The organism is Mycobacterium ostraviense (assembly GCF_002705925.1).
In the GTDB taxonomy this organism is placed as follows: domain Bacteria; phylum Actinomycetota; class Actinomycetes; order Mycobacteriales; family Mycobacteriaceae; genus Mycobacterium; species Mycobacterium ostraviense.
The window spans coordinates 4,542,931-4,721,992 of the sequence record NZ_NKRE01000001.1; the positions used below are offsets into that span (position 1 = coordinate 4,542,931).

The window sequence follows — 179,062 nt, forward strand, 5'->3', positions numbered from 1 at the left end:
CCAATTTCGTTCGGAGCACGAAAACCTAGTTGCACGAATCTTGCACGGACTTGTATCTGCGCTGGTCAGATGGTGCCCCCGGCAGGATTCGAACCTGCGGCCTTCTGCTCCGGAGGCAGACGCTCTATCCCCTGAGCTACGGGGGCGCACCAACACCATGTTGCGCCATTGGGCATGAACAAGCTCCGCCAGATTAGCGCATTGCGGCGACTGCGCCGCCACCGCTATGGGTTCGAGCCCCGAGCAGCCCAGACCATAGGATGGACGTTCGTGACCCCCGCCGACCTGGCTGAGCTGCTCAAAGCTACCGCTGCCGCGGTGCTGGCCGAGCATGGCCTCGACACGTCTGCCTTGCCCCAGACGGTCCTCGTGGAGCGGCCACGCAATCCCGAACATGGCGACTACGCCAGCAACCTGGCGTTACAGCTGGCCAAGAAGGTTGGTGCCAACCCGCGCGAACTGGCCGGATGGCTCGCCGCGGCGCTGACAAAAGCTGACGGCATCGCCTCAGCAGAAGTCGCCGGGCCGGGATTCATCAACATGCGGCTCGAGACCTCGGCGCAGGCTCGGATCGTCACCAGCGTCATCGACGCCGGCGACCATTTCGGGCACTCCGATCTATTGGCCGGACAGAAAGTCAACCTGGAATTTGTCTCGGCCAACCCGACCGGGCCGATTCACATCGGCGGCACCCGCTGGGCAGCCGTCGGCGATGCGTTGGGCCGGCTGCTGTCGACGCAGGGTGCCGACGTGGTGCGCGAATACTACTTCAACGATCACGGCGCCCAGATCGACCGGTTCGCCAGCTCCTTGATCGCCGCCGCCAAGGGCGAGCCCACTCCGGCCGACGGCTACGCGGGCAGCTACATCACCGACATCGCCGCGCAGGTCATGCAGAAGGCGCCCGACGCGCTGAGCCTGCCCGAACCCGAGATGCGGGAAACCTTCCGCGAGATCGGCGTCGACCTGATGTTCGCCCATATCAAAGAGTCGTTACACGAGTTCGGCACCGACTTCGACGTCTACACCCACGAAGACTCGATGCACACCAGCGGCCGGGTTGACCAGGCCATTACGAGGCTTCGCGAAAGCGGCAACGTCTACCAGAAGGACGGCGCAACATGGCTGCGCACCAGTGCTTTTGGTGACGACAAGGACCGTGTGGTGATCAAGAGCGACGGGAAGCCGGCCTATATCGCCGGTGACCTCGCCTACTACCTGGACAAGCGGCAACGCGGTTTCGACCTGTGCATCTACATGCTCGGCGCCGACCATCACGGTTACATCGCCCGGCTCAAGGCAGCAGCGGCCGCATTCGGTGAGGATCCGGCGACCGTCGAAGTCCTTATCGGCCAACTGGTCAACCTGGTGCGCGACGGCCAGCCGGTCCGGATGAGCAAGCGGGCGGGCACCGTCATCACTCTCGACGACCTGGTCGATGCGCTCGGCGTGGATGCTGCGCGCTACAGCCTGATCCGCTCGTCGGTGGACACCGCCATCGACATCGACCTGGCGCTGTGGTCCTCGGCGTCGAACGAAAACCCGGTCTACTACGTCCAATACGCGCATGCCCGGCTGTCGGCTTTGGCGCGCAACGCCGCTGAGTTGGGCCTGATTCCCGACACCGCGCACCTGGAGCTGCTCAGCCACGACAAAGAGGGCAAGCTGCTGAGGACCATCGGCGAGTTCCCGCGGGTGCTCGAAACCGCGGCGACCCTGCGTGAACCCCATCGAGTGTGCCGCTACCTGGAGGACCTGGCCGGCGACTATCACCGCTTCTACGATTCCTGCCGGGTGTTGCCGCAAGGTGACGAGCAGTCCACCGACCTGCACACCGCGCGTCTGGCGCTGTGCCAGGCCACTCGCCAGGTCATTGCCAACGGGCTGGCAATACTCGGAGTCAGCGCCCCGGAGCGAATGTGACCGCTCATTCCGCCGGCGCCCGCCACGCCGAAGACAACCGACCAGCGCGCCCGCAGACGGCACAGGAGCTGCTGCGACTCGCCCCGAATGTGTGGCCGCGCAACATGGTTCGCGACCAATCGGGCGTAGCCTGCATTGCCGGGGTACCGCTGACCGACCTCGCTCAGGAATACGGGACTCCGCTGTTCGTCATCGACGAGGACGACTTCCGCTCCCGCTGCCAAGAGATTGCCGCGGCATTCGGCGGCGGGCACAACGTGAACTACGCCGCCAAGGCGTTCCTGTGCAGCGAAATCGCGCGCTGGGTCGACGAGGAAGGGCTCTCGCTCGATGTGGCCACCGGCGGGGAGCTGGCCGTCGCACTGCACGCGAATTTTCCACCAGAACGAATCACCCTGCACGGCAACAACAAATCTGTCGCCGAGTTGACCGCTGCGGTCAAAGCCGGTGTGGGCCACATCGTTTTGGATTCGATGATCGAAATCGAACGCCTTGATGCCATCGCGGCGCAGGCAGGCATCATTCAGGATGTCCTGGTGCGGGTCACCGTCGGCGTCGAGGCGCACACCCACGAATTCATCTCCACCGCACACGAAGACCAGAAGTTCGGCCTGTCGGTGGCCAGCGGAGCCGCGATGGCAGCGGTTCGACGGGTTTTCGCCGCCGACCACCTGCGACTGGTCGGTCTGCACAGCCACATCGGTTCGCAGATCTTCGATGTCGCCGGCTTCGAAATCGCCGCGCACCGCGTCATCGGTCTGCTGCGCGAGGTGGTCGGCGAATTCGGGGCCGTGAAGACGGCGCAGCTGTCGACCGTCGACCTTGGCGGTGGTTTGGGCATCTCCTATGTGCCCTCTGACGATCCGCCGCCGATCAGTGATCTGGCGGCCAAGCTGAGCGCGATCTTGAGCAACGAATCCGCGGCGGTGGGACTGCCCATGCCGAGGCTGGTGGTCGAGCCGGGACGTGCCATCGCCGGACCGGGCACCATCACGCTATACGAGGTCGGCACCGTCAAGGATGTCGACGTGAGCGCCACGGGGAACCGGCGCTACGTCAGCGTCGACGGCGGCATGAGCGACAACATTCGCACAGCGCTTTACGACGCGGAGTACGACGTCCGCCTGGTGTCGAGAACCAGCGACGCGCCGGCCGTGTCTGCTCGTCTCGTCGGAAAGCATTGTGAGAGCGGCGATATCATCGTCCGCGATACCTGGATGCCCGACGATGTAGGTCCCGGCGACCTGGTCGCGGTCGCCGCGACCGGCGCCTACTGCTATTCGTTGTCGAGCCGCTACAACCTGATCGGCCGTCCCGCCGTGGTAGCCGTACGACAAGGTAAGGCGCGCCTGGTACTGCGCCGGGAGACGGTCGACGATTTGCTGAGTCTGGAGGTGAGGTGACCTGTGCCGGGTGACGAAAAGCCGGTCGGCGTAGCAGTTCTCGGGCTGGGCAATGTTGGCAGCGAAGTGGTCCGCATCATTGAGGAGAGCGCTGACGATCTCGCTGCTCGAGTGGGCGCCCCCCTGGTACTGCGCGGTGTCGGTGTCCGCCGGGTGGCACCCGACCGTGGGGTACCGGTCGAGTTGCTGACCGACAACATCGAAGAACTCGTCTCGCGCGAGGACGTCGACATCGTCGTCGAAGTAATGGGACCGGTGGAACCGTCTCGCAAGGCAATCCTCGCCGCACTCGAGCACGGGAAATCCATCGTCACCGCGAACAAGGCCCTGTTATCCACGTCCACCGGTGAACTGGCCCAAGCCGCCGAAAGCGCGCATGTCGACCTCTATTTCGAGGCGGCCGTCGCCGGAGCCATCCCGGTGATTCGCCCGCTGACGCAGTCGCTTGCCGGTGACACGGTGCTGCGGGTGGCCGGCATCGTCAACGGCACCACCAACTACATCCTCTCGGCAATGGACAGTACCGGCGCCGACTACGAGAGCGCCCTGGCCGACGCGAGCGCGCTGGGCTATGCCGAAGCCGACCCCACTGCCGACGTCGAAGGCTACGACGCAGCGGCCAAAGCCGCGATCCTGGCATCCATCGCGTTCCACACCCGGGTGCACGCCGACGACGTCTATCGCGAAGGCATCACCAAGGTCACCCCGGCCGACTTCGAGACCGCCCACGCCCTCGGCTGCACCATCAAGCTGCTGTCCATCTGCGAACGGATCACCGATGATGATGGGCACCAAAGAGTCTCGGCCCGCGTTTATCCGGCTCTGGTACCGCTGACGCATCCGCTCGCCACCGTCAACGGCGCATTCAATGCCGTGGTAGTCGAAGCCGAGGCCGCGGGCCGGCTGATGTTCTACGGTCAGGGCGCCGGCGGCGCGCCCACCGCGTCGGCGGTGACCGGCGACCTGGTGATGGCGGCGCGCAACCGGGTGCTCGGCAGCCGTGGGCCGCGCGAATCCAAGTATGCCCAACTGCTCATTGCGCCAATGGGTTTGATCTCAACCCGTTATTACGTCAGCATGAACGTCGCCGACAAGCCAGGTGTATTGTCCTCGGTAGCAGCGGAATTCGCCAAACACGACGTGAGCATTGCCGAGGTGCGCCAGGAAGGCGTGTCAGACGAGGGCGGCAAACGAGTGGGGGCCCGCATTGTGGTCGTCACCCACCTGGCTACCGACGCCGCGCTTTCGGAAACGGTTGCGGCACTGGCGAATTTGGATGTCGTACAGGACGTGACGAGCGTGCTGCGCATGGAAGGAACCGGCCTGTGACCACTCCACGGATTGCCACCCACCAGCCCTGGCCGGGCGTGATCGCGGCCTATCGCGACCGGTTGCCGGTCGGCGACGACTGGACCCCAGTCACTCTTCTCGAGGGCGGTACCCCGCTGATCGCGGCGACCAGGCTCTCCGAACAGACCGGTTGCACGATTCATCTCAAGGTAGAGGGACTCAACCCCACCGGGTCGTTCAAGGACCGGGGCATGACGATGGCGGTCACCGATGCGCTGGCCCGCGGTCAGCAGGCCGTATTGTGCGCATCGACCGGAAACACCTCGGCATCGGCGGCGGCCTACGCTGCCCGCGCCGGCATCACCTGCGCGGTGCTGATACCGCAGGGCAAGATCGCGATGGGCAAGCTGGCTCAAGCGGTTATGCACGGCGCCAAGATCATTCAGATCGACGGCAACTTCGACGACTGCCTGGAGCTGGCCCGAAAGATGGCCGCCGATTTCCCGACGATCTCGTTGGTCAACTCGGTCAACCCGGTCCGCATCGAGGGCCAGAAAACGGCGGCTTTCGAGGTCGTCGACGCGCTGGGCGCCGCGCCCGACGTGCACGCGCTTCCGGTCGGCAATGCCGGCAACATCACCGCGTACTGGAAGGGGTACACCGAGTATCACCGCGAGGGAGTGATCGACAAGCTGCCCCGCATGCTCGGCACTCAGGCGGCCGGCGCAGCGCCGCTGGTGCTCGGCAAGCCGGTGAGCCACCCGGAGACCATCGCCACCGCCATTCGCATTGGTGCTCCGGCGTCGTGGACGCAAGCCGTCGAGGCACAGCAGCAATCGAACGGGCGCTTCCTGGCCGCGACCGACGAAGAGATCTTGGCCGCATATCACCTGGTTGCTCGCGCCGAAGGCGTCTTCGTCGAGCCCGCGTCCGCAGCCAGCGTCGCCGGTTTGCTCAAAGCCATTGACGACGGTTGGGTGGCCCGCGGGTCGACGGTGGTGTGCACGGTGACCGGCAATGGTTTGAAGGATCCTGACACGGCGCTCAAGGACATGCCGGTGGTGTCTCCGCTGCCGGTTGACCCGGTCGCCGTGGTCGAGCAGCTGGGTCTGGCCTAATGGCGATCGCAAGCGCGGCGCAGCCGGGCGCGGCGGGTCGCCATCGATCAGGCACCGTGGCGATCGCAAGCGCGGCGCAGCCGGGCGCGGCGGGTCGCCATCGATCAGGCACCGTGGCGATCGCAAGCGCGGCGCAGCCGGGCGCGGCGGGCCCGACGGAGGCCTGTTGGTGACCCAGTCACTGCCTGCCGGGCTGGCGGCGAGTGCCGTCGTGGCGGCATCCAGCGCCAACCTCGGCCCGGGATTCGACAGTATCGGTCTGGCACTGAGCCTCTATGACGAGATCGAGGTCCAAACAACGGATTCCGGCTTGGCGGTGATGGTCGAGGGGGAAGGTGCCGATCAGGTACCACTGGGTCCCGAGCACCTGGTGGCGCGCGCTATCCGGCACGGGTTGCGGGCCGTTGGCGCCCAAGCCGGGGGCCTGGTGGTTCGCTGCCGCAACGCCATCCCGCACTCCCGCGGTCTCGGCTCTTCCGCAGCAGCTGTCGTCGGCGGCCTCGCAATTGTCAATGGCCTTGTGGCACAGGTTGGTTCGAAGCCCTTAAGCGAGGCTCAACTGATCCAGCTTTCCTCGGAGTTCGAGGGTCATCCCGACAACGCTGCGGCCGCGGTGCTCGGAGGTGCGGTGGTCTCCTGGATCGACCGCACGGGTGATCGCCCCAACTACTCGGCCGTGCCGCTGCGTCTTCATCCCGATATCCATCTTTTTTCGGCGATTCCCGAGGAGCGGTCGTCCACCGCGGAGACTCGCGTGCTGCTTCCGGCTCAGGTCAGCCACGACGAGGCGCGTTTCAATATCAGCCGCGTCGCGTTGCTGGTGGTCGCCCTGACCCAACGTCCCGATTTACTGATGCCGGCCACGGAAGATGTGCTCCACCAACCCCAACGTGCGCAGGCGATGCCGGCATCGGCGGAATATTTGCGGCTGCTGCGGCGTCATAATGTTGCAGCGACGATCTCTGGGGCTGGTCCAGCACTCATCACGATGACGACGGAGCCGGAACTGCCCGCAGAAGCGGTGGAGTACGGCGCCGCACATGGATTCACCGTAACTGCGATGACTGCAGGGAACAGAGTTCGCTGGAGCGAGGGAGTCTCCACTATTGATTGATCCATAGCGCCACGCGAGCGTTTGCTTGCTTCCGGCCAGGAAGCGGGCTATCCTCGGAGCCGTCCAGCAATCGCAGCATCTGTATCTGCATACATACTGCCTTGCCGCTAGGACAACCACCAATTCTTCTCGTGGACGAGGTTCGCCTTATTCGCCGCCGATCCTGGCGATCACCGTTGCAGAGTCGATGATTGGGCGCACTCGGCGATTTGGCTGAATGCTCGGCCTAATGCAAGAACCCCCGTATGACGTGATCAGCGGGGGAAGAAAGGAAATCCGTGACTGATACGGACCTCATCACGGCTGGCGAAAGCCCCGGCGCCGATAAGCAGCCGGAATCCGTGACCAAAGACACTTCAGACGTCAATACCATGGCGCCGGGCGGCTCATTGTCCACCATGGTGTTGCCCGAGCTGCGTGCCCTGGCTAACCGAGCCGGTGTCAAGGGGACGTCGGGCATGCGTAAGAACGAACTGATCGCCGCAATTCAGGAGATCACTGGGCAGGCCAACGGTGCCTCGGCTGGCTCGACGTCATCCCAAGACTCCGACCGATCGGAGTCGACCGTGACCGCGAATGTCGTGGCTGCTGAAGAGGCCCCGGAAGAGGGCCGGAGCGACTCGGGTGAGACCCAGCGACGGGAACGGCGCAAGTCTTCACGTGAGGCGGGCACATCCGTCGCCGAATCGGGTGACGAAGCTGCTGCCGGCGAGGATGCGGCCACCACTGACGAGGACGCCAAGGGCCGGCAGGGCCAAGCAAGCGCCAAGGTCGACGAACGAGGAGACAAAACCGACGAGCGGGAAGAGTCGGGCGGCGAGCAGCAAGGCTTAGGTGGCCAGCAGGCCCGCGGCGAGGAGGACGGCGAAGGACGGCAGGGTCGCCGGGGCCGCCGGTTCCGCGACCGCAGGCGTCGTGGTGAACGGTCGGGTGAAGGCGCTGAAGCCGAGGTGCGTGAGGACGACGTCCTTCAGCCGGTAGCCGGCATCCTCGACGTGCTTGACAACTACGCATTCGTGCGCACGTCCGGCTACCTGGCCGGCCCGCATGACGTCTACGTATCGATGAACATGGTGCGCAAGAACGGGTTACGCCGTGGTGACGCGGTGACCGGTGCCGTCCGGGTCCCCCGAGAAGGAGAAGCGGGCGACAAAAATCCGCGGCAGAAGTTCAACCCCCTGGTGCGCCTGGACAGCGTCAACGGCGGGTCGGTCGAGGACGCCAAGAAGCGGCCCGATTTCAGCAAGCTGACGCCGTTGTACCCCAACCAGCGGCTACGCCTGGAAACCACGACCGAGCGGCTGACCACCCGGGTGATCGATCTGATCATGCCGATCGGCAAGGGCCAGCGCGCGTTGATCGTCTCGCCGCCCAAGGCCGGTAAGACCACCATCCTGCAGGACATCGCCAACGCCATCACCAGGAACAACCCGGAATGCCACCTCATGGTCGTGCTCGTCGACGAGCGGCCCGAGGAGGTCACCGACATGCAGCGATCGGTCAAGGGCGAAGTCATCGCCTCGACGTTCGACCGGCCGCCGTCGGATCACACCTCGGTCGCCGAGCTGGCGATCGAGCGTGCCAAGCGGCTCGTGGAACAGGGCAAAGACGTCGTGGTGCTGCTCGACTCGATCACCCGCCTGGGCCGTGCCTACAACAACGCCTCGCCCGCGTCGGGCCGGATCCTGTCTGGGGGCGTCGACTCCACCGCGCTGTACCCGCCCAAGCGCTTCCTGGGCGCGGCCCGCAACATCGAGGAGGGCGGCTCGCTCACCATCATCGCCACCGCGATGGTCGAGACCGGCTCCACCGGTGACACGGTCATCTTCGAGGAGTTCAAGGGCACCGGCAACGCCGAGCTCAAGCTGGACCGCAAGATCTCGGAGCGCCGAGTTTTCCCAGCTGTCGATGTGAACCCCTCGGGCACTCGCAAGGACGAGCTCTTGCTCTCGCCAGACGAGTTCGCCATCGTGCACAAGCTGCGCCGCGTGCTGTCGGGCCTGGACGCCCACCAAGCCATCGACCTGTTGATGTCGCAGCTGCGCAAGACGAAGAACAATTACGAATTCCTCGTCCAGGTTTCGAAGACCACACCGGGCAACATGGACAACGACTAGCCGGCTGATTTCGGCCGTCGCGGGGAATGCGCGGGCGCATCGCGGTGTTTGGGCTGATGGTAATTGAGCTGGCATAATCGTCGCTTGACCACCAGAACCACTTCAGGTTCTCGAGTTCGGCCTGACCAGCCACAACCGAACGCCGGGGGCACGAGCGGCAACGATCGAAGAGGACAGCATGAAATCTGACATTCATCCCGCCTACGAGGAGACCACCGTGGTGTGTGGATGCGGGAACACGTTTCAGACTCGCAGCACCAAGTTGGGCGGCCGCATCGTGGTTGAGGTTTGCTCGCAGTGCCACCCGTTCTACACTGGCAAGCAGAAGATCCTCGACAGCGGCGGCCGGGTTGCCCGCTTCGAAAGACGTTATGGCAAACGCAAGGTCGGGGCTGACAAGGACGAAGCCGCAGCCAAGAAGTAGCCGGATTACCGACGCCCGAACTGTGCAAGCCGGTGCACAGGCCGGGCGTCGGTTCGTGTTGCTGACTGGCCGGTTCTTCCCGCAAGCTCATGCGGGTACACGCCAGGTCCGGCAAAGCGGGAAGACTCCCCGCGAACTACCCGGCCCGCAATCGTCGCCGGGTGCACGGTGACAGCTGGCAGGAGGTGTGACATGACGCAACCGGTGCACACGATCGACGTCCTGCTGGCCGAGCACGCCGACCTCGAGCGTGCGCTCTCTGATCCGGAATTGCACAGCAACCCCGGTGCGGCGCGCAAGGCGGGACGCCGATTTGCGTTGCTTGCGCCGATCGTCGCCACTCACCGCAAACTGATAGCCGCCCGCGAAGACCTGGAAACCGCGCGCGAGTTGGCCGCCTCCGACGACTCGTTCGTAGCAGAGGCCGCCGAATTGGAGGCTCGGGTCGCCGAACTGGATGCCCAACTCACCGACATGCTGGCGCCGCGCGACCCGCATGATTCCGACGACATCGTGCTCGAAGTCAAATCCGGTGAGGGAGGCGAGGAGTCGGCGCTGTTCGCCGCCGACCTGGCCAGGATGTACATCCGCTACGCGGAGCGGCACGGCTGGACCGTGACCGTACTGGATGAGACCACCTCGGATCTGGGCGGTTACAAGGACGCCACGCTGGCAATCGCGAGCAAGGGTGATTCAGTCGACGGCGTGTGGTCGAGAATGAAGTTCGAGGGTGGAGTACACCGGGTACAACGGGTCCCGGTGACCGAATCCCAAGGGCGCGTACACACTTCGGCGGCCGGGGTGCTGGTCTACCCGGAACCCGAAGAAGTGGGCGAAGTCCAGATCGACGAGTCGGATTTGCGCATCGACGTCTACCGCTCCTCGGGCAAGGGCGGCCAAGGGGTCAACACCACCGACTCCGCGGTGCGGATCACCCACCTACCCACCGGAATCGTCGTCACCTGCCAAAACGAACGATCTCAGCTGCAGAACAAGACTCGTGCGTTGCAGGTGCTGGCCGCCCGGCTGCAGGCGATGGCCGAGGAGCAAGCGCTGGCCGACGCGTCTGCGGATCGGGCCAGCCAGATCCGCACGGTGGACCGCAGCGAACGCATTCGCACCTACAACTTCCCGGAGAACCGGATCACCGATCACCGAATAGGTTACAAGGCATACAATCTCGATCAGGTTCTGGACGGCGATCTGGATGCGCTGTTCGACGCACTGGCTGCCGCAGACAAGCAGGCTCGGTTACAGCAGTCATGACCTCGCTGCGCCACGCGATCGACTCGGCTGCGGCCCTACTGGCCGAAGCCGGGATCGACTCCGCGCGTTGGGATGCCGAGCAGTTGGCCGCTCATCTGACGGGCACCGAGCGCGGTTTGCTTGCCCTGCTCGACCATGCCCCCGGTGCTGAGTTCTTCGCGCAATACCACGACATCGTCGCCGCGCGGTCGCGGCGGGTGCCGCTGCAGCATCTCCTCGGGACGGTGTCGTTCGGCCCGGTGGAGCTGCGTGTCGGCCCGGGCGTGTTCATACCGCGTCCCGAGACCGAGGCGATGTTGGAGTGGGCCACCGCGCAACCGCTTCCGCGGCGAGCAGTCATCGTCGACCTGTGCACCGGTTCCGGCGCACTGGCGGTCGCACTGGGCCGGCACCGGCCGGCCGCGCGAATCATCGGTGTCGACGACTCCGCGGCGGCCTTGGAATACGCCCGCCGTAACACCGAGGGCAGCAACGTCGAACTGATCCGAGCCGACGTCACCACACCCGGCTTGCGGCCCGACCTCGACCGCCGGGTCGACCTGGTCATCGCCAACCCGCCCTATGTTCCGGACAATGCCACTGTGGAACCCGAAGTAGCCCAACATGATCCGCAGCACGCCGTGTTCGGCGGCCCGGACGGGATGGCGGTGATTACCCACGTCGTACGGCTGGCCGGACGCTGGCTGCGTCCCGGCGGCCTGTTGGCTGTCGAGCATGACGACACCACTTCCGGATTGACCGTCGAATTCATCAGCACTACAGGCCTTTTCGAGAGCATCGTGGCACGCAAAGACCTGGCCGGACGGCCCCGGTTCGTGACGGCCGGCAGGCGGGAAGCGTCATGACGCCCGCCGAGCTATTCAACTGTGCCGACCCCGGCCAGCGCTCCAACGGAATCAGCGCTGCGGTTGCGGCGCTCAAGGCGGGCCGGCTGGTTGTCATGCCGACGGACACGGTCTACGGAGTCGCCGCCGACGCCTTCGACCGCACCGCAGTCGACGCGCTGCTCGCGGCGAAAGGGCGTGGGCGCGATATGCCGGTGGGGGTACTGGTCGGCTCCTGGCACACGATCGAGGGACTGGTCTATTCGGTGCCGCCCGGGGCGCGCGAGCTGATTCGCGCATTCTGGCCCGGAGCGCTGAGCCTGGTCGTGGTGCAAGCACCATCGCTGCAGTGGGATCTCGGCGATGCGCGCGGCACCGTGATGCTGCGGATGCCGCTACACCCGGTCGCCATCGAATTGTTGCGTGAGGCGGGGCCGCTCGCGGTGTCCAGCGCCAACGTCTCGGGCCAACCGGCGGCGGTGGACGCCGACGACGCGCGCCGCCAGCTCGGCGACCGCGTCGACGTCTATCTCGACGGGGGGCCGTCCGCAAGACAGGCCGCCTCGACGATCGTCGACCTGACCGGAGCCTCCCCGCGCATTCTGCGGCCGGGCCCGGTGACCGCGGAACGGATCGCCGAAGTTCTCGGGGTGGACGTTGCGACGTTGAGCGCCTAGGACCGCCTGGGCCCGCTGGTTGTTCAGGTCTCGGGTCAAGTACGGTCTCGATGGTGTCCAGCGATGTGGCCAGCCTTGCCGGTGGTTTGCTCGCACTTTCTGTACGCAGCGCCGGTGTCCCGCTGCGTGAGCTCGCCCTGGTGGGACTGACCGCAGCGATCGTCACCTATTTCGCGACGGGGCCGGTTCGGGTGCTGGCGACCCGACTGGGCGCCGTCGCCTACCCGCGCGAGAGAGACGTGCACGTGACGCCGACCCCCAGGATGGGGGGACTGGCGATGTTCCTCGGCGTCGTCGCCGCCGTTTTCCTCGCTTCCCAGCTTCCCGCCCTTACCCGGGGGTTCGTCTATTCCACCGGCATGCCCGCAGTGCTCGTCGCAGGTGCTGTCATCATGGGGATCGGCCTGATCGACGACCGCTGGGGACTTGACGCGTTGACCAAGTTCGCCGGTCAGATCACCGCCGCCAGTGTGCTGGTCACCATGGGAGTGGCATGGAGTGTCCTCTACATCCCGCTGGGTGGCGTCGGAACCATCGTGCTGGACCAAGCGTCCTCGATCCTGCTCACGCTGGCGTTGACCGTGTCGATCGTCAACGCGATGAACTTTGTCGACGGCCTGGACGGGCTGGCGGCCGGGCTCGGCCTCATCACGGCGCTGGCCATCTGCATGTTCTCGGTGGGCCTGCTCCGCGACCACGGTGGTGACGTGCTGTTCTATCCGCCTGCGGTGATCTCGGTGGTGCTTGCCGGGGCATGCCTCGGCTTTCTGCCGCACAACTTTCACCGGGCCAAGATCTTCATGGGTGATTCCGGTTCCATGCTGATCGGGCTGATGCTGGCTGCCGCCTCCACCACCGCGGCCGGCCCGATCTCGCAGAACGCCTACGGCGCTCGCGACGTGTTTGCTCTGCTGTCACCGTTTCTGCTCGTGGTGGCCGTCATGTTCGTGCCGATGCTGGACCTGCTGCTGGCGATCGTTCGGCGTACCCGTGCGGGCCGCAGCGCGTTCAGTCCGGACAAGATGCACCTGCACCACCGCCTGCTGCAGATCGGTCATTCTCATCGCCGGGTGGTGCTGCTGATTTACCTATGGGTGGGCATCGTTGCGTTCGGCGCGGCGAGCACGATCTTCTTCGACCCACGCCACACCGCGGCGGTGATGCTGGGCGCGATCGTCATCGCCGGCATCGCGACGGCGATCCCGCTGTTGCGCCGCCGCGACGACTTCTACGACGATGAGTAGTAGTGCCGTTGACCTTGTGGTACGGTGCAGCTAGAACCCCGCAAAGAATCTCGCGGGCTGCCGGCCAACCGGCCTGTCGGATGCGTATCCGACCACGCCGATCGACGACCGACACAGGGAGCTACCCCTTGGGTGATTCCACCGCAACCCTTGCGATACGCTCGGCGGGCCACCGCTCAGTCGATCGGTCGGTTTCCGCTCCGTCTACCCGGGATTGAGGTGCTGCAGTGACGACACCAGCGCAGGACGCGCCGTTGGTGTTTCCCTCTGTTGCTTTCCGCCCGGTTCGCTTGTTGGCCATCAGCGTTGTACTGACCGCGGCGGCGATGCTCGTCACCGGTTTGGGCGGGCACCTGATGGTCGGGGTGTTCTTGGGTGTCGGCCTGCTGTTGGGTTTGCTCAACGCCCTCTTGGTCCGGCGCTCGGTCGAGTCGATCACGGCACGAGAGCATCCGCTGAAGAGCTCGATGGCCCTCAACTCCGCGTCGAGGCTGGCGATCATCACCGTTCTCGGGCTGATTGTGGCCTACATTTTCCGGCCCGCTGGGTTGGGGGTGGTGTTCGGGCTCGCGCTCTTCCAGGTGTTGCTGGTGGCAGCGACCGCACTGCCGGTCTGGAAGAAGCTCCGCGCCGGAGCGGGCTCAGAAGGCGGTGTATTGACGGCATCTGAAGGGACGGAAGTGAGGAGCCCCAGCGATGACTGAGTCGATCCTGGCCGCTCAGATCGAGGTCGGCGAGCACCACACCGCCACCTGGCTCGGTATGACAGTGAACACCGACACCGTTCTTTCGACGGCCATCGCCGCGGTGATCGTCATCGCGCTGGCGTTCTACCTGCGCTCGAAAGTCACGTCGACGGATGTGCCGGGCGGTGTGCAGTTGTTCTTCGAGGCCATCACCATCCAGATGCGCAATCAGGTCGAAGGCGCCATCGGTATGCGGATCGCACCGTTCGTGTTGCCGCTGGCGGTCACCATTTTCGTGTTCATCCTGATCTCCAACTGGCTCTCCGTTCTCCCGTTGCAGTACACCGACAAGAACGGGCAGACCACCGAGTTGCTCAAACCGGCCGCTGCCGACATCAACTACGTGCTGGCGCTGGCACTGTTCGTGTTCTTCTGCTACCACGCGGCCGGCATCTGGCGCCGGGGTATCGTCGGGCACCCGATCAAGCTGCTCAAGGGGCATGTGGCGATCCTCGCGCCGATCAACGTCGTCGAAGAGCTCGCCAAGCCGATCTCGTTGTCGCTCCGTCTTTTCGGCAACATCTTCGCCGGCGGCATCCTGGTCGCGCTGATCGCACTGTTTCCGCCGTATGTCATGTGGCTGCCTAATGCGATCTGGAAATCGTTCGACTTGTTCGTCGGCGCCATCCAGGCGTTCATTTTCGCCCTGCTGACAATCCTGTACTTCAGCCAAGCAATGGAGCTTGAGGAACACCACTAAGACATACCGCTACCGAAACCTGGTCAACCGCAACCAGAGTCACCAAGGAGGATAAAGGAATGGACCCCACTATCGCTGCCGGCGCCCTCATCGGCGGTGGACTGATCATGGCGGGTGGCGCGATCGGCGCCGGCATCGGTGACGGCGTCGCCGGTAACGCCCTGATCTCCGGTGTCGCCCGTCAGCCCGAGGCGCAAGGACGGCTGTTCACGCCGTTCTTCATCACCGTCGGTCTGGTCGAGGCGGCCTACTTCATCAACCTGGCGTTCATGGCGCTGTTCGTCTTCGCCACGCCCGTCAAGTAATTCGGCTGTGATGGGTGACCTGAACTCGATTGTTCTGGCCGCTGGCCAGGCAGCGGCGGGGGCGGAAGAAGGCGGCAAGAACCAAAACTTCCTCGTTCCCAACGGCACCTTTTTCTTCGTGCTGGCCATCTTCCTGGTGGTGCTCGGCGTCATCGGCACTTTCGTCGTGCCGCCGATCCTCAAGGTATTGCGGGAACGTGACGCCATGGTGGCCAAGACACTGGCCGACAGCAAGAAGGCGGCCGAGCAGTTCGCCGCTGCCCAGGCCGACTACGAAGAAGCCATGAGGAAAGCCCGAGTCCAGGCGTCGTCCTACCGCGACGATGCGCGAGCCGAAGGTCGTAAGGCCGTCGAAGACGCGCGCGCCCGTGCCGAACAAGAAGTGGCATCGACGTTGCAAACGGCCAACGAGCAACTGAAGCGCGAGAGGGACGCGGTGGAACTGGATCTACGCGCCAATGTGGGCACGATGTCGGCGACGCTGGCCAGTCGGATCCTGGGCGTCGACGTAACCTCCTCGGCCGCAACGAGGTAGTCAATCATGTCGACATTCATCGGACAGCTGGTCGGGTTCGCGGCCATCGTGTTTCTGGTGTGGCGTTATGTTGTGCCGCCCGTGCGGCGCCTGATGGGTGCCCGGCAGCAGACCGTGCGCCAGCAGTTGGCTGATTCGGCCGCTGCGGCCGACCGGCTGACCGAGTCGACGACGGCGCACAGCAAGGCAGTGGAAGCCGCCGCCGCGGAGGCCGAACGGGTGGTCGAAGAGGCCAAGACGGACGCCACGCGCATCACCGAACAAATGCGGGCCCAGGCCGAGGTCGAGGCCGAACGCATCAAGGTCCAGGGCGGTCGTCAGGTCGAGCTGCTCCGCACCCAGTTGACCCGTCAGCTGCGCCTGGAGCTCGGCCACGAATCCGTACGCCAGGCAGGGGAGCTGGTTCGCAACTACGTTGCCGAGCCGGCCCAGCGGTCTGCCACGGTCGACCGCTTCCTGGACGAGCTCGACGCTATGGCGCCGGCGGCGGCGGAAGTCGAATATCCGGTCGCCGCAAAGATGCGATCGGCCAGCCGACGGGCGCTGCAAAGCCTGGTCGACAAATTCGGCACGCTCGCCCAGGGGCTCGACAATGATGGGTTGTCAACCCTCGCCGACGAGCTGGTGTCAGTTGCCAAGTTGCTCGATCGGGAAATCGTCGTCACGCGCTATCTCACCGTGCCGGCCGAAGACGCCACACCCAGGGTCCGGCTGCTGGAGCGGCTGGTCTCCGGCAAGGTCGGTAATGCCGCTCTCGAGGTATTGCGGGCAGCCGTTTCGGAGCGGTGGTCGGCGAACTCCGATTTGATCGACGCCATCGAGCACGTGTCGCGGCAAGCCCTTTTGGAAATCGCCGAACGTGAGGGTCAGGTCGACGAAGTCGAAGACCAATTGTTCCGGTTCTCGCGCATCCTCGATGCACAGCCGCGACTTTCCATCTTGCTCGGCGATTACGCCGCTGCTCCCGAAGGCCGTATCCGGTTGTTGCGCAATGTACTCGACCGCGCAAGCAGCAGCGTGAACCCGATCGCGCTCTCGTTGTTGTCCCAGACGGTCGAACTCTTGAGGGGTCGGCCGGCCGAAGACGCGGTACTGCTGCTCGCCGAAGTTGCGGTGGCTCGTCGCGGTGAAGTCGTCGCGCAAGTCAGTGCGGCGGACGACCTCAGCGACGCGCAGCGCAACCGGGTGACGGACGTGCTGAGCCGCATCTACGGTCACCCCGTCACCGTGCAGCTGCAGATCGACCCCGAACTGCTCGGCGGCCTGTCCATCGCGGTCGGTGATGAGGTGATTGACGGTACGCTCTCGTCTCGTTTGGCCGCCGCCGAGGCTCAGCTACCCGACTAAAGACCTAAAGACGAAGCCCGACCGAACCCGAACTAGTCAGCACCATCCGAAGTAGGAAGACGAAAAGCCATGGCCGAGTTGACAATCTCCGCTGATGACATTCAGAGCGCGATCGAAGAGTACGTAGGCTCCTTCACCTCGGACACCGCCCGCGAGGAGGTCGGCACCGTGGTGGATGCCGGCGACGGGATCGCACACGTCGAAGGTTTGCCCTCGGTGATGACCCAGGAGCTGCTCGAGTTCCCGGGCGGGGTCCTCGGCGTGGCCCTCAACCTCGACGAACACAACGTCGGCGCGGTGATCCTCGGTGACTTCGAGAACATCGAGGAAGGCCAACAGGTCAAGCGCACCGGCGAAGTCCTGTCGGTCCCCGTCGGCGACGCGTTCTTGGGTCGGGTAGTCAACCCGCTCGGCCAGCCGATCGACGGGCGCGGAGACATCGACGCCGAGACTCGGCGGGCGCTGGAGCTTCAGGCCCCGTCGGTGGTGCAGCGGCAAGGCGTCAAGGAGCCGCTGCAGACCGGTATCAAGGCCATCGACGCGATGACCCCGATCGGCCGCGGGCAGCGCCAGCTGATCATCGGCGACCGCAAGACGGGCAAGACCGCGGTGTGCGTCGACACCATCCTCAATCAGCGGCAGAACTGGGAGTCCGGCGACGAGAAGAAGCAGGTGCGCTGCGTCTACGTGGCCATCGGGCAGAAAGGCACCACCATCGCCGCCGTCCGGCGCGCCTTGGAAGAGGGCGGCGCCATGGATTACACCACCATCGTCGCGGCGCCGGCGTCGGATTCGGCCGGCTTCAAATGGCTTGCGCCCTATACGGGTTCGGCCATCGCCCAGCACTGGATGTACGATGGCAAGCACGTGCTGATCGTCTTCGACGACCTGACCAAGCAGGCCGAGGCATATCGGGCGATCTCGCTGCTGCTGCGGCGCCCGCCCGGCCGCGAAGCCTATCCGGGTGACGTGTTCTACCTGCATTCGCGGCTCCTGGAGCGCTGCGCGAAACTGTCCGACGACCTCGGTGGCGGCTCGCTGACCGGTCTGCCGATCATCGAGACCAAGGCCAACGACATTTCGGCCTACATCCCGACGAACGTCATCTCGATCACCGACGGGCAGTGTTTCCTGGAGACCGACCTGTTCAACCAGGGTGTCCGGCCGGCCATCAACGTCGGTGTGTCGGTGTCCCGCGTCGGCGGCGCCGCACAGATCAAGGCGATGAAAGAAGTGGCCGGTTCGTTGCGGCTGGACCTTTCGCAGTACCGCGAGTTGGAAGCCTTTGCTGCTTTTGCCTCGGACCTGGATGCCACCTCGAAGGCCCAGCTGGACCGTGGCGCCCGACTGGTCGAGCTGCTCAAGCAGCCCCAGTACCAGCCGATGCCGGTGGAGGAGCAGGTCGTCTCCATCTTCTTGGGCACGGGAGGTCATCTGGACTCGGTTCCGGTCGAAGATGTCCGGCGCTTCGAAACCGAACTGCTGGACCACATTCGGGCCTCCGAAGAGACGTTGTTGAGCACAATCCGCGACACCCAGAAGCTGACCGAGGAGACCGAAAAGGCGCTGACCGACGTCATCAACCACTTCAAGAAGGGTTTCGCGGCCTCGACCGGTGAATCGGTGGTACCCGACGAGCATGTCGAGGCCATGGATGAGGAAGAGCTGGAAAAGGAATCGGTGAAGGTCAAGAAGCCCAAGGCCGAGAAGAGGCAAAAGAAAGAGAAGAAGTAGCGCGCAATGGCTGCCACACTTCGCGAACTGCGCGGACGGATCCGCTCGGCCGGCTCGATCAAAAAGATCACCAAGGCCCAAGAGCTGATCGCAACGTCGCGTATTGCCAGGGCACAGGCTCGGCTGGGGTCAGCTCGGCCGTACGCCGAGCAGATCACCCAGATGCTCACTACCTTGGCGACAGACGCCGCCCTCGACCATCCGCTGCTCGTCGAGCGCCCGGAGCCGAAACGGGCCGGGGTTTTGGTGGTGTCCTCCGACCGAGGGCTGTGCGGCGCGTACAACGCTAACGCCTTTCGCCGCGCGGAGGAGCTGTTCTCCCTGCTGAGGGAGGAAGGCAAGCAGCCGGTCCTCTATGTTGTCGGGCGTAAAGCGCTGGCCTACTACACCTTTCGGCACTGGAATATCACCGAGTCGTGGACAGGCTTCTCTGAGCAACCCAAGTACGAAAATGCCGCGGAGATCGCCTCGACCCTGGTCGAAGCGTTCATGATGGGCACCGGGTACGGCGAAGACCAGCAAACTGATAGCGATCAAGGTGTGGACGAACTGCACATCGTCTTCACCGAGTTCAAGTCGATGTTGTCGCAGTCGACCGAGGCCCGCCGGATGGCCCCGATGGTGGTCGAATACGTCGAGGAAGAGCCCACCCCGCGCACGCTGTACTCCTTCGAACCGGACGCGACGACGCTGTTCGAGTCGCTGCTGCCGCGATACCTGACCACTCGGGTGTATGCCGCCCTGCTGGAATCCGCGGCATCGGAGTTGGCATCGCGGCAACGAGCGATGAAGTCGGCCACCGACAACGCCGACGACCTGATCAAGGCCCTGACGCTGATGGCGAACCGCGAGCGGCAGGCCCAAATCACCCAGGAGATCAGCGAGATCGTCGGTGGCGCAAATGCGCTCGCAGACGCCCGCTAGGTAGCCCCACGAGGAAGCGAAGAAAGATATGACTGCTACAGCCGAAAAGACTGACAAGCCGGAGCGCTCGGAGACCAGCGGCCGCGTGGTGCGGGTCACCGGCCCCGTCGTCGACGTCGAGTTTCCGCGCGGCTCCATCCCGGAGCTGTTCAACGCTCTCCATGCCGAGATCGACTTCGAATCACTCGCCAAGACGCTGACGTTGGAGGTGGCCCAGCACCTCGGCGACAGCTTGGTGCGTACCATCTCGCTGCAGCCCACCGACGGACTGGTCCGCGGTGTCGAGGTGACCGACACCGGCAAGCCGATCTCGGTGCCGGTCGGTGAGGCCGTAAAGGGCCACGTCTTCAACGCGCTGGGAAACTGTCTGGATGAGCCCGGCTACGGAGAAGAGTTCGAACACTGGTCGATTCACCGCAAGCCGCCGGCTTTCGAGGACCTCGAACCCCGGACCGAAATGCTCGAGACCGGTCTGAAGGTTGTCGACCTGCTGACCCCGTACGTGCGTGGTGGCAAGATCGCGCTGTTCGGTGGCGCCGGCGTCGGCAAGACGGTGCTGATCCAGGAGATGATCAACCGCATCGCCCGCAACTTCGGTGGTACATCGGTGTTCGCCGGTGTCGGGGAGCGCACCCGCGAGGGCAACGACCTGTGGGTCGAGCTTCAGGAAGCCAACGTGCTGAAGGACACCGCACTGGTTTTCGGCCAGATGGATGAGCCACCCGGCACCCGCATGCGGGTCGCACTGTCCGCGTTAACCATGGCGGAGTGGTTCCGCGACGAGGCTGGCCAGGACGTGCTGTTGTTCATCGACAACATCTTCCGGTTCACCCAGGCCGGTTCGGAGGTCTCCACGCTGCTCGGCCGGATGCCGTCTGCGGTGGGATACCAGCCGACCCTGGCCGACGAGATGGGAGAGCTGCAGGAGCGCATCACCTCCACGCGGGGGCGTTCCATTACCTCGATGCAGGCGGTGTATGTGCCTGCCGACGACTACACCGACCCGGCGCCGGCGACGACGTTCGCCCACCTGGACGCCACCACCGAGCTGTCGCGTGCGGTGTTTTCCAAAGGTATCTTCCCCGCGGTGGACCCGCTGGCGTCGAGCTCGACCATCCTGGACCCCGGTGTCGTCGGTGACGAGCATTACCGGGTTGCTCAGGAGGTCATTCGAATCCTGCAGCGCTACAAGGACCTTCAGGACATCATCGCTATTCTTGGTATCGACGAGCTCTCCGAAGAGGACAAGCAGCTGGTAGGAAGGGCGCGGCGGATCGAGCGCTTCCTCTCGCAAAACATGATGGCGGCCGAGCAATTCACCGGTCAGCCCGGCTCGACGGTCCCGGTGAAGGAAACCATCGAGGCGTTCGATCGGTTGACCAAGGGCGAATTCGACCACGTGCCCGAGCAGGCCTTCTTCCTGATCGGTGGCCTCGACGACTTGGCGAAGAAGGCGGAAAGCCTCGGTGCAAAGCTGTAACGAGCATCCGACCGAGCCGAAAGGTGGTGTGCCATGGCGGAATTGAACGTTGAATTCGTTGCGGTCGACCGCAAGATCTGGTCCGGCAAGGCAACATTCCTTTTCACCCGCACCACCGTCGGTGAGATCGGCATCTTGCCGAATCACATTCCGCTGGTGGCCCAGCTGGTCGACGACGCAATGGTTCGTCTGGAGCGAGAGGACGACAAGGATCTCCGCGTCGCCGTTGACGGCGGGTTCATGTCGGTAACCGAAGACGGAGTCACCATTCTCGCCGAATCCGCGGCATTCGAGTCGGAGATCGACGAGAGCGCCGCCAAGCACGACGCCGAGTCCGAGGATCCCCGGATCTCCGCCAAGGGACGTGCGAGATTGCGCGCTATCGGCGCGATCGACTGACACGTCGATGAGCGTGCCCATGGTCGGCATGGTCGTGCTCGTTGTCCTGTTGGGCATTGCCGTGCTCGCCTTGAGTTATCGGCTGTGGAAGCTACGCCGTGGCGGTACCGCGGGAATCATGCGAGATATCCCCGCGGTCGGAGGTCATGGTTGGCATCACGGCGTGATCCGCTACCGTGGTGCCGAAGCAGCCTTCTACCGGCTGTCCAGCCTGCGCTTATGGCCGGATCGCCGGCTCAGTAGGAGAGGCGTCGAGATCGTGGCCCGGCGGGCGCCACGCGGCGACGAGTTCGACATCATGACCGACGAGATCGTCGTTCTGGAACTGCGTGACACGACCCAGGATCGCAGGTCGGGGTACGAGATCGCGTTGGACAAAGGGGCGTTGACCGCGTTCCTGTCGTGGTTGGAGTCGCGTCCGTCACCGCGCGCACGACGTCGCAGTGTCTAGCCTCGTCGACCGCGAAGTCCAAGCACCCGAAGGGATCTGCCAGTGGTCAGGGCGGCCTGGGGGCGCTGGAATAGCTGTGCTGCCTACTTTTCGGGCTTGCCTTCTCCGGAGGCACCGCCCGGCCGCCACATCAGATCACCTCCCGGGTTGGCCACCCTGGACAGAATGAAGAGCAGATCAGAAAGCCGGTTCAGATACTTCGCCGGCAAGACGCTGACCCCTTCCTGATGGGCGCTCACGGCGGCCCATGCCGACCGCTCGGCTCGGCGCACCACCGTCCGGGCAACGTGCAGCAGGGCCGATAGCGGTGAACCGCCTGGAAGCACAAAGGAATTCAGTGCCGGCAGAGCCTCGTTGTAGGTGTCGCACCATCCTTCGAGCCGATCGATATAGGCCTGGGTGATCCGCAACGGGCGGTGCCCGGATTCTGCCACTTTCAACGGGGTGGACAAATCCGCGCCGACGTCGAACAGATCGTTCTGGATCTGCCGCAGCACGTCCGTCAGCTGTCGGTCAGGGTTTCCCAGTGCCACGGCCACACCGATGGCGGAGTTGGCCTCGTCGCAATCCGCGTAAGCCACCAGGCGTGCGTCCGTTTTGGGGACCCGTGAGAAATCGCTCAACCCGGTGGTTCCGTCGTCGCCGGTGCGGGTATAGATGCGGGTCAGGTGCACAGCCATAGCAAAAACGGTACCGGGCCGACTCGGTTGGCCGACTGACAACCCGATAGCGCTTCACTAGACTGACCCGGGTGGCGGAGCGATTCATGGTGACCGGTGGCAACCGGTTGTCAGGCGAAGTCGCCGTCGGAGGCGCGAAAAACAGCGTTCTCAAGCTTATGGCCGCGACACTGCTGGCCGAGGGCACCAGCACCATCACCAACTGCCCGGACATCCTCGATGTGCCGCTGATGGCGGAAGTACTGCGTGGACTGGGTGCCACCGTCGAACTCGACGGCGACGTCGCGCGGATCACCTCACCAGACGAACCGAAGTACGACGCCGACTTCGCCGCCGTACGCCAGTTTCGGGCCTCGGTCTGCGTGCTGGGACCCTTGGTCGGGCGATGCAAACGGGCCAAGGTCGCGCTCCCTGGTGGCGATGCGATCGGCTCGAGGCCGCTGGATATGCATCAGGCAGGTCTTCGGCAACTGGGTGCGCGGTGCAATATCGAGCACGGGTGCGTGGTGGCCCAGGCAGAAATGTTGCGCGGTGCGGAGATTCAGCTGGAGTTTCCCTCGGTGGGAGCTACCGAGAATATCTTGATGGCTGCCGTATTGGCCGAGGGTGTGACCACCATTCACAACGCTGCGCGTGAACCCGATGTTGTCGACCTGTGCACGATGCTGAATCAGATGGGCGCACAGGTGGAAGGTGCCGGTTCGCCGACGATGACCATCACCGGCGTCCCGCGGCTGTACCCCACTGAGCATCGCGTGATCGGGGACCGCATCGTCGCTGCCACCTGGGGCATCGCCGCGGCCATGACACGTGGCGACATCACGGTGACGGGCATCGACCCGTCGCACCTGCAACTGGTACTCCACAAGTTGCACGATGCGGGCGCTACCGTCACCCAAACCGATGACAGCTTCCGCATCGTGCAGTACGAGCGCCCTAAGGCCGTCAACGTTGCGACTTTGCCGTTCCCCGGTTTTCCCACCGACCTGCAGCCGATGGCGATCGCGTTGGCATCGATCGCCGACGGCACCTCCATGATCACCGAGAATGTGTTCGAGGCGAGGTTCCGGTTCGTCGAAGAGATGATCCGGCTGGGGGCTGACGCGCGCACCGACGGCCACCACGCGGTTGTGCGGGGCCTGCCACAACTATCCAGTGCGCCCGTCTGGTGCTCGGACATCCGGGCGGGGGCCGGCTTGGTCCTGGCCGGGCTTGTCGCAGATGGTGACACCGAGGTTCACGACGTGTTCCACATCGACCGCGGCTATCCGTTGTTCGTCGAGAACCTGGTCAGTCTCGGCGCCGAGGTCGAGAGGGTATGCTCTTAGACGCACCCGGAAGCCCCGGTCATCTCTCGAAGTTGGCCGGAACCGGGGCTTGACTAAGCCGCTAGAATTGTATTAAGCTGGCAGGGTTGCCCCGAAGAGGGCGAAGACAAGCGAACGTGTTGTTTGAGAACTCAATAGTGTGTTTGGTGTAATTGTTTGTTGTTGTTTTTTTAGACTACGCCGTTCACTCCCCGTGTGGGGCGTAGTCGTATATTTAGATGCCAGTTATTGGCGTCTTGTCAGGTATCTCTGATTGTAAATTCGCCTCGGTAATCGAGGGGTTTTTGTTTGGAGAGTTTGATCCTGGCTCAGGACGAACGCTGGCGGCGTGCTTAACACATGCAAGTCGAACGGAAAGGTCTCTTCGGAGACACTCGAGTGGCGAACGGGTGAGTAACACGTGGGCAATCTGCCCTGCACACCGGGATAAGCCTGGGAAACTGGGTCTAATACCGGATAGGACCACTTGGCGCATGCCTTGTGGTGGAAAGCTTTTGCGGTGTGGGATGGGCCCGCGGCCTATCAGCTTGTTGGTGGGGTGACGGCCTACCAAGGCGACGACGGGTAGCCGGCCTGAGAGGGTGTCCGGCCACACTGGGACTGAGATACGGCCCAGACTCCTACGGGAGGCAGCAGTGGGGAATATTGCACAATGGGCGCAAGCCTGATGCAGCGACGCCGCGTGGGGGATGACGGCCTTCGGGTTGTAAACCTCTTTCACCATCGACGAAGGTCCGGGTTCTCTCGGATTGACGGTAGGTGGAGAAGAAGCACCGGCCAACTACGTGCCAGCAGCCGCGGTAATACGTAGGGTGCGAGCGTTGTCCGGAATTACTGGGCGTAAAGAGCTCGTAGGTGGTTTGTCGCGTTGTTCGTGAAATCTCACGGCTTAACTGTGAGCGTGCGGGCGATACGGGCAGACTAGAGTACTGCAGGGGAGACTGGAATTCCTGGTGTAGCGGTGGAATGCGCAGATATCAGGAGGAACACCGGTGGCGAAGGCGGGTCTCTGGGCAGTAACTGACGCTGAGGAGCGAAAGCGTGGGGAGCGAACAGGATTAGATACCCTGGTAGTCCACGCCGTAAACGGTGGGTACTAGGTGTGGGTTTCCTTCCTTGGGATCCGTGCCGTAGCTAACGCATTAAGTACCCCGCCTGGGGAGTACGGCCGCAAGGCTAAAACTCAAAGGAATTGACGGGGGCCCGCACAAGCGGCGGAGCATGTGGATTAATTCGATGCAACGCGAAGAACCTTACCTGGGTTTGACATGCACAGGACGCGTCTAGAGATAGGCGTTCCCTTGTGGCCTGTGTGCAGGTGGTGCATGGCTGTCGTCAGCTCGTGTCGTGAGATGTTGGGTTAAGTCCCGCAACGAGCGCAACCCTTGTCTCATGTTGCCAGCGGGTAATGCCGGGGACTCGTGAGAGACTGCCGGGGTCAACTCGGAGGAAGGTGGGGATGACGTCAAGTCATCATGCCCCTTATGTCCAGGGCTTCACACATGCTACAATGGCCGGTACAAAGGGCTGCGATGCCGCGAGGTTAAGCGAATCCTTTTAAAGCCGGTCTCAGTTCGGATCGGGGTCTGCAACTCGACCCCGTGAAGTCGGAGTCGCTAGTAATCGCAGATCAGCAACGCTGCGGTGAATACGTTCCCGGGCCTTGTACACACCGCCCGTCACGTCATGAAAGTCGGTAACACCCGAAGCCAGTGGCCTAACCCTCGGGAGGGAGCTGTCGAAGGTGGGATCGGCGATTGGGACGAAGTCGTAACAAGGTAGCCGTACCGGAAGGTGCGGCTGGATCACCTCCTTTCTAAGGAGCACCACGAAAAACACCCCAACTGGTGGGGTGTAAGCCGTGAGGGGCTCCCGTCTGTAGTAGACGGGCGCCGGGTGCGCAACAGCAAGCGAGCCAGACACACTATTGGGTCCTGAGGCAACACTCGGGCTTGTCTTGGACTCGTCCAAGAGTGTTGTCCCACCATCTTGGTGGTGGGGTGTGGTGTTTGAGAATTGGATAGTGGTTGCGAGCATCAACTGGATGCGTTGCCCGCAGGGGTAGCGTGTTCTTTTGTGCAATTTTATTCTTTGGTTTTTGTGTTAGTAAGTGTCTAAGGGCGCATGGTGGATGCCTTGGCATCGAGAGCCGATGAAGGACGTGGGAGGCTGCGATAAGCCTCGGGGAGCTGTCAACCGAGCGTGGATCCGAGGATTTCCGAATGGGGAAACCCAGCACGAGTGATGTCGTGTTACCCGCATCTGAATATATAGGGTGCGGGAGGGAACGCGGGGAAGTGAAACATCTCAGTACCCGTAGGAGAAGAAAACAAAAGTGATTCCGTCAGTAGTGGCGAGCGAACGCGGAACATGGCTAAACCGCACGCATGGGTAACCGGGTAGGGGTTGTGTGTGCGGGGTTGTGGGATCGATACGTCTTAGCTCTACCCGGCTGAGGGGCAGTCAGAAAGTGTCGTGGTTAACGGAAGTGGCCTGGGATGGTCTGCCGTAGACGGTGAGAGCCCGGTACGTGAAAACCCGGCACCTGCCTTGTATCAATTCCCGAGTAGCAGCGGGCCCGTGGAATCTGCTGTGAATCTGCCGGGACCACCCGGTAAGCCTAAATACTCCTCGATGACCGATAGCGGATTAGTACCGTGAGGGAATGGTGAAAAGTACCCCGGGAGGGGAGTGAAAGAGTACCTGAAACCGTGTGCCTACAATCCGTCAGAGCCCCTTTGTGGGGTGATGGCGTGCCTTTTGAAGAATGAGCCTGCGAGTCAGGGACATGTCGCGAGGTTAACCCGAGCGGGGTAGCCGCAGCGAAAGCGAGTCTGAATAGGGCGTATCACGTGCAAGCGTGTGTAGTGGCGTGTTCTGGACCCGAAGCGGAGTGATCTACCCATGGCCAGGGTGAAGCGCGGGTAAGACCGCGTGGAGGCCCGAACCCACTTAGGTTGAAGACTGAGGGGATGAGCTGTGGGTAGGGGTGAAAGGCCAATCAAACTCCGTGATAGCTGGTTCTCCCCGAAATGCATTTAGGTGCAGCGTTGCGTGTTTCACCACGGAGGTAGAGCTACTGGATGGCCGATGGGCCCCACTAGGTTACTGACGTCAGCCAAACTCCGAATGCCGTGGTGTATAGCGTGGCAGTGAGACGGCGGGGGATAAGCTCCGTACGTCGAAAGGGAAACAGCCCAGATCGCCGGCTAAGGCCCCAAAGCGTGTGCTAAGTGGGAAAGGATGTGCAGTCGCAGAGACAACCAGGAGGTTGGCTTAGAAGCAGCCACCCTTGAAAGAGTGCGTAATAGCTCACTGGTCAAGTGATTGTGCGCCGATAATGTAGCGGGGCTCAAGCACACCGCCGAAGCCGCGACAACCGCAAGGTTGGGTAGGGGAGCGTCCCTCATTCAGCGAAGCCGCCGGGTGACCGGTGGTGGAGGATGGGGGAGTGAGAATGCAGGCATGAGTAGCGATAAGGCAAGTGAGAACCTTGCCCGCCGAAAGACCAAGGGTTCCTGGGCCAGGCCAGTCCGCCCAGGGTGAGTCGGGACCTAAGGCGAGGCCGACAGGCGTAGTCGATGGACAACGGGTTGATATTCCCGTACCCGTGTGTGGGCGCCCGTGATGAATCAGCGGTACTAACCACCCAAAACCGGATCGATCACTCCCCTTCGGGGGCGTGGAGGTCTGGGGCTGCGTGGAGCCTTCGCTGGTAGTAGTCAAGCGATGGGGTGACGCAGGAAGGCAGCCGTACCAGTCAGTGGTAATACTGGGGCAAGCCAGTAGGGAGAGCGATAGGCAAATCCGTCGCTCATAAATCCTGAGAGGTGACGCATAGCCGATTGAGGCGAATTCGGTGATCCTCTGCTGCCAAGAAAAGCCTCTAGCGAGCACACGCACGGCCCGTACCCCAAACCGACACAGGTGGTCAGGTAGAGAATACCAAGGCGTACGAGATAACTATGGTTAAGGAACTCGGCAAAATGCCCCCGTAACTTCGGGAGAAGGGGGACCGAAATACCGTGAACACCCTTGCGGTGGGAGCGGGATTCGGTCGCAGAAACCAGTGAGAAGCGACTGTTTACTAAAAACACAGGTCCGTGCGAAGTCGCAAGACGATGTATACGGACTGACGCCTGCCCGGTGCTGGAAGGTTAAGAGGACCCGTTAACCGCAAGGTGAAGCGGAGAATTTAAGCCCCAGTAAACGGCGGTGGTAACTATAACCATCCTAAGGTAGCGAAATTCCTTGTCGGGTAAGTTCCGACCTGCACGAATGGCGTAACGACTTCTCAACTGTCTCAACCATAGACTCGGCGAAATTGCACTACGAGTAAAGATGCTCGTTACGCGCGGCAGGACGAAAAGACCCCGGGACCTTCACTACAACTTGGTATTGGTGTTCGGTACGGTTTGTGTAGGATAGGTGGGAGACTGTGAAACCTCAACGCCAGTTGGGGCGGAGTCGTTGTTGAAATACCACTCTGATCGTATTGGACACCTAACGTCGAACCCTGAATCGGGTTCACGGACAGTGCCTGGCGGGTAGTTTAACTGGGGCGGTTGCCTCCTAAAATGTAACGGAGGCGCCCAAAGGTTCCCTCAACCTGGACGGCAATCAGGTGGCGAGTGTAAGTGCACAAGGGAGCTTGACTGCGAGACCTACAAGTCAAGCAGGGACGAAAGTCGGGACTAGTGATCCGGCACCTCTGAGTGGAAGGGGTGTCGCTCAACGGATAAAAGGTACCCCGGGGATAACAGGCTGATCTTCCCCAAGAGTCCATATCGACGGGATGGTTTGGCACCTCGATGTCGGCTCGTCGCATCCTGGGGCTGGAGCAGGTCCCAAGGGTTGGGCTGTTCGCCCATTAAAGCGGCACGCGAGCTGGGTTTAGAACGTCGTGAGACAGTTCGGTCTCTATCCGCCGCGCGCGTCAGAAGCTTGAGGAAACCTGTCCCTAGTACGAGAGGACCGGGACGGACGAACCTCTAGTGCACCAGTTGTCCCACCAGGGGCACCGCTGGATAGCTACGTTCGGACAGGATAACCGCTGAAAGCATCTAAGCGGGAAACCTTCTCCAAGATCAGGCTTCTCACCCATTTGGTGGGATAAGGCCCCCCGCAGAACACGGGTTCGATAGGTCAGACCTGGAAGCCTCAGTAATGAGTGAAGGGAACTGGCACTAACCGGCCGAAAACTTACCAACACAAATAATCGCAACCACTTTCCACTCTCACGGCGTCAGCCGTGGGTCCACACCCCCCACCAATACAAATTTACATAGAGTTACGGCGGCCACAGCGACAGGGAAACGCCCGGTCCCATCCCGAACCCGGAAGCTAAGCCTGTCAGCGCCGATGATACTGCCCTTCTCGGGTGGAAAAGTAGGACACCGCCGAACATACAAAAACACCCCCGGTATCGGGGGTGTTTTTGTATTTACCGGATTCGTGTCAGTCGAACAATCTCAAATTGACTGGCACACGCTTTTTCTCCAATTCGAGCAATGTTTGCTTGCGGTCAAGCCCGCCGCCGTACCCGGTGAGCTTTCCGCTGGCCCCAATGACCCGATGGCAGGGGACGATGATGGCGATGGGATTCCGCCCGTTGGCCAAGCCGACGGCACGCGCCGCGCCCGGGGCATCGATCTGTTCCGCGATTTCTCCATAGGATCGAGTTTCTCCATAGGGAATCGTCAGCAAGGCTTTCCATACCCGCTGCTGGAATTCTGTGCCGTGCAGGTCCAGGTCGACGTCGAAATCGCGGAGGCCGCCGGCGAAATAGGCGTCAAGCTGTTCGACCGCGGCTGGAAAGGCGCATTGATTCGGTGACCAACCGGATCGGTTCGGCTCATGGGTTTGATCGACCATCCGCAGATTGGTCAATACGGCCCCGCGCCCAGCTAGAGTCAATGGTCCGATCGGGGTGTCGATGGTGCGGTAATGAATCATGCGACTTCCTTGGGCGGCTTAAGTGGCCAATGGTTTACCGGGTGCTCGAGCGTGGTCCACAAATGCTGTGTGGCATATGACCGCCAGGGCCGCCACCGGGCACTTCGCTCGGTAAGTGCGCGTCGTTGTTCGGGCAGGCCCAGTTGTCTGGCGGCCAACCGAACACCGAGGTCACCGGCAGGAAATGCGTCCGGGTCGCCCAGGCCGCGCATCGCGACGACCTCGGCCGTCCAAGGGCCCACTCCCGGCAGGGCCAGCAACTGGTTGCGCGCCTCCGTCCAGTCGCAACCGGCGTCCAGGCTGATCCTCCCGTCGGCAAGGCTGCTGACGAGTGCGCTGAGCGTGCGCCGACGCGCCCTGGGGACGGCCAGATGGACGGGGTCGATCTGCGACAGCTGCTCCACCGACGGGAAGGTGTGGGTCAGGCAGCCCGCGGGATCGTGCACCGGCTGCCCGTAGACGGCGACCAGTCGGCCCGCATGGGCCCGCGCGGCCCTTGTCGAAACCTGTTGAGCCAGCACCGCCCGCACGGCGAGTTCAGTCTCATCGACGGTACGCGGAATCCGCTGTCCGGGTGCCTTGGCGACCACTGCGGCCAACGCCGGATCCCCGCTGAGTGCCTCGACCACCGCCTCGGGATCAGCATCAAGGTCCAGCAATCGACGGCACCGGGCGGTGGCGGCCGCGAGATCTCGGAAGTCGTCGAGCACGAGTAGACAGCGAACATGATCGAGCGCCGGTGTCAGGGTGACCAGTCCGCTGCCCGAGGAAAGCCGCAGTGTGCGTCGGTACGCGCCATTGCGGACCTCCTCGCAACCGGGGACCGCGCCGGCGGCCAGATGGCCGAAGACACCCTCATAGGCGAATGGTGTACGGGCCGGCAGCCGCAGGGATATCGCTCCCGGGCCAGAATGGTGCACAGTGGTCCCGGATTCGGCGGATCCCGACCGGCGGGCAGCACGCTTGCGCAGCGCCGTCGGCGTGCTGTCGCAGACCAGGCGCACGGTGTCGTTGAATTGCCGGATGCTGGAAAACCCGGCCGCAAAAGCCACCTCACTGAACGGCAGATCGGTGGTCTCGATCAGCACCCGGGCCGTCTGCATTCGTTGTGCGCGGGCCAGTGCCATCGGGCCGGCGCCCACCTCCGCCCGCAGCAGCCGTTGCAGCTGACGAGTGGTGTAACCGAGACGGGCGGACAGACCGGTGACGCCTTCGCGGTCCACCGTGCCGTCGGCGATCAGCCGCATGGCCCGGGCCACCACATCACCGCGGATGTTCCATTCCGGCGAACCGGGAGACGCGTCAGGACGGCACCGTTTGCAGGCCCGGAAGCCCTCCTGTTGGGCCGCCGCCGCCGTCGGCAGGAACCGCACGTTGCGCGCGAACGGCGGCCGTACCGGGCAACTGGGCCGACAGTAGATTCGGGTCGTCAAGACCGCGATCACGAACCAGCCGTCGAACCGGGCGTCTTTGGCCTGGACCGCTCGGTAGCAGCGTTCGAAATCTTCGTGCACAGTTCGACAATTACACCTGATCACCGACATGGCTGGCGGGAAAGCGACATCGTAGTGGGGCCGGGCGGGTGGCCAGAGCTCACTTCCCCGGCTTGGGCGGCTCCACGGGCGATGCCAGTCGAGTCGGCTGCTTGTGCCCACGAAGCTTTACGTGTCTTCCCAAAGTCCAATGGGCACGCTCACTTTCGCTGGCTGCCTCGACGGTGTGCGCCGAAGCCAGTAACTTGCCGGGGCGTGATTTCGCGCGTTCGCACAGTCGGGCCGCTTCGTTCACCGGCTCGCCGATCACGGTGTATTCGAACCGCTCCTTGGAGCCCACATTGCCGGCCACCACCTGTCCGGACGCCACCCCGATGCCTGCCTGACACTCCCGCATTTCCTCGGCCAGCCGCTCAGCCAGCGTCCGCGCACAGGCCAACGCCTGGTCTTCGGGTCGGTCGAGATGGTTGGGGGCACCGAAAATGGCCAACGAGGCGTCGCCCTCGAACTTGTTGACCAGTCCGCAATGGCGATCGACCTCTTCGACCACGATCGCGAAGAAGCGGTTGAGCAACTGCACGACCTCGGCCGGGGGTTGGCTGGTCACCAACTTGGTCGAGCCGATGATGTCAAGGAACACCACGGCGACGTGGCGTTCCTCCCCGCCTAGTTTCGGCCGCTCCCGCTCGGCGGCAAGGGCGACCTCACGTCCGACATGGCGCCCGAACAGGTCACGCACCCGCTCGCGTTCCCGCAGGCCGTCGACCATCGCGTTGAAACCACGCTGCAGCTCACCGAGCTCAGTTCCGTCGAACACCACCAAGTCGCCGCGGAGATCCCCTCGTTCCACGCGCTGGAGTGCCGCTCGGACCACGCGTACCGGTGTCGCCGTGAGCCAGGCCAAGATCCACATCAGGACAAACCCGAAGACCAATGTTGCCATCGACACGATGAGCACACCGACCGCGAACTGGGTCGCCGTGAGATTCCGCATCTCGATCTGGAAGATCGCAATCAGGGCAATGCCGACGATGGGAACACCCGAGCCCAGCAGCCACACCATCATGGTTCGCCCCATGATCCCCGATGCCAGTCGCCGGGGCGGCGGTCCCGCCTCGAGCGCCTGGGCCGCTACCGGACGCAATGCGAACTCGGTGAGCAGGTAGCTCCCGGTGGCGACCAGGAGTCCGCAAAAGGTCACCGCGAAGAGGAAGCGGGGGATGAACATGGTGTTGGCCATGCCGTAGAGCGTGGTCAGCAGCGCCGCGCCGACACCCCAGAGGATCAGGTCGACAATGGCGACCCGCCAGGGAGCCAGGAAGGTGTTGCGCTCGTCGTCGTGGGTTGGTAGACGTTCCTCGATTGCCCAGCGCAGCGCGATCACCGTTCGTCGCGTGATCCAATACGCTCCGAGCGCCAACGCGACCACGATGTAGGCCGGTACAACGGCGAACGACACCCACAACGGCGCATCGGAAAAGACGCTCGGCTCGGGAATCGCGACCGTGACCAACAGGATGGAGACCGCTATCCCGATTAGGTTTGCCGCCACCACCATCACGGTCAAGATGACCTGGATGCGTATCCGCCGGCGCGGTTGGTCCTCCGATACCCGCCCGAGCAGCCAGGAGCCGTAGGCGGGGGTCTCTGATAGCCGGCCGCTCTGCCGGGTCACCGTCTCAAGTACCCGGCCCAAACGTTGCGCCATACTTTCCTCGGCCGCCATTGTGGCGTCAGTCTAATCTCGCATCTTTCGCGTGGCTGACCTGCGGCCCCGAGTGGGTTTGGGCCGGTCCGGACGCCGGCAAGGTGTCGACCTGCGGCCGTTGGCATTTCGGTTCTCGGCGATTCATGTGGTGATCGGGTGGGGCGTCGATCTCGAAGCTCCAAATCCGGCCTCCAAATCCGGCAGCTGCCCCGCAGTGTCGGTTGGCGGCTGGGGTCGCTCCGGTCCGGTCTTGTTACCCGGCTTGTACCGGCGACGCGAGCTGGGTGTGCTGGTCGTGCCCGCGAAGTGTCACGACCTCGCCCAGCGACCACAGGGAACTCTCGTGTTCGGTTGCGCCCCGCACGGTGTCGGCGGTAGCCAACAATTGACCCGGATGTGATTTGGCCAGTTCGCAAAGCCGGGCCGCTTGGTTGACCGGCTCGCCGATCACGGTGTATTCGAACCGTTCGTTGGCGCCGACATTGCCGGCGACCACTTGTCCTGATGCCACGCCGATGCCCGCCGGGCATTCGGGAACTTCGTTGGCCAGTCGTTCGGCAATGGCGCGTGCGGCCGCCAGAGCCTGGTCTTCGGGTCGGTCAAGGTGATTGGGGGCGCCGAAGATGGCAAGCGACGCGTCGCCCTGAAACTTATTGACCAAACCGCGATGACGGTTGATCTCGTCGATGACGACTGCGAAAAACCGGTTCAGCAACTGCACGACGTCGGCCGGAGGCTGGCTGGTCACCAACTTGGTCGAGCCGACGATATCGATGAACACCACGGCGACGTGACGCTCTTCACCGCCCAGTTTCGGCGGCTGGCGTTCGGCGGCGAGGGCGACCTCGCGACCGACGTGTCGGCCGAAGAGGTCACGCACCCGCTCGCGCTCGCGCAGGCCGTGGACCATCGCGTTGAATCCACGCTGCAGCTCACCGAGTTCGGTGCCGTCGAACACCACCAGATCGGCGGCCAAGTCGCCCTGCTCCACGCGCTTGAGCGCCGCGCGTACCACGCCCACGGGCGTTGCCGTCATCCAGGCAAGCATCCACATCAGGACGAACCCGAAGACCATAACGGGCATCCAGAGGATCAGCACTGAAATTATGTATTGGTCGTTCTCGAGCTCCCAAAACGTATTCTCGAATAGCGCGGTGAGGGCGATACCGGTATTGGGTAGGCCCGAACAGAGCAGCCATACCACCATGGTGCGGCCCATGATGCCGGGCACCAGGGATCGCGTCGTTGGTCCTACTTCGAGCGCCCGCGCGGCCACCGGGCGTAGCGCAAATTCCGATAACAAATAGCAGCTGGTAGCCACGAGAACGCCGACCACGCTCATCGAAAACAGGAACCGCGGGATAAATAATGTGTTGGCCATGCCGTAGAGGGCGGTCCACAATGCCATCCCGAATCCCCATACGAAAAGAACCGCCAACGACACCCGCGCTGGGATCCGGAACGTATCGCGCGCTTCGTCTGGGGTGGGTATGCGTTCCTCGATTGCCCATCGCAATGCGCGAGTTGTTTGCCGAGTAAGCCACAGTGCGCCCAACACCACAGCGAGCACGTTGTAGGCGGGTACCAGCCCGAAGGACAGCCAATGCGGCGCGTCGAAGATCACGCTCGGTTTCGGGAAGGCAACCGTCAGTAGCAGAGCCGCGATGGTGATCCCGACCAATTGCGCAGCCAGAATGGTGACACTCATCATCACCTGGATACGTATCCGCTGACGTTGCTGGCTTTCCGATGCACGTCCGAGCAGCCAGGAGCCGTAGGCAGGGGTTTCTGACGGCCCGCGGTACCAGCGGGTCACTTTATCAAGCACCCGATCCAAGCGCTGTGCCACGGCCTTCTGGGATGACATTGTGGCAACAGCCTAAGTCGTCGGACCGGCGCTAACCGAATTTTTTCGCGGAAGTGTGTCGGTAACGGGTGTCGATAGGCGAAAGATCCTGTCCCGCAGTGCAGGATCGAATTGTCTAAGGTTCGCTGCGCACCTGTGCGAGCGGCATTTTGCCGGCGGAGCAACCCGAAAACGCCCGGCTGCGAAATCGCGACGTTGCGCTGGACCATCGCCATCCAGGACGGACCCGTCCAACCCGCCAACACCGGCCAGACAAGTCGCATCTTCGAAAACAGCATCCACACAGGCCAATCCGTGACCCGATGCAAGGCCGAGGCTAAGGTGAGTCGGGTGCGTCTCGTCATTGCCCAATGTACGGTGGACTACGTCGGCCGCCTCACCGCGCATCTGCCGTCCGCGCGCCGGTTGCTGTTGTTCAAGGCCGACGGGTCGGTCAGCGTGCACGCCGACGACCGCGCCTACAAGCCATTGAACTGGATGAGTCCGCCGTGCTGGCTGACCGAGGAGACCGGCACGGAATCGCCGGTGTGGGTGCTCACCAACAAGTCCGGCGAACAGTTGCGCATCACCGTCGAAGAGATCGAGCACGACTCGAGCCACGAGCTGGGCGTTGACCCCGGACTGGTGAAGGACGGCGTTGAGGCCCACTTGCAGGCGTTGCTCGCCGAACACGTTCAAGTCTTGGGTGAGGGGTACACACTGATCCGTCGGGAGTACATGACCGCGATCGGGCCGGTCGACCTGCTGTGCCGCGACGAACACGGGGGCTGTGTCGCGGTGGAGATCAAGCGGCGCGGCGAGATCGACGGAGTCGAGCAGCTCACGCGTTATCTCGAGTTGCTCAATCGCGACAGCGTGCTCGCGCCGGTCAAGGGTGTGTTCGCCGCTCAACAGATCAAGCCGCAGGCCCGCACTTTGGCCACCGACCGCGGCATCCGTTGTCTCACATTGGATTACGACAAGATGCGGGGCATGGACAGTGACGAATACCGGCTGTTCTGAAGGTCGCGGCTAAACTTCTCAGGTGGCCCGGCGCCGTAAACCGCCAAGCCGGCAGCGGCCGGTCGCGCCATCGCCGATGCTGCGCCGGGTCGAGGCCGGGCCGGATGGCTACTTGTACGAAGTCCGGGCGATTGCGGCGGCACGAGCGGTCAAGACCTATCGATGTCCCGGGTGTGATCACGAAATCCGTACCGGGACTTCACATGTGGTGGTGTGGCCCGCTGATCGACCGGAAGCTGTCGAGGAGCGGCGGCACTGGCATACCCCGTGTTGGGCCAGCCGGGGCACTCGTGGCCCGACCCGAAAGTGGTCGTAGCTGTGGCTCTTAGCGAGCCGGCTCGACCAACTCGATCAGAACGCCGCCGGCGTCCTTGGGGTGGATGAAGTTGATTCGGGAATTTGCCGTCCCACGCCGGGCAGCCTCGTAGACCAGACGGACTCCCTGCGAGCGCAGCCGCCGGCTCAGGGCGTCGAGGTCGGCTACCCGACAGGCGAACTGCTGGATGCCCGGCCCGCGCTTGTCCAGAAACTTTGCGATCACCGATGAGTCGTCGATCGGGGCCATCAATTGGATCTGCGCCGCCCGTGGGGCGCCCGGGACCGCGAGCATCGCCTCGCGGATTCCCTGGTCGTCGTTGACCTCCTCGTGAACAAGGATCATGCCGAGGTGGTCGTGGTACCACTCGATCGCCGCGTCCAGGTCGGCGACGGCGATGCCGACGTGATCGAGCCCGGTCACCAGCGAGGTGGCCACAACCTGACGGGCGTCAACTTGATCGGTGGTCATAACACAACGGTAACCTCATGGAGAAGAATCTGCTTCTCCGGGTTGGCTTGATCGGCCGTTCCCATGCTCATAGGAGGTAGTCATGACGACGTCAGTGATCGTTGCTGGAGCCCGGACACCCATCGGCAAGCTGATGGGTTCTCTGAAAGACTTCAGTGCCAGTGACCTGGGCGCCATCGCCATCAGAGGCGCCCTGGAAAAGGCGTTCCCGGGTGTGGAAAACCCGGCATCTCTGGTCGAGTACGTGATCATGGGCCAGGTGCTCACCGCGGGCGCAGGACAGATGCCCGCACGGCAGGCGGCGGTCGCGGCGGGTATCGGCTGGGATGTGCCCGCGTTGACCATCAACAAGATGTGCTTGTCGGGCATCGACGCCATCGCGCTGGCTGACCAGCTGATTCGGGCCGGCGAGTTCGACGTGGTGGTGGCCGGCGGCCAGGAGTCCATGACGAAGGCCCCCCATCTGCTGATGGACAGCCGGGCCGGCTACAAGTACGGCGACGTCACGGTTTTAGACCACATGGCCTACGACGGGTTGCACGACGTGTTCACCGGCCAGCCGATGGGCGCGCTCACCGAGCAACGCAACGACGTTGACAAGTTCACGCGGCAGGAGCAGGACGAGTACGCGGCTCGGTCGCACCAGAAAGCGGCCGCTGCATGGAAGGACGGCGTATTCGCCGACGAAGTGGTGCCGGTGAGCATTCCGCAGCGTAAAGGCGATCCACTGCAGTTCAGCGAAGACGAAGGCATCCGGGCCAATACGACCGCCGATTCGTTGGCCGGCCTCAAGCCGGCGTTTCGCAAGGACGGCACCATTACCGCCGGCTCGGCGTCGCAGATCTCCGACGGCGCCTGCGCGGTCGTGGTGATGAGCAAAGAAAAGGCCCGGGAGCTAGGGCTTTCGTGGCTGGTCGAGATCGGTGCGCATGGCGTCGTGGCCGGCCCGGATTCGACACTGCAGTCGCAGCCGGCCAACGCGATCAAGAAGGCGCTCAAGCGTGAGGGCATCTCGGTGGACCAGCTCGATGTCATCGAGATCAACGAGGCATTCGCCGCGGTCGCGCTGGCCTCGACGAGGGAACTGGGGGTGAATTCCGAGATCGTCAACGTCAACGGTGGAGCGATCGCCGTCGGCCATCCCATCGGGATGTCGGGAGCGCGCATCACGTTGCATGTGGCGCTCGAGTTGGCCCGCCGCGGCTCGGGTTACGGGGTTGCGGCCCTGTGCGGCGCGGGCGGCCAGGGCGACGCGTTGATCTTGCGGGCCGGCTAGCGCCAGCAGCCGTGGTGTGACGTTGCTGGGATCCGTCCGTCGGGCGCTGATGTGATTTTCGTCATATCCGCCCCTCACGGCTGTTGCCGCGGGTTTCCAGAGGCGATTTGCGCCAGCATGTGACGGTCGGCGCTACCGGGTGGATGGCGGGCGGGCCCGGCGTGACAGACTTGATGACGTGACACGTCCCCGACCTTCGATCGGGCCTGCCATGGCCGGTGCGGTCGACCTTTCCGGTCTCAAGCAACGAGCTCAACAAAGCGCCGCAACAGGCGGGGCCGCCGGGCGGGCACCGTCTGCTCAGCCGGGTGTGGTCGAGATCAGTGAGACGAACTTCGAAGACGAGGTGATCGCCCGCTCCGACGAGGTGCCCGTGGTGGTGTTGCTGTGGTCGCCGCGCAGCGACGTGTGCGTCGACCTGCTCGATACGTTGTCCGGCCTGGCCGCGACCGATCAGGGCACCTGGCAGCTGGCGACGGTCAACGTCGACGTTGCACCCAGAGTGGCTCAGATATTCGGCGTCCAGGCGGTCCCGACCGTGGTGGCTTTGGCTGCGGCGCAGCCGATCTCGAGCTTCCAGGGCCCCCAGCCTGCCGGTGAGCTACGACGCTGGCTGGACTCGCTGCTGTCGGCGACTGCGGGAAAGCTCAGGGGCCCAACGGATTCGGGAGAGTTCGCGGAAGTCGATCCGGCGGTGGCGCAGGCACGTGCGGAACTCGAGGCCGGCGACTTCGACGCCGCAAAGAAGTCGTACCAATCGATTCTGGATACCGAGCCGGGCAATGTCGAAGCGAAGGCGGCGATCCGGCAGATCGACTTCCTCACTCGCGCAACCGTACAGCGGCCGGATGCCGTCCTGGTCGCCGACGCCGCACCGGACGACATCGAGGCCGCGTTCGCGGCCGCCGACGTGCAAATCCTCAATCAGGATGTCAGCGGGGCGTTCGAACGTCTGGTCGCATTGGTGCGCCGTACATCGGGGGATGAGCGCACCCGGGTGCGCACTAGGCTGATCGAGCTCTTCGAACTCTTCGACCCCGCCGATCCCGAGGTCATCGCGGGCCGGCGCAATCTCGCCAACGCCCTGTACTGAGACTGCTCCCGCTAAGCCGGCTCCAGCCACAACGCCGACGTGGGCGGCAGCACCAGCACCGCTGATGCGGGGCGGCCATGCCACGGGTCGTCGGTGGCGTCGACGCCCCCGAGGTTGCCGATCCCGGACCCGTTGTAGGAGGTCGCGTCGGTGTTGAGGACTTCGCGCCACCGGCCGGCCGAAGGCAGACCCAGTCGGTAGCCGCTGTGCTCGGTGCCGGCGAAATTGAACACGCACGCCATCACCGAGCCGTCGTTGCCGTAGCGCAGGAAGCTCAACACGTTGTTGGCCGAATCGTTGGCGTCGATCCAGGAATAGCCGGCCGGAACGGTGTCTTGGCTCCACAGTGCCGGGTGGTTGCGGTAGATCTCGTTGATGTCGCGCACCAGGCGCAAAATACCGTTCGAAAAGCCTTGTTCGTCGAGCTGGAACCAGTCAAGACCGTGTTGCTCGGACCACTCGGAACGCTGGCCGAATTCCTGGCCCATGAACAGCAGTTGTTTGCCCGGGTGTGCCCACTGGTAGGCGAGCAGGCTGCGAAGCCCGGCGGCCTTCATGTGATTGCTACCCGGCATCCGCCCCCACAGCGTCCCTTTGCCGTGCACCACCTCGTCGTGGCTGAGGGGCAGCACGTAATTCTCACTGAACGCATACAGCATCGAGAAGGTCATCTCATGGTGATGAAAGCTGCGATAGACCGGGTCTCGACTGATGTAGTCGAGCGTGTCGTGCATCCAGCCCATGTTCCATTTCATCGAAAAGCCAAGGCCGCCAAGGCTCGTCGGCCTCGTTACCCCGGGCCACGACGTCGACTCCTCGGCGATGGTGACGATGCCGGGTGCCACCCGGTGCGCGGTGGCGTTCATCTCCTGCAAGAACTGCACCGCCTCCAGGTTCTCCCGCCCGCCGTAGATATTGGGGGTCCAGCCGCCCTCGGGTCGCGAGTAGTCCAGGTAGAGCATCGATGCCACCGCGTCCACCCGCAGGCCGTCGACGTGGAATTCCTGGAGCCAAAACAACGCGTTGGCCACCAGGAAGTTTCGTACCTCGGGCCGGCCGAAGTCGAAAACGTAAGTGCCCCAGTCCAGTTGCTCACCACGTTTGGGATCCGAATGCTCGTAGAGCGGAGTGCCGTCGAACCGTCCGAGCGCCCATGCGTCCTTGGGGAAATGGGCCGGCACCCAGTCCACGATGACGCCGATGCCCGCTTGGTGAAGGGCGTCGACCAACGCCCGGAAATCGTCGGGCGTGCCGAAGCGCGATGTCGGCGCGTAATACGACGTGACCTGGTATCCCCATGATCCGGCGAAGGGATGTTCGGCCACGGGCAGTAGCTCCACATGGGTAAACCCGTGTGCCACCACGTAATCGGTCAGCTCCCGGGCAAGCTGGCGGTAGCTCAGTCCGGGACGCCAGGAGCCGAGGTGGACTTCGTAGGTGCTCATCGGCTCGAACACCGGATTGCGCTGGACACGCCGGGCCATCCAGTCGGCGTCGCCCCAGGTGTAGTCGCTCACCGTCACCCGCGATGCCGTCTGGGGCGGCACCTCGGCGCCGAACGCGAACGGGTCGGCTCGATCGGTCACCACGCCGTCGGCGCCGTGCACCCGGAATTTGTAGAGGCCGTCGTTCGGGAAACCGGGCCAGAACAATTCCCACACTCCCGAGGAGCCCAGCACCCGCATGGGTGCGTCGTTTCCGGTCCAGCCGTTGAAATCACCGATCAGGCTGACGCCCTTGGCGTTGGGCGCCCACACCGCGAACGACACGCCCTCGACGACACCGTCGGCCGTGGTGAACGAGCGGGGATGAGCGCCAAGGACTTCCCAGAGTCGCTCATGGCGGCCTTCGGCGAACAGGTGCAGGTCGACTTCACCCAGGGTGGGCAGAAAGCGGTAAGCGTCGGCGACCGTATAGGGGTCAGCACCCTCGTAGCTGACCTGCAACCGGTAATCGATCAAGTTGACGAAGGGCAGGGCCACCGCGAACAGCCCGGCGTCGATATGCTGCATCGGCAACTGGTCGTCACCGACGAGCGCGACGACGCTGACCGCGTGTGGACGAAATGCCCGGATCACCGTGTGGTCGCCGTATTCGTGGGCGCCCAGGATGCTGTGCGGGTTGTGGTGGGCGCCGGCCACCAGGCGCGCCAGCTCGGCGGGGTCAGGCGCCAAGTGCGTCCCGGGCAGTTGATCGGTTCGGCTCTTGGATCTGCTCAAGTCGCTCACCTCCTGCACAGCAGTGTGACTCGGGATTCCTCCGGAATGAGTGGCATGTTGATGACGTGGGCGACTGCTTGCGCCGGGTCGATGCGAACATAATTTGCTTGCCCCCAATTGAATTCCTGGCCGGTTATCTCGTCGCGGACCCAAAACCGCTCGTAGGGCTCCATACCCAGCGCCGCCATGTCCAGCCACAGCGTTGCTTCCTCGGGCCCGAGGGCGTTGAGCGTGACCACGACCAGGACGCAGTCGCCGGTCGCCGGGTCGAACTTGCTGTAGGCCAGCAACGCCTCGTTGTCGACGTGATGGAAATGAATGGTGCGTAGCTGCTGCAGTGCGGGATGCAGTCGCCGAATTGCGTTGAGCTGCGTGATGAACGGCTCCAATGACCTGCCTTCGGCGAGGGCGCCCGCGAAGTCACGGGGACGCAGCTCGTATTTTTCCGAGTGCAGGTATTCCTCACTGCCTTCCCGCACCGCCCGGTGCTCGAAAAGCTCGAAACCGGAGTACACCCCCCAGGCTGGACCCATGGTGGCCGCCAGCACCGCGCGGATGGCGAACATGCCCGGGCCATTGTGTTGCAGGACGGCGTGCAGGATATCCGGGGTGTTGACAAAGAGGTTGGGCCGGCGGAAGTCGGCGAATTCGGCTATCTCGTTACCGAATTCGGTGAGCTCCCACTTGGACGTGCGCCAAGTGAAGTAACTGTAGGACTGCGTGAAGCCCAGTTTGGCAAGCCCGTACTGGCGGGCCGGCGGAGTGAATGCCTCGGACAAGAACAACACGTCGGGGTGGATGGTCTTGACCTGACCGATCAGCCAAAACCAGAAGTCGGGCGGCTTGGTGTGCGGGTTGTCGACCCGAAAGAACTTGACGCCGTGGTCGATCCAATGTCGCACCACGCGCAGTACTTCGTCGTAGAGTCCCGCGGGGTCATTGTCGAAGTTGAGTGGATAGATGTCCTGATACTTCTTCGGCGGGTTCTCCGCATAAGCAATGCTGCCGTCCGGCAACTCGGTGAACCAGTTGCGGTGTTCACGGGCCCACGGATGGTCGGGCGCGCATTGCAGGGCGAGGTCCAGGGCCACCTCCATGCCCAGGTCGCGCGCCGCGGCAACGAAGTCGTCGAAATCGTCGATGGTACCCAGGCTCGGGTGGATGGCGTCGTGGCCGCCCTCGTCGCCGCCGATCGCCCACGGAGATCCCACGTCGCCGGGCGCGGCGGTGGGGTTGTTGTTGCGGCCCTTGCGGTGCACCTTGCCGATCGGATGGATCGGCGGCAGGTACACCACGTCGAACCCCATCCGCGCGATGCGCGGCAATTCGGCCGCCGCGGTGGCAAAGGTGCCGTGTACCGGTTTGCCGTCGTCGTCCCAACCTCCGGTCGAACGCGGGAACATCTCGTACCACGCCCCGAAGCGGGCCACCGGGCGGTCGACCCAGATCCCGAACTGTTCGCCGCGGGTAACCAGATCCCGCAGCGGATAAGCCTTGAGCAGGTCCTCGATTTCCGGGGACAGGGCCAGCGCGGAGCGGGTCACCGGGTCACCGGGATTCCGCAACGCCGCGGCGGCCTCCATCAGGGGCCAGCGTTGCGCGCGCGGCACCCCCGTGGCGGCGCGCTCGAGTAGCGCGGCGCCGATCAGCAAATCGTTGGACAATTCTTTTTCGCCTTGGCCGGCGTCGAGTTTGGCGACCAGGCCATGACGCCAGGTGTGTACCGGGTCACCCCAACCGTCGACCCGGAAGGTCCATAGTCCGGCGCGGTCGGGGGTGAACTGGCCGTGGAAGACATAGGGCTCCTCGCCCATCGTCATCGGGAACAACAGCGGTTTGACGCGCTGTTGCTCGGCCGGCCTGGCCGTCACCTCGGATTCCAGCGCCCGCACCGCCGAGACCCTGCGTATGTCACTGACCAGCGGATAACGCGGGCCGAGGTAGCGCACGACCAGGGTCGCGGCCACTGCTTCGTGGCCCTCGCGCCATACCGAGGCGCTGACCGGCACCACCTCGCCGACCACGGCCTTGGCGGGGTATTTGCCACATGAGACGACGGGCTGGACGTTATCGATCTCGACACGACCGGGCACCAATCACTCCGTTCTGTTCGCGGCTCGCCCATGCAGGCGGGGAACCCGACCTCGCCCCCCTGGGCCCCTGCGGGCCGTTCCTTGGGCTCGTCACCCCGGGGACGAGCAACAGCGGTGTCGCCGGGGTGTCCTTCGTGTGTCGTTGTCTGCTCGCCTTAGCGCCCCATACCCACCCTAGTGTCCGACCACACCGGCGGGGCCCGACCTGTCGCCGAGTAGCCCGCTCGGAACGGAATCCTCAGTAAGGTAAAGACGCGTGAAAGCCCTCCGCCGGTTTACCGTCCGTGCTCATCTGCCCGACCGTCTTGCCGCGCTGGACCAGCTGTCGACCAACCTGCGGTGGTCCTGGGAAAAGGCCACCCAGGACCTGTTCGCGAGCATCGACCCGGCACTGTGGGCAAGCTGCGGCAACGACCCGGTGGCGGTGCTGGGTGCGGTCAAACCGGCACGCCTGGACGAGTTGGCGCTCGACGAAGAATTCCTGCGCCGGCTCGACGAGCAGGCGGCCGATCTGGCCGACTACCTGAGCCGCCCACTGTGGTATCAGCAGCACGAGCAGGCGGGTGTCCCCGGCGCATCCGGGCCGAGCCTGCCCACCAGCATCGCGTACTTCTCGATGGAGTTCGGCATCGCCGAGGTGCTGCCCAATTATTCCGGCGGCCTTGGGATTCTGGCCGGCGACCATCTCAAGGCGGCGTCCGATCTGGGGTTGCCGCTGATCGCGGTCGGTCTGTACTACCGCTCCGGATATTTTCGGCAGTCGCTGACCGCCGACGGCTGGCAGCAGGAGACCTATCCCTCGCTGGACCCGCACGGGCTGCCGTTGCGCCTGCTCGCCGGCGCCAACGGTGATCCGGTGCTGGTCGAGCTGGCGCTGCCGGATTCCGAGCAGCTGCGGGCGCGCATCTGGGTGGCACAGGTGGGCCGGGTGCCGCTGCTGCTGCTGGATTCCGATATTCCGGAAAACGAGCACGAGCTGCGCAGCGTGACCGACCGCCTCTACGGGGGTGATCAAGAACACCGGATCAAGCAGGAGATCTTGGCCGGTATCGGCGGGATAAGGGCGATTCGCGCGTTCACCGCCATCCAGGGATTGCCGGCCCCCGAAGTCTTCCATATGAACGAGGGACACGCCGGATTCCTCGGGGCAGAACGCATCCGGGAACTCGTCACCGACGCGGGACTGGACTTCGACACCGCGCTGACGGTGGTGCGGTCCAGCACGGTGTTCACCACGCACACGCCGGTGCCCGCTGGTATCGACCGGTTCCCGGTGGATATGGTGCAGCGTTACTTCGGCGAGGACGAGCCCACGCTGCTGCCGGGCGTGCCGACCGATCGCATCCTCGCGCTGGGCTCCGAGGACGATCCCACCAAGTTCAACATGGCCCACATGGGTCTGCGGCTGGCGCAACGGGCCAACGGTGTCTCGCTGCTGCACGGCAGAGTCAGCCGAGCCATGTTCAATGAGCTGTGGCCCGGATTCGACCACGACGAAGTGCCGATCGGCTCGATCACCAACGGGGTGCACGCCCGCAGCTGGGCCGCGCCGCAATGGCTGCAACTGGGCCGCGAACTGGCCGGTTCGGACTCGTTCGCCGAGCCAGCCGTCTGGCTGCGGTTGCAGCAGGTGGATGCCGGCCACCTGTGGTGGATCCGGTCTCAGCTGCGCTCATTGCTGGTGGAGGACGTGCGGGCGCGGTTGCGTCAGTCGTGGCTGGAGCGTGGTGCATCAGATGCCGAATTGGGCTGGATTGCAACGGCCTTCGATCCTGATGTGCTAACCGTCGGCTTCGCCCGCCGGGTTCCAACCTACAAGCGGCTTACCCTGATGCTGCGTGATCCGGAGCGACTCGAAAAGCTGCTGCTCGACCCGGACCGGCCGATACAGCTGATCGTTGCCGGAAAGTCGCACCCGGCCGACGACGGGGGAAAGGCGCTGATCCAGCAGGTGGTGCGGTTCGCCGACCGGCCGCAGGTGCGTCACCGAATCGCCTTCCTGCCCAATTACGACATGTCGATGGCTCGGTTGTTGTACTGGGGCTGCGACGTGTGGCTGAACAACCCGTTGCGGCCGTTGGAGGCGTGCGGCACGTCAGGGATGAAGAGTGCGCTCAACGGTGGGCTGAACGTGTCCATCCGCGACGGCTGGTGGGACGAATGGTGTGACGGCGAAAACGGTTGGGAGATACCGTCTGCCGACGGGGTGGCAGATCCGGATCGACGCGACGACCTGGAGTCCAGTGGGCTCTACAACCTGTTGGAGCAGGCGGTGGCGCCGAAGTTTTACGAGCGTGATGAACGGGGCGTGCCGCCGCGCTGGATCGAGATGGTCCGGCACACCTTGCAGACGCTGGGGCCGAAAGTGCTGGCTTCCCGGATGGTTCGAGACTACGTCGAGCACTACTACGTGCCGGCGGCGCAATCTCGGCGCAGGACGCTAGGTGCTGCGGGCGGCGGTATCGAGTTCAGTGCGGCCCGTGAGCTGGCCGCCTACCGACGGCGCGTCGAAGAAGCCTGGCCAAAGATCAAGATCACTGACGTCGACAGCACCGGGCTGCCCGATACTCCGTTATTGGGGTCGAAGTTGACCTTGACCGCGATCGTGCAACTGGCCGGACTGCAGCCCGATGAGGTGACGGTGCAAGCGGTGCTGGGCAGAGTCGACGCCGGCGATGTACTACTGGATCCGATCAGCGTCGAGATGTCACACATCGGTAGCGCCGACGCAGGTCACGAGATCTTCTCGACGACAACGCCGCTGCCGCTGGCGGGGGCAGTCGGGTACACGGTGCGGGTGCTACCCCACCATCCGATGCTCGCTGCCAGCAACGAGCTTGGGCTGGTTACCCATGCGTAGGCGGTAATGTCGGGAGCGGCTAATGCCAGTACACCTCATGGATTCGCTGCGGGTCCTGCAGCCCCTTGAGTTGCTCTTCACGCGCTTCGCCGAACTGAAACTCCTGAATTCCGGCGACCAGCGCGGGCATGACCGCTGACACCAGGATCTCGTTGCCGTTCGCTTTCGCCGCGATCCGCGCCGCGAGGATCACATTGTGCCCGAAGAAATCCTCTTGTTCGCGGATCACCTCACCTGCGTGCAGTCCGATCCGTACGCATGGCACCTGGCTGCCGGGACGTTCGCGAAGGGCCGCGAAGTCGCGCTGGATCGCGATCGCACAGCGGATGCCGCTGCTGGCGCTGGCGAATGCGACCATGAATCCGTCGCCTTGCGATTTGACCTCGAAGCCACGGTGCGCTGTCAGGTGACGACGGATGACCGCGTTGTGGCGGTGCAACAGCTTTAGCCATTGCTCGTCGCCGAGCTGCTCGGTGAGCACTGTGGAGTTCTCGATGTCGGAGAACATGATCGTGACGGTTCCGTCCGGCGCTGCTACTGCGCGAAGGTCGGGCCGGTTCTGCTCGACGGACTGGGCAACGTCGTCGAGCGCTGTCCACCCGAATTTTGGCGTCTGCTTCGGCTGCCCTGGGTGCTCCTGGCGTAGCTGCGTGAGCCGCTCGACGTCGACGCGCTGGCCGATCCGCTGCGCGAGCGTAAGTCCCTGGTCGATCAGGCCCATCGCTTTCTCGTGAGCTGCGCGTTCAGGTTGGCTGAGCAGCGTGCGAGCGTACTCGTAACAGACCCGAGGGGTCACATAGGTGGAGCCGATCTCGGCGTTACGCGAGAGTGCGAGGTCGAAGTGGCGTATGGCGTTTCGATCGTGGCCGGCTGCGGCGGCCGCGAAACCGAGAAACGCCTGGTTGGAGCCGAGGCAGCCGGCTCCGGCGAGGAATAGCGAGCAGAGGTCCCCGTACGGCGCCAGCAGCCCGTACAGCCCGGTTGCGGCTTCGCGGTCGCCGATCGCGACCGAGGCAACCGAGAGCATGCAGATCGATGTCAACCAGTCGCTGGTGCGCAGCAGCGCCCGGAATCCGTCAGCCGCAAGCTCCGCGAACCTGGCCCGGGCCTCATCGAGCTGGCCTGTCTCGGTGAGCAGCCACACGTACGCCGCCGGCCACGCTTGGCCGTAGCGAGCGGCGGCCTCACGGCCGACGTCGGTCAGCTGCTCCAGGCTGCCGTCCGCCAACCGGGTCAGAAACGACTGCGCGCCAAACACGACTGCCGCCGCCTCGGGCTGGGCATGCTGGCCGATCGACAGGGTCTCCAGCGCGAGACCTCCAGCCTCCTGGTAGCGACCCTGCATCAGCGCTCGCATCGTGCGGAACACCGCCGCCTGCCACAAGTACTGCGGCTGCTGCAGTTCGTCCGCCAGCCGGTCGCAGACCGCGATTTCCTCATCGACCGAGTGAAAGTCGCCGAGCTGCGCATGCGCGATCAGCCGCAGGTGGTGACCCTCGAATTCCATATCGCGGTCACCGACGATGCGGGCGAGCCGCACCAATTCCTTGCCCGACGCGACCGCCTCGGCGATGCCGTGGGGGCCCAATGTCGACCACTGGCGGCTGTGCATGGCCAGCAGCAGGACCTTCGGGTCGCCGACTCGCTCGGCCATATCGAGGGCCTGCGCGCTCGCCCGGCCGGCTTCGTCCATAGCCTGCTTGCAGCGAAGCTCGAGGGCCAGCCGAGCGAGGACTCTCACTCGCAGCGCGGTGTCCCGCGCCGGCAGCATGTCGAGTGCCTCAGTCAACATCGCCACCAACCGTTCATCAGCCTGATCGGTGATCGAGATGCGGGCTGCACTACCTCCGTATCCCAGTGCGGCACGAGCGTAGTGTTCATTCATCGCCAGATCACGTGCCGTCTCCGCCGCCTCGCCGAACGTCGCGCGGGCATGCTCGGCCTCGCCGGCCCGCCAGTTGGCATCCCCGAGCGCTAACAGCAGATCGCACCGGCGCCGCGGCTCCACCTCCGAGAGCGAGTCGAACAGCCGCAACGACGTCTCGTAGAGGCTAACCGCGTCTTCGTAGGCATACGTCGCTACCGCCCGTTCGGCCGCCCACCACGCGTAGTCGGCCGCCTTCGCGATGTCGCCCCGCGGAGCTGCCTTGGCGAAGTGGTATGCGATCTGCGACAGATGCGACTCGATCCGCTCTTCATAGACCTGTTCGAGGGCTTCGCCGACGGCGATGTGCAGTTGGCAGCGGTGCAGCGCGGGGAGGTCGTCATACAGTGCGTCGCGAGTCGCGCCGTGGGCGAAGACATACCCGCCGGGCTCGCCGATGCACGGCCGCACGATCGTTTCGTCGAGCGCCGGCTGCAGCTGTGCCAGCACGGCGTTTGCCTCGAGCCCGCTGATCCGCGTCAGGATCTGCAGATCGAACTCACGGCCGATCACGGCGGCGGTCGACAGCAGCTTGAGCGTCTCGGCCGGCAGCGCCTCGAAACGATGGGATACGACCTCTCGGACACCTCGGGGGATGCCGAGTTCCTGGCCTTCACGGAAGTCGACAACCCACCGATCTTTGCGCCAGACGAGCACTTGGGAGTCGATCAGGTGGCGAGCGATCTCCTCGGCGAAGTAAGGGTTGCCCTCCGATTCTCGGCAGACGGTTTCTGCGAGCTTGAGCTCGCCTCGCCGCTTCAGCGGTTGCTGCAGCACCGCTTCCAGCATCGCTTTGATGTTGTGGTCGGACAATCCCCGCAGCCTGATGTGCGCGTAGCCCCGCTCCTTGCTTAGCGCGGTGAGCACAACGTTCAAGTAGTGGTCGTCGGCGAGCTCGTCGTCGCGGTAGGTGCCCAGCAGAAACACACGTGAGCGGGCCAGCTCGCGCGCGATGAACTGCAGCAGCATGAGCGAGGGGCGGTCGGCTTGATGCAGGTCTTCGAGGAATATCGCCAGCGGCTGGCGGTCAGACGCGCCGATCAGGAATCTCGAGATCGAATCGAACAGCCGAAACCGCGCCTGCTCGGCGTCGAGCGGGGGTGATTCGGGTATCTCGGGCAGCTGCTCGCGCACCTCAGAAACGATCTGGGCGATCTCGAACGCGCCTGAGCCCAATTCAGAAGCCATTGTCTTCGCGTCGCGCTCGTGTGCGTAGTCGCGGATCACCTGCACCCACGGCCAATAGGCGGGAGCGCCGGCGCCTGCATAGCAGCGGCCCCACAAAACCTGTGCGCCGCGTAGCGCGGCGTAGGCTGCGACCTCCGACACAAGGCGCGTCTTACCGATTCCGGACTCGCCACCTACCAGGACCGAGCGCCCGCGGCGGCTGATCGCGTCATCGATCGCGGCGCGCAGTTGTTGGGTCTCCCGCTCTCGCCCGACGAACGCGCTGTCGGTGATTCGGTCGAGCGCAGCTACGTCACGAGGCGCGCTATCAGCACCAGCGACCGTCGCGGCGATCAGGTTGAGTGTGTCGCGAACCTCGGCTGCTTCCTGGGGACGGGCTTCCGGCGGCTTCGCCAGCATCTTCAGCAGCAACTGGTCAAGGGCAGCTGGAACACCGGTGCGATGTCCGCTCGGGGCGATTGGCGCCGTCGAAACATGCTGGGAGACGACCGCGGCGGACGACTCGCCTACGAACGGCGGTATGCCACACAGCAATTCGTACATCATGGCGCCCAGCGAGTAGATGTCCGAACGCGCGTCGGAGCCGCGACCGAGGCCCTGCTCAGGCGACATATAGGCGACCGTTCCGATAATCGTCCCCTCGCGGGTCAGCCGCGAGCTGCCCTCGGCTACCGCAAGCCCGAAATCGCCGAGCTTGGCGGTACCGTCGGGCGCCAGCCACACGTTGTGGGGCTTGACGTCACGGTGCACCACCCCTTGGCTGTGCGCGTGTGCGAGCCCGCTGGCGATGTCCGCCCCGATACGAACCACCTGCTCGATGGCGATCCGGTGATCAGCCGCCTCTGAGAGCAGGTCTTGCAGGTCACCGCCGGCCATGTATTGGCTGATCAGGTATAGCTGCCCCGCCCCTTCGCCGAAGTCATATACGTTGACGACGTTTGGGTGCTCGCCAAGCTTGGCCATCGCCTCGGCTTCCCGGCGCGCGCGGCGCATGGCGGTCTCGTCCGTGCCATCGGCCTTGAACAGGGCGGCGGCTACCTCGCGTTGCAGGCGGGTGTCGGTGGCGAGGTACACCCGTTTGCCGGCGCCTTCGCCGAGCAGGCGACCGAGTACGTAGCGCCCGTCCGACAGGGTTGGTGGGGCCGGGGCGCTGGTGGGTTGCGCCGACACGGACCCCACGCCTAGCTTGCTGCCGCATTCGTCACAGAAGCTGCGCGAGCCCGGGTTGGGCGCGCCACACTCTGGGCAGGGGACCTCGACGGCAAGCGACGCGCCACAGGCGCCGCAAAACTTGGCCTGAGGCCGGTTGGCGGCCCCACACTTGGTGCATTCGACACTCGTGACCGTATTCATCGGTCAGTTACCGCTGCGCCGTGCCGACGAGGCTGCGGGCCAGCAGCACCCCACGACGGAGATGGGTCCCGGTCACCGGGGCCGCTGTCGGGGGTGACCGTGACGTCAGCCACGCCCGCCGTCCAGCGCTGCGCCGGGAAGACCGCCGACCCACAACGATTGCGGACCGAAGTTGATCGCGACCACCGGTCCGTGCTCGGAGACGAACAGCGGCTCGGTACCGAACAACCCGGCGAGACGGTCTGCTAGCTGCTGCGCATCCTCATGCGCGTTCGTGTGTTGTACGAACCATCGATCGGCGCCTGCTGGACGGCGCTGTCGCATCAATTCGACCAGCCGCTCGGTACCGCGCTTGCGCGTGCGCACACGCTCGACAGCCTTGGTTTCCGATTCGATCGTGATGATCGACTTGAGGTCGAGTGACGAGCCGAGCCACGCCGCGGCAAGGCCGATCTTGCCGCCGCGCCTTAGATACTCGAGAGTTTCGACGAGGACCCACACCCGGACCTCTTGGCGCGCCCGGCGTACCCGCTCGATCACGCGTGAGCGGTCTTGGCCCGCGGCTGCGGCACGTGCGGCAGCCAGTGCTTGAACTCCCATACGCCCGCCGGTGCCGGCCGAGTCGATCACCACCACGCGCTCACCGCCGCGGCCCTCAGATTCCAGCTGCGCCGCGGCCTGCCGAGCATTTGAGCAGGTCGGGGAATATGCGGAGGTGAGCAGGACCGAAACGACGGTGTCGTGCGTCTGCAGCAGCCGCTCGAACACCGCGATGTAATCGTCCACGGTTGCCGGCGACGTGGTGGCAACGTACTTCGATGCCTCGAGCTCGGTGTAGAACCTGTCGACATCACCGTCGAACTCTGATTCGCGCAGCCGACCGGCGCCCAGCTCGTAGTACATCGACACCACCGTGATGTCGAGACCCTCGATGAGCGTGCGGGGCAGGCCGGTATTGCTGTTGGTAACCACTGCGACGTCAGCCATGCGGATTCTCCCGTTCGATCGTATTATTCGTGCGCATCCCGTGTTCGGGGTGCCGTGAATATCGTTGGCGGCCAGGGAGTCCGATGGCCTCGGCCACCGTTTGCAGCGTGAGTTCGATTTCGGGAACGCCGCTGCGGCCAGCGCGGATCATTGCCGCGCTCGGCCGTGCGCCAACGCCATGATCTGGGGCAGAAGTTCGCGGGTTGCAATCCGGCCTGCCTCGCGGGCCTGGTCGATTTGGTGGAACTCCAGGAATCCGACCTTGCTCACGTCGGGTCGGATCGCGAGGTCGGCCCGTGCCAGCTCCGCCGTCGACGCCATCCCGCTGCCGATCGTCATGGTGCGGATAAGTGTGTCGACGATACTCGGCACCCGGGGAGTATCTGCGGCGGAATGTGGCCCACCACCGGTGCCGATCTGGACCGCGATCACCGGGCCCTCTGGGCCCGCCAACGTGGCCACGGGCAGGTTGTCCAGCACAGCACCGTCGACGTGCAGCGTACCGTCGTAGACCTGCGGCGCGTACAAGCCGGGCAGGCGCATAGAACATCCGATGACGTCGGCCAACCGGCCGCGCCGATGCACCACGGCACGCCGGGCCAGCAGGTCGACACTGACGCAGCGGAATTGCTTCGGCAGTTCCTCCACCAGCAGCTCTCCAAAGCCGCTCTGAAGAGCGGCCACGGTGCGCCGTCCACGGATGAGTCCCTTGCTCGGCACGGTGTAATCGGAAATCAGATTGTTGCGAAGGAAGTACTCGTAGACGTAGGCGTCTATCGCGACTGTGTCCATACCCGTTGCTCCGAGTGCCGCGATCATCGAACCCATACTGGTCCCGGCGAACCGGTCGACCGTCAGCCCGGCGGCCTCCAACTCCGCCAGCACACCAAGGTGAGCGAATGCCCGTGCGCCCCCACCGCCAAGGACCAGCCCGACCGAGCAGCCCGCGATGCGCGCGGCGAGCGGGCGCAGGTCAGCGGCCGCGTGTCCGGGGCGGACTGAATGCACCGATCGCGGCGTGATCAATTCCTCCCATGCGCGGCGGTGTGCGCGCTGGGCGCGCGGTCCGGCGAACACGAGGTCGGCGCCCGCCGCGCGCGCCGGAAGTGGTTGCGGTGGCGTGGGATTGCCTGTGACCAGCACGATGCGGTCGGCGACCCGCAAGCAGAAGTCTCGCCAGTCAACGTCGTCGAACGCCGCCGCGAGCACCACCTTGTCCGCGGCAAGCTCGGCATTTTCTAGTCCGTCGCGGTCGACACGGCCGGGGTTGACCGCCCGTAGCCTCCTCGACAGCCCAGTGACCAGTTCAGTTGCCACCATCGACGCGGGCGCGTCAGCATCGACCCCGACAACGGCGACGACCGCCTCCGGGGTCGGCAGCCGCGGGACCGCCGGTGGTGGTGTCTGATGCAGCCGGGTGGCCAAGACCCGGACCAAGGCCTCGAACATGCTCGCGTCGGCGATCTTGTCGAAGTCGGCCTTGGTAATTCGCACCAGCGTCGAGTCGCGCACGGCTCTAATTGATGCGGAACGGGGCGCCTGGATGAGCAAGCCAAGCTCACCGACGACCTCCCCGCGGCCCAGCTCGGTGACTACGACGTCCTTGTTGACGACCTGTAGCCGGCCGTTACGTACCACATACAGGCAGTCGGAGGTGTCACCCGCATGAAACAGGTACGCGCCCGCCTCGAGCTCGACCAGTTGGGCACGGTCCCGCAGTTCCGCCAAGGCGGCCGCATCCAGCCCGGCAAACAGCGGCAGCGATGCGAGCAGATCGGGCTCGCGGGCGGCGGTCGCCTGCGGCTGGTCGGATGCGGATGCCGGCTGGGCCGCCGGTCTCAGCGTCAGCGGGTCGATTTCCGGTCCAGGCGCAGGCTCATCCGCGTCGGTCGCGGCGTGGCGGGCGCGGCCCAGAACCAGCCCTCCCATCGCGACCAGCACAAAGCAGATCGCGGCTAGTACCCATCCGCGCCGCAGCGCCGCTTCGAGCGCGCCCCGCGCCGGCGTGCCGATCACCACCACGAGCAGCGCGACGCCGATCACGGAGCCGAGTTGGCGGACACTGCTGACCACTGCCGAGGCGGTGGCGTAGCTGCCGCTCGTGCCCAGCCCAGCAAGAGCGGCACTGCCGAGCACCGGCAATGTTGCGCCGACTCCGATGCCCTGCATCATCTGGCCGGGCAGCCACTCACCGAGGAAATCCGGGGTGGACCCGACGCGCTCGGTGTACCAGAGCAGGCTGGCAGCCCAGATCAGTGAGCCGACGACGACAATCACGCGGTAACCGTGCCGGTCGGCGACGCGGCCAAGTACCGCCGCGACGACTGCCGCAACGAGCGCAGCCGGGGCGATCGCCATACCCGCCTGCAGCAACGTGTAGCCCCATACATAGTTCAGGTACAGCACATGCGTGAGCAGGTAGCCGTAGAACCCGGCGCTCGCGATGGCGGTCAGTACGTTGCCGGCCACAAAGGACCGGACGCGCAAGAACGCTGGGTCGATCAGCGGGGCGGGGTGGCGGCGCGAGCTCAGCACAAATCCGACCATCGCGACCGCCCCGGCCAGCATCGACCCGACGCTCGCCGCGCTGAGCCAACCCCAGTCCGTGCCTTTGACCAATCCAAGGGTGACGAACCCGAGCGAGATGGCGAGCAGCGCCGCCCCCCGCAAATCAGGTATATGCCGGCGCCCTGGAGCTCGGCTTTCGACGAGCCCCCGCCGCGCCACCACCACCGCCACAATGCCGAGCGGCAGGTTCACCAGAAACACCCACCGCCAGCTCGAGATCTCCACGATGGCACCGCCGATGGGTGGGCCGAGGCCCGATGCGAGTGCCGCCGCCGCACCCCACAGGCCTATCCCGTGTGCGCGGCGTGCGGCCTCGAAGCCCTCGACGACGAGCGCAAGCGATGCCGGTATCAATATCGCTGCGCCCACGCCTTGCAACACACGGAAGGTAACCAATTGCTCGACGGTGCCGGCGGCCGCGCACAACACGGATGCGGCCGTGAACAACACCACGCCGTAGATAAACATCCGCCTGCGGCCGAGCAGGTCGGCGAGCCTGCCGCCGGTCACCAGGAATGCGGCTAGAACAATGTTGTAGGCATTGAGCACCCAGGACAGGCTGCTGATGTCTTGGCTGTGGAAGTACCGCTGCATAGCCGGAAAGGCGACGTTGACGATCGTGGAGTCGAGAAACGCGAGGAAGGCGCCGAAAGCCGCCACCAACAGCACCGCCATTGACGAGGGCTTGCGGCGCCGGGTGAGCGGGGCGACGGACCGGCGCCGATGGCGTGGTCTGCCTATCCGGATCGTATCGGCGTCCAGCGGGGTGGCGGTCTGGGTGCTTGTGTCCTCCACGCCTGGGGCGGTGCGGCTCGGTTGAGTTCCGGACTTAGCCACACCCTTGGACGCCATGACGCCCCTCCATTCAGTGCTGCAGCTGCCGACCTGGTTTGCTGAACGGCCGTCGGGCCATCGCCAGACTCGATGACTGAAAGGAGGCGGCTGTGCCCGCGGTTGATCTTAGAGCTGTGTCATGTGGAGTTGGAGTGGGTTTCGCGTGGTTTGTACCAGGTGACTGCGGCAGTCCGGCCATATGGGGCACCTTCTCGAGCAAGCTCGCACACCGTCGGTATGTTTAGGCCACATCGGTGGTAAGTCCGTGATTTGTCACGCCGAACGGTCGTCCTGGACGGTGCGTAGGCGCGTCAGCGCGTCGCGAACCTGGGCGGCGTCGGTCGTCTGCCAGAACGGCGGCAACGAAGCTCGCAGGTAACTCCCGTAGCGGGCGGTCACCATCCGCGAGTCCAGGACGGCTACCACCCCACGGTCGCTGACCCGGCGCAACAGCCGGCCGGCGCCCTGTGCCAGCAGCAGCGCCGCATGGTTGGCGGCGACGGTCATGAAGCCGTTGCCGCCGCGAGCCGCCACCGCGCGCTGCCGGGCGCTCAGCAGTGGGTCGTCCGGGCGGGGAAACGGGATGCGGTCGATCAGGACCAACGACAGCGACGGTCCGGGTACGTCGACACCCTGCCACAACGACAGGGTGCCGAACAGCGAGGTGGCGGCGTCGGCGGTGAACTGCTCGACCAGTGCGGAGGTGCTGTCGTCGCCCTGGCACAACACCGGTGTGGAAAGCCGTTCGCGCATGGCTTCCGCGGCGGCGCGTGCCGCGCGCATCGAGGAGAACAGGCCAAGGGTCCGCCCGCCCGCCGCGGTGACGAGTTCGGCGATTTCGGTCAGCTGCTCGGCCGACCCGGTCCCGTCACGACCGGGCGGCGGAAGATGGGCCGCCACATAGAGGATTCCCGACTTGGCATGCTGGAACGGCGATCCCACGTCCAACCCGCGCCATGGCTGGTCCGAGGGCTTGTCCGAGGATCTGTCGGAAGTCAGGCCCCAGGCCGCCGCCATCGCGTCGAAGGTCCCGCCGATTGCCAGCGTCGCCGAGGTCAGCACCGTGGTCGAACGGGCGAACACGGCAGTGGCCAGCAGGTTGGCGACGGACAGCGGAGCCACCCGCAGCACGGCGCGTGGCGAACCGCGGTTCTCCTCATGGTCGAGCCAGACTACGTCGGTGCGCTCGGGGATCGCCGGCGTGAAGGACGTCAGTATTCGCGAGGCGGTATCGGAGATCTCGGTCAGGGCCGCCGCGGCTTCGGCGCGGGCCGACGCCGCCTTCGCGTCGCTGGTGCTGTCGATCGCCGAACGGGCCGCGCCGGCCGCGTCGCGTAGCGTCGTCAGGTATGTCGCCAACTCGTCGTCGAGGTAATCGATGCGACCGGGTGACGCGTCGTGGATCGCCGAGGTGAAGGTCGCCGACGCCGCTTCCAACCGCTCGAGCACTTCCGGGGCGACCAACCGGGCGATCCGCCGCGCGGCCACACCGAGGGTTGCCGACGTCAGCTCCGCGGTGGCCACCGAGGTTACCCGGTCGGCCAGCTCGTGCGCCTCGTCGACCACTAGGAGCCGGTGTTCGGGCAGCACCGAGGATTCGGCAACGGCGTCCACGGCCAGCAACGCATGATTGGTGACGACGATATCGGCCGCACCCGCCCGGGCGCGTGCCCGTTCGGAGAAGCACTCGGAGCCATACGGGCACCGGGCCACGCCGATGCATTCCCGCGCGGAGACGCTGACCTGCGACCATGACCGATCGGCCACACCGGGTTTGAGGTCGTCGCGGTCTCCGGTGCCGGTTGTGGCCGCCCATTCGGTGAGCCGTTGCACGTCGCGGCCCAGCGCGGTCACGGTCATGGGGTTAAAGAGCTCCTCCTGCGGCTCGCCGGTGGGGTCGGTGGCCGCGCTGCCGTTGTGAATCTTGTTGAGGCACAGGTAGTTTCCCCGCCCTTTGAGCAAGGCGAACTGCGGCCGGCGGAGCAGGGAAGCGGCGAGCGCATCGGCGAGCCGGGGTAGGTCGCGATCGACGAGTTGCCGCTGCAGGGCGATCGTTGCGGTAGACACCACGATCGGCTCGTCGCCGACCGCACGGACAATCGCCGGAATCAGGTATGCCAGGGACTTACCGGTGCCGGTGCCGGCCTGGACGACGAGGTGCTGGCCGGTCGCGAAAGCCTGCGCCACGGCGTTGGCCATCTCCAGCTGGCCGCGGCGTTCGCTGCCGCCCAGGGCTGCCACGGCGATGGCCAGCAACTCGGGAACAGACACCTCAGGCGTGGTTACTCCCTTGTCTAATCGAATCTCAGGGCGTGGTCGTCAGGGTCGGAATAGCCGGCTCGCCGGCCGCCAATTTCAGTCCCTCCCACGGCAGGCTCCCCAGCCCGAACGCCACCAGCTTGCGGGCCGCCGCCAGCGCGGCGCTACCCGTATCGGCTACCACGTCCCCGGCGCGAACCAGCGGGGTGGTCAACACTCGGTGCGGCTCGGTGGTGGGCGGCGGGCGCCCCGCCGGATGCACGATTTCCTCGGTGATGGTTCCCGTAGGCTTCGACAGCCGCAGCGCTTCTTTGCGGCCACCGCGGGATTCCTTGTGGCTGCTGCGTTTCTGCACGGGAATGCCATCGACCTCGACCAGTTTGTAGACCATGTTCGCGGTCGGTGCACCCGAGCCGGTGACCAGCGACGTCCCGACGCCGTAACTGTCGACCGGCTCCGCGCGCAGCGCCGCGATGGCGAACTCGTCGAGATCGCCGGACACCATGATGCGGGTCTGGTTGGCGCCGAGTTGGTCGAGCTGCTCCCGGGCTTGGCGGGCCAGCACGCCCAACTCGCCTGAGTCGATGCGGACCGCGCCGAGCCCGGTACCGGCGGCAGCGACAGCGTTGGCGATCCCGGTGGTCACGTCATAGGTGTCGACGAGCAGCGTCGTGTCCGCCCCAAGCGCCTCGACCTGGGCGCGGAATGCGGCTACCTCGTCAGGCCCGTCCCGGTGGGCATACAGCATGGTGAATGCGTGCGCAGCGGTGCCTTCGGTGGGTATCCCGTATCGTCGCTGAGCTTCCAGATTGGACGAGCCCGCGAAGCCCGCGACATAGGCTGCCCGAGCCGCGGCAACCGCGGCGCGCTCATGCGTCCGCCGGGAGCCCATTTCGACCAGCGGGCGGCCGTCGGCGGCGCTGACCATCCGTGCCGCCGCGGACGCGATCGCCGTGTCGTGGTTGAAGATCGACAGCACCAGCGTTTCCAGCAGCACGCATTCGGCGAAACTGCCGTGCACCGAGAGCACCGGGGAACCGGGGAAGTACAGTTCGCCTTCCGGATAGCCGTCGATATCGCCGGAGAAACGAAAATCCCGCACGTAGCACAGGGTCTCGGAGTCGAGGAAGTGGGCCAGCAACTCGCAGGCGTCGTCGTCGAACCTGAACTGCGTCAAGAGCTCCAGCAGCCGGCCGGTTCCGGCCACCACCCCGTACCGCCGGCCCGCGGGAAGCCGGCGGGCGAACACTTCCCAGGTGGTCCGGCGATTGGCTGTGCCGTCGCGCAGCGCGGCCGCCAGCATGGTCAGCTCGTACTTGTCGGTCAGGAGCCCAGCGGGGACCGAGTCATTCACCCCGCAACCGTATCGGTTGGCGTCGGGGTCTCGGTATCCACGGCAGTGGCTCGCTATCCTATGGCTATGGTCGTCGCATCAGCGCCCGCCAAGCCCGGATCGACCGGGCAACGCGAGTCCGCGCCGGTCGATGTGACGGCCAGTCCGTGGGTGACTATCGTCTGGGACGACCCGGTCAACTTGATGAGCTACGTGACGTATGTGTTCCAAAAGTTGTTCGGCTACAGCGAGCCGCATGCCACCACGCTGATGCTGGAGGTACACAACGAGGGAAAGGCAGTGGTCTCGGCCGGCAGCCGGGAAGCCATGGAGGTCGATGTGTCCAAACTGCACGCCGCCGGATTGTGGGCGACGATGCAGCAGGACCGGTGAGCTTCGAGGGTATCCGGATCCAGCGTGCGCAAATGGAAGCGCGTCGAAACCCGCAACGGCCCCCGTTTTCGGTCCGCCTTGGCGCCCCATGAGGCAGCGCTGCTCAAGAATCTGGTCGGCGCGATGGTCGGTCTGTTCGATGAACGCGAATCGACCACTCCGACAGACGAACTCGAAGAGATTACCGGCATAAAGACCGGCCATTCCGACCGTCCGGGTGACCCGACGCTGCGTCGGCTACTGCCGGATTTCTACAAGCTGGATCCCGGCGACCCGATGACCCTCGACGCCTCCGAGACGCTCAACGCCGCCCTTCGCAGTTTGCATGAGCCGGCCATCATCGACGCCAAACGCGGTGCGGCACAGCAGTTGCTGCAGACGGTCCCGGAAAACGGCGGTCGGTTCGAGCTGACCGAGTCCGATGCCAACGCCTGGGTTGCTGCCGTCAACGACTTGCGGCTGACTCTTGGAGTGCTGCTCAACGTCGGCCCGCGGGGGCCTGAGCGGCTGCCGGCTGACCATCCCATGGCGGCGCACTATGACGTCTACCAATGGCTGACGGTTCTGCAGGAGTACCTCGTCCTGGTGCTGACGGGTAAACCCGCCGGATGATCGCGACGGCAGCCGGATGAGCGCCATTACCGACGTCGGCGGCATCCGCGTCGGCCACTACCAGCGGCTTGACCCCGGCGCGTCCCTCGGCGCCGGCTGGGCTTGCGGTGTCACCGTTGTGCTGCCGCCACCCGGAACGGTCGGTGCGGTCGATTGCCGCGGAGGTGCGCCGGGAACCCGCGAGACCGACCTGCTGGATCCGGTCAACAGTGTCCGCTTCGTAGACGCGGTGCTGCTCGCCGGCGGCAGCGCCTATGGCCTGGCCGCCGCCGACGGTGTCATGCGCTGGCTCGAGGAGCATCAGCGTGGTGTGTTGCTGGGCCCGGGTGTGGTGCCCATCGTTCCGGCCGCGGTGATTTTCGATCTGCCGGTTGGCGGCTGGGAGTGCCGGCCCAAGGCCGAATTCGGTTACCTGGCCTGCGAAGCCGCTACGACCGATGTTGCCGTCGGGACCGCAGGCGCCGGCGTCGGCGCGCGCGCCGGCCTCCTCAAGGGCGGTGTCGGCACAGCGTCCACCACGCTGCCGTCCGGCGTGACCGTCGGCGCGGTGGTCGTGGTGAACTCGGTGGGCAACGTCGTCGATCCGACTACCGGCCTGCCGTGGATGGCGGAGCTGATCGACGAGTTCGCGCTGACCAAACCGCCCGCCGAGCAGGTCGAGGCGTTGGCGCAGCTGCCGATGGAGCCGAGCCCCATGAACACCACCATCGCGGTGGTCGCGACGGACGCGACGCTGAGTCCGGCGGCGTGCCGGCGCGTTGCGATCGCCGCTCACGACGGGCTGGCCCGCTCGATCCGGCCGGCCCACACGCCGCTGGACGGCGATACCGTCTTCGCGCTGGCCACCGGTGCGGTCGAGGTGCCGCCGGACCCCGGCTTACCCGCCGCGCTATCGCCGGAGACGGGGTTGGTCAGCGCGGTGGGGGCGGCCGCCGGCGATTGCCTGGCACGAGCGGTATTGACTGGTGTCATCGCCGCCACGTCGGTGGCCGGAATACCGAGCTACCGCGGCATGTTGCCCGGAGCGTTCGGAACATGTGCGGAAGGGAACGGCTGAGGTGCTGGTGATTCGTGCCGACCTGGTCGATGCGATGCTCGCCCACGCGCGACGTGATCACCCTGACGAAGCCTGTGGCGTGCTGGCGGGGCCGGAGGGTTCCGACCGTCCCCAGCGCCATATCCCGATGACCAATGCCGAGCGCTCGCCAACGTTCTACCGTTTCGATTCCGGCGAGCAACTCCAGGTGTGGCGATCCATGGAAACCGCCAACGAAGTGCCGATCGTCATCTATCACTCGCATACGGCGACCGAGGCTTACCCGAGCCGCACGGACGTCAGCCTGGCCGCCGAACCGGAGGCGCACTACGTGCTGGTTTCCACCCGCGATGCCGAACGTCCCGAGCTGCGAAGCTACCGCATCGTCGCCGGTGCCGTCACCGAAGAGCCCGTCCATGTCGTCGAGCAGTACTAAACCGTCCCCGCGAGAGCTAGGAAGGCCTGCATGAGCGTCACCGTGTCCATCCCGACCGTCCTGCGCCCCCACACCGATGGCCAGAAGCGCGTCTCCGCGAACGGCGACACGCTCGGCGCGGTCATCAACGACCTCGAGGCCAACTACTCGGGCATCTCTGAGCGGCTGATCGATAACGGCAAGCTGCACCGCTTTGTGAACGTCTACGTCAACGACGAGGATGTGCGGTTCTCCGGTGGTCTGGACACAGTGCTGTCAGACGGCGACTCGGTCACCATCCTGCCCGCCGTGGCGGGCGGGTAAGCGGAGCGCATGACGCGATACGACTCGCTGCTACAAGCCCTGGGCAACACCCCACTGGTGGGTCTGCGGCAGCTGTCACCGCGCTGGGCAGACGAGGCCGACACAACCCACGTGCGGCTGTGGGCCAAGCTCGAAGACCGCAATCCGACCGGATCGATCAAAGACCGGCCGGCGCTGCGGATGATCGAACAGGCCGAACAAGACGGGCGGTTGTCGCCCGGCACCACCATCATCGAGCCCACCAGCGGCAACACCGGTATCTCGCTGGCGATGGCGGCCCGGTTGAAGGGCTACAGGCTGATATGCGTGATGCCCGAGAACACCTCGATGGAACGGCGTCAGCTGCTGGAGCTCTATGGCGCGGAAGTCATTTTTTCGCCGGCCGAGGGTGGATCCAACACAGCGGTGGCCGCCGCCAAGGAGCTTGCCGCTGCCAATCCGTCGTGGGTGATGCTGTACCAGTACGGCAATCCGGCCAACACGGACGCGCACTACTGCGGCACCGGTCCCGAGTTGCTGGCCGACCTGCCCGAGATCACCCATTTCGTCGCCGGCCTGGGCACCGCCGGCACGCTGATGGGTACCGGCCGGTTCCTGCGTGAGCGGGTTCCCGGCATCCAGATCGTGGCCGCCGAGCCCCGCTACGGCGAGGGGGTGTACGCGCTGCGCAACATCGACGAGGGCTTTGTCCCCGAACTGTATGACCCTGAGGTGCTGACCGCGCGATATTCGGTCGGCGCGCACGACGCGGTACGCCGTACCCGTGAACTGGCGGCAGCCGAGGGCATCTTCGCGGGTATCTCAACGGGCGCGGTGCTGCACGCCGCACTCGGAATTGGTGCCAATGTCGTCCAGTCCGGTAACCGCGCCGACATCGCCTTCGTGGTGGCCGACGCAGGGTGGAAGTATCTGTCCACCGGCGCTTACGGCGGTAGCCTTGCTGATGCCGAGAACGCTCTGGAAGGGCAGCTGTGGGCATGACTCGCGCCGGCGACAATGCGGAGTGAAACGATGAGGAGGAGCGGCGCCAATGACCGCGCCGGCGACAATGCGGAGTGAAACGATGAGGAGGAGCGGCGCCAATGACCGGGTATCCGCGCACACCCGCGAAGCAGCCGGAAAAGCGGCCGCGCTGGCTCGTCGGCGCGACAACCATCCTCACCTTTGTCGCGCTCCTTTACCTCGTTGAACTGATCGACCAGCTGTCGCGGCATTCGCTGGACGTCAACGGCATCCGGCCGCTGAAAACCGACGGGTTGTGGGGCATCGCTTTCGCGCCGCTGCTGCATGCCAACTGGGCACACCTGATGGCCAACACCGTTCCGTTACTGGTGTTGGGATTCCTGATGACGCTGGCCGGATTGTCGCGGTTCGTTTGGGCGACGGTGATCGTATGGATCCTGGGCGGCTTCGGCACCTGGCTCATCGGAAACCTGGGCAGCAGCTGCGGTCCGACCGACCACATCGGAGCGTCCGGGCTGATCTTCGGCTGGCTGGCCTTTCTGCTGGTGTTCGGGATTTTCGTCCGCAAGGTCTGGGACATCGTCGTCGGTTTGGTGGTCTTGTTCTTCTACGGTGGCGTCCTGCTGGGCGCTTTGCCGCGGCTGGGCATGTGCGGCGGGGTGTCATGGCAGGGCCATCTGTGCGGTGCGCTCGCCGGCGTGGTGGCGGCATACCTCTTGTCGGCACCGGAGCGCAAAGCCCGCGCACTGAAGAAGGCCGGCAACCGGCAGTTGCGTCCCAAGACATGAGCTCGCCGTTGGCGCCCGTCGGAATCTTCGACTCCGGCGTCGGCGGCCTGACCGTCGCGCGGGCCATCATCGACCAACTGCCCGATGAAGACATCATCTACGTCGGTGACACCGGCAACGGCCCTTACGGTCCGCTGACCATCCCGAAGATCCGCGCACACGCGTTGGCCATCGGCGACGACTTGGTCGACCGAGGTGTCAAGGTAGTGGTGATCGCCTGCAACTCGGCGTCCGCGGCCTGCCTGCGGGACGCGCGGGAGCGTTACGACGTGCCCGTGGTCGAGGTGATTCTGCCGGCCGTACGCCGCGCGGTTGCGGCCACCCGCAACGGTCGCATCGGGGTGATCGGCACTCGCGCGACTATCACCTCCCACGCCTACCAAGACGCGTTCGCCGCCGCGCGCGACACCGAGATCACCGCGGTGGCCTGCCCGCGGTTCGTGGATTTCGTCGAGCGTGGCGTCACGAGCGGCCGTCAGGTGCTGGGGCTGGCGGAGGGTTACCTGGAGCCGCTGCAGCGCGCCGGGGTGGACACCCTGGTGCTCGGTTGTACGCACTACCCGCTGCTATCGGGACTGATTCAACTGGCCATGGGCGACCACGTCACGCTGGTCTCGAGCGCCGAGGAGACCGCCAAAGAAGTTCTCCGGGTGCTGACCCAGAGCGACCTGCTGCGCCCGCACGATGCGCCGCCGGCTACCCGGGTGTTCGAAGCCACCGGCGACCCGGAAGCGTTCACCAGGCTGGCGGCGCGATTCCTCGGGCCGGCGATTAACGGTGTGGAAGCCGTTCGTCATCCGCCTGTCAAATAGCGTCACGCGAGATTCTGCTCACCTATTGCGGCAATGTTTTTCTCATCGCGGTAATGGGCATGGCACAGTAGTGTCCGTGCGAATAACCGTGCTCGGATGCTGCGGCAGCGTCGTGGGTCCGGATTCGGCCGCGTCCGGTTATCTGCTTCGGGCTCCGGACACCCCGCCGATGGTCATCGACTTCGGTGGCGGTGTGCTCGGCGCACTTCAACGACACCTGGATCCCGGATCGGTGCATGTGCTGTTGTCGCATCTGCACGCGGACCACTGTCTGGATATGCCGGGGTTATTCGTATGGCGCCGTTATCACCCATCGCCTCCCGCGGGCAAGGCATTGTTGTACGGCCCGAGCGACACGTGGTCACGGCTGGGGGCAGCGTCGTCGCCCTACGGCGGCGAGATCGACGATTGCTCGGATATCTTCGACGTCCACCACTGGGTGGACGGCGAGCCGGTGACATTCGGTGCGGTTACCGTGGTGCCCCGGGTCGTTGCTCACCCGACCGAGTCCTACGGCATGCGGTTTACCGATTCCACCGGCGCGTCATTGGCCTACAGCGGCGACACCGGCATCTGTGACCAGCTCGTCGAGTTGGCTCGCGGCGTGGACGTCTTCTTGTGCGAGGCCTCCTGGACACACTCCCCGGACCGTCCGCGGGACCTGCATCTGTCCGGCACTGAAGCCGGAAGGGCCGCGAGGTGGGCCGGGGTCCGCGAGCTCCTGCTGACCCACATTCCGCCATGGACATCGCGCGAGGATGTCATCAGTGAGGCCAAGGCCGAGTTCGACGGACCCGTACACGCGGTGGTGTGCGACGAGACTTTCGAAGTCCGGCGGGCCTGAAGCTCGCTGGCGAAGGCGGTGGTTCGGCGCAGATGAGCACACCGGCCGAGGCTCAGCGCTTACGAGACCTCGAGCTGCTGCGGCGCGCTCGGGACAGGATGGACCGCGAGTATGCACAGCCGCTCAACGTCGACGCGCTCGCCCGTGTTCGGGGGCATTCAGGGTGACCACCTGGGGGTAGGGGTCCGGCACTGACGGTGGGCAGGGTGTCGGCTGGTTGTACCCCGGTTTGGTCGTTGTGGTGCCGGGGCGGCACGGTGATCAAGTCCTTGGTAGGCGACGGCCCTCCCGTCGTCGCTGGGCACCTTCAGCACTCGCTTTTCGAGCTGGTCGGCATGCCGCCCAGCCTTTATCGAGAGCGGACAGCCGGCACCGCGAAGGGTATTCCGGCATGCCTGGAGAAGCAGGTGACCCGACCGATCAGGAATCGAGAAGCCTCGGTTACCGAGCTGCACCTAGCGTGAGCGTCATGGACATCACTCACTCTAGCTTCCTTCCGCACGAGGACCCGGAGGAGTCGCTGACCTTCTATGCTATCGCGACATTCTCGGCTTCGAGGTCCGCCTCGATGTCGGGAAGGGCAAGATGCGATGGATCACGGTCGGTCCTCCGCATCAGCCCGACACCTCCATCGTTTTGTACCCGCCGAATGCCACCCCGGCATCACTGGTGAGGAGCGCCGCACTATTGCCGAGATGATGGCCAAGGGCAGTTGCGGCACCCTGCTCTTGGCGACCAAAGAACTCGATGCCACATTTGAGCGGCTGCAGAACTGCCTGCATGACGGCCAAGGCGAGGTGATTCAGGAGCCGACGGATCAGCCGTACGGGGTTCGAGACTGCGCACTGCGTGATCCCGCCGGCAACCTGATCCGCATTCAGGAGTTGAGCTGAAATAATGAGCGACGCAACGAAGAACATCGACGCACATCGCCGAGCTGTCCGACTGGCGGGGCGACACGCTCGCGCGGATCCGCAAGCACATCAAGCAGGCCGATCCGGACGTCATCGAGGAATGGAAGTGGCGCGGCGTTCCCGTCTGGTCGCACGACGGGATCATCTGCACCGGTGAGACCTACACATCTCAGGTGAAGGTGACTTTCGCCAAGGGAGCGTCGCTGGCCGACCCGGCAGGTTTGTTCAATGCCAGCCTGGACGGCAATACCCGGTGTGCAATCGACATTCGCGAGGGCGATGCCATCGGCGAAGAGGCATTCATAGCGCTCATTCGCGAGGCGGTGCAGCTGAATACCCGTGGTTGAGCGATCCGGGTGCAGCCGGTCCGTGCACACGAACGGCAGGCTTGATTTCCTGCCTCCTCAACGCGCCTTCTGGGCGCACTCGGACGCACCAGGTCGGCCCGCTAGGGTTGGCGTCGTGTCCAAACGAGAAGACGGCCGCCTCGATGACGAGCTTCGTCCGGTGGTCATCACCCGCGGGTTCACCGAAAACCCTGCAGGCTCGGTGCTGATTGAATTCGGTCGCACCAAGGTCCTGTGTACGGCTAGCGTCACCGAGGGGGTTCCGCGCTGGCGCAAGGGATCTGGTGTGGGATGGCTCACCGCCGAGTACGCCATGCTGCCGTCGGCTACTCATACTCGTTCGGACCGCGAATCGGTCAAGGGGCGAGTCGGTGGCCGCACCCAAGAAATCAGTCGACTGGTCGGTCGGTCGCTGCGCGCATGCATCGACCTGGCGGCCTTGGGGGAGAACACCATTGCGGTCGACTGCGATGTGTTGCAAGCCGACGGCGGTACCCGCACGGCGGCCATCACGGGTGCCTATGTGGCGCTGGCGGACGCCGTGACCTACCTGGCGGCGGCCGGCAAACTGTCCGATCCCCGGCCGTTGTCGTGCGCCATCGCCGCGATCAGTGTGGGCGTGGTCGACGGCCGGATCCGAGTTGACCTGCCGTACGAGGAAGATTCCCGAGCCGAGGTCGATATGAACGTCGTCGCCACCGATACCGGGACTCTGGTGGAGATCCAGGGCACTGGCGAGGGCGCGACGTTCCCGCGGTCGACGCTGGACAAGCTGCTCGACATGGCGCTGGGTGCTTGCGACAAATTGTTCGCCGCTCAGCGGGAGGCGTTGGCGCTGCCGTATCCAGGTGTCCTGCCCGAAGGACCGCCACCACCAAGAGCGTTCGGAAGCTGACCCTGGTAATCCACCAGTCGGAACACTCAAGCCTCAATGGCCGGGGGTGTTGGCCAACTCCACAACCGGAGCATCGTTCATGGAGACGATGTCTTTGCCGATCACCGGCAGTGCGGCGCCGCTCGGCTTGGTCGGCCGTAGCGTTTGCCATTGTCATCGACTCAATGTGCTCAATGTGGCTGGCCAGAGGCGCGCACAATACCGTTATGATACGCTTGTCGGCGCATCCAATTGAGTTTTGCCAAAAACAATTGTTTTAGGATTAATTGATGGCCAGTCGGCAAGTCCCACTTGAACATGCCTTTCTCAACCAGCCGTGGTGGGCAATGGGGCAGATGACGCATGCCCATGCGGAACCGCGCATCAACGAAACCGCGACCCGCGCAAGGGCGGGTTTGTTGAATATTATCTCGGCAATCACGATCGCATTATTGCTCATGCGTCCGGAAACCGATCCAGTGATCATCGTTGGTCCGCTCGTACTTTTTGATATGTTGGCCGCGGCGGCTACTGGATTAACTCCATTGAGCCCTACTGGCATTCTGGGCACAGCGTTAACAATGGGCATTCGTCCGGTGTGGAAACCGACGCGGCCGAAACGGTTTGCGTGGTTGCTCGGCGCCAGTTTAGCCGCGATATGTCTTGCCATGCGGCTGTTAGGCGCGTCGCCCGTGGCGATGGCGGCTGTTGTTGCGGTCTGTTTTGTCCTGACGTGGTCGGAGGCCGCGCTGGGCTTTTGTGTGGGCTGTTACCTGCATAAATTGATTTGGGGTTGTGAAGACTGCGAAGTCCCTTATGTCAGGGGAATAGCACCACGACCGGCAATAAACCAGGAAAGTCGTGTGTAGGCCCAAGGCCGCGATGACCATGTTTCGAATTGATTGGTGACCAAGCTGCTGGTTGCCAGCCGCAACCCCAAAAAGCTGGCCGAACTCCGTAGGGTGCTGGACGGCGCAGGATTGTCCGGGGTGACATTGGTGTCGCTCAACGACGTTGCACCATTCGGCGAAGCCCCCGAAACCGGTGCGACATTCGAGGACAATGCACTGAACAAGGCGCGTGCTACGTTCGCCGCGACCGGTCTGGCCAGTGTCGCTGACGACTCCGGTTTGGAGGTGGCGGCGCTCAACGGCATGCCCGGGGTGCTGTCGGCCCGGTGGTCCGGTGGCCACGGCGACGACGCCGCCAACACCGCCCTACTGCTGGCGCAGTTGCGCGATGTGCCCGACGACCGGCGCGGTGCCGCATTCGTCTCGGCCTGCGCATTGGTGTCGGCGTCCGGCGAAGTCGTGGTGCGCGGTCACTGGCCCGGCACGATTGCGCGGGAGCCACGCGGTGACGGCGGGTTCGGCTACGACCCCATCTTCATTCCCGACGGCTATCAGCGGACCGCGGCGCAACTGAGCCCCGAGGAGAAGGATGCGATGTCACATCGCGGCCGCGCGCTGAGGCTGCTGTTGCCGGAGTTGCGAGCCCTCGCCTAAAACAGTGCCGATGCCGTCAGCTGTTGGGCGACGGCGGGGCTGGTCACATCAGTCACTTGAGTCCCCTCGGGATCGGATGGTCATTGTGCCCACCTAACAGCGATAACCCCGTTGTGCGCCTTGGCTTGTCGCTCATAGTTGGGCAAATTGTGTACCGGCTTGGCCGGAACGAATGTAAGGACGTGGCTGGCACAGCCCCGGTACTCCGCGGAGCGCGGCAGCCAGACCGGCACCGCCCCGCTAGAGGTTGTGACGCGCCTTAACGTCCCTGGTTTGGAAATGTTCGACGATGATGCCCAATAGCGGGATGGTGCCGGCGAGCAGCACACCGACTGTCTTGCCGATCGGCCAGCGAACCTTGACGGCGAGATTGAAAGCGGCCAACACGTAGACGAAGTAGACCCAACCGTGCACGATCTCGATCCAGCGGATCTCGTGGTGGAAGACCAGGTGGGAGACCAGTTCGTAACACAGGGCGATGAGCCAGATACCCGTCGTCCACGCCATCACGCGATAGCCGAGCAGCGCGGTGCGGATCTTTTCCGCGGGAAAGATAGTGTTCCGCTGCGTTTCGGGGGTCTCAGGCGTCGTCATGCGGTGTTCCTGTTCTGCCTTTCGGCATCGTGCTTCGCGAGTTCGGCCAAGTATGCGTTGTATTCCTGTAGTGCAGGATCGTCGGTCGGCTGTGGCGCGGGCTTGGGCCGTTCGGGCAACAGTCCGGCTGGTATCTCGGTCATGGTGTTTCGCGGCTCCGGCGGCACCTCTTCGTAGCGAACGAACTTGCGGTACGCGTAGATGCAGAACCAGGCGAACATCGGCCACTGCAAGGCGTATCCCAGGTTCTGGAAGGTGCCGGACACCGACTGGAATCTGGTCCACTGCCACCAGCCCAAGGCCAGGCAACCGCAGGCGGCGACGATCGCCACGGCGATCAGCGCGGGCCTGCGACGATGCGTAGTCGACACACTTAGACGGTACCGCGACGATGCGTTATGACTTGGGTCCGACGAACTCGTCGAGACGCGCGACCGTGGAAAATGAATGGTTTGCGGTAACCGGCGATGACGTAACGGCTCGACCGTGTCCAGGAGATTCCATGGTCATCGAGTGCCCAGGTGAACAAGCCCAGGATGTCCTCGGATCTGTTCGAGAAGTGGTAGCGAACGCTTCGCACTCCGCGATCGTTGGCGACGACCCGGCAGCCGTCGCTGTCGATCAGTCCGCGAACTCTCTGCGGATCGCACCTGCGGGCTCCTTTTGTCGTGATGGACCCAAGGGAGGAGAGACCACCGACAGACTTGCCTGGCGCGCCGGGCGGTACGATCGGCAACGCTGCGGGCGTGGCGGAATTGGCATACGCGATGGTTTTAGGTGCCATTGCTCGAGAGAGCTTGAGGGTTCGAGTCCCTCCGCCCGCACCCTTGTGATTGTGTGTTGGCTGACGCCGTACGGTTTACAGTCGACCAGTCGGTTGGATCGCTGGCCCAAGGGTGGTGAGGTGCAGCAGGGAGACAGGCGATTCCCGCGCTATCCCGTGATGTGAGGCCTCAGCGGCACTGGAAAGAGTATTCAGCTAGCGCCCCCCTTGACTTGGTCGGTCGAGGCTCGTTTTTTGGCCATCATGTGGTTGATGACGTCCTGCCCGGCGCCCGTGTCATCCAAATGCGCATGATCTATGTTCGTGAAATGGTGACCTATTCCACTGCACGTATTGCGCTTGGCGCAACCCGCGCTGCCGTCGGTCTCGGCAGCTGGCTCGTCCCGGACTCGACGGCGCGGCTCTTCGGCATTGACCCCGTGACCGCAAATCGCTTCCTGACAAGGCTTTTCGGTGCCCGAGAACTCGCCCTGGCGGTGGCGTTGCTCGCGGCCCCGCCCGGTGCGGTTCGGGCGGTCGCGGCGGCGGGCGCGGTGATCGACACGGTCGACGTAATCGCAGGACTTGATGAGGCCCGACGCGGAAACCTCAGCACCCAGGCGATTCTCCTGGGCGCAGGCGGCGCACTGGTTTTCGCCGCGCTAGGATCTTCCGTGGCATGCGAGAGCCGCTCGGACGACGGTTGAGCGACGCGGCTTTGCCGTACGCACAACTGCGCGGCGAGTCGAGGCGATAGTAGATGCTGCCGCCCAGTCGTTGGGCGACCGCCAGCAGGGCGATCTGACCATCCCCGATCTGGCTGACGCCGCGGAGTGCCGACAGGAGACTTGCTGTTCTTCGCCGCCAAGCACGAGCCACGTTCGAAGTGGTTAACGCTGCGCCGCTCGCACCAGGTTCGACCCGACGATCAGCCGCTGAATCTCGCTGGTGCCCTCGTAGAGCCGCAGTAGCCGAACATCGCGGTAGATGCGTTCCACCGGGACGCCACGCATGTAGCCACTGCCACCATGAATCTGCACCGCGAGATCGGCTACCTTGCCGGCCATTTCGGTGCAGAAGAGCTTCGCCGCCGACGGCGCGATCCGGCAGTCCTCTCCTGACACCCACAGCCGTGCGGCATCGCGGACCAGCGCGCGCCCGGCCAGCACGCCGGTCTGCTGATCGGCCAGCATCGCCTGCACCAACTGGAAGTTTCCGATCAGGGTGCCACCCTGCGTCGCGGTGGTGGCATAGGCCACGGACTCGTCGAGCGCTCGCTGAGCCGTGCCGACCGCGATCGCGGCGATATGCACCCGGCCGCGTGCCAACGACGTCATGGCAGCTCGATAGCCGATGTCCTCGCTGCCGCCGATCAGCGCCCCGGCGTCGACCCGGACGTCGTTGAAGTTGACGTCGGATGTCCATGCCCCTTCCTGGCCCATCTTGGCGTCCTTGACACCGACGTCCACTCCTGCCGCGTCCGCGGGAACCAGGAAGACCGCGATACCGGCGCCCCGCTCGTCGGCCGGCCTGGTCCGCGCGAAGACGATGAACAAACCGGCGACCGGCGCATTGGTGATGAAGCGCTTCTGCCCCGAAATCACCCAATTGCCGTTGTCCCGAACCGCTTTGGTGCGTAATCCGGCTGGATTCGACCCCGCGCCGGGTTCGGTCAGTGCGAAAGAGGCGACGACGTCGCCGCAGGCTATCGGTTCCAGCCAGCGGGCTTTCTGCTCGTCGGTGCCGAAGCCGACCAGCACCTGCCCGGCGATGCCGTTGTTGGTGCCGAACATCGACCGCAACGCCAGCGAGGTGTAGCCCAGCTCCATGGCCAGTTCGACGTCCTGCGGCAGGTCGAGGCCAAGCCCGCCCCATTCTTGTGGAATCGCGTAGCCGAACAATCCCATCTTCTGGGCATGCTCGCGCAGGTCGTCCGGCACCCGATCGTTGTCCAAGATCTCCTGCTCACGCGGGATCACGGCGGTGCGGACGAAGTGACGGGTCTGGGTCAGGATCTGCTGAAAGTCCTCGTCGCTGACTGTCACGGGCATCGCATCATCATATATGAAATATGATATTTGAACGGTGAGTGCCCGGCTGCGGGCAGGACAGTGAGGAACAGTTGATGTCATTGCTGAACGGTCAGACCGCGGTGGTCACCGGCGGAGCCCAAGGACTGGGCTTGGCCATTGCCGAGCGATTCGTCAAAGAGGGCGCGCGCGTCGTGCTCGGTGATGTGAACCTCGAAGCGACCGAAGCCGCGGCCCAGAAGCTGGGCGGCGATGCAGTAGCCGCGGCCGTGCGGTGCGACGTGACCAAAGCCGACGAGGTCCAAACGCTCATCCGCACGGCCGTCGAGCTTTTCGGCGGTCTCGACGTCATGGTCAACAACGCCGGCATCACCCGAGACGCGACCATGCGCAACATGACCGAGGAGCAGTTCGACCAGGTGATCAACGTACATCTGAAGGGCACCTGGAATGGCACCCGGCTGGCGGCGGCCATCATGCGCGAAAACAAGCGGGGCGCAATCGTGAACATGTCCTCGGTGTCGGGCAAGGTCGGGATGGTGGGCCAAACCAATTACTCCGCGGCTAAGGCCGGGATCGTCGGGATGACCAAGGCCGCCGCCAAAGAGCTTGCCCACGTGGGTGTTCGAGTGAACGCAATCGCCCCCGGATTGATTCGCTCGGCAATGACGGAAGCCATGCCGCAACGCATTTGGGACCAAAAATTGGCCGAGGTTCCGATGGGCCGGGCGGGTGAGCCCAGCGAAGTCGCCAGCGTCGCCTTGTTTTTGGCCTCTGACCTGTCCTCGTACATGACCGGAACCGTGCTGGATGTCACCGGCGGGCGGTTCATATGACTGACGCTGTCATCTGTGAGCCGGTCCGCACGCCGATCGGCCGCTACGGCGGGATGTTCAAGTCGCTCAGTGCCGTTGATCTCGGTGTCGCTGCACTCAGCGGGCTGCTGGAACGCACCGGTCTGCCGCCCGATGCGGTGCAGGACGTGATCCTGGGGCACTGCTATCCCAGCAGTGAGGCACCTGCCGTCGGCCGCGTGGTCGCATTGGATGCCGGCCTGCCCGTGACGGTTCCCGGCATGCAGGTCGACCGCCGCTGCGGTTCGGGCCTGCAGGCCGTGATCCACGCCTGTCTGCAGGTGAGCAATGGCGACAACGACCTCGTCGTCGCCGGCGGCTGCGAAAGCATGAGCAATGTCGCGTTCTATTCCACGGATATGCGCTGGGGTGGCGTCCGCGGTGGTATCCGGGTGCACGACGGGCTGGCTCGTGGCCGCACCACGGCCGGGGGCCGGAATTATCCGATGCCCGGCGGAATGCTGGAGACGGCCGAGAATCTGCGCCGCCGGTACGGCATTTCGCGGCTGGAGCAAGACGAACTCGCGGTGACGTCGCATCAGCGCGCGGTCACCGCCCAAAAAGACGGCGTCTTCGCCGAGGAGATCATTCCAGTCGCAGTGCCCACCCGACACGGCGAGGAGCTGATCGGCACCGACGAGCATCCCCGCGCCGACACCACGCTTGAGTCGCTGAGCAAGCTCAAACCTGTTCTGCTGAAACAAGATCCGGAGGCCACGGTAACAGCCGGCAACGCCAGCGGCCAAAATGATGCGGCATCGATGTGCGTGGTGACCACGCCGGCCAAGGCCGCCGAGTACGGCTTGCGGCCGTTGGTCCGGTTGGTGTCCTGGGGGCTGGCGGGGGTGGCGCCCGACATCATGGGCATCGGTCCGGTGCCCGCGACCGAGGCCGCACTCGCCAAGGCGGGCCTGCGGCTGGCCGACATCGACCTCATCGAACTCAACGAAGCGTTCGCCGCCCAAGCGCTTGCGGTGATGCGGGAGTGGAACTTCGGTGCCGCCGACCGGGAGCGCACCAACGTGCACGGCTCCGGCATCTCGTTGGGTCATCCCGTCGGCGCCACCGGCGGCAGGATGCTGGCCACTCTGGCGCGTGAACTGGACCGCCGCCAGGCGCGCTACGGCCTGCAGACCATGTGCATCGGCGGGGGTCAGGGGCTGGCCGCCGTCTTCGAAGTGGTCGCATAGACATGCCCGGTCCCGCGTTGCCCTTGAGCGGTATCAGCATCGTCGAGGTTTCCAGCTTCGTGGCCGCACCGCTGTGCGGCTTGACGCTCGGTCAGCTTGGTGCACAGGTGATCCGCGTCGATCCGATCGGCGGCGCTGCCGACGTGCAGCGCTGGCCGCTCGCTTCATCCGGAACGTCGATCTACTGGACCGGACTGAACAAGGGAAAGCGTTCGGTGACCGTGGATCTGCGCTCGGCGGAAGGACAGCAGCTGGTGCAGCGGTTGGTCGTCGAGGGCGACGGCATCGTGGTGACCAATGCCGGCTTTCCCTGGCTCGGCCACGAGCTGCTCGCAGCCCGGCGTTCCGACGTCATCCACCTGCAGCTACTCGGGCGAGGCGACGGCTCAACTGCCGTCGACTACACCGTCAACGCGGCCACCGGCTTCCCGCTGGTCACCGGTCCGGTCGGCCACGCCGGCCCGGTCAACCACGTGCTGCCGGCCTGGGACGTCTGTTGCGGTCTGTATGCCGCGCTGGCCGTCGTCGCTGCGGTGCGCCGCCGCGACCAGACCGGGATGGGGGCTCGGGTCAGTCTGGCGCTGGAAGACGTTGCGCTGGCGACGGCGGGAAACCTGGGGCTGTTGACCGAGCCGCAGGTCATTGGGACGCAACGGCAGCGGCTGGGAAATGCCGTCTATGGCCAATACGGCCAGGACTTCACTAGCCGCGACGGGGTCGGGTTCATGGTTGTCACGTTGACGGGTAAGCACTTTCGCGATCTGGTCGACGCGACTGGCACCGGGGCGGCGGTGTCGGCACTGGCCGAGGCGCTGGGCGTGGACTTCGCCGCCGAAGGCGACCGGTACCGCTACCGCGATGTCCTCACGGGCCTCTTCGCGACCTGGTTCGGCGACCACAACGCCGACGAGATCACTGCGGCACTGTCGGGTACCACCGTGCTTTTCGAACGCTACCGCAGCTTCGCGCAGGTAGCTGCGAGCCCGAAAGTGACTGCCAACCCGCTGTTTTCCCTACTGTGCCAGCCCGAAATCGGTGATTATCTGGCCCCTGGCATGCCGACGGCGTTCGATGGCGCCCACCCGGCCAGCACGCCCGCAGCGGCACTCGGACAGGACACCGCTGCGGTGCTGACCGAGTACCTCGGACTGACGGCCGCCGAAATCGCGCGATTGTCGGGCGCCAAGACGATAGGAACACCAGCACATGACTAGACTTGCCCAGACCCTCGGGATGACCGAGCTGCAAACCGAAATCATCGCCACCGTACGGCAATTCGTCGACAAAGACATCATTCCCAACGCGCCGGAGCTGGAGCGTGCCGACACCTATCCGCAGGCCATCGTCGACCAGATGCGTGCCATGGGCTTGTTCGGCCTGATGATCTCCGAAGAATACGGCGGCCTGGGGGAGTCGCTGCTGACATACGCGTTATGCGTCGAAGAGCTGGCGCGCGGCTGGATGAGTGTATCCGGTGTGCTCAACACCCACTTCATCGTGGCCTACATGCTGCGCCAGCACGGCACCGACCAGCAGAAGCGGCGCTTCCTGCCGCGGATGGCCACCGGCGAGTGTCGCGGCGCGTTCTCGATGTCCGAGCCGGAACTGGGCTCCGACGTCGCCGCGATCCGCACCCGGGCCCGACGTGATCCCGGTGGCGACTACGTCATCGATGGCCAGAAGATGTGGCTGACCAACGGCGCCAGTTCGACGCTCGTGGCGGTGCTGGTACGCACCGACGAAGGCGCGGCCAAGCCGCACCGCAACCTGACCGCATTCCTCATCGAAAAGCCCACCGGTTTCGGAGAAGTGGCACCGGGCTTGGTGATCCCCGGAAAGATCGACAAACTGGGCTACAAGGGCATCGATACCACCGAACTCATCTTCGACGGTTACCGGGCACCCGCCGACGACATCCTCGGCGGCACTCCGGGGCAGGGCTTCGTCCAGATGATGGACGGCATCGAAGTCGGCCGGGTGAACGTCGCGGCGCGAGCCTGTGGTGTTGCCATTCGAGCCTTCGAGCTCGCGGTGCGGTACGCCCAGCAACGCCACACCTTCGGTAAGCCGATCGCCGAGCACCAGGCCATCGCTTTCCAGCTGGCCGAGATGGCAACCAAGGTCGAAGCGGCACACCTGATGATGGTCAACGCAGCGCGGCTGAAAGACTCGGGCGAGCGCAACGACGTCGCCGCGGGAATGGCGAAATACCTTGCCAGCGAATACTGTTCGGAAGTCACCCAGCAAAGCTTCCGCATCCACGGCGGTTACGGATACTCGACGGCCTACGAGATCGAGCGGCTGATGCGCGATGCGCCGTTCCTGCTGATCGGCGAGGGAACCAGCGAAATACAGAAGTCCATCATCAGCAAGCGGCTGCTCGACGAGTATCGGATGTGAAGCGATGACTGTCCCGGATTTCGCTGCGCGGCCGCAGCTTTCCGACGACGTGGCGAGTTTTGTCCGCAAGAGGATTTACGACGGCAGCTACGCCGCGGGCAACTACATTCGCCTCGATCAGCTGGCCGCGGAATTGGGAATCAGCGTGACACCGGTGCGTGAGGCGCTGTTGACGTTGCGCGCCGAAGGACTGGTCGCCCAGCAGCCGCGCCGCGGGTTCGTGGTGTTGCCAGTGACCAAACGCGACCTCGCTGACGTCGCCAACGTGCAGGCGCACGTTGGCGGCGAGCTGGCGGCGAGAGCCGCGATCAGCATCAGCGACCAGCAGTTGCGTGACCTCAGGCAGATCCAGGCGCAGCTCGAGGAGGCTTACGCCGCCGACGACGACGAGCGGACGGTCCAGCTCAACCATGAGTTTCACCGGGCCATCAATATTGCGGCCGACTCGCCGAAGCTGGCGCAATTGATGTCCCAGATCACCCGTTACGCACCCGAATCGGTGTTTCCCAGCATCGAGCATTGGCCGGCCCGGGCAATCAAGCATCATCGGCGGATATTGTCGGCACTGGCCAAGCACGACGACAACCTGGCCCGCGCCGCCATGGCCGACCATCTTGCCGCCAGCGCAATCCCGTTGATCGACCATCTGATTGCGCGTGGGGTGGTGGCAGAAACGGAGCGCCCGGCGCATCGCGGCTAGGCCGAAGCTACGGCGATTACCCCGAGCCATTCGGCGCTATCCGGTGCTGGCATGGGTATAGGCTGCCGCTAGGCCCAGCCAGATTGAAGAGGACGAAATGCCCCATGCATTCCGAGCGTCAGCCGCGCTGGTTGCCTGCGCGGCCGCGATATCGCTCGCGTCACCGGCCGGTGCCGAACCGGGCGACCAGTTCCCCGGCGACGGAGTATTTCTGGTGGGGACTGACATCGCACCAGGTACTTACCGCACCGAGGGACCATCGAATCCGCTTATCCTAGTGTTCGGTCGGGTGTCCGAGCTCTCAACCTGTTCGTGGTTGATGCACGGCACACCCGCGGCCAGCGCTGAGGACATTGTGAACTCGAATACCTCGATGGGTCCGATGTATGTGACGATCCCGGCGACGGTAGCGGCTTTCGAGACGAGAAACTGCAAACTTTGGATGCGGGTCTCCTAATGAGGCTAGCCTCGATCCGTGGATGGGCCGGCCTTGGCCCGTCTTCTCGGCGCGGACGACTTGGCCGTTTTGCGTTGCGGTGAAGCCGATTTGGCTGCTATCGCCCGTTCCTCGATCAACCGGCCGGCGTGGTCGAGGATGCAGTTGAGGCCGTATTCGAAGTTGGCCTCGTCAGGGGTCGCGATGCGGTGTCCCTTCCCGGTGACTCGGGCAATCAAGGGTGTGGTTTGCGGGTCGATCTCCATGGCGTCTTCCAGCGCGCGCGGCCCGCTGTCGGCGGACTGGTGCTTCTCGTTGAGCCGATGCAGCACCACCGACCCGCGGACGTGAAGCGAGACCGCGGCATAAGTGTCAAAGGCGTCCTCGGGGGACAGACCTGCCTGCACCAGATTCGCGATGGCCCGCTCCATCTCCTGGGCGCCGAGCCGGGCGGCCCTGGGACTGAGCGCCGACCGGATCAGGATCAGATCGCACAGGATCGGGTTGCCCATGAAGGTTTTCCGCATCAGGCGGGCGTGGTTGCGTAAAGTCTCGCGCCAGTCGTCGGCCTCGACGTACGGGGTGGCAAAGACGTACTTGCTCAAGGCGCGATCGGTCATCGCGTTGAGCAGATCGTCCTTCTTGCGGAAGTACCAGTAGATGCTGGTGACGCCTACTCCAAGATGTTTGCCGAGCAGCGGCATGCTCAGGTTGTCGATGGACACCTGTTCTGCCAGTTTGAAGGCGCCGGTGATGATGTCGTCTGGATTGATGGACCCGCGTTCGCGCCGCTGACGCTTGTCGGCGGTTGCCTGCTTTGCCACTACGCGGCTACCTCCATCGAAGATCTGTGTTGGGTACGCGGTCCTGGTCGTGCGCCGATCCGCCTGACCGGCACTGCTTCGGGCGCCTTTACGTCTGCTACTGTAATACCTATCGTAGGCTTTTTGGTATAAGCGGCTGGGCGGGGCGAGCATGACCGGGCTGAGGCAGCGTGGCAACGGCCGGTGAGGCGCGTGCCTGGGCACGGGGCGCGTTGCGGGGCATCGGCGACTCGCTGTATACGCCGTTCTGCGGGAACGACGGCGACGACATCGACTGGGATGCCTATCGGACTCTGGTGCGCTATTGCGTCGGTGACCTCGGGCATCCGATGCTGTGGTGCACCAGCGGAATCGGGGAATTCTGGTCACTGACCATCGACGAGCGGAAGCGGCTGCTCGAGGTCGCGATCGAAGAAGGGCGTCGCTGCAATCCTGACGTCGTCATCCAGGCCTGCACATCGGCGATGACAGCCTTGGACTGCCTGGACTTGACGCTGCACGCCGAGGCGGCGGGCGCCGACATCGCCTATATCCAGACGCCGATGATGGAAACCCACGGCGGTGAAGGCGTGTTGAGATTCTTCAAATACGTTGCCGCACATACCGACATCGCGCTGGGCATGTTCAATTCGCCGTCCTCAGGGTATGTGTTGACGCCGGCCGAGAGTGCGCACATCTACCACGAAGTGCCCGCGGTGTGTGCGACCAAGGAGGGCGCCTTCCGACCCCAGGCCAGTCGGCTGCTCCACGAACTCGCCCCCGGACTGGTGCTCTGGGAATGCGACAAGACGATCTACCGCGCCGGATGGCTGCGCGCCGGAATCGTCTGTCCGGCACAGCTGGGCACGGCCGGCTATCTGATGGAGACGCCGCAGCGGCGGCTGCTGTCCGAATACTGGGATTTGGTGTTGGGGGACAAGCTCATCGAGGCGATGGACTATGGACGTGATTCGGGTCTGGACCAATTCGACGTGGACCTCGGTTCGTGGTGGACCTGCTATCCGGGCAGACCCGACTACTTCACCCACTGGGGCGGTGCGTTCAAATACTCGGCGTCGGTGCTGGGTCTGCCGATCGGGTCCTATCCGCATTCCCGGCCGCCCCAGGCCGAGTTGCCGCCCGAGGCCAAGACCCAGATCACGGCTGCCTACCGTCGGCTGGGGCTCATCGATGGCTGACCGCCGCGCCGCGGTGGGGTCGAGGGGACACCGATGAGCAACGCTGGCGACGACGCGGTGCTCTACGACCCAACCCCCGGTGGGGTAGCGATCCTCACCTTCAACCGCCCCGATCGCCTCAACGCCTGGGGCCCCGACATTGCCGCGGGGTTCTATGCGGTGCTCGACCGCGCCGAACAGGATCCGGAGATCCGGGTGATCGTGCTGACCGGCCGCGGCCGGGGCTTCTGTGCCGGTGCCTATTTGGGCTCGCCGGATTCAGCGGCGGGATACGGGGCCACGATGGCGACGGCACGTCAGACCGATCTGGCCGATTTGGTCGGCGACCGCCCGCCCCATTTCCTGACGACGCTGCGCAAGCCGGTGATCGCCGCGATCAACGGTCCCTGCGCGGGCATCGGTCTGACGCAGGCGCTGATGTGCGACGTTCGATTTGCCGCCGCCGGGGCGAAGTTCGCCGCCGTCTTCGCCCGGCGCGGGCTGATCGCCGAGTTCGGCATCTCCTGGATACTTCCGCGCTTGACAAGCTGGGCCGTCGCACTGGACCTGTTGCTGAGCGGCCGAACGTTTTTGGCCGAAGAGGCCGCAGAGTTGGGTCTGGTCAAGGAAGTCGTCGCGCCCGAGGATTTGATGAAGCGCACTCTCGAGTATGCGGAGGACATCGCCCGCAACTGCTCGCCGGCGTCGATGGCGGTGATCAAGCGTCAGGTCTACGGTGACGCCACTGGCGATGTCATCGAAGCCACTGCCCACGCCGAAGTTCTGCTGCGCGAGGCGATGCCGAGGCCAGACGTTGTCGAAGGAATCGTGAGTTTCCTGCAGAAGCGGCAACCACGGTTTCCGTCGCTCACATCGGAATGAGGAAGATCATGGGGCACTTGAATTACCAGCCGATCGACGTCGACAACCACTACTACGAACCACTGGATGCCTTCACCCGCCATCTGGACAAGCGGTTTCGCCGCCGTGGTGTGCAGATGTTCAGCGACGGCCGCCATACCCAGGCGATCATCGGCGACCGCGTCAACCGATTCATCCCCAATCCGACCTTCGATCCGATCATCGTGCCGGGCTGCCTGGACGTGCTGTTCCGCGGCGAGATTCCCGAGGGCGTCGACCCGGCGTCGCTGATGAAGGTCGAGAAGCTGGAATTGCGGCCGGAGTACCAGCACCGGGACGCACGCGTTGCTGTGCTCGAAAGCCAAGGCATCGAAACGATTCTGGTGTTCCCGACCTTCGGCTGTGGAGTCGAGGAAGCACTCAGGGGTGACATCGAGGCGACGATGGCATCCCTGCATGCCTTCAACCTGTGGCTCGACGAGGATTGGGGTTTCGACCGCCCGGACCATCGCGTCCTTGCCGCGCCAATGATTTCGTTGGCCGACCCCGAAGAAGCGGTCAGAGAAATCGATTTCGTGCTCGCACGCGGTGCACGACTGGTGCATGTGCGTCCGGCGCCGGTTCCTGGTATTCCGAAGAACCGCTCGCTGGGCCACCGCTCGCACGACCCGGCCTGGGCGCGGCTAGCCGAAGCCGGCGTGCCGGTGGCCTTCCACCTGGGCGACAGCGGCTACCTGAAAATCGCTGCGATGTGGGGCGGAAAGGAAACCTTCGAGCCGTTCTCGGCCCCGCCCGACCCGCTGGACAAGATACTCGTCGACGACCGTGCCATCCATGACACCATGGCTTCGCTGATCGTCCACGGTGTTTTCGATCGTCATCCCGCACTCCGGGTCGCCAGCATCGAGAACGGCTCGGAATGGGTGCATCGGCTCGCCAAGCGGCTCAAGAAGCTGGCTAACCAGCATCCGCGCTCGTTTCCTAACGATCCCGTCGATACGTTGCGCGAGCACGTGTGGGTGTCACCGTACTACGAGGAAGATCTCGAGTTGCTGGCCGGCAAGATCGGCGTCGATCGCATTCTGTTCGGATCGGACTGGCCCCACGGCGAAGGTCTGGAGTCACCCCTGTCGTTCACCGGGGAACTTGCCGCGTTCAGCGAAGTCGACACCCGAAAGATTATGCGCGACAACGCCGTGGCCTTCCTCGGCATCACGGTGTCCTCGGTGGCCTAGGGAAAAGTCGTGCCCCAGTGGACTATCGGCGCCGTGCTGGACGCCATCGCGCAGGTCATCCCGGATCGCCAGATGACGGTGTGCGGTCCGCGCCGCAGCACGTTCGCCGAGTCGGCCGCACGAACCAACCGGTTGGCAAACTACCTGCACGGCAACGGCTTCGGAGCCCGCCGACCGCGTGAGTCGCTGCAGCGGTGGGAATGCGGTCAGGACCGGGTTGCCCTGATCATGCACAACGACCTGTATCCCGACATGGTGATCGGCTGCCTCAAGGCGCGCGTCGTGCCGGTCAACGTGAACCACCACTACTCGCCGTGTGAGATCGCTGAGCTGCTCGACTATGTCAAGCCGCGGGGCGTCATCTACCATCGTTCGCTCGGTGCCCGGTTCGCCGAAGTGTTGCCGCCCGACCGGGCCGAGCTACTGATATCCGTCGACGACGCGAGCGGCGCTGCCGAACTGCCGGGCGCGGTTTCGCTCGACGACGCGCTGGCTGCCTGTGACGATGACCGCACTGTCGCGGGTTCGCCGGACGATCTGATCATGATGTGCACCGGTGGAACGACCGGACGCCCCAAGGGAGTGCTATGGCGCCAAAGCGATATCTACGTGACGTCGATGGTCGGCGCCGACCATGCAAGCGTCGAAGAGATCCATCAGCTGGTGCGCGCGGGCGGTCCGCCGTGGTTCGCCGTTTCACCTCTCATGCATGCGGCCGGCATGTGGACGGCGTTCGCGGCTCTTCTGCACGGCCTCACCGTCGTCATGTACGACGACCGCGACAAGCTCGACGCGCGGTCGGTCTGGGCGACCGCCCAGCGCGAACGGGTGGGCATGATCACCATGGTCGGCGACGCATACGCCGGGCCGCTGGTCGCCGAGCTGCGGAACCGTACCTACGACCTGTCGTCGGTGCACTCGATCGGCACGGGCGGGGCGGCCACCAACGCGAAATACAAACGGGCACTGATGGAGTTGCTGCCGCAGGCCACCATCATCGAGGGCTACGGCTCGTCGGAGACCGGCAACATGGCATTCGGGTACAGCCGCGACGGAACCGCCAGCGAAACCTTCGAACCCAGAGTAGGCGCTACCGTCGTCTCCGCGGACCGCAGCCGATTCCTGCGGCCCGGCGAGTCCGAGATCGGCTGGGCGGCCAGAATAGGCCGGATTCCACTGGGATACTTCAACGACGCCGAAGCCACCCAACGCACCTTCCCCGAGATCGACGGCCAGCGGGTGGTGATACCGGGTGACCGGGCCTGCCTCGAGAAGGACGGAACCATCCGGTTATTCGGCCGCGATTCCCTGGTGGTGAACACCGGCGGCGAGAAAGTGTTCGTCGAAGAGGTCGAGGAGGTACTGCGCACACATCCCGGCGTTGCCGATGCCGTGGTGCTAGGACGGCCCAGCGAGCGCTGGGGACAGGAAGTGGTCGCGCTCGTCGCGTTGCGTCCGGATGCCTGCGTGGTCGAACCGGAGCTGTATGCCTTCTGCACCTCGCAGCTCGCGCATTTCAAGGCCCCCAAGGCGTTCCTATTCGTCGAGCACATCCAGCGTCTGGGCAACGGCAAGCCGAACTATCGGTGGGCCAGAGAGCAAGTGACGCGGCGGGTTCCGGCACCATGACGCACAAAGTGATCGACTGCCTGGTAAACGTCCACTTCGGCGAGGCCGGATCCCAGCCGACCTGGATGCTCAAGGTTCGCGACGACTACTTCAAGGGCCCCGAGTCGATGTTCGAACCGGTCGACCTCTCCGCGCTGCTCGCCGAGATGGACGAGCAGGGGGTGCACAAAGCGATCCTGATGGATTCGCTGGCCAACCCGTCCGCCACCGCGCGCGCGTTCGTCGAAGCCAAGCCTGATCGGTTCGCGCTGGCCATGGGTGGAGTCAACCTGCTGCGTCCGGTCAAGCCGTTGCGCGAACTGAGCGCCATCGTCAGCGACCTGCCCGTCGCGTATGCCGTTGTCGGGCCCAGCTTTTGGGGAGACGGGCAATACCCGCCCAGCGACGCCGTCTACTATCCGCTCTACGCCAGGTGCGCCGAACTCGACCTTCCGCTGTGCGTCAACACCGGCATACCCGGACCGCCGATCCCCGGAGAAGTACAGCATCCGATGCATCTCGACCGGGTGTGCGTACGGTTTCCGGAGCTGCGGCTGTGCATGATCCACGGCGCCGATCCATGGTGGGACGTGGCGATCCGGCTGCTGCTCAAGTACGCCAACCTGCGGCTGATGACCTCGGCATGGTCGCCCAAACGGCTGCCGGAAAGCCTGCTGCATTACCTGCGGACCCGGGGCCAGAACAAGGTGATCTTCGCTTCTGATTGGCCGGTGTTGCCGATGCGCAGGGTCATACCCGAGGCGCTGGCCCTGGACCTGCCGTCCGACGTCCTGCAGAACTACCTCTACGACAACGCCCGAGAATTCTTCTTCGGTGAGGAGCGCTGACGATGGACCGTTTCGAATTGCGCCGGCTGGACTACAGCTTGTCCGAGGACCATATCGCGTTGCAGTCGGCGTACAAACAGTTCTTCAAGACCCACTGCTCGATCGAAACGGTCCGTGCCGCAGAGCCATCCGGTTTCGACAAGAGCCTGTGGGAGCGGTTGTGCGGGATGGGTGCCACGACGATGGCGCTGCCCGAGTCCGCCGCTGGTGATGGCGCGACGCTGGTCGACCTCACCCTGGTGGCCGAGGAGATCGGCCGCTCGCTGGCGCCGGTGCCGTGGATCGACCATGTCTGCGCGACGCGGCTGTTGGCGCGCCTCGGGATGCTGGACGCCGAAACCGCTGCTCTGGCCAACGGAGAACAGGTCGCGGCGCTCGACCCGCGGATCGACGCTGGGCCGGGCCGGCGGCCGGTTCCCGCCGGGTCGATTGCTGGCCATGTCGTCGTTGCCGACGGCGACCATATCCTGAGCCTGACGTTCGGCACGCAGCCGGCGAAGGTGGACAACATCGGCCGGCTGCCGATGGCCTGGGTTGATCCGGCGTCCGCTGACTCCCGTACGGTCGTGGCCCGCGGGTCCGAGGCGATGGCGAATTATCAACGGGCCCTGGATGAATGGCGACTGCTGATGGCCGCGGCGCTGGTTGGCCTGGTCGAGGAGACGATGACGATCGCGGCGGAGTTCGCCAAGACCCGTTACACGCTGGGTGTGCCCATCGCTACGCTGCAAGGCATTTCGCACCCGCTGGCGAACATGGCCATCACCGTGCACAGCGGGCGCAATCTGGTTCGGCGGGCCGCCTGGTTCTTGGACAACGAACCCGGCGAACGACCGGAACTGGCACCGGCAGCGTTTCTGTTCATGGCCGAGGAAGCCGCGAAGGCCGCCACCATGGCCGTCCACATCCAGGGAGGCCTCGGGGTTTCGGCTGAGGCCGCCGCCACCGCCTATCTGGTGCGGGCCCGCGGATGGCCACTGGCCGGCGGTGATCCGGGCGCCTGCGCCCGGCGGATTGCCGAGATCGTGGCCGCCCGCGAAACCGCGTCGCGCGCCGCGTGCGTCTAGGAACTGGAGCCCAACGATGGACTTTTCCCTGGTGGATCTTTCCGAAGAGGACCAGGCATTCCGCGACGAGGCGCGCCGCTTCCTGACCGAGCACGTGACCGACGAGGTCCGCCGTCACGACCGTGAGACCGGCGACAACTTCCATGAGGGTCTGCACCTGAAGTTCGGCGCCGCAGGGTATTTGGCAGCGGAGTGGAAGACGGAATGCGAGGGTGGATTCAGCAGAGTGCGGCGGCGCATCTGGGAGCTGGAGAAGCGGCGGGCACGGGTGCCATGGGTGACGTGGGGAACGACCGCCATGGTGGCTCGTTCGGTGACGAAGTTCGGCTCGCCCGAGCTTATCGAGGAAGTATTGCCCGGCGTCTTCAGCGGCCATGTCCGGCTGTGCCTGGGCTACACCGAACCCGAAGGCGGATCCGACGTCGCCACCTGCAAGACCCGCGCGGTGCACGACGGCAATAGCTGGGTGATCAACGGTTCGAAGATGTTCACCACCGGCGCGCACAACTGCCAATACGTCTTTCTGATCACCAACACTGACCCGCAGGCCCGAAAGCACAAGAGCCTGACCATGTTTCTGGTGCCGCTGGACTCGCCGGGCATCGAGATCCGGGGCATCCGCACGGTGGACGGCGACCGGACGAACATCGTCTACTACAGTGACGTGCGCGTCGATGACAAGTATCGGCTGGGCGAGGTCAACGGGGGCTGGACGGTCCTGCGGGAGCCGCTCAACGTCGAGCACGGCGCGGTCGCGCCGGCACCCGACGGGTTGCAGGACACCTCGATCATGATGCACCAGGCCGGCGTCATGGCCGAAGCGGTCGACCGGGTCGCGGCGCAGGTGACCAAGCCCGGTCCCGGCGGGCACCGGCTGCTCGACGATGGGTCGGTGGCATATCGATTGGGCCGCGGTGTCGCGCGGGTGGAGGCAGCGCTGTCGGCGCCGGGCATCTTCGGGCGAGTGGCGATCGCACAAACCATGCGCGACATCTCCCCGGATCTGATGGACATTCTGGGGACCCCCGCTGCATTGCCGTTCGGGGCCGACGGCGCGGCCGATGACGGCGGCGCCGAGTACGTCTACCGCTTCGCGCCGTTGGTCGGAATCTACGGCGGCACATTGGAAGTGTTCCGCAACATGATCGCCGAGCACGTCCTTGGACTGGGCAAGCAGATCCACGCGCCGCCCGCTACCAAAGTTTCCTCGCGCCGAGCGTGAACAGGCTGCGGTGGGCATCGGCGTGTCGTCACAGTAGGTTCACGTTCGGCGCGACGGACGTTCGGCAAGACGACGTCACGGCATGATGAGCGTGCGCGTCACCGGTTCCGCGGCGGCCTGCCGGGCGTGGATGCCGCGCTGCAGCGCGGCCAGCAACGCGTCCCGGGTTTCGCGGGGGTCGATGAGTTCGTCGAAGCCCATATGCTCGGCCGACCGAAACGACGCCTGCAGCTCCGCGTTTCGCAGCTTCGCGGACAGCTCCTGGTCTGCATGTGAGGCGCGGCTGAGCGCCGCGGCACCCATGGCGCCCATGGTCGCGCCCGGATAGGCGAACGTCGCCACCTGGCCGTCGAAGCTGATCAGTCCCATCACCATGGAGCCGAAGCCGTAGGCCTTACGCAATGTCACGTGCAGCTTCAGCGTGGTGGCCGCGGTCTGCGCGGCGAACATCCTTGCCCCGCTGCGCAATACGCCGGCACGTTCGGACCGGCTGCCCGGCAGCATGCCGGGGTTGTCGGCCAGGAAAACGATTGGCAGGTGGAAGGAGTCGGCCACCATGATGAAGTGTGCGGCCTTGTCGGCGGCGTCGGCGTCGATGGACCCGGCCAGCACCTGCGGCTGGTTGGCTACGACCGCGACCGGATGCCCCCCGAGGTGGGCGAGGGCGCAGATGATGGCCCGGCCGAAATGCGGTTGTACTTCCAACCAGTCGGGCGAGTCGCAAACGATATCGAGCACCGAACGTATGTCGTAGACGCGGCGGTTGTCGCGCGAGACGATCTCCAGCAATTCCGGAGTGGACCGTGGGCCGGATGCCGAAGAGGCCGGCAGCGACGGCGGATACGACCACGCGCTCGACGGGAAATAGGACAGGTAGCGGCGAATGATATCCAGCACAGCCGCATCGTCGTCGGCGACATTATGGATGACACCGCTGGCCAGGGCGACGTCCGGACCACCCAACGTTTCTTTCGAAATGTCTTCACCCGTAGACTCTTTGACCACGGGCGGACCGGCCGTGAAGATCGCGCCCTGTCGGCTCATGACGGTGAAATCACAGATCGGGGCCACCAGGGCGCCGTGTCCGGCCGAGGCGCCCAGCACCGCGGCCACCGTCGGAACCCGGCCCGAGCACCGTGCCTGGGCCAGCAGGTCGGTCGGGCTACGTCCGTAATGGGCACCGGTGGGGCGAAACCCGGCGCCTTCGAGCAGCATCACCAGCGCTATCTTGTCGCGCAACGCCAGCTCGGCGATGCGGTAGCGCTTGGAATTGCTACCGGGCGCGATGGTTCCGGCCAGCGTCGTGAAGTCTTCGGCGCCCACCATCACCGGGACGCCGTTGATCCGGCCCCAGCCGGTGACGACCGCGTCGGCCGCGACCTCGCCGCCGACGATGGTGCCAAGTTCACGGAAAGTGCCCGGGTCGAGCAGGCGTTCGATGCGGGCGCGCGCGTCGAGTTTGCCCAAACCGCGATGCTTGTCGAGTCGCTCCGGCCCACCCATCGCCCGTGCCTGCCGGCGGCGACGGTCGAGGTCCTCGAGCGTCTGCTGCCAATCCTCGGCTTTGGTCATGCGTCTGTCCTACATACTGGATTGCTTACTGTAAAGTCGCTCGCATGTTGAGCGTGTCCCGCCTCAAAATCGACGGGGGCATTCCCAACCAGCTCACCCGGGTCATCGAGGCGGCCGACGCGTTGGAGCGGAACGGATATGACGGCGGCTGGACAGCCGAGACCAGTCACGATCCGTTTCTGCCGCTGCTGCTGGCCGCCGAACACACGTCGCGCATCGAACTCGGCACCAACATCGCGGTGGCCTTCGCGCGCAATCCGATGATCGTCGCCAACCTGGGCTGGGATCTGCAGAGCTATTCCCAAGGACGGTTCATCCTCGGGCTGGGCACCCAAATCCAGGCCCACATCGAGAAGCGATTCGGCATGCCCTGGAGTCACCCGGCCCGCCGGATGCGGGAATTCGTTGCCGCGCTGCACGCGATCTGGTCCGCCTGGCGCGACGGCGGCAAGCTCCGTTTCGAGGGCGAGTTCTACACCCACAAGATCATGACCCCGATGTTCACGCCGGAGCCCCAACCGTACCCGGCACCGAAAATCTTCCTCGCCGCCGTGGGCGACGCGATGACCGAGATGTGCGGCGAGGTCGCCGACGGCCACCTCGGACACCCGATGGTCTCCCGGCGCTACCTCGATGAGGTGACCATGCCGGGGTTGCTCCGCGGGTTGCAGCGTTCCGGCCGGGATCGCGGCGACTTCGAGGTGTCCGCCGAAGTGATGATCGCGACCGGCGAGAACGACGCGGACCTGGAGACGGCCGTCGCGGCCGCGCGCAACCGGATCGCCTTCTACGGTTCCACACCGGCCTACCGCAAGGTTCTCGACGTGCACGGCTGGGGCGACCTGCAGGCCGAGCTGCACCGGCTTTCCCTGCACGGTGAGTGGGACACCATGGGATCTCTGATCGACGACGAGATGTTGCGTGCCTTCGCGGTCGTCGGACCGGTCGGCGGCATCGCCGCCGCGCTGCGCGACCGCTGCGACGGCGTGGTCGACCGGGTGCTGCCGGTCTTCTTCGCCGCCTCGCAGGCCTGTATTCGAGCCGCGCTGAAGGACTTTCGGCAATGACGGTGCGGACCGTGGACGAGGCCGCCAAACTACTGGCAAACCCGCTGGCCTATACCGATGAACCGCGGTTGCATACGGCGCTGACTCACTTGCGTGCCAGCGCTCCGGTGTCGTGGGTGGAGGTGCCCGACTACCGGCCGTTCTGGGCGATCACCAAACATGCCGACATCATGGACATCGAGCGCGACAACATGCTGTTCACCAACTGGCCGCGCCCCGTCTTGGCGACGATAGCGGGCGACGAGCTACAGGCAGCCGCGGGTGTCCGCACGCTCATCCACCTCGACGACCCGCAGCACCGGGTGGTCCGCGCGATCGGCGCTGACTGGTTCCGCCCAAAAGCCATGCGGGCGATGAAGATTCGCATCGACGAATTGGCCCAGAGCTACGTCGACAGGATGGCGGCGGCGGGGCCCGAATGCGATTTTGTGCAGCAGGTCGCGGTCAATTACCCGCTCTACGTGACCATGTCGGTGCTTGGGCTGCCGGAGGCCGACTTCGGCCGGATGCTCACGCTGACCCAGGAGTTGTTCGGCAGCGACGACAGCGAATACCAGCGCGGCACGTCCAACGAGGACCAGCTGCCCGCGCTGCTAGACATGTTCGAGTACTTCAACGCGGTGACCGCGGCGCGCCGCGAGCATCCGAGCGACGATCTCGCGTCGGCGATCGCCAACGCCCGCATCGACGGCGAGCCGCTGTCGGACGTCGAGACGGTGTCCTACTACCTGATCGTGGCGACCGCCGGGCACGACACCACCAGCGCAACCATCTCCGGGGGCCTGCGGGCACTCATCGAGAATCCGGACCAACTGCAGCGGCTGCGTGACGATCTCGGCCTCATGCCGCTGGCCACCGAAGAGATGATCCGTTGGGTCACCCCGGTCAAACACTTCATGCGCACCGCTGCCGCCGACACCGTCGTGCGCGGAACACCCATTGCGGCAGGCGAATCCGTGCTGCTGTCGTATGCCTCGGCCAACCGCGACGAAGACGTCTCGAGGAGCCGTTCCGCTTCGACGTGGGACGCGAGCCCAACAAGCATCTGGCCTTCGGCTACGGCGTGCACTTCTGCATGGGTGCCGCACTGGCCCGGATGGAGGTCCGCAGCTTCTTCTCCGAGTTGCTTCCCAGGCTGAAATCCATTGAGCTCTGCGGTGATCCGCAGCTCGTCGCCACCACATTCGTCGGCGGTCTCCACCTCCCGGTTCGGTACACGGTGTCCTGACCCGCGACAGGACGGCGACTGGTCACGTGAGTCACCCGGGCAACCCGGGGGCCGGGATTTTCTCGGATATTTCAAGGTGCCCACCTCACTCGGAAATTCATGGTGATCACGAATGCGGCTGGTCAACGATGTCCTGTTGCGCAGCCTTGGCTGCCTGGCTCTGTTTTCGGCACACCTTGGCCCTGTTTTCAGCACGCCGATACCACACCCTCGCTCACACCTCTTGTGATGGCAGGCGTTCGGGGGATGTCTCACGTGCTCACCGAGTCGGCTGTCATGCCGGCGCATCGAGTGTGCGGTGACGGCTTTGAGAGTGTATGTAGGGCGGGAATATCCACGATCGGCCACCCTGACGGTACACTCGGCGCCGTCAGCACACACTCGGCGCCGTCAGCACACACTCGGCGCCGTCAGCACACACTCGGCGCCGTCAGCGCACACTCGGCGCCGCCAGCCGCCGACCCAACCGAACCAGCACGCGATTTTCCATCTCCCCACACCGAGGCGCAGCCCCACGACCGCTAGAAGCGACAAACTCGTTTCGCCCCTGCGGGTGTCGCCGAACGAGGGGCAAAGCGGGTATCGGTGGCAGTCCTAGCGACCGAGGTTCGGTTACCTGGCCGCCGAGATCTCCTTGATGATCGCCGGGCCGTGATTGTCGGCCAAGACGGCCGGCTTGTCCTTGTTCCAGTAGCCGTTGACCAGGATGGCAATTCCCATCGGCTCATATCCGGGGCCGGCGGGCGTGATCCCGACCCAGCACGAGCAACCGCCCGCAGAGGTCAGGCCGTCTTTCCAGATGATCTGGGGCGGGCCGGTTTCGACCTGCCACGCAAGGCCCATCTGTGCGGGTCCCCGGGTGTGCCTGCCGCACGTCTCGACCGATAACGGCTCGGGACCGGATCGTGGTGGCCAGTGCCTGCGTCAGATGCTCAGGTCCGCTGACGGCGCCGAGATGCGCGAGCAGCCAGGTATGCATATCGGCCGCTGAGGACTTCAGATCCGAAGGGGCAGCCGGCGATACCTCCCGGCCGTTGGGGTAGGCACGCGCCAGCGGTGCGCCGTCAGGCACCGTCGTGCCGGTGTGGGGCATGGCTAGCTAGTGGTCCGGTGACCTGATCGCGCAGCACGCCCGCGTACGACGCAACCATGCCCGCGCACCGGTAGGCCGACACGGCGGCGAAACCCAACGTGATGAAGCCGAGGTTGGAGTATTGCCAGCAGCTTCCCGGTTGCGGGCCGCGGTGGGTCCGCCACGTGTTGAGCAAACTCGGCGGCGGCGCGGCGGGATTGGTGAGGAACAGGCCGTCACCGTCGGCCGGACCGGTGGAATCGTGCGCCAGACCCGACGTGTGCTGGGCGAGCATCCTCGGGGTGACCTGCTGCATGGCCTTACTCAGATCTCCGTTGTCGCCGAGATAGGTGCCCAGGTAGCGCTGCAGCCCGGCATCCCAGTCGAAGCAGTCCGGCCGCATCGCTACCCCGGTGGCGAACAGTGCGCTGGTGAAGGTCTTGGTCACCGATCAGATCGAGAAGATCGTTCTTTCGGTGGGCGGGTTGTTCTCGGCCACCGTTCCGTACATGTAGAACGGCTTGAACGCGCCGTTCGGATACGCGAAAGCCACCGCGACGCCGTAGTCGCGTCCTGGAGCTCTGACCCGCAAGCGATCGAGCAACCTCTGGGCGTGATCGCCGATGATCCGGTCGACATCGGACTGGGTGAGCCGGATCGGCCTGCCGCGGGTCTCCGGTCTGGCGGTGGTCGTTGGATCGGCGCGGCGCTGGGTGGGAGGCGCGCTACAGGCGACAAGCGCACCGGCAACACCGACATGCGTGGTGAGTCACCCGAACTCGCGGCGAGAAAAAGCGCTCATCGCGGCCTTCATGATCCGTACTCCACGGACCATCCGGTCGGCAATAAGTCAATGACATTCGGCGCGGTATCGCTACACTCTCGTTGGAGTACGCACGAGGACGCAACGATATGACGCGCAAGACGATTGTCATCACCGGCGCCAGCGACGGCATCGGGGCGGCGGCGGCGCGGCGGCTCAGTCGCATTGGCGAACACGTCGTCGTGGTCGGGCGCTCGGAAGTCAAGACCACCGCAGTGGCCACGGAGCTGGGTGCGGATTACTTCGTGGCCGACTTCGCCGACCTGTCCCAGGTGCGGGCCCTCGCGGACAAGATTCGCTCGGAGTACTCACGCATCGACGTCTTGGCCAACAATGCCGGCGGCATGAGCCGAACGACTCAGTTGACGGCCGACGGCTACGAGAAGACCTACCAGGTCAACTATTTGGCGCCGTTTCTGCTCACCACCCAGCTGCTGACGGTGCTGCTCGATTCTCGCGCGACGGTCATCAATACGACCAGCTCGTCGCAGAAAATGCTGCCCCGAGTGACCATTAGCAGCCTCGAGAACAACACGGCTCGACATCGGCCCAGCGTTGCCTACGCGCTGACCAAATTGGCAATCGTGTTGTTCACCAAGGAATTACATCGCCGTTACCATGGCAGCGGACTGTCGGTCGCGACGTTTCATCCCGGATATGTGAACTCCAACTTCGGCGATGCATCCGGATCGCGGGTCCTGACCTTCATGAAGCACCACGTACCGATATCGGCCCGATTCACGGCCACCCCGGACCAGGGAGCCGAACAACTGGTCTGGCTGGCGTCCAGCCGGCCCGGCGTCGATTGGATGTCAGGCGAGTACTACTCCCGGCACAAGATCGCCAAAGCCAACCGCGCGGCGTACGACCCGCGCCTGGCCGGCGAGCTGTGGGAAAGCACGATGGCCAAGCTGGCCTAGGCGCGGCTCCGGCGTTGCGAATGAGCTCCGGGCGCTGTGCCGCCGCAACGACTGAAATACGGCCAGCTAACATTGAATTTCGTGCTAGGTGTTCATCACGCCGCGATCTGCACCGCTAATGTCGAAGGTTCTCTGCGATTCTGGCGGGACGGTCTCGGGTTGACCGAATTGTTCGACCATACTTTCACCGGTAATTGGCCGGAATTGTTCGGCGCCAAGACCGACCAACTGCGATCGATCTTCCTGGGTGATCCGCAGACGCCCGATTGCGGCATCGTCGAACTGGTGGAGTTGTTCGGTGCCGATGAGGCGCTACCCGCGCCTCGCGCTCCGCGGCACGGCTTCTTTCTGCTGTCGTTGCAGCGCGACGTCGACGCGACGTTGTCCGCGCTGGCGGCTTTGGGTTTCGCCGACGGGGTACGGCGGATCAGCATGCCGGCTCCGGCCGGCAAAACCGTCCCGATGGCGGTGGTCACCGCACCGGACGGCGTTCTGGTCGAGCTGATCGGACCCGCGGCATGAGCGCTACGACCGCCCTGGTGACCGGCGGTGCCTCCGGGATCGGACGAGAAGTCGCCGCCCGGCTGCGCGACGCGGGCCACGACGTCGTCGTGTGGGACTTATCCGATGCCGACATCATCTGCGATGTCAGCGACCCCGACGCGGTGGCGGCCGCGATGGCACAAACCGTGCGCGAGCATGGGGTGCCCACCCGGGTGGTCACCTCCGCCGGCGTCGGGTCCTCCGGTCTGTTGCTGAAACAGACACCCGCGGAATGGGAACACATCTTGGGGGTCAACCTCACCGGGACCTGGCTGACCATCCGTGCGGCCGCCCAAGCCATGATAGATGCCGAAGTGGGAGGGTCGATCGTCGCGGTCTCCAGCATCAGCGGGACCGTCGCCGACCGCGATATGGGTGCCTACTGTGTGTCCAAGGCCGGGGTGGACATGCTGGTGAAGGTCGCCGCGGTGGAGTGGGGCACCTACGACATCCGGGTCAACGCCGTCGGACCGGGAGTCACGCGAACCCCGATGCTGCCCAACCCGGAAGCGTGGCCCGGCTGGGTGGACGGCCTGTCCAGGCGGACGGCCCTGGGTCGCCTGGGCGAGGTCAGCGACGTGGCCGCGGCCATCGTCGGTGTCCTCGAATTACCGTGGGTGACCGGGCAGGTAGTACACGCCGACGGCGGCCTGGCCCTGCACAGCCCGATCGACGCCTATGGCCAAGTCGAGCGGCTGATGCGTCTCAAGCGGCTGAGAGAACTCAGAGACCAGCGGGAGAACGCCAAGAAAGCTTAGCGGACACCGAAATCTATGATGCCGCAGATGATTTCAGTCATCCGGCCGGGGTGAACGTGACCGGAAGCTTGTTAGGCGACCGGAACGTCAGCCCGACGATCCTGGACTCCTCACCGGTGCCGTCGTCGGGGACGAAAGTCAGATCCTTGACCCGGTCGAACAGGCTGTTGAGCATCACCCGCGTCTCCAGCCGGGCCAGATGCATGCCCAGGCACATGTGGATGCCGCCCGCGAAGGCGATGTGTGCGTGGCGTGGACGCCGGATGTCGAACGTGTCGGGGTGGGTCCAGCGGGTTTCGTCGCGGTTGGCCGAACCCATACACAGGTCGATCTGCGCATCGGCCGGGATCGTCTTGCCGCCGATGTCGACATCTTCGGTGGTGGTCCGCATGACCATGGTCAACGGGGTTTCCACCCGTAGGCCCTCTTCGATGGCGGTGGGTATCAACGAGCGGTCTTGACGGACCATCGCCAACTGCTCGGGGTGAGCCAACAGCAGGTACAACAGGTTTCCCGAGGATCGGTAGGTGGTCTCCAGCCCGGCGGGCAGCAGCAGCCGCAGGAACGCGATGATGGCCTCGTCGGTGAGCTTTTCGCCGTCGATCTCGGCAGCAACCAGGTCGCCGATGATGTCGTTGGTGAGTTTGCGCCGCCGCTGCTCGACCTGGTCGAGAAAATACGCGTGCAACTGCGCCGCCGCGGTCAACCCGGCCATGATGTCGGTCGGGATCGAGATCAGGTCAAGTGACAGCCGCCGGAACAGGTCGAGGTCCGCGCGGGGCAGCCCCAGCAGTGTCGCGATGATCCGCGTCGGAAACTCGAATGTCAGCGCCTTCACCAGATCGGCGTGACCGTCATGCTTGATCTCGTCGATCAGCTGGTCGCAGACCGGCCCGATGACCGACGGTTCCCAGCGTTCCAGCGCGGTGGCCCGGAAGGCCTTGGCCACCAGGCTGCGGTGGTCATGGTGCTCTTTGCCGCCCATCGCCAAGATAGTGTGGCCCATGACCAGTCCGATGGTCTTGTCATAGTTGGCCGAGGTGAAGATGCGGTCATCGCGAAAGGCTTGAAACACACCGTCGTAGCTGAACAACACCCACTCGTCGTTGGGGCGCAGTTCCTCGGGCATCTGCTCGTGGTCCATCAGGGCGCCATGCCACACCGGGTCGGTGCGCCTCATATATTCGAAGAACGGATAGGGGCTGGTTTGGCCGGTGGTGTCGAGTGTAGGCAGCGTCATCGGCGACCCTCCTGGTGTGGAATGTCACTATTATAGTATAGATAGCAACGAAGCCATGTGGTGGTGGTGGTGGTGGTGGCGGTTGCCGTCCCGGGCAGGAGGCGGGTTAACCAGTGCTGCAACGCCGATTCGTGTGCTCTGCCGACGAATTGCCGCCGGGCACCATGAGGCTGGTGGACGCCGGAAAGTTCGGAGTGGGCGTGTACAACGTCGGCGGCGCGCTGTATGCCATCGGCAATTACTGTCCGCACGAGGGTGCCCCGTTGTGCCGTGGCCTGATCGGCGGCACCAACGAGTCGGTCCCCGGCGAACCCGGGCGGCTACGCCGGGTACGGGACGGGCAGATCGTGCGATGCCCTTGGCACAATTGGGAATTCGACATCACCACCGGCCGCAACGTCGCCGATCCGCGACGTCGGGTTCGCACCTATCGCGTCGACGTCACCGACGGGAAGGTGTACCTGACCGCATGAGCCCGGTTATCGATGCCTGCATTGACACCAACGTGCAGCCCCATTTCCGCCACAACGCGGAGATACGGCGTTATCTGCCGGCTGCGCATCGGCTGCGGTCGATCCCCGACGTGGAACAGCAGTGGTACCAGGCCCCCGGCGGTGACTACCGGCAGGACCTCTACGGCGAGCACTACCCGGGGTCGGATCCCGAGACGGTCAGCCGGCATCTGTTCGACGATACTGGTGTCGACTACGCCATCCTCAATCCGCTGACCCGGGGCAACATCGCCGACTACCTGCTCAACAGCAGCATCTGTGCAGCGGTCAACGACTGGCTGCTTGACCAGTGGCTAGATCCCGACCACACCAACCGATACTCCGACCGTTTTCGAGGAACGATCCGGGTAAATCCGGAGGACCCCAAGGGCGCCGTCGCCGAGATCGAACGACTGGCCGGTCACCCCAGGCTGGTTCAGGTGGGCGTCCCGATGCAGTCGCGCGAGCCGTACGGCAAGCCGATGTTCGAGCCCATCTGGGAGGCCGCTGCCGCTCACGGCTTACCGGTGGCCGTGCACATCAACGGTGGCAACGGCGTCGACTATCCGCCGACGTTCGCCGGGCACGCGCACACCTATCCCGGGTATGCGGCCTTCATGCCGCTGAACTACTTCGTGCACCTGGCCACGCTCATCGTCGAGGGCGTCTTCGGCCGGCACCTCGGCCTCACGTTCGTGTTCGCCGACGGCGGATACGACATCCTCACCCCGCTGATGTGGCGGCTGGACACTTTCTGGCTGTCGATGCGTGACCAGACGCCGTGGGTGGACCGCTATCCCAGCGAATACCTGCCCGCTCATGTCCGGTTCTGCTCGTCGGCGTTCGACGGACCCGTCGATGCCGGGCAGATGCAGCGCTGGATGGACTTCTCCGACAAGGCCGACCTGGTGATGTACGGCTCGAGCTACCCCCATTGGTCCACATCGCCACCCGACGTGACCGTCACCGGCCTGGACGAGCTTCAGCGCTCGAAGGTGTTGTGGCGCAACGCCAGCGAGCTCTACGGGCTGACAGTGGAAAGCAGTGTGCCATGACCATACTCGAGCGAGCCGATGCCCACTCGCAGCAGCGGGAAATCGCGGTCACCGTCGTCGACACCGACGTTCACCCGCTGCCCGTCTCGACCGAGGTGCTCAAGTGCTATGCGCCGGCCGAATGGGTGGACAAGATCTGGCCGACCGGTAATGCGGTCACTCCAGTACCGCACTTCTACGACACCCCGGACTCTTACAAGACGATGTCATTGCGACTGGACGCCGCCCCGCCCGACGGCCGACTCGCCGGTAGCGATCCGGATTTCGCCGCCAAGCAGTTGCTGGTGGACGCCGGCGTCAGCATCGCCTCGCTGGAGCCGATGTGTGATGCGCAATTGCCGCAGGCCGAACATGTGCTGAAGTCGACGTACAACGACTGGCTGGCCGATGTCTGGCTGGACAAGCACAACGCGCACGGCCGGTGGCGCGGGTCGATCAGCGTCAGCGCCCAGACCCCGGAACAGGCGGCCCGCGAGGTCGAGCGCTGGGCCGGCCATCCGCATCTGGTGCAAGTGCTGATGACCCCGCAGACACGTGGAATCCCTTTCGGCAGTGCGCATTTCGATCCGCTTTACCGGGCGGCGGCGCGCCATGGACTGCCGGTGGCCACGCATCTGATGGGTCAGACGCCGTTCGAGCTGATCCCGCTCTACCCGGTGGGCAACCCCGCGCACTGGCACGACTTCTTCGCGTCCTGGCCGCTGTTGTACGTCTCGCACCTGATGAGCCTGGTATTCGACGGCGCGTTCGATCGCCATCCGGACCTGCGGGTGGTATTCATCGAAGGTGGCTTCACCTGGGCGATGCCGGTGATGTCGCGGATGGACCGGATCTGGCAGGCCCGCCGCGGCGACCTTCCGCAGGTGCGCCGGCGCCCGTCGGAGTATGTGCGCGAACACGTCCGGTTCACCACCCAGCCGCTCGAAGATGCCGACACCGTAGAGTTTCGCCGATATCTGGACATGATGGACCTGGGCGACAATCTGATGTTCTCGACGGACTACCCGCACTGGAGCTACGACTCTCCGGCGTATGCGATCAACCGGTTCCCCCCCGACCAGCGGCAGCGGATCATGCGCGGCAACGCGATCGCACTCTATGGGCTGCCCGCGACCGTCAAGGCACTGCCCGGAGAACGGCTAGCCGGCGTTGCCTTCGACGCTGAACCGGAAGCCAAGTGATCATGACTCAAACGAATCTCGCACGGCCGCAAGGACTTAGCCGTATCGACCCGGCGCTGCGAGACACCGCAGCGGCGCTGGGGATCGTCGAATTCAGCGCCGAGACGTTGAGCGCCGAGCGGCAGCAAGCCGACCGGGTCGCAGCCGAGCGGGCCGCGGCGGCCGAGGCCGCGGGCCTCGGCGGGGTGAGCATCGAATCGCGATCCATTGCCGGTCCGGACGGCGCGCGGCTGGGGTTACGGCTGTATCGGGGTGGCGGCGGGTCAACCGTGCCGATAGTGATCTACGCCCACGGCGGCGGATTCGTCACCGGCAACCTCGACACCGACCACGGGCACTGTGTGGAGTTGGCCCGTGCGGCCGACTGCCTGGTTGTGTCGGTCGACTACCGGCTGGCGCCGGAGCACCCGTGTCCGGCGGCCCTCGACGACGTCGAGGCGAGTCTGCGTTATGCGGTCGACAACTGCGCCGAACTAGACGCCGACGCCCGTCGGCTGGCGGTGATGGGCCGCGACGCCGGTGCGGCACTGGTGGCCGGATTGGCTCAGCGCATGTTCGACGAGGAAGGCCCGCCGATCCTGGTGCAGCTTCTGCATCAGCCGATGCTCGATTCCGACGCCACGCCGTCGCGGCGGGAGTTTCAGCGCACCCCCGGTCTCAACGGTCAGGCGGTGTCCCGGGCCTGGGCCCATTACCTGGGCCACAGCACGGCCAATCGTCAGCACGTTCCGGCGCATCGGGCGAATCTGGAAGGCTTGCCGCCGACATTCATCAGCTGCTCGGAGATCGACCCCTGCCGCGACGAAGCCATTGATTACGCGAACCGTCTGCTGCACGCGTACGTCCACACCGAACTGCACGTCTTCGCGGCCACGTTCCATGGCTTCGACTCCGTCGTGCCCGATTGGGTCGTCTCCCAAGAGAACCGGGCGCTGCATGCTCAGACCCTGCGGCGAGCCTTCGCGACCTGAACCGGGCGACCCGACCTAGACCGGGTTGAACTTGGTGATCAGCCACCTACCGCCGACCTGGGTCACGCTCACCAGCACGCTGCTGGGCTTGATGGTCGGTTCGGGGTTGTCCTTGGTAGTGGTGCTCTGGTCGACGAAAACCAGCACGACGGCCGAACCGGGATGCAGCTCCGACACCGCGGCGCGCATCACCTTGGCGGTGGTCTTCAGCGCTTTCTGTTTGGCCCCCGGAACCACGAACTGCTGGGTGAATTGGTTGTAGTAGTCCAGGAAATCCCCGCCGAGGTGTGATATGGCGGCGGCGATGTCCTTGTCGAGCGTGTCGGACGAATACGACAGCAGTGCGACAGTACCGTCGGAGGCCGCGCTGACGGCAGCGCGCGCGACGCTAGGGCCGACCTGCTGGTCGGGCCGGTACAGCTTGGCGTACAGCCAGGCGGTGATGCCGCCGGAGACCAGAACGAGCACGATTAGAATCACCGGGACCGGTTTCAGATTGATCTTTCTGCGCCATAAGTCCTGCGCCCAGCCACGCGCCGGTGCGCGGGAGTCGTCATCCGGTGCTTCGTCGTCCCACTCGTCACTCGCCGGAATCACCGAGGTCGCTGAATCGTCGAATTCGCTCTCGGCGCCGCCGACGTCACGCACATGATCGGTCACGGTACGAACTCAACCTTCGACATCTTGTACTGCCCGTCCTCCTCAGACACGGTCACCTTCAGCCTCCACTCACGTGGTTCCTCTTTGCCGTTTCCGCCGTTGGTGACCCGCGATGTCGCCGAGACGAGCACCAAAGCGGTGTTCCCATCCATGGATTCGACGGCTGTGGCGGTGACCGTTCCTTCCGTCACGACTTTGGACTGCTCGACAACTTTGGTGAAATCGGCTGCCCGCTGCTGGAATTCGTCCTTGAACTCGCCCGTGGAACTGTCGATCACGCGCTGGACGTCTTCCTTGGCTTTCCGGAAATCCAGGGAAATCATATTGACGATGCCCTTTTTGGCCCCGTTGGCGAACGCCTCGGAGCGCTCCTGACGCTGCGTGGTCTGGTGGTGCTGCCACACCATGATTCCGCTGAGCGCGGCGAAGGCGCAGATGATGACCACCGCGGCGGCCTTGGCGAGTCCAGCCAGCACGACCCGCAACCACCGCCAGGACCGGCCTCGCGGTGCGGCCGCCTCGACGTCTTGGTCTGCGACCTCGTCTGTCTCATCGTCTGTCTCGTAGTCGGCTGCGACAAACTCGTCATAGTCCTCGTACTCGTACTCGGCGTCGCTGTACTCGTCTTCTTCGGGGGCATCGGCTTGTGCGGCCCACGCCCTCACCTCGGGTTGCGAGTTCGCCGAGCCCGAGTGCGGTTCGGTTGCGTCAGCCATTGCGGTTACAGCCCGTGGCCATCATTATCGACTGAACTCCGGTATCTCTTACGGTATCGCCCATTGCTAACATCAGAGTCGCCACCGAACTCCGCTCCAGCGAGGACCGATTAGGCGGATGATCAGCCACCCGAGCTTTCCCACCGACGTCCTTTGCGGTGGCGAAGGACGGCCCAGGAGAGTACGGGCGGCATGATGACCGCTGTCGACTCTCCCGAAAACATACTCTTTACCTCCACTACCCACGCATTTCTACAAAAAGAAGCCTCGCTGCGTCATGTCCGGGAGTTGCATGCCGCGGGTGTGTCCTTTCGCCCGCAGTGGTGGCAGCGGGCCGCTGAGCTGGGGTGGACGGCGCTGCTCGTTCCCGAGGAATTGGGCGGCGGCAGCGTCTCGGGCAACGGTGTCGAGGATCTGGCCATGGTCGCCGAGCAGCTTGGTAAGACGGTGGCGCCCGGCCCGTTGTATCCGGTCAGCACCGTGCTTGCGGGGTTGGTCGACTGCGCCGACCGGCACGCGCACACCGAGGTGATCGCGTCCCTGATGTCTGGCGAAGCGGTGGCATCGTGGGCGGTCTCGGAGCCGGGCCGGGGTTGGTCGCCGCTGCATCCGGCGGTCACGGCCACACCGGTCGACTCCGGCTATCGCATCGCGGGCGTCAAAGACCGGGTGGAAGCCGGTGCCCAGAGCGCGCTGCTGCTGGTGGTCGCGCGGTGCGGTGATGAGGTCCGCCAGTTCTTGGTTCCGGCGGATGCGCCCGGAGTGCGGATTGCGCCTCAGCAGTCGCTGGACCTGGTCAAGCAGTACGCGAGGGTGGAATTCGGCGGCGTCGTGGTGGCCGAGTCGGCGACGGTCGGCACCGCCGCCGAGACGGCCGCGCTGATCGATCGGCAAAGTCAGATCACTCAAGTACTGCAGTGCGCCGAGGTGGTCGGCATCCTGCAGACGGTCTTTGACTTCACCGTGCAGTGGGCGCTGGATCGCCATACCTTCGGACGTCCACTGGCGTCCTACCAAGCGCTCAAACACAAGTTCGCCGACATGAAGTTGTGGCTGGAGGCCTGCCGCGCCACCACGGCCGCCGCGGTGAAAGCGGTTGGCGCGCGCTCGCCGGCAGCGGGCCGGGCGGCCAGTGTTGCGAAGTCCTATGTCGGTGAAATGGCGGGACAGATCGTTCAGGGTTGCGTGCAGATGCACGGCGGTATCGGGATCACCTGGGAACATGACCTGCACCTGTACCTGAGGCGAGTGACGTTGTACCGCGCCATGTTCGGCACGCCGGAGGAACACAACCGTCGGGTGTACGCGATGGATGCCGAAGCGAAGGCGACCCGATGACGCCGACCGAATCCGTTGCGGAATTCGCCGCCCGGGCCCGAGTGTGGCTGGCCGACAACATGCCACCTGTCGACCCGATGTCACCGCCTGCGGCGCCCCGCGACGACGAACGCTCCTGGCGGCGGGCCCGAGAACTGCAAAAGCGCCTCTACGAAGGAGGATTCGCCGGGATCTGCTTCCCCCGCGAGTACGGTGGCCAGGGTCTGCCGTACGAATACCAACGGGCGTTCGACGAGGAATCCCTGTGCTACGAGATGCCGTTGATCCTCAACACCCCGACGTTCACCATCTGCTGTGCCACCCTGCTCGATACCGGCAGTGAGGAGCAGAAGAGGACTCACATCGGGGCGGCGTTGCGCGGCGACGAGGTGCTGGTGCAACTGCTCTCGGAGCCCAGCGGCGGATCGGATCTGGCGGGCGTCCTGACCCGCGCCGAGCGACGCGGTGACCGGTGGGTGATCGACGGCGCCAAGACCTGGAGCACCAGCGCGTTCGCCGCCGATTACGGACTGTGTCTGGCCCGAACCGACTGGGATGTGCCCAAACATGAGGGCCTGACGATGTTCCTGGTGCCCATCGATCACCCCGGAATCACGTTGCGCCGGATCACCCAGGTGAACGGCTCTTCAGAGTTCTGCGAGGAATTTCTCGACGGCGTGGACGTCGGTGCGGATGCGGTGGTCGGCGAGGTGAACAACGGCTGGGCCGTGGCCTCACGACAGCTCTATCACGAGCGCCGGGCGGTCGGGATGGGCTCGGAGTTCGCCAGCGGCGGCGGCAGCGAGGGCGGTCACACGACCCCGGTCGACTACGCCGAACTCGCTCGGCAGGCCGGCCAGGCCGACAGTGATTGGGTACCGGAGATGGCCGGCCGGGCGTTGGTGCACCGCGCGGTGGCCGAGCAGCTGATTGAGCACGTCTACCGCGGCGTCAGTGACGGCACCCTGCCGCCTGCCGGTGGAACGCTGATCAGGCTCTTCCACGCCGAGACGGTGATGTGTGAGATGGACACCGCGCTGGCGATCGCCGGAGCCGCCGGTGTGGTGGGGCAACCCGGCGAGGGCCTGCAGGCCGGACTGCGCTACCTCGCGCGGCAGTCGGTCGCCATCGGCGGCGGAACAACCGAGATGGCGCGCAACGTCATCGGTGAGCGGGTGCTGAACTTCCCGCGGGAATACGCCGCCGACCGCGGGGTGCCGTTCAATCAGGTACGGCACGGCCAGGCACGTTGATCTTGGTGTCGTGCCGGTATAGCCCCGTCGCGGCGATGAGTCCGACGAGAATCAGTGCGGCCCACACGAGTTCGTCGGTGTCCAGGCGGTGTTCGGTGCCCAGTAGCGCCCCGATCGCGAAATTGCCGGCCAGGATCCCGACTCCGATGATGGTGTTGTAGAAGCCATAGTGGGTCGTCACCAACCGCTCGCTGGAAAGCGACACCACGATGTGCATCTCGAAGGGAAACACCGCTGCGGAGGCGACGGCGAGCGGGGCCGCCGCAGCGAGCAACGCCGCGACGGCCGCCGGAGTGCCTAACCGCTGCGAGTTGGGGATGGCGGCCAGCGGCGCAAACGATGCCGCCATCAGTGCCACCCGATGTACACACTGCGCCCCGGCCGCTATTGTGCCGAGAACCATCGGGTGATGCGCAGCCGGCCGGCCACCGCAACCAGGCCTGACGTACCGAAAAGTGCTGCCACCAATTGTGCTTGGGAGTGTGGCGCCACCACTGAGGCCTGCGTGGGAAGCATGAGATAGATCTGGGAGGACAGCAGATAGGAGCCGGTCATGGTGGCGGCGAACCGTAAAGAACGATCTATTGCCCGCGACCGCCCGCCAGTCCGAGATGATCGACGTCTTCGCCGGCGCGACCCGACCCCGATCTGCGAATCTATGCCCCGGTAACGCAAGGAGTTGCGCGATGGCAAGGACGGCGAAGATCACCCTAGCCGCCAGGACACTCATCCGGAAGTTCGATGTCACAAAGGCCAGTCCGATTAGCGGGCCGAGGAAGACTCCCGCTCGGTTGAACATGTTCAAGGTAGCGAATGCTTCGATTCGGCGGTCGTCGGCTTCGGTGGCGAGATAAGCCCGCAGCGCCGGGTTGAACAGCGCACCAGCGAAACCCGTTGCCGCTGCGGCAAACAACAACGTCGATAGCGACTGGGCGATCGCCAACAAGCCGAATGCGCCAATGCGCAGCAGACAACCGGCCACGATCAAAGGTTTGTAGCCGAGCCGATCGGCGAGCGTACCGCCCACGAAAAACATGCCCTGCTGGCTGGAGTTGCGCACACCCAGCACCAGGCCGACGGCCCACGCTGCCAGGCCAAGGGTCCCTGCCAGATAGCTGGACAAGTAGGGCATCAGCATGTAAAAGCCTATGCTGGCCCCGAATTGGTTGATCATGAGTACCCGGCTTGGGCGGCTGAAGCTGCGAATCTGGGCCCAGAATCCCGTCATGGCACTATACGACGTACTGTGGTTGCGGAAGGACGTTGAGTCGCAACAGGTCTCGCACGACTGCGCTGCCGGCTTGTTGTGGGGACTTCGAACTCCCGGGAATCCCGCCGACCAGGCTGCCCAACCCGCTTCCCGCGCCCGGCTGTTGTACAACCGAGTTGACAGCCGGCAGGGCGTCGACGCTGGTGCCGGCCAGTGCTTGCGGAGCGGGGATCGTCGCCGCGGTCGCACTGGCCGGCATGCATGGCACCGATAGCCCGCCGACCCTGGCCGCCTTGCCGAGCCCGGCCGACACCGTACCGCCGACTTTCACTGTGTCGGCTGCTCCCTGGGTAGGGACCATCCCGACGGTCATGCCGGCGGGCATAGTGAGGTCGCGCAGGGCACCGGGCACGAAGCACAGCAGTGACAACACGGAGACGACGGTGGAACTGATATTCAGCGTCTGCAAGGTCACAACGGCCGCGTGCACGATCTTCCGCGTTTCCGCTGCCTGGCTGAGCGAGGCGGCGTAGGACGCCAGCGCGGCGGTGTTGGTGGTCCACGGCGGCGCCGCGAAGGGAGTAAGCCTCGTCGCGACATCCGACGAGGCGGCATAGGCGTACCTGGTGGCTGCGTCCTGGGCCCACTTCTCGCCGTAATGCGCTTCCGTGGTGGCGATCGCCGCCTCGTACGCCGACGCCGCAGGCCTGGCGTGGGTGGCCGTTAGCTCGGCTTGGGCGGCGGCCGCCATGTCTTCTCTCCTGGGCCAGGTGACTATCTGGTCAAAATTTGATAGCGGTATTGTACGTATAACAACTATTGATACCGCAAGTGTAAGCCTTGTTACTATTTGCATGTGAACAGAACTAATGAGGGTGACTCGCGAGCGGGTGTTCGGCTCAGCGAGCTGGATCCCAAGCAGGAGCAAGCCTGGGAGCTGTGTATTCATTCGGCTGCGTTACTGCAACGCACTCTCGATGCCGAGTTGCGTGCCGAGTACGGCATGAGCCTGCTTACGTTGGACACATTGGTGCAGTTGTCCCGCGCGCCCGGCCAGGCCCTGTACATGAAGGACCTGGCCTCCGCTCTGGTCTACAGCGCCAGCGGCATCACCAGGATTGTTGACAATTTGGAACGATCCGGTCGTGTCGCGCGTAACCCGGATCCGGCCAATCGCCGGGCTACGCGAGTCCAGCTGACCCCGCGAGGACTTGATGAGCTGCAGTCAGCGTGGCAGTTTCATGCCCGGGGAGTCGAACGGTGGTTCGCCAAACACGTCAACCGGCGTCAGGCGAATGTTCTTGTCGAGGTGTTCGGCGCGGTGACCGCGGATTTAGAACGGCTGCGGTAGTGCAGGTTAGTGCCGGCGTCAATCTTCGGCGAAGACGTTCTCGGCGTCGCCGCTGACCACCGGTACCTGGACCAGCGACAAGACGTGGTGTGCCGGGGTGCCGGGCGGCGCCGTCAGCACGCAGTCGCCGCCCTGTTTGCGTGCCCGGTCCCGGGCGGCCACCAGGACGGCGACACCTGCCGATCCAAGGTGGGTGACGGCGCTCAAATCGATGGTCAAAGACGCGAGCCCCGAACGGGTTTCGACGGCGATCTGGCTGTCCAGGGTAGTCGCGGCGCCGGCGTCGACGTCGCCGCGCACCACGATGCGGCCGGACTCGGCGATCAAAGAGACGAACTCCGTGTCGATCGCCGGTGGGTAGGCGGTACGGCCGACCACCGCATCGGTGACGAACTGCGCCGGCCGGGACAGCCGATGTGTGATGGTGGCGGTGGTCCCGTCGGTGTCGTGCCTGACGTGCGATTCGCCGACTAGGGCCGCGGCCATCGCGAGTCCACGCCCGCGGCCCTTTTCGCCTTCGCGGTGATCCTTCCAGGTGCCCCTGTCGATCACCGATGCCCGCAGTATGCCGTGACCGTCCAGCGTCGCCTCGACCACGAGGCCGCCGGGAACCTCTGTGCCATAACCATGTTCGACCGCATTCTCGACGAATTCGGAGATCGCGTGCACCACATCGGAGATGTCGGTGGAGTCCGCACCGATCTGCACCAGCCATTCACGGAGCCGGGCGCGGATCCGGCGCGCCGCGTGGATCGTCGCGTCGGTCGTCATGCGCAGCGGTGGCGCCGGGATCCGGCGTTGCGCCGCAAGCAGTGTGACGTCGTCGTTGTAACCCGTGGATCGGAGCAGCAACTCGAGCGTTTCCGAGCACAGGCGGTCGATGGGCCGGGCCAACGCATCGATGACGAAGCCGCCGCCGCTGGCGATGGTTGCCGCCAGTTCGGCGAATTCTGCCGTGCTGGCCCCCAGCGGCCTGCCCGGGCGTTCCACCAGACCGTCGGTGTACAGCATGACGGCATCGTCGATGTTGAGCATCTTGGTAAGCGTCGGGAATCCCGTTCCGCTGCCGAGCGGGCCCGCGCCCGACGGCTCCAGGTAGCGGGACTTCGCATCGGCGGTCACCAGCAACGGCGGTGGGTGCCCGGCGGTGCAGTACTGGAATTCTCCGGCGGCCAGGTCGAGGGAGCCGACACAGATCGTCGCCGAGGTCGAACCGGGCACCTGATCGTGGAAGGACTCCACCGCCTGCAGGGCTTCGACGATGGTGTGTCCCGCCCAGATCTGCATCCGCAGCGCCGTGCGCAACTGCGACATCACCGCGGCGGCTTCCACGCCATGGCCGACCACATCCCCGACGATCAGCACCAGCCGATCCCCCAGGGCCACCGTGTCGAACCAGTCCCCACCGGCCGCGGTGTCCCGCGCGGCGACGAGGTACTGCGCGGTGAGGTCGGCGCCGGAAACGACGGGCACCGACGGAGCGAGCAGCGCCTGCTGCATCACGATGGCCGAGTCACGCACGTGGCGGTACCGCTCGGACAGTTCCTCGACCTGCGCTTCGGCTGCCCGTCGTTGCTGTACCCGGCTCGTGACGTCATCGAAGAGGATTTGCACGCCCTCGATCGATCCGTCAGCCCGGCGTCGCGGCGTGACGACAAAGTCGAAGAATCGCTCCTCGACTCCGGAGCCGTCGAAGTCGGCCTGCAGCCGCCACTCGGATCCGGACTGTGGCTCGCCGGTTTGATACACCCGGTCGAACATGTGGTAAATCTGCTGTCCCTCGAGCTCGGGATAGACCTCGCGCGCCAGCTGTCCGACTCCGATGAATGTCGGGCTGAGGGTGCGATATGCGGCGTTGGCTGCGACGAAGCGGTGGTCGGGCCCCTCCAGTCCCACCAGCATTGCGGGCACGTTCTCGAAGATCCGGCGGACGTCCTCTGGGGTGCCGACCTTCTTGTCCCAGTCCATGTCGGGCGCCATGTGGCTGTCCCTCCTACGGACCGATCGAGCAACAAGGCAAGCGCGTCGACGGGTCTCGTCAACGGCCAACAATCAGATTAGCAATGCCCATGACTAGGTCGCGGCACCAAGAGTTCGGTCGAGTCAGGTGGCATTCGTGTTGAGCACCCGGTCGGCGGTCTCAGCCAGCACCTGCCGATACTTCGCGGACAGTTGGGTCAGCAGCACAAATGCCGCCGGCGCGTCGATGTTGAAGCGTTCCATCAGCACACCGGTCGCTTGCGCGATCAAGTCGCGGTCGACCAGCGGCTCGCGTCGTGCCCGCGTACGGCGGTCGGTTTCGATGGCCATGGCCGCGTGTGCCGCGAACGTCAGGGAAATCTCCTCGGTTTCCTCGTCGAACGCATTCGGGCGCTCGGCGTAGAGATTCAGGACCGCTCCACCGTCGGAGTGACCGAACAATTGGATTGACAGCATCGAACGGACCGAGGTCTGAGACAGTACTTCCTGAGTGAACACCGGCCACCGGGTCTCACTGTTGACGTCATCCACCCGCCAGATTCGTTGCTCCGTGGGCACTCCGAAGCACGGACCCTGTAGATAGCGTTGCGCGATGTTGTCGATGACGAGGGAGTCGACGTCGCTGGCTGCCACCGAGCGGATGACACCGCGGTGGGTGATCAATGTGATCCCGGCATGGCTTACGGCCGGAATATGCACTGTCGCAGCGGCTGTGATCCACTTCAACCGTTTGGTCGCAGTCATCTCCTTGCCGTAGCCGTCCAGCAATTCCGCTGCGGCTGTGTCGATAGCGGCTGCCTCGGGTGACTTCTCGCCCGGCCGGTTCACCGCGTCCTCCTGTCGAGTGATATGGGCTACGCAGGCTCGACTATCGGCCGTAGCTTTCAGGTCGGCGCATGCTCAGTGATGGGAAACGACTCCAACCAGGCCCGAAGTTGGTCGAGGTCGAGATGGGCGATCAGCAACGTTTGCTCGTCACGCGGCGCGCGCACCGGGGGACGTCCGGCGCCAGGACCCGTCGTCGTCGCGTCTGCATGTCTATCGGGTACCCAGACGGCCCGCTAACAACCCCCGGATTCGGCGTGCGGGTTTTGTGGTTCTGCCGATCGGGTAGCCGATACCACGCGCGATTACCAACAGCCCACGCGCATTGAGCGCGATTGAGACCGAGGAGGACATTCATGGCGCAGGTCGCTCTGAAATCACCGACCGATGTGATCGACTTTCTTGTCGACCAGCACGAGCAGATCAAATCGCTGTTCGCGAAGACATTGTCCAGCTCGGGTAAGGAACGAGAAGAGGCGTTCCTTGAGCTGCGTCGCTTGCTGGCGGTGCATGAAACCGCCGAGGAGGAAATCGTTCATCCGCGGGCCAAGCGCAAGATTGCCGGTGGGGAGGCGGTAGTCGCCATGCGGCTGGAGGAAGAGCACGAAGCCAAGACCGTGCTCAGCGAGCTGGAGAAGCTCGACGTCGACAGCGCCGAGTTCACCAGCAAACTCACCAAGCTGCGCGATGCCGTCGTCGACCACGCCGAGCGTGAAGAAGCCGAGGAGTTCGCCAAGCTGGGCGACGAACTGAGCAGCGGCGAACTCGAACGGATGGGCCGCGCCGCCAAGCTGGCCGAGGCGACCGCACCCACCAGACCCCATGCCGGGGTTGAGTCCCAGATCGCCAACCTCATGGCCGGACCGTTCGCGGCAATGCTGGACCGGGCACGTGATGCCATTGTCGGGAAAGGCTGATTCGCCCTGATTCGCCCCTGATTCGCCGCGGTAACCCCAACCCGAAGTAGCCCAGTGCGCGAAGTACTGGGCTACTTCTGGTGATGCCGGGAGATTAGGCGCTGACCGGCTTGGTTGCCGGTACTTCGACCTTCATCACTTCGATCATGTTGCCGCCCATGATCTTTGCGACGTCGTCCTGGTCGAAACCGGCGAGTTCGTCGACGAACGAAATCGGGTCTTTCAGGCCTTCGGGGTGCGGCCAGTCGGAACCGAAGACCACCCGGTCGGTGCCCACCATCTTCACGATTTCGGAGAACCGGTCCTCCCAGAACGGGCTGACGTAGACGCACCGCTTGAACGCCTCGATCGGGTCTTCGCTGAATGCGTTCGGCATTTTCTTGTAGACGCCCTTGAGTCCTTTGAACAGGTGCGGCACCCAGTCCGCGCCGTTTTCGATGGACAGGATGCGCAGCTCCGGATTACGCGATAGCGCGCCATGGCACACCAGCGCACCCATGGCATCCTCGATCGGCCGATGTCCCATCGCCAGGCTGCGGAAGGCGGTCGGCTTGAACGGCAGGAACTCGTCGCCGGGTTCCCACACGTTCATGAATTCCGAATAGCCGCTGTCCGACGCGTGCATCGAAACCGGGATCCCGGCCCGGATGCAGGCTTGCCAGAACGGGTCGAACTCCTCGAAACCGAACGAGCGGCTGCCGCGGTAGCCGGGTACCGGGGCCGGGCGGACCAGCACCGTGCGAGCGCCACGCTGCAGGCACCACTCGAGCTCTTCAAGCGCCCGATCCACGATGGGCAAGGTGATCACCGGGGTGGCGAAGATGCGGTCCCGGTAGTTGAACGACCAAGTCTCGTACATCCATTGGTTGAGCGCGTGGATGACGTCGTGGGTCATCTCCGGGTCGTCCTTCATCCGCTCCTCGACCAGGCTGGCCAGGGTGGGGAACATCAAGGCGTAGTCGATGCCCAACTCGTCCATGACTTCCAGCCGCGGGCCCGGCTCCCGGAAGGCCGGGATCGCCTTCATCGGCTCACCCATCACTTCGCGGTAGCTCTTGCCCCCGCTGCCGTGCCGGAAGTACTCCTCCTGGGCGCCCGGGCGGGCCACCACTTCGAACGTCGGGTTGGGGATGTATTCGCTGATATGGCCGCGCACCACGATCTTGGTGCGGCCGCGGATCTGCACATAGTCGATCACGTGCTTGCGCTTGTCGGGGAGGAACTTGGTCAGCGCCTCCTGCGGCTCGTACATGTGGTTGTCGGCATCGAACACCGGAAAGGGAAGCTCGCGAGACGGCATGGCGATCTCCTTGTAGAAGTCTCGGTTCTCAGCATGTGGTAATGACGTTACCACCTAACGCAAGGGTTCCGCTAACCGCTGTCGGGGGTGTCGTTGCGGTCGATGATGGCGAAATTCACGGTTGCCGTTGCCGCGAGTTCGCTGTCGCTGTCACCGAAGATGTCGACCTGCATGACCAGCGATCGCCGGCCGGCCCGCAGAACTCGCGGCACCGCGAGCGCGCCGCCCTGCCTGATCGGGCGCAGGTAGCGGATGAAGAGGTCGGCTGTCGTCATGGCGGTGCCCGGCGGCAGGTACTCCAAGCCGAGTTGCCCGCCGGCCACGTCGGCCAGCGTGGCGATCAGGCCACCCTGCAGCGCGCCGGAGGTGTTCACCACCTGCGGGCTGACCGGCATGGTCATCGCGAAGTCATCGTGTGCGGTGGCCGGGCGCATTCCGATCTGGGCGAACAGTTCGGCCAGCGAGGACACCGGCTCGTCGTCGATGCTGCGAATGCCCAGGGCTCGGCTGCAGAACTCGTACAGTTGGCCGGCGTCGATTGGCGTTCCGTTCAATTCGCTTCCCAGCCAGTGCAATCGGAGCGCTCCCAGCACCGTCTGCATGACGATGGCCGCTGCGGCCCCGACGTCGAGGCCCGGGTTGAACACCCCCTCGGTGATGCCCTGCCCGACGATGTCGCGCAGCAGTCGATGCAGCGGCGAAAGCACTCGCGCGTATTCGCGGGGCCGGTTCTCGGCCAGGTACTGGTTGTAGAGACTCAGCGCCCGGTTGAGGCTGTCCTGGGTGGTGGACTCCGGTCGTGCGCTGATGCGGTCGATGACCAGCTTCAGGGCGGCGGTGCTGTCGAGTCCGGCGGTTTCGGCGCGCCACAGCTGTGCCGTATGCGCCATGGTCCTGTCGAAGAGGGCCAGCAGTAGTTCGTCCTTACTGCCGAAATGCTGGTAAAACGCCCGCAACGAGGTCTTGGAGCGCGCCACGACCTCTTGCACGGTGAAATCGGTGCGGCCGGTTTCACCCAGAATTTCGACCGCCGTCTTGATGAAGCGGTCGGCGCGCGTTACTTCCGCTTCCTCGTTAGGGGCGGTCATAGGCATTTGTCTCCTCACTTTGGCCCTGGCAACAACGGCGAGAATGAGGTTACCGTGTATTGGGGCCGATGTCGTCAAGCGCGTCACCAAAACCGCATCCGCCCCATTTGTCACAGCTCGGCGTGGGTCGTCGGTCATGTCGGTGGTCCCCGGTACCGTCCGGCGCAAGCAAATGCGAACCTGGTCGCCGGGAGGCCTCATGACTGTCACGATCGCCGCGGGAGAGACGTCCGCAACAGAGCTGTCCGCCTATCTGCCATTGCTGGCACGGCTACGCAATGGCGCACGGGCGCAACCGGATTGGCCGGCGATCGTCGATGACGCGGTCAAGGTCTGGGCACGGCCGGGGTTTGACACCTTCCTTGCGATGCCTCGGTTGCGGTTCGAGCCGTTCGACTATCAGCTGCGGGCCGCGCGCACCGTGCTGCAGCGGATGCGCGGCCGGGGGATCCTGGCCGACGAGGTCGGGCTCGGCAAGACGATCGAGGCCGGGTTGGTGACCTCCGAGTTGCGCATGCGCGGGCTCGCCGACCGCGTGCTGGTAGTCGTTCCGGCGGGGCTTATCGACCAGTGGCGTGACGAACTCGAGCGGAAGTTCGGGTTGCCGACCACCATCGTCCAATCCGGGTCGACACCGGCTGCCGAGCTTGGGATGGACCGGCCGGTCACCATCGCGTCGCTCGCCGCCGCTCGTCGCGATCCATTGCTGGGCAGGCTGACCGACACCGACTGGGACCTGGTGATCTTCGACGAGGCGCACCGGCTCCGCAACCCGCGAAGCGCGTCGGGCAAGCTCGCGCGCTGTTTGCGTGCCCGTTATCTGCTGATGCTGACGGCGACGCCGGTGGAGAACAAGCTGTCGGACTTGTACCAGCTGGTCAGTCTGGTCGCACCGGGATTGCTCGGCACACCGGCCCAGTTCCGCGCCAAACATGGTGCAGCATCGGTCGATTCGAGACCGCACAACCTGGAGGAGCTGCGCGCACGGACTAAAGAAGTGATGGTCAGGCATCGCCGCAGCGAGGTCGCCGTGATGTTGCCGCCTCGGCTGGCCGAGACGATCCTGGTGACGCCCGGCGCCGACGAGGCCGGTCTGTACGCCGACGTCGTCCGGCGAGTCAGGGCAGCGGCAACCGGGTCAGAACGCAGCCGGTTGGCCCTGCGCGGGCTGACCCGGCTGGCCGGTTCCAGTCCCGGGGCCGCTGCGCCCACGTTGGTGAAGCTCGGCTGGAATGACCTCGCGGAACGGGCCCGGGCCATCCGGGAACCGGACAAGGTGCGCGTGCTCGTCGAACTCCTTGGACGCCACGTCCGCAGGAGCGAAAAGGTTTTGGTATTCACCGGGTTTCGGCAGACACTGGACGTGCTCACCGCTGCGGTCGAACGGGCCGGGCTGTCGTCGGCCTTGTATCACGGCAGCCTCACTCGCACGGAGAAGGAGGCGGCAATCGCGGCGTTCCGTGCCGACACACCGATCCTGCTGTCCACGGAGTCGGCGGGTGAGGGTCGCAACCTCCAGTTCTGCCATGTGATGGTGAACTTCGACCTGCCGTGGAATCCGATGCAGATTGAGCAGCGGCTCGGCCGGCTGCACCGCGTCGGTCAGGAACACGACGTGACGCTGACCAACCTGGTCTGCCGGGGCACCGTCGAACAAAAGGTCATGCATGTGCTTGAGGCAAAGATCAACCTGTTCGAACTCGTCGTCGGTGAACTCGACATGATCCTCGGCCGGATCGACGATGACTTCGATTTCGAGAACGAGGTTTTCGACGCGTTCGTCGATGCCGTCGACGACGACGAGTTCGAGCGAAGGCTCGACGTCCTTGGGAACGCGCTCGCCGAGGCGAGACGCAGCTATGTGAAAAGCCGGGAAGATGTCGACCTTCTCGTGGCGACCGCGAGCGCGGCGCAGCCGGGCGCGGCGGGTCGCCGCTCAGCTGTCCCGGTGGCGACCGCGAGCGCGGCGCAGCCGGGCGCGGCGGGTCGCCGCTCAGCTGTCCCGGGTGCGGCGTCGTGACGAGCACCGATGTGGGACTGAGCTTTTGGCTGCGGTATGTCGAGGCGAGCGGCGGGCTCACCGAATTTGGCGGCGATACAACGCTGGTGATGCTCCCACCAGACTTGCAGGCGATGCTGGAGCTGCCGGATGTGCTGCAGGTCACCGCCGACCCCGATGTCGCCCGCGAGGACGGTGCGACGCTGCTCTCGGCGGGGCATCCCGCGCTGGGCCGCTGCGCCGACGAGGTGCTGGCCGTAGGTGATGTCGCCGCGATGACCGTTCCGGTGACCGCCACGCCGCCACCGGCGGTCGAGCACCTGCAGGCGATGGCCCGCGACCAGTTCGCCGTCGAGCACGGGCGGATCGACGCCACCGGCGCACCGACCCGGTCGGTTCGCGCGATTCTGCGCCTCGGCGTGCTGGTCGACTACACCTTGTCCAGTGACGACCACTATCAAGAATGCGCCGAGTGCTGGGTGGATGTGCAGTCCCGACGCCAGCTCCCGACCCAGGTCATTACGAGGCTCGCCGCCATCCCGACGGTGCCGAAAGATGGTTCGCCTTCCTTCAACGGCCTGGCCGCGGCGGTCAGATTTGCGGACCAGGTTATCGAGCAGTGCGCGCAGCGGCGGCGATCCCAGCTCGCGGATGACGTCGTTAAGGCGCGCGACGCGGAGCTGCAACGTGTCGAGGCGTACTACCGTGATGCGCTCGCGACGATCGAGCGTCGGCGTGCGCACGCACCTGCCGATCGCTGGGAGCTGTTGGACGCACGCGCCGACAGCGTACGCATCGAGCGTGGCCGACGGATCGGCGAGACTCGGGAGAAGTACCAGGGGAGCCACCAGATTCGGCCGTATCGGCTGCACATCTACGAGGTGCCGGTATGGAGGTTGCCGGTCGACGTTCGTCGCGGCGACCGGCGCTACCCGCTGACGCTCGATTGGCTCATTCCACTGGCCCGGTTCGCCGACCTCGCTTGCCCACACTGTGGTGCCGATGAGCGGCTGGCCGCGACGAAAACGGGCCTGCGGTGCGCTGGCTGCGTCCCGCGGCCGACGGTGCGGCTGGTGCCTGAGCCTGCGAGACCGTCGGCAAAGCCAGCGGTGAAGGCGAAACCGGTTGTCGCACCACCGCAGACGCCGAGGCCGCAATCGTTGCCGGTGCCCGCCGATTCCGGCCCGGCCCTAGCGAAAATTCCGAAGCTCGGCGACAAGCTGACCGGAAAAGTGTGGGAAGCGGTGGTCCGCAACGACCGGCGGCTGGCACGCATGTGTACGTCCGATTCGCCTGCGGCGACGGCGATCCGGCTATACGGTCCGTCGGGCGCCGCGTGGGCGGTGGGGATTATGCCGACCGAGGACCTGGTCGCCGTCGCCAGCCACAGCACAATCACCTCGTCGGGGGTGCACCATGCGTCCCATGGCTACGTGGAAACCGCAGCGGGACGTCGCTTTCCATTCCTGCTCCGGTGGCACTCGGCGGGAGGCGCCGCACAGATCGACGAGATGCTGCCCTACGACCGGCCGTTCGAGACCGCGCACCTGAGGCGATGGGTGCTGGGACCGGGCGGCACGGCCGTGCACGCCCCGCCGCAACCCTGGCTGCCGCTCGGCCCTGTCGGCGAATTGCTCTGGCGCAGCGTGATTCCCGCGTTCGGTTTGCCCGCCGTTCTGCGCTGCCTCGCCGCGCTGTGGCGGCTGTCCGACGAGGGCGCCTTGCTCGATTCACATGGCCCCGTAGCGATCGCGGCCGGAATCGAACGAATGGTGTGCCAACGCGCGAACCTGACAACCGGCCGCTTCGCCGATATCGCTGCCGTCTACCGCATCGAGGAAGCCGCGGTGCGCGCCGCCGATGCTGCCCTGCAGAAGTGCCTGCGACTGGGCCCGCAGCGGTGGTGGTAAGCGTTGGCCTGGGTCGTCGCCGCCCGGGATAAGGTCAATTGTGCTCGACGTGCGCGGCCGCTGGGTCGTCGCCACGTCAACAGCGGAGATCAAGCGCCGCGGCGACGATCGGTTTGGCCCACCCGGGCGTCGACGACAGATCCGGCGGACCCACGATCTGTCCCCGCACAACGTGCAGCACGAGCTCGGGCCGCGGCGCCTTGCCTTCGCCCGGGTCGGCGTCTTGCGAGTTGTCGTACATGCGCAGTTCGGTCAGCGCAGGCAGCAGCCGCACCAGATTCAACCTGCTGTGCCGCCACCGACGCCGGATGTCGGCTTCGGGAATATCATGGCCACCCGCGTCGACCCGCCGCCGCACTCGCTCGATGTGGACTTCAGGGCTGGCCAATCCGACATACCAGATCCGCACCTCAATGCCGTGTGATGCCGCCTCGGCGAGCAGTCGGGGCATGGTGCTTCCACCGAGCGTGGTTTCGAACGCGAGGTCCAGGCGTTCGTTGATTGCCCGTTCCAGCAGCCGCTTACCCTGTCGCCACGCCGTCGCGTTTGCCGCGGTTTGATCCAGTCCCGGATTCGCCGCGATCAACCTCCGCGCTGCCTCGTCAGGGTTGTAATAGTCGGCGCCGGACGCGCGGAACATGGCGCCGCCGATGGTGCTCTTGCCCGCGCCGTTGACACCGGCGAGGACGTACAGCCGGCTCAGTCAGCGCCGCCGCTTCGCGCGGGCCGCCTTCACCGCGACCTGCCCCAGCTGTTGCGGGCTGGCATCGAAAGCGGATGCCATCGCGGCCTTGGATTTTGGCGTCTGCATGCGCTCCAGCAAGCGGTCGAACTCTTCGGTCAACTCGTCCAGAGCAGGGGTAGCCGCGCGGGTCAGCGCTTCGAACTCGGCGTAGGACACCAGTACTGCCTTCGGCGTGTTGTGCTTGGTGATCGCGACCGCACCGTCGGCAGTGGCCATCTCCAGGACCGCGCCGAACTGGTTCTTGAACCGCGTGGCGGCGACGGTCGGCAGGTCGACGAGTTCCCCAGCGCGGTTTCGGTAGGTCAGAGTAGGCATGTCACCAGTATAGTCAAAGTAGCCAGATTAGCTATTTTGTTCGGAAGTAGCAGACCTCGAGATGGTGCCTCACATCGCGATGCCGCAGACCCGCGAACCTTTCGACCAGCTGGCCTGCGCGGGCCGCTGAGTAGCCGAACTGCATGTCGACTAGCGGCCCTGTGCCCCACGTTGTAGGACGCAACACCCACTTTCCCATCAGCCACATCAGTCTCCACCGGTTCGGGGTGTCTCTTTTTGCCCACCTGGTAGCGACAAATTAGTTGCGCCCCTTGACTTGTCGCCGAAAAGCGGTCGTGGGGCTGCGCCCGGGTGTGGGGAGATGGAAATCCCGTGCTGGTGCGGTTGGGTCGGCGGCTGACGGCCGCCGAGTGTGCGCTGATGGCGCCGACTGTGCGTTGGCGGCGCCGACTGTGCCGTCAGGGCGGGCAGATCGTGGATATTCCCGCCCTACATACACTCTCAAAGCCGTCACCGCACACTCGATACGGTCGCATGACAGCCGACTCGGTAAGCACCTGAGACATCCCCCGAACGCCTGCCATCACAAGAGGTTTGAGCACGATGCTCTATCGGCGTGCCGAAAACAGAGCCAAGGTGTGCCGAAAACAGAGCCAGGCAGCCAAGGCTGCACAGGAGGACATCTTTGACCAGCAGCATTCGTGGTTACCATGAATTACCGAGTGAGTCGGGCAAATTGCACCGACTTGGCCTGGGGTCCACGTCAAAGATGTGATTGCTGGGCCCGGACTCCGCTCAGCGCGGTGACTAGATCAGCACCGCCTCAGATCCGTATCCGTTGACCTACAACGGATCCACTAGGTCGCGAGACCTGGCGGCCGGACACGGTTATGTGGACGTTGAAGCGAGTTTACTTCCGGGCGCATGGGTTAGGAGGGAACGCCAACGCACGGCGGGCGGTGGCAGCCGTGGAACCGACGCTACGTGCGCCGAAAGGTTCTAGATAGCAGACCAGCTGGTCATCGACCGTCCGGCCCCGGTGACCGCCGCAACTAGCGACCGAGGTCCGCTAGACAAACTGACTGGTTACCCCCAAGAACGACCTGAGTTGGAAGCCGGCCAAGAGGGTGCCCAACGCAATGTCAGCCGCTATGGGAGCGCCGAACGCATAGACCAGCCCGCCGGCGGGGTCGCCGGCGAATGCCTGTTCCATTCCGCTGAGGAACAGGTTGACGTTGTAGGACGGCACAGTGGTGAAGATCGCGTTCGCGATGTCGGCTGTCGGAAGCAGCGCCGCGTAGGTGGTCGCAGCCGTCCTGGTAATGAAATTGGTGACCGTGGTGTTCGTTGACTGCAGAAAGTGGATGAAGTCAGTCGGGGAGAACGCCGCCGGCGACAGCCCGGACAGCAGCGACGGTGAGCCCGCCGCGCCCAGTGGAGCCGCCAGCAGCGCGGCCGGGAGGTCGGGAAACGTCGCCATGCCGGCGCTGATGTCGTTCATGAACGCGCTGATTCCCTGCTGGGTTCCGATCGCCAGATAGCCTGGCAGGGAAGTGGTGGCGCTCAGCGGCGGCAGGACTCCGAATGGGGTGGGCACATTCGGCGGCGAGGTCGACCAGCCGTAGGCGGGATCGCCGTAGCCCCAGTTGATCAGATACCTCAAGTTCGGCTGGACCAAATCCGCGATGGGCGTCCCGACGAATGGTATTGCCCGCACCGGGTCCAGGAGCGGCAAATTAGGGGTGGGGATCATGTAGTAGCTGGTCGAGGTGGGGCCCACCGTGTTGGTCAACGGAATAGCCGTAGCAAGCTGCTCGGGGGTGAGACTCGCATACTGGCCGTGCAGGGATTGGATGCCCATGAAGGCGTTGAGGTCGGCCAGGAAATTGATCGGGTATCGGGGAAAGTCGGCGGCGCCATCGTATTCGATTGTGTAGATCGTGGTCGGGAAGGAATTGTCCGGGGTTGCGCCGTACATCTCTATCCCCAGACTTGGGAGGCTGAGCCCGACGAAACGCTCGAACAGGCCTCCGTTGGGGTTCATCGGATTACCGACCAACGTGAAGGTCAAATTGTTGAAGTACGGGCTTCCGGCGGCCCCCGAGTTGGTGGGGTTGAGCGCCCGCATTACCAGTGAGGAGATCATGGCGCTCTGCGATTCGCCCGCCACGTTGACGGTGTTTCCGCTGGTCAGCAGCCCTGCATAGGGAGGGTTAGTGCCGACGAGGGTATTGGTCAGGATGGTGACGCCTTGAGCCACCGACACGTTGAGGGGCAAGGTCTTGACACCGGTGTCGATATAGAACCCCTCCGGTGTGAAAAGGCTCTGCACTAGGGCCGGATCGACCGTGAAAATGGGCGCGATGTATTTCGAGACAATGTTGTTTACATAATCAATCGAAGGAATCGGGTTCCCGCTGCCACCCATGACCAGGGTGTTCACCGCTGCCGCCGAGGGAGCCGCGGACGTTAAGGTGCTCGACACTCCGGACGCGATACCGCCTAGCATCGCCCGGACGGGTGAGCTGATGGTTGCCAGCGCCTCCGATACCGCGGCGGCATTGGCGGCCTCGGCCTGCGCGTAGGAAGTGGCCGCGGTGGCCAACGCCTGGGCGAACGCATCATGAAACGCGCCAGCTTGCGTCATAACGGCCTGGCATTCCTGGCCATATGCGCGGAACAGGCTCGCGATGAGCTCCGACACCTCGTCGCGCGCCGCAGCTATCACCCCGGTCGTCGAAGCCACCGTGGCCGCGTTGGCCGCGCCGATCGCTGCGCGGATCTGCGCTACGTCTGCCGCAGCAGTCGCCACGATATCGGGCCGCGTGAGCATGTAGGTCATCGGACCGTCCTCCTCTACGGTGAGGGTCGGGAGGGAGCTACCAGTGAGCGTAGAGCGGTCTAACCGGCGTGTCCGGCGTTTACGCCTCGCATTTCCGGCCGCACATCCACCGTTTGCGAACTTCAGCCGCCCCGGGCGGCGATCATGGCCGAGCGATTGACTTTGGTTGCCGCCGTGCGGGGAATCTGGTCGATGAATTCCACTGTCTTGGGCACCTTGTACGGCGCAAGCCGGTTCTTGGCGTACTCGATCACCTGTTGTTCGGTCAGCGGCGCCGCCGCTTGCACCACGGCATGGACCCGGCGTCCCCAGTGCGCGTCCGAGATGCCGATGACCACGACGTCGGCGATATCGGGGTGGCCGGCCAGTGCGGACTCCACCTCTGCCGGAAAGACGTTGGCACCGCCGGTGACGATCATGTCGGCGCGACGGTCGGTGATGTAGAGGTAGCCGTCGGTGTCCACGTGACCGATGTCGCCGGCCGACCGAAACCCGTCTTCGGTCGACGGAAGTGGCGGCGCGCCACCAAGATAGCGGTATCCCGCACTCATCGGCGCGCGCAGGTAGACCTCGCCTTGTTCGCCGGGGGGCAGCGGCTCCTGCTCGGCGTCCAGGATCCGGATCTCGGTGTCCCTGAAGCCGCGGCCGACGCTGCCCGGATGCGTCAGCCATTCGTCGCCGCGCAGCGCGGTGAGCCCCAGATTTTCGGTCATGCCGTAGGCCATCACAATCTGTTCCGGGCTCAGTAGCTCGAACCAGGTGTGCAGCAGCGTGGGCGGCATCACGGCGGCGCCCTGCAGGATGAAGTCGATGCTGGACAAGTCGCGCCGACCGATGTCGGGTACCGCGGCGATGCGCTTGAGCATTGTCGGGGTGGCCGTGAAGTTGGTAACTCGGTATTGCTCGACCGTGTCGACAACCGTTGCGGCATCGAACTTTTCCAATACCACTAATTGGTCGCCGCCCAACAGGAAATGCAGGGCGGCAAAGCCGTTGGTGTGATACATCGGCGCGGGCACCAGGATGGTCTGGGGCTGGGCCACCGGCGTCCAGGCTGACAAGAACGGCTCGCTGTGCTGAGGCGTCCACAGCGACGGCGCCAGGTTGAGGATCACCTTGGGAACGCCGGTTGACCCGCTGCTGCAAATGCCGTGGGCGGTCGGGGAAACAGCTTCGGGCAGTGGGCTTTCCGGTTCGACGGCGGCGCGCACATCCAGCTCCCACCGGCTTTTCTCGTCGACCACGACGGCGGCGTCGATCACGTTCAGCACCCGGTTCCGCTCCCACTCGGGTAGGTCCCAGTGCATAGGAACCGGAACCGCGCCGATCTTCCAGCAGCCCAGGATGGTCAGTACGAGGTGCACGGAGTTGGGGATCGCGATGGCAACCAGAGAACCTATCTGGGCACCACTGGCGTCCAGCGCCCGCGCCCATTGATTGGCACGGGCGTCGAGTTCGGCAAAGGTCAGCGTGCGGGTGCTGCCGTCGGGCGTCACGGTGGTCAGGGCCGCTTCGTCGCTTCGTTGCTCGGCCAGCTCCTGCAGCCTGGTCCCGAACGGGGTGCCGTCGGCCAGCGGGTTGGGGGCGACCGAGGATTCGCCGGCGTGGCTCATGCGGGTACCGGCCCGGTGAAGAGCGTCTCCAGATAGCCGTCACGGACATCGGAGATCAGGCGGCGACTCAGTGCTTCGGTTCCCAACGGCAACCGGATCAGCGGTTGAGTGTGCCGGTCCAGCACGCTGACGTCGGACTCGTCGCAGAAGCCCAGCGCGCCGAGCAGTTGGTGTGACGTGCGCAGCACCTGCCGCGCGGTGTCGGCGGCCTGCAGCCGCAGCACCAGCGCGTCGGCCGAACCCGCTTGCGCCGCAGTCGATCGCGATCGGCTAAGGGTGTACTTGGCGAGTTCGAAAAGCCCGCGGACCGCGACGGCCGCATCTGCGACGGCAAACCTGACCGCCTGGAAATCGGCCAGCGGCCTGCCGAACTGAACCCGGCTCCGCACGTGATCGGTGGCGATGTTCAGCGACTGCTGCGCCGCCCCCAGCAGCTGCCATGATCCCAGCACAAGATGAAGGTTAATGTCGGCGGCCGAAACCGTGCCATCGGGCGCTCCCAAGGCCGCCGGCACCAGAAACGGCCCCAGTTTGGCCGCGGTGCGCACCGCAGGTTGCACGGGATAACGAGTGCCGTCGAGGTCGGCGGCGATCCAGTCGCCGGGTAAGTCGCCGTGATCGACGCGGGGTGCTTGCGGATTCACCAGAGCCAGGCGGGCGCCGTCGATCGCCAGCAACTCTTCGACGAGGGGGTAGGGCAACGCGGCGGCGCCGGCGGCCTGGCACAGCACCGCGGCGGCCAGCAGATCGTCGGATGCGGATCGCACGTCCAGCTCGAATGCGCCCAGCTGCACCAGCGCCTCGCGTGCCGCGCCGCGAACGCTGTCGTCGGTCTCGGCCCGCAGCGCCGCCGCGGGCCCGCCCACCCGCGCGAGGCGCTTGGCCGCGATGGCGGCGAAGTCGGTAATATCTTGCGGCAGTTCGGTATTCACCGGTGTTCCCCCAAGACGTCACGTGCTACCAGCATTCGCTGTACTTCGATGGTGCCCGACGCCACGGTGGCCGCCTGTGCGTAACGCCAATGATCTTCGATCGCGCCGTGCAGCGGGGCCATGACACCGCTGTCCAGCGCTGCCGGGCCGAGCACGTCGAAAAGCAGCTCGGCGACCTGTTGATCGCAGGTGGTGGTCGCGATACGGGCGGCACTGGCTGCCGCACCCGCCTCCGGATCATCCTGCAGCGACACCGCTCGATAGGCCAGTAATCTGGCCACCCGTAAGTCGACGAGCGCCCGAACCCAGCGCACCCGAATCGATTCGGGCAGCCGGTCCCAGTCGTCGCGGAGTTCGGTGCGCAGCCGGTGCAGCAACGATTCGCAGCGTGCGTAACGGGCGATGCCGACGCGTTCAAAGGCCAGGGCTTCCCGCATCACCCGCCAACCGTCGCCGGGCTCGCCCAGCACATCGCCGGGGAAGGCCGGCACCCCGTCGAGGAACATCTCGTTGAGGTGATGCGGGCCCAGCATCGACGGAATTGGCCGGACCGTGATACCGGGCCGGTCCATCGGAACCAGAAACAGGGTGAGCCGCTTGGATTTAGGAGCATCCGGGTGTGTACACGCCGCCAGCACACACCACGAGGCCATCTGGGCATACGACGTCCACACCTTCTGGCCGGTGATGCGCCAGCTCCGGCCGTCCGGGCCGTCCGGCACAGCGCGGGTGCGCAGCGACGCCAGGTCGGTGCCCGCCTCCGGCTCGGAAAAGCCTTGGCACCACACCACTTCGCCGGCAGCGATCGCCAACAGGTGCTTGGCCTTCTGTTCTGCCGTTCCGTATCGCATGATCGCCGGGCCCACCCAGTTGATGCCCATGTACTGCGGGCCGCGCGGCTCGTGGTGGGCCCACATCTCTTCGCGTAGCACGGTCTGCTGCCAGATCGAACCACCGCCGCCACCATGTTCTTTAGGCCAGGCCAGTGCCAGCAGCCGTTCGGCGGCAAGGAGTTTGCAGAATGACTCGGTGGTGGCCAGGTCCTGGGGATCGTCGGTGCAGGCGCCGAGGAAGCCGGCGGGCACGTGGTTGGCGATCAACTGCCGGAGCCGGGTTCGCAGTTCAGCAGCGTCATCGCCGAGGTCGTAATCCATCGTCGTCATCCCTTCGGCAGCCCGAGCAGCCGCTCGGCGATGATGTTGCGCTGGACCTCGGATGTTCCGCCGTAGATGGTCGCGGCAAGCGCATCCTGGCGTTCGAAGAGCAGGTCGGCGTCACCGGCCGAACCCGGACCAGCGGCCACGGCGCTTAGGTCCCAAACCCGTTGTAAGGTAACCGACCCAAGTAACTTGAGGATGTCGGCCTGCGGGCTGGGCCGGCCGGCGAGTTCGTTGCTCAGAGCGCGGTACCCGGTGGCCCGCAGCGCCTCGGCATCGGCCAGTAGCGAGCCCAGCTCGGCGTAGATGTCGGGGTCGCGGCCGCCCCGTATCGAGTCGAGGCCGCGCTTGATCTCGACCCAGTTCATGATCCAGATCATCTGGCGCTCATGGTGCAACGACGCCAACGCTACGTTCCAGCCGCCGTTGCACGGACCCAGAAGGTTGTCGACGGGCACTTCGACATCGTCGAGGAAGACCTCACAGAACGTCTCGTCGGACGCCGACGCCATCCGGATGGGTTCGATCCGCACCCCGGGCGAGTGCAGGTCAAGAATGAGGCAGGAGATGCCGCGGTGTTTCGGCGCATCCGGGTCGGTGCGGGCATACAAGGTGCACCACCGCGACTCGTGGGCCTGCGTGGTCCAGATCTTGTGGCCGTTGACCCGGAACACCTTGCTATTAGGGCCGTGTCGGTCGGCGCGGGTGCGCAGGCCGGCGAAATCCGATCCGGCTTCCGGTTCGGACATGCCCAGCGCCCACCACTCGTCACCGCGCAGCAGCGGAACCAGCAGCCGGTCGATCTGCTCGGGGGTGCCGAATCGGCGGATGCCGGGTGCGGCGACGTTGGGTCCGGCGATGTTGGGCAGTTTGGGGGCAAAGCGCAGCGCGGCCTCGATCCGGATTTCCATGGCATCGCGCAGGCTCAGCGAACGGCCACCATGCTCGCGGGGCCAGGTGGGTTGAATCCACCCCGCTTCGAAGGCGGCCCGCTGGTAGTCGCGTCGCAGCCGAATGTCCCAGCGGTACTGGCGATATCGCTCGTAATAGTCGCCCGGTAGGAAGGCCGTGAGCCATTCGCGGAATTCTGAGACCGGCGCAGTCATGATGCGCCCCCGGCGAAGCGTCGGCCCGCCTCGTGGTAGAGGGCATGGCTGTCGCCCAGCAGCGCCGCGCCCTGCCAAGCGCGCCGGACGTAGAGGTGGATGTCGTGTTCCCAGGTCTGGGCCAGGGCACCGTGTACCTGGACGGCGGTGCGCGCGCAGCGGGTCGCGGCCTCGCCGGCCGCTGCCTTGGCCAGCGCCGAAGTGGTCCAGTCGGGGTCGGTTGCCGCCGCGTAGGTGAGGCTGCGGGCGCGCTCGACGCTGACGTAGTTGTCGGCCAGCGCGTGCTTGATCGCCTGGAATGCTCCGATCGGCTTGCCGAACTGATGGCGTGTCTTGGCGTGTTCGACGGCGCGGTGCAGGACCGCGGTCGCCACTCCGACCAGGTCGGCGGCAGCGGCAATCAGCGGGGCGGTCAATGCGGATTCGGCGCTGTCGACGGGCGCGCTGGCTATGACAGCGGTGTCGATTTCGACATCGGCGACGGGTTGCGCGGGGTCGGTCGACTCGCCGGGCCGGATGACCACCCCGTCGCCGGGGCGCGCGACCGCGGCCACCAGGCCCCGGTCCGACGTCGCCAGCGTGACGATCAGCTCGGCCTGGACCAGATTGGGCACCGCGACCGCATGTCCGCGCAGGCGTCCGTGCTGCAGCGTCATGGGCGGCCGCGGCAGCCGGTGTCCGGGGGAGTGGACGGCCAGGGTTGCGACGACACCTCCGGCGATCTCGGCCAGCACATCGTCGAGACGGCAGGCCCGCAACACACCCGCAGCCAGGCCGACGCTGCTCAGCAGCGGGATGGGGGCGATGGCCGCACCGCATTGTTCCAGAACCAGTACCAGCTCGAGGGGGCCGAGATCACCGGCCGGATCGGCTATGGCGAGTTCGGTCCAGCCGAGGCCGACGACTGTCTTCCACAGCGTGCGCCAACGCTCGGGATCGGTGATTGCCTGCCGGGCGGCGTCGGGTGGGCACTCGGCGCGCAGGACGTCGCGCACGGTGTCGCGCAGCGCCAGCTGCTCTGAAGTCAGGTCGACATCCATAACACCCCTAACATAATAAAAATAGTAAACTAGGCAACCCGGCGCAATCGCGCAGGACGCTGTCGGACACGCATGGGTGGGCGTATGGTCGAGTGGTATCTGTTCCTGCCGCAGGTGCGGTTGCCGGTAGCAGATTTCGTGGAGCGGGCGCGGCACGCCGAGGCCAGTGGGTTTGACGGTGTGGCGTTCATCGATCATCTCGAGGCTCCCGGGCAGCCCGCTGAAAACATCTGGGAGGCAATGACCGTCGCTACCTGGGTGGCGGCCAAGACGCAGCGGCTGCGCATCGGCCACCTGGTGCTCTGCGACGCGTTCCGACATCCAGCCGTTCTGGCCAAGCAGGCCGTCACGCTGTCGGCGGCGTCGGATGGCAGGTTCGAGCTGGGCATCGGTTCGGGATCGTGGCCCGCGGAGTTCGCCAGATTCGATGTCGGTCAGCAGGATCCGGTGGCCCGGGTCGAGCAACTGCGGCGACACCTCGCGCTGATCACGCAGTACTGGGCGGACGGTGCGGAAGCTCAATCGCCCAGACCGGTGCGTCCGATACCGCTGATCTTGGGCGGCAGCGGGCGCCGGATGATGGAACTGGTTCGCAAATACGCGGATTGGTGGAATCTGCAGGCCAACCACCTGGACCGGTTGCCTCGCCTGGCCCCGGCTGCGGGATCGGCCCGTATCTCCGTGCAGCAGATGGTGGGCTTTGTCCGGGCGGGAGCCGACCCGGATGCGGTACGCCAGGTGAGCGTCCGGCGATTCGGCTATCTGGGCCCGGGGCTGGTGTGCGGTGACGCCGACGAGCTGATTGAGCACTTCGCGGGCCTGGCCGCGCACCAGGTCGAGCGCTTCTACGTGTGGTTCGCCGACTTCGCCGCGCCGGATTCGCTGGCCGACTTCGGTGAATCGGTGATCAAGGGCTTCCCGGAGATCCGGGCGACTTCGGCGACGCGCGCCGGCGGGCTTCGGTAGGCACCACCGGCGGCCGGGCGAACGGACCGCGCTGCACCGCGCTGAGTCGGATCTCCGGTAGGTCGACGGACGAGTTGACGGTATCGAGCCAGGCCACCGTTTCGGCGATGTCGGACACCTGGATCGCATACATCTCGAACGGAACATCCTGCAGCATCTCGGTTTCCACGGGTCCCGGCGTCACCAGGTGGACGCTGATGCCGTCGCGGTCAACCTCGAGCGCCAGTGCGCGGGCAAACGCGTTCATGCCGGCTTTCGATGCCGAGTACGCGGTTCGGGCCGGCATCGGCTCGTGCGCTGCCGACGAGGAGATGAAGACCAACCGTGAACCGGGCCCCATCCGGGGCAGCACCGCGGAGGTCACCACAAAACAGGAGTCCAGGTTGGCCGAGATGATCATGCGCCACTGGTCGAAGGTCTGCCTGCGTGCGTAGGTTCCGCCCAGTGCGCCGGCAGCGTGTACGACCAGGTCGATGGTGTCGAGTTCGCTTATGGCGGTGGCAAATCCGGCTGGGTCAGACACGTCGGCGGCAATGTAGCGCGCCCCGATCTCCGCCGCTGCGGCCCGCAGCGGGCCCTCCCGTCGCGCCACCAGTACCACGTCGTAGTCCAGCTCGCAAAGCTTGCCGGCACACCCTTTACCGATCCCACCGCTGCCGCCGGTGATTAACGCGGTTCGCACCGGAATCAGGGGCGCCGGATGTCCCGCGGGCGTGACAGCGCCTGCGGTGACAGCGCATAGATCCGTTGTTCACCACCGCCGGACAAGACGTACGTCTGGGTATCGGCGAGGTGTCGGCCCGCGATGCGCCGGGCCCGGTCGACGTCTCCCTCGGCAATGGTCTCGGCCAGCTTGATGTGGGTGTTGAGGACCGCGCGCCGTTTGGCCAACGACGGGTAGGTGCCCCGCGCCGCGCTCTCGTCGGCCCATTGTTGTTCATGGCTGGTCCACAGGGTCTCCAGGCTGCCCACGACCGCGATGATGGTGTGGTTCCCGCAGCCGCGGACGATGAGATCGTGGAATTGACGGCCGATTTCGGTGAACTGCCGCCCGTCGTCGAGGTGTTCTGCCATGGCTTCGTTGATCTGCTTGAGTTCGGGCACCAAAGTATCTGCACGGTCCGGTCGTTGGGCCGCCAGTGCGGCGCAGGCAGGCTCGAGTTCCTGCAGCGCGGCGCCCAGGTCGCTGATGGCGACGGACTCGCTTTGCAACAGCAGGCCGAGCATGTAGGCGGCGCTGGTCTTGGCCGGCGCGTGCACGACGGCCCCGCCTCGGTTACCGCGGCGGACGGACACCAAACCCTCGGTCTCCAAGATCCGCAACGCCTCCCGCAGCGACACCAGGCTGACGTTGAACTGTTCGACCAGCACTTCCTGGCGGGGTAGCAGATCACCGTCGGCGAGCTCGCCGTCGATGATCTGGCGGCGCAACTCATCGGCTACTATTTCGGCGATCCTCGGCGCAGACAGCCTGCGTCGGGCATCAGGGCCAGTTCCCAGGGTGGTCATCCGATCCTCGATAGAACAAGCAGGGAGCTGACCCCGCCAACTCGACTTGCGTTGTCTATCTTAGCAGTAATGGCATAAATAGCATCTCATTGGCGGTGAGCTTCCCGTGCCGCTCCGCGTTTCATCGAATAACCAAGAGCGCCAAGGATATTACTGAATCAGCTGTTCTCCGGCTCCTTCAGGAGCAGTTTACGTACCAGTGGACGTGGTCCGTACGGGCGAAGCAGCCTGCTGGCGGGGTGGGGGCGCACGCGTTGCGGCCACCAGAACCAGCGTCCGAGGAGCGCCGCGACGGATGGCGTCATGAATGCCCGCACGATCAGCGTGTCGAACAGCAGGCCCAGGCCGATGGTGGTCCCTATCTGGCCGAGCACCCGCAAGTCGCCGAATACGAACGACGACATGGTGGCCGCAAACACCAGACCGGCGGCGGTCACCACCCCGCCGGTGCTGGCCATGGCGCGGATGATGCCGGTCTTCAATCCGGCGCCGATCTCCTCTTTGAAGCGGGAGATCAGCAGCAGGTTGTAGTCGGATCCCACTGCCAGGAGCAGGATGACGGCCAGCGCGAGCACGATCCAGTACAGCCGGATACCCAGGATGTCCTGCCAAACCAGCACCGACAGTCCGAACGACGCACCCAACGACAACGCCACGGTGCCCACGATGACGATCGCGGCGACCAGGCTGCGGGTGAGCGTCATCATGATGAGCAGGATCAGGCTCAGTGCGGCGATTGCGACGATCATCAGGTCGTACTTGGCGCCGTCCTGGATGTCCTTGTAGGTGGCCGCGGTGCCGGCGAGATAGATCTTGGCGTCCGCCAAGGGAGTTCCCTTCACGGCCTCGTGGGCTGCCTTCCGGATGGGGTCGATATGCGAGATGCCTTCCGGAGTCGCGGGATCACCTTCATGGGAGATGATCATGCGAGCCGCCTTGCCGTCGGGCGAGAGGAACAATTTCAGGCCGCGCTTGAAATCGGGGTTGTTGAACGCCTCCGGCGGCAAGTAGAAGGAGTCGTCGTTCTTGGCCGCGTCGAACGCTCGTCCCATGGCCGTCGCGTTCTCCACCAGGGCCGCCGTCTGGCTGTAAATCCCGGACATGGTCGCGTAGTTGGACAGTGCCAGTTCACGATTGGTCTGCTGGCTGGCGATCTGTTCGGGGATGAGCGCGACGAGCTGCGGCTGGATCGCATCGAGTTTGTCCAGCGTTGCCGTGAGGTCTTCGAACCTCGCGCTGAGCTGGTCGATCCCGTCGAGTGCGTCGAACACCGATCTCAACGCCCAACATATCGGAATGTCGAAACAGTGCTTCTCCCAATAGAAGTAACTGCGCAATGGCCGCCAGAAATCGTCGAAATTCGCGATCTTGTCACGCAGATCATTGATTGTGGCGATCGTATCGTGAAAGCTCTCGGTCTCGGCGTGGGTAGCGGCGGCGAGTTCCTGCTGCAGGGCATACTGGCGCTGCAAAATGGCGATTGTCTTCCCCAACTCGTCGGCCTGTCTGAGCAGGTCGGCCGCGCGGTCTTGCTGGTAGGACAGGTTCATCACCTGGCCGACGCTTTGCATGCTGACCTGAAACGGTACCGAGCTGTGGTCGATGGGAGTTCCCAACGGCCTGGTGATGGATTGCACCTGGGCAATACCGGGGATATGGAAGACACTTCTGGCCACCCGATCTAAGACGATCATGTCGGCCGGATTGCGCATATCATGATCGGTTTCGATCATCAGCAGTTCGGGATTCAGCCGGGCGGGCGAAAAATGCCGCTCGGCAGCGGCGTAGCCGACATTGGCCGGAGCGGTGGCGGGCATGTAGGGACGGATGTCGTAGCTCGTCTGATATCCCGGCAGGGCAAGCAGGCCGACCAGGGCCACCGCACCCGTCACCGCAAGAATCGGCCCGGGCCAGCGAACGATGGCCGTGCCGATGCGCCGCCAACCTCGGGTCCGCATCGCGCGTTTGGGTTCGAAGAGACCGAAATGACTGCCCAAGGTCAGCACGGCCGGGGCCAGAGTCAGCGAGGCCGCCAGCGCGACCAGGATGCCGATCGCCGCGGGAACACCCAACGTCTGGAAATAGGGCAACCGGGTAAAGGTCAGGCAATACACCGCACCGACAATGGTCAGGCCCGAGCCCAACACGACATGGGCGGTTCCGCGAAACATGAGGTAGAAAGCCGCTTCTCGGTCCTGCCCGTCGTGCCGTGCTTCGTGATAGCGGCCGAGGACGAAGATTGCGTAATCGGTGCCGGCGGCGATGGCCAATAACGTGAGCAGATTGGTCGAATACGTCGAGAGCCCGATGATCCCGTTGTTTCCCAGGAAGGCGACGACGCCGCGGGCCGCGGCCAACTGGATGAGGACGGTGAGCAGCACCAGGATCGTGGTGACGACTGAGCGGTAGACGATGAACAGCATCACCGCGATCACCAGGAACGTGATCGCGGTGACCTTCAGCGTGCCTTTGCTGCCCACCTGGAACTGATCCGCGATAAGCGGCGCCGCGCCGGTGACATAGGCCTTGATACCGGGCGGCGGCGGTGTGTGCGCCACAATGTCGCGGACCGCGTCCACCGACGCGATCGACAACGCCTCGCCTTGATTGCCGGCGAGATACACCTGCACATATGCGGCTTTGCCGTCGGTGCTCTGCGAGCCCGCCGCCGTCAGCGGATCCCCCCAGAAATTTTGGATGTGCTGTACATGCTTGGTGTCCTGGGAGAGCCGCTGGATCAGGGTGTCGTAATAGCGGTGGGCGTCGGCATCAAGGGGCTTGTCGCCTTCCAGCACGATCATGGCCGCGCTGTCGGAGTCGAACTCGCGGAACACTTTTCCGATCCGCTTCATCGCCTGCATCGACGGCGCATCGGGTGCGATCAACGCCACGTTGTGGGCCTTGCCCACGTCTTCCAATTTCGGTACGGCCACGTTGGTGAGGACGGCAAGGCCGACCCAGAACAGCAGGATCGGTACCGAGAGCCGGCGAATGGTGTGCGCCACGGATGGCCTCGGAGCCGGGTGGTTGCTCATGACGACTTGTCCAGACAGTAGGTGTAGGCGTTCACTTCGTGGACGGTCCTTTCGTCTTTGACGACACCGTTGACGGTGATCCGGCAGCCGATCGAGGAACTGTTGCCTTGCGCCACCACGTTGGCGAACACGGCGGGTTGCGTGGTGGTGATCGTGAACGACCACGGCAGGGTCGCGTCGTCCACTCGTTGCGGTTGAGCATCGACGTCCAGATAGTTGATGGTCGCCACGGTCCCGGGTGCGCCGAAAACTTCGAGAACCACCTGTTTGGGGTTGAACGGGACGATCTCGTTTGACATGCCACTGCCGGCCGAAGTGGTGCTGTGGGAACCGAAGATGCCGTGCAACCGATGGATGCTGAATCCCGCGACCGCGACTATCACCACTGCGACAAGCAGCATCCACCCGCGTCTTAGCAGGTGGCCAGGTGAAACCGCGGTCATCTTTCCGGCGCTTCGGGCGCGGATCGACATTCCTTGACGGTACGGTACCGGACCGGACACTTCAAGGGCTGGAGGTGGATCGGTACGTCGTGCTGAGGATTTACCGGGTGGGCCGGGTGAGGCTGGGAATGACGACGTTGTCGACGAGGGCTTGCACCGTGTCCGCGGTGGGCGGTCGGCTCGGGATGATGTGCCGGAAGACGAGGTAGCCGGGCAGTAAATCCCAGAGTTCGTCGTCGATGGCGGCGCCGTCGATCTCGCCGCGGTCGACGGCCAGCTGCAGGATGTGGCGCATCAGGGCCTTCCGGTGCTCGAAGAACCCGTGTTGCATGGCATCGCTGAGAGCCGGATTGCGCGACACCTCGACCAGCACCGCACGGATGGTGCTGGTGTGCTGACGGGCCTGCTCGCAGATCACTTCGCCCAATTGCAGCAAATCGCCGCGCAGCGTGCCGGTATCCGGCGGGACCGCAACCTGGCGGATGCCCTCGATGAAGGCGGCCAGCACCAGTTCGGCTTTCGACGGCCAGCGCCGGTACACCGTGGCCTTGCTGGCGCGCGCAGTGGCCGCGACCGCATCCACGGTCAACCGGTCATACCCATGCTCTTGCAGCAGCTGCAGGGTCACGGCCAGCAACTCGGCCTCCCGTGGCGACCACGATGAGGGCTGCGAGGAGGGATCGGCAATCTGGGTCACAGCGCCCACGATAGAGCCATCACGGTAGTACAGACCAGTACCGTACCGTCAGCGGTGGCGTGCGCCTAGTGCTCAGGTCACGGGTGGTCGAATTATGCTCGGCAGCGTGAGTCAGGGGTTAGGCAGGCGGCCGACACCGCTTGACGAGTTGCGAGTCATCGAGATCAGTGATCGCATAGCCGGCAACTACTGCGGCAAGCTGTTGGTCGACGCCGGTGCGCAGGTACGCAAAATCGAACCACCGCAAGGGGATCCGCTGCGCCGGTACTCGCCTAGCTGTTCGCCGGTGCCCGACGGTTCGCCGGCCTCGCCGTTGTACTGCTACCTCAATGCCGGTAAGCAGAGCCTGACCCTGGCCCCGGATTCCGAGCGATACCGTGCCGAACTCGCCGCTGCCGACGTCGTGATCGTCACCTGCGGCCGGTCACAGGCGGCCGCCCTGGGTATCGACCCCCGACGGTTGCTGGCCGAGTCCCCGCGGGCGGTGGTGGTCACGATTTCGGATTTCGGCTGGACCGGTCCCTTCGCCGATCGGGCGGCCACGGAGTTCACGCTGCAGGCATGGGCGGGCTCGCCCGGCTTCCGCGGTGATCCCGCCGGGCCGCCCATCTCGGTCGGTGGTGGCCTGGGCGAGTACATGGGTGGGGTGTTCGCCGCGTTCGGCGCGTTGGCGGTGCGCCGCCGCGTCGAACACGGCGGCCCGGGCGAGCATCTGGATCTTTCGATGCTGGAGGCAATGAGCCTGATGCAAAGCAGCGAATGGCTGCATTCGCAGCTGCTGCGGGTACCGCCGGTGCGCCGCACCCTCGAAGTGCCCTCGATCGAACCCGCCAAAGACGGCTACGTCGGGATTACCATGGTCACCGGCCAGCAGTGGCTCGATTTCACCGCGATGGTCGAATGTCCTCAGCTCGAAGAGATTCCGCAGTTGCGATTCCAGATCGGCCGCTGGGAATACCGGGACCTGATCCGCGAGTCGATCCGTCCGTGGATGGCCGAGCGGACGGTCGAGGAGATCGTCGCACTGGGTCAGCTGTTCCGGCTGCCGATCGCGGCGTTGGGCAACGGCGCCACCATCCGCGACATGGAGTACATGGTCGAGCGGGAAGTGTTCGCCGAAAACCCCGCCGGCTTTCACCAGCCGCGCCCGCCGTGGTTGATGTCGCAGTGTGGGCCCGCGCCGGTTGGCCCGACTGCTGGGGTAGGTGCGGACAACGACGAAAGGCCTTGGTGGAAGCAGGATGGGTTTGAGCTGACCCCGCATGGGTTGCCGCTGGACGGTGTTCGGATCATCGATTTGACCGCCTTCTGGGCCGGGCCGGCCGCCACTCACTTGCTGGCGGCCTTCGGCGCCGATGTCGTGAAGATCGAGTCGATTCAGCGGCCCGACGGCATTCGCTACTCGGGGGGCATGCGCACCGACGTGGACGACTGGTGGGAGTACGGCTGGGTGTTCCATGCGATGAACACCAACAAGCGCTCGGTCACACTTGATTTGGGCTCTGATGACGGACGGCGGTTGTTCCTCGCGCTGGCCGCGGATGCCGACGTGGTGATCGAGAATTTCTCGCCGCGGGTGATGGAGCACTTCGGGCTCACGGCCGAGGTGCTGCTGAAGGTGAACCCCAAACTCGTGGTCGCCCGGATGCCGGCCTTCGGGTTGGTGGGCCCGTGGCGTGACCGGGTGGGGTTCGCCCCCACCATGGAGCAGATCGGTGGCCTGACGTGGGTGACCGGATTGCCGGAGACGCCGCCGGTGACCCCGCGCGGCGCGTGTGATCCGCTGGCCGGCGTGCATGCGGCGTTCGCGGTGCTGGCCGCACTGAACTTCGCCGAACGTACCGGGTCGGGCCAGCAGGTTGAGTTGCCGATGGTCGAGTCGGTGTTGAACACCACCGCAATTCAGCCGATCGAATACGAGGTCTACGGGGTCACGCTTAACCGGCGCGGCAATCGTGGTTTCGGCGGGGCATTACAGAACATCTACCGGTGCGCCGGCGACGACGACTGGATCGCGGTCAGCATTCGTGACGACCAAGACTGGAATGCGCTGGTCGAGGTGATGGACCGACCGCCTTGGTGCGACGGGTCGCTGTCGACTGCGGGCGGGCGCCGCGAGCGGGCCGACGAGATCGATGGCCGGCTACGGGACTGGTTTGCCGCGCAATCCCTGATGCCGACGGTGGAATCGCTTGCCGCTGCTGGCATTCCGGCGGCGCCGGTTGTCTCGCCGTCACTGGTCACCGAAAACCCGCAACTGTGTGACCGCGGGTACTTCGAGTCGCTGATCCACTGCCGTATCGGGCAAGCCCTATATCCCACACCACCTTTCGCGCGGTTGGCCGGCCAGCGGGAGTGGTTGCGCCGCCCGCCGCCAACCCTTGGCGAGCACAATGAAGAAATACTGCGTGAGCGGTGCGGGCTGACCGACGAGGAACTCGCGCGGCTAGCGGCAAGTGGCGTCATCGGGACCCGGCCCAAGGGGGTATAGGGCACTGCTGATCGCCCGCGACCGATTGTCTCGTGCATCGCGAAGAAGATTGTGTTCGGCTCCATGTGGCGCGCTGCCAGACCGCCGCCGGGGGTGCCTAGCCGGATCCTCGTGCTAGTGGGACGGAAAGCAGTCTGATGTTCACTCTGGGTGAACACGTGAAATCGGTTGCTCGGCAGGTACTTTCTGCCCGGTTCTTGTCGGTGGCAGTCGATAGATTGCGGGTATGAGCTCGGGCGGTGTCGTGGATCGGGAGACGGTCACGGCGGCCTTTGATGCACTCGACGCCGCGGTCGACAGGTTGGTGGAGTTGAACTTTGATGCGTTGACCACTCCGGAGTGGTTGGCGTTGGTGAAGCGGTGTGAAAAGGTGCGCCGACGGCTGCCGGTGGCTGAGCATCAGCTGATCAACAACCTAGCCCGCCAAGCCAGCGCCGAGGAGCTGGGCGGCAAGCTGTCGCATGCGATCGCCGACTGGGCGTTGATCAGCCGCACCGAGGCTGCCCGGCGCATCAAGGCCGCTGCCGATCTGGGGCCGCGGCGCGGGCTGGCCGGGCAGCCGATCGCCCCGGTGTTGGCCGGGGCCGCCGCGGCCCAACGCGACGGAAAACTGGGCGGCGAAAGCATCCAGGTGATCCGACGCTTCTACTATCAGCTGCCCGCCTGGATTGACCAGGCCACCCGGGAGCGCGCCGAAGCCCAGTTGGCCCGCCAGGGTAGTCAGTTTCGCCCCGAACAGTTAGCCGGGTTGGCGGCCACGATCGCCGATTGTCTCAACCCCGATGGCACCTACCGCGATGAGGACCGCGCCCGCCGACGCGGCCTGACGTTAGGCAATCAGCAAAGCGATGGCATGTCGGAGCTGCGCGGGCTGATCACCCCCGAGCTGCGCGCCACGTTAGAGGCCGTGTTGGCCAAGCTGGCCGCCCCGGGCATGGGCAACCCCGAATCCCAAACCCCCTGTGTGGACGGCACTCCCAGTCAAGCGGCCATCGACACCGACATCCGCTCAGCCCCCCAACGCAACCACGACGCCCTTACCGCCGGGCTGCGCGCCCTGCTGGCGTCGGGAGAGTTGGGTCGGCACAACGGCTTACCCGCCTCGATCATCGTGACCACCACGCTGGCCGAGCTGGAAGCCGCTGCCGGACAAGGACTGACCGGCGCCGGCACGATCTTGCCGATGAGCGATGTGATCCGGCTGGCCCGCCACGCCCGCCATTATCTGGCGGTGTTCGACAAGGGTAAGGCGTTGGCGCTGTATCACAGCAAAAGGCTGGCCGCACCGGGGCAGCGAATCGTCTTATACGCCAGAGATCGTGGCTGCAGTGCGCCGGGTTGTGATGTCACGGGCTATTTCTGCGAGGTCCACCACGTCATTCCCTACGCCCAATCACCCACCACCGACGTCAACCAACTCACCTTCGCCTGCGGCGGCCACCACCCACTAGCCGACAAAGGCTGGACCACCCGCAAAAACACCCACGGCGACACCGAATGGACACCCCCACCCCACCTCGATCGCGGCCAGCCCCGCACCAACACCATGCATCACCCCAGAAAACTCCTCCGCGCAGACGAAGACGTCGAGGATGCTGCGGAATCCCCGTAATCGTGCAACTGGCGAAGCTCTGCCATCGGGAAGTGCAACTTACGGCTAAACCGTTGTGCGACAGGGGTCCCGCCGGAGCCTCGACGGAAGCCGGCCGTCGCAGCAATCCCGGGCACCACCGGCTACCCGCTATGTCCACGTTGACGTTCAATCCCTAAGATAGTAAAAATAGATCTAGTCGTCGAACCACGGTGAGTCAAACGCGGCCTGGTTGCCGCTCGGCCGCGTGGGAAACGGAGATCTCGTGACGCAGACCATTTCAGGCTCGGCTTCCGAATCGGCCCAGGATCCGTCGGAACGAGAGTTCGGTGCGAGCGGGATTGCGCTGTCGTCGTACCGGTTCCCGACGGGATGGTTCATCGTCGCGTTCGCCTCTGACCTGGCTCCCGGCGATGTCAAGCGTGCGCATTATTTCGGCGAGGAGCTGGTGCTGTTCCGCACCGCTTCGGGGCAGGTGCACGTGCTGGACGCCTACTGTCAGCACCTCGGCGCCAACCTGGCTGTCGGGGGCACGGTTGAGGGCGAACACATCGTGTGCCCCTGGCATGGCTGGCAATGGCGCGGGGACGGCACCAACGCGCTGATTCCCTACAGCAAGATCGGCTGCAAGAACAACGTCCGAATTCGCAGCTACCCCAGTACGGAGTGGTACGGCTTCATCCTGGTCTGGCATGAGCGCCACGGGCGGGCGCCGTACTGGCAGCCGCCAGTGCTGCCGGAGCTGGAGACCAACGAGTACTACCCGCTGCACCCACATAGCCGGATGCTCAACCGGGTCAAGGTGCACCCGCAGATGATCATCGAGAACGCCGCCGACCCCTATCACGTTCAATACGTGCACAAGGCCGCTAACCCGGCCACCACCGCGTCGTTTGAGGTCTCCGGGTACCACCTACACGCCACCGTCAATGCCCACTTCGGTGGCGGCAGACCCGCGACCTGGCTGACCCCGAACGGCCCGGTCGACGCCAAGATTGTCTACGACAACTACTCGCTGGGGTTGGGCTTCGTGCGCTTCCCCAGCGAGTTGGTGGGCACCGTTCAGGTCACCGGGCAGACGCCCGTCGACGAGGATTACACCGACTACTTCTACACCCAGGCGTCCCTCCGGGAGCCAGGCGACACCGGCGACGTGCCGACCGGGCGCGCCGCCAAATTCCTGGCTTTGCAACAGGAAGTGATCAAACAGGACTTCTTCACCTGGGAGAACATGAAGTACCTGGAGAAGCCGAACCTGGCGCCCGAAGAAGCGCACGACTACGCCGCCCTTCGTCGCTGGGCGCACCGGTTCTACCCCGGCGCGCAGCCCTGCGCCGACGACTTCGGATACACCGCAGATGGTGAGCCCGACCCCGCGGCTGCGAAGGCGTGATGTGAGCAGCCCTCCGGGGCCCTCCGATTTCGGAGTCGATCGCTTCACCGTTGCCGATGTGCTCGACCGGCGCGCAGCACAGCATCCGGACCGGGTGATGCTGAGGGTAGCCGGCGTCGACGCCACCTTTGAGGACCTGCGACGGCGGTCGTGCGCTGCGGCGAGCATGCTGAGCGACCTCGGCGTCGACCGCGGCGACACCGTGGCGCTCTTCACCCCAACGTGCCCGGAATGGATCTACTTCTGGCTGGGCGCCGCACGAATCGGCGCCGTCAGCGCGGCGGTGAACGCCGCCAACAAGGGCGACTTCTTGCTGCATACCTTGCGGCTGTCGCAGGCCAAGGTGATACTCACCGACCCGGAGCGGCAAAACCGCCTCGAGGATATCGCCGACCGCGTGGACACACTGAATGAGACTGTGGTGCTAGGTGATTCGCTGAGCACGGAGCTGAGCCGCGATGCCGGCCCATTGCCGGATGGGCTCGGCGAGACGGAGATTGGATCGCTGTTCTTCACCTCCGGCACCACCGGGCCGTCGAAAGCCGTTGCCACGAGCTGGCATTACCTGTTCACGGTGGCGGCCACCGTGGTATCGGCCTGGCGATTCGCCCCCGGAGAGGTGCTGTGGACGGCGATGCCGCTGTTTCACCTGAGTGCGGCGCCCACCGTACTGGCACCGATGCTGGTCGGCGGAACAACCGTGCTCGCCCGCGAGTTTCATCTCGGCGAAGTCTGGGACGAGGTGCGCGCGCATGGTGCCGTCGGCTTCGTCGGCGCCGGCGCGATGGTGTCGATGCTGCAGAACCTTCCCCCGGATTTACGTGACGCGGCGCTGCCGTTGCGGTTCCTCTCCGCGGCGCCCATTGCCGCGGACTCCTACCGCGCGATCGAAAAGCGCTACGGCTGCCGTATCGTCACGATGTACGGGCTCACCGAGGCATTTCCCCTTACCGTCAAGGGCGTTGCCGACGACGGGGTTCCGGGAACCTCGGGGAAGCCGAATCCCAATTTCGATGTGCGCGTTGTCGACGACGCCGGCAACCCGCTACCGACCGGACTGGCCGGAGAGATCTCCTGCCGGCCCAGATTCCCACACGTGATGAGCGAAGGGTACGTCAGTGATTACGCCGGATCGGGACTGCACGTCGATCGCCATCCCGACTGGTTTCCTACCGGCGACCTCGGGAGATTCGACGGCGACCAGAACCTGACTTACGTGGATCGGATCAAGGATTCGTTACGCAGACGCGGCGAGAACATTTCTTCGGTGGAGGTGGAAACCGTCGTGGCAAGCCATCCGGCGGTGCTGGAGGCGGCGGCCATCGGCGTCCCCAGCGACGTGGGCGAGGACGACATCCTGCTGATCGTGACCGCGCGCCCCGGCGCTGCCGTCGACTACACCGAGTTGCTCGACTTCTGCGCTGCCCGCATGCCCTACTTCTGCGTTCCCCGATATGTGGAGTCGGTCGATGAACTTCCGAAGAACGGAATCGGGCGAATACGTAAAGATCTGTTGCGTACCAGGGGTTTAACTCCGGCTGCCTGGGATCGCGAAAGACATGGCTACCGGGTCAGCCGATGAGTTAGCGTAGTGTCACGTCCGTCGGTTCGGTTTTCCCCGCGAGTGTGGCTGGAGAGCACAATGACGTTGTCGTATCAAGAACAGCAGATGCTGCACGCTGCGACGGGCCGTGCCGCCATTCTGGATTTGACCGCGCGACACAATCGCGCGTATTCCGAGGGTGACCGCGACGCATGGATCGCCACCTTCCGTCACTCCGGCGCCGGCTATAGCCGTGACGGCGAATCATTCGGTGATCCGCGCGCGGCCTTCGACGGCGGCGACGGGCAGCGGCTGGTCACCGTCGACCATGAGATCCAGGTCGACGGGGTCAACGCCACGCAGCGGTGTGTCGCGCTGCTCTTTGCCCGCGTGCACGGCGACACCACGCTGCGGGCCACCGGGACATTCCGCGATCAGCTGATCTACGAGCGGGGCGGTTGGTATTTCGCTTCCCGAGCGCTGCAATGGGATTCGGTACCGAGCCGGCATCCGCTCGTCATGTAACCGGTTGCCCAGGTGAACTACCAACTGACCTTCGGCAGCTACCAGGATGCGCTGCGGATGGTCGGTGCGACAACGGAACCGAGAACCGCCGCGACCGTGGTCAGCGGAGCGCGCATTCAGCTGTTCGCCTCCATGGTCCGCGACGGGAACCCCTCATATTGGGACACCGAATACGCCCGGCGGCGGTGGGGCGGCTTGCTGGCTCCGCCGGCCCTGTTGATGGGCTGGCTGATTCCGCCGCCGTGGCAGCCGGGGGGCCGGGTGCCTGCGGCGTCGCTGGCGCTGCGGGTGCCGTTGCCGGGCACCACATTCATCAACGCGGCCAACGATGCCGAGTTCCTGCTTCCTATCGTCGAGGGTGATCGGCTGACCGTCGTCGAGGAGCTGGTGTCGGTGTCCCCGGAAAAGCAAACCCGGCTCGGGGTCGGGCATTTCGTCGAAACGCTGGAGACCTACCGCCGCCAGGATGGCGCGGTGGTGGCCACATCGCGAAATACGTTGTTCCGCTTCACGCCTGGGCCACGACCGTGACCGATCGGACGTGGAACGACATCACCGTTGCGCTCGAGCTGCCCGAGGTCGTCGACCAGATCAGCTATCAGCGGGTGGTGGAGAACGCCGGGGCGACGTGGGACTACTTTCCGGGGCATTTCGATCCGACATATGCCCAAAGCCAGGGAAACCCAACCATTTTCGTCAACACCATGCATCTGGCGGGATTCGCCGACCGGATCGCGACCGACTGGGCCGGTCCGGGCAGCCGGGTGGTACGCCGTTCCATGCGGCTGACCGGCTCGATCTATGCCGGCGACACCATGGTGGGCCGCGGCCGGGTGGTGGCCAAACGGTGTGACGAGAGCGTCCAGCCGCCACGTTATCTCGTCGATCTGCGGATCGAGGTGACCAATCAGCACGGCGCGGTGTGCTGTCCGGTCGAGATCACCCTGCAGTTGCCGCAATGACATTGAGGACATTGGGCGGCGGCATTTTCCCGTTGCACAGCACCGATTGCAGCTCGACATATTCGGCCAGGCCCTCGGGCCCGAATTCGCGGCCGATACCCGACTTCTTGAAGCCGCCGAACGGTGTGCTGATGTCGAGCATGTACATGTTGATGCCGTAGGTGCCGGTCCGGATCCGTGCGGCGATTTCGAGGCCGTGGGCGGTGTCGGCCGTCCACACCGAACCGGCCAAGCCGTAATCGCTGTCATTGGCGATCCGGATCGCGTCCTGCTCGTCTCGGTAGGTAAGAACGGTCAACACCGGTCCGAATATCTCCTCCCGCGCGATGCGCATGTCATTGGTCGCGCCGGTGAACAGCGTGGGCCACACGTACCAACCACGTTCGGCCGGGCTGTCCTCGCCGCCGACCACAACGCGCGCACCCTGCTGCCGCCCGGACCTGATGTAGTCCTGAACCCGATGCTGTTGGCGTCGGGCGACAAGTGGCCCGATGTCGGTCTTTTCGTCACCGGGGTCGCCGACCTGCAGCGCCGTCATCATGTCGGCCAGGGCGTCGACGACTTCGTCGTGACGGCGTTCGCTGACCAGGATGCGTGTCTGGGCAACACAGGCCTGGCCGTTGTTCATCAGGGCGGCCGTCTTCAAACCGGTGACGGTCTTGTCGAGGTCGGCGTCGTCGAGGATGATCGCCGCCGACTTGCCGCCCAGCTCCAGGTTGACCCGTTTCAGTTGCTCCCCGCAGGCCGTGGCGATGCGGCGCCCGGTGGCGCTGGAGCCGGTGAACGCGATCTTGTCCACCCCGCGATGGCGCACCAGCGCCTGGCCGACAGAAGGTCCGCCGGTCAGTACCGAGACGACACCCTCGGGAAGCTCGACCTGCTCGATCATCTCGGCCAACCACAAAGCGTCCAAAGGAGTTTCGGGCGCGGGTTTGACGATGACGGTGCAGCCGGCGATCAGGGCCGGAATCAGCTTCGGCATGATCAGGCATTGCGGCACGTTCCACGGCACGATGGCGCCGACCACGCCGACGGGCGCACGACGCAGGTGCGCTTCGCCGAGCACACCCTGCCGGCGTTCCACCCACGGGAAGTCGCGGGCTGCCGCCAGTGCCAGGTGGATCATCGACGCCGCACCCGCCGCCTGGCCCAGCCTGCTGAAACTGCGCGGCGAACCCATCTCCGCGGTGATCAGGTCGGCCATGTCGTCGAGGTGGCGTGCGTAAATCGCGGCCAGCTGCTCGATTTTGCTCATCCGCTGGTGCGGATCCCACAGCGGCCACGGACCGTGGTCGAACGCCTGCCGGGCCGCGGCCACCGCCGCCTCGACGTCGCCGGGGCCCGCCGCCGGTGCTTCGCCCAGCGGCTGCTCCGAGTGCGGGGAAATGACGCAGAGCCGTTCCGGCGTCGTCGGTTTGCGCCAGCGCCCGCCGATGAACAGTTCGTCATACCTGTGACGCGGGGATTCTGCCGTCATCGGGGCACCACCTCGGGGCAGGCGACGGTAACTTCGCTATTGATGTTAACATAGCAAAAAAGCGAGGTCTGGCGTCCGGGAAGGCCTGACATGAGCAGCGACTGGCGCAGTTACCCGTTCCAGCTGGTGGCCGGCGACCGTGCGCTGGAATTTCCCGCCGCTGAAGGCGCCCACGCCGACCAGGAATCCGATACCTGGTTTCTCGCCGGCCAACTGGATGCAACCGGCACCGGCCGATCGTTTGCGTTTCTGACCATCGTCAACAAGAACCGCCCCGGGGGTTCGGTGGTCGCCGACTTCTACACGCTGGCGTTGTTCGACCTCGACACCGGCGAGTACGGCACCTACACCGATTACGACATGCCGCCGGCCAGCATGGCGCCCGGCGCCCAGCCCAAGCTGTCGGCCGCAACGGGGCATCTCGATATCGAATACCGCAGCGGCGCCGGTATCGCGTCATGGCTCACCTGCCGTGACGCCGACGGGGACCTGTCGCCCTACACCTACCGGGTCAGTGTGGTGGGAACCGATCAGGCCGGTCGCTTGATGCGGCTGGATCTGGTCGTGACGCCCACGCGCGCGCCCACCCCGGTGGGGGCGTCGGCCTACAACGGAAAGATCGTCTGCTTCGGCCAGGAAGGCACGTACTCCTACTTTCAGACCGGCATGGCGATGACCGGGACAATGCGCTGGGGTGAGGCGGCAGAAGAGGTCTCCGGCACCGCCGGGCACGTTGACCGGCAGTGGTTTCCCAAGTATGCGGGCGCCGCGGGAGACCCACGAGGCCGGTCGCACGAATGGCGCACCATCCATTTCGACAATGGCGTCGACATGAGCATCTGGCGGCAGTTCGACCGTACGAACGGCAATGCGGTGCAACCGTTTACCGGCGTGACGGCGAGTTATCCCGATCCGGACCGGGTGCCGCAGTGCGCCGAGGACGTCGACGTCGCCATCCTCAGCTATGTCCGCTGGCCGGAGGCCATACGACCGCTGTTGCCGCCGATCACACCGGTCCGCTACCTGCCGGACCGCCACCGGATCACTTGCGCCACTATGCAATTGGACCTGGTCGGGGAGCCGCTGGTGGCCGCTCCGGCCCATGGCCTGCCGATCGAATACATGGAGGGCCCCTACCGCTACCGCGGCACGCTGCAGGGTGAGCCGGTGACCGCCTTCGCGTTCTACGAGCGGTCACTGGCGTTGTATCGCGACTGGGAGCTGATCGACGTGCTGGCCGCCACCGTCGGCAATGCTCGGCCACCGGCCCCGGAGCTGGCTGCCCTGGTGGAACGCGTTACGCCAGTGGTGCTTTCGGGCCACCGCGGGGAGGCCCTGGAGATGTTGCGGACGGGATCAGCTGCGCTTCCCGACGATGCTGACCAGGATTGCCGTGATGTTCTCGAGGCGCTGATCGGCTCGCTGACGCAGGAGACTCCCGCGGCGAAGCTGTAATTTGGCAGGAGTCTTCTCGACCTTTTGCTGCCAATCTTCAGCCTCGGCGCAACGCATCGAGCGCGCGCTCCCATGCGAGGTGGCGGTGTTGGAGCCCCGGCTCGTTGCGCCCGAACACCAGTTGCTCTCGTGCCCCTGATTCGAGGTTGGCTTGCAACGACTCGGCCAGCCGATAGTCCTCGTCGCGGACCGTTGCGTGTGCGTACTCGAATACGGCCTGGGCGCCGGCGGCCACCGATTCATCGGAGACGTCCAGCGCTGTGGAGTTCTGGTGGACGGTGACGGATCGGCCGGGTTGCGCACCGGGGTAAACGCGGAACAGCTCGCCGTTGGCGACCGTCACCGACAGCACGATGTTGGGAAACAGCGCATAGATCACGACCATGTGATGGAACGGATTCCACTGATCCTCGGGCGCAGCGTCCAGCTCCATGATGGTGTTCAGCGGAAAGATCAATCGGTGGTGTGGTCCATAGGAGTCGAACACCGTGCAGTTGCTGCGGGCGATGGTGGCGAAGGTTTGCTTGTGCACCGTGGCGAAGTGGTAGTTCTCCGAGAAGGTGTCGATCGCCAGCTTCCAGTTGATCCGCGAGTCGAGCACCTTCTCGCCCAGCGGAGACCAGTGCCCGATTCCCCATGAGTCGAGTTCGTCGGCCAGCGGTCCCAGGTGTGTTGCGATGTCCAGTGTGGCGGCGGGGTCCAGGGCAACCCACAGAAAACCGGCGAACTCGGTGGCCGGAAGCCTGGTCAACCCGTCATCCTTCAACGTCATCTCGGGAAAGCCCTCCCGGCCTGGCAATCCGACCAATCGCCCGCTGTTGTCATACGTCCAGGCGTGGTAGGGGCAGCTGAACCGCTTCGCGGTGCCACACCCGGTCGCCACCTGTGCCTGCCGATGCAGGCAGACATTGTCGAAGGCCCGCACCGAGCCTTCCGACGTCCTGGTCAGCAGCACGGATCGCCCCAACACCGTCTTGGTGCAATACGAACCGGGCCGCGGAAGCTCGGAGACGTAGCCGACCAGTTGCGGGCAGGACATCATCATGGCCCGCTCCCGGTCGTGTCGCTCGAGCGAGGTGTACTCCCGCGCGCGGACCGTGTGCTGCCGCGGCGCCAGGTCGGTCGTCTGGTCGCGGGCGAGTTTCAGGGCACGGCGGGTGAGGTCGATGAGCTGGTGGTGATCCATCGCGACCCCCGGTTGCGATCGAGTGCGGACTGTTCGCCTCTAACTTTACTAACTTTGCATTGACAGCAAGAATCGGCTGCCGACCCTCCGCCCAAACGTACGTTGTGACATTGTGATGTAGCTGTGACTGGCGAGCTCAATGAGTCAATTGATGCAGGTGTCGTACTCTGTGGCTTGTGGAGGTCTCGCGGCGGGACGTGCTCAAGTACGCGGCAGCGACGCCCGGCCTGCTGGGCCTTGGCGTCGCGGCCGCGTCGTTGCGTGCCGCGCCGGCCTCAGCGGGTTCGCTTGGCATCTTGTTGGACTATTCGGCCGGGGTCATCCCCGCCAGCCAGATCAGGGCTGCCGGGGCGGTGGGTGCGATCAGGTACGTATCGGATCGGCGACCAGGGGGTACCTGGATGCTGGGCAAGCCGATCCAACTCGGTGAGGCCCGCGATCTGAGCAGCAACGGGCTCAAGATCGTTTCGTGCTACCAATTCGGCAAGGGCGGCACGTCCGACTGGCTCGGCGGTGCCGCTGCCGGTATTCAGCATGCCAAGCGGGGCATGGAGTTGCACACCGCGGCGGGCGGCCCGGCGGGCGCTCCCATTTATGCCTCGATCGACGACGATCCGTCATATGAGCAGTACAAGAACCAGGTCGCGCCGTATCTGCGGTCCTGGGAGTCGGTGATCGGGCATCAGCGCACCGGGGTGTACGCCAACTCCAAGACGATCGACTGGGCGGTGCATGACGGGTTGGGCTCTTATTTCTGGCAGCACAACTGGGGTTCGCCGAAGGGGTTCACACATCCGGCCGCCAATGTGCACCAGGTCGAGATCGACAAACGCAAAGTCGGCGGAGTCGGCGTGGATGTCAACGAGATCCTCAAGCCCCAATTCGGCCAGTGGGCCTAATTTTCCGCCCCGTCAAAGGGCCGTTGATGGCGCGCTCCAGCAAACACTCGTTCGCTTAGATCGAAGCGGCGCACAAAGCGGCGATTGCGCGGCGCCACAGCCGATGCGACGTCACGGGCCGGCCGCAGCGCAGAATTTCAACATAACGATTTGGTAACAATACTGCCTTGATCAGCGCAGTTATAGCTACTCGACCGTAACCACCTGCACGCAGGACGTTTGTTACGCGCGCCCGCGCCAATGGCGAAACCCGGTGTTACCGATGACACGGTTACCCGCGCGTAGAACTCGCCAGTAACCGATCGGCGTCAAAAAAGTGGACTGATCCTTATGACACTCTTATAGAGCCGATGCAGTCCGTCGCGCCACCAGGTCCATAGGCCGGCCCGCCGACAACGCACCGGTCAGACGTTTTCCGGCTGCGATTCGATGCGGAATCGGCCGGAGTTCACCGGGCCCCTGCGGGGGCCGGTCCGGTCCGGCCGAACCAACCGACACGTACAGACGCATACAGGGAGATAAAGACGGTGACGATCCACGAGCACGACCGGGTGTCAGCTGACCACGACGGGACTGGCCCGCATCGCGCTCATGCTCTGGTCGATCGCTTGACCGCCGGCGAGCCGTTCGCGGTCGCATTCGGCGGCCAGGGCAGCGCTTGGCTGGAGACGCTCGAGGAACTGGTTTCGGCGGCCGGGATCGAATCGGAGCTGGCCGCGCTGGCAGGTGAGGTGGAGCTGCTGCTCGAGCCGGTCGCCAAGGAACTGGTCGTGGTCCGCCCGATCGGCTTCGAGCCGCTGCAGTGGGTACGTGCGCTGGCCGCCGAAGACGCGGTCCCGCTGGACAAGCACCTGACGTCGTCGGCGGTGTCGGTGCCGGGTGTGCTGCTTACCCAGATAGCCGCCATCCGTGCCCTGGCCCGCCAGGGTATGGACCTCGTTGCCACCCCGCCGGTTGCCCTGGCCGGGCACTCCCAGGGAGTGCTGGCGGTGGAGGCACTCAAGGCCGGTGGCGCTCGCGACGTGGAGCTGCTGGCGTTGGCGCAGCTGATCGGCGCGGCCGGAACACTGGTGGCGCGCCGGCGGGGGATCTCGGTACTCGGCGATCGCCCGCCGATGGTCGCGGTCACCAACGCCGACCCCGAGCGCATCCAGCGATTGCTCGAGGACTTCGCACAGGACGTGCGCACGGTGCTGCCACCGGTGCTGTCCATCCGCAACGGCCGGCGCTCGGTCGTCATCACCGGCACCCCCGAGCAGCTCTCGCGCTTCGAACTGTATTGCCGTCAGATCTCGGAGAAAGAGGAAGCCGATCGCAAGAACAAGGTCCGTGGCGGCGACGTCTTCGCGCCGGTATTCGAGCCGGTGCGGGTGGAGGTGGGCTTCCACACCCCACGGCTGGGCGACGGCATCGACATCGTCGGCAGCTGGGCCGAGAAGGTCGGCCTCGACATCGCGTTGGCCCGGGAGCTGGCCGAATCCATCCTGGTCCGCAAGGTCGACTGGGTCGACGAGATCACCCGCGTGCATGACGCTGGAGCTCGGTGGATCCTTGATCTGGGTCCAGGGGACATCCTGACCCGGCTGACCGCGCCGGTGATCCGCGGCCTGGGCATCGGCATCGTGCCCGCTGCCACCCGCGGCGGTCAGCGCAACCTCTTCACCGTCGGGGCCACGCCGGAGGTGGCCCGGGCCTGGTCGAGTTACGCCCCGACGGTGGTCCGCCTGCCCGACGGCCGGGTCAAGCTCTCGACGAAGTTCACCCGCCTTACCGGACGGTCGCCGATCCTGCTGGCGGGCATGACGCCGACCACCGTCGACGCCAAGATCGTCGCCGCCGCGGCCAACGCCGGGCACTGGGCCGAGCTGGCCGGCGGCGGGCAGGTCACCGAAGAGGTATTCCACAACCGCATCCAGGAAATGTCGGGTCTGCTGGAGCCTGGCCGGACCTACCAGTTCAATGCGCTCTTCCTCGACCCGTACCTGTGGAAGCTTCAGGTCGGCGGCAAACGGCTGGTGCAGAAGGCGCGCCAGTCCGGCGCGGCAATCGACGGTGTGGTGATCAGCGCCGGCGTCCCGGATCTCGAGGAAGCCGTCGAGCTGATCCACGAGCTCAACGACATCGGGATCAGCCACGTCGTGTTCAAACCCGGAACCATCGAGCAGATCCGCTCGGTGATCCGCATCGCCACCGAGGTGCCCACCAAGCCGGTGATCATGCACGTCGAGGGCGGCCGCGCCGGTGGCCACCATTCCTGGGAGGATCTCGACGACCTGCTGCTGGCGACCTACTCCGAGCTGCGCTCGCGGGCCAACATCACCGTCTGCGTCGGCGGCGGCATCGGCACCCCCGAGCAGGCCGCCGAATACCTGTCCGGGCGCTGGGCGCAGTCCTACGGCTTCCCGTTGATGCCGATCGACGGGATCCTGGTGGGCACTGCGGCGATGGCGACTTTAGAGTCCACCACGTCACCCTCGGTCAAGCGCATGCTGGTCGAAACCCAGGGCACCGGCGAGTGGATCAGCGCCGGAAAGGCCCAGGGCGGCATGGCTTCCAGCCGTAGCCAACTTGGCGCCGACATCCACGAGATCGACAACGCCGCCTCGCGGTGCGGCCGACTGCTCGACGAGGTGGCCGGCGACGCCGACGCGGTGGCGGAGCGTCGCGACGAGATCATCGCCGCCATGGCCAAGACCGCCAAGCCCTACTTCGGCGACGTCGCGGAGATGACTTACCTGCAGTGGCTGCAGCGCTATGTGGACCTGACCATCGGCGAAGGCAATTCGACGGCCGACACCGCTGGGGTTATGGGGCCCGGTAGCCCCTGGCTGGCCGACACCTGGCGCGACCGCTTCGAGCAGATGCTGCAGCGCGCTGAAGCCCGGTTGCATCCACAGGATTTCGGCCCGATCGAGACGGTCTTCACCGACCCGGCGCTGCTGGAGAAGCCCACCGAGGCTATCGCCGCGCTGCTTGCCCGCTACCCGGATGCCAAAACCGTCCAACTGCACCCGGCCGACGTTCCCTTCTTCGTCACCTTGTGCAAGACCCTGGGCAAGCCGGTGAACTTCGTGCCGGTGATCGACAAGGACGTCCGGCGCTGGTGGCGCAGCGACTCGTTGTGGCAGGCCCACGACGCCCGCTACGACGCCGACCAGGTGTGCATCATCCCCGGCCCGGCGGCGGTGGCCGGTATCACCCGCCTGGACGAGCCGGTGGGTGAGCTGCTGGACCGCTTCGAGCAGGCCGCCATCGACGAAGTGCTGGCTGCCGACGGGGAAGTCAGGGACGTCAGATCGCGGCGGTTGGGCCGCCCCGACGCCAACGGACCGCTGGCCGTGGTGCTCGACGCAGCCGATGTGTTGTGGGCCGGCCGCACCGCCGTCAATCCGGTGCACCGGATCGCCGAGCCAAGTGATTGGCAGGTGCACGACGGACCCGAAAACCCCCGTGCCACACACTCTTCCACCGGAGCGCGGCTGCAGATCGAGGGCAAGGACGGGGCGGATGTGGTGTTGAGCGTGCCGGTGTCGGGCACCTGGATCGACATCCGGTTCACCCTGCCGCCCAACACCGTCGACGGCGGTATCCCGGTGGTCTCGACCGAGGACGCCGCTACCGCGATGCGCGCGGTGCTGGCGATCGCAGCCGGTGTCGATGGGCCGGAGCTGCTGCCACCGGTCACCGACGGGGTGGCCCGGGTGACCGTCGACTGGGACCCAGAAAAGGTTGCCGACCACACCGGGGTCACCGCCACCTTCGGCGAACCGCTGGCGCCCAGCCTCAGCACCGTTCCCGATGCGCTGGTAGGCCGGTGCTGGCCGGCTGTATTCGCGGCGATCGGATCGGCGGTCACCGACACCGGGGTGCCTGTGGTGGAAGGCCTGCTCAATCTGGTGCATCTTGATCATGCCGTCCGCATGGTCGGCACCTTGCCCGAAACTCCCGACCAATTGACAGTTACCGCAACGGCTTCCGATGCCCACGACACCGAGGTGGGCCGGGTGGTGGCGGTCTCGGTGACGGTTGCCGGGCCCGACGGCGAAGCGATCGCCGTCCTCGACGAGCGGTTCGCCATCCTCGGCCGAACCGGGGCGGCCGAACTCGACGACCCGGTCCGGGCTGGTGGCGCGGTATCGGAGAACGCCACCGACACCCCGCGCCGCCGCCGCCGCGACGTCACCCTGACCGCGCCGGTCGACATGCGCCCGTTCGCGGTGGTGTCCGGCGACCACAACCCCATCCACACCGACCGGGCCGCCGCGCTGCTCGCCGGCTTGGAATCGCCCATCGTGCACGGCATGTGGCTGTCGGCCGCCGCCCAACACGTGGTGACCGCCACCGATGGGCAGGCCCGTCCGCCGGCCCGGCTCATCGGCTGGACCGCGCGGTTCCTGGGCATGGTGCGTCCGGGTGACGAGGTGGACTTCCGGGTCGAGCGCGTCGGAATCGACCGGGGCGCAGAGATTTTGGAAGTGGCCGCGCGCATCGGTTCGGATCTGGTGATGTCGGCGACCGCGCGACTGGCCGCACCCAAGACGGTCTACGCGTTTCCTGGCCAAGGCATTCAGCACAAGGGCATGGGCATGGAAGTGCGGGCGCGCTCCAAGGCGGCCCGCAAGGTGTGGGACACCGCGGACAGGTTCACCCGCGACACGTTGGGCTTCTCGGTGCTGCACGTGGTCCGGGACAACCCGACCAGCATCATCGCCAGCGGTGTGCACTACCACCACCCCGACGGCGTGTTGTACCTGACGCAGTTCACCCAGGTCGCGATGGCCACCGTGGCGGCCGCCCAGGTGGCCGAGATGCGTGAGCAGGGCGCCTTTGTCGAGGGCGCGATCGCCTGCGGCCACTCGGTCGGCGAGTACACCGCCCTGGCCTGCGTGACCGGTGTCTACGAGCTGGAAGCCTTGCTGGAGATGGTGTTTCACCGCGGCTCGAAGATGCACGACATCGTTCCGCGCGACGTACTGGGACGCTCCAACTACCGGTTGGCGGCGATCCGGCCATCGCAGATCGACCTCGACGACGCCGATGTTCCGGCCTTCGTCGCTGACATTGCGGCGAATACTGGTGAGTTTCTTGAGATCGTCAACTTCAACCTGCGTGGCTCGCAGTATGCGATTGCCGGCACCGTGCGCGGTCTGGAGGCGCTCGAGGCCGAGGTGGAGCGGCGCCGGGAGCTCACCGGTGGCCGCCGTTCGTTCATCCTGGTTCCCGGGATCGACGTTCCGTTCCACTCCCGGGTATTGCGGGTCGGGGTGGCGGACTTCCGGCGTTCGCTGGACCGCGTGATGCCGCGCGACAAAGACCCGGATGTGATCATCGGGCGCTATATCCCCAACCTGGTGCCACGGCTGTTCACCCTGGATCGTGACTTCATCCAGGAGATCCGGGATCTGGTGCCGGCCGAGCCGCTCGACGAGATCCTCGCCGACTACGACACCTGGCGTCGGGAGCGGCCCCGCGAGCTGGCCCGCATCGTCCTGATCGAGCTGTTGGCTTGGCAATTCGCCAGCCCGGTGCGCTGGATCGAAACGCAGGATCTGTTGTTCATCGAGGAGGCCGCCGGTGGCCTGGGGGTGGAGCGGTTCGTCGAGATCGGCGTGAAGACCTCGCCGACGGTGGCGGGTCTGGCCACCAACACCCTTAAGTTACCCGAATACGCCCACAGCACAGTGGAAGTGCTCAACGCCGAGCGCGACGCCGCGGTGCTGTTCGCCACCGACACCGACCCGGAGCCGGAGCCCGAAGCCGACGAGCCCGTCGGGGAGTCGGCCGAAGCCGTCGTGTCGGCCGAAACCCCTTCTGCCGCACCGGCTCCCGCAACTGCGGCACCTTCGGGTGCCGCTCGGCCGGACGACATCGGCTTCGACGCCGCCGATGCCACGCTGGCGCTGATCGCGCTGTCGGCCAAGATGCGCATCGACCAGATCGAAGAGCTCGACTCCATCGAATCCATCACCGACGGCGCGTCGTCTCGGCGCAACCAGCTGCTGGTGGACCTGGGCTCCGAGCTGAACCTGGGCGCCATCGACGGCGCCGCCGAGGCCGACTTGGCTGGGTTGCGGGCGCAGGTCACCAAGCTGGCGCGAACCTACAAGCCCTATGGGCCGGTGCTTTCCGACGCGGTCAACGATCAGCTGCGCACGGTCCTGGGGCCCTCCGGCAAGCGGCCGGGTGCGATCGCCGAGCGGGTGAAGAAGACCTGGGAACTCGGCGACGGCTGGGCAAAGCACGTCACCGTCGAAGTCGCGCTGGGAACCCGGGAGGGCACCAGCGTCCGCGGCGGCGCGCTAGGCAACCTGCACGAGGGCGCGTTGGCGGATGCAGCATCCGTCGACAAGGTGATCGACGCCGCGGTCGCATCGGTTGCCGCGCGCCGGGGCGTCGCCGTAGCGCTGCCGTCTGCCGGTGGTGGCGGCGGTGCCACCGTCGACGCGGCCGCGCTGAGTGAATTCACCGATCAGATCACCGGCCCGGACGGGGTGCTCGCCTCGGCGGCTCGCCTGGTGCTGGGCCAACTGGGGCTCGACAACCCGGTCAGTGCGCCGCCGGCGGCCACCGACGCCGAGCTGATCGACTTGGTCACCGGCGAACTGGGCGCCGACTGGCCGCGCTTGGTGGCTCCGGTATTCGACGCGAAGAAGGCCGTCGTCTTCGACGACCGCTGGGCCAGCGCCCGCGAAGACCTGGTCAAGCTCTGGCTGACCGACGAGGGTGACATCGACGCCGACTGGGCGCGGCTGTCCGAGCGTTTCGAGGGCACCGGCCATGTCGTGGCGACCCAGGCCACCTGGTGGCAGGGCAAGTCGCTGGCCGCGGGCCGGCAGATCCACGCGTCGCTGTACGGCCGGATCGCCGCCGGCGCCGAGAACCCGGATCCCGGACCTTACAGCCACGAAGTGGCCGTGGTGACCGGCGCGTCGAAGGGCTCGATCGCGGCGTCGGTGGTGGCGCGGTTGCTCGACGGCGGCGCCACCGTGATCGCGACCACCTCCAAGCTCGACGAGCAGCGACTGGCGTTCTACCGCACGCTGTATCGCGACCACGCCCGCTACGGCGCGGTGTTGTGGGTGGTCGCGGCCAACATGGCGTCCTACGCGGATATCGACGCGCTGGTCGAGTGGGTTGGCACCGAGCAGACGGAAAGCCTTGGGCCACAGTCGATTCACATCAAGGACGCGCAGACCCCGACACTGTTGTTCCCGTTCGCGGCACCGCGCGTCGTCGGCGATCTGTCGGAGGCCGGCTCGCGCGCCGAGATGGAAATGAAGGTGCTGCTGTGGGCCGTGCAGCGGCTGATCGGCGGTCTGTCGACCATCGGCGCCGAGCGCGACATCGCGTCGCGGTTACACGTGGTGCTGCCCGGCTCGCCCAACCGCGGGATGTTCGGCGGCGACGGCGCCTACGGTGAAGCCAAGTCGGCGCTGGACGCCGTGGTTAGCCGTTGGCACGCCGAATCGTCGTGGGCGACCCGGGTCAGCCTGGCGCACGCCCTGATCGGCTGGACCCGCGGCACCGGGCTGATGGGCCACAACGACGCCATCGTCACCGCCGTCGAAGAGGCCGGTGTCACCACCTACTCGACCGACGAGATGGCGGCGATGCTGCTAGGCCTGTGCGACGTGGAATCCAAAGTCGCCGCGGCCAGTTCGCCGATCAAGGCGGACCTCACCGGCGGCCTGGCTGAGGCCGATCTCGACATGGCTGAACTGGCCGCCAAGGCGCGCGAGCAGATGTCCGCCGATGCGTCGGCCGTCGCGGAGGACACGGCGCCGGGCATCATCGCCGCGCTGCCATCGCCGCCGCGCGCGCACACCCCGGCGCCGCCGCCGGACTGGGCCGACCTCGACGTCGACCCCGCCGATCTGGTGGTGATCGTCGGTGGCGCCGAACTCGGCCCGTACGGCTCGTCGCGCACCCGCTTCGAGATGGAGGTCGACGACGAACTGTCGGCGGCCGGTGTCCTCGAGCTGGCCTGGACCACCGGCCTGATCCGCTGGGAAGACGATCCGCAACCCGGTTGGTACGACACCGAATCGGGCGAGCTGATCGATGAGGCCGAAATCGTCGAGCGTTACCACGACGCCGTGGTGCAAAGGGTGGGAGTTCGCGAGTTTGTTGATGACGGCGCGATCGACCCCGACCACGCCTCGCCGCTGCTGGTATCGGTGTTCTTGGACAAGGACTTCAGCTTCGTGGTGTCCACCGAGGCCGAGGCCCGGGCGTTCGTCCAGTTCGACCCCGAGCACACCGTCATCCGGCCGGTGCCCAACTCCACCGATTGGCAAGTAATCCGCAAGGCCAGCACCGAGATTCGGGTACCGCGCAAGACCAAGCTGTCGCGGACCGTTGGAGCGCAGATCCCCACCGGGTTCGACCCGACGGTGTGGGGGATCAGCCAGGACATGGCCGCCTCGATCGACCGGGTAGCGCTGTGGAACATCATCGCGACCGTCGACGCGTTCCTGTCCGCCGGCTTCACTCCGGCCGACCTGATGCGCTGGGTGCACCCAAGCCTGGTGGCCAACACCCAGGGCACCGGCATGGGCGGGATGACCTCCATGCAGACCATGTACCACGGCAATCTGCTTGGCCGGAACAAGCCGAACGACATCCTGCAGGAAGTGCTGCCCAATGTCGTTGCCGCGCACGTGGTTCAGTCCTATGTCGGCAGTTACGGCGCGATGATCCACCCGGTCGGCGCCTGCGCCACCGCGGCGGTGTCGGTCGAGGAAGGCGTCGACAAGATCCGGCTGGGCAAGGCCGAGCTGGTGGTGGCCGGCGGGTTCGACGACCTGACCCTGGAGGCCATCATCGGTTTCGGTGACATGGCGGCCACCGCCGACACATCGATGATGCGCGGCCGCGGCATCGACGACTCGAAGTTCTCCCGGCCCAACGACCGGCGGCGACTGGGCTTCGTGGAAGCCCAAGGTGGTGGCACCATCTTGCTGGCCCGCGGCGACCTGGCGCTGAAGATGGGTTTGCCGGTGCTGGCCGTGGTGGCGTACGCGCAGTCCTTCGGAGACGGTGTGCACACCTCCATCCCGGCTCCGGGCATCGGGGCATTGGGTGCGGGCCGCGGCGGCCGGGATTCGGTGCTGGCGCGCTCACTGGCAAGGTTGGGCGTGGGTGCTGACGACATCGCGGTGATCTCCAAGCACGACACCTCCACGCTGGCCAACGACCCCAACGAGACCGAACTGCACGAGCGGCTCGCCGACGCGCTGGGCCGCTCCGAAGGCGCCCCGCTGTTCGTGGTGTCGCAGAAGAGCCTCACCGGCCACGCCAAGGGCGGCGCCGCGGTGTTCCAGATGATGGGGCTGTGCCAGATCCTGCGTGACGGAGTCATTCCGCCCAACCGCAGCCTGGATTGCGTCGACGACGAGCTTGCCGGCGCCGCGCACTTCGTGTGGGTCCGCGACACCTTGCGGCTGGGCGGGAAGTTCCCGCTCAAAGCCGGGTTGGTGACCAGTCTCGGGTTCGGCCACGTGTCCGGCCTGATCGCACTCGTGCACCCGCAGGCCTTCATCGCGTCGCTGGATGCCGCGCAGCGTGCGGACTACCAGCGCCGGGCCGATGCGCGGTTGTTGGCCGGTCGGCGCCGCCTGGCCGCGGCGATCGCCGGCGGTACGCCGATGTACGAGCGGCCGGCGGACCGTCGTTTCGACCACCGTCAGCCGGAGAAGCCGCAGGAGGCCGCGATGTTGCTGAATCCGGCCGCCAGGCTGGGCGACGGCGAGGCATTTTCCGGATGAGTTCGATCATCCGTTAACGTGGCGACCCATGGGCATCGTCGGTGTGGGGATCGACCTCGTCTCCATTCCTGATTTCGCCGAGCAGGTCGACCAACCCGGAACGGTGTTCGCGACGACCTTCACCCCCGGTGAGCGGCGAGATGCTTCGGATAAGAGTTCGTCGGCGGCCCGGCACCTAGCGGCCCGCTGGGCCGCCAAGGAAGCGGTGATCAAGGCCTGGTCCGGCTCGCGGTTCGCGCAGCGGCCCATGCTGCCGGAGGACATTCACCGCGACATCGAGGTGGTCACCGACATGTGGGGCCGGCCGCGGGTGCGGCTAACCGGGGAAATCGCCAAGCATCTGGCTGATGTGACAATCCATGTGTCGCTGACCCACGAAGCGGATACCGCCGCCGCAGTGGCCATTCTCGAGTCACCCTAGAGTGCCCGAGCTCGCGCAGTGAGCGAGCGCTGGGTCAACGGGCGAGGCTGCGGGCATAGCCGGTGCCCATACCCAGCAGCACCAGACCGACGACGATGAATGCCGCCACCCGGAAGATGCCGTCCAGAGTCGCCAGATCGAACACGAACAGTTTGGCGGTGGCGGCGCCGGTGAGCGTCAGCCCGGCGGTGATCGGGGCTGCCCGGTGTTCCCGGCCGGCCAGCCGCAGCGCGTAGCCGAACAATGCAGCCGCCATGGCGATCCAGCACACGGTGGCGATCATGTGCCCCGCAACGAAGCCAACGCCGGTGCCGGCGAAAAATACGCCAGCGGTGACGGTGAAGGCGGTGACGGCGTAGACGACCAGCATCCCGGCAGCCGTGCCCAGGATCAATCTGGTGTCACGGTCCTCGACACCTGCGCATGCTCGCGCCATCGCAAACACGGTAGCGATGACGAGCAGACTGGCGGCCAGGGTCGACACCGCGATCGAAGTGGGCATCGCGATGGGGGTCAACAAGGCATCCAGTGGCGCGTAACTGTAGAACAGGCCCGTCCCGACGACACCAAAACCTGCTGCGGCCCAACGTGCTACCGCATCGCCACGACCGGCAATGGCGACGATGACGGCTAGTGAGAGCAGCACCGGGCCTTCGAGGTAGCCGTCGAAGGCGACGGTAACGGCGACCAGCGCCGAAACCGCTGACCACGCCGACCAGACCTGTCTGGCGATCTTGGGCAGTTCGGTGCCGACTAGCACGATCACCAGCATGGCCGCGGCCAGGACGGCTGCCAGCCCCGCGGCCAGTGCCCGATCGACTGCCATTCCGGCGGCCAGGGTAGGCAGGGTTCCGGCCGCCGTCAGCACTGCCAACGCGGCGGTGTTGCTGATAGCCGGTAGCACGACGAGTCCGCCGGCGATGGCGAGGATCGCGGCGATTCCGGAGGCGGCGCCGATCACCCAGGCGTCGTCGGATCCGACCGAAACCAGGGCCACCAGCAGGGGCAGCGTGGTAGCCGCGACCCGGGCAGCGTGCACCCAGATCCAGTCCTTGCCCAGTTGTACCGGCAGCGCAGCGGCCGAGAGTGCCAGCATGAAGCCCACCAGCAACAGGTCGACACCGTGGGTGATGACGGGCGCCAGCCCGGTCAGCGGCACCAGCACCAGCAGTCCCAGGTGTTCGGAGTTCCACCGCCGAGCAAGTGCCAGGCCCGCCCCGCCGACCGCCGCGGCGAGCAGGAGTCCGGCCGGCGCCGGCACCCACTTGTAGATCGTGGTGAGGGCTATGACGTCCAGGTAGGCGGCGGCAATACCGGTGGCGGCCAACGCTATTGCGCCGATCCGTCCGCCGGGGCGGTCACGCAGCCGGGTGGCCACCCCAACGAGCCCGACGGCCAGCAGAATGCCACCGGTGACCCGGATCTCCGGGCGCAGCAGGCCGGCCTGTGCGGCGAGGACGAGCAGTAGCACCACGCCGATCAGCGTCACCGCCACCCCGGCGACGGCCAACAGCTTGCCGATCCAACCGGATTCGCGGTCTGGAGTCGGCGGCGTTGGCGGCGGACCAGGTGTAGGTGTGCGCTGAGGTGGTGGCGGTGCGAACTGGCGTGGTGGTGCCGGCGCCGCAACTTGCCAATGCTGCCAGTACGGTGCTACGGGCTGCGGTGGTGGTGGGGCGGGCTGGGGTGCGGTGACTGAATCGAAGATCAGCCGGTCGAGTTGACCGAGTCCGCCTGAGACGCGGGCCATTTGGCGGGACAAAGCGTCGAACTCGGCGGCGAGCCGGCTGATCACGGCATGATGCGATTCGGTCATGGCGGCTACCATGCCGGGCGGCGCATCGAAATGGATGAGTAGGACTACCCGAATCCGGGGCTACTCGTCGAGCCCGTGCTCGATGGCGTAGCGGGTCAACTCAACCCGGTTGGCGACCTGCAACTTGCGAAACGTCGCCTGGACATGGTTTTCGACGGTGCGGTGACTCAACGAAAGCTTTTCGGCAATCTGCTTGGCGGACAATCCTTTTGCGACATATCGGAGTACTTCGGTCTCCCGCTCGGTGAGGCTGGGACGAGCCGGTCCCGAGTCCGGGTTCGTGGCGATGCGCCGGTATTCCCCCAGCACCAGCCCGGCCAGGCTGGGTGTGAACACGGCACGCCCGGCCGCGGTGGCTCGCACGGCATCACTCAATTCCGCCTTGGAGGCGCTCTTGACCAGGTAGCCCGTCGCCCCGGCCTTGACCGCTTCCAAGACGTCCTCGCGTTCGTCCGAGGCCGACAGGACCAGCACCCTGGTAGCCGGGGACACCTCGAGCACCTGCGTCGTCGCCTGCACGCCGTCGCCGTCGGCCAGCCGCATGTCCATGAGCACCACGTCCGGCTTGACGACTGCGGCCCTTCGTCGCGCTGCTGCCACGCTGTCGGCGGTGGCGACCACGTTGAACCCGTCATCGGCGAGGTCGCGCGCGACCGCGTCCCGCCAGATCGGATGGTCATCGACGACCATCACGGTCGGGGATGGCTGCTCACTCATGAGGTCCTTCCCGGCGCGGCACCGTCAGTTCCCACTCGGTGCCCTCGCCCGTGTTCGTGCTCAGCTGCGCGGTGCCGCCCAGCGCCGCCAACCGCCCGATGATCGACATCGAGACCCCGAGCCGATCCTGGCCGGCGGCCTCCTCGAGCCGCCCCGCGGCAATGCCGACACCGTCGTCGCGAACGCTCACCGTCACCGCATCACCCATATCTTCCAGCAGCACATAGGCGCGGGCGTTCGGCCCGGCGTGCAAGCGAACATTGTCCAGGGCATTGCCCACCGCCGCGTCCAACTCGGTGGCCACCCCACGCGCCAGCGGCACCGGTGTTGCCGGCAAGCTCATGGTCACTTGGTCGGACGCCCGGCGCCGCAACAGAGCTCCGAGGTCGACCGTCTGGTTGTCGCCGTCGCGCTCGGTGTCGGTGGAGATCACCCAACGGCGCAGCGCGCCTTCTTGTTCGCTGGCCAGTTCCGCTAATTCGGCTGCCTCGCCGCCTATTTCATGCCCCCGCTTGGCGACCAGGGCCAACACCTGGATGACACCGTCGTGAACTTGCCGGGAGAGCCGCTCCCGCTCGTGCAGCGCTGCCGACAATTCGGCGGCTCGCTGCAATTCGTCGTGGGCACGCCGGGCGGTCCGAGCGGCCATCCCCACCGCGAGGCCGACTGCCAGCTCGATGACAATGGTCGCACTGCGACCGAGGTTGACGTTGACGTAACCCTTGACGGCTTCGTTGGCGGCCGTCACCGCCACGCCGGTCAACATGCCGCCGGCCGGACCGAACTGCAGGGCCGCCGAAATGGTGGCGTTGCTGGCCCACAGGGTTGTCGGCCAGGTCTGGTTATCCAGTGCCCATTGCCCGGTGGCTACCACCTTGGTGGACAGCATCAGCACGATAACGACGGTGATCTCGGCGATCACCCAGGCAGGCCGGCGGCCGAAGCCGCGGAGGTAGGCGAACGCGCAGGCCGCGCTCCAGCCGATCAGCACCGCGAAGAGCGCCCACCCCAACGCCGGCAGCCGCAGGTCGGAATTGACCGCGATCTGAAAGCCCAGGGCGTAGACGCAGCTCAATAGCCGGAACAGCTGCGCCGCCCGCCAGAGCGGCGCTGCCGGGTCGGGGCCGCGCGTCGCCATATCGGGCTCAGCATAGCTAGCCTCGTGGTCGTGACTGATCTGGTTGAGCGGGTTCGGGCGGTGTTGCCGTCGGTGCGGCGTGATCTCGAAGGTCTGGTACGCATCGACTCCGTGTGGGCTGACCCGGCGCGACACGATCAGGTACATCGCAGTGCAAAGGCGGTGGCGGATCTGTTGTCGCAGGCGGGTTTTGACGATGTGCTGATAGTCAGTGAAGGCGGTGCGCCGGCGGTCATCGCGCGGTATCCGGCGCCACCGGGTGCGCCGACGGTCCTGCTGTATGCCCACCATGACGTGCAGCCCGAGGGTGATCGCGACCAGTGGGCATCGCCGCCTTTCGAGCCCACAGAACGCGACGGACGACTGTACGGGCGCGGCACCGCCGACGACAAGGCCGGCATCGCAACACATTTGGCCGCATTCCGGGCCCACGGCGGCCGGCCGCCGGTGGGCGTTACCGTCTTCGTCGAGGGCGAAGAAGAATCCGGATCCCCGTCACTGGGCCGATTGTTGGCTGCCCACCGCGACGCGCTGGCCGCCGACGTGATCGTCATCGCGGACTCGGACAATTGGAGCACCGACGTCCCCGCGCTGACGGTGTCGCTACGCGGATTGGCCGATTGCGTGGTCGAGGTCGCCACGCTCGACCACGGGCTGCACTCCGGTTTGTGGGGCGGTGTGGTTCCCGACGCGCTGAGCGTGCTGGTGCGGCTGCTGGCCAGCTTGCACGACGACGACGGCAACGTGGCAGTCGCAGGGCTGCATGAAACCGACGTTACGGCCGTGAATTTCCCGGACTACCCGCCCGAGCGAGTGCGCGCAGACGCGGGCCTGCTCGACGGGGTATCGGAAATCGGTTCCGGTTCGGTGCCCCAGCGGCTGTGGGCCAAGCCGGCGATCACGGTGATCGGCATCGACACCACATCGGTTGCGGCAGCGTCGAATACGTTGATTCCGCGGGTCAGGGCCAAGATCAGTCTGCGGGTTGCGCCCGGCGGCGATGCCGCGGCGCATCTGGACGCCCTGGAGGCCCATCTGCGGCGGCACGCGCCGTGGGGTGCACGGGTCAGCGTGCTGCGCGGCGAGGTTGCCCAGCCGTATGCCATCGAGGGCAGCGGCCCCGTCTATGACGCTGCCCGGGCGGCGTTCCGACGGGCGTGGGGCACCGATCCCATCGACATGGGCATGGGTGGGTCGATTCCGTTCATCGCCGAGTTCGCCCGGGCGTTTCCTGCGGCGAAAATTCTGGTCACCGGTGTGGAGGATCCCGCGACGCAGGCGCACAGCATCAACGAAAGCCTGCACTTGGGGGTGTTGGAGCGGGCCGCCATCGCCGAAGCGCTGTTGCTGGCCAACCTGGGCTGATAACACGGTGGCGACGCGGGTGGCGTGGCGTCAGATGCCCCGGCCACCTAATTGAGGTCCGCCCTCTTGCCGCGGTGGGTGTGACTTGAGGCCCTATTGCACCAACTTCGTCGGTTGTGTGCTAGTGACCAACACCGATGATAGAGGCCTGCGATGCTAACCCTTTTGTCGGAGATGACCGTTGAAGGCCTGACAGGCCATGAGGTCATCGACTTTCTGCTCAACTGCGAAGATGATGCCTACCAGTCGTGGTGGCCGGGTACGCACCTGGAATTGCACGTACTCAAGCGTGGGACGGGTGGCGATCATGTCGGCGATCTTGTGCTGATGGACGAGTATGTCGGGTCGCGGCATGTACGAATGGTCGGCGACGTCGTTGACGTGGTGCCGGGCGAAAGAATTGTGTGGCAGCTGCGGCTGGGCCGGTTGCCGCTACCGGTGCGGTTGACCTTGGTGTTACACACTGGCGAGCAAGGCGTCCGGCTGCGTCACACCATTACCGCTGGGTGGCGAGGGCGCGGGCACTGGCTGGATCCGCTATGGCGATTTTACTTTTCGAAGTCGTTTGCGGCCGCGATGGACCGGCACGTGCACACCGAATTTCCGCTGATGCGAAATTTGTTGCATCAGGGACGCGCCGTCGCGACTGACAGGTCTGCGGCGGTGGCGGCTTCCGAAAGCATCTGAGCCGTCCTCGGTTTCCGTGGTTGCCGGAGCTCGATCACCAGCCACGGCGAAGCTTGGCGATGTGTCCGGTGGCCTTGACGTTCGGGAACGAGATCCGTCACGCCCGGCTAGTCGCCCGCTGCGACGAGCATGAAGGTGGCGGTCGATCGGATCAAAGTGCGTTCTGCCGCGCCGACGACCACGCACTCCGCGCTGAGCAGCTGTAACGCACGTGAATGTCTGTCGTGACTGTGAACTGGGGGCCGAAGTCGTATATGCCCCAAAGGCATGCCGCGCAGGCGGCGTCGGCGAACGTCGCGAGCATGCCGCCGTGGACGGTGCCTGCGTAGACACCCTTGATGTCGTCCGTGAGCGGCATCGAAAGCCCTGCAACGCCCGGTTCGGAACGCACCACACCGAGCTGCAGGCGTTCGTGCACCGGCGATAGGCGCAGCTGTTCGGTAGTAAACATTCGGCCCCTATCGCTAGAGGTCATCTGTGCGCTTTCGAGCACGGCCCACGCCGACTCAGGTTGTTGCCGCTCAAGGCCGCATAACACAATTCTGCCGAGGCGAGGGTACCGCGCCCGATCGCGGCGCGGGCGACTAATCGGCAGCGCTCGCCTGCTTGATGACCTTCTGGATCAATGTTGTCGTGTGAGCGGCCTTGACGTTGTACTGCGCGAGGGCGATCTTGCCCTTCTGGTCGACGACGAATGTGGACCGGATCACACCCTGGACGGTCTTGCCGTACATCTTCTTCTCGCCGTAGGCGCCCCAGGCCGTCAACACCGTGCGATCGGGATCGGACAGCAGCGGGAACGTCAGTCCCTCGGCGTCGCGGAACTTGCCCAGCTTGGCCGGCGGGTCGGGGGAGATTCCCACCACGTCCAGGCCGGCGTCGTTGAGATCGCGGAGGTTGTCGCGGAAATCGCAGGCCTCTTTGGTGCATCCCGGTGTCGAGGCGGCCGGGTAGAAGTACACGACGACGCGGCGCCCCCGGTAGTCGGCCAGCGACACGGTGTTGCCGTCGGCGTCGGGCAGGCTGAACGCGGGTGCTTTGTCGCCGGGCGCCAGGCGGGTGGACTCGCTCAAGGTAGGTCCCTTTCTGTTCACCGGAGCGTTGGGACTCGCACCGGCTCAACTAGGGTAGTTCGTCAGGTGCACCTACTTGGAGGACAGACACGTGGCGGACCGTGATCCCGAGACCATCAAGCAGGAGATCGACCTCGCCCGCGACCAGCTGGCGGCGACGGTCGACTCGCTTGTTGAGCGTGCCAATCCCCGCCGCCTCGCCGACGACGTCAAGGCCAAGGTGATCGGATTCGTCACCAAACCTGCGGTGACCGTGACCCTGGTGGGCGTCGGGTCTGTCGTCGTCATCGTGGTGATCCGCAACATCAGGAATCGGTGAGCGCTGCGGCGACAACCCTCACTGGCCGCGTGGATGACACGCAACCTTCAGGCTCGCAAGGCATCTGGCGAAAGCTTCACCAGCTGCGCTACTGGACGGCCGGCCGGAACCCGTGCAGTTCGGCGGTAGATTCCCCGATTCCCTTGTGCGGGTGGTCTTCCCACGTTGATGACACCGCCAAGCGTCGCGCAGGTTTCTGCGCCGGTATCCATCACAGCACCGCCCCGAGATGCCCGGAAAATCCGGCGGACCAACGCGGCGGGGAGGCGTGCGCCGTCAGGGTTTCGAACCCCGGACCCGCTGATTAAGAGTCAGCTGCTCTACCAACTGAGCTAACGGCGCCGTGGACGGCCAGAGACCGCGTACGCGACAATAACAGGCATCGTGGCGCAGTGGGAAATCTCCAGATCAGGACGGGGTGAGGTGCGACACTGAACGACGGCGACAAGCCGACAAATTCTGTCGCGGCCGCGGTCAGACACTACAATATAGGGAACAATCCAGGGTCAGCGGTGACCGAAGTAAGCGAGAGTATCTGGAAGGTCACTTGATGACGCCTTTGCGCAGAAGTCGAGCGTGGCTGGCTGCGATCATGGTCCCGGTCGCTGTTCTCGCCGTGGCGTGCAGCAGCGGCAGTGCGCCCGCGCCGGTCAAGGTCATCGTCAATAAGGGCACACCCTTCGCCGACCTGCTGGTGCCCAAGCTGACCGCGTCGGTGACCGACGGAGCCGTCGGTGCCACCGTTGATGCGCCCGTCACCGTCAGCGTTGCCGACGGTGTGCTGGCGGCGGTCACCATGGTGAACGAAAACGGGAAGTCGATCAGCGGCCAGCTCAGCCCCGATGGACTGCACTGGTCGACCACCGACCAACTCGGCTACAACCGGCGCTACACCCTCAGCGCGAAGGCGCTCGGCCTGGGCGGTGCGGCGACTCGCCAGATGACGTTTCAAACCAGCTCGCCGGCCCACCTGACGATGCCCTATGTGAATCCGGGCGACGGCGAGGTCGTGGGGATCGGCGAGCCGGTGGCGATCCGGTTCGACGAGAACATCGCCGACCGGGTCGCTGCGGAGAAGGCCATCAAGATCACCACCAATCCGCCGGTCGAAGGCGCCTTCTACTGGCTGAACAACCGCGAGGTGCGTTGGCGCCCAGAGCATTTCTGGAAGCCCGGCACCGCCATCGACGTGGCGGTCAACACCTACGGTGTGGATCTCGGCGAGGGAATGTTCGGCGAGGACAACGTCAGGACGCACTTCACCATTGGTGATGAGGTCATCGCGACTGCTGACGACAGCACCAAGATACTGACGATCCGGGTCAACGGTGAGGTCGTCAAGACCATGCCGACGTCGATGGGTAAGGACAGCACGCCGACCGCCAACGGCATCTACATCGTGGGCGCCCGGTTCAAGCACATCATCATGGACTCGTCGACCTATGGCGTTCCGGTGAACTCGCCCAACGGGTATCGCACCGACGTCGACTGGGCCACCCAGATTTCCTACAGCGGCGTCTTCGTGCACTCCGCTCCGTGGTCGGTGGGCGCTCAAGGCCACACCAACACCAGCCACGGGTGCCTGAACGTGAGCCCGAGCAATGCCCAGTGGTTCTACGACCGCATCAAGAGCGGTGACATCGTCGAAGTCGTCAATACCGTGGGAGGCACGCTGTCCGGCACGGATGGCCTCGGGGACTGGAACATTCCCTGGGATCAGTGGCGCGCCGGTAACGCCAAGGCCTGAACCCGGACGGCGGGCCCGATCGTCACACCGGACAGGCGGGTGCGGTCACGTCGACGGCGGCGATTCCCCGGCGTCCTGGCACGACGGCGGCCGGGCCGTCGACGATCATACGAAAGCGCTCCAGCCCCGGGATGTGCACGTGTACGGCGGTGATCCCGTTGGACAGGCGGTGTGCTTCGTCGAGGTAGACCGTGAATCCCCGGGCGGCAAGCTGCGACAGCGACTGGCTAAGGTGCTCGGCGGGCGAGCAGGGGGCTGCGGTTTCGACGTAGGGCACCAGTCTCGCGGAAGCGGCCAGTGGCCGCAGGTCGAGCTCGGCGCAGGCCTGCAGCACCGGGTGGTCCTTCAGCAGCTCGAATGCCCTCCAAGCGCCGGGCCACCCTGCGGTCGGTGAGCTGAACTTCGAGCAGCTCAGTCAAAGCTCGATAGACGCTGTAGCGCCGCGATAGCGACGCGCCGTACCCGCGCAGGTATCGGCCGCGCGGGCCAGGCGAATACGCCAGCATGCTCGGTACTCCGAGGTCGGTGGTGACGTCGATCAGCCACATCTCCCGCCCGATGCGGGTCTGAACCTGCTCGAGCAGCGTGCGGAGCTCAATCGGAAGGGTCTCAGGATCGAGAAACGCCGACGCGGCCGGTGTGGCCGCGACGATGGAGCGAATCAGGAACAGTGACGTAGCGTCGCGTTCGATGGCCTCGTTGATTGCATGGACGGCCGCCTCTTCCATGCTGCCGCCGATGGCACTGCCGCTGTTGGACGAATAGCGGGCAAGTGAGCTGTAGTCCACGGTGTCGCCGATCTCGCTGCGCAGCGGCGTGGTCTGCTCGTCCACCCACGACGCGTAGGCCAAGAACAGCGGCACCACCAACGTGTCGTCCCCGGCGAGCTGCTTGTAGACACGGCAGGCGATGCTCTCGGTGGGCTGCTCCTCGAGGAGTACCGCATATGCCTCGCTAGCCAGCGCAGATTGGGCGATGTCGGCGCAGGAGCGAAGCATTACCTGACCGCTGGCTCCGGTGGCGACGGTGACATCCTGGCGTCGGCCGGAGAGCAGTTGCCGTTGGTGGTTAACAGGGCGTCGCGATCCCCCTGACCTGTGGGGTGAGTGACGGGACTCGAACCCGCGACACCCAGGATCACAACCTGGTGCTCTACCAACTGAACTACACTCACCATGGCCGCCTGCCGGTCCTCCCAGAGGGCTAACGAGCGGCGACGTCGATATTAGCCGGTCGGAGGCTCCTCGGCCGAATCGATTATCCCCGGTGCGTCGGCTCTGCCTTGAAGATCGGACACCACCGCGGCAATTTCGCTGGTAGACGGCCCCGGCGGAGGGACGAACGCAGTGCGCCGGTAGTAGCGCAGTTCACGAATGGATTCGTGAATGTCGGCCAGCGCTCGGTGCGCCAGGCCTTTGGGCGGCTGGCCGAAGTAGATGCGCGGGTACCAGCGTCGGCAGAGCTCCTTGATCGAGCTGACGTCGATCATCCGGTAGTGCAGAAACGCGTCCAGAGCGGGCATGTCGCGGGCGATGAAGGACCGGTCGGTGGCGATGGAGTTCCCTGCCAGCGGCGCCGTCTTGGGTTGCTTGACGTGTTCGTTGATGTAGTCGAGCACCATCGTTTCGGCCGTCGCCAGGTCGACGGTGGAAGCCTTGACCTCCTCGATCAGTCCCGAGCGGGTGTGCATCTCGGCAACCACGTCGATCATCGACGACAGCGCGTCGTCGTCGGCGTGGATCACCACGTCCACTCCGTCCCCGAGGATGTTCAGGTCGGCGTCGGTGACCAGTACGGCGATCTCGATCAACTTGTCCGAAGCTATATTCAGCCCGGTCATCTCGCAGTCGATCCACACCAGTTCGTCACGCACAGCGCTCAAGAGTAGGCCCATTGCCGTGGTCGTAACTGCCACATCCGGGCAAGTAGTGTGATTGCTTTGCCAAGCGGTACGGGTAACGACGGGGAAGAGGTGGCGCGATGAGCACCGACGCGGCGGCCGGTGGGCTTGGTGGGCCCGCGCAGCGGATCGCGGCCGGTTACTCCGTGGCAGGCCAGGCGCTCGAATTGGGCACCGTCGTCGTCGACGGCGACGCCGACCCCACTGCGCAGATTCGCATTCCACTGGCCACCATCAACCGGCACGGTTTGGTAGCCGGGGCCACTGGAACCGGGAAAACCAAAACGCTGCAGCTCATCGCCGAGCAGCTCAGCGCCGCGGGCGTGCCGGTGCTCATGGCCGACGTGAAGGGCGACCTGTCCGGCCTATCTCGGGCGGGGGAGGCCAACGACAAGGCGGCCGCACGGGCGAAAGATACCGGCGACAATTGCAAGCCCACGGCCTTCCCGGTGGAGTTTCTGTCGTTGGGCACCAGCGGAGTCGGTGTCCCGGTGCGCGCCACCATCTCCAGCTTCGGACCTATTCTGTTGTCAAAGGTGTTGGGGCTCAATGCTACCCAGGAATCAACGCTGGGGCTGATCTTCCACTGGGCCGACCAGCGGGGACTTCCGTTGCTGGACTTGAAAGATCTGCGTACGGTGATCAGCCATCTGACCAGCGACGAAGGCAAAGCGGAGCTGAAAGCCCTTGGCGCCGTTTCGCCGACGACTGCGGGCGTCATCCTGCGAGCATTGGTCAACCTCGAAGCCGAAGGTGCTGACACCTTCTTCGGCGAGCCGGAACTGAGACCTGACGACCTGATACGTGTGGACAGCCAGGGCCGCGGCATCATCTCGCTGCTGGAGTTCAGCGGTCAGTCGCTGCGCCCCGTGCTGTTCTCCACGTTCTTGATGTGGGCGCTGGCCGACCTGTTCACCTATCTGCCCGAGGTGGGGGATCTGGACAAACCTAAGCTGGTCTTCTTTTTCGACGAGGCGCACTTGCTGTTCACCGACGCCTCCAAGGCCTTCCTGGAGCAGGTCGAGCAGACGGTCAAGCTCATTCGCTCCAAGGGTGTCGGGGTGTTCTTCTGCACCCAATTGCCGACAGATCTGCCCAACACGGTGCTGTCTCAGCTGGGGGCGCGGATCCAGCATGCGCTACGGGCGTTCACACCCGACGATCAAAAGGCGCTCAGCAAAACCGTTCGCACGTATCCGAAAACCGATGTCTACGACCTGGAATCGGCGCTGACGTCGCTGGGCATCGGTGAAGCCGTCGTGACCGTACTCTCCGAGAAGGGCGCGCCGACCCCGGTGGCCTGGACCCGCATGCGGGTTCCCCGGTCGCTGATGGGCGCGATCGGCACCGACGCCGTTGCTGCGGCGGCCCACTCAAGCCCGCTGCAGGCCGTGTATGGCCAGACCATCGACCGGGTGTCCGCCCACGAAATGCTGAGCACCACATATGCGCCCGCAGAGGCGCCGCCGCCGGTCCAGCCGCTGAGGGGAAAGTACGATCCGCTACCGTGGCCGGACGAGATCCAGGTGCCGCCCATGCCGGCGCCCGTTGAACCCAAGGGCCCTGGCATGTGGGAAGAGATTCTGAAGAACCCGACCGTGAAGAGCGCCATCAACACCGGGGTACGCGAAATCACCCGCAGCATCTTCGGTACCGGGCGGCGCCGGCGCAAGTAACGACTAGCCCTGCGCTAAGCCGAAGCGGGACGGGTCCGGCCAGCCGATGGCTGGCTGGTTCGTGGTCCGAACCGCCACCCGAGTCGGTGCCGTTGAGCCAAGGCCGCGCCTGGACTATCGCCGAAATCGTTGCAGGCAGGGAATTATGCGTCCGCTGTGGAATCACCATGTCGCACGGACACCTCCAGCGCGCACCGCACCTGGGTAGGCAAGCATGCCCACCGAGAAACGCGCCCCGGTTTACTAAGCCGAGCGTTAGTAAGGCGACTTAGGCGGTGATGTAAGCGAGGTGAGGGTCGGCGAAGAATCCGCGGATCGTATTGACTCGCCTTTGAAGTCGGCGCAGGGCAGTGGTCACGATGGCCTTGAAGTGGTCGCCATCGATGATCGAGGTCTTGCCGATGCGGTCGTGTTTGACGTTTTTCCATACCCACTCGTCAGGATTGAGCTCTGGTGAGTAACCGGGCAGGAAGAACAGTTTGAGCCGCCCTCATCGACGCGGCGATCGCCGCGATCCCGGCGAAGTGGCGGCGCAACCTGTTGATCACCATCGACGGGGCGGGCTCGAGCCACGCCGTGGTCGAGCACCTGCGCAAACTGAACGCCCGCCCGGGCTGGTCGGTGGCCTACTCGGTGGGGTTCGACCTCGACGAGCGGGCCCGGGTCGCGGTCGGGCAGATGCCCGCCGCCGGGTGGGAGGCGGCGCTGGATGCGGCCGGCCAGGCCCGCGACGACGCGCAGGTGGCCGAGCTGACCGGGCTGCTGCGCGAGGGCGTCGGCGGCGACCGGCTGGCCGGCTGGCCGGCCGACATGCGCATCCTGGTGCGGCGGGAGAAGATCGAGCACGGGACGCAATTGTCACTGTTCGAGCAGATCAACGGCCACCGCTACCAACTCATCGCGACCGCCACCCGGGGCGGACAGGCCCAGCGGCTCGAGGCCCGCCACCGGGTGCACGCCCGGGTGGAGGGGTTCATCCGCTGCGGCAAGGACACCGGCCTGGCCCGCTGGCCCTCGCACTCGTTTGCGATCAACACCGCCTGGGTCACCGCGGTCGCCCTCGCCATCGACCTGCTGTGCTGGATGCGGCTGCTGCTCTTGGACGGCCCGCTGGCCAAGGCCGAACCGGCGACCCTGCGCTACCGGCTGCTGCACGCTGCGGCCCGCCTGGTCAAACGATGCCGCTACCTGATCCTGCGGGTCCCCGAAACCTGGCCCTGGGCACAGCAATTCGCCGCCGCCGTCAACCGCGTCCGCGCCATCCCCTGACCCGCGACCCCCGCGCCCGTTCGACCCCAAGCAAGGAGCAGCCACCCCGGGACCGTGGAACCCGGCGTCACCGCACGACACGCGGCGCCGCCGCCTACGGAGAAGCTGGAAATCAAGATCAACTCGTGATCTCAGCAGCCATCGGGGGAGAACTCGGGCGACCGTGAAATTTTGAGGTTCACACCTGCGATCATTGACTTCGAGATCTACCTGCTTATGACGATGAAGCTAACTAAGGATCTCAATGTCGCGCAAACAAGCTCAGCTAGAAGCCAAACTGGGTGAACACAGGCTCTCTATAGACGATGCGGAATGTATACATAAGCGGGTAGCCGAGGCTCTTGGCGATGAAGCCTCTTACCTCGGAAATATGAAGAATTTGCTATGGGTTGTGAACCAAGATGCCCCATCTTTGAAATTTAGCAACGTATTGTGGCCCGGATTTGACTTCAACGCCGTTACCGATGAAGACGGGTTAATTGAGTCGGCATGGTATTGGCATATAAGGCGCAATTCGCACAGATTCAATTCTCCGACCGAAGTACCCATTTGGGGCATGGACGTTACCGAGTTCACGGAGCATTTTGGCCCCATTCGGGGTGGCCGTCAGTGGCCGTTGTTTGACAAGTTTCTCCCCGCATACGAGGAGTACGAATTTCCATGGGCGGGGAGAGTTATGGTGCCGGATTCAGTTGGGGGCTCTTCATGTTTTCGGCGAAGTCGTGGCCTGAAGATTGATATATTCAGCTAGAATCCCGCACCGTTGGGAACCCTCTTCGAGCTTTCAGCTAAGCAGGAACACTGGCCCGCCCGTTACGAGGAAGGGGCTGCGGGAACAACAGCCATCCCCGCGGAGGCCGCTTTCGGTGAAACTGAGGAAAATTGTTTACATGCCTGACGGAACAAAAAGTGGTGCTGCCTACGGACTTAACGTATGGAAGAGGAATGATGGTATATCCTGACGGATCGACGACAGCTCTTGTGGGTGACCTTCGTAAATTCTTGTCGTACATTGGCCGATGAAAGGCGCCGGGATGAACGTATCCTCAGATGCAGGGATCATTGATTTTGAGGTCTACCTGCTCATGACGATGAGGCTAAGAATGTCAATGGCGAACAAGGAAGCTCAACTAGTCTAGAAGCCAAACTGGCCGAACACGGGCTCTCCTTGGAAGATGCGGAACTTATACATGAGCGAACAGCAAGAGCACTTGGCGACGAAGCTTCCCGCTTTGAGAACATGAAAAGGCTGTTAGTTTAGGCGTTGCTGAACAGGACTCTGCGGCATTGAGATACAACAGCGTATTGTGGCCTGGATTCGACTTCAACGCCATCGCCGGCGACGAAGGAGTGCTTGAATCGACGGGGTACTGGCACACGAGGCGCGATTCACCTCGCGTTGATTCCCCTACCGAACTGCCAACTTGGAGCGTGGACATCGCCGAATTCGCGGAGCGGTTTGGCCCGCTGACTCTTCGCGGCAAGTGGGCCCCTGTTCGATGAGTTCTTGCCCGCATACGAGGAGTTCGACTTTTATTGGTATGGAGAACATTACGGTGCACGATTCATGTGGGGCCTATTCTTGTCTTCTTCAATCTACTGGGATTGAGCTTGTAGGAAGTGTTGTGGCCGGGATTCGACGTCAAAACCGTCGCGGGTGAAGAAAGAGTGCTTGAATCGGCTCAGTATTGGTATACGAAGTTGGATTCACCTCGCGTCGATCCTCCGATCAAGATACCGGCTTGAAGCGTGGATATCACCGAGTTCACAGACCATTGTGGTCCCATGCCTCAAAATTTCACGGTCGCCCGAGTTCTCCCCCGATGGCTGCTGAGATCACGAGTTGATCTTGATTTCCAGCTTCTCCGTAGGCGGCGGCGCCGCGTGTCGTGCGGTGACGCCGGGTTCCACGGTCCCGGGGTGGCTGCTCCTTGCTTGGGGTCGAACGGGCGCGGGGGTCGCGGGTCAGGGGATGGCGCGGACGCGGTTGACGGCGGCGGCGAATTGCTGTGCCCAGGGCCAGGTTTCGGGGACCCGCAGGATCAGGTAGCGGCATCGTTTGACCAGGCGGGCCGCAGCGTGCAGCAGCCGGTAGCGCAGGGTCGCCGGTTCGGCCTTGGCCAGCGGGCCGTCCAAGAGCAGCAGCCGCATCCAGCACAGCAGGTCGATGGCGAGGGCGACCGCGGTGACCCAGGCGGTGTTGATCGCAAACGAGTGCGAGGGTCAGCGGGCCAGGCCGGTGTCCTTGCCGCAGCGGATGAACCCCTCCACCCGGGCGTGCACCCGGTGGCGGGCCTCGAGCCGCTGGGCCTGTCCGCCCCGGGTGGCGGTCGCGATGAGTTGGTAGCGGTGGCCGTTGATCTGCTCGAACAGTGACAATTGCGTCCCGTGCTCGATCTTCTCCCGCCGCACCAGGATGCGCATGTCGGCCGGCCAGCCGGCCAGCCGGTCGCCGCCGACGCCCTCGCGCAGCAGCCCGGTCAGCTCGGCCACCTGCGCGTCGTCGCGGGCCTGGCCGGCCGCATCCAGCGCCGCCTCCCACCCGGCGGCGGGCATCTGCCCGACCGCGACCCGGGCCCGCTCGTCGAGGTCGAACCCCACCGAGTAGGCCACCGACCAGCCCGGGCGGGCGTTCAGTTTGCGCAGGTGCTCGACCACGGCGTGGCTCGAGCCCGCCCCGTCGATGGTGATCAACAGGTTGCGCCGCCACTTCGCCGGGATCGCGGCGATCGCCGCGTCGATGAGTGGCATGGTCGAGCTTACGACCATCGTTGTCCCGCATAGTAATAAGTCAACACGACCGCCCCGGAAAGACGGTGCACCGTACACCGTGTGTCGCCTTACTTATGCGCGGCTTAGTAACCGCACGCTGTCGTCTCGTCGCTGCGGATCGTGATCCTGTCTGGTCCGCGAAGCGGCAGGCACGCCGACGCCGACGCCGGAGGTTGTTTGTTGCGGAACGCATGGCTGCTTCGGGGTAGTTCCTGAGGGTTTGGCGGCGGCCAGTGCTGCGGTGGAAGCGCTGACCGCTCGTTTGGCGGCTGCGCATGCTGCCGCAGCGCCGGCAATCACGGCGGTGGTGCCGCCGGCGGCTGGTCCGGTGTCGCTACAGACTGGGATCGGGTTTAGCGCGCTGGGTAATGAGCACGTTGCGGTGGCCGCTGAAGCAGTCGAAGAGCTGGGCCGTTCGGGAGTCGGTGTGGGCGAATCCGGCGTCAGCTATGCGGCCGGTGATGCTGCGGCGGCCGCGACTTATCTGGGTGCTGGCGGCTTGGCATGACAGAACCGGTGTGAATCGCCGCGCCGCCGGAGGTACAGTCGACCCGATTATTGTCACTGTGTGCGTTCCCCTTCGCGGTAATGCCCTGACTTTGGGTTCGGTTCGCAGCTGGTGCGGATTTGCGCACTAGGCGCCAATTCCAGCACGCACCGGCGTGCATGCGCGGCGCTGGCAGTGAACGCGCTGCCGGTTGTCTGGGAAGCTGGTCCGGATACGTGCTCGACGGCATCAGTAATCACGTGAGCCCCGTCAGTACCGTGAGCTGGCCATAAGGTGATTCCCTGGTGCGCTAGCACCGGCGCTATCGCACTTGAGAATCGCCTATTGCTCAGTCGCGCGGCGTTTTTCCGTTGACCACCGGTTGTACGTATCGGAGCCATGGCCAAGTGGCAGTTCCCCCGATAACTTGGTCGGTCCGGTTCTGGAGCCAGGTTGTGTTCGATATCGGTTGCAGTTGACCTGGTGGGCCACCCGTATGTGGAGCGATGTAGGATAGCCCGACTCTATTTCGCAAAATGCTTGCGGCGCTTAGAGCGCCAACTCGGGGCCGTTATCCATCCGCACCATCGGGGTCCGTTGCCCGCGGTGAACAATTGAGCTACTGTAACTCAGTGATGAGCGCTCGGCGGTGATCGAGCGCTCCACCATGTCGAGCAACGATTGGCGGGTGTGCTCGTCGATGATCGAGGCGGCGTTGATGGCGTTGCCGTCGATGGTGGAAGCGAACTCGAAATTCAAGGCCCGTACCCGCAGTGGAATACCGCCGCAGTCGCGATGCCCGCAATCCCGTGGTTCTCTCGCTCCACTCACCCGGTGGATGACCTGAAACGCTGGTGGGGTCGCACGGATGCGGCAGCGGCCGAGACCGGCTACCGCAGCCTATGACGAGCCGCCCCCGAGCTTCTTGTAGAAGCTGCCGACTATCGGCGCGACGATGGCGCGCGGCGCATACTGACTTGCCACCGACATGGCCTTCGACGTCAGGCCGGGAACGACGCGCATCTTGTTGCGCTCCAACGCATCCAGCGATACCCGGGCGGTGTGCTCCGTCGAGATCCACAAAAACTCCGGCACCAGCCTTTCGACCAGCGACGCCTCGGCCTCATCGGGTAAATCGCTACGCACCGGTCCCGGTGCCAGCAGCGTGACGTGCACACCGGACCCGCGTAATTCTCCGCGCAGTGATTCGCTGAAAGTGTTCGCGAACGCCTTGGTAGCCGCGTAGGTGGCGTTGTAGGGGATGGGCGAATTTCCTGCTGCCGAGCCGGAAATCAAGATGCCGCCGGACTTGCGCTCGATCATGCCGGGCAGCACCGCCAGGGTGAGGTCGTGCACCGCAACGGCATTCAGCTGTACTTGAGCTTTTTCGCCCGCCGGGTCGAGCGACGCGAGCGGACCGAACGTCCCCGTGCCCGCATTGGCGCACAGGATCGAGATGTGCCGTGCCGTTAGTTCGTCACACAGCTTCGTCCGTTCCTCCGGGTCTGCGAGATCGGCTGGGCGCACCTCGACAGCGACGCGATACTTGTCGCTGAGTCGGCCTGCCAGTTCGTTCAGCAAGGCTTCGCGGCGTGCGGTGACGATCAGACTGTGTCCGCGTGCGGCCAACTCGGTGGCCAGCGCCTCGCCGATATTCTGCGAAGCTCCGGTGACAACGGCGCGGGCGTCGGGACTCGGAGCGGGTATCGGCATGCGCCAATCGTAGACAGATGGCAAGGTCAGTCGTGCGCAGCGGGTCGCTGCCAACACAAATCAAGTCGGTAGCGATCGCAAGCGTGACGGAGTCGTGCGCAGCGGGTCGCTGCCAACACAAATCAAATAGAGTGCCGGACATGACTAACCGGGGTTTGAGCACGTATGTGCGATCTCGGGTAGTGGCCTGGGCGCTGTGGGACTGTGGTTCTACCGGGCTGAACGCGATCGTGACCACCTTCGTGTTCTCGGTCTATCTGACCAGCACCGTGGGGGAGGGCATGCCCGGCGGTAGCTCGCCGGCGAGTTGGCTGGGTCGGGCCGGGGCCACCGCCGGGGTGACCATCGCGCTGCTGGCTCCGGTCGTAGGCGTGTGGGTCGAGTCCCCGCATCGGCGGCGGGTGGCGTTGGGCGTGCTGACGGGTCTGGCGGTGGGACTGACCGCTGCGATGTTCCTGATCCGCGATAGCCCCGGTTACCTATTGCCTGGGCTGGCGTTGTTGGCGGCGACGGCCGCGTGCAGCGACCTGGCCAGCGTTCCGTACAACGCGATGCTGCGCCAGCTGTCGACGCCTCAGACGGCCGGCCGGATTTCCGGCTTCGGGTGGGCCGCGGGTTATGTCGGGAGTGTCCTGCTGCTGTTGCTGGTCTATGTGGGTTTCATGGCCGGCAGCGGTGACGTTCGTGGATTGCTGCACCTGCCCGCCCACGACGGATTCAACGTCCGGGCGGCGATGCTGCTAGCGGCGGCGTGGCTGGCTTTACTGGCTCTGCCACTGTTGTTCGTCGCGCATAGATTGCCCGATTCCGTCGGAATGCCTCGCCCGAATACGAGCATGCTGGGTGCCTATCGAAAGCTGTGGACGGACATCACCGCTGAATGGCGCCGCGACCGCAATCTGGTCTACTTCCTCGTAGCGAGCGCGATCTTCCGGGACGGGCTGGCGGCCATGTTCGCCTTCGGCGCGGTACTGGGTGTCAACGTGTACGGGCTTAGCCAGGCCGACGTCCTGGTGTTCGGGGTAGCCGGAAGTGTGGTGGCCGCGGTCGGCGCGGTGTTGGGCGGATTGGTTGACCACCGGCTCGGCTCCAAGCCGGTCATCGTCGCGTCGCTGGCCGCGATCTTGGCCGCGGCACTGACGTTGATGGCGCTCTCCGGTGCGGTGGCCTTCTGGGTATGCGGACTGCTGCTGTGTCTTTTCATCGGACCGTCGCAGTCGTCGGCGCGCGCATTGTTGTTGCGCATGGCTCAGCATGGCAAGGAGGGGGTTGCCTTCGGGCTGTACACGATGACGGGCCGGGCGGTGGCGTTCCTGGGACCGTGGTTGTTTTCGGTTTTCGTTGACGTCTTCGGCGCGGTCCGCGCCGGGTTGGGCGGCATCTGCCTGGTGTTGCTGGTGGGCCTGCTGGCCATGCTGGCGGTGCGCGTTCCACGCCGCAGGGTCGTCATAGCCACCGAAGCGGTAGCCGAGTCGAGTTAGCCGGAGGCGTCGCAGATGGTGAGGCCCACCCCGGTGCGTTGGCGTACCTGAACCCCGGCCACCGTTACCGAGCAGGTCACGTTGTGGCCGATGTTGATAATGGTGACGCTTGCGGGGTGAAGCGAAGACTTGGGCAGGCTCACCTCTTTGCTCCACGGCAGCGCGACGTTGAACTCGGTCTGTATGACGTCACCGGTATCGGTATAGGTCACGCTGATCGCGCGGCCCTCGCCGGTGACGTTGTAGACGACGGTCTGCATCGCACCAGGGGTGGGCGTCTCGGTGGGCGTGCCAGAGCCTCCCGTCGTTGTCGGCGCCGGTGCGATGCTCGGTGTTGGTGTCAGTGTTCGTGTCGTCGGCGGCTTGAGTGTGGAGTTCGGGGTGGGCATCGGCGGCAGGGGCTCGACAGCCGTCTGGTTCTTGACCGACATGTTTGCGATCACCAACGCGATGACCAACCCGACGACAAGCAGGACGGCCGCGCCGGCAGCGACCCACAACCATCGCGGCGTGCTCGGACCGTGCGGCGGTGGCGGGCCCTCGTACAGCATCTCGCCCGGCTCCGGGTGGTCCTGCTGCCAATATTGGGGCGGTAATTGCTGGGTCGGGTTCGGTTCGTAGGCACCGGGCGCCCATTGAGGAATGTGGCCGCTGTAGGTGGGCGCATAGGGCGCCTGGCCGGCGTAAGCCGGGTCGACGGGCGGCGGATTTACGGGACCCTGCGGCCACGTGGGTGGGGGCCCCGGTTGAGGGGGACCATACCGCTGGGGTCGGCGTGGATCGTTCATGCCCACCTCATGGTTTGAAGGGTACCTAAGAGTTGGGCGGCGGTGCCGCCGCACCGCTCCAGTGGCAAGGCCGTGCCGGACGAAGCCCTACTCACCTCGGCTCAGGGCAACCGCCACCGCCTTCTTCAGCAACCGTTGAAGTGTTCATGCAAGCAAAGTATCGCTTTCTTCAACAACCGCTGAAAAATAAGAACGTATCCACATTAGCGCGGCAACCGTCGCGCGGCGGTGACAGGAACGGGGGTGAACGGAGTGAAATTCGGAATCGACGTACCGACGTGCCTGTCCGGGATGGCCTACCCGGTCCCGTTCGCCACGGCCGACGAGGTGATTCGGATCGCCGTCGAGGCCGAGGCGCTCGGCTTTCACCAGGTCGCCGGCACGATCATCTGAGCACCCAACGCTTCGTGTGGGAGGCGTGGTCGGTCCCACCTGACTACTTCGAGCCACTGATGATGCTGGCGACGATCGCGGCCAAGACATCGGTGGTGCGGCTGGCTACCGGGATCCTCGTCTTGCCGATGCGTGAGCCGGTGCTGCCGGCCAAGCAGGTCGCCACACTGGATCAAATCAGCGGCGGGCGCGTCACATTGGCGGTAGCAGCCGGCGGGTATCGGAACGAATTCGAGTCGGTAGCACCGGATTTGGCCGATGCGTCGCGCACCCGGCTGATGGCCGAGGGCATCGAGGCGTTGCGCATTCTGTTTGGGCAGCGTCGGTCGACCTATGCGGGACGGTACCGCCGATTCCGCGATGTCGAGGCGTACCCCAAGCCGGTCCACTCGCCGTTGCCGATCTTCTCCGGCGGCAATGCCAAGGGCGCCATTCGCCGGGCCGGGGAGCAATGTCAGGGTTGGCTGCCGGCTAAGCTCGGCCCGGACGAAATTGCCTCTGGCCGAGACGAAGTCGCGAAATTCACCGGAGCCGCGGGGCGCGATCCCACCGACGTGACGATCGGATTGCAGACGGTCGTGTGCCTGGCTCCGACGGCTGAGAAAGCTCGTGAGCGCCTGTAGCGGTCGACATTCGAGCTGTTCCGGACCTCCTTGCGCGACACCATGATGAAAAGCGTGAGTCTGGACAAGTATGTGGCCGACAATGTCATCGGCACGCCGGACCAGGTGTGCGCCAAGATAGCTGCGTTCGAACGCGCCGGGCTCGACGGGTTCTACGCCACCTTTCGTCGCCAACACGGTGAGCGAAATGCTGGAACAGATGCGGCTTTTCGCCAAGTATGTGATTCCGGCCTTCCCGGCGGGCTGAGCCAGCTAGCGGTCGGTGACTCGCAGCGCCGCCACGGTCATGGCACGCATGATGGTGCGGGAACGCACCCGCGCCGATCTGGCATCGGCCGACTTCATGCTGTGCGGTGTGGAGTTCAGCAGCCCGAACACGGCGTGCGCCATCAGCCGCGCATCTGCTTCGGCCAGGTCGGGATCACGCTCGCGCAGCACCCCCACCCAGACCTCTACGTACTGGCGCTGTGCTTTGCGCACATGTCGTTCGGCTGCTGCCGGCAGGTGCGCAAGGTCACGGTCCTGGATTCGGATCAGATCCGGTTCACCCAGCGCAAAGTCGAGGTGAAAATCAATGAGCCCATCCAACGCTGCGGCCGGATCAGAACCGCGGGCGGTCACATCGCGGGCGCCGGCGAGGAGCCGGGAACTGATGCCGACCAACAATTCAACGAGCAGCGACTCTTTGTTGGGGAAGTGCCGATAGATCGCCGGACCGCTGATGCCCGCCGCGGCACCGATGTCCTCCAACCGCACTGCGAGAAAACCGCGTTCGGCGAATAGCCGTTCAGCAGCCGACAACAGCTGCAGACGCCGGTCGGACTTCAACTGACTGCGGCGACTCGGGGCTTCAGGTCGAGCGGGCCGGCCGTCCGGAGCGGACGCTGTCATGACGGCCTCCGTAGAAAACTCGTCCTGGACACTTCGGTTAATCGTCACTAACGTAGCACGAGTTAGTCGATGTTGACCCGTACGCGGTAAGCGGCAGGCGGAGGAACCGTGGCAGCCAACGGGGCTGCAGACCACAGCGCCCTTTCTTACTAAGCCGAGCGTTAGTAAGGCGACTTAGGCGGTGATGTAAGCGAGGTGAGGGTCGGCGAAGAATCCGCGGATCGTATTGACTCGCCTTTGAAGTC

The 179,062-nt window shown here is 65.1% G+C and carries 146 protein-coding genes, 4 tRNA genes, 3 rRNA genes and 11 pseudogenes; 99 read left to right on the plus strand and 65 right to left on the minus strand.

The features are described from left to right. Positions 1 to 70: 70 nt before the first annotated feature. Positions 71 to 146, minus strand: a tRNA-Arg gene (locus CDN38_RS21235). Between the two features lie 124 nt (positions 147 to 270). Between CDN38_RS21235 and argS the strand changes: the two genes are divergently transcribed. The 21 genes and pseudogenes from argS (at position 271) to CDN38_RS21345 (ending at position 22,021) form a co-directional block, all read left to right on the plus strand. Beyond that, positions 271 to 1,923, plus strand: a complete 1,653-nt coding sequence (gene argS, locus CDN38_RS21240; RefSeq protein ID WP_075510470.1) for an arginine--tRNA ligase — start codon at positions 271 to 273, stop codon at positions 1,921 to 1,923. A 104-nt stretch (positions 1,924 to 2,027) separates the two neighbouring features. Then, positions 2,028 to 3,326: a diaminopimelate decarboxylase gene (lysA, locus tag CDN38_RS21245; protein ID WP_180276435.1), complete on the plus strand. Its 1,299-nt coding sequence runs from the start codon at positions 2,028 to 2,030 to the stop codon at positions 3,324 to 3,326. A gap of 3 nt (positions 3,327 to 3,329) precedes the next feature. Then, positions 3,330 to 4,655 (plus strand): homoserine dehydrogenase, encoded by a 1,326-nt coding sequence (locus tag CDN38_RS21250; protein WP_075510423.1) that lies wholly within the window; start codon positions 3,330 to 3,332, stop codon positions 4,653 to 4,655. Then, positions 4,652 to 5,734, plus strand: a complete 1,083-nt coding sequence (gene thrC / locus CDN38_RS21255; RefSeq protein ID WP_075510424.1) for a threonine synthase — start codon at positions 4,652 to 4,654, stop codon at positions 5,732 to 5,734. The genes CDN38_RS21250 and thrC overlap by 4 nt, the downstream gene beginning before the upstream one ends. Positions 5,735 to 5,900: 166 nt before the next feature. Then, the gene (gene thrB, locus CDN38_RS21260) at positions 5,901 to 6,848 is read left to right on the plus strand and encodes a homoserine kinase (RefSeq protein WP_075510471.1); all 948 of its coding nucleotides are present in this window, start codon (positions 5,901 to 5,903) and stop codon (positions 6,846 to 6,848) included. 278 nt (positions 6,849 to 7,126) lie between these two features. Then, positions 7,127 to 8,965 carry a transcription termination factor Rho gene (gene rho / locus CDN38_RS21270; RefSeq protein WP_075510425.1) on the plus strand — a complete coding sequence of 613 codons (1,839 nt, stop codon included), beginning with the start codon at positions 7,127 to 7,129 and terminating at the stop codon, positions 8,963 to 8,965. A 178-nt stretch (positions 8,966 to 9,143) separates the two neighbouring features. Continuing rightward, positions 9,144 to 9,389: a 50S ribosomal protein L31 gene (gene rpmE, locus CDN38_RS21275; protein ID WP_023366251.1), complete on the plus strand. Its 246-nt coding sequence runs from the start codon at positions 9,144 to 9,146 to the stop codon at positions 9,387 to 9,389. Positions 9,390 to 9,581: 192 nt separating this feature from the next. After that, positions 9,582 to 10,655: a peptide chain release factor 1 gene (gene prfA, locus CDN38_RS21280; RefSeq protein ID WP_075510426.1), complete on the plus strand. Its 1,074-nt coding sequence runs from the start codon at positions 9,582 to 9,584 to the stop codon at positions 10,653 to 10,655. Further along, entirely contained in the window at positions 10,652 to 11,500 is an 849-nt protein-coding gene (prmC, locus tag CDN38_RS21285; RefSeq protein ID WP_075510427.1) for a peptide chain release factor N(5)-glutamine methyltransferase, read from the plus strand. The genes prfA and prmC overlap by 4 nt, the downstream gene beginning before the upstream one ends. Then, positions 11,497 to 12,156: an L-threonylcarbamoyladenylate synthase gene (locus tag CDN38_RS21290; RefSeq protein ID WP_075510428.1), complete on the plus strand. Its 660-nt coding sequence runs from the start codon at positions 11,497 to 11,499 to the stop codon at positions 12,154 to 12,156. Before prmC ends, CDN38_RS21290 begins: the two co-directional genes overlap by 4 nt. A 19-nt stretch (positions 12,157 to 12,175) precedes the next feature. Next, a pseudogene (locus tag CDN38_RS21295) lies at positions 12,176 to 13,400 on the plus strand (glycosyltransferase family 4 protein). A gap of 227 nt (positions 13,401 to 13,627) precedes the next feature. Next, entirely contained in the window at positions 13,628 to 14,104 is a 477-nt protein-coding gene (locus CDN38_RS21300) for an ATP synthase subunit I (RefSeq protein ID WP_075510429.1), read from the plus strand. Further along, complete coding sequence (atpB, locus tag CDN38_RS21305; RefSeq protein WP_075510430.1) at positions 14,097 to 14,846, plus strand: F0F1 ATP synthase subunit A; 750 nt, start codon at positions 14,097 to 14,099, stop codon at positions 14,844 to 14,846. Before CDN38_RS21300 ends, atpB begins: the two co-directional genes overlap by 8 nt. A gap of 59 nt (positions 14,847 to 14,905) precedes the next feature. After that, on the plus strand, positions 14,906 to 15,151 hold the full coding sequence (locus tag CDN38_RS21310; RefSeq protein ID WP_003406686.1) for a F0F1 ATP synthase subunit C: 246 nt from the start codon (positions 14,906 to 14,908) through the stop codon (positions 15,149 to 15,151). A 10-nt stretch (positions 15,152 to 15,161) separates the two neighbouring features. Further along, positions 15,162 to 15,686, plus strand: a complete 525-nt coding sequence (locus tag CDN38_RS21315) for a F0F1 ATP synthase subunit B (RefSeq protein WP_075510431.1) — start codon at positions 15,162 to 15,164, stop codon at positions 15,684 to 15,686. 6 nt (positions 15,687 to 15,692) lie between these two features. Next, complete coding sequence (locus tag CDN38_RS21320) at positions 15,693 to 17,033, plus strand: F0F1 ATP synthase subunit B/delta (protein ID WP_075510432.1); 1,341 nt, start codon at positions 15,693 to 15,695, stop codon at positions 17,031 to 17,033. A 69-nt stretch (positions 17,034 to 17,102) separates the two neighbouring features. Continuing rightward, complete coding sequence (gene atpA / locus CDN38_RS21325; RefSeq protein ID WP_075510433.1) at positions 17,103 to 18,767, plus strand: F0F1 ATP synthase subunit alpha; 1,665 nt, start codon at positions 17,103 to 17,105, stop codon at positions 18,765 to 18,767. A 6-nt stretch (positions 18,768 to 18,773) separates the two neighbouring features. Then, positions 18,774 to 19,691, plus strand: a complete 918-nt coding sequence (locus CDN38_RS21330; RefSeq protein ID WP_075510434.1) for a F0F1 ATP synthase subunit gamma — start codon at positions 18,774 to 18,776, stop codon at positions 19,689 to 19,691. A 28-nt stretch (positions 19,692 to 19,719) separates the two neighbouring features. After that, positions 19,720 to 21,171: a F0F1 ATP synthase subunit beta gene (gene atpD / locus CDN38_RS21335; protein WP_075510435.1), complete on the plus strand. Its 1,452-nt coding sequence runs from the start codon at positions 19,720 to 19,722 to the stop codon at positions 21,169 to 21,171. Positions 21,172 to 21,204: 33 nt separating this feature from the next. Continuing rightward, on the plus strand, positions 21,205 to 21,570 hold the full coding sequence (locus CDN38_RS21340) for a F0F1 ATP synthase subunit epsilon (RefSeq protein WP_075510436.1): 366 nt from the start codon (positions 21,205 to 21,207) through the stop codon (positions 21,568 to 21,570). A 7-nt stretch (positions 21,571 to 21,577) separates the two neighbouring features. Then, the gene (locus CDN38_RS21345; protein WP_075510437.1) at positions 21,578 to 22,021 is read left to right on the plus strand and encodes a DUF2550 domain-containing protein; all 444 of its coding nucleotides are present in this window, start codon (positions 21,578 to 21,580) and stop codon (positions 22,019 to 22,021) included. An 83-nt stretch (positions 22,022 to 22,104) separates the two neighbouring features. Here CDN38_RS21345 and CDN38_RS21350 read toward each other — a convergent pair whose 3' ends face one another. Continuing rightward, positions 22,105 to 22,701 carry a cob(I)yrinic acid a,c-diamide adenosyltransferase gene (locus tag CDN38_RS21350; RefSeq protein ID WP_075510438.1) on the minus strand — a complete coding sequence of 199 codons (597 nt, stop codon included), beginning with the start codon at positions 22,699 to 22,701 and terminating at the stop codon, positions 22,105 to 22,107. A 71-nt stretch (positions 22,702 to 22,772) separates the two neighbouring features. Between CDN38_RS21350 and murA the strand changes: the two genes are divergently transcribed. The 4 genes from murA to rrf all read left to right on the plus strand — a co-directional run bounded on the left by murA (position 22,773) and on the right by rrf (position 29,434). Next, entirely contained in the window at positions 22,773 to 24,029 is a 1,257-nt protein-coding gene (gene murA, locus CDN38_RS21355; RefSeq protein ID WP_075510439.1) for a UDP-N-acetylglucosamine 1-carboxyvinyltransferase, read from the plus strand. A gap of 285 nt (positions 24,030 to 24,314) precedes the next feature. Next, positions 24,315 to 25,845, plus strand: a 16S ribosomal RNA gene (locus tag CDN38_RS21360). A 288-nt stretch (positions 25,846 to 26,133) separates the two neighbouring features. Next, positions 26,134 to 29,239: ribosomal RNA gene (locus tag CDN38_RS21365) — 23S ribosomal RNA — on the plus strand. Between the two features lie 81 nt (positions 29,240 to 29,320). Then, positions 29,321 to 29,434 (plus strand): 5S ribosomal RNA (gene rrf, locus CDN38_RS21370). Together the 16S, 23S and 5S rRNA genes form the textbook arrangement of a ribosomal RNA operon. A gap of 52 nt (positions 29,435 to 29,486) precedes the next feature. On the opposite strand, the gene CDN38_RS21375 is transcribed toward rrf, so the two are convergent. The 4 genes from CDN38_RS21375 to CDN38_RS21390 all read right to left on the minus strand — a co-directional run bounded on the left by CDN38_RS21375 (position 29,487) and on the right by CDN38_RS21390 (position 35,052). Next, complete coding sequence (locus tag CDN38_RS21375; protein WP_075510440.1) at positions 29,487 to 29,984, minus strand: methylated-DNA--[protein]-cysteine S-methyltransferase; 498 nt, start codon at positions 29,982 to 29,984, stop codon at positions 29,487 to 29,489. Continuing rightward, entirely contained in the window at positions 29,981 to 31,498 is a 1,518-nt protein-coding gene (locus tag CDN38_RS21380) for a DNA-3-methyladenine glycosylase 2 family protein (protein ID WP_075510441.1), read from the minus strand. Before CDN38_RS21380 ends, CDN38_RS21375 begins: the two co-directional genes overlap by 4 nt. A 79-nt stretch (positions 31,499 to 31,577) precedes the next feature. Then, complete coding sequence (locus tag CDN38_RS21385; RefSeq protein ID WP_075510442.1) at positions 31,578 to 33,203, minus strand: adenylate/guanylate cyclase domain-containing protein; 1,626 nt, start codon at positions 33,201 to 33,203, stop codon at positions 31,578 to 31,580. A 235-nt stretch (positions 33,204 to 33,438) separates the two neighbouring features. Continuing rightward, positions 33,439 to 35,052 carry an adenylate/guanylate cyclase domain-containing protein gene (locus CDN38_RS21390; RefSeq protein WP_075510443.1) on the minus strand — a complete coding sequence of 538 codons (1,614 nt, stop codon included), beginning with the start codon at positions 35,050 to 35,052 and terminating at the stop codon, positions 33,439 to 33,441. Positions 35,053 to 35,382: 330 nt separating this feature from the next. Between CDN38_RS21390 and nucS the strand changes: the two genes are divergently transcribed. Together nucS and CDN38_RS21400 are read left to right on the plus strand one after the other, a co-directional pair. Beyond that, a complete protein-coding gene (gene nucS / locus CDN38_RS21395) occupies positions 35,383 to 36,054 on the plus strand; it encodes an endonuclease NucS (protein WP_075510472.1) in 672 nt (223 codons plus the stop codon). 22 nt (positions 36,055 to 36,076) lie between these two features. Beyond that, positions 36,077 to 36,370: an Rv1322 family protein gene (locus tag CDN38_RS21400; protein ID WP_082277093.1), complete on the plus strand. Its 294-nt coding sequence runs from the start codon at positions 36,077 to 36,079 to the stop codon at positions 36,368 to 36,370. Between the two features lie 9 nt (positions 36,371 to 36,379). Here CDN38_RS21400 and mce read toward each other — a convergent pair whose 3' ends face one another. After that, a complete protein-coding gene (gene mce, locus CDN38_RS21405) occupies positions 36,380 to 36,841 on the minus strand; it encodes a methylmalonyl-CoA epimerase (protein ID WP_075510444.1) in 462 nt (153 codons plus the stop codon). Positions 36,842 to 36,923: 82 nt separating this feature from the next. On the opposite strand from mce, the gene CDN38_RS21410 reads away from it, so the two are divergent. Then, the gene (locus CDN38_RS21410) at positions 36,924 to 38,117 is read left to right on the plus strand and encodes an acetyl-CoA C-acetyltransferase (protein ID WP_075510445.1); all 1,194 of its coding nucleotides are present in this window, start codon (positions 36,924 to 36,926) and stop codon (positions 38,115 to 38,117) included. Positions 38,118 to 38,295: 178 nt separating this feature from the next. Beyond that, positions 38,296 to 39,210 carry a thioredoxin family protein gene (locus CDN38_RS21415; protein WP_082277094.1) on the plus strand — a complete coding sequence of 305 codons (915 nt, stop codon included), beginning with the start codon at positions 38,296 to 38,298 and terminating at the stop codon, positions 39,208 to 39,210. 11 nt (positions 39,211 to 39,221) lie between these two features. Here CDN38_RS21415 and glgB read toward each other — a convergent pair whose 3' ends face one another. Together glgB and CDN38_RS21425 are read right to left on the minus strand one after the other, a co-directional pair. After that, positions 39,222 to 41,429: a 1,4-alpha-glucan branching protein GlgB gene (glgB, locus tag CDN38_RS21420; RefSeq protein WP_075510473.1), complete on the minus strand. Its 2,208-nt coding sequence runs from the start codon at positions 41,427 to 41,429 to the stop codon at positions 39,222 to 39,224. A 5-nt stretch (positions 41,430 to 41,434) separates the two neighbouring features. Beyond that, the gene (locus tag CDN38_RS21425; protein WP_075510447.1) at positions 41,435 to 43,522 is read right to left on the minus strand and encodes an alpha-1,4-glucan--maltose-1-phosphate maltosyltransferase; all 2,088 of its coding nucleotides are present in this window, start codon (positions 43,520 to 43,522) and stop codon (positions 41,435 to 41,437) included. Between the two features lie 256 nt (positions 43,523 to 43,778). Between CDN38_RS21425 and CDN38_RS21430 the strand changes: the two genes are divergently transcribed. Continuing rightward, a complete protein-coding gene (locus tag CDN38_RS21430) occupies positions 43,779 to 46,382 on the plus strand; it encodes a glycosyltransferase family 1 protein (RefSeq protein ID WP_075510448.1) in 2,604 nt (867 codons plus the stop codon). Between the two features lie 19 nt (positions 46,383 to 46,401). Here CDN38_RS21430 and CDN38_RS21435 read toward each other — a convergent pair whose 3' ends face one another. The 6 genes and pseudogenes from CDN38_RS21435 to CDN38_RS21455 form a co-directional block, all read right to left on the minus strand. Beyond that, a complete protein-coding gene (locus CDN38_RS21435) occupies positions 46,402 to 50,664 on the minus strand; it encodes a protein kinase domain-containing protein (RefSeq protein WP_233026978.1) in 4,263 nt (1,420 codons plus the stop codon). Positions 50,665 to 50,697: 33 nt separating this feature from the next. Continuing rightward, positions 50,698 to 50,847: pseudogene (locus CDN38_RS32485) on the minus strand (double zinc ribbon domain-containing protein); the annotation flags it as partial. A 105-nt stretch (positions 50,848 to 50,952) separates the two neighbouring features. Further along, positions 50,953 to 51,834, minus strand: coding sequence for a DegV family protein (locus CDN38_RS21440; RefSeq protein WP_075510450.1), 882 nt, complete (start codon positions 51,832 to 51,834; stop codon positions 50,953 to 50,955). Positions 51,835 to 51,981: 147 nt separating this feature from the next. Then, complete coding sequence (locus CDN38_RS21445; RefSeq protein WP_099319162.1) at positions 51,982 to 55,254, minus strand: MFS transporter; 3,273 nt, start codon at positions 55,252 to 55,254, stop codon at positions 51,982 to 51,984. Positions 55,255 to 55,509: 255 nt separating this feature from the next. Beyond that, on the minus strand, positions 55,510 to 57,507 hold the full coding sequence (locus CDN38_RS21450; protein WP_099319163.1) for an ATP-dependent DNA helicase: 1,998 nt from the start codon (positions 57,505 to 57,507) through the stop codon (positions 55,510 to 55,512). Between the two features lie 34 nt (positions 57,508 to 57,541). Further along, positions 57,542 to 58,849, minus strand: coding sequence for a nicotinate phosphoribosyltransferase (locus tag CDN38_RS21455; protein ID WP_075510452.1), 1,308 nt, complete (start codon positions 58,847 to 58,849; stop codon positions 57,542 to 57,544). Positions 58,850 to 58,915: 66 nt separating this feature from the next. Between CDN38_RS21455 and clpS the strand changes: the two genes are divergently transcribed. The 16 genes and pseudogenes from clpS (at position 58,916) to rdgB (ending at position 68,655) form a co-directional block, all read left to right on the plus strand. Then, positions 58,916 to 59,221, plus strand: a complete 306-nt coding sequence (gene clpS / locus CDN38_RS21460; RefSeq protein WP_075510453.1) for an ATP-dependent Clp protease adapter ClpS — start codon at positions 58,916 to 58,918, stop codon at positions 59,219 to 59,221. A gap of 24 nt (positions 59,222 to 59,245) precedes the next feature. Beyond that, the gene (gene aosR / locus CDN38_RS21465) at positions 59,246 to 59,833 is read left to right on the plus strand and encodes an oxidative stress transcriptional regulator AosR (protein WP_075510454.1); all 588 of its coding nucleotides are present in this window, start codon (positions 59,246 to 59,248) and stop codon (positions 59,831 to 59,833) included. A 16-nt stretch (positions 59,834 to 59,849) separates the two neighbouring features. After that, complete coding sequence (locus tag CDN38_RS21470) at positions 59,850 to 60,890, plus strand: P1 family peptidase (protein WP_075510455.1); 1,041 nt, start codon at positions 59,850 to 59,852, stop codon at positions 60,888 to 60,890. Then, positions 60,871 to 61,305: a M67 family metallopeptidase gene (locus tag CDN38_RS21475; RefSeq protein WP_267888257.1), complete on the plus strand. Its 435-nt coding sequence runs from the start codon at positions 60,871 to 60,873 to the stop codon at positions 61,303 to 61,305. The genes CDN38_RS21470 and CDN38_RS21475 overlap by 20 nt, the downstream gene beginning before the upstream one ends. A gap of 30 nt (positions 61,306 to 61,335) precedes the next feature. Beyond that, positions 61,336 to 61,608, plus strand: a complete 273-nt coding sequence (locus tag CDN38_RS21480; RefSeq protein ID WP_036419927.1) for a MoaD/ThiS family protein — start codon at positions 61,336 to 61,338, stop codon at positions 61,606 to 61,608. Between the two features lie 9 nt (positions 61,609 to 61,617). Then, on the plus strand, positions 61,618 to 62,589 hold the full coding sequence (locus CDN38_RS21485; RefSeq protein ID WP_075510457.1) for a cysteine synthase: 972 nt from the start codon (positions 61,618 to 61,620) through the stop codon (positions 62,587 to 62,589). A 101-nt stretch (positions 62,590 to 62,690) separates the two neighbouring features. Then, positions 62,691 to 63,359 carry a rhomboid family intramembrane serine protease gene (locus CDN38_RS21490; protein ID WP_075510458.1) on the plus strand — a complete coding sequence of 223 codons (669 nt, stop codon included), beginning with the start codon at positions 62,691 to 62,693 and terminating at the stop codon, positions 63,357 to 63,359. Next, entirely contained in the window at positions 63,356 to 64,171 is an 816-nt protein-coding gene (gene murI / locus CDN38_RS21495; RefSeq protein ID WP_075510459.1) for a glutamate racemase, read from the plus strand. Before CDN38_RS21490 ends, murI begins: the two co-directional genes overlap by 4 nt. Positions 64,172 to 64,241: 70 nt before the next feature. Continuing rightward, positions 64,242 to 65,015, plus strand: coding sequence for a cyclic nucleotide-degrading phosphodiesterase (locus CDN38_RS21500; protein ID WP_075510460.1), 774 nt, complete (start codon positions 64,242 to 64,244; stop codon positions 65,013 to 65,015). Positions 65,016 to 65,047: 32 nt separating this feature from the next. After that, positions 65,048 to 65,161 (plus strand): annotated as a pseudogene (locus CDN38_RS33110) (AraC family transcriptional regulator); the annotation flags it as partial. Between the two features lie 142 nt (positions 65,162 to 65,303). Beyond that, positions 65,304 to 65,479: pseudogene (locus CDN38_RS33115) on the plus strand (AraC family transcriptional regulator); the annotation flags it as partial. A gap of 5 nt (positions 65,480 to 65,484) precedes the next feature. Beyond that, positions 65,485 to 65,908 (plus strand): annotated as a pseudogene (locus CDN38_RS21510) (VOC family protein). 35 nt (positions 65,909 to 65,943) lie between these two features. Then, positions 65,944 to 66,276: a DUF1801 domain-containing protein gene (locus CDN38_RS21515; protein ID WP_075510461.1), complete on the plus strand. Its 333-nt coding sequence runs from the start codon at positions 65,944 to 65,946 to the stop codon at positions 66,274 to 66,276. Between the two features lie 115 nt (positions 66,277 to 66,391). Next, positions 66,392 to 67,171: a ribonuclease PH gene (rph, locus tag CDN38_RS21520; protein WP_036400277.1), complete on the plus strand. Its 780-nt coding sequence runs from the start codon at positions 66,392 to 66,394 to the stop codon at positions 67,169 to 67,171. A 269-nt stretch (positions 67,172 to 67,440) separates the two neighbouring features. Beyond that, positions 67,441 to 68,019, plus strand: coding sequence for a DUF4395 domain-containing protein (locus CDN38_RS21525; protein WP_233026979.1), 579 nt, complete (start codon positions 67,441 to 67,443; stop codon positions 68,017 to 68,019). A gap of 33 nt (positions 68,020 to 68,052) precedes the next feature. Next, the gene (gene rdgB / locus CDN38_RS21530; protein ID WP_180276367.1) at positions 68,053 to 68,655 is read left to right on the plus strand and encodes an RdgB/HAM1 family non-canonical purine NTP pyrophosphatase; all 603 of its coding nucleotides are present in this window, start codon (positions 68,053 to 68,055) and stop codon (positions 68,653 to 68,655) included. Positions 68,656 to 68,895: 240 nt separating this feature from the next. Here rdgB and CDN38_RS21535 read toward each other — a convergent pair whose 3' ends face one another. After that, entirely contained in the window at positions 68,896 to 69,249 is a 354-nt protein-coding gene (locus tag CDN38_RS21535) for a DUF3817 domain-containing protein (RefSeq protein WP_075510463.1), read from the minus strand. Next, on the minus strand, positions 69,246 to 69,620 hold the full coding sequence (locus tag CDN38_RS21540; RefSeq protein ID WP_075510464.1) for a hypothetical protein: 375 nt from the start codon (positions 69,618 to 69,620) through the stop codon (positions 69,246 to 69,248). Before CDN38_RS21540 ends, CDN38_RS21535 begins: the two co-directional genes overlap by 4 nt. Positions 69,621 to 69,989: 369 nt before the next feature. Between CDN38_RS21540 and CDN38_RS21550 the strand changes: the two genes are divergently transcribed. Together CDN38_RS21550 and CDN38_RS21555 are read left to right on the plus strand one after the other, a co-directional pair. Next, a tRNA-Leu gene (locus CDN38_RS21550) sits at positions 69,990 to 70,073 on the plus strand. A gap of 205 nt (positions 70,074 to 70,278) precedes the next feature. Continuing rightward, positions 70,279 to 70,719 carry a DUF4267 domain-containing protein gene (locus CDN38_RS21555; protein ID WP_075510465.1) on the plus strand — a complete coding sequence of 147 codons (441 nt, stop codon included), beginning with the start codon at positions 70,279 to 70,281 and terminating at the stop codon, positions 70,717 to 70,719. A gap of 183 nt (positions 70,720 to 70,902) precedes the next feature. Here the strand turns inward: CDN38_RS21555 and CDN38_RS21560 are convergent, their stop codons facing one another. Beyond that, on the minus strand, positions 70,903 to 72,063 hold the full coding sequence (locus tag CDN38_RS21560; RefSeq protein ID WP_075510466.1) for an acyl-CoA dehydrogenase family protein: 1,161 nt from the start codon (positions 72,061 to 72,063) through the stop codon (positions 70,903 to 70,905). Positions 72,064 to 72,134: 71 nt separating this feature from the next. On the opposite strand from CDN38_RS21560, the gene fabG reads away from it, so the two are divergent. From fabG to CDN38_RS21590, 6 genes are all read left to right on the plus strand, one after another. Continuing rightward, positions 72,135 to 72,878: a 3-oxoacyl-ACP reductase FabG gene (gene fabG, locus CDN38_RS21565; RefSeq protein WP_099319451.1), complete on the plus strand. Its 744-nt coding sequence runs from the start codon at positions 72,135 to 72,137 to the stop codon at positions 72,876 to 72,878. Further along, positions 72,875 to 74,086, plus strand: a complete 1,212-nt coding sequence (locus CDN38_RS21570) for an acetyl-CoA C-acetyltransferase (protein WP_075510467.1) — start codon at positions 72,875 to 72,877, stop codon at positions 74,084 to 74,086. Before fabG ends, CDN38_RS21570 begins: the two co-directional genes overlap by 4 nt. A 2-nt stretch (positions 74,087 to 74,088) precedes the next feature. Then, complete coding sequence (locus tag CDN38_RS21575) at positions 74,089 to 75,300, plus strand: CoA transferase (protein WP_099319165.1); 1,212 nt, start codon at positions 74,089 to 74,091, stop codon at positions 75,298 to 75,300. Then, the gene (locus tag CDN38_RS21580; protein WP_099319166.1) at positions 75,293 to 76,486 is read left to right on the plus strand and encodes an acyl-CoA dehydrogenase family protein; all 1,194 of its coding nucleotides are present in this window, start codon (positions 75,293 to 75,295) and stop codon (positions 76,484 to 76,486) included. Before CDN38_RS21575 ends, CDN38_RS21580 begins: the two co-directional genes overlap by 8 nt. A 4-nt stretch (positions 76,487 to 76,490) precedes the next feature. Then, positions 76,491 to 77,186, plus strand: a complete 696-nt coding sequence (locus CDN38_RS21585) for a GntR family transcriptional regulator (RefSeq protein WP_075512834.1) — start codon at positions 76,491 to 76,493, stop codon at positions 77,184 to 77,186. Between the two features lie 97 nt (positions 77,187 to 77,283). Further along, positions 77,284 to 77,643, plus strand: a complete 360-nt coding sequence (locus tag CDN38_RS21590; RefSeq protein WP_075512835.1) for an Rv1352/Rv1906c domain-containing protein — start codon at positions 77,284 to 77,286, stop codon at positions 77,641 to 77,643. 5 nt (positions 77,644 to 77,648) lie between these two features. Here the strand turns inward: CDN38_RS21590 and CDN38_RS21595 are convergent, their stop codons facing one another. Continuing rightward, entirely contained in the window at positions 77,649 to 78,446 is a 798-nt protein-coding gene (locus tag CDN38_RS21595; RefSeq protein WP_075512836.1) for a TetR/AcrR family transcriptional regulator, read from the minus strand. 170 nt (positions 78,447 to 78,616) lie between these two features. On the opposite strand from CDN38_RS21595, the gene CDN38_RS21600 reads away from it, so the two are divergent. Genes CDN38_RS21600 through CDN38_RS21630 form a run of 7 tightly spaced genes read left to right on the plus strand, consistent with a single transcriptional unit; the run spans position 78,617 to position 86,444 of the window. After that, the gene (locus tag CDN38_RS21600) at positions 78,617 to 79,624 is read left to right on the plus strand and encodes a dihydrodipicolinate synthase family protein (RefSeq protein WP_075512837.1); all 1,008 of its coding nucleotides are present in this window, start codon (positions 78,617 to 78,619) and stop codon (positions 79,622 to 79,624) included. A 33-nt stretch (positions 79,625 to 79,657) separates the two neighbouring features. Then, the gene (locus tag CDN38_RS21605; RefSeq protein WP_075512838.1) at positions 79,658 to 80,485 is read left to right on the plus strand and encodes an enoyl-CoA hydratase; all 828 of its coding nucleotides are present in this window, start codon (positions 79,658 to 79,660) and stop codon (positions 80,483 to 80,485) included. 8 nt (positions 80,486 to 80,493) lie between these two features. Next, a complete protein-coding gene (locus tag CDN38_RS21610) occupies positions 80,494 to 81,699 on the plus strand; it encodes an amidohydrolase family protein (protein ID WP_075512948.1) in 1,206 nt (401 codons plus the stop codon). A 9-nt stretch (positions 81,700 to 81,708) separates the two neighbouring features. After that, complete coding sequence (locus CDN38_RS21615; protein WP_075512839.1) at positions 81,709 to 83,328, plus strand: acyl-CoA synthetase; 1,620 nt, start codon at positions 81,709 to 81,711, stop codon at positions 83,326 to 83,328. Continuing rightward, positions 83,325 to 84,155, plus strand: coding sequence for an amidohydrolase family protein (locus tag CDN38_RS21620; protein ID WP_075512840.1), 831 nt, complete (start codon positions 83,325 to 83,327; stop codon positions 84,153 to 84,155). Before CDN38_RS21615 ends, CDN38_RS21620 begins: the two co-directional genes overlap by 4 nt. A 2-nt stretch (positions 84,156 to 84,157) precedes the next feature. Then, a complete protein-coding gene (locus tag CDN38_RS21625; protein ID WP_075512841.1) occupies positions 84,158 to 85,222 on the plus strand; it encodes an acyl-CoA dehydrogenase family protein in 1,065 nt (354 codons plus the stop codon). Positions 85,223 to 85,238: 16 nt separating this feature from the next. Further along, the gene (locus CDN38_RS21630; protein WP_075512842.1) at positions 85,239 to 86,444 is read left to right on the plus strand and encodes an acyl-CoA dehydrogenase family protein; all 1,206 of its coding nucleotides are present in this window, start codon (positions 85,239 to 85,241) and stop codon (positions 86,442 to 86,444) included. Between the two features lie 75 nt (positions 86,445 to 86,519). Here CDN38_RS21630 and CDN38_RS21635 read toward each other — a convergent pair whose 3' ends face one another. Continuing rightward, positions 86,520 to 88,016, minus strand: a complete 1,497-nt coding sequence (locus CDN38_RS21635) for an acyl-CoA carboxylase subunit beta (RefSeq protein WP_075512843.1) — start codon at positions 88,014 to 88,016, stop codon at positions 86,520 to 86,522. Between the two features lie 44 nt (positions 88,017 to 88,060). Between CDN38_RS21635 and CDN38_RS21640 the strand changes: the two genes are divergently transcribed. Next, entirely contained in the window at positions 88,061 to 89,083 is a 1,023-nt protein-coding gene (locus CDN38_RS21640) for an LLM class F420-dependent oxidoreductase (protein ID WP_075512844.1), read from the plus strand. Beyond that, a pseudogene (locus tag CDN38_RS21645) lies at positions 89,080 to 90,311 on the plus strand (cytochrome P450). The gene CDN38_RS21640 and the pseudogene CDN38_RS21645 overlap by 4 nt, the downstream one beginning before the upstream one ends. A gap of 612 nt (positions 90,312 to 90,923) precedes the next feature. On the opposite strand, the gene CDN38_RS21650 reads toward CDN38_RS21645, so the two are convergent. The 3 genes from CDN38_RS21650 to CDN38_RS29655 all read right to left on the minus strand — a co-directional run bounded on the left by CDN38_RS21650 (position 90,924) and on the right by CDN38_RS29655 (position 91,975). Further along, positions 90,924 to 91,154 carry a hypothetical protein gene (locus CDN38_RS21650; protein WP_075512845.1) on the minus strand — a complete coding sequence of 77 codons (231 nt, stop codon included), beginning with the start codon at positions 91,152 to 91,154 and terminating at the stop codon, positions 90,924 to 90,926. Between the two features lie 221 nt (positions 91,155 to 91,375). Continuing rightward, positions 91,376 to 91,831, minus strand: coding sequence for a serine hydrolase (locus tag CDN38_RS21655; RefSeq protein WP_075512846.1), 456 nt, complete (start codon positions 91,829 to 91,831; stop codon positions 91,376 to 91,378). Positions 91,832 to 91,834: 3 nt separating this feature from the next. Next, positions 91,835 to 91,975: a hypothetical protein gene (locus CDN38_RS29655; RefSeq protein WP_161951688.1), complete on the minus strand. Its 141-nt coding sequence runs from the start codon at positions 91,973 to 91,975 to the stop codon at positions 91,835 to 91,837. 320 nt (positions 91,976 to 92,295) lie between these two features. On the opposite strand from CDN38_RS29655, the gene CDN38_RS21660 reads away from it, so the two are divergent. The 3 genes from CDN38_RS21660 to CDN38_RS21670 all read left to right on the plus strand — a co-directional run bounded on the left by CDN38_RS21660 (position 92,296) and on the right by CDN38_RS21670 (position 94,427). Continuing rightward, positions 92,296 to 93,126 (plus strand): SDR family NAD(P)-dependent oxidoreductase, encoded by an 831-nt coding sequence (locus CDN38_RS21660; RefSeq protein WP_075512847.1) that lies wholly within the window; start codon positions 92,296 to 92,298, stop codon positions 93,124 to 93,126. A gap of 81 nt (positions 93,127 to 93,207) precedes the next feature. Continuing rightward, a complete protein-coding gene (locus CDN38_RS21665) occupies positions 93,208 to 93,648 on the plus strand; it encodes a VOC family protein (RefSeq protein ID WP_161951689.1) in 441 nt (146 codons plus the stop codon). After that, positions 93,645 to 94,427: an SDR family NAD(P)-dependent oxidoreductase gene (locus CDN38_RS21670; protein WP_075512849.1), complete on the plus strand. Its 783-nt coding sequence runs from the start codon at positions 93,645 to 93,647 to the stop codon at positions 94,425 to 94,427. Before CDN38_RS21665 ends, CDN38_RS21670 begins: the two co-directional genes overlap by 4 nt. 37 nt (positions 94,428 to 94,464) lie before the next feature. Here the strand turns inward: CDN38_RS21670 and CDN38_RS21675 are convergent, their stop codons facing one another. Continuing rightward, entirely contained in the window at positions 94,465 to 95,667 is a 1,203-nt protein-coding gene (locus CDN38_RS21675) for a cytochrome P450 (protein ID WP_075512850.1), read from the minus strand. Positions 95,668 to 95,780: 113 nt separating this feature from the next. Here CDN38_RS21675 and CDN38_RS21680 point away from each other — a divergent pair, with 113 nt between their 5' ends. The 4 genes from CDN38_RS21680 to CDN38_RS21695 are packed head-to-tail and all read left to right on the plus strand — an operon-like array spanning position 95,781 to position 99,365. Next, a complete protein-coding gene (locus tag CDN38_RS21680) occupies positions 95,781 to 96,140 on the plus strand; it encodes a Rieske (2Fe-2S) protein (protein WP_306316100.1) in 360 nt (119 codons plus the stop codon). Then, positions 96,137 to 97,213, plus strand: a complete 1,077-nt coding sequence (locus CDN38_RS21685; RefSeq protein ID WP_075512851.1) for an amidohydrolase family protein — start codon at positions 96,137 to 96,139, stop codon at positions 97,211 to 97,213. The genes CDN38_RS21680 and CDN38_RS21685 overlap by 4 nt, the downstream gene beginning before the upstream one ends. After that, a complete protein-coding gene (locus tag CDN38_RS21690) occupies positions 97,210 to 98,394 on the plus strand; it encodes an amidohydrolase family protein (RefSeq protein ID WP_099319167.1) in 1,185 nt (394 codons plus the stop codon). The genes CDN38_RS21685 and CDN38_RS21690 overlap by 4 nt, the downstream gene beginning before the upstream one ends. Before the next feature lie 2 nt (positions 98,395 to 98,396). Beyond that, a complete protein-coding gene (locus CDN38_RS21695; RefSeq protein WP_075512950.1) occupies positions 98,397 to 99,365 on the plus strand; it encodes an alpha/beta hydrolase in 969 nt (322 codons plus the stop codon). A gap of 15 nt (positions 99,366 to 99,380) precedes the next feature. On the opposite strand, the gene CDN38_RS21700 is transcribed toward CDN38_RS21695, so the two are convergent. Beyond that, positions 99,381 to 100,025 (minus strand): Rv1363c family protein, encoded by a 645-nt coding sequence (locus CDN38_RS21700; protein WP_075512853.1) that lies wholly within the window; start codon positions 100,023 to 100,025, stop codon positions 99,381 to 99,383. Continuing rightward, complete coding sequence (locus tag CDN38_RS21705; RefSeq protein WP_075512854.1) at positions 100,022 to 100,741, minus strand: Rv1363c family protein; 720 nt, start codon at positions 100,739 to 100,741, stop codon at positions 100,022 to 100,024. Before CDN38_RS21705 ends, CDN38_RS21700 begins: the two co-directional genes overlap by 4 nt. 195 nt (positions 100,742 to 100,936) lie before the next feature. On the opposite strand from CDN38_RS21705, the gene CDN38_RS21710 reads away from it, so the two are divergent. Both CDN38_RS21710 and CDN38_RS21715 read left to right on the plus strand, forming a co-directional pair. Next, positions 100,937 to 102,079 carry an acyl-CoA dehydrogenase family protein gene (locus CDN38_RS21710; RefSeq protein WP_075512951.1) on the plus strand — a complete coding sequence of 381 codons (1,143 nt, stop codon included), beginning with the start codon at positions 100,937 to 100,939 and terminating at the stop codon, positions 102,077 to 102,079. Continuing rightward, positions 102,076 to 103,311 (plus strand): acyl-CoA dehydrogenase family protein, encoded by a 1,236-nt coding sequence (locus CDN38_RS21715; protein ID WP_075512855.1) that lies wholly within the window; start codon positions 102,076 to 102,078, stop codon positions 103,309 to 103,311. Before CDN38_RS21710 ends, CDN38_RS21715 begins: the two co-directional genes overlap by 4 nt. On the opposite strand, the pseudogene CDN38_RS21720 reads toward CDN38_RS21715, so the two are convergent. Together CDN38_RS21720 and CDN38_RS21725 are read right to left on the minus strand one after the other, a co-directional pair. Then, positions 103,280 to 104,539, minus strand: a pseudogene (locus CDN38_RS21720) (MFS transporter). The gene CDN38_RS21715 and the pseudogene CDN38_RS21720 sit on opposite strands and share 32 nt — an antisense overlap. 4 nt (positions 104,540 to 104,543) lie before the next feature. After that, a complete protein-coding gene (locus tag CDN38_RS21725) occupies positions 104,544 to 105,272 on the minus strand; it encodes a PPE family protein, SVP subgroup (RefSeq protein ID WP_075512856.1) in 729 nt (242 codons plus the stop codon). Positions 105,273 to 105,377: 105 nt separating this feature from the next. Between CDN38_RS21725 and CDN38_RS21730 the strand changes: the two genes are divergently transcribed. After that, the gene (locus CDN38_RS21730) at positions 105,378 to 105,872 is read left to right on the plus strand and encodes a MarR family winged helix-turn-helix transcriptional regulator (protein WP_075512857.1); all 495 of its coding nucleotides are present in this window, start codon (positions 105,378 to 105,380) and stop codon (positions 105,870 to 105,872) included. Between the two features lie 18 nt (positions 105,873 to 105,890). On the opposite strand, the gene CDN38_RS21735 is transcribed toward CDN38_RS21730, so the two are convergent. Then, entirely contained in the window at positions 105,891 to 107,852 is a 1,962-nt protein-coding gene (locus CDN38_RS21735; protein WP_075512858.1) for a SpoIIE family protein phosphatase, read from the minus strand. Positions 107,853 to 107,975: 123 nt separating this feature from the next. After that, on the minus strand, positions 107,976 to 108,680 hold the full coding sequence (locus tag CDN38_RS21740; RefSeq protein WP_082277361.1) for a GAF and ANTAR domain-containing protein: 705 nt from the start codon (positions 108,678 to 108,680) through the stop codon (positions 107,976 to 107,978). Between the two features lie 353 nt (positions 108,681 to 109,033). On the opposite strand from CDN38_RS21740, the gene CDN38_RS21745 reads away from it, so the two are divergent. Then, positions 109,034 to 109,594 (plus strand): hemerythrin domain-containing protein, encoded by a 561-nt coding sequence (locus tag CDN38_RS21745; protein WP_075512859.1) that lies wholly within the window; start codon positions 109,034 to 109,036, stop codon positions 109,592 to 109,594. A 94-nt stretch (positions 109,595 to 109,688) separates the two neighbouring features. On the opposite strand, the gene CDN38_RS21750 is transcribed toward CDN38_RS21745, so the two are convergent. Continuing rightward, on the minus strand, positions 109,689 to 110,894 hold the full coding sequence (locus CDN38_RS21750; RefSeq protein WP_075512860.1) for an amidohydrolase family protein: 1,206 nt from the start codon (positions 110,892 to 110,894) through the stop codon (positions 109,689 to 109,691). A gap of 71 nt (positions 110,895 to 110,965) precedes the next feature. Beyond that, on the minus strand, positions 110,966 to 111,982 hold the full coding sequence (locus CDN38_RS21755; RefSeq protein WP_075512861.1) for a hotdog fold thioesterase: 1,017 nt from the start codon (positions 111,980 to 111,982) through the stop codon (positions 110,966 to 110,968). 199 nt (positions 111,983 to 112,181) lie between these two features. Between CDN38_RS21755 and CDN38_RS21760 the strand changes: the two genes are divergently transcribed. Then, the gene (locus tag CDN38_RS21760) at positions 112,182 to 114,002 is read left to right on the plus strand and encodes a DEAD/DEAH box helicase (RefSeq protein ID WP_161951690.1); all 1,821 of its coding nucleotides are present in this window, start codon (positions 112,182 to 112,184) and stop codon (positions 114,000 to 114,002) included. Next, positions 113,999 to 115,891 (plus strand): hypothetical protein, encoded by a 1,893-nt coding sequence (locus CDN38_RS21765; RefSeq protein ID WP_075512863.1) that lies wholly within the window; start codon positions 113,999 to 114,001, stop codon positions 115,889 to 115,891. The genes CDN38_RS21760 and CDN38_RS21765 overlap by 4 nt, the downstream gene beginning before the upstream one ends. Positions 115,892 to 115,967: 76 nt before the next feature. Here the strand turns inward: CDN38_RS21765 and CDN38_RS21770 are convergent, their stop codons facing one another. The 9 genes and pseudogenes from CDN38_RS21770 to CDN38_RS21805 all read right to left on the minus strand — a co-directional run bounded on the left by CDN38_RS21770 (position 115,968) and on the right by CDN38_RS21805 (position 125,602). Further along, positions 115,968 to 116,594, minus strand: coding sequence for an ATPase (locus CDN38_RS21770; RefSeq protein ID WP_075512864.1), 627 nt, complete (start codon positions 116,592 to 116,594; stop codon positions 115,968 to 115,970). Beyond that, the gene (locus tag CDN38_RS21775; protein WP_075512865.1) at positions 116,595 to 116,951 is read right to left on the minus strand and encodes a type II toxin-antitoxin system prevent-host-death family antitoxin; all 357 of its coding nucleotides are present in this window, start codon (positions 116,949 to 116,951) and stop codon (positions 116,595 to 116,597) included. It abuts the gene before it with no gap. Between the two features lie 1,030 nt (positions 116,952 to 117,981). Continuing rightward, positions 117,982 to 119,754: a PE family protein gene (locus CDN38_RS21780; RefSeq protein WP_075512866.1), complete on the minus strand. Its 1,773-nt coding sequence runs from the start codon at positions 119,752 to 119,754 to the stop codon at positions 117,982 to 117,984. Positions 119,755 to 119,876: 122 nt separating this feature from the next. Beyond that, complete coding sequence (locus CDN38_RS21785; protein WP_075512867.1) at positions 119,877 to 121,367, minus strand: class I adenylate-forming enzyme family protein; 1,491 nt, start codon at positions 121,365 to 121,367, stop codon at positions 119,877 to 119,879. Then, entirely contained in the window at positions 121,364 to 122,299 is a 936-nt protein-coding gene (locus CDN38_RS21790; RefSeq protein WP_075512868.1) for an acyl-CoA dehydrogenase family protein, read from the minus strand. The genes CDN38_RS21785 and CDN38_RS21790 overlap by 4 nt, the downstream gene beginning before the upstream one ends. Then, complete coding sequence (locus tag CDN38_RS21795) at positions 122,296 to 123,462, minus strand: acyl-CoA dehydrogenase family protein (RefSeq protein ID WP_180276368.1); 1,167 nt, start codon at positions 123,460 to 123,462, stop codon at positions 122,296 to 122,298. Before CDN38_RS21795 ends, CDN38_RS21790 begins: the two co-directional genes overlap by 4 nt. Continuing rightward, the gene (locus tag CDN38_RS33120; protein ID WP_438502294.1) at positions 123,459 to 123,914 is read right to left on the minus strand and encodes an acyl-CoA dehydrogenase family protein; all 456 of its coding nucleotides are present in this window, start codon (positions 123,912 to 123,914) and stop codon (positions 123,459 to 123,461) included. The genes CDN38_RS21795 and CDN38_RS33120 overlap by 4 nt, the downstream gene beginning before the upstream one ends. A gap of 15 nt (positions 123,915 to 123,929) precedes the next feature. After that, positions 123,930 to 124,562, minus strand: a pseudogene (locus CDN38_RS33125) (acyl-CoA dehydrogenase family protein); the annotation flags it as partial. Then, positions 124,559 to 125,602, minus strand: coding sequence for an acyl-CoA dehydrogenase family protein (locus CDN38_RS21805; RefSeq protein ID WP_075512870.1), 1,044 nt, complete (start codon positions 125,600 to 125,602; stop codon positions 124,559 to 124,561). The gene CDN38_RS21805 and the pseudogene CDN38_RS33125, both read right to left, overlap by 4 nt. 84 nt (positions 125,603 to 125,686) lie before the next feature. On the opposite strand from CDN38_RS21805, the gene CDN38_RS21810 reads away from it, so the two are divergent. After that, complete coding sequence (locus CDN38_RS21810; protein WP_075512871.1) at positions 125,687 to 126,568, plus strand: LLM class flavin-dependent oxidoreductase; 882 nt, start codon at positions 125,687 to 125,689, stop codon at positions 126,566 to 126,568. Here CDN38_RS21810 and CDN38_RS21815 read toward each other — a convergent pair. From CDN38_RS21815 to CDN38_RS21835, 5 genes are all read right to left on the minus strand, one after another. Next, positions 126,510 to 127,250: an SDR family oxidoreductase gene (locus CDN38_RS21815; protein WP_075512872.1), complete on the minus strand. Its 741-nt coding sequence runs from the start codon at positions 127,248 to 127,250 to the stop codon at positions 126,510 to 126,512. The two genes, CDN38_RS21810 and CDN38_RS21815, sit on opposite strands and share 59 nt — an antisense overlap. A gap of 5 nt (positions 127,251 to 127,255) precedes the next feature. Then, a complete protein-coding gene (locus CDN38_RS21820) occupies positions 127,256 to 128,077 on the minus strand; it encodes a FadR/GntR family transcriptional regulator (RefSeq protein ID WP_075512873.1) in 822 nt (273 codons plus the stop codon). A 158-nt stretch (positions 128,078 to 128,235) separates the two neighbouring features. After that, on the minus strand, positions 128,236 to 131,112 hold the full coding sequence (locus tag CDN38_RS21825; protein ID WP_075512874.1) for an MMPL/RND family transporter: 2,877 nt from the start codon (positions 131,110 to 131,112) through the stop codon (positions 128,236 to 128,238). Beyond that, a complete protein-coding gene (locus CDN38_RS21830) occupies positions 131,109 to 131,555 on the minus strand; it encodes an MmpS family transport accessory protein (RefSeq protein WP_204903249.1) in 447 nt (148 codons plus the stop codon). The genes CDN38_RS21825 and CDN38_RS21830 overlap by 4 nt, the downstream gene beginning before the upstream one ends. Positions 131,556 to 131,655: 100 nt before the next feature. Beyond that, positions 131,656 to 132,264, minus strand: coding sequence for a TetR/AcrR family transcriptional regulator (locus CDN38_RS21835; protein ID WP_075512875.1), 609 nt, complete (start codon positions 132,262 to 132,264; stop codon positions 131,656 to 131,658). 82 nt (positions 132,265 to 132,346) lie between these two features. Here CDN38_RS21835 and CDN38_RS21840 point away from each other — a divergent pair, with 82 nt between their 5' ends. The 7 genes from CDN38_RS21840 to CDN38_RS21870 all read left to right on the plus strand — a co-directional run bounded on the left by CDN38_RS21840 (position 132,347) and on the right by CDN38_RS21870 (position 140,757). Beyond that, a complete protein-coding gene (locus CDN38_RS21840; RefSeq protein WP_075512876.1) occupies positions 132,347 to 134,743 on the plus strand; it encodes a CaiB/BaiF CoA-transferase family protein in 2,397 nt (798 codons plus the stop codon). 226 nt (positions 134,744 to 134,969) lie between these two features. Next, positions 134,970 to 136,355 (plus strand): HNH endonuclease signature motif containing protein, encoded by a 1,386-nt coding sequence (locus CDN38_RS21845; RefSeq protein WP_075512877.1) that lies wholly within the window; start codon positions 134,970 to 134,972, stop codon positions 136,353 to 136,355. 244 nt (positions 136,356 to 136,599) lie between these two features. After that, positions 136,600 to 137,727 (plus strand): aromatic ring-hydroxylating oxygenase subunit alpha, encoded by a 1,128-nt coding sequence (locus CDN38_RS21850; protein WP_075512878.1) that lies wholly within the window; start codon positions 136,600 to 136,602, stop codon positions 137,725 to 137,727. Continuing rightward, entirely contained in the window at positions 137,693 to 139,309 is a 1,617-nt protein-coding gene (locus CDN38_RS21855; RefSeq protein WP_075512879.1) for an AMP-binding protein, read from the plus strand. Before CDN38_RS21850 ends, CDN38_RS21855 begins: the two co-directional genes overlap by 35 nt. Positions 139,310 to 139,369: 60 nt before the next feature. Continuing rightward, positions 139,370 to 139,795: a nuclear transport factor 2 family protein gene (locus CDN38_RS21860; RefSeq protein WP_075512880.1), complete on the plus strand. Its 426-nt coding sequence runs from the start codon at positions 139,370 to 139,372 to the stop codon at positions 139,793 to 139,795. A gap of 57 nt (positions 139,796 to 139,852) precedes the next feature. After that, positions 139,853 to 140,326: an FAS1-like dehydratase domain-containing protein gene (locus CDN38_RS21865; RefSeq protein ID WP_075512954.1), complete on the plus strand. Its 474-nt coding sequence runs from the start codon at positions 139,853 to 139,855 to the stop codon at positions 140,324 to 140,326. Beyond that, positions 140,323 to 140,757, plus strand: a complete 435-nt coding sequence (locus CDN38_RS21870; RefSeq protein ID WP_075512881.1) for a MaoC family dehydratase — start codon at positions 140,323 to 140,325, stop codon at positions 140,755 to 140,757. The genes CDN38_RS21865 and CDN38_RS21870 overlap by 4 nt, the downstream gene beginning before the upstream one ends. Here the strand turns inward: CDN38_RS21870 and CDN38_RS21875 are convergent. Further along, on the minus strand, positions 140,735 to 142,234 hold the full coding sequence (locus CDN38_RS21875; RefSeq protein ID WP_075512882.1) for an aldehyde dehydrogenase: 1,500 nt from the start codon (positions 142,232 to 142,234) through the stop codon (positions 140,735 to 140,737). The two genes, CDN38_RS21870 and CDN38_RS21875, sit on opposite strands and share 23 nt — an antisense overlap. Positions 142,235 to 142,324: 90 nt before the next feature. On the opposite strand from CDN38_RS21875, the gene CDN38_RS21880 reads away from it, so the two are divergent. Continuing rightward, positions 142,325 to 143,689, plus strand: coding sequence for a lipocalin-like domain-containing protein (locus CDN38_RS21880; protein ID WP_075512883.1), 1,365 nt, complete (start codon positions 142,325 to 142,327; stop codon positions 143,687 to 143,689). Positions 143,690 to 143,726: 37 nt separating this feature from the next. Here the strand turns inward: CDN38_RS21880 and CDN38_RS21885 are convergent, their stop codons facing one another. Next, positions 143,727 to 144,875: an aromatic ring-hydroxylating oxygenase subunit alpha gene (locus CDN38_RS21885; protein WP_075512884.1), complete on the minus strand. Its 1,149-nt coding sequence runs from the start codon at positions 144,873 to 144,875 to the stop codon at positions 143,727 to 143,729. A gap of 176 nt (positions 144,876 to 145,051) precedes the next feature. On the opposite strand from CDN38_RS21885, the gene CDN38_RS21890 reads away from it, so the two are divergent. The 3 genes from CDN38_RS21890 to acpS all read left to right on the plus strand — a co-directional run bounded on the left by CDN38_RS21890 (position 145,052) and on the right by acpS (position 155,962). Further along, positions 145,052 to 145,774, plus strand: coding sequence for a DUF1906 domain-containing protein (locus CDN38_RS21890; protein ID WP_075512885.1), 723 nt, complete (start codon positions 145,052 to 145,054; stop codon positions 145,772 to 145,774). A 527-nt stretch (positions 145,775 to 146,301) separates the two neighbouring features. Further along, a complete protein-coding gene (locus CDN38_RS21900; protein WP_099319169.1) occupies positions 146,302 to 155,541 on the plus strand; it encodes a type I polyketide synthase in 9,240 nt (3,079 codons plus the stop codon). Between the two features lie 28 nt (positions 155,542 to 155,569). Further along, positions 155,570 to 155,962, plus strand: coding sequence for a holo-ACP synthase AcpS (gene acpS, locus CDN38_RS21905; RefSeq protein ID WP_075512887.1), 393 nt, complete (start codon positions 155,570 to 155,572; stop codon positions 155,960 to 155,962). Between the two features lie 34 nt (positions 155,963 to 155,996). Here the strand turns inward: acpS and CDN38_RS21910 are convergent, their stop codons facing one another. From CDN38_RS21910 to macS, 3 genes are read right to left on the minus strand one after another with little or no spacing between them, the layout of a single operon-like run. Then, complete coding sequence (locus tag CDN38_RS21910; RefSeq protein ID WP_075512955.1) at positions 155,997 to 157,778, minus strand: DUF2339 domain-containing protein; 1,782 nt, start codon at positions 157,776 to 157,778, stop codon at positions 155,997 to 155,999. Between the two features lie 60 nt (positions 157,779 to 157,838). Next, the gene (locus CDN38_RS21915) at positions 157,839 to 158,495 is read right to left on the minus strand and encodes a response regulator (protein ID WP_075512888.1); all 657 of its coding nucleotides are present in this window, start codon (positions 158,493 to 158,495) and stop codon (positions 157,839 to 157,841) included. Next, a complete protein-coding gene (macS, locus tag CDN38_RS21920; protein WP_075512889.1) occupies positions 158,488 to 159,633 on the minus strand; it encodes a MacS family sensor histidine kinase in 1,146 nt (381 codons plus the stop codon). The genes CDN38_RS21915 and macS overlap by 8 nt, the downstream gene beginning before the upstream one ends. 30 nt (positions 159,634 to 159,663) lie before the next feature. Here macS and CDN38_RS21925 point away from each other — a divergent pair, with 30 nt between their 5' ends. Continuing rightward, on the plus strand, positions 159,664 to 160,998 hold the full coding sequence (locus CDN38_RS21925) for a dipeptidase (RefSeq protein WP_075512956.1): 1,335 nt from the start codon (positions 159,664 to 159,666) through the stop codon (positions 160,996 to 160,998). A 153-nt stretch (positions 160,999 to 161,151) separates the two neighbouring features. After that, the gene (locus CDN38_RS21930; RefSeq protein ID WP_082277363.1) at positions 161,152 to 161,685 is read left to right on the plus strand and encodes a hypothetical protein; all 534 of its coding nucleotides are present in this window, start codon (positions 161,152 to 161,154) and stop codon (positions 161,683 to 161,685) included. A 151-nt stretch (positions 161,686 to 161,836) separates the two neighbouring features. Here CDN38_RS21930 and CDN38_RS21935 read toward each other — a convergent pair whose 3' ends face one another. Together CDN38_RS21935 and bcp are read right to left on the minus strand one after the other, a co-directional pair. Further along, a complete protein-coding gene (locus CDN38_RS21935) occupies positions 161,837 to 162,136 on the minus strand; it encodes a hotdog domain-containing protein (RefSeq protein ID WP_075512890.1) in 300 nt (99 codons plus the stop codon). 133 nt (positions 162,137 to 162,269) lie between these two features. After that, the gene (bcp, locus tag CDN38_RS21940; protein ID WP_075512891.1) at positions 162,270 to 162,758 is read right to left on the minus strand and encodes a thioredoxin-dependent thiol peroxidase; all 489 of its coding nucleotides are present in this window, start codon (positions 162,756 to 162,758) and stop codon (positions 162,270 to 162,272) included. A 91-nt stretch (positions 162,759 to 162,849) separates the two neighbouring features. On the opposite strand from bcp, the gene CDN38_RS21945 reads away from it, so the two are divergent. Next, entirely contained in the window at positions 162,850 to 163,077 is a 228-nt protein-coding gene (locus CDN38_RS21945; RefSeq protein ID WP_075512892.1) for a DUF3618 domain-containing protein, read from the plus strand. A gap of 269 nt (positions 163,078 to 163,346) precedes the next feature. On the opposite strand, the gene CDN38_RS21950 is transcribed toward CDN38_RS21945, so the two are convergent. Beyond that, positions 163,347 to 163,419, minus strand: a tRNA-Lys gene (locus tag CDN38_RS21950). Between the two features lie 208 nt (positions 163,420 to 163,627). Here CDN38_RS21950 and CDN38_RS21955 point away from each other — a divergent pair. Next, positions 163,628 to 164,824, plus strand: coding sequence for a L,D-transpeptidase (locus tag CDN38_RS21955; RefSeq protein ID WP_075512893.1), 1,197 nt, complete (start codon positions 163,628 to 163,630; stop codon positions 164,822 to 164,824). A 22-nt stretch (positions 164,825 to 164,846) separates the two neighbouring features. On the opposite strand, the gene CDN38_RS21960 is transcribed toward CDN38_RS21955, so the two are convergent. The 4 genes from CDN38_RS21960 to orn all read right to left on the minus strand — a co-directional run bounded on the left by CDN38_RS21960 (position 164,847) and on the right by orn (position 166,697). Beyond that, positions 164,847 to 165,101 (minus strand): hypothetical protein, encoded by a 255-nt coding sequence (locus tag CDN38_RS21960; RefSeq protein WP_075512894.1) that lies wholly within the window; start codon positions 165,099 to 165,101, stop codon positions 164,847 to 164,849. Beyond that, on the minus strand, positions 165,052 to 165,822 hold the full coding sequence (locus CDN38_RS21965) for a YcaO-like family protein (protein WP_075512895.1): 771 nt from the start codon (positions 165,820 to 165,822) through the stop codon (positions 165,052 to 165,054). Before CDN38_RS21965 ends, CDN38_RS21960 begins: the two co-directional genes overlap by 50 nt. Positions 165,823 to 165,922: 100 nt before the next feature. Further along, positions 165,923 to 165,998: transfer RNA gene (locus CDN38_RS21970), tRNA-His, on the minus strand. A gap of 51 nt (positions 165,999 to 166,049) precedes the next feature. After that, positions 166,050 to 166,697: an oligoribonuclease gene (gene orn / locus CDN38_RS21975; RefSeq protein WP_075512896.1), complete on the minus strand. Its 648-nt coding sequence runs from the start codon at positions 166,695 to 166,697 to the stop codon at positions 166,050 to 166,052. Positions 166,698 to 166,804: 107 nt separating this feature from the next. On the opposite strand from orn, the gene CDN38_RS21980 reads away from it, so the two are divergent. Next, entirely contained in the window at positions 166,805 to 168,400 is a 1,596-nt protein-coding gene (locus CDN38_RS21980) for a helicase HerA-like domain-containing protein (protein ID WP_099319171.1), read from the plus strand. Between the two features lie 411 nt (positions 168,401 to 168,811). On the opposite strand, the pseudogene CDN38_RS33130 reads toward CDN38_RS21980, so the two are convergent. Further along, a pseudogene (locus CDN38_RS33130) lies at positions 168,812 to 168,890 on the minus strand (transposase); the annotation flags it as partial. 23 nt (positions 168,891 to 168,913) lie between these two features. Between CDN38_RS33130 and CDN38_RS21990 the strand changes: the two are divergent. Next, entirely contained in the window at positions 168,914 to 169,669 is a 756-nt protein-coding gene (locus CDN38_RS21990; RefSeq protein ID WP_275539811.1) for a transposase, read from the plus strand. 244 nt (positions 169,670 to 169,913) lie between these two features. Next, positions 169,914 to 170,420 carry a hypothetical protein gene (locus CDN38_RS21995; RefSeq protein WP_233026804.1) on the plus strand — a complete coding sequence of 169 codons (507 nt, stop codon included), beginning with the start codon at positions 169,914 to 169,916 and terminating at the stop codon, positions 170,418 to 170,420. A gap of 1,214 nt (positions 170,421 to 171,634) precedes the next feature. Here CDN38_RS21995 and CDN38_RS22005 read toward each other — a convergent pair. Then, positions 171,635 to 171,877: pseudogene (locus tag CDN38_RS22005) on the minus strand (transposase); the annotation flags it as partial. Positions 171,878 to 171,892: 15 nt separating this feature from the next. Beyond that, entirely contained in the window at positions 171,893 to 172,420 is a 528-nt protein-coding gene (locus CDN38_RS22010; RefSeq protein ID WP_142361311.1) for a hypothetical protein, read from the minus strand. A 226-nt stretch (positions 172,421 to 172,646) separates the two neighbouring features. On the opposite strand from CDN38_RS22010, the pseudogene CDN38_RS22015 reads away from it, so the two are divergent. Next, positions 172,647 to 172,949 (plus strand): annotated as a pseudogene (locus CDN38_RS22015) (PE domain-containing protein); the annotation flags it as partial. Between the two features lie 528 nt (positions 172,950 to 173,477). On the opposite strand, the gene CDN38_RS22020 reads toward CDN38_RS22015, so the two are convergent. Next, entirely contained in the window at positions 173,478 to 173,687 is a 210-nt protein-coding gene (locus CDN38_RS22020; RefSeq protein WP_075512899.1) for a hypothetical protein, read from the minus strand. Between the two features lie 141 nt (positions 173,688 to 173,828). Next, positions 173,829 to 174,641 (minus strand): mycolate reductase, encoded by an 813-nt coding sequence (gene cmrA, locus CDN38_RS22025; protein ID WP_075512900.1) that lies wholly within the window; start codon positions 174,639 to 174,641, stop codon positions 173,829 to 173,831. A gap of 140 nt (positions 174,642 to 174,781) precedes the next feature. Between cmrA and CDN38_RS22030 the strand changes: the two genes are divergently transcribed. Beyond that, on the plus strand, positions 174,782 to 176,122 hold the full coding sequence (locus CDN38_RS22030) for an MFS transporter (RefSeq protein ID WP_075512901.1): 1,341 nt from the start codon (positions 174,782 to 174,784) through the stop codon (positions 176,120 to 176,122). On the opposite strand, the gene CDN38_RS22035 is transcribed toward CDN38_RS22030, so the two are convergent. Continuing rightward, entirely contained in the window at positions 176,119 to 176,910 is a 792-nt protein-coding gene (locus CDN38_RS22035; RefSeq protein WP_075512902.1) for an MmpS family transport accessory protein, read from the minus strand. The two genes, CDN38_RS22030 and CDN38_RS22035, sit on opposite strands and share 4 nt — an antisense overlap. Before the next feature lie 243 nt (positions 176,911 to 177,153). Here CDN38_RS22035 and CDN38_RS29660 point away from each other — a divergent pair, with 243 nt between their 5' ends. Then, complete coding sequence (locus CDN38_RS29660; protein WP_161951691.1) at positions 177,154 to 177,303, plus strand: LLM class flavin-dependent oxidoreductase; 150 nt, start codon at positions 177,154 to 177,156, stop codon at positions 177,301 to 177,303. 14 nt (positions 177,304 to 177,317) lie between these two features. Then, positions 177,318 to 177,926 (plus strand): TIGR03619 family F420-dependent LLM class oxidoreductase, encoded by a 609-nt coding sequence (locus CDN38_RS22040; RefSeq protein ID WP_161951692.1) that lies wholly within the window; start codon positions 177,318 to 177,320, stop codon positions 177,924 to 177,926. A gap of 252 nt (positions 177,927 to 178,178) precedes the next feature. Here CDN38_RS22040 and CDN38_RS22045 read toward each other — a convergent pair whose 3' ends face one another. Further along, entirely contained in the window at positions 178,179 to 178,817 is a 639-nt protein-coding gene (locus CDN38_RS22045; RefSeq protein ID WP_075512958.1) for an SACE_7040 family transcriptional regulator, read from the minus strand. Between the last annotated feature and the right edge of the window lie 245 nt (positions 178,818 to 179,062).

Bases quoted from the DNA above. Each gene is read 5' to 3' on its own strand.
- CDN38_RS21785 (WP_075512867.1), bottom strand. From the start codon at position 121,367: ATGAGCCACGCCGGCGAATCCTCGGTCGCCCCCAACCCGCTGGCCGAC.
- CDN38_RS22030 (WP_075512901.1), top strand. From the start codon at position 174,782: ATGACTAACCGGGGTTTGAGCACGTATGTGCGATCTCGGGTAGTGGCC.
- clpS (WP_075510453.1), top strand. From the start codon at position 58,916: ATGGTCGTCGCATCAGCGCCCGCCAAGCCCGGATCGACCGGGCAACGC.
- CDN38_RS21660 (WP_075512847.1), top strand. From the start codon at position 92,296: ATGACGCGCAAGACGATTGTCATCACCGGCGCCAGCGACGGCATCGGG.
- CDN38_RS21710 (WP_075512951.1), top strand. From the start codon at position 100,937: ATGACCGCTGTCGACTCTCCCGAAAACATACTCTTTACCTCCACTACC.
- acpS (WP_075512887.1), top strand. From the start codon at position 155,570: ATGGGCATCGTCGGTGTGGGGATCGACCTCGTCTCCATTCCTGATTTC.
- CDN38_RS21755 (WP_075512861.1), bottom strand. From the start codon at position 111,982: ATGACCGCCCCTAACGAGGAAGCGGAAGTAACGCGCGCCGACCGCTTC.
- CDN38_RS21930 (WP_082277363.1), top strand. From the start codon at position 161,152: ATGCTAACCCTTTTGTCGGAGATGACCGTTGAAGGCCTGACAGGCCAT.
- CDN38_RS21840 (WP_075512876.1), top strand. From the start codon at position 132,347: ATGCTCGGCAGCGTGAGTCAGGGGTTAGGCAGGCGGCCGACACCGCTT.
- CDN38_RS21855 (WP_075512879.1), top strand. From the start codon at position 137,693: ATGGTGAGCCCGACCCCGCGGCTGCGAAGGCGTGATGTGAGCAGCCCT.
- CDN38_RS21635 (WP_075512843.1), bottom strand. From the start codon at position 88,016: ATGACCAAAGCCGAGGATTGGCAGCAGACGCTCGAGGACCTCGACCGT.
- CDN38_RS22035 (WP_075512902.1), bottom strand. From the start codon at position 176,910: ATGAACGATCCACGCCGACCCCAGCGGTATGGTCCCCCTCAACCGGGG.
- CDN38_RS21535 (WP_075510463.1), bottom strand. From the start codon at position 69,249: ATGACGACGCCTGAGACCCCCGAAACGCAGCGGAACACTATCTTTCCC.
- CDN38_RS21390 (WP_075510443.1), bottom strand. From the start codon at position 35,052: ATGTCATCCCAGAAGGCCGTGGCACAGCGCTTGGATCGGGTGCTTGAT.
- CDN38_RS21605 (WP_075512838.1), top strand. From the start codon at position 79,658: ATGAGCAACGCTGGCGACGACGCGGTGCTCTACGACCCAACCCCCGGT.
- CDN38_RS21780 (WP_075512866.1), bottom strand. From the start codon at position 119,754: ATGACCTACATGCTCACGCGGCCCGATATCGTGGCGACTGCTGCGGCA.
- CDN38_RS21375 (WP_075510440.1), bottom strand. From the start codon at position 29,984: ATGATTCATTACCGCACCATCGACACCCCGATCGGACCATTGACTCTA.
- CDN38_RS22010 (WP_142361311.1), bottom strand. From the start codon at position 172,420: ATGCCACTCATCGACGCGGCGATCGCCGCGATCCCGGCGAAGTGGCGG.
- CDN38_RS21860 (WP_075512880.1), top strand. From the start codon at position 139,370: ATGACGTTGTCGTATCAAGAACAGCAGATGCTGCACGCTGCGACGGGC.
- CDN38_RS21775 (WP_075512865.1), bottom strand. From the start codon at position 116,951: ATGCCTACTCTGACCTACCGAAACCGCGCTGGGGAACTCGTCGACCTG.
- CDN38_RS21440 (WP_075510450.1), bottom strand. From the start codon at position 51,834: ATGGCTGACGTCGCAGTGGTTACCAACAGCAATACCGGCCTGCCCCGC.
- CDN38_RS21810 (WP_075512871.1), top strand. From the start codon at position 125,687: ATGGTCGAGTGGTATCTGTTCCTGCCGCAGGTGCGGTTGCCGGTAGCA.
- CDN38_RS21315 (WP_075510431.1), top strand. From the start codon at position 15,162: ATGGGTGACCTGAACTCGATTGTTCTGGCCGCTGGCCAGGCAGCGGCG.
- CDN38_RS21695 (WP_075512950.1), top strand. From the start codon at position 98,397: ATGACTCAAACGAATCTCGCACGGCCGCAAGGACTTAGCCGTATCGAC.
- CDN38_RS21910 (WP_075512955.1), bottom strand. From the start codon at position 157,778: ATGACCGAATCGCATCATGCCGTGATCAGCCGGCTCGCCGCCGAGTTC.
- CDN38_RS21745 (WP_075512859.1), top strand. From the start codon at position 109,034: ATGGCGCAGGTCGCTCTGAAATCACCGACCGATGTGATCGACTTTCTT.
- CDN38_RS22045 (WP_075512958.1), bottom strand. From the start codon at position 178,817: ATGACAGCGTCCGCTCCGGACGGCCGGCCCGCTCGACCTGAAGCCCCG.
- CDN38_RS21750 (WP_075512860.1), bottom strand. From the start codon at position 110,894: ATGCCGTCTCGCGAGCTTCCCTTTCCGGTGTTCGATGCCGACAACCAC.
- CDN38_RS21310 (WP_003406686.1), top strand. From the start codon at position 14,906: ATGGACCCCACTATCGCTGCCGGCGCCCTCATCGGCGGTGGACTGATC.
- CDN38_RS21580 (WP_099319166.1), top strand. From the start codon at position 75,293: ATGACTAGACTTGCCCAGACCCTCGGGATGACCGAGCTGCAAACCGAA.
- CDN38_RS21525 (WP_233026979.1), top strand. From the start codon at position 67,441: ATGGCCAGTCGGCAAGTCCCACTTGAACATGCCTTTCTCAACCAGCCG.
- CDN38_RS21880 (WP_075512883.1), top strand. From the start codon at position 142,325: ATGAGCAGCGACTGGCGCAGTTACCCGTTCCAGCTGGTGGCCGGCGAC.
- CDN38_RS21330 (WP_075510434.1), top strand. From the start codon at position 18,774: ATGGCTGCCACACTTCGCGAACTGCGCGGACGGATCCGCTCGGCCGGC.
- lysA (WP_180276435.1), top strand. From the start codon at position 2,028: ATGGTTCGCGACCAATCGGGCGTAGCCTGCATTGCCGGGGTACCGCTG.
- CDN38_RS21820 (WP_075512873.1), bottom strand. From the start codon at position 128,077: ATGACCACCCTGGGAACTGGCCCTGATGCCCGACGCAGGCTGTCTGCG.
- CDN38_RS21845 (WP_075512877.1), top strand. From the start codon at position 134,970: ATGAGCTCGGGCGGTGTCGTGGATCGGGAGACGGTCACGGCGGCCTTT.
- CDN38_RS21385 (WP_075510442.1), bottom strand. From the start codon at position 33,203: ATGGCGGCCGAGGAAAGTATGGCGCAACGTTTGGGCCGGGTACTTGAG.
- CDN38_RS21805 (WP_075512870.1), bottom strand. From the start codon at position 125,602: ATGGATGTCGACCTGACTTCAGAGCAGCTGGCGCTGCGCGACACCGTG.
- CDN38_RS21670 (WP_075512849.1), top strand. From the start codon at position 93,645: ATGAGCGCTACGACCGCCCTGGTGACCGGCGGTGCCTCCGGGATCGGA.
- CDN38_RS21685 (WP_075512851.1), top strand. From the start codon at position 96,137: ATGAGCCCGGTTATCGATGCCTGCATTGACACCAACGTGCAGCCCCAT.
- CDN38_RS21865 (WP_075512954.1), top strand. From the start codon at position 139,853: ATGGTCGGTGCGACAACGGAACCGAGAACCGCCGCGACCGTGGTCAGC.
- CDN38_RS21620 (WP_075512840.1), top strand. From the start codon at position 83,325: ATGACGCACAAAGTGATCGACTGCCTGGTAAACGTCCACTTCGGCGAG.
- CDN38_RS21980 (WP_099319171.1), top strand. From the start codon at position 166,805: ATGAGCACCGACGCGGCGGCCGGTGGGCTTGGTGGGCCCGCGCAGCGG.
- atpD (WP_075510435.1), top strand. From the start codon at position 19,720: ATGACTGCTACAGCCGAAAAGACTGACAAGCCGGAGCGCTCGGAGACC.
- rpmE (WP_023366251.1), top strand. From the start codon at position 9,144: ATGAAATCTGACATTCATCCCGCCTACGAGGAGACCACCGTGGTGTGT.
- CDN38_RS21885 (WP_075512884.1), bottom strand. From the start codon at position 144,875: ATGGATCACCACCAGCTCATCGACCTCACCCGCCGTGCCCTGAAACTC.
- CDN38_RS21590 (WP_075512835.1), top strand. From the start codon at position 77,284: ATGCCCCATGCATTCCGAGCGTCAGCCGCGCTGGTTGCCTGCGCGGCC.
- CDN38_RS21965 (WP_075512895.1), bottom strand. From the start codon at position 165,822: ATGCTTCGCTCCTGCGCCGACATCGCCCAATCTGCGCTGGCTAGCGAG.
- CDN38_RS21760 (WP_161951690.1), top strand. From the start codon at position 112,182: ATGACTGTCACGATCGCCGCGGGAGAGACGTCCGCAACAGAGCTGTCC.
- CDN38_RS21560 (WP_075510466.1), bottom strand. From the start codon at position 72,063: ATGCCCGTGACAGTCAGCGACGAGGACTTTCAGCAGATCCTGACCCAG.
- CDN38_RS21735 (WP_075512858.1), bottom strand. From the start codon at position 107,852: ATGGCGCCCGACATGGACTGGGACAAGAAGGTCGGCACCCCAGAGGAC.
- CDN38_RS21705 (WP_075512854.1), bottom strand. From the start codon at position 100,741: ATGGCTGACGCAACCGAACCGCACTCGGGCTCGGCGAACTCGCAACCC.
- CDN38_RS21690 (WP_099319167.1), top strand. From the start codon at position 97,210: ATGACCATACTCGAGCGAGCCGATGCCCACTCGCAGCAGCGGGAAATC.
- CDN38_RS21830 (WP_204903249.1), bottom strand. From the start codon at position 131,555: ATGACCGCGGTTTCACCTGGCCACCTGCTAAGACGCGGGTGGATGCTG.
- CDN38_RS21410 (WP_075510445.1), top strand. From the start codon at position 36,924: ATGACGACGTCAGTGATCGTTGCTGGAGCCCGGACACCCATCGGCAAG.
- CDN38_RS21715 (WP_075512855.1), top strand. From the start codon at position 102,076: ATGACGCCGACCGAATCCGTTGCGGAATTCGCCGCCCGGGCCCGAGTG.
- CDN38_RS21795 (WP_180276368.1), bottom strand. From the start codon at position 123,462: ATGACGACGATGGATTACGACCTCGGCGATGACGCTGCTGAACTGCGA.
- CDN38_RS21955 (WP_075512893.1), top strand. From the start codon at position 163,628: ATGACGCCTTTGCGCAGAAGTCGAGCGTGGCTGGCTGCGATCATGGTC.
- CDN38_RS21915 (WP_075512888.1), bottom strand. From the start codon at position 158,495: ATGAGTGAGCAGCCATCCCCGACCGTGATGGTCGTCGATGACCATCCG.
- CDN38_RS21350 (WP_075510438.1), bottom strand. From the start codon at position 22,701: ATGGCTGTGCACCTGACCCGCATCTATACCCGCACCGGCGACGACGGA.
- prfA (WP_075510426.1), top strand. From the start codon at position 9,582: ATGACGCAACCGGTGCACACGATCGACGTCCTGCTGGCCGAGCACGCC.
- CDN38_RS21340 (WP_075510436.1), top strand. From the start codon at position 21,205: ATGGCGGAATTGAACGTTGAATTCGTTGCGGTCGACCGCAAGATCTGG.
- CDN38_RS21345 (WP_075510437.1), top strand. From the start codon at position 21,578: ATGAGCGTGCCCATGGTCGGCATGGTCGTGCTCGTTGTCCTGTTGGGC.
- mce (WP_075510444.1), bottom strand. From the start codon at position 36,841: ATGACCACCGATCAAGTTGACGCCCGTCAGGTTGTGGCCACCTCGCTG.
- CDN38_RS21575 (WP_099319165.1), top strand. From the start codon at position 74,089: ATGCCCGGTCCCGCGTTGCCCTTGAGCGGTATCAGCATCGTCGAGGTT.
- atpA (WP_075510433.1), top strand. From the start codon at position 17,103: ATGGCCGAGTTGACAATCTCCGCTGATGACATTCAGAGCGCGATCGAA.
- CDN38_RS21725 (WP_075512856.1), bottom strand. From the start codon at position 105,272: ATGGCGGCCGCCGCCCAAGCCGAGCTAACGGCCACCCACGCCAGGCCT.
- macS (WP_075512889.1), bottom strand. From the start codon at position 159,633: ATGGCGACGCGCGGCCCCGACCCGGCAGCGCCGCTCTGGCGGGCGGCG.
- CDN38_RS21470 (WP_075510455.1), top strand. From the start codon at position 59,850: ATGAGCGCCATTACCGACGTCGGCGGCATCCGCGTCGGCCACTACCAG.
- cmrA (WP_075512900.1), bottom strand. From the start codon at position 174,641: ATGCCGATACCCGCTCCGAGTCCCGACGCCCGCGCCGTTGTCACCGGA.
- CDN38_RS21825 (WP_075512874.1), bottom strand. From the start codon at position 131,112: ATGAGCAACCACCCGGCTCCGAGGCCATCCGTGGCGCACACCATTCGC.
- CDN38_RS21630 (WP_075512842.1), top strand. From the start codon at position 85,239: ATGGACTTTTCCCTGGTGGATCTTTCCGAAGAGGACCAGGCATTCCGC.
- CDN38_RS21675 (WP_075512850.1), bottom strand. From the start codon at position 95,667: ATGACGCTGCCTACACTCGACACCACCGGCCAAACCAGCCCCTATCCG.
- murI (WP_075510459.1), top strand. From the start codon at position 63,356: ATGAGCTCGCCGTTGGCGCCCGTCGGAATCTTCGACTCCGGCGTCGGC.
- CDN38_RS21290 (WP_075510428.1), top strand. From the start codon at position 11,497: ATGACGCCCGCCGAGCTATTCAACTGTGCCGACCCCGGCCAGCGCTCC.
- CDN38_RS21480 (WP_036419927.1), top strand. From the start codon at position 61,336: ATGAGCGTCACCGTGTCCATCCCGACCGTCCTGCGCCCCCACACCGAT.
- CDN38_RS21585 (WP_075512834.1), top strand. From the start codon at position 76,491: ATGACTGTCCCGGATTTCGCTGCGCGGCCGCAGCTTTCCGACGACGTG.
- prmC (WP_075510427.1), top strand. From the start codon at position 10,652: ATGACCTCGCTGCGCCACGCGATCGACTCGGCTGCGGCCCTACTGGCC.
- CDN38_RS21445 (WP_099319162.1), bottom strand. From the start codon at position 55,254: ATGGCGTCCAAGGGTGTGGCTAAGTCCGGAACTCAACCGAGCCGCACC.
- CDN38_RS21485 (WP_075510457.1), top strand. From the start codon at position 61,618: ATGACGCGATACGACTCGCTGCTACAAGCCCTGGGCAACACCCCACTG.
- CDN38_RS21995 (WP_233026804.1), top strand. From the start codon at position 169,914: ATGTCGCGCAAACAAGCTCAGCTAGAAGCCAAACTGGGTGAACACAGG.
- CDN38_RS21875 (WP_075512882.1), bottom strand. From the start codon at position 142,234: ATGACGGCAGAATCCCCGCGTCACAGGTATGACGAACTGTTCATCGGC.
- CDN38_RS21935 (WP_075512890.1), bottom strand. From the start codon at position 162,136: ATGTTTACTACCGAACAGCTGCGCCTATCGCCGGTGCACGAACGCCTG.
- CDN38_RS21650 (WP_075512845.1), bottom strand. From the start codon at position 91,154: ATGGGCCTTGCGTGGCAGGTCGAAACCGGCCCGCCCCAGATCATCTGG.
- CDN38_RS21490 (WP_075510458.1), top strand. From the start codon at position 62,691: ATGACCGGGTATCCGCGCACACCCGCGAAGCAGCCGGAAAAGCGGCCG.
- CDN38_RS21570 (WP_075510467.1), top strand. From the start codon at position 72,875: ATGACTGACGCTGTCATCTGTGAGCCGGTCCGCACGCCGATCGGCCGC.
- CDN38_RS21625 (WP_075512841.1), top strand. From the start codon at position 84,158: ATGGACCGTTTCGAATTGCGCCGGCTGGACTACAGCTTGTCCGAGGAC.
- CDN38_RS21610 (WP_075512948.1), top strand. From the start codon at position 80,494: ATGGGGCACTTGAATTACCAGCCGATCGACGTCGACAACCACTACTAC.
- CDN38_RS21320 (WP_075510432.1), top strand. From the start codon at position 15,693: ATGTCGACATTCATCGGACAGCTGGTCGGGTTCGCGGCCATCGTGTTT.
- atpB (WP_075510430.1), top strand. From the start codon at position 14,097: ATGACTGAGTCGATCCTGGCCGCTCAGATCGAGGTCGGCGAGCACCAC.
- CDN38_RS21640 (WP_075512844.1), top strand. From the start codon at position 88,061: ATGTTGAGCGTGTCCCGCCTCAAAATCGACGGGGGCATTCCCAACCAG.